This is a genomic window from Streptomyces tanashiensis (genome assembly GCF_014648895.1).
Taxonomy (GTDB): Bacteria; Actinomycetota; Actinomycetes; order Streptomycetales; family Streptomycetaceae; genus Streptomyces; species Streptomyces tanashiensis.
This window is the reverse complement of the sequence record NZ_BMRZ01000018.1, coordinates 1-181,424: the sequence shown is the minus strand read 5'-3', so window position 1 is coordinate 181,424 and position 181,424 is coordinate 1. Positions and strand designations below refer to the sequence as shown.

Sequence of the window (181,424 nt, the reverse complement as noted above, 5' to 3'; positions counted from 1 at the left end):
GTCCCGGCGATGAGCGACGAGGCCGTGATCGTACGGAACCAGGGCACGATCTTCCTGGGCGGTCCGCCGCTGGTGAAGGCGGCGACCGGCGAGGTCGTCACGGCGGAGGAGCTGGGCGGCGGCGAGGTCCACTCGCGGATCTCCGGCGTCACCGACCACCTCGCCGAGGACGACGCCCATGCCCTGCGCATCGTCCGCAACATCGTCGCCACGCTCCCCGAGCGCGGCCCGCTGCCCTGGTCGGTCGAGCCGGCCGAGGAGCCGAAGGTCGACCCGGCCGGGCTCTACGGCGCGGTGCCGGTGGACTCGCGCACCCCGTACGACGTGCGTGAGGTGATCGCCCGGGTCGTGGACGGCTCCCGCTTCCAGGAGTTCAAGTCCGAGTACGGGCAGACGCTGATCACGGGCTTCGCCCGGATCCACGGTCACCCGGTCGGCATCGTCGCCAACAACGGCATCCTGTTCGCCGAATCCGCCCAGAAGGGCGCGCACTTCATCGAGCTGTGCGACCAGCGCGGGATCCCGCTCGTCTTCCTCCAGAACATCACCGGCTTCATGGTCGGCAAGGCGTACGAGCACGGCGGCATCGCCAAGCACGGCGCCAAGATGGTCACGGCCGTCGCCACCACCCGGGTCCCGAAGCTGACCGTCGTCGTCGGCGGTTCGTACGGCGCGGGCAACTACTCGATGTGCGGCCGCGCGTACTCCCCCCGCTTCCTGTGGATGTGGCCCAACGCCAAGATCTCCGTCATGGGCGGCGAGCAGGCCGCGTCCGTCCTCGCGACGGTCAAGCGTGACCAGCTCGGCGACGAGTGGAGCGCGGCGGACGAGGAGGCCTTCAAGGCTCCGATCCGCGAGCAGTACGAGACCCAGGGCAGCGCCTACTACGCGTCGGCCCGGCTGTGGGACGACGGGGTCATCGACCCCCTGGAGACCCGGCAGGTCCTCGGACTGGCCCTGACCGCCTGTGCCAACGCGCCCCTGGGAGACCCCCAGTTCGGCGTCTTCCGGATGTAAGGGTGTGAGCGAGTCCATGTTCGACACGGTGCTCGTCGCCAATCGCGGCGAGATCGCTGTCAGGGTCATCCGCACCCTGCGGCAGCTCGGCGTGCGTTCGGTGGCGGTCTACAGCGACGCGGACGCCGATGCCCGGCACGTCCGGGAGGCCGACACCGCGGTACGGATCGGCCCTCCGCCGGCCACCGAGTCCTATCTGTCCATCCCCGCCCTGCTCGACGCGGCCCGCCGCACCGGGGCCCAGGCGGTCCACCCCGGCTACGGCTTCCTCGCGGAGAACGCCGCCTTCGCGCAGGCCTGCGCCGACGCCGGCCTGGTCTTCATCGGCCCCTCCGCCTCCGCGATCTCCCTGATGGGCGACAAGATCCGGGCCAAGCAGACGGTGGAGGCGGCGGGCGTGCCCGTCGTCCCCGGCGCAGCCGACCCCGACATCGTCGACGCAGCCCACGGGTTGGGTGCCCCCGTTCTGCTCAAGCCCAGCGCGGGCGGCGGCGGCAAGGGCATGCGGCTCGTGCGTGACCTGTCGGTCCTGACGGACGAGATCGCGGCGGCGCGGCGTGAGGCGCGGGCGTCCTTCGGCGACGACACGCTCCTCGTGGAGCGGTGGATCGACCGGCCCCGGCACATCGAGATCCAGGTCCTCGCCGACGCCCACGGCAACGTGGTCCACCTCGGCGAGCGCGAGTGCTCGCTCCAGCGCCGCCACCAGAAGATCATCGAAGAGGCGCCGAGCGTCCTCCTCGACGGCAAGACCCGCGCGGCGATGGGCGCCGCGGCCGTGGAGGCCGCCCGCTCCTGCGGCTATGTCGGCGCAGGCACGGTCGAGTTCATCGTCCCGGGCGGAGACCCGTCCGCGTACTACTTCATGGAGATGAACACCCGCCTCCAGGTCGAACACCCCGTCACCGAGCTCATCACCGGCCTCGACCTGGTGGAGTGGCAGCTGAGGGTCGCCGCCGGCGAGCCTCTGCCCTTCACGCAGTCCGACATCGCCCTCGACGGCTGGGCCATCGAGGCCCGGATCTGCGCCGAGGACCCCTCCCGCGGCTTCCTGCCCTCGGGCGGCACGGTCCTGGCGCTGAGCGAGCCCCACGGGGACGGCGTACGGACGGACTCCGGCCTCTCCCAGGGCACCGAGGTCTCCTCCCTCTACGACCCGATGCTCTCCAAGGTCATCGTCCACGCGGCCGACCGCCCCACAGCCCTGCGCAAACTCCGCGCCGCCCTCGCCGACCTCGTCACCCTCGGCGTCCCCACCAACGCCGGCTTCCTGCGCCGCCTCCTCGCCCACCCGGACGTCGTCTCCGGCGCCATGGACACCGGCCTCGTCGAACGCGACGCGGACAGCCTGATCCCCCAGGGCGTACCGGACGAGGTGTACGCGGCGACGGCGCTGTTGCGTCACTTCCCCCACCCCACCCCTTCCTCCCATCCTGCCGGGGGCTGGGTCGACCCCTTCGGCGTCGCCGACGGCTGGCGCCTGGGTGGCACCGCTGCCTGGGCCTCGCACCACTTCCGTGTCCCCGGTCACGAGCCGGTACGCGTCGGTGTACGCGGCACGGCCGCGAGCGCCGAGCTGCGGCTCGTCGGCACCGCGCCGGTTCCCGGCAGGGTGGTGGGATCAGGAGAGCCGGGGGAGCTCGTCCTGTACCTCGACGGCGTCACCCACCGCTTCACCGCCGCCCCCTCCCCGGAAGGGGTCTGGCTCGGGCGTGACGGCGACTCCTGGCACGTCCTGGACCACGACCCCGTCGAGGCCGCCCTCTCCGGCGCCCGCCACGGCGGCGCCGACACGCTCGCCGCGCCCATGCCCGGCACCGTCACCGTCGTCAAGGTGGCCGTCGGGGACGAGGTCGAGGCCGGACAGAGCCTGCTCGTCGTCGAGGCCATGAAGATGGAGCACGTCATCTCCGCCCCGCACGCCGGCACCGTCACCGAACTCGACGTCACACCCGGCACCACCGTCGCCATGGACCAGATACTCGCCGTCGTCAGTGCAACTGGCTCGGTTGTAGGAGGAGATCGGCCCGTCGGATAATGCTGAGATATTGCGCGGACTCCCGGATCCCGGGCAACCGCACGTCACCACAAGCAGTTCGAAAGGCTTCCATGTCGATTCCCTCGCTGGACCACTCCGAATCCGCCATCGTCTCCCGACTCCGCACCGCGGGATGTGTGTTCGCGGAGGACGAGGCGCAGATGATCATGTCTGCGGCGGGCAGTGCCGCCGAGCTCGAAGAAATGGTGGAGCGCAGGGTCGTCGGTCTGCCGCTCGAACAGGTCGTCGGTTACGCCGAATTCTGCGGTCTCCGCATCGAAGTGGACGCCGAGGTCTTCGTTCCCCGGCGGCGTACCGAGGCGCTGGTCCAGGAGGCCGCGCGGCTCGCTCCGGCGCGGGCGGTCGTCGTCGACCTGTGCTGCGGCTCCGGCGCCCTGGGCGTCGCGCTCGCCGCCTCGCTGGACGAGGTCGAGCTGTACGCCGCGGACGTCGACCCCGCCGCCGTCAGCTGTGCCCGGCGCAATGTCGTTCCGGCCGGGGGCGAGGTCTACGAGGGTGACCTCTTCGAGCCGTTGCCGGCCGGGCTGAAGGGCCGGGTGGACGTCCTGCTGTCGAACGTCCCGTACGTGCCCACGACGGAGATCGAACTCCTTCCGGCCGAGGCCCGCGACTACGAGGCGCGGGTGGCTCTCGACGGCGGTGTGGACGGCCTCGAGGTCCTGCGGCGCGTCGCCGCCGAGGCGTCGGAGTGGCTGGCTCCGGGCGGCGTCCTGCTGTTCGAGACGAGCGAGCGTCAGGCCGACGCCGCGGTGGCCGCCGTGGCGGACGCCGGTCTGCTCGTGCGGGTGGCGACGGACGACGAGCTGGATGCCACCGTGATCGTCGCGAGCCGCTCGGACGTTTCCTGACGCGTGCCCGTGAGGGCCGGCCGACCGGCCGGCCCATCGGTCCAGAGCTGTGAGGCCCAGAGCTGTGAGGCCCAGAGCTGTGAGGCCCAGCGCTGCGAGGCCCAGAGCGCTGAGGTCCGGCGCGGCGAGGCCCGGAGCCGCCGGGCTCAGAACTGCCGGGCGTACTCCTCGGCCTCCGCGTGGGCCTTGGCGAGGGACGCCTCGGCCAGGGGGCGGAGCGCGGCCATGGCGGGGTTGTTGGGGGCCATGGTCAGCTCGGGGGTGATGATGTCCAGGTCCAGGCCCAGGGAGCTGCCGAGGATGGTCTGCAGGTAGGGCGTGACGTGGTCCATGCCCTCGCGGGGGGTGCCGGGGCCGTAGCCGCCGCCGCGGCTCGCGACGACCACGGCGCGGCGGCCGCGCGTGGGCACGGCGTCGGGGTTGCCGAAGATGACCCGCCCGACGACGAAGACCTGGTCGACCCACGCCTTGAAGGCGGACGGGACCGAGTTGTTGTACATCGGCACGGTGAACAGGTAGGCGCCGGCCCCGTGGAACTCCTCGATGAGGGTGTCCTGGAGGGCTATGGCGGCCGCCTGCGCCTCGGTGCGCTCCTCGGGGGCGGTGACGCGACCGGTGACCGCGTCGGGGGTGAGGTGCGGCAGGGGGTCCGTCGTGAGGTCGCGGTGGACGACGGTGAGTTCGGGGTTCTCCTTCTGCCAGGCGGTCAGGAAGGTGGCCGCGACGTCACGGGAGACCGATCGGTGGGGGACGGCGGAGGAGTCGATGTGCAGCAGGTAGGTCATCGTCGCTTTTCATTTCGGGATCGGGGGGAATCGGTTCCATGGTCCCCCAGCCGTGAGGGAAGAGCCATGCCCTGATGGCGCCTGGGCATCCCCCGACTTGACAGTTTTCTATCGAAAGGGGCCCCGCGGGTGGACCGCGGGGAACCCGGCGGGAAAGAAATAATCCATGGAACGCAACTCTTCTCATGCTCTGTCGATTTCGGGGGAAACTCGGCTCTATGTCGTACTCGGTGACCCCGTCGCCCAGGTGCGGGCACCGTCCCTCCTCAACCCGCTCTTCGCGCAACTTGGCCTGAATTCGGTGCTGTTCCCGGTGCACGTCCGGCCGGATTCCTTCGACGAGGTCTTCCGGGGGCTGCGGAGCACCGACAATCTCGACGGGATACTCGTCACCATTCCGCACAAGGCGGCCGCGCTGCGCCTCGCGGACGAGGTCAGCCCGGCCGCCGCCGCCTCCGGCGCCGTCAACGCGCTGCGGCGTGAACCGGACGGGCGCTGGACCGGTGAGAACTTCGACGGCATCGGATTCGTCACCGGGCTGACCGAGGCCGGGCATCGTCCCGACGGGATGAGGGTCACTGTGGTCGGCGCCGGGGGCGCCGGCAGCGCGATCGCGGCGGCTCTGCTCGCGGCGGGCGCGGCACGGGTGTCCCTGTGCGACCCGGACGGCGACAAGCTGGACGCGCTCCTCGCGCGGCTCGACGCGTACTGGCCGGGCCGCGCGACGGGCGGCCGTACGCCCGTGTTCACGGACGCGGACCTGGTGGTCAACGCGACGCCGCTCGGCATGCGCGCCGACGATCCGCTGCCGTTCTCCCCGGGGGATCTCCCGGCGCGGTGCGTGGTGGCCGATGTGATCATGAAGCCGAGGGAGACCGCACTGCTGCGGGCCGCCGCGGCCGCGGGCCACCCCGTTCTGTACGGAGCGCCCATGCTCGACCACCAACTCGGTCTCTACCGGACGTTCTTCCGGCTCGACGAGCTGGACGAGCTGGACGAGCCTGGCAAGCTGGGCAAGCTGGACGAGACCGTGGTGGACGGAGGGCGGGGCGGTGAATGAGATCCGGCCGAGGCTGCTCGCCATCAGCGACCTGCACGTCGCGCACGCGGAGAACAGGAAGATCGTCGAAGAGCTCCGGCCGTCGTCGGAGGGCGACTGGCTGATCGTCGCCGGTGACGTGGGGGAGTCGACCGAGCAGATCACCTGGGCCCTCAGGACGCTCGCCGAGCGGTTCGCCCGGGTGATCTGGTCCCCGGGCAACCACGAGCTGTGGACCACGGAGCAGGACCCGGTCCAGTTGCGGGGAGTGGAGCGGTACGAGTACCTGGTGGACGTCTGCCGGGGACTGGGCGTGCTCACCCCCGAGGATCCGTACGCCCTGTGGGAGGGGGACGGCGGCCCGGTCCGTGTCGCGCCCCTGTTCCTCCTGTACGACTACACCTTCCGCACCCCCACGGCCGCCGACAAGGAGCAGTCGCTCGCGCAGGCGTACGAGGCGGGGGTGGTGTGCACCGACGAGTTCTTCCTGCACCCCGACCCGTACGCCGGCCGTGAGGACTGGTGCGCGGCGCGCGTGGACTACACCGAGCGGCGTCTCGCCGCGTGCGACCCCGAGGTGCCGCTGGTCCTCGTCAACCACTGGCCCCTGCTGAGGGAACCCACCCGGATCCTGCGGTACCAGGAGTTCGCCCAGTGGTGCGGGACGGAGCGCACGGCGGACTGGCACCTCCGGTTCCACACCGCCGTCGCCGTCTACGGTCACCTCCACATCCCCCGGACCACCCACCACGACGGCGTGCGCTTCGAGGAGGTGTCGGTCGGCTACCCCAGGGAATGGAAACGGCCCGGCCACCCCAGGAACGTCCCGCGCCCGGTCCTCCTCCCCGGGGGCACCCCGTGATCGAGCGGATCCTCCCGGCCAGCCTCGCCGTCTCCGAGGCCTTCGACGACCCCGCCGACGCCACCCTCTTCCCCGAGGAGGCGGCGGTCGTCCGGAACGCGGTGGACTCCAGGAGGCGGGAGTTCACCACCATCCGGATGTGCGCCCGCCGGGCCCTCGCCGGCCTGGGCCTGCCCCCCGTCCCCGTACTCCCCGGCGAGGGCGGCGCACCACGCTGGCCGGAGGCGGTCGTGGGGAGCCTCACGCACTGCACCGGGTACCGGGGCGCGGTCCTCGGCAGGGCCACGGAGTTCGCGATGATCGGCATCGACGCCGAACCCCACGCGCCGCTTCCCGAGGGGATCCTCGACGCGACCGCGCTGCCGACGGAGCGCCGTCACCTGCGCCTCCTCGGGGCGGCGGACCCGGGCGTCCACTGGGACCGGCTCCTGTTCTGCATGAAGGAGGCCGTGTTCAAGGCCTGGTACCCCTTCACCGGGCACGCCCTCGGGTTCGAGGACGCCGACATCTCCATCGACCTCGCCGAGTCCACCTTCGACGCCAGGATCCTGGTCCCCCACACCCTGCGGGGCGGGGCCCGCCTGGACCGCCTGGAGGGACGCTGGCTGACCGGCGGGGGTCTCGCCCTCGCCGCCATCACGGTCCCCGTCGCCCTGTTGCCCTCCACGCCGGCGGCCCCGTGACGGCCTGACGGAGGCCGCGCCCGCGCTTCCTTTCCCCTCTGTGACCAGGGTCACGCGACTGGTCCGTGATGTTCCGCGAGGCCGATCCGCTGGGTCACCTGGCGGATTCCGCCACTCCGATGGGAAAGGTGGTCATCAGTGGACTGCGAGAGCCTGACGTCGCGTGCGGCGGATATGGAGGGCTGTGCCGCGGAGTTCGTGGAGCGGGTGGGGGCGAGGGCACGGTTGCCGTTGGACTACTCGGTGGGGAGTCTGCGGGTGGTCGACCGGCTCGTCGAAGGCCTGCGGCGGGGCGGTGCCGGGCGGGAGGACGTGGCCGGGACGCTGCTCGGGCTCGGGGCCTACGTGGGGGAGGTGCTGGTGCGGGAGGCCGGGGCCGTGTGGGTGGACCTCCCGGCCGATCACCTGCTGCGGTCCGTCTTCGGGCACCCCGTCGCGGTGCGGATGCCGGACGGCCGGGTGTGGAATCCGCTCGGCCGGACCGTGAACCGCTTCGACATCGGGCCGAGCGAGTCCCTGCACACCTACTTCCTCACCCTGCACGGACGGCGGTCCGTGCGGTCGCGCCGTCCTCTGCCCCGTATCCCGGACAGGGTGTCGGGAAAGGCCTGTTGACGGTCTGACAGGATGTACGTCCTCCGGTTGTTCCGTGGGGGCCGGGGTTCGTGGGTGTACGGGGTGTGAAGAGGTCGGTGGGCGAGGGAACGGGGCACGCGCCCGCCACGGCACACGGCCCGGAGCAGGACGCCCGGTTCGGGGCCGGTCGTGACGCCCGGCTCGGCGCGGTCGTCGAGCGGGCTCGACACGGCGACGAGGAGGCCTTCGCCGAGGCCTATCGGATGGTCCATCCCGGTCTGCTCGGCTACCTGCGCGGCATCGTCGGCGAGGACGCCGAGGACGTCGCCTCCGACGCGTGGCTGGAGATCGCCCGGGACCTCGGCCGGTTCCGCGGTGACGGCGCCGGCTTCCGCGGCTGGACCGCGACGATAGCCCGGCACCGGGCCCTCGACCATCTGCGGCGCGTACGGGCGCGGCCCCGGCCCACCCGGTTCGAGCAGGACCTGCTCGAACTCCCGGCCGCCGGGGACGCGGCCGGCGAGGCGCTGGACGCCCTGTCGACGGAGCGGGCCCTCGCCCTCATCGCGGGTCTCCCGCAGGACCAGGCCGAGGCCGTGCTGCTCCGGGTCGTCGTCGGTCTCGACGGGCCTTCGGCCGCCCGAGTACTGGGCAAGCGTCCCGGTGCGGTACGGTCCGCCGCACATAGGGGATTGAGGCGACTTGCGACACAACTCAAGGGGAGAGGGAGGTGACGGATGCCTGACGAGCTGCGGGACAGCGAGCCGGGGGAGTTGTTGCGGGCCGCTCTGAGCGGTGGGCCGGGAGCCGGGGACGATGCCGTCACCCAGGGGGAGAAGGGCGCGCTGGCCGCCTTTCGGGCCGCCCGGGACGCGGGACTCCACGCGTCCCTGCCCACCCGTGACCTCGACGACTGGACCCCGGCCGACGAGCGGCGGCGCCCCCGGCGTTCCCTGAAGGCCGTCGTGGCCGCGCTCGTCGCGAGCGTGACCCTCGGCGGTGTGGCCGTCGCCACCGGCGGCCTTCCCGAGAACTTCCTCGGCACTCCCGCCCCGCCCCCCGGCGAGCGGCCCACCCGCTCGGTGCCCGCCCCGGCCTCCGAGCCCACGAGGACGGGTGAGACCGGCGGTGGGACGGGCGACGCCTCCCGGTCCGCGCCGCCCGGTACGACGGCCCCCTTGCCCCCGGAGAAGGACCTCCTGGAGTCCCCCGCGCCGCCCGGCAAGAGCCGTGAGGCGCTCTGCCGTGCCTTCGTGAACGGGGAGGGAAAGACGGAGGGGAAGGCAGAGGGAAAGACGGAGGGGAAGGCCGAGGGAAAGGCGTCCAAGTCCACCGCCTGGGAGCGGCTCGTGGCCGCCGCCGGTGGTGAGGAGCTCGTTCCCGCGTACTGCGGCGGCGACTCCGTGCCCGCCCGGGGCCTTGCCGCCGAGCCCCGCCCGGGCGAGGAGGGGAACGGCCGGAGCGGCTCCACGGGCACGTCCGGCAAGGGGGCCGAGCGGTCCCGCGCCGACCGATCCTGACGGCACCGCCGCCCTACGGTTCGATCAGGCCCACGCGGATGGCGTAGCGGGTGAGTTCGAGGCGGTCGCGCATGCCGAGCTTCTGGAGCAGGTTGGCGCGGTGCCGTTCGACCGTCTTCGGGCTGATGACCAGGAGGTCGCCGATCTCCTTGGAGCTGTGGCCCTCGGCGACGAGCTTGAGGATCTCCTCCTCCCGTTCCGTGACGGCCCTGTCCGGCAGCGGCTTGCCCTGCTCCGCGCGGTCGAGGTACGTGCGGATCAGCGCCGTCTCCGCGCCCGGGCAGATGAACGGCTCGTCCCGGACGGCCGCCCGGCACGCCTCGACCAGGTCGCGGTCGGCGACGGACTTGAGGACGTAGCCGCTCGCCCCCGCCTTCAGCGCCTCGAAGAAGTACTGCTCGTTGTCGTACATCGTCAGGATCAGGATCCTCAGCTCCGGCCGGAGGCGGCTCAGCTCGCGGGCCGCCTGGAGACCGGTGCGCAGGGGCATGGAGATGTCGAGGACGGCCAGGTCGATGTCCATGGACCGGGCCAGCGCCACCGCCTCCGCCCCGTCCGCCGCCTCGGCGACGACGGTGAGGTCCGGCTCGGCGTCGAGGATGAGGCGCACCCCGCCGCGTACCAGCGCGTGGTCGTCCGCGAGCAGGATGCGGGTCGGGGCGGAGTCCCGGGCCGTCATGATGCCGTCCTTCCGGCCGTGGTGTTCAGGCGGACTTCCGTTCCGCCGTCCGCCCCTTCGCGGACCGTCAGTTCCGCGCCGATCAGCAGCGCGCGCTCCCGCATCCCCCGGAGGCCCGCGCCCTCGGGTGCCGTGCCGATGCCATGGCCGTCGTCCCGGACGAGGAGACCCACCCCACCGCGCGGAAGGGCGTGCAGCCGCAGGTCGACGCGGGTCGCGCCCGCGTGGCGGGCCGTGTTGGTCAGGCCCTCCTGGGCGACCCGGTAGAGCACGAGCTCCGTCTCCGGGGCGAGCTTCGGCAGGCCCGCGTCGATGTGAGGCCGTACGGTCAGCCCGCGCGTGGAGAACTCGGAGGCCAGGGACCTCAGCGCGCTGTGCAGGCCCAGCTCCTCCAGGACGCCCGGCCGCAGGCGGCGTGCGATGCGCCGGATCTCGTCCAGGCCGGACCGGGTGGTCTCCTGCGCCTGGCGGAGCTCCGGCCGCAGCTCGGCGGGGGCGTGGTCGGCGGCGTGCTTCAGCTGGAGGAGCACGGCGGTCAGGGTCTGGCCGACCTCGTCGTGCAGTTCCTGCGCGATCCGCCGGCGCTCCTCCTCCTGCGCGGACAGGACGCGCGCGGTGCTCGCGGCCCGCTCGGCCTCCAGGCGGTCGAGCATCGTGTTGAAGGTGCGGGTCAGGTCGGCGAGCTCGCCGTGCCCCGTCACCTCCGCGCGCCGGCCAGGCCGCAGCAGGTCCGCCGTGCGCATCGCCCGGGTGAGGCGCTGGAGGGGTGCGAGGCCGACGCGGAGGAGGAAGGCGTTGGCGACGAGCAGGGCGAGCAGGCCGGCCAGGAGGACGATCGCCTCGCCGAGGAGCACGGGCGTGGAGACCGTGACGGGACCGAACAGCAGCAGCACGGCGACGACCAGGACCGAGGCGTTGAGCAGGAAGAGGCGCCAGTACAGCGACACGATTCTCCTCTCCTCCTGCTCTTCCGTCACCTTGCACATGGCCTCTGACCTGCGGTGGGACCCATGTCCCCGCGCCATCCTGACCAGTGTGCCAGGGGCCTGTCCATCCGTGCCGACACCCATGTTCCGAGGCGCCGGACGGATGACACGATGCCCCGACACCCACCAGCCACGACACACACGGAGGGACGGGCCTGTGCCTGCTCCGCGGACCAGAACGACACCCCTGCCCGGCATCGGCGTCCAGTACGACTTCACCACGCGGGAGCACCGTCACCTCTCGGTCATCGCTCACCGCGACGGCACCCGGACCGTGAACGTCTACCGGGCCGACGACCCCGACGCCTGCGCCCAGTCGCTGCACCTCACCGAGGCGGAGACGGCCTCGCTGATCGACGCGCTGATGCCCGCCCACCACAGCCCGAACGTCCTGCACACCACGGACCTGGGCCTGGTCGCCGAGCGGATCGAACTCTCCGCGCACTCGTACTGGAACGGCCGCCTGCTCGGCGAGACACGGATGCGCACCGAGGCCGGCGCCTCCATCGTCGCCGTACTCCGCCGCTCCGGGGCGATACCGTCCCCGACGCCCGCCTTCCGTCTGGCCGGCGGTGACACGCTCATCGTCATCGGCACCCGCGAGGGCGTCGACGCGGCCGCCGCGATCCTCGGACAGGAGTGAGGGGGCGTGCATTCCGCGGTCTTCCTGGTCGAATTCGGCGCCATCATCCTCGGTCTGGGCCTGCTCGGACGGTTCGCCGGCCGCTTCCGCTTCTCCCCGATACCGCTCTACCTCCTCGCCGGGCTCGCCTTCGGCAAGGGCGGTCTGCTGCCGCTCGGCGCGAGCGAGGAGTTCGTCGCCATCGGCGCCGAGATCGGGGTGATCCTCCTGCTGCTGATGCTCGGCCTGGAGTACACGGCGAGCGATCTCGTCTCCAACCTCAAGACCCAGTACCCGGCCGGGCTCGTCGACTTCGCCCTGAACGCCCTGCCCGGCGCCGCCGCCGCGCTGCTGCTCGGCTGGGGTCCGGTCGCCGCCGTCGTCCTGGCCGGCGTCACCTGGATCTCCTCGTCCGGCGTCATCGCCAAGGTCCTCGGCGACCTCGGACGCCTGGGCAACCGCGAGACCCCGGTCATCCTCAGCATCCTGGTCCTCGAAGACCTGGCCATGGCCGTCTACCTGCCCATCATCACGGCCCTCCTCGCCGGCGTCGGCCTCGCCGCCGGCAGCGCGACGCTCGCGATCGCCCTGGGTGTGGCCGGGGCCGTGCTGTTCGTCGCCGTCCGCTACGGGCGCCTGATCTCCCGCTTCGTCTCCAGCGACGACCCGGAGAAGCTGCTCCTCGTGGTCCTCGGCCTGACCCTGCTCGTCGCCGGTGTCGCCCAGCAGCTCCAGGTCTCCGCGGCCGTCGGCGCGTTCCTCGTCGGCATCGCCCTCTCCGGGGAGGTCGCCGAGGGGGCCCATGCCCTGCTGAGCCCGCTCCGCGATCTGTTCGCCGCGGTCTTCTTCGTCTTCTTCGGGCTGCACACCGACCCGGCCAGCATCCCCCCGGTCATCCTCCCGGCGCTCGCCCTGGCCGTCGTCACCGCGCTGACCAAGATCGCCACCGGGTACTGGGCCGCGCGCCGCGCCGGGATCGGGGTCAAGGGCCGGTGGCGGGCCGGCGGCACCCTGGTGGCGCGCGGCGAGTTCTCCATCGTCATCGCCGGGCTCGCCGTCACCGCCGGAGTCCAGCCGCAGCTGGGCCCCTTCGCCACCGCGTACGTGCTCCTCCTCGTCGTCGTCGGCCCCCTCACCGCCCGCTTCACCGAACCGGTCGCCGCCGCCGTGACGCGGTGGCGGCGGAGGGAGGGCGAGCGGGGTGGCGTGGACGCTCCGGGGACCGCGGGGTTCGTCCCGCCCGCGCGGTACGACGGCCTGTCGTCCCCTCAGCCCGACGCCGAGGCCTCCTCCGCCGAGCCGTCCTTCGTCGAGCCGTCCCCCGCCGAGCCGTTCCCCGCGGAGTCGTCTCCCGTCGAGCCGACCCCCGTCGAGCCGACCCGTGGCGAGCCTTCGGGCCGGAGGGCCGACTGACCTGTGGCCCGCCGTCCCGTACGCCTCCGGCTCCCGCGCGCGACGGGGCGGCCGGAGGCGCACGGCGGACCGGCTAGAGGTCGAACTCGTGGGGCGGCAGGTCCAGGGTGAAGCACGCCTCGCGGACCACGGCCTGCTCGGTCTTGTCGAAGTCGCCGTCGGCGCCGCCGATCACGATGCCGATCTGGACGACGGCACGCGCCTCGGCCGGCTTCTTCTTCGCCTTGGCGATCTCCTGGAGCACGCTCACCTTGCCGAAGTCGAAGTCGGCGGTGAGCTTGTCCAGATTGGCGTCGAAGCGGCGCTGGAGGTCGATCGCGTCGAAGTTCTGCAGCACCTCGTTGGTCGCGATGAGCTGGGCGACCCGGCGGCGCTCGGCGGGGTCGATGGTGCCGTCGGCGGCGGCGACCAGCGCGCACATGGCCATGCTCGCGTCGCGGAACGCGCCGCTCTTCAGGTCGTTCTTCTTCGCCACCAGCTGGGTCTGCATCGTCGATGCGGATTCCTTGATGCGGTCCCACAGGGCCATGAGTTCTCCAGACGTCGATCGTTCCGGTCGGTCACTTCGGCCGGATACTTCTACGGACTTGTAGAACGTAGCGGTGGGGCCAGGGGTTCCCGGGGTACGGGAGACGGTCGTGCCGGTCACCCGCCGAGGAGCCGGAGCGAGGCCCAGAGCGCCACCGTCGAGGCGGTGAGGGCGGCCGGGACCGTGAGCAGGCCGAGGCGGGTGAACTCGCCGAGGGCCACGGGGTGGTCGTGGTCATGGGCGATGCGGCGCCACAGGAGGGTGGCGAGCGAACCGGCGTACGTGAGGTTGGGGCCGATGTTCACCCCGAGGAGCACGGCGAGCACCGCACCCGGACCGGAGGCGGACGCCAGCGGCACCAGGGCCAGGGTCGCGGGCAGGTTGTTGATCAGATTGGCCAGGACCGCGGCGAGCGCGGCGGTGCCGAGCAGGGCCGGGAGCGAGGTGCCGTCGGGGAGGACGTGGGCGAGCGCGGTACCGAGACCCTGGTCGACGACGGCGCGGACGACCACGCCGAGGGCCAGGACGAACGCGAGGAACGGCAGCGCCGCCGAGCGGACGAGCGCGCGCGGGGTGGTGCGGCGTCGGGCCAGGGCCCGCACGGCCAGGGCCGTGGCGCCCGCCGCGGCCGCCCAGGCCGGGTCGAGACCGGTCGCCGAGGCCAGGCCGAAACCGACGAGGGTCGCGGCCACCGTGCACAGGGCGAACAGCGGTGGGGCGACGGGCTCCGGCGGCTCGACGGGCGCGGCCGGGGCGGCGAGGTCGCGGGCGAAGAAGCGGCGGAAGATCCCGTACTCGACCGCGATGGCGGTGAGCCAGGGGAGCAGCATGAGGAGCGCGAACCGGGTGAACCCGAGCCCGGTGGCGGTGAACGCGAGCAGGTTGGTGAGGTTCGAGACGGGCAGCAGCAGCGAGGCCGTGTTGGACAGGTGCGCGCTCGCGTGGGCGTGGGGTCCGGGACGGGCCCCCATCCGGGCGGCGGTCGCGAAGACGACCGGGGTCAGCAGGACGACCGTCGCGTCCAGGCTCAGCACGGCGGTGATCAGCGAGGCCAGTCCGAAGACGGCGCCGAGCAGCCGCCGGGGCCGGCGTCGGGCCCAGCGGGCCATCCAGGTGCCGCAGGCGTGGAAGAGCCCCTCGTCGTCGCAGAGCTTGGCGAGGACGAGGACCGCCGCGAGGAAGCCGATCACCGGGCCGAGCCGCTCGGCCTCCTCGCGTACGGCCTCGGGGGTGACCGCACCCACGGCCAGGACGGCGCCGGCGGCGGGGAGGGCGAAGGCGGCCTCGGGCAGGCGGAAGGGGCGGGCGACGGCACCTGCGAGGACGACGGCCAGGGCGAGCACGGAGACGGTGGGGGCGAGCATGCGTTCGATCATCCGGGTCGGCCGGGGCGGATCTCGCAGGGGGTCCGGCCCCGGGGGCCGGGCTGATCAGCCGTCAGAACTGAGCGCGTACGGGACTCTTGTGGACCTGGCGTCCATCAATAAAATGTCACACACCACACAAGGGAGTCCTTCATGGTCCACGCGCACGTCCCCGCGCACCCCGCACCCCGCGCCCACCCCTGGCACGGGATCATGGTCGCCACCGCCCTCCCCTTCCGCGAGGACGGCTCCGTCGACCACGACACCTACGCGCGGCACGTGGCCCGGCTCATCGCCGACGGCTGCGACGGCGTCGTCCCGAACGGTTCCCTCGGTGAGTACCAGACCCTCACCGACGAGGAGCGCGCCAGGGTCGTCCGTACCGCCGTCGAGGCCGCCGGGGACGGGGCCAGGGTCATGCCGGGCGTCTCCGCGTACGGCAGCGCCGAGGCCCGCCGCTGGGCCGAACAGGCCGCCGAGGCCGGCGCGGGCTCGGTCCTGCTCCTCCCGCCCAACGCCTACCGGGCCGACGAGCGGTCCGTACGCGCCCACTACGCCGAGGTCGCCGAGGCGGGGCTGCCCGTCGTCGCCTACAACAACCCCTTCGACACCAAGGTCGACCTCACCCCCGCCCTCCTCTCCCGGCTGTACGCCGACGGCAGCATCGTCGCCGTCAAGGAGTTCAGCGGCGACGTCCGCCGCGCCTACGAGCTGGCCGAGCTCGCGCCCGGCCTCGACCTGCTCGTCGGCGCCGACGACGTCCTCCTCGAACTCGCCCTCGCCGGCGCGGTCGGCTGGATCGCCGGCTTCCCGAACGCCCTCCCGCGCGCGTGCGCCACCCTCTACCGGGCCGCCGTCGCCGGCGACCTCGCCGTCGCGCTGCCGCTCTACCGCTCGCTGCACCCGCTCTTCCGCTGGGACTCCAAGATCGAGTTCGTGCAGGCGATCAAGCTCTCCATGGACCTCGCCGGTCACACCGGGGGCGCCACCCGGCAGCCCCGCCTCCCGCTGACGCCCGAACAGGAGGCCGTCGTGCGCGCCGCCACGGAGAAGGTCCTCGCCGAGGGCCACGCGTAACCGGGCCCACCACCGGCCCGCGCACCACCAGTGGGCCCGCCCGTCGGCCCATCACCGGCCCGCCCGTCGGCCGGCCCGCCCACCACCGGTCCGCAACCGGCCCGTCACCGGCCGGCCGGCCCGTCCTTTCGTCACCGCGTCCGCCCGTTCACCGTCCGCCCGAAGGGGACCCCATGCGCACCCGCCACGTCTACCACGCGGTGGACTCCCACACCGAAGGCATGCCCACCCGCGTCATCACCGGCGGTTTCGGGATCATCCCCGGCGCCACGATGGCCGAGAAGCGGCTCCACTTCGCCGAGCACCTCGACCACGTCCGCACCCTCCTCATGTACGAGCCGCGCGGCCACGCGGCGATGAGCGGCGCGATCCTCCAGCCGCCCACCCGCCCCGACGCCGACTACGGCGTCCTCTACATCGAGGTGTCCGGCCTCCTGCCGATGTGCGGCCACGGCACCATCGGCGTCGCCACCGTCCTCGTCGAGACGGGCATGGTGCCGGTCGTCGAACCGGTCACCACCGTCCGCCTCGACACCCCCGCCGGGCTCGTGAGCGTCGACGTCCGCGTCGAGGACGGCCGGGCCTGCTCCGTCACCCTCACCAACGTCCCCGCGTTCTCCGTCGGGCTCGACCTCAAGGTGGACGTGCCCGGACACGGCACGGTCACCTACGACCTCGCGTACGGAGGAAACTTCTACGCCTTCGTCGACCTCGACTCCCTGGGCCTGCCGTTCGACCGCGCCCACAAGGAGGAGCTGCTCGCCGCCGGGCTGGCCGTCATGGACGCGGTCAACGCCGGCCCCGACCGGCCCGTCCACCCCGAGAACCCGGCCTTCGCCGGGGTCAAGCACGTCTATCTGACCGCCCCCGGCTCCGACGCGACCCGCTCGCGCCACGCCATGGCCATCCACCCCGGCTGGTTCGACCGCTCCCCGTGCGGCACGGGCACCAGCGCCCGCATGGCGCAGCTGCACGCGCGCGGGCTGCTCGCCCCGCACACCGACTTCGTCAACGAGTCCTTCATCGGCACCGAGTTCACCGGGCGGATCGTCGACGAGACGGTCGTGGGCGGACTGCCCGCCGTCGTCCCGACCGTCACCGGCCGCGCCTGGATCACCGGAACGGCGCAGTACTTCCTCGACCCCGACGACCCGTTCCCCGCCGGGTTCCTGCTCTGAGCCCCCTCGGGGGCGACCGTCGGGGAAACGTGACATTGTACGATGCTCCCCCGTGACTTCTCGGAGGACGCACGATGGGTGACCTGAAACAGTACGGTCTCGTCAGAGCGCAGGAACGGCTCCGCGACCAGGTAGGCCACGCCCTTCGCGCCGCCCTGATCGCCGGGGAACTGCGCCCGGGCCAGGTCTATTCGGCCCCCGGGCTCGCGGGCGACCTCGGCGTCTCCGCGACCCCGGTCCGCGAGGCGATGCTCGACCTGGCCCGGGAGGGCCTGGTCGAGCCCGTCCGCAACAAGGGCTTCCGCATCACGGAGGTCAGCGAGCGGGACCTCGACCAGTACACCGAGCTCCGCACCCTCATCGAGGTCCCCACCATCGGCAGGGTCACCCGCAAGGCCACCCGGGAGCAGCTGGAGCGGCTGCGCCCGATCGCGGAGGAGATCGTCTCGCGCGCCCGCGAGCACGACCTCATCGGCTATCTGGAGGCGGACCGCCGCTTCCACCTCGCCCTGCTCGCCCTCTCGGGGAACGAGCGGCTCGTCGAGACCGTGGGGGACCTGCGCAAGCGGTCCCGGCTCTACGGTCTGACCGGTCTGGACGAGGCCGGCAAGCTGGTCTCCTCCGCCGAGGAGCACATCGAGCTCCTCGACCTGATGATCGCCGGGGACGCCCCCGGCGCCGAGGCGTGCGTGCGCCGCCACCTCGGCCATGTCCGCTCCCTGTGGGCGGACGCCGAGGCCGAGGCCGAAGCCGACGATCAGGCCTGACCGTCTGCCGGACACCCGCGCACCCGCGCACCCGGGCGCAGGTGCACCCCTACGCCTCCTCCGGCGGAACGATCTCCCGCTTGAGGACCTTCCCCGTCGGGCCCTTCGGAAGGGCGTCCGTGAGCCAGATCCGGCGGGGGTACTTGTACGGGGCGAGCCGCTCCCGCACGTGCGCGCGCAGCTCGGCGGGCGAGATCCGGCTGCCCGGCCGCAGGACCACCGCGGCGGCGACCTCCTGCCCGTGCACCGGGTGGGGGACGCCGAGGACGGCGGCCTCCGCCACGCAGGGATGGAGGTGGAGGACCTCCTCCACCTCCCTCGGGTACACGTTGAACCCGCCCCGGATCACGACGTCCTTGACGCGGTCGACCACCCGGAAGTCGCCGGACGCGTCCCGGGTGCCGAGGTCGCCGGTGTGCAGCCAGCCGTCCCGTACCGTCTCGGCGGTGGCCTCGGGGCGGCGCCAGTACCCCTTCATGACGTTGTGGCCGCGGATCACGAGCTCGCCGACCTCACCGTCGGGGACCTCCTTGCCGTCCCGGTCCACGACGCGCATCTCCACGCCCTCGACGGGGATGCCGATCGTGCCGGGGGAGCGCGGCCGGTCGAGCCGGTTCACGCAGGCCAGCGGCGACGACTCGGACAGCCCGTACCCCTCCAGCACCGCGCAGCCGAAGCCCGACTCGAAACCGGTCAGCACGGCCACCGGGAGGGGTGAGCCGCCGCACAGGCAGACCCGCAGCGAGGACACGTCGTGGAGCGCGCGGTCCGGGTGGCGCAGCAGCAGCCCGTACATGGTGGGGACACCGAGGAAGACCGTGACCCGGTCCCCGGCGACGAGCGCGAGCGCGCCCGCCGGGTCGAAGCGGGCCATCAGGGTCAGGCAGGCGCCCACGGCCACCGCGCAGTTGAGCCCCATGACCTGCCCGAAGGAGTGGAAGAGCGGCAGCCCGCCGAAGACCACGTCCGAGGAGCCGAGTGCGAGCACCCGGACGCCTTCGTCGACGTTGCGCCGGATGTTGCGGTGGGTGAGCTCGGCGCCCTTCGGCGCCCCGGTCGTGCCGGAGGTGTAGAGCACCACCGCCGTGTCCTCGGGGGTACGGAAAGCGGCGTCCACGCGCGCGTGGTCCCCCAGCAGTGCCGTGAACGCCCCGGGTTCGACCGTGAGGTGCGGGGTGCCCGCGCGCCTGGCGCCCTCGGCGGCCTCCTCGCCGTCCCGGTGCCAGGCGAGGAGCAGCGCCGCCCCGGCGTCCGCCAGACAGTGCCGGACCTCGCCCGCGCGCAGCAGCGGGTTCAGCGGGACGACGATCGCGCCCGCGCGCAGCACGCCGTAGTAGAGCACGGCGAACAGCACGCTGTTCGGGAGCATGAGCGCGACCCGGTCGCCGGGCCCGACCCCGCGCGCGTGGAGCAGCGCGGCGGCCCGGTCGGCGAGGTCGTCGAGCGTGCCGTACGTGAGCGTGTCGCCGCCGAGCCGCAGCGCGGTCCGGCCGGGGTGCGCGGCGGCGCTCCGGGCGAGCAGTGCGGGAACGGTGCCGTCGTCGACGCTCATCGGAGGTGCTCCTTCGGTGCCGTGCGATGCGGGGGCGGTACGGGGCGGGGGACGGCGATCGCGGTGAGCAGGAGGCCCTCGCGGACGAGCCAGCGCCCCGGCAGCACGCGCGGGAAGAGGGACGGCGCCGCCGCTGACGGGAGCGGCGGATCGACCAGGAGCCGCGCCCGGAACCGGCCGAGGGCCTCGGTCCGTCCCGTACGCGCGCGTGGCGACGGGCCCGGGCGGTCGACCGCGCCGGGTCGCCCCGGCGACGGAGCCTCCTCGGAGCCGCACGACCAGGACACCTCGGCGTCCTCGAAGCCGAGCCAGGCACCGCCGTATCCGCTCCAGGCCTTGTAGACGGACTCCTTGGCGCTGAACAGCAGCCGGTCCCAGGCGATGTCCGGCCGCCGGGCGGCCAGGGCGCGCAGCCGCGCCTCCTCGGGGCCGAAGGCCACCGCTTCGCGGACCCCGGCCGGCAGCGGCGCGTGCGGCTCGGCGTCGATGCCGAGGGCGAGGAAGCGGGCGGCGGGCGCCACCGCCGCGCCCCGGTACCCCGCGCAGTGCGTGATGCTGCCGACGGTGTCCGGGGGCCACGCGGGCGCCCCGCGCCGCCCCCGCAGGAGCGGGGCCGCCGCCACTCCCAGAGCGGCCAGCGCCCGGTGGGCGCAGCGCCGGGCCGTCGCGAACTCGCGCCGCCGGCCGGGCGCGGCACGCGCCATCAGCGCCTCCTCCTCGGGGAAGGGACAGGGGAGGCCGGTCTCCCCGGTCTCCTCCGCCCAGCGCACCCCCTCGGACAGCAGCGCGCCGAGCAGAGCCGCTTCCGCGCGGCGCCCGCTCACGCCCGGGCACCCGACGGGGTGCTGCCGTGCCGCCCGCCCACCTCGGCCGCCGCGGGGAACTCCGCCCAGGCCGCGATCCGTTCGACCAGGCCCGCGTTGTGCCGGATCCAGCGGAAGTGGTCGAGCGGCCGGCCGCCCGCGTCCGACGCCCGGTAGCGCCAGCGCTGGACCCGGGCCGCGGGAAGCTTCGCGCACAGGTGGTCCACGGCCCGGGGCGGCGCGAGCGCGTCGCCCTCCACATCGACGGCGAGCACGGGCAGGTCGACGCTCCGCAGCGCCTCCTCGTAGTCGGCGGCCGTGCCCCGGGCCCCGTACCGCCCGGTCCGCATCTGCCGGGCCCAGTCGCGCATCACGCCCACGGACTCGCGCCCGCCGAAGCCGAAGCGGTGCCCCGGCCAGTACCCGAGCAGCTCCGCACCGGCCACGCACAGCAGGCTCCGCGCGAGCCACCGCGCACCCGGCCGGGGATCCGCCCCCGTGCCGAGCGCCCGCCACCAGGCCGAACCGCTCGCGACCAGGACGACCCCCGCGAGGCGCGGCCGGAAGAGCCCGCAGTGCACCAGACCGAGCTGGCCGCCGAGGCTGTGCCCCAGGAGCAGCCGGGGCGCCTCGGGGAACGCGCGCTCGACGGCGTCGAGCACCGCGCCGATGTCGTGCTCGACCAGCTCGCGGTAGCCGAAGCGGACTCCGCGAGCCGCGACCGGGGTGCTCTCGCCGTGGCCCCGCAGGTCCGTCGTCACCACGGTCGCGCCCCGCCGGTGCAGTGCCCGCGCCAGCGGCGTGTAGTGGCGGGCGGCGGTGCCCATCGCGGGGAGGACGATCACGACCGGGGCGGCGGGCTCCGGGCGGGCGTGGACGCGGACCACGAGCGCGGCGCCGTCCGGGGCGGCGAGTGCGGCGAGTACGGGGAAGGGGGCGGTCCTCATGGCGCGGCCCCGCTCGCGTTCCCCGTGTCGCCGTCCGTAAGCCGCCAGCCGATCACGCCCGCGCCCCAGGTGATGCCCGCGCCGAACGCGGCCACCCCGAGCAGGCCCGTCGGGCCGAGGCGGCCCTCCCGCCAGGCCTGGTGGAGCGCGATCGGGATGGAGGCCGAGGAGGTGTTGGCGACCCGGTCGACGTTGACGTAGAGCCGCTCCGGCGGGACACCGAGCTCCTTGCCCACCGCCCGGACGATGCGCGCGTTGGCCTGGTGGGCGACGAACAGGTCGACGTCGTCGGCGGTCAGCTCCCGCCGGGCGAGGACGTCCCGTGCGGCCTCGCTCATCCTCTCCACGGCCTGGACGAAGATCTCGGGGCCGTCCATCCGGAGCTTCCGGTCGTACCGGTCGGCGTAGAGGAGCGGGACCAGGTTCCCGTCCGAGCCCAGTTGGAACGCGGGCCCGACGGAGGGACCCGGGTCCACGTCCGCCACGACCACCGCCCCGGCGCCGTCGCCGAGCAGCACCGCCGTCGACCGGTCCTCGTGGTCGGTGATCCGGGTCAGCGCCTCGGCGCCGCAGACGAGGACGGTGCCGGCCCGGCCCGACTCGATCAGGGCGACGGCGTGGTCCAGGGCGTACACGAACCCGGCGCAGGCCGCGTGCAGATCGAACGCGGCGGCCCGGTCCGCCCCGAGCCGGGCCGCCACCTCCACGGCGAGTCCCGGGGTGGCCCGGTCGGGGGTCGTGGTCGCCACGACGACGTGCCCCACCTCGCGCGCGGTGTGTCCCGACTGGGCGAGGGCCGTCCGGGAGGCGGCCAGGGCCAGGTCGGCGAGGTGGCCGTCCTCCGGCAGGAAATGGCGCTGCCGGATGCCGGTCCGCTTCACGATCCACGCGTCGGAGGAGCCGATGGCGGCGAAGTGGCTGTTGGGCACGGCCCGTTCCGGCAGCGCTGAGCCGACGCCGACGATCGCCGCGGTCATGAGCGGTCCTCCTTGCCGGCGCGGGGCGGGGCGCCGAAGCCCGGGGGGTCGCCGACGGCACCGGCCCCCATGCGGACGGCGTGCATCCCGCCGTCCGCGTGCACGATCTCCCCGGTGACGGTGGCCGCCAGGTCCGACAGCAGGAACAGGACGGGCCCGACGAGCCGGGCCGGATCGGCGCGGCTCCAGCCGAGCGGCGCCTCCTGCTCCCAGCGGTCGGCGATCCGGTCGAAGGTGCTGATGGCCCGTCCGGCCACGGTCTCGACCGGGCCGGCGGCGACGAGGTTGACCCGGATCCCGGAATGCCCCAGGTACAGCGCGAGGTAGCGGCAGACCGCGCCGAGCGTCGCCTTGCCGACGCCCATCCAGTCGTATCCCGGCCAGGCCCCGGAGGAGTCGAAGTCGAGCCCGACGACGCTGCCCCTGGCCGCGCCCGCGCCCCCGCCCTCCCGCAGCAGCGGGGCGAGCGCCGTCGTCAGCGAGTGCAGCGAGAACGCCGCCGTCCGCAGCGCCAGCGTCGCGCTCTCGACGGGCGTGGTGAGGAAGTTGCCGCTGAGCGCGGACTGCGGGGCGGCGGCGATCGCGTGCAGGACGCCGTCGACCGCGCCCCAGCGGCGCTCCAGCTCCTTCGTGAGCGCGTCGAGGTCCTCGGGGCGCGTCACGTCGAGTTCCAGGACGTCGGCCGGGTACGGGAGGCCGGAGGCCGCCGCCTCCGTGATCCGCCGGGTCCGCCCGAAGCCCGTCAGCAGGACCTCCGCGCCCGCCTCCTGGAGCGCCCGCGCGGTGTGCCAGGCGATCGAGTCGTCGTTGAGGACACCGGTCACCAGATAGCGGCGCCCCGAGAAGCCGAGCAGGTCGGGGATGCCGTGGGGGTCGCGGGACGCGCGCATCAGGACCGTCCTTCCACGGCCAGGACCAGGGCCGCGTTGTGTCCGCCGAAACCGAAGGAGGTGGAGAGCCCGAACAGCCGGCCCGTACGCGCGCGCGTGGTGAGCTTCCGCGCCGTACGGACGAGGTCGAGCGGACCGAGCGCCGGGTCCGGACGGCGCAGCCCCGCCGTCGGGGGCGCGACGCCGTGCCGCAGCGCCTGGAGCGTGACGATCGCCTCGACCGCGCCCGCCGCCCCGAAGAGGTGCCCGAGGGCGCCCTTGCCGGAGGACAGCGGCAGCCGCGCGAGGACGTCGGCGCCGAGGGCCTGCCGCAGGGCCTCGCACTCCAGGCGGTCGTTGAGGGCGGTGCCGGTCCCGTGCGCGTTCACGTACGCCAGCTCCCCGGGCGCCACCGAGGCCTCCCGCAGCGCCAGCGCGACGGCACGGCCCGCGGGCCCGCCGGTGGGGTCGGGCGCGGTCACGTGATGGGCGTCGGAGGTCGCCCCGTACCCCCGTACGGCTCCGAGGACCTCGACCCCGCGCCGGGCGGCACCCGCAGCCGTCTCCAGGACGAGGATCCCGGCGCCCTCGCCGATCACGAAGCCGTCCCGGTCCCGGTCGAAGGGGCGGGAGGAACCGCTCGGGGAGAGAGCGCCCGCGTTGGCGAAGGCGGCCGCCACCAGCTCCGACGAGGCGGCCTCCGCGCCGCCCACGACGACGGCGTCGGCCGCGCCCGAGGCGAGGAGCCGCATCCCCGTGCCGACGGCCTGCGCGCCGCTGCTGCACGCGGACGCCACGCAGAGGCTCTCCCCGCGGAAACCGTGCCGCATGGAGAGGTGGGCGGCGGCCGCGTTGGCCATCATCTGCGGGATCATCAGCGGCGACACGAACCCCGCGCCCTCCCTGTCGTACACCTCGCGCTGGGCCTCGAAGGAGCCGGTGCCGCCGAGGCCGCAGCCGATGACGCAGGCGACGCGCTCGGACGGCCACGGCGCCGGCCCGCCGTCCCGCTTCCCGGCCTGCGTCAGGGCCTCCTCGGCCGCCACCAGGGCCAGTTGGGTGAACCGGTCCGTGCGGCGCACCAGGTTCCGCGGCAGATGGTCGGCGGCGGTGAAGTCGGCGTGCCGGACGGCCGGATGGGAGACCGCCACCGCCCTGTCACCGGCGACGGCGCGCTCGTGGAGCACGCCGGCGCCGACGCCGAGCGGGGTGACCGCGCCGAAACCCGTGACGACGACCTCCGCGCTCCGCCCCGGATCACTCAACTCCGGCCTTCTCGTAGCACAGTTCGAGGATCTGGCCGACGGTGTCGATGCCGTCGAAGTCCTTCGTGCGGACCGGCACGCCGAGGTCCCGCTTGACGGACTGCGCGAGCTCGACCATGTCGAGCGAGTCGATCTCCAGGTCGTCGAGCGCGGCCCCGGGCAGGACGTCGGCGGCGTCGACGCCGAGCTCGACGAGGGCGTCGGTGATGAACTGCTCGATGGTGGCGCGGTCCAGTGTCTCGGACATGACTCTCCCGTACGGTGGGCGGACGGCCGGATGAAGGGGATCAGGAGGAGGGTGTGGGCCGGGGGGTGAGCTTCGAGGCGTGGTACGGCGACCAGTGCCACTGGCGCCAGTAGCTCTCCGCGATGTCCACCCACTCCTCCAGGCGCGCGGCGCTGTCCAGGAAGCGCGAGGCGCTCACCACCAGCCAGCTGTAGACGGCCTGGCTGTCGCGGCAGCCGCCGCACTCCCCGGAGGTGCAGCAGAACTGCAGCGTCTCGTAGTCGGCGCCCCAGGCGGCGAAGCCCGGGATCACCGGATTGCCGTTGGCCACCCGCTCCTCGTGGTCGGGATGGTCGACACTCAGGCTCGGGCACACGTCGTACCCGAAGCGCGCCCCCCAGTGCGAGGTGCCCGTGATGAGGCTGCGGATGAAGTACGGGTGGCTGACCACGGCCTCGGGGTACGCCTCCTTGACCCGCAGGGCCTCTTCGAGGACGCGTCGCTCGTTCTCGATCCGGATCGGGTTGTCGGAGCCGTGCTCGCTGTAGAAGTTGAAGGTGACGATGTTGCCGTTCTCGGCGATCTTGCGGACGGTCGGTTCGAGGTACGGCAGGCCGTCCTCGGAGAGCGCGAAGATGAACAGGACCCGCGGATCGTCCCGGTAGTGCGAGAGCGCCGTGTCGAACAGACCGGTGAACTTGGAGCCGTTGACCCGGATGGCCCGCAGGTCGTCGTCGAGCGGCCCGCCGCCGAAGATGCTGACGGCCACGGCGATGTGTTCGAAACCCTGCACGGGCATCGGACGCAGGCCGTTGGTCGAGATGGTGATGTACGGCAGTTCCTCGACGAAGGCCTCCACCCGGCGCAGCACCAGGGTCGGCTCACCGCCGATCAGGGTGGCCTGGTTGACTCCCTCGTCCCGCAGCCGGCGGGCGAAGGCACGGATCCTGTCGACGTCCGAGAGCTCGCGGACGGCGGTGTCGAAGCCGCCCTCGAAGTACCAGCAGCCCTTGCAGCGGATGTTGCACGTGTTGGTGAGGTGGACCTCGCAGGAGCGCACCTCCCGGCCGAGACGGCGCAGCCGGTGCAGGCGCTCGGCGAGATCGGGGCGTTCGGCCAGGAGAGCGGCGGTGCGCTCCTTCGCCTCGCGGCGGCCGAGCGGGCGCGGGGTGATGGTCAGGGGGGTGGCCATGGGGGTGCGGACTCCTCGGTCGGGCTGCTGCTCGGTGTCTCTCTCGTACGGGCGCGCCGTGGCCGGTGCGCCGTACCGGGCCGCTCGGGCTGCTCGGGCTACTCGGGGACCTTCAGGCCGAGGTTCTCGATCCGCGGGGTCACCTTCGCCCGCCAGATGTCGCGCGCCTCTCCATTGGTGGTCTGCCGGAGCCCGAAGCGGACCGCGAGCTTCGACCTCTCCGAACGCGCGCTCCCGAAGATCCGGTTGAATCCCGGCCACAATCGGTCGAGACCCTGCTGGAGTTCCTCGCGGCCCTCCTCGGTGCGGGCGAGATTCCGGCAGACCCGCGCGCCGTGCGCGATGTGCACCTTCTCGTCGAGAATGATCGTGCGCACCGCCTCGGCCCACGGCTTGTAACTGCTCTGCGCGAATTCGGAGATCATCACCATCGCGGTCTCCTCGCCGATGTACGAGAAGATTCCGCGCTCGGCCCAGGTGGTGCAGGTGTGGAACTCGTGGCCCGTGAAGAGATCGCGGTCGGCCAGCCGCTGCTGCTCCATGTAGCCGGTGTCCACGCCGATGTCGGCCAGAATCCTTTTGCCGATCTTGTAGTGGTCGTACTCCTCGACGGCGCGTTCCGCGCACACCTGCCGTTCCTCGGCGTTCGGCGCGAGCGGCAGGAACACCTGGATGTAGTCGTCGGCGCCGGACAGTTCACCCTCGGTGTTGACGATCATTCCCCGGACGGCGATCTCGCGGTAGTCCTCGGGCATGGCGAGGAATTCCTCGGGGGTGCGGACGACGACGACCTCGTCGACGGGAACGGAAGATGCCATGGTGATCCACTCGCCTCGCTCGTTCGACTTCGACCCGAAAGACCGCCGGCGGCGCGGCGGAGACCGCGGACATCGCGGTGGTGGCGCGGTCGAACGCTATCCACGGCGCACCCGTCCATCAATGAGACCAAGGACCGGAATGGCCGATTTCCCCGAGTCGTCCACGGCGTACGGAGAACCGGGCCGAGGAGCGATTGCGGCGCGTCGGACAGGGGCCGGGAAGATCGCCCCGCTCGCCCTCTCCGGGGTCTACCAGCGAGAAATGCCGGGGGAGGGCAATCCTCCGAATTCGACGTCCACGGCCGGATTCCCACGGCCCACAGTGTGGCCGGATCGGGGCCTGAATTCGCTCCAGGAGGGGGACTCGGTGGCGTCAACTCGCCGACTCCCACAGGGAATCGAACGACCTGGACACCGTCATGAATGTCTATATGCTGGCGCCATGCTTTCTGCTGCCTCCGCGCCCATGAACGCCACCCCCACCACCCCCACCGTGCCCGCGCCGGCCACCGCCTCCCGGCTGGCCAACGTCGGCTCGTCGCCGGTACGGGAGATCCTGGCGCTCACGGCACGGCCCGAGGTGATCTCGTTCGCCGGAGGCCTGCCCGCCCCCGAGCTGTTCGACATCGAGGGGATCCGGGCGGCGTACGACCGGGTCCTGGCGGAGAACCCGCAGCACGCCCTCCAGTACTCGACGACCGAGGGCGACCCGGACCTGCGCACCGCCATCGCCGCCCGGCTCACCGCGCGCGAACTGCCCACGGACGCGGACGACCTGCTCGTCACCACCGGCTCGCAGCAGGCGCTCACCCTCCTCACCACCGCCCTCGTCGAACCGGGCAACGTGGTCCTCGTCGAGGACCCCTGCTACCTCGCCGCCCTGCAGACCTTCGGCTTCGCGGGCGCCCGCGTCGTCCCCGTGCCCACCGACGACCAGGGCATCCTCCCGGAGGCCCTGGAGGAGATCGCGGCCCGCGAGAAGGCCACCCTCCTCTACATCGTCCCCACCTTCCAGAACCCCACGGGCCGCACCCTTCCCGCCGAGCGGCGCCACGCCGTCGCCGAGGCCGCCGCGCGGCACGGGTTCTGGATCGTCGAGGACGACCCGTACGGCGAGCTGCGCTACGACGGCGAGCGCGTCCCCTCCATCGCCGCCGACCCGGTGGCCGCCGACCGCACCGTCCTGCTCGGCTCGTTCTCCAAGGTGATGGCCCCCGGCCTCCGGCTCGGATACCTGCGCGCCCCCGCCGGGCTGCGCCGCGCCTGTGTGATCGCCAAGCAGGCCGCCGACCTGCACACCTCGACCATCGACCAGGCCGCGGCGGCGCGCTATCTGCGCGACAGCGACCTCGACGCGCACGTCGCGGTGATGCGCGCCGCCTACCAGGAGCGCCGGGACGCCATGCTCGAAGGCCTGCCGGCCGCGCTGCCCGACGGCAGCCGTTGGAACAGGCCGGAGGGCGGCATGTTCATCTGGGTCACCCTCCCCGCCGGCCACGACGCGACGGCCCTCCTGAAGACCGCCGTCGGCCACGAGGTGGCGTACGTGCCGGGAGCGCCGTTCTTCTGCGGGGAGCCGGACCCGGGCGCGATGCGGCTGTCGTTCACGACGCACTCGGCCGACGAGATCAGGGAAGGGCTCCGCCGGCTGGCGAAGAGCTTCGTCCGATGAGGGACGCCGGGAGCCCCGCGACCGGGGCGGACGCTCCCGCCCCGGTCGCCGGGCCGCTGTCGCCGGACGAGCTCAACGCGCTCGTCCAGCGGCAGTTCCCGGACTACGCGGCCTGCCGTGTCACCGACGCGAGCGGCACCCATCTGCTCATGGAGGCGGACGGGGCCCGGCTCCGCACCCGGCCCGGCGGCACGATCTCCGGCCCCGAGCAGGCGGGGCTCGTCGACCTCGCCGCCTTCCTCCTGATCAACGCCCGGCTCGGGCGCCCCACTCCGATGGCGCTCACCACCTCGCTCCAGATCAGCTACCTCAACCGCCCCCGGCCGGGACTGCTCCGCACCCACGCGCGGATGGCCAAGTTCGGCCGCCGCCTCTGTGTGGTCCTCGCCGAACTCAGGGACGAGGCAGGCGATCTGGCGGCCTCCGCCACCGTGACGTACTCCGTCCCGCCGGCGGCCGCGGGCCCGGGAACCGGCTGACCCCGGACCGCGCACCGACCGCCTCCCGCGTCATCACCTCGTGTCGTTGTTGGGCCGAACGGGTGAGGAGCGGGAGGATGGGCCCATGAGTAGGTACGAGAGGTACGACGTCACCGACGAGCAGTGGGAGGGCCTCGCCCAGGTCGTGCCCCTGCGCGGCCGTGACGAATGGCCGTCCAGGGTCGACCACCGCACGATCCCCGAGCAGTACGAATCCGCCGAGCAGCGCCGCATGGTCGTGCTCCGCGTGCAGGTCTTCGCCGACGCCCGTGAGGTCGCCGAGTACCTCATCGCCCAGATCCCGGTGCTCCTCGATCTGACGAGCGCCGACACCGAGGTCGCCAAGCGGATCCTCGACTTCAGCAGCGGTGTCGTGTTCGGTCTCGGCAGCGGGATGCACCGCGTCGACCGGAACGTCTTCCTGCTGGCCCCGGCCGGCACGGAGGTCGAGGGCGCGGAGGGCGAGGACGAGGACGATGTCGTGGGCGGTCGCACCGCCGGCGTCCCCCGATCGTAGGAAGGTCATCTCGCCGTAACGGTTCGTCAGGGAATGATCTGCGTACGGTCCGGGCATGGACCTCACCGGCGGCTCCACGCTCGCCCGCACGTCAGACGCCCACCCCTCCGACGTCGTTCCTTCCTCGGTTCGTCCTTCTTCAGTTCGTTCTTCCACGGTTCGTTCTTCCACGGTCGGCTCCTCCTCCGTCGCGCCTGATGCCTCCGTCGCGGCGGGTTCCCCCGCGACGGGTGTGTCCTCCGGGGCGACTGTTGCCGCTGCGGCGGCGGTGTCCTCCGCGGCGCCCGTCTCCTCCGGCGGGGTCTCCGGGCCCCGGGTCTCCGAGCCCCGTGTCGCCGAGGACCGCGTCTCCGGGCCCCGGGCTCCCGGGTCCCGCGTCCCCGGGCCTCAGACCTCCGGGTCCCGCGTCTCCGTCCCCGAGGCGCGGGGCCCGGTCGCGGCCGAGGGCCGGGTCGCGGTGGAGGGCAGGGCCGGGGCGGAGGGCCGGGTCGGGGCTGAGGGCAGGGCCGCGACTGAGGGTCGGGTCGGGGCGCTCTGCGCCCGGCCCGCCGTCACCGAACTGAGGCTGTCCGCCTTCGCCGGTCACCGCTCCGCCGTGTACCCGCTCGGACCGGTCACCCTCTTCGCCGGTCCCAGCGGCAGCGGCAAGTCCACCACGCTGCGGGCGTACGAGGCCCTCGCCCGGCTCGGCGCGGGCGACACGCTCGACGAGGTGTTCCCCGACGCCGCCGACTGCGTCCCCGAGCGCGCCCGGCCCGACGCCCAGGGCAGGCGCGGCTTCCGGATCGGCTGCACGGTCGACGGACCCGAGGGGCCCGTCCACCTGGACCTCGCCGTACAGGCCGAGCCCCGGCTGCGGATCGTCGGCGAACGGCTCACCGGCCGGGGCCGCACCCTGCTCGCCACCGCACTCCGCGACCCCGGCCGGAGCACCGTCCAGGCCGAGTGGCACACGGCGGGCAGCACACCCGTCACCCGGGCCCCCTTCCCCGATGACCTGCTGGGCACGGCCCTGCTGCCGCTGCGGGTCGCGGGCAAGACCCAGGGGCAGCTGGAGGTCCTGGCCGCCGCCGAGCAGGTCGTCATCGGGCTGCGGTCCGCCTTCGCGTGCGACCCCCGGCCGGAGCGGATGCGGGCGCCCGTGCCGCCGGGCGCGGGCCGGTTGCGGCGCGGCTGCGGCAACCTGGCCGAGGTCCTGCACCGCACCCACACGGACTGCCCGCGGCGCCACCACCGCCTCGCCGCCGTCGCCGGAGCGGGCTGCGTGGGACCCGTCACCGGTCTCGGCGTGCAGGAGCTCCCGGAGGGCACGGTCCGCGCGGTCCTCGAACGCGGCGGCCGTCCCGCCACCCCGCTCGGGCGGCTCGGCGACGGCGAACTCCGCTATCTCGCCCTCGCGCTGACCCTGCTCACCGGCCCCGGAGTCCTGGAGATGGACCGGATCGCCGAGGTGCCGGACGCCATGCAGAGCCTGACGCTGCTCGCCGACGGCCTGGACCGGGGGCTCGACCGGCGGCAGGTGGGCGAACTGCTGCGGCTCGCGACGGACATCGCCGCCGACGGGCACATCCGGGTGGCGGGCACGGTCGGGGAACGGGCGGCGGGGGAGGCGCGCCGGACGCCCGGGGTGACGGTGGTAGACCTGGGCGGATGACGGACAACAACGACGTGGCGGGGCTGCAGCGCAGGCTGGCCGAGTTCGCGGCGGCCCGCGACTGGCAGCCCTACCACACGCCCAAGAACCTGGTGGCCGCCCTCAGCGTGGAGGCGGCCGAACTCCTGGAGATCTTCCAGTGGCTGACGCCGGAGCAGGCGGAGCGGGTGATGGAGGACCCGGAGTCGGCGCACCGGGTCGCCGACGAGGTGGCGGACGTGCTCGCCTACCTCCTCCAGTTCTGCCAGGTGCTCGGCGTCGATCCACTGGCGGCGCTCGCGGCCAAGATCGACCGGAACGAGGTGCGATTTCCCGTCCGGAGGCGGGGCGGAGGGGGTGAGGACGGAGGTGCGGACGGCGTGACGGACGGAGATCGTCACTCTTCGGAGTGATCGACTTTTCCCCGTCAGGCCTCCTGTCCACAGATTTCCGAATTCCTCTGGTGTCGAGGCTCAGGCGGCCTCACTCTGGGTAGTGGAGTGAGTGGGCAGTAAGTCGTACGAACGGGGGCGGCGTTGATGGAAGCGGAGCGACTCATCGCGCTCGGTCGGCACGCGCTGACGGAGAGCGGGACGGCACAGGACATCGTGGCGGAGGCCTGGCAGGCCCAGGCCCTCGCCCAGGCGATAGGAAGTCACCTCGCGCTCTGCGGACCGCTGGAACTGCGGGGCGAGGCGCGGGGGCTGAGCGAGATCGGCGAGTACCCGGCCTGGGGTGCCGGAGGGCCGCGCGCGGGCCGGCTGACGGAAGTCGCGGACCCGAAGGGGGCGTTGACCGCGCTCGGGGAGCTTCTCGGGGAGGTGGGCATCGCGCTCGTGGGGGTGGCCTGCGCCACCGACGAGGAGGGGCTCTACTGGCAGTGCATCGAGGCCATCGACGCCGCAGACGAGTCGAGCGACCGGGTGCGCGGGATGCTGCGGCGCCTCGCCGTGCGCGACGGGGAGCGCGCCCGCCCGCCCGACCCCGCCCGGGGCCGAGCGGGCCCGGGACGGGGCCCGTCGTGGTAGGGGTGCGCGGGGAGACGACGTCCCTGCCGGGGGCGGTGCGGACCGGCACGGTGCCGGCCGGGGTGCTGCCGGACGGGGCGGTGCTGGCCGGAGCGCTGGTGTGCGGGGCGGTACTGGTCGGCCTCGGGACGCCGGCTGCGGGGCTGTCGCTACTGCTGGGACTCCGGCTGCTGCCGGGACTCCGGCCGGGTCGAGGGTTCCCGCTGCGTCGGGGGTTCCGCGGCGAGGCGGTCGGAGGTGGACTGGAGGTCGGCGTCCAGCTGGGAGAGGTCGGCGGAGAGCGCCGCCATCAGCTCCTCCATCTGCTGGAGCAGGCCCTTGGGGGCGCCGGCGCCCTTCTGCTCGGGCACGGACTGCGACACCGGCTGTTCGGGCACGGCCCGCTCCGGCGCGGCTTCCTGGGACATGGCGGCCTCCTCGGCCCGGGCCCCGCCGCCGAGGACGGGGCCGTGAGAGACGCACCGGCAGCGGCCGCCGGCACGCGGGCCGGGCGGTCCGGCTCCGCCCGAGCCAACGACGGTGCCGGGCCCCGGTCACTGGCCAGGGAGGACGCGCCCCGCCAGGGGACCGGATATTCACCCGACCGAGCCGGTGGCGCCGGGGCGCTGACGGCGAGGTTGACACCGACCCCGAGGTGCAGGATGGAGGTATGGATCTCCGCATCTTCACCGAACCCCAGCAGGGGGCCGACTACGACACCCTCCTCACGGTGGCCCGGGCCACCGAGGAGCTCGGATTCGACGCCTTCTTCCGCTCCGACCACTACCTCGGCATGGGGTCGACGGACGGGCTGCCCGGACCGACGGACGCCTGGATCACCCTGGCCGGCCTGGCACGGGAGACGAAGAGGATCCGGCTCGGCACGCTGATGACGGCCGGCACGTTCCGGCTCCCCGGGGTCCTCGCCATCCAGGTGGCCCAGGTGGACCGGATGTCCGGCGGCCGGGTCGAACTGGGGCTGGGCGCGGGCTGGTTCGAGGAGGAGCACAAGGCGTACGGCATCCCCTTCCCGAAGGAGAGGTTCGGGCGTCTCGAAGAACAGCTGGCGATCATCACCGGGCTCTGGGAGACCGAGGTCGGGAAGACCTTCGACCACGACGGGGAGTACTACCGGCTCACCGACTCGCCGGCGCTGCCCAAGCCGGCCCAGAGCAGGATCCCGGTGCTGATCGGCGGGCACGGCGCGAGCCGGACGCCGCGGCTCGCCGCGCGGTACGCGGACGAGTTCAACATCCCGTTCGCCTCCGTCGAGGACAGCGAGCGGCAGTTCGGCCGGGTCCGGGCCGCCGCCGAGGCGGCCGGGCGGCCCGCCGACGACCTGGTCTACTCGAACGCGCTGGTGGTCTGCGTCGGCCGGGACGAGGCCGAGGTGGCCCGGCGGGCCGCCGCGATCGGGCGGGACGTGGACGAGCTCCGGGCGAACGGGCTCGCGGACTCGCCCGCCGAGGTCGTCGACAAGCTCGGCCGGTACGCGGCGATCGGCTCCTCCCGGGTCTATCTCCAGGTCCTGGACCTGGAGGACCTGGACCACCTGGAGCTGATCTCCTCCCGGGTCCAGTCGCAGCTCGGATGAGCGGGGGTGAACCGATGAGACCGGTCCGTACGCTCGCGGAAGCCCTCGGGGCGGAGGTGCTCGTCCTCGACGGCGGGCTGTCCAACCAGCTGGAGGCACAGGGCTGCGACCTCTCGGACGCGCTCTGGTCCGCGAGGCTCCTCGCCGACGGGCCCGAGCAGATCGAAGCGGCCCACACGGCGTACGTGCGGGCCGGTGCGCGGGTCCTGATCACCTCCAGCTATCAGGCCACGTTCGAGGGCTTCGCCCGTCGGGGCACGGGCCGGGAGGAGGCCGCGCGGCTGCTCGCCCGGAGCGTGGAGCTCGCCCGGACGGCGGGGGAGGCGGTGAGGGAGGAGGTGTGGGTCGCCGCGTCCGTCGGACCGTACGGGGCGATGCTCGCGGACGGCAGCGAGTACCGGGGACGGTACGGGCTGTCCGTGGGGGCGCTGGAGCGGTTCCACCGGCCCCGGATCGAGGCCCTCGCCGGGGCCGCGCCGGACGTCCTGGCCCTGGAGACCGTGCCGGACGCGGAGGAGGCCGAGGCGCTGCTGCGGGCGGCCGAGGGGTGCGGGGTGCCGGTGTGGCTCTCGTACACCGTCGAGGGCGGGCGGACCCGGGCCGGGCAGGACCTGGCGGAGGCCTTCGCGGTCGCCGCGGGGAACGAGCAGGTCGTGGCCGTCGGGGTGAACTGCTGCGACCCGGCCGGGGCGGGGGACGCGGTGGAGCTCGCCGTGGCCGTGACCGGGAAGCCGGCCGTGGTCTACCCCAACAGCGGCGAGCGGTGGGACGCCGGGGCGCGGGGCTGGCGCGGGGACATGGCCTTCGACCCGGCGTGGGCCCTCGACTGGGCCGGAGCGGGGGCCCGCCTCGTCGGCGGCTGCTGCCGCGTCGGTCCGGCCACCATCGGCGCGCTCGCCGACGGCCTCGCGGCGGAGAGGGGCGGCGGCACCGGCTGAGGCGGCGCCCCCGGTCCCGGCGCGCGGAAAATGCCTGGTGGGGAGGGGGGAGGCGAACGATACTCGAAGGTGTGTTCCTGACAATCAGTACAACCGGCAACCCGGAGCGACCCGCGACCGATCTCGGCTTTCTGCTGCACAAGCATCCCGAGCGGGCGCAGGCGTTCTCGACCTCGCACGGCACGGCGCACGTCCTCTATCCCGAGGCGAGCGCCGAGCGGTGCACGGCGGCACTCCTCCTGGAGGTGGACCCCGTGGCGCTGGTGCGCCGCGGCAAGGGCAAGGGCAGGGGCGGCGCCCCTGACTCGGCGCTCGCGCAGTACGTGAACGACCGGCCCTACGCCGCGTCCTCACTGCTCGCGGTCGCGCTCGCCAGGGTCTTCAAGACCGCGCTGCACGGCGAGTGCAGGACGATGCCCGAGCGGGCGGCCGCGCCGCTGCCGCTGCGCGTCGAGGTCCCCGCGCTCCCCGCCAGGGGCGGCGCGGAGCTGGTGCGGGCGCTGTTCGGGCCGCTGGGCTGGGACACGGTGGACGCCGAACCGGTGGCGCTGGACGCGGAGTTCCCCGAGTGGGGCGACTCGCGGTACGTGCGTCTGGTCCTGGAGGGCGAGCTGCGGCTCGCGGACGCCCTCAACCACCTGTACGTCCTGCTGCCGGTCCTCGACGACGCCAAGCACTACTGGGTCGCGCCCGACGAGGTCGACAAGCTGCTGCGCGCCGGTGACGGCTGGCTGGCCGGTCACCCCGAGCGGAAGCTGATCACCGCCCGCTACCTCTCGCGGCGCTGGGGCCTGGCCCGCGAGGCGACGGAGCGGCTCGAACTGGTCCGGCTCGCCGAGGCCGAGGGCCTGGACGTCGAGGACGTCGACAACGCCGTCGACGAGACGACCGACACGGAGGAGCGTCCGGTGCCGCTCGCCGAGCAGCGGCGGGAGGCGATCCTCGGCGCCCTCACGGCGGCCGGGGCGAGCCGGGTGCTCGACCTCGGCTGCGGCCAGGGCCAGTTGGTGCAGGCCCTGCTGAAGGACCCGCGCTTCACCGAGATCGTCGGCGTCGACGTGTCCGCGCGGGCCCTGGGCATCGCCGCGCGCCGGCTGCGGCTCGACCGGATGGGGGAGCGGCAGGCCGCCCGCGTGCAGCTGACGCAGGGCTCCCTCGCGTACACCGACAAGCGCCTGGCCGGCTACGACGCGGCGGTGCTCAGCGAGGTCGTCGAGCACCTGGACCTGCCGAGGCTGCCGGCCCTGGAGTTCGCGGTGTTCGGCTCGGCCCGGCCCCGGACGGTCGTCGTGACCACGCCGAACGTCGAGTACAACGTGCGCTGGGAGTCGCTGCCGGCCGGGCACGTCCGGCACGGCGACCACCGCTTCGAGTGGACCCGGGAGGAGTTCCGGGCCTGGGCGGCCGACGTGGCCGGGCAGTACGGGTACGGGGTGGAGTTCGCCCCTGTGGGTCCGGACGACCCGGAGGTCGGGCCGCCGACCCAGATGGCCGTCTTCAGCCGTACCGACGAGACCTTGAAGGAGGTCACCGCATGACCCGCACCCTGCCCGTCACCGACCTGTCCCTCGTGGTGCTCGTCGGCGCCACCGGTTCCGGCAAGTCCACCTTCGCCCGGCGCCACTTCAAGCCGACCGAGATCGTCTCCTCCGACTTCTGCCGGGGGCTCGTCGCCGACGACGAGAACGACCAGTCCGCGAGCCGGGACGCCTTCGACGTCCTGCACTACATCGCGGGCAAGCGCCTGGCCGCGGGCCGGCTGACCGTCGTCGACGCCACCAACGTGCAGCAGGAGGCCCGGCGCCAGCTCGTCCAGCTGGCCAGGACCCACGACGTGCTGCCGATCGCGATCGTCCTCGACCTGCCCGAGGAGGTGTGCCGCACGCGGAACGCGGCACGGCCCGACCGGGCTGACATGCCCGCGCACGTCATCCAGCGCCACCGGCGCGAGCTGCGGCGCTCGCTGCGCGGTCTGGAGCGCGAGGGCTTCCGCAAGGTGCACGTCCTGCGCTCCGTGGAGGAGGTCGAGGCCGCCGAGGTCGTCCTGGAGCGGCGCTTCAACGACCTGCGGCACTTCACCGGACCCTTCGACATTATCGGGGACATCCACGGCTGCCGCTCCGAGCTGGAGACCCTGCTCGCGAAGCTCGGCTACGTCGACGGGCACCACCCCGAGGGCCGGACGGCCGTCTTCGTCGGCGACCTCGTCGACCGCGGCCCCGACTCGCCGGGCGTCCTGCGCCGGGTCATGGCGATGGTCGCCTCGGGCGACGCCCTGTGCGTCCCCGGCAACCACGAGAACAAGCTCGGCCGGTGGCTCAAGGGACGGAAGGTGCAGGAGACGCACGGACTGGCCGAGACCATCGAGCAGCTGGGGCGCGAGAGCGAGGAGTTCCGGGCGGAGGTCGGACGCTTCATCGAGGGGCTCGTCAGCCACTACGTGCTCGACGGCGGGAGCCTCGTCGTCTGCCACGCCGGTCTGCCGGAGAAGTACCACGGCCGCACCTCCGGGCGGGTGCGCTCGCACGCGCTGTACGGGGACACCACGGGCGAGACCGACGAGTTCGGGCTGCCGGTGCGCTACCCGTGGGCGGAGGAGTACCGGGGACGGGCCACCGTCGTGTACGGACACACCCCCGTGCCGAACACCTCGTGGATCAACAACACCATCTGCCTCGACACGGGGGCCGTCTTCGGCGGGAAGATGACCGCGCTGCGCTGGCCGGAGCGCGAACTCGTCGACGTACCGGCCGAGCGCGTCTGGTACGAGCCGGCGCGTCCCCTCGCCACCGAGGCGCCCGGCGGGCACCAGGGGCGTCCCCTGGACCTGGCCGACGTGCAAGGGCGGCGGACCGTGGAGACCCGCCACCTCGGGAACGTCGCCGTGCGCGAGGAGAACGCGGCGGCGGCCCTGGAGGTCATGAGCCGGTTCGCGGTCGACCCGCGGCTGCTCGCGTACCTGCCGCCGACGATGGCGCCCACCGCCACCTCGAAGGAGGAGGGCTACCTGGAGCACCCGGCCGAGGCCTTCGCCCAGTACCGGGCGGACGGCGTCGAACGGGTCGTGTGCGAGGAGAAGCACATGGGCTCCCGGGCGGTCGCCCTGGTCTGCCGGGACGAGGCCGCGGCCCGCGAGCACTTCGGCGTCACCGGGGTGACCGGCGCGCTGCACACCCGCACCGGACGGCCCTTCTTCGACGACGCGGAGGTCACCGAGGAGGTCCTCGGCCGCCTGCGGACCGCGATCGGCGCGGCGGGCCTCTGGGACGAGCTCGGCACGGACTGGCTGCTGCTCGACGGAGAGCTGATGCCGTGGTCGCTCAAGTCGGCCGGGCTGCTGCGCGCGCAGTACGCGGCGGTCGGCGCCGCCTCCGGCGCCGTCCTCCCCGGGGCGATCGACGCCCTGGAGCGTGCGGCGGGACGCGGGGTCGAGGGGGTCGACGGGCTGCTCGCCCGGCAGCGGGAGCGGGCGGTGGACGCGGAGGCCTTCACCGAGGCCTACCGCAGGTACTGCTGGCCGACCGAGGGCCTGGAGGGCGTGCGCTTCGCTCCCTTCCAGCTGCTCGCGGCGCGCGGGCGCTCGCTCGCGGACGTGCCGCACGACGTGCAGCTGTCCTGGCTGGACCGGCTCGTGGAGCACGACCCGACGGGGCTGCTCCAGGTCACCCGCCGGCTCGTCGTCGACACCGGTGACGAGGCCTCGGTCCGAGCGGGCACCGACTGGTGGCTGGAGCTGACCGGGGCGGGCGGCGAGGGCATGGTCGTCAAGCCGCTGGCGGCGCTCGTCCGCGACGCCGAGGGCCGGCTCGGGCAGCCGGGCGTGAAGGTGCGCGGCCGGGAGTACCTGCGGATCATCTACGGCCCCGAGTACACCCGCCCGGAGAACCTGGAGCGGCTGCGGCAGCGGTTCCTCGGGCACAAGCGGTCGCTCGCGCTGCGCGAGTACGCGCTCGGCCTGGAGGCGCTCGACCGGCTCGCCGCGGGCGAACCGCTGTGGCGGGTCCACGAGGCGGTCTTCGCGGTCCTGGCCCTGGAGTCGGAGCCGGTCGACCCGAGGCTCTGAGGTCCCCGGACCGCGGGGCCCGGGGTCCGGGGGCTCCGACGGCGGGGTGGGGCCGGGGGCGACGTGTGGATTCCGGTGGGTGTTCGCGAAGCCTTCACGAAGGCTTCGCGAAGCCCGCCGTGCCGCTCCTCAGGGGGGCGCAGGGGTGCCGACGGCGGCGCTCCCCTGCGCCCCCCGTGCTCGTTGACGCGTTTCTTCCGCACCCTCTAGCGTTCTTCACCCCATGACGTGACACAGCGTCAATAGTGTGGCGCAGAGGGCCACATGAGGTGGGAACACACACGCGAAAGCGCCGGTCGGCCGCCGGCGGACGGTCTTCCCCGGAGGGCCCGCGGACGGTACGGGGGTGAGCGGCGATGAGTCTCTTCGGCCAGGACCGCTCCTTCCTCCACGCCCTGCCCGCGGCCGACCGGCGGTCGCTGCTCGCCGAGGGCGCCCGGCGCGTCTACGAACCCGGGGAGGTGATGATCCGCGAACGCGACACCAGCGCCTACGTCCTCGCGCTGCTCTCCGGCTGGTCCGTCGTCTCCGTCGGCACCGAGCGCGGATCGCGGCTCATCCTCGCCCTGCGCGGCGCGGGCGAGGTCGTCGGCGACCTCGCCGCCGTCGACCGGGGCCCGCGCAGCGCCAGCGTCACCGCCCTGGGCACGGTCGAGGCGGTGGCCGTCTCCGGCGACCGGTTCCGCCGCTTCCTCGCCGCCCGGCCGCACGCGACCGCGCTGATCATGCGCCAGCTCGCCACCCGGCTGCGCAGCGCCGACGTCGAACGCCGCGCGCTCGCCTCCGAGACGGTCCTCCAGCGCCTCGCCGCCCGGCTCGTCGAACTGGCCGAGCGCGCCGGACGGCGGGCCGACGGCGGGACCGTGCTCGACCTTCCGCTGCCCCAGCACGACCTGGCGGCGGCCATCGGAGCAACCCGGGAGGCGGTGGCCAAGGCGCTGCGCCTGCTCCGGGAGCAGGACGTCGTCCGCACCGCGAACCGCACCGTCGTCGTCCTCGACATGCCGGTCCTGGTGCTGCTCGCGCAGGGGCGCGCACGCCCCGGCGGAAACCCGGCGGACGAATCTCCGCCGGGTGTGTAAACGGCTACATCGCCGGCCGCGGCACGCGGCCAGTCTGGACACACGCACCACCACGGCGCCACACACAGGGAGTCCGAGAGTGAGCAGTGCGGGAGTGAACGGGGTAGCGGGCGGGATCCACCGGTTCGTCGTCTTCGGCGACATCTGCGGCTCCGGGACCCTGGGCATGGCCGAGAAGGAGCTGCACCGGGCCGCGATGTACGCCGCCTTCGACGAGGCGTACGGCTCCGTCGGCGTCGAACCCGGCACCTTCCACCAGGAGGACCGGGGGGACGGCATCCTCGCCGCCCTGCGGCCCGACGTGCCGCCGACGCTCATGGTCGGGCGGTGGATCGACACGCTCTACGAGAGCCTGCGGGCCCACAACACGGGCCGCAGCCGGCGGCTGCGGCTGCGGATCGGCATGAACGCGGGGCTCGTCGCCCAGGACGGGCACGGGCTCGTCGGGCGGGCGGTGGACCTCGCCGCCCGGCTCTGCGACAGCGCCCCCGCCAAGCGGATCATGGCGGAGAGCCCCGAGGTAGACCTCCTGATCGTCGTCTCCGACTGGCTGTACGGGAACGTCGTCGCCGAGGGCGGGCGGTACGTCGAGCCGGACCACTACCGGCCGGCCCGCATCCGGTCCAAGGAGACCGACGAGACCGCGTGGTTCCACGTACCGCGCAGCACCGCCCCGCCGCTGACCGGATCCGAGGCGGAGCAGCCGGAGCCCGAAGGGGAGCGGGCGCCGACGGGGGTTTCACGGACCGGCGTTGGGCCGTCGCGGGGGGACGGCCCAACGCCCCGGACCGGGGGCGGGAGCCGGACGTACCACGTCGGGGGAGACCTGCTCGACGTCCACGGCAACACGATCCACGGGGGGTTCACCGGCATCCGCAAAGGCACGGGAACGGGCACGGGGGCGAGTGAGGCGAAATGAGCGACCAGGACGAGTCGGCGGGCGGGAACGACACCCCGGACTCCGGCCACGAGCGGGACGACCGGGGCGACGGAGGCAGGGGCGACCGGGCGGACGCGCACGACCGGGGCGATCGCGGTGACCGGGGCGGCGACCGCGGGGACCGCGGCGACCGGTCCGGTGACCGGGGGGACCGGGGAGACCGGGGTCAGCGTGGTGACCGTGGCCACCGGGACGGCGACCGGGCCGACGGTGCCGGTGAGCAGCCGCGCGAGCCGAGCGTCTTCGACGCCGCCGACCGGGGAGTCCTCGGCGGCGAGAGCGACACCGGCGGCGCCGCCACGGCACTGCGGGCCGTCCGCACCTGGGCGGGCGGCGCCGCCGACCGCCTGACCACCATCCACGGCGACGGCACCGTCTTCGAGGGCAACCAGATCTTCGCCCTCTACGGCTCCGACCGCTCGCTCTTCGTCCAGGGCCCCGTGCCGCCCGAGACCCTCGACCACCTCGGCCGGGTGTACTGCGCGACCTCCGGGTACGCCCGGATGCGGGACCGGCTCCGCGACCACCGGGTCCTCGTCCTCTGCGGCGAACCCGGCAGCGGCCGCAAGGCCACCGCGCTCGCCCTCCTCGACGAACTCACCGGCGGCAAGGTCTTCCGCCTCGACCCCCGCCACGGCGTCGACGAGATCACCGAGGACGTCCTCCAGGAGAACGGCGGCCACCTTCTGGAGCTGCTCACCGAGGACATGCGCACCGAGAGCGAGCCGCGCCCCGCCCGCTCCGGCCGGGGCGAGCACACCGCCGTCGCCCGCCGGCCCGCCACCCGCCTCTCCGAACTGCACCTCGACCGCTTCGGCGAACTGCTGCGCGGCCGGGAGGCGTACGGAGTCGTCCTCGTCGAGAACGGGGAGCTCGCCGACCGGCTGCTGCGCGGCAGGTACGGGATGTACTGCGCGCCCCCGCCGGCCGACGAGGTCCTCCACCGGCACCTGTGGCACCGCCTGCGCGCCGAGCCCGACGAGGCCCTCGGCGACGCACGCGCGCGTGCCCGGCGCCCGGACGTCGTCCGGGCCCTCGGCCTGGAGGAGCTGCGGCCCCGCGAGGCCGCCCGGCTCGCCGACCACCTGGCCCGGCACTGGCGCGGCGAGATGACCGACGGGGAACTCCTCGCCGAATGCGCCAGCTTCGTCCGCTCCCAGGCCCGCGAGTGGTTCGCGGGCGCCGACCGTCCCGGTGCGCTCCCGGAGGCCCTGCCCGTCCTGAACGCCGGCGCGTTCCGTATCGCCGTCGCCGTCTTCGACGGTTCCGCCTACAGCCTCGCCGCCGAGGCCGCCGAGCTCCTCGCCTGGGAACTCGCCGTCACGCTCGACCCCGACCACGCCCCCGGGCGGCGCCTGTTCGGCACGCACGCCGAGCACCGGCCGGTGCAGGCGCGGGCCGTCCTGGAGGACGGCGAGCTGGACCTCGGCCCCGCCAAGGTGCCGGTGCGGGCCGTACGCTTCCAGGGCGAGGCGCTCGCCGGCGCCGTCCTCGGCGAGATCTGGCACGGCTACCACAACGTCCGCGGCCCGGTGGCCCGATGGCTGCGCGCCCTCTGCGACGACCCGCGCCCCGAGGTGTGGGTGCGGGCCTCCGTCGCCGCCGGCGTGCTCTGCTCCTGGGACTGGATCCACGGCTTCCGCGAGCTGGTGGTGCCCCTGGCCGTGACGGACGAGCCGAGGGCCCGGATGGCCGCCGCCACCGCGCTCGCCGAGGCCGCCCGTGACCCGCGCGTCCGTCCGGCGGTCGCCGCCGTGCTGAAGGACTGGGCCGGATCGGGCGAGGACACCCTCGTCCGGACGGCCCTGCTCGCCCACGGCTACGTCCTGGCCGCAGGGGGCGTCCCCGGCTCGCTCGACGCGCTCGCCCGGGTCGTCAGGACCCGCGAGGCGACCGACGTCGAGGTGCTCGTGCCCGCCTCCTTCAGCGTGGCCCGGCTGCTCGCCTCCGGAGAACCCGAGCCCGTCCTGGGCCGGCTCCACCAGTGGCTCGACGACGGCCGGATCAACCTCGCCAACCTGGTCCACCTCGCCGTCATCCGGACCCTGAGCACCCGGACCACCCACCTGTGGGGACTGCGCGAGGTGCCCGAGCTCGACGAGCACGCGGCCCGCCCCCTGCTCGTCGCGCTGCTCGCGACCCGGCCCGCGCTCGCCCCCGAACTCGCCCGGCTGCTCCGGCACACGCTGGCCACGGCCCGCTCCGGAGAGGCGGCCCTCGAAGCCCTCGGCGGCATGCTGCGGCGCGCCGCGAAGGACCCCGAGGCACTCGGCCACGTCCGCGCCTTCCTGCCGCGCCTCGCGGTGGACCGCCGCGACCGGGACCGGCTCAGGGGACTGCTGAACGAACTCGTCCGGGACCGTGACCGGCCCCTGGACAGGAACGCGGCGCGCCGGATGTGGGACGCCGTGACGGAAGGAGCGAACCGATGACCGGGCCCGACCAGAACAGGAACGCGCGGCCGGACGAGCGGGCGCGCCGGGACGAGCGGGAGCGCCACGAGGGACGGGACGGCCGGGAGCGGCAGCGGTACGAGGACCGGTACGAGCGGCAGCGGCACGAGGCGCAGAACGGCGGACAGCACCGCGGCGACGGGGACGAGGACCCGGACCTCGACCTCGACCGCGCGCGGGACGAGGAGGCGGAGCAGGTACGGGGCCAGGGCCGGCAGCACGCGGCCGCCACCGGTGGATCCGCGGCCTCCGGACGGCCGCGCGGCCCCCTCATCGGCGAGTACGCGCCCCCGTACCGCCGCCGGAGCGGCCGGGTCGCCGCCGTGCTCCTCTACCGCAACGGCGGCCACCGGGTGGTCTGGCCGGACCGCACCGAGGACGTCAACAAGCCCATGTTCGGCTCCCCGTACACCGTCTTCGAGGTGCGGCTCGGCCGCAACGTCACCGAGTTCCGGCTCCAGCTGCCGGCGGCCGGGGACGGCGTCTTCTTCGACGCCGTCGCCAAGGTCCAGTGGGTGGTGACCGATCCGCACCTCGTCGTGCAGGAGCAGGTCGAGGACGTCGCCGAGCTCCTCCACGACGAACTGCTCGACGGCCTGCGCAGGCTCTCCCGGAGGTTCCGGATCACCGACGCGCAGCGCGCCGACGAGGCCGTGCGCGAGGAACTCGCCGCCGGGCGCCTCAGCTTCGGCCGGGACATCGGACTGCGGACCCGGGTGCTCGTCTTCATCGACCTCGACGACTCCGTGAAGGCCGAGGTCTCCCGGCGCGACCGGGTCGGCGTCACCATGGAGGCCGACCAGCGCGTCGCCGAGGCCGAGCGCCGCAGGGAGGCGGCGGACCGCGCCCTGGTCGCCGAGCGCGCCACCGAGCTGGAGGCCCTCTTCCGGCGGGGTGACCTCGCCCAGATCGCCCACCACATGGCGATGCACCCCGACAAGCAGTGGGAGATCCGCACCCAGCTCCAGCAGGAGCGCCGTGAGGGCCAGGAGGACTATCTGCGGGTCTTCAACCGCCTCCTGGACACCGGCGTCCTGGAACGGCACGACATCGGCGAGCAGATGTACCAGGTGCTCATGTACCTGCGGTCCCAGACCGGCCACGTCCTCGGCGGCATCACCGACCGGGTCCTCAACCCCTCCGGCGACACCCCGCGGCGGCGCCGCGCCCTGGAGGAGGCCTCCCCCGAGCCGAGCGACCCGGACTGGGACGAGGACCGCCGGGACGCCCCGCGCGAGCGCTGGGACGAGGACCACCGGGACCCCCGGCGCGAGCCCTGGGACGAGGACCACGGCGAGGCCCCGCGCGACTCCCGCGTCGTCGAACCGACCCGCGTCGAGTCCGGCTCCGAACGGGAGCGGGAGCGCGAACGGGAGCGGGGGCGGTCGCGGGGCCGCCGTGACGAGGGGTTCGACGACGGCCGCGACCGGTACGAACCGGACTCGTACGAGCGGAACGACCGGTACGACCGCGACGACCCGTACGACCGCGGCGGCAGCGAACGGCCGCGCCGGCCCACCCGGCCCGCGAGGCCCAGCTCCGCCTTCGACGACTGGGACGAGGTATGAGCCCCCCGGACCCCGGCGCCGGCCGAGCCCCGGCACCCGAGGCCGACCCGGCCCCCGTCCCCGCACCCGGCCGGGCACCGGCACCCGCGCCCGTCCCCGTACCGCCCGGGGAGATGCGGTTCATGGCCGAGCGGATCCTCGCCACCGTCCGGGAGGACATCGGCCGGGCCGACACCAAGGCCGCGATCCTGCTCTCCGGCGCCCTCGCCTTCCTCGCGGTCGTGTTCTCCGGGGACCGCGCCCCGCTGCCCACGGCCGGCACCGGACTCGCCCTCCTCCTGGCGGCGGGCGCGCTGTGGACGGCCGGGGTCCTGATGCTGGTGTCGGTGGTCCTGCCGCGCACCCGGATCGGCGCGGACCGCACGCTCCTGCGCGAGCTGGCGGCCGGTCCGTCCGCGCCCGCACTGCGGGAACGGCTCGGCGTCTCCGGCACGGACGCCACCGACTGGCTCCTCGAACAGGCCGGTGTGCACGGGCTCGTGCTCGCGGCGAAGTACCGGTGGCTGCGCCTGGGCGTGTTCGCGCTCGTGCTCGGCGCCCTCCTGGCCCTCTTCAGCGAACTGTGGTGAGAGAGAACATGCAGTGGACCAACAAGGGGAGCGCCCTGCTCCTCGCCGGGGTGCTCCTCGCGGTCTCCGGACCGTTCGCGGCGCCCACCGCCTCGGGCGCGCCCGGGGCCGGGGCACGGGGCCTGTCCCGTACGGCCGCCGAACCCGCCGAGGGTCCCGATCCGCTCGACTTCGCCGTCGTCGTCGACCAGTCGAAGAGCCTCGCCGACAAGGACCTGGCGCGCGAGACGGAGGCGGCCGCACTGCTGAGCCAGGGGGAGATATCCGAGCGCTCCCAGGCCACCGTCATCGGCTTCGGCAGCTCCGAGAAGCCCGGCCAGTCGCCCGTGCGCGAGGTCTGCCCGCTCACCGTCGCCGACGCGGCGGGCCGCGAGCGGCTCAGCGAGTGCGTCCAGCAGCTGAACCGCCGCGACGAAGCCCGCATGGGCCCCGGCACCGACTTCCCGGCCGCCATCCGCCAGGCCGTCACGCGCCTCACGCAGTCGCGCGCGCCCGCGTCCGGCGGGGCGAAGACCCCGGCCGTGCCCAAGGTCGTCTTCCTGCTCACCGACGGCAAGCTGGACGTCGCCGACAGCCCCGAGTACGGCACCGACCGGGACACCCGCCAGTCCAACGGGGCGCGGCGGCTCACCGAGGAACTCGCCCGCGCCCGCGCGGCCGGCGTCCAGATCTGGCCGCTCGGCTTCGGCAGCGAGATCGACCGCTCCGCGCTCACCGCGATGGCCGAGGGCGGCTACCGGGGCGCCTGCTCCGACATCCCCGGCTCGGTCCCCCGCATGCGGGTCGTCGGCACCTCCGCCGAGATCGACAAGGCCCTCCAGGAGACCTTCGCCGCCGCCCGCTGCGCCCGGCTCGCCCAGGGCACCGTCGGGAAGCCGCCCGCCGACCTGAACGTCACCATCCCGCCCATCGCCACCGACGGCTCCCTCACGGTCGCCAAGCACGACCCCAAGGTGCGGGTGACCTACTACGACCCGGCGGGCCGCAAGGTGCCCGTACGGGGCGAGTTCGACGGCTCGACCTTCGAGGTGAGCGGCCAGGACGGACCGGTCGAGGCCTTGCGAGTGAAGGACCCCATGCCCGGCCGCTGGCGCGTGCACATCGAGGCGCCGGAGGGCCACCGCGACCGGGAGGTCGCGGTCCGCGCCATCTGGCAGGGCCGCCTCCGCTCCGACGTCACCCTCGACCCGGCGTCCCCCCGCGCGGGGGAGAAGGTCACCGTGCAGGTGCGGATGCAGACCCGGCGCGGGGTCGTCATCACCGATCCGCGGCAGCTGGCCGATCTCACGGCCTCGGCCGAGGTCGCCGGCGCGGGCTTCAGCCCCTTCACCTTCAAGCTCGCCGACGACGGGCGGGCCCCCGACGCGAAGGCCGGGGACGTCCGCTTCACCGGCACGTTCACCCTGCCCACCGGGGCCACCGGAGACCTGGAGCTCGTCACGCGCATGGCGGCGCCGGGCATCACCTCCGACCGGCGCCCGGTGCACGCCCGGCGCGGCCCGGACGTGCCGGTGGTGACCGCGGGGCTCGCCGTCGACCGCGCCACCGTGCACCCGGGCGGCACCGTCCGCGGCACCCTCGACGTCACCAACAACGACTCCACGCCGCACACCCTGCGGTTCGCCCTCCAGGACCAGACGCCCGGCGCCGACCTCACCCTCGCCCCGACGCCGGTCACCGCGCCCGCCGGCCGGAGCACCCGCATCCCCTTCACGGTGACCCTCGCGGCCGGCACGGCCCTCGGCGAACTGGGCGGCCGGGTCGCGGTCGTGGACACCGGCGACGGAGACGCCGTCCTCGACACGGCCTTCCTGGACGTCCTCGTGGTGGCGCCGCCCACCTGGTGGGACCGCTGGTGGAAGGCCGTCGTCGGCGGAGCCGTCGCCTTCCTCGTCCTCGCCGCCCTCGTCGGCATCCGGTACCTGGCCCGGCGCCGCCGCCGGGACCTCACCGGGACCGTCCTCGAACTGCACGACGACGGACGGACCCTGTACACGCTCACCGTCCGCAAGGGGCAGAGCGAGAACGGGACCTTCGCCTTCACCGTCGACGAGCCGTACGGAGGGACGCCGATGCTCCGCAGCGTCCGGGGCGCCGCCGCCGCCACCGCCCACGTGCTCCGCAGCACCGGCTCCGGCGAACTGACGCTGCGCCCCCGGGGCGGCAGCCAGGTGCCGGTCAGGACCGGAGAGCCGATCGCTCTGGGCGAGCACGAACTCGTCGTACGGGGCGGCCGCACGTCGTCCCCGAGGACCCGCGACCTCCCGTGGTCCCGGCGCTCCCGTACCGCCCGGCGCCCCGGTCCCGGCAACGCAAGGGGCACGGACACCGGCCCCGCCGCCGGTACGGACACGGGCGCGGGGGCCGGCTCGGGAGCCGCCTCCGGCGGGTCCGGGTCCGCCGGCGGGTCCGGCAGCTACAACGACAACTTCTGAACGGGCACCGAGGAGAGACGACATGAAGATCTACCAGCCCATGCTCTTCGTCGGACTCGGCGGCACCGGCGGACGCATCGGCAGCGAGCTCGAACGCCAGCTGCGTAGGGAGCTGTGCGGACCCGACGGCACCGACCTCGTCGACGGCGGCCGCCGGCTGCCCTTCCAGCTGCCCGACTGTCTCCAGTTCGTCTACGCCGACTTCAGCGAGAGCGAGCTGCTCAGCCAGCCGCAGTTCCGGGCCAAGGGCGCCGAGGGCGCCGCCTTCGCCCGTACCTCCCGGATGGTCCGCGACCTGCTGCCCACCGACTTCGACACCTCGCCCGAAGTGGCCCGCATGCTGCGCGTCTCCCTCCACGAGGAGACCCGGCACTGGCTGCCGCCGCAGGCCCGCCAGCCGCGCGTCGCCCCCCTCAACAACGGTGCCGGGCAGCTGCCGACCGTCGGGCGGGCCGCGCTCTTCGCGACCCTCCGGTCCGGACTCGAACCTGTCCTGCGGCAGCTCCGCGAGGCCATCGGCGCCATCGGGCAGGCGGCCGGCGACCTCAAGCGCGTCGGCGGCGGCCGCATCCGGGGCTGCGACGTCTTCGTCGCCTTCTCCGTCGCCGGCGGCACCGGCGCCGGCATCTTCTACGACTTCATCCACCTCATCGGGCACGAGTTCCGCAAGGCCCACGTGCCCGGCGTGAAGATCTACCCGCTCGTCGTCATGCCCTCCGCCTTCCCGCCCGAGGCGGGCGGCGGGCGCGAGGCCGAACTCAACGCGGCCCGAGCCCTCGTGGACCTCTCGCGGCTCGTCGACGACCAGAACGTGCCCGACGCCCTCGACACCGTCGGCGACGTCGAGGAACGCGGCCGGCTCAGCGTCACCTACCCCGACGACGGCGTCGTCGCCCTGCGCCCCGCCACCATGCAGACCGCCTTCCTCTTCTCCAAGCCGGCCGTCATCGGCACCGAGGACCTGCGCCGTTCCATCGTCGCCATGGTGATGTCGCTGATCGGCACCGAACTCGGCGAGGACACCGGCTCGGGAAACCGGTCCGAGGACGACTACCAGTCCTTCGCCGCCAGCTTCATCAACAAGGCCGTGGAGCGCTCGACCCCCGCCCGTACCGGCATCGGCTACCGCGGCATGTCCACCAGCCTCGCCGCCTCCCTCACCGTCCCCGTCGACGACCTCGCCGAGATCGTCGCCGCCCGGCTCCTCGCCCAGGCCGTCCGCGCCATGTCCGAACGGGCCCGGCGGCCCGCCCGCGACGGACAGGACATGGTCCGGGACCTCTTCACCCGCTCCGGCATCGGCCGCCTGTGGAGCCGCGAGGCACCGGACGTGCCGCTGCCCGAGCAACTGCCCCGGGGCAGCCGGGACATCACCCAGGAGCTGCGGCAGCGCCTCAACGACATGGACGAGTCCCTCCGGCGGCTCGACGTCCAGCTCTCCCGCGAGATCCCGCGCCTCACGGAGGACTTCAAGCCGGGCGCGGGCGCCCGCGAACTCCTGGGTCTCGTCGGCCCGTTCCAGCTGCTGACCATCCTCCGCGGCCTGCCCGGCCACTCCGACCGGGTGGCCAGGGAGGGCTTCACCGGCATGCTCGACAACCGGCGCAACGACCCCGAGCGGCCCCCCAACGTCCAGGCCGCCGCCCCCAACATCCCCCACATCAAGCGCAGCGTCGGCGGAGTCGTCCCGGCCCGGTGGACCGACCCCGACGTCCAGGACACCCTCGCCGCCCAGCAGGCCTGGTACCAGTGGCGGGCCCGGGTCCTCTGGCACCGCGGCTGGCAGGCCGGGGAGGCCCAGTGGCGGCCCTCCCTCAACCGCGTCACCAACGAGGTCGCCGAACTCGCCAAGGTGCTCATCACCCACGAGCAGGACGAGGCCAAGTCCTTCGCCGACAGCCGCCGCGAGCTCTACCGCGACGACCGCGCGGGCATCGCCTATCTGCTGCCCCCGCAGAACACCCTGCGCGCCTTCTACGACGACGTCGTCGACCGCCTCGCGCAGAGCGAGGGACTCCCCGAGACCACCGACGCCGCGACCCTCCTCGACCGGCTGGTGGGTCCCGACGACTGGCGGCGCGCCCTCGACGCGGTCCGCCGCTCCTCCGGGGCGGCCGTGAAGGAGATCAAGCAGGTCGTCGAGCGGCGGGTCAAGCGCCTCTTCGGCGAGGCCAACGAGGACGTCTTCGCCCGCCCCCTGCTGCCCTCCATGGAGCTGCTGCTGCGGGCCGCCGCGGGCGACGAGACCGCGGAGGCGAAGGTCGACCCGCGCTGGCTCGACCAGTTCCGCTCCCGGCTCGCCGGACTCCTCCCGGTGGGCTTCATCCCGGACGGCAGCGGCCCGCTCAAGATCCTCATCGTGCACCCGGCGAGCGAGTCCGACGGCCGCGCCGCCGACTTCCTCGCGCAGGAACTCAACCTGCCCTCGCGGGTGTTCCCCGAGTGCCGGGCCGTCGACACCGACTCCATCACCGTCGTCTTCTTCCGCAGCGGCATGAACCTCACGGACATCTCCGAGGTCCGCAGCGTCCTCAGCGTCTGGTCCGAGGCCCGCGACTCGGGCGGCGAGGACGAATTCCTGCAGTGGCGCCAGCGGCTCGGCTACAAGGACGACTGGCTCGTCTCGACCGAGCAGGACCGGCAGCGCATCCTCCACCGGCTGCTCTGCGCCATGTGGAACGGCCACATCGCCACCGAGGGTCCGGCCGGCTCCCCCGACCTCGTCCGGATCCGCCTCCAGGAGGGCGAGTCCGCGACCATGTCGCTGCGCCTGGAGGGCTTCGACGGGTCGATCTCCAGCTGGGCGGGGCTGCTGCGCGCGTACGAGCGCTGGGCGCTGCTCGACGAGGGGCAGATCATCGAGCAGTTCTGCGAGCGGCTCATGCGCGCGCTGCCCAGGGGCCTCGCCCAGGTCCCGGCGCCCCCGTCCTCGCTCTTCACCCACTTCGTGGAGCATGTCGCTCCGCGCCAGCTCGCCCTGATCGACGAGATCGCCGCCGACCACGGCGAGGCGGACAGCGAATGGCTCGCCCCGCTCCGCCACTTCTGGGAGGTCACCTACCCGGGCGCGCTCGACATGCGTTTCCCGAGCGCGGCCCGCGCCACCCGCGCGAGCCTCCGCGCCCTCTACGACCGCCACGCGCCTCGCCAGGGCCAGGGCGGGCAGAGTCGGGGCGGTCAGGGTCAGGTCCAGGCGCCGGGGCGTCCGCAGGGGCAGCGGCCCGCCCAGGTCCCCCGGTCCCGGCAGGAGCCCCGGCCGCGCACCGGGTACGAGGACGACGGCAGGTACGAGCCCCGGCCCCGGTGGGACGACGACAGGTCCCCTTCCCCGTACGACGACGATGACAGGTCCCTGTCCCGGTACGACGACGATGACAGGTCCCGTTCCCGGTCCCGGTACGACGACGATGACAGGTCCCGGTACGACGACGGTGCCGGGCGCGCGAACGGGGTCCGGCGCGACCCGCGTTCCGCGTACGCCGAACCGCCGTCCGCCCCGGCGCCGTCCGCCTACGAGGGCGACTGGGAGCTGGAGCCCGAGCCGGACTTCGGGCCCGACTACGACAGCGACGACGGCCCGGACCTCGGGCCCGCCGACGACGCGCCGCACCGCCGCGACCGGGCCGGTGAGGCGGAGTGAGCCCACGTGTCCTCCCCGTCCTTCCCGAACGGCCGCTGCCGGGCCACGCCGTCTGTCTCGACCTGCGGACCTCGGGGACGTACGACTCCGACGACGCCGTCCGTGCGGCCCTGGACGCCCCGCAGCCCGGCGGGGAGCGGCGCTTCCTCGTCGTCGACGAGGCCGACCGGCTCGTCGCCCACCAGCTGCTCTACGAACGCCTCTCCTCCTACGGGCCCGCGCACGTCGTCTGCCTGGCGGTCGGTGCCCGGGGCGACCGGACCCTGAGCCGTTCCCTCACCCTGCGCCCGCCCGCCGCCGGCGTCCTGTGGGTCTTCGACTCCACGGAGGACGGCGTCCCGGGCGAGGCCGTCCTGCGCCCGCTCGTCGACGTCCTGTCCACGCCCGAGGTCTTCGACGCCGTGCTGCGCGCGCTCGGCGAGGTGGTGCACGGCGTCGCCGTGCCCGCCGTGCGGGTCCTGGAGCACGACCTCACCGACGAGGCCAGGGCGCGCGCCTGGCGGCAGGCCGTGGAGGGGCTGACCGGACCCGACGTCCCGGCCGGGAGCGTCTCCGCCGAGCAGGTGCCGGGCGCGCTCGCGCTCCTTCTCGACGAGGGCGTCCCGCGCTCCCTGTCCGGCCACCAGTGGCTGCCGCCGCAGGGCCGCGCGGGTTCCCGGCTGACCGCCTGCGACGAGGCGGTCGGCGAGGCCGTCGAGGGCTTCCACCGGGTCCGCGGCCCGGCCGGTCTCCTCACCGGCGCGGGCCGGGCCGTCGACCTGCCGGCGGACATCGAGCGGGTGACGGAGGAGCTGGACCGGTTCCGTACCGCCGTCGCGGAGGCGTTCGGCGCGGCGGGCGGCACCCGCCTCACCGCCGAGCACCGGGGGGTGCTGCGCGACCGCGGGGTCGAACTGCCGGAGCTGCCGCGGGAGATCTCACGGGCCGGGATCGTCCCGGCGCTGCGCGACCTCACCCACGACCTCATCGGCAAGGGGCTGCCGCTGCGGTCCGTCGCGGCCCGCCTCTCCGCGCTGTCCGCGCGCACCGCGCCCGTGGGCAGCGCGGCCCGGCTCGCCCGGCTCGACGCGATCTGCGGGCCCGAGCGGCTGCGGAGGCTCGGCGCCCGCCACCCCTTCACGGCCGGCGGCTCGCGTCCCGCCGCCTTCGCCGTGACCGGACTCCTGGCGCTGCTCGCCGGGGTCTGGCCGGTGCTCGGCTGGGGCCTCGGTCCGGCCGTCGGCGTCCTCGCCGCCGGTCTCGCCCATCTGATGCTGCGGCGCAGGCCCAACCGCTCGCCCGACGGGCGGATCGACGGCGGTGGTGCGACGGGCGCCGCGCCCCGGCTCGTCGGCGGCCTGCTCGGCGGTCTCGTCGGGGCGGGCCTCGGCCAGTTCCTGGGCCTGCCGGTCTGGGCGGGGGCGGTGGCGGCCACCGTGTCCGTGGCGGCGGTCGTGCTGCTCGCGCTGCGCGACTGGACCCGGGCCGTGGACGACTGGTGGGCGCGCGCCGACCCCGAGGAGGCCTGGCGGATTCTGCGGGAGATCCAGGCCCTGGTGGTCACGACCGCCGTGCACGACTGGCTCTTCGCCGAGGTGCGGCACCACTGCTCGGCCGGGGCGGGAGCCGTGGCCGGGCTGCTCCGGGGCCTCGCGGAGACCGCCGACGCGCACGGGCAGCCGTACGCGGCGCGGAAGACGCGGAAGACCGACGGGCCGGAGGCCGGGCCGCCGCCGGTCGGGGAGACCGGCACGGCGTCCTGGAGCTGGGAGGACTGGCGGGACGACGCGGACGACTGGGGGAGCGGACCGGAGGCCTGGGGGGACGGACCGGAGGCCTGGGGGGACGGGGCGGAGGAGGACCTCTGGTCCGGCTCGGCCCAGGAGCCCCGGGCGGGCAGGACCGCCGCCCAGGAGCCGCCCCCGTTCCCCTCCCCGGACCCCGGGGACGGCACCGACGGACCCCCGCCCCTGTCCGTCCCCGCGCCCGGCTGGCTGGAGCGGCGGTACGGGGACGGGGGCCCCGCGCTCGTCGACACCCTCGTCGGCGACCTCGTCGCCGGCACCGTCCTGATCCTGGACCGGTGCTGGGCGGGCATCGAACGCGACCCCGGAGCCCTCGCGCGGGCCGGGCACGAGCAGCGGCTCACGGAGCTCCTGGACGAGACCCGGCTCCGCCTCGAACGGGACGTGGCCGCCTCGCCGCCGCCCCGCTACGAAGGCCTCCGCGACCCCGACGCGCTCACCTCCCTCGCGGCCTTCACCGACCGTTCCGACCGGCCCGACGCGGCCCGCCTCACCGGGGTCGCCGCCGACGCGGTGGCCCTGCTGCTCCTGGCCGAGGACGACCCGGGCCGTACGGTCGCCCTGTGCGGCCCCGAGCACCTGCGGCTGCTCTCCCACGATCCGATGGCCGCCCGTCAGGTCCGGTTCGTGCCCGAGGCCATGCGCCGCGGGGCCGCCGGGGACGACATCTGGCGGGGCACCGCCGAGGACGTGGTGTGGACCGGCGCGGGACGGCACGCCGGCATCCTCCGTCTCGTACCGCTGCGCGCGGACGTCGTGCACACCGTCCGCGCCGAGGAGGCGGGAGAACCGTGACCGACCCGAACCAACCGACCGACCCGAACCATCCGACCGACCCGAACCAGCCGATCGGCCCGGACCACCCCGACCATCTGAGCGAGCCGACCCCGCCGGCCCATCCGTACTACCAGGAGCTGGAGTTCCTCACCCACCGGGAGGTGCCGGTCCGCTTCGCCGTCCGGTACGGCGAGGACCACCGGCCGCCGGGCCGCCCCGGCGTCCTCGCGCGCCGGGCGACCCTGGGGGCCGGCTCGCACGTCCTCCAGTACCGGCTGGCCTCGTCCGCGCAGGGCGACCCCGGTGCGTACGGACTCCTGGAACGGGAGGTGGCGGCCGCCGTCGCGCTCGAACGGCGCTACGGAGGCGTGAAGTTCGGCGCGGTCTTCGCCAGGGTCGTCGGATTCGACCTGACCGCCGCCGAGCCCTTCGTGCTGTACCGGCCGCCGACGGGCCGCCCGCTGTCCGAGTGGGCCGGGCGTCTCGGCGGCGAGGACCAGGAGCGCATCACGGGCCAACTCGCCATGGCCGTACGGCTCCTGGACGAGGCCGACCTCGTGCACCGGGCCATCGCGCCCGACACCGTACGGTGGGACGGCGCCCGGGTCCGGCTCTGCGAGCCCTACGCGGCACAGCGCTCCGGAGAGGCCCGCGAGCCCTTCGGCGGCGCCCCCTGGGCCTCGCCCGAGCAGCGCGCCGGCCAGGGCGCCGCCGACCCGCGCGACGACCTGTGGTCCGTCGCCGAACTCGCCTACTACCTGCTCTCCGGCCGCCCCGACCGGGGCGAGGGACCCCCGGCCGACCTCGCCGCCTACCGGCGTCTGGCCGCCCTCGGACAGAGCGGTCTCTTCGCCGCGCGCGCGGCGGACCGGCCCCGCCCGCCCGAGTTCATGCGGCTGCTGCACGTCCCCGACCCGCTCGCCACCGGCGTCGGGGCGGCCGACCCGCTCGACCGGTGGCGCACCGAGTACGACCACCAGATCGCCCGGAAACGCGCGCTCTCCGGCGAAGCCGCGCCCCACCGGGCCCCGGAGGAGCCGGCGCCGCCGAGCCCGCGACCGCCGCGTCCCTCCCTCCGCGACCGGATCTTCGGCGGCGGCGACTCCCTCAGGCCCGTCGTGCCCGCCGTGACGCCCGAACCGGCGCCGCCCCCGCCGCCGCGGAGCCGCATGTGCCCGCACTGCCTGCTCCCCGTCGAGTACGACGAACGGCTGCTCGTCACCATCGACGCCAAGGGCAACCGGATCCCGCTCGACCTCAGCGCCGAGCGCCGCCCCGGCCACGTCGCGGACGCCCTGCGCAAGGCCTACCACCTGTGCCCGCACACCGTGGACGGCGACGAGGAACACGAACTCCCCGTCCCCTACCTCACCAACGGCGAACCGCTCTCCGTCGCCCTCGTCGGCAGCTCCTCCGTCGGCAAGACCCACCTCCTCGCCGCCATGCTCGGCGAGGTCGAACTCGGCGGCCTCGAACCGTACGGACTCAAATGCCGGCCGCTCAACCCCGAAGCGCACCGCACCTATCTGCGCGAACGGGTCCAGAGCCTCCAGCAGGGGCGGCAGCTGGGCAGGACCGGACAGCAGACCTTCGCGCGGTTCGCCGACGGCCTGCTCGTCCAGGCGGGCGGCGCACAGCCCCGGCCCGTCGTCTTCTTCGACCTCGCGGGCGAGGACCTCGCGCAGGACGGGGAGGTCGGCCGCTTCCTCATGGGCGTCGACGCCTTCGTCTTCGTCCTGGACCCGCTGCGCGCCCTCCGGCTGCCCGGCCTCGACCCGGTACGCGAACAGAGCGGGCTGCGGCGGCGCGACCTCGGCGACGAGGCCTTCACCACCGTGCTCAACCGCATCCCGCGGCAGCGCGGCGGGCTCGTCGCCGCGCCCGCCGCGCTCGCCGTCAACAAGAGCGACCTCGTCCGCTTCGAACCGGTCGTCGACCGCTGGCTCGGCCGGGCGCTGCCCGGCCGCCACGACGCCGCCGCGCTCCGGGAGGAGAGCCGGGACGCGTACGCCTTCCTCGCCCACCACGCCAGCGCCGCCTGGCTCAAGCCCTTCGACGACTGCGCCGACTGCACCCTGCACTTCGTCGCCGCGACCGGCGGGCAGGCGCGCGGCGACCGATTTCCGCACGGGGCCCGGCCGCGCCGGGTCCTCGCGCCGTTGCTGTCGCTCTTCGCCATGTGCGGGCTGCTGCCCGGGGCGGAACCATTGGAGGGGATCGTCCGATGACACGGACGGAGAACGAGGTCGACCAGATCGTCTTCCGCTGGGACAGCGAGAACCTCACCGGCAACACCGGCTTCGGCCCGGTCGCCTGGTCAGGGCCCCGAGACGAGGCCGAGAACCTCTTCCAGATCTCCGGCCCGGTCCTGCGGGCCAGCGGGGACGAGACACGGCCGGCCCTGATCCGGCTCCACAAGCGCGCGGGGGTCATCCTCATCCGGCGCCTCCCGTTCAAGGAGGCCGACGGTGGGACGTCCGTGCTCTGCCACGCCCTCGTCGGCTCGCCCGCCCTCCTCGACCCCGCCGTCTGCCTCGGGCTGCACGCCTGGACCTGGGAGGGCGCCGCCGCCGTGAACCTCGCCGAGGCGCGCGGGCGTCTCCCGGTGGTGCGGGAGGAGGTCCTCGTACCGGCGACGGGCCGCGGACAGGGGGAGCTCGACGAGACCCTGCCGTACGCGGCGGAGGAACTCGTCGGCACGGTGGCCGAGTTGCTGCGCCACCCCGACGACCGGTTCACCGTCCTGGACGAACGCGGCGACACCGCCTGCCCCGTGCTGTGGGGGCTGCACAGCATGTTCGGGGCGCTCATCGACCGCCGCTGGACCTTCGCGACCCATGACACCGTCGAACTGCCCGCGCTCCGCTTCGCGTTCGTCGGCCGCTGGTCGGGCGCGGCGAGCCGCAACACCGACCGCCGCCGCGTCGACCCGCGCGAGCGGTGCGGCGACCGGGCGGAGGACGTCGCGGCCCGGCTCGTCCGGCACCACCTGCGGGGGGTCGAGGAGGGGGAGGGGAGCGAGTACGCGGTCGGCAGCGCGCTCCACGCCGCCTCCTCCTCCCGCCGCGCCGCGCTCCTGGAGACGGCCGCCCGCGCGGTGGACACCCTGGACGCGTCGTCCCGCCGCCCCACCCGGCCACCCCGCCACCCGGGCGCGCGGGACCTCCGGGACCAGGGCGCGCGGGACGTCAGGGACCAGGGCGCGCGGGACCTCCGGCACCTGGGCGCTCCGGACCCGACGCGCCAGGTCGCTCCGGAACTCCGGGACCAGGGCGCTCGGGACGTCAGGGACCAGGGCGCGCGGGACCTCCGGCACCCGGGCGCTCCGGACCCGACGCGCCAGGGCGCTCCGGACCCCACGCGCCAGGGCACTCCGGACCCCCGCCACCCGGACCCCCGTCACCCGGGCTCGGCGCAGGCCCGGCGCTCCGACCCGCCGGCCTCCTCGTACCCGGCCTCACCGGGCCCGTGGTCCCGCACGCGCGAGCCCTCGTACACCCCGGAGCCCCCGCCCGCGGCGCCCGTGCCTCCGCCGGCGGCACCCGTGCCCCCGACCGCCGCCGACCCCTGGCCGCCCCACGCACCGCCGCCCCCTCCCGTACCCGCGCCCACCCCCGTACCTCCACCCACCCCTGAACCTCCGCTCACCCCAGAGCCCCCGCCCGTTCCCGAACCCCGATCACCGTCCGAGCCCCGCTACGACTCCAAGCCTCGCTACGACTCCGAGCCTCGCCACGACTCCGAGCCCTCGTACCGTTCCAAGCCCCGCTACGACTCCGAGCCCTCGTACGACTCCGAGCCCCCGCACGCCCCGGAGTCCCCGTACGGCTCCGAAGCCCCGCCCGCCCGGCGGCCCGACGGCGATCCGCACGCCGTCCCGCCCCGGCGGACGTCCGGCGAGGGCGCCTACCCCCGGCCCGTCCTGCCGTCCGTCGGGCCGCAGTGGACCGGGCCCGGCAAGGGCGCTCGGCGCGCCTGGGGGAAGCGGTCGCGCGAGCGGGAGGCCGTCACCTCGCTCGTGCACAAGCTGCCGACCGTGCGCACCGTGGACGAGGCGCGGGAGCTCGTCGTGCAGGGCGGCAGCCGCGAACTCCTGGACGCGCTGCGCCGGCCCCAGGCGTACGGCGTCGTCACCGTCCTCCTCCGTGAGGTCGCCCGGCGCCTGCCGTCCTGGGAGCATGCGCTGCGCCGCGAGCTCTGCGAGGTGGCCATCGGCCGGGAGCTGTGGGCCGTCGCACCGCCCACCGCGCGGGACGACCCCTCCGAACCGGCGGAGGAGCAGCGCGCGGCCAACGCCGCCGAGCTGCACCGCTGGGCGGTCCGCCCGCTGCTCGGGGGTGGCGACGCCCCGGTCGGTACGGTCGCCGAGCTGCTCTCGCGGCTCCGGGCGAGCCCGGAGCCGTCCGCCCGGGAGGCGTTCTGGCTGATCGTCGACGGGGAGCGCCCGGGGCTGCCGGACGCGGTCTGGCTCACGCTCCTGAAGGAGGCGTACGGCCTGCCGCGCGCCGCGCACCGCCCGCGGACCCCGGGCCCGTCGCCGTCCGCCCCGGACGATCACGGCAACGGCTACACCCGCCGCTTCCTGCGCCGCGTCGCGCTGCTGGTCGGGGGGCTGCTGGGCGCGATCGTCCTGATCGCGGTCGCCCAGCGGATCACCTGACGGAGGCGGGGCCGGGCGACCCATGCCGAAAGGCGGGCCAGGGCCGCCCGGCTCCGTCAGGATGGACGCATGGGATTCCATGTCGATTCCGAGACCGGGCGGCTGCGCCGCGTCATCCTGCACCGGCCCGATCTGGAGCTGAAGCGCCTCACCCCGTCCAACAAGGACGCCCTCCTCTTCGATGACGTGCTGTGGGTGCGGCGGGCCCGGCAGGAGCACGACGGGTTCGCCGACGTGCTGCGTGACCGGGGGGTGGAGGTGCACCTCTTCGGGGATCTGCTGCGCGAGTCCCTGGAGGTCCCGTCGGCCCGCGCGCTGGTCCTGGACCGGGTCTTCGACGAGAAGGAGTACGGGCCGCTCGCCACCGACCACCTCCGCGCGGCCTTCGACTCGCTGGACGCGGCCGCGCTCGGCGAGGCGCTCGTCGGCGGCATGACGAAGCGGGAGTTCCTGGCGGCGCACCGGGAGCCGACCTCGGTCCGCTTCCACGCCATGGACCTGGACGACTTCCTCCTCGGCCCGCTGCCGAACCACCTCTTCACCCGGGACACCTCGGCCTGGATCTACGACGGCGTGTCCATCAACGCCATGCGCTGGCCGGCCCGGCAGCGCGAGACGGTGCACTTCGAGGCGATCTACAAGCACCACCCGCTGTTCACGGGCCCGGAGGCGGGTCCCTTCCACCACTGGTCGGAGGGGCAGACGGACTATCCGTCGACGATCGAGGGCGGGGACGTCCTCGTCATCGGCAACGGTGCCGTGCTGATCGGGATGAGCGAGCGGACCACGCCGCAGGCGGTGGAGATGCTGGCCCGGGGGATGTTCGCGGCCGGTTCGGCGCGCACGATCATCGCTCTGGACATGCCGAAGCGGCGGGCGTTCATGCACCTGGACACGGTGATGACGATGGTCGACCAGGACACGTTCACCCAGTACGCGGGGCTGGGCATGCTCCGCTCGTACACGATCGAACCGGGTGACGCGGGGCAGTCCCTCCGGGTCACCGACCATCCGCCGGAGCAGATGCACAGCGCCATCGCGGCGGCCCTCGGGCTGCAGGACATCCGGGTGCTCACGGCGACCCAGGACGTGCACGCGGCCGAGCGCGAGCAGTGGGACGACGGGTGCAACGTGCTGGCCGTGGAGCCGGGGGTGGTCGTGGCGTACGAGCGGAACGTCACGACGAACACGCATCTGCGCAAGCAGGGCATCGAGGTGATCGAGATCCCCGGCAGCGAGCTGGGCCGGGGGAGGGGCGGCCCGCGCTGTATGAGCTGTCCGGTGGAGCGGGACGCCTCCTGAGGCCGGGTCGGGGCCCGGAGCGGAGGGGGGCTGTATAGAAATGTTGAAGTGCGTATACACTTCCAGAGTTCCGACCGCCGTCCTCCCGACCCGTACCCACAGGAGCGCGTCCCATGGCCACAGACCTCATCGGCCGCCACTTCCTCAAGGAGCTGGACTTCACCGCCGAGGAGTTCCGCGGGCTGATCGCGCTCGCCGCGGAGCTCAAGGCCGCCAAGAAGGCGGGCACCGAGGTGCAGCGGCTGCGCGGCCGGAACATCGCCCTGATCTTCGAGAAGACCTCGACCCGGACCCGCTGCGCCTTCGAGGTCGCCGCCGCCGACCAGGGCGCCTCGACCACCTACCTCGACCCCTCGGGCTCCCAGATCGGCCACAAGGAGTCGGTCAAGGACACCGCCCGTGTCCTCGGCCGGATGTTCGACGGCATCGAGTACCGCGGGGACAGCCAGGCCGCGGTAGAGGAGCTCGCCGCCTTCGCGGGCGTGCCCGTCTTCAACGGGCTCACCGACGACTGGCACCCCACCCAGATGCTGGCCGACGTGCTCACCATGACCGAGCACGTGGACAAGCCGCTCGACGGGATCGCCTTCGCCTACCTCGGCGACGCCCGCTTCAACATGGGCAACTCCTACCTGGTCACCGGCGCCCTGCTCGGCATGGACGTCCGGATCGTCGCCCCGAAGAGCTACTGGCCGGCCGAGGACGTCGTCGCGGCCGCCCGCGGGCTCGCCGAGGCGAGCGGTGCCACGATCACGCTCACCGAGGACGTGACCGAGGGCGTCGCCGGCGCCGACTTCGTCGTCACCGACGTCTGGGTCTCCATGGGTGAGCCCAAGGAGGTCTGGGACGAGCGGATCGCCGCCCTCGCCCCGTACTCCGTGACGATGGACGTGCTGCGCGCCACCGGGAACCCGGACGTCAAGTTCCTGCACTGCCTGCCCGCCTTCCACGACCTCGGCACCGCCGTCGGGCGGGACATCCACGCCCGGCACGGCCTCACCGAGCTGGAGGTCTCGGACGAGGTCTTCGAGTCGGCGCACTCGGTCGTCTTCGACGAGGCCGAGAACCGGATGCACACGATCAAGGCCGTCCTGGTCGCGACGCTCGCCGGCTAGGAGCCGGCGCCTAGTAGTGCTTTGTTGGGTGGTGTCCGGCGGATCATGGCCGGGGTCGGTCTCCGGTCCTGGCCGTCGGCGCCGGGCCGCACGCCGTCCGCGGGCGCCGCGACGCGCGGCGCGTCACGGCGTCGGACGGCGCCGCTGAGCCGGAATCCCCGGGAGCGTGAACCAGACCGCCTTGCCCTGCGCGGTGGGGCGATGGCCGCAGTCGCTGCTCAGTGCCCGGATCAGGAGGAGGCCGCGGCCGTGCTCCTGCCAGGGGTCGACCTCGACCCCGGGGTCGGGGCAGACGAGCTCCCCGGGGAGCGCGGGCTGCGAGTCGTGGACCTCGATCTGACAGCCGCCGGGCGCCGAGAGGAGCTCGACGACCAGCTCGATGGGGCCCGCCCCGGCGGTGTGCTCGACGGCGTTGGCCACGAGCTCGGCGGTGAGCAGCTCGGCAGTTTCGCTGTCCGGGCGGTCGGCGGCCCCGGGGTCCAGGTCGGTGAGCGCGGTACGGATCATGGCGCGGGCCATCGGCACGGCGGCGGTGGTGTGGGGCAGGCGGACGCGCCAGGCGGCGGGTCCGGCGGCCGCGGGTCCGGTGGCTTCGGGCATGGGGGGCGGGCTCCCTTCGCCTGGGGCGGGTGGGGCGTGGGGACGGGGGCATCCCGAGACGTCCTGGTTTCAACCTTACGAGGTGCAAAATCCGTTTCCCAGGGCACCCCCGCCTTCCCGGCGGGGACCTCGGTCACGGATCCGCCGGGACCTTGTGAGGGCCCGGCGCGCGCCTCCTTATCGCGTACTCGTGACGACGGTCACAGTACGGTGATACCCTCCCTGCGGAGGAAGGAGGCCTGCCGGATGAGCCCCTTTACCGGATCCGCACCCCGCACGGCACGCTGGGACCATCTGCGTCTCGACATCGACGAGGGCGTCGCCACCGTCACCCTCGCCCGCCCCGCGAAACTCAACGCCCTCACCTTCGGCGCCTACGCCGACCTCCGCGACCTCCTCGCCGAGCTCTCCCGCGAGCGCGCCGTCCGCGCGCTCGTCCTCGGCGGCGAGGGCCGCGGCTTCTGCTCGGGCGGCGACGTCGACGAGATCATCGGCGCCACCCTCGCCCTCGACACCGCCCGGCTCCTCGACTTCAACCGGATGACCGGCCAGGTCGTCCGCGCCCTCCGCGAATGCCCCTTCCCCGTCGTCGCCGCCCTCCACGGCGTCGCCGCCGGCGCCGGGGCCGTCCTCGCCCTCGCCGCCGACTTCCGGATCGCCGACCCCACCACCCGCTTCTCCTTCCTCTTCACCCGGGTCGGCCTCTCCGGCGGAGACATGGGCGCCGCCTATCTGCTGCCCCGGGTCGTCGGACTCGGCTACGCCACCCGCCTCCTCATGCTGGGCGAGCCCGTCCACGCCGCCGAGGCCGAGCGCATCGGCCTCCTCAGCGAGCTCACCGAGGAGGGTGCGGCGGGGGAGCGGGCCGCCGCCCTGGCCCGCCGCCTCGCGGACGGCCCCGCCCTCGCGCTCGCCCAGACCAAGGCCCTGCTCACCGCCGAGCTCGACATGCCGCTCGCCGCCGCCGTCGAACTGGACGCGGCCACCCAGGCGCTCCTGATGAACGGCGAGGACTACGCCGAGTTCCACGCCGCCTTCACCGAGAAACGCCCCCCGAAATGGCGGGGACGCTGATGACGGCCTCGGGCCGGGGCCCCCGGAGCGTCGCCGTCATCGGGGGCGGCCCCGGCGGGCTCTACGCCGCCGCGCTGCTGCTGCGGCAGGACCCGGCGCGCGAGATCACCGTCTGGGAGCGGAACGCGCCCTCCGACACCTTCGGCTTCGGCGTCGTCCTCTCCGACGAGACCCTCGGCGGCATCCGGGACGCCGACCCCGTCGTGTACGAGGCGCTCCGCCGCGAGCTCGTCCGCTGGGACGACATCGACGTCGTCCACCGCGGCCACCGCACCACCTCCACCGGGCACGGCTTCGCCGCCCTCGGCCGCCGCCGGCTCCTGGAGATCCTGCACGCCCGCTGCGCCGAGCTCGGCGTACGGCTCCGCTTCCGCACCGAGGCCCCGCCCGCCGCCGTCCTCGCCGCCGAACACGACCTGGTCGTCGCCGCCGACGGCGTCCACAGCCACACCCGCGAGGCCCACGCCGCGCACTTCCGCCCCCGGATCACCACCCACCGCTGCCGGTACGTCTGGCTGGCCGCCGACTTCCCCTTCGAGGCCTTCCGCTTCGAGATCGCCGAGACCGAGCACGGCGTGATGCAGCTCCACGCCTACCCCTACTCCGCGGACTCCTCCACCGTCATCGTCGAGATGCGCGAGGAGGTCTGGAGGGCCGCCGGCTTCCACGAGCTCGACGAGGCCGAGTCCACCGCCCGCTGCGCCAAGATCTTCGCCGAGGCGCTCGGCGGCCGGGAACTCCGCTCCAACAACTCCACCTGGACCGCCTTCCGCACCGTCGCCAACGCGCGCTGGTCGCACGGCAACACCGTGCTCATCGGCGACGCCGCCCACACCGCGCACTTCTCCATCGGCTCCGGCACCAAACTGGCCGTGGAGGACGCCGTCGCGCTCGCCGCCGCCCTCGGCGCGCACCCCGCCCTCGACGAGGCCCTCGGTGCCTACGAGACCGAGCGCCGTCCCGTCGTCGAGTCCACCCAGCGCGCGGCCGGCGCCAGCCTGCGCTGGTTCGAGGAGCTCGCCGGGCACGTCGACCGGCCGCCCCGCCCCTTCGCCTTCGACCTGCTCACCCGCAGCCGCCGCGTCACCCACGCCAACCTGAGGCTCCGCGACCCCGCCTTCACCGCGGCCGTCGAGGAGGACTTCGGCTGCCCGCCCGGCACCCCGCCCATGTTCACCCCCTTCCGGCTGCGCGGACTGACCCTCCGCAACCGGGTCGTCGTCTCCCCGATGGACCTGTACGTCGCCGAGGACGGCGTCCCCGGCGACTTCCACCTCGTCCACCTCGGCTCCAGGGCCCTGGGCGGAGCCGGACTCGTCATGACCGAGATGGTCTGCGTCAGCCCGGAGGGCCGCATCACCCCCGGCTGCACCGGACTCTGGACCGACGCCCAGGCCGCCGCCTGGACCCGCGTCGCCGACTTCGTCCACGCCTCGGCGCCCGGCACCGCGCTCGGCGTCCAGCTCGGCCACTCCGGCCGCAAGGGCTCCACCCGCCTCATGTGGGAGGGCATCGACCAGCCACTCCCCGAGGGCAACTGGCCGCTCGTCGCCGCCTCGCCCCTCCCGTACAGGACCGGCGTCAACCAGACCCCGAGCGCCCTCGACCGCGCCGGGCTCACCGCCGTGCGCGAGCAGTTCACCGCCGCCGCCCACCGCGCCGCCCGCAGCGGCTTCGACCTCCTCGAACTCCACTGCGCCCACGGCTACCTCCTCTCCGGCTTCCTCTCGCCGCTCACCAACCACCGCACCGACGCCTACGGCGGCGACCTCACGGCCCGGCTGCGCTACCCCCTCGAAGTCTTCGACGCGGTACGCGAGGCATGGCCCGCCGACCGCCCCATGACCGTCCGCATCTCCGCGACCGACTGGGCCGAGGGCGGCACGACCGCCGAGGACGCCGTCGAGATCGCCCGCGCCTTCGCCGACCACGGCGCCGACGCCATCGACGTCTCCACCGGCCAGGTCGTCCCCGACGAGGAGCCCGCCTACGGCCGCTCGTACCAGACGCCCTACGCCGACCGCATCCGCAACGAGCTCGGCGTCCCGGTGATCGCGGTCGGCGCGATCTCCTCCTGGGACGACGTCAACTCCCTGCTCCTGGCGGGCCGCGCCGACCTCTGCGCCCTCGCCCGGCCGCACCTCTACGACCCGCACTGGACCCTGCACGCGGCGGCCGAGCAGGAGTACCGGGGCCCGGCAGCGCCCTGGCCCGCCCCGTACCGCGCGGGCAGCCGCCGCCCGCCCACCGGCCGCCGGGACTGAGGAACCTGGACGCTCGCGTATGGGAGCGGGACGCGGAACCATGTCGCCCGCACGGGCTCCTGCCCTTGAATGAGGGCATGACAGAAAACAGGGGCGGGAAGAAGGGTGCCGGGCTGGTCCTCGGCGCGGCGACGGTGACGACGGGACTGCTCGCGGGGGTGTGGTTCGCGTACGTCTGCTCGGTCATGCCGGCGCTGGCGCGCAGTGACGACCGGGTCTACGTCGAGGTGATGCGGAACATCAACGACGTGATCCAGAACCCGGTGTTCTTCACCCCGTTCTTCGGGGTGCCGATCCTCACCGCGGTCGCCGCCTGGCAGCACCGGGCGGGCCGGGCGCGGCTCTGGACGCTCGCCGGGTTCGTCCTCGGCATGGCGGTCCTCGTGGTCACCTCGGCGGTGAACGTCCCGCTCAACGACGCCCTCGCGGCGGCGAAGGACCCCGCCGCCGCCCGGGCCGCGTTCGAGGGCCCGTGGGTGGCGTGGAACATCGTCCGCGCGGTCCTGAGCACGGCGGGCCTGGTCTGTCTGATCGGGGCCCTGTCCGTAAGGAACCGGACCGCGGACTAGTCGCCCGCCAGGAACGGGCCCACGTGCTCCGCGCCCCGGTCCCGCAGCAGCTCGTGCAGGGCCGCGAAGACCTCCGCGGAGCGGCGGCCCGGCCAGTCGTCCGGCAGGAGCTCCGCCGGGAGCACCGGGTCCGCGTAGGGCAGCCGGCGCCAGGAGTCCAGGGCGAGGAGGTAGTCCCGGTAGGCGTCCTCGGCGCCCGCCGGGGCCGTCCGCCAGGCCCGCAGGACCGGCTCGTGGGCCGCAAGGAACTCCTCGTGGAGCCCGGCGATCGCCGGCAGGTCCCACCAGCGGGCCACCGCCTCCGCTGTCGCCGCGAACCCCAGGTGGTCGCCGCGGAAGAGGTCCACGTACGGGGAGAGCTCCAGGCGCTCCAGGGCGTTCCGGGTCTCCTCGTACAGCCGGGCGGGCGCGATCCAGACGCCCGGCGCCGCCGTGCCGAAACCCAGCCGGGCCAGCCGGGACCGCAGCAGGTGCCGCTTGTGCCGCTCGGCCTCGGGCACCGAGAAGACGGCCAGGACCCAGCCCTCGGACAGCTTCGGCTCCGTACGGGCGTAGATCCGGCGGTCGCCGTCGTCCAGGAGCCGCCGGGCGTCCTCCGAGAGGGCGTACCCGGCGGCGCCGCCCGCCGTCCGGCCCGGCAGCAGCAGCCCGCGCCGCTTGAGCCGGGACACCGAGGAACGCACCGAGGGCGCGTCGACGCCGAGCGCGCCGAGCAGCCGGATGAGCGCGGCCACCGGCACCGGCGACTCGTCGGGCCCACGGCCGTACGCGCCGTAGAGGGAGACGATCAGGGATCGGGGAGTGTGCTGCTCGGCCACGTGATCACTTTAGGGGGTGGTGCACACGTCATGCCGGGCCGCACCGGCCCGCCGGGTCATGCCGGGGCCTCCGGCTCCGCCGGGTCGCGCAGCCGGAAGCGCTGGAGCTTGCCCGTCGCCGTGCGCGGCAGCGCGTCGAGGAAGACGATCTCCCGGGGCGACTTGTACGGGGCGAGGCGGGCGCGGACGAAGGCCCGCAGGGCGGCGGCGGTGCTCGCGTCGCGCGGCACCCCGTCCCGTACCACCGTGTACGCCACGACGACCTGGCCGCGCAGTTCGTCCGGGCGGCCCACCACCGCCGTCTCCACCACGTCCGGGTGGTCGAGGAGCACCTCCTCGACCTGTGGTCCGGCGATGTTGTACCCGGCCGAGATGATCATGTCGTCGGCCCGTGAGACATAGCGGAACCAGCCGTCGGGCTCGCGGACGTACGTGTCGCCCGTGACGTTCCAGCCGTTCCTTACGTACTCCTCCTGGCGGGGGTCGGCCAGATAGCGGCAGCCGACCGGGCCGCGCACCGCGAGCAGCCCCTCCTGGCCGTCCGGGACGCCGTTGCCGTCGACGTCGACGATCCTGGCCTGCCAGCCGGGCACCGGGCGGCCGGTGGTGCCGGGACGGATGTCGCCGTCGGCGGCGGAGATGAAGATGTGCAGCAGCTCGGTCGCGCCGATGCCGTTGATCAGGCGCAGACCGGTCCGCGCGTACCAGGCCTTCCAGGTCGCCTCCGGCAGGTTCTCGCCGGCCGAGACGCAGCGGCGCAGCGAGGCCACCTCCGGGGCGGTGCCCTGGGACAGCTCGTCGAGCATGACCCGGTAGGCCGTCGGGGCGGTGAAGAGCACCGACACCCGGTGCCGTTCGATCGCCGCGAGCAGCTGTTTGGGCCCGGCCTGTTCGAGGAGGACCGCGCTCGCCCCGGCCCGCAGGGGGAAGACGACGAGCCCGCCGAGGCCGAAGGTGAAGGCGAGCGGCGGGGAGCCGGCGAAGACGTCGTCGGGCAGCGGGCGCAGGACGCGCGCGGAGAAGGTGTCGGCGACGGCCAGGATGTCCCGGTGGAAGTGGACGCAGCCCTTGGGCTGCCCGGTCGTGCCGGAGGTGAAGGCGATCAGGGCGACGTCGTCGGCGGCGGTCGCCACCGCCTCGTACGGCCCGGCGCGGCGGTCGGCCAGGGCCAGCAGGTCGTCCGGTCCGTCCCCGCCGAACGGGGTGATCCGGAGCCCGGGTATCCGGGCGGCGAGGAGTTCGTCGAGGACGTGGGCGTCGCAGAGCGCGTGGGTGCACCGCGCCGCCTCGGCCATCACGGCCAGCTCGGGAGCGCGCTGCTGGGCCAGAACGGTGACGGCGACGCCGCCGGCCTTCATCACGGCCAGCCAGCAGGCGGCCAGCCAGGGCGTGGTGGGGCCGCGCAGGAGGACCCGGTTGCCGGGCAGGACCCGCAGGTCGGTGGTGAGGACGTGGGCGATGCGGTCCACCCGGTCGCGGAGCTCGCCGTAGCTCCAGACCCCGCCCTCGCCGTCGTGGAAGGCGGGCCGCTCGGCGCCGAAGCGCTCCACCGTGCGGTCGAGGAGCTCCGTGCCGCAGTTGAGCCGGTCGGGGTAGGAGAGCTCGGGGAGGTCGAAGACGAGACGCGGCCACCGGTCGGGCGGGGGCAGCCGGTCGCGGGCGAATGTGTCGAGGTGGGCCGAGGGTGTCAGCTCCATGAGTCCGTCCCCCTGTCGAGTTGGGGTCGCCCGTCGCTCCACGAGCGTATCGTGTTGGTGACGGCAGTCAACGGTTCGCGACAAGGGTGCCCGCGGGTACTCGGACGAAGGCGCCGCACGGCGTCCGAATCAGGGCGCCGCACGGCGCAGGGACGAAGACGCCCGGGGGCGTCAGAGAGGGCCCACATGCCCGCATTCTCGCTCGATCCGGCACAGATCACCTGGTGTGCGCAGCTCAGCGCCCTCGCCGCCGAACGCCTGAAGCCCCTCGCCGACCAGGGCGAACCCGGGCGGGTCAACCGGCCCCTCGTCGCCGCCCTGGGCGAGCTGGGCCTCCTCGCCCGCCTCTTCGAGGCCGGCGCCCTCGACCTCTGCCTCCTGCGCGAGTCCCTCGCCCGGACCTGCACCGAGGCCGAGACCGCCCTCGCCCTCCAGGGCCTCGGCACGCACCCCGTCGCCGCCTTCGGCACCCCCGCCCAGCGCGCCCGCTGGCTCCCCGAGGCCACCGCGGGACGAGCCGTCGCCGCCTTCGCCCTCTCCGAACCGGACGCCGGCTCCGACGCCGCCGCCCTCGCCCTCGACGCCGTCCCCGACGGGCGCGGCGGCTGGCGGCTGCACGGCGAGAAGCGGTGGATCTCCAACGCCCCCGAGGCCGACTTCGCCACCGTCTTCGCCCGCACCACCCGGGGCGCGGGAGCCCGTGGCGTCACCGCCTTCCTCGTCCCCGCCGACCGCCCCGGGCTCGGCGGTGAGGCGCTCGACATGCTCGCCCCGCACGCCCTCGGGACCCTCACCTTCGACGGTGTCCCCGTCGGCCCCGAGGACCTCCTCGGCGCACCCGACCGGGGCTTCCGGGTCGCCATGAACACCCTGAACCTCTTCCGGCCCAGCGTCGGCGCCTTCGCCGTCGGCATGGCCCAGGCCGCCCTCGACGCCGCCCTCGCCCACACCGCCGCCCGCCCCGCCTTCGGCGGCGTCCTCGCCGACCTCCAGGCCGTCTCGCACCGCGTCGCCGAGATGGCCACCCGCACCGAGGCCGCCCGTCTGCTCGTGTACGCGGCGGCCGTGGCGTACGACGAGGGCGACCCGGACGTCCCCCGCCGCTCCGCGATGGCCAAGCTCCTCGCCACCGAGACCGCCCAGTACGTCGTCGACGCCGCCGTCCAGCTGCACGGCGCCCTCGCCCTCCAGCGCGGCCACCTCCTGGAACACCTCTACCGGGAGGTCCGGGCACCCCGGATCTACGAGGGCGCGACCGAGGTCCAGCGCACGATCATCGCGAAGGAGCTGTACGCGAAGCTGCCGCCCGAGAAGGAGCCCGCGAGCGGACCGCACGCGCCGCCCCGTCCCGCGAGCGGACCGCACGCGCGGCACGACGCCGCCAGGGGGCCGTACGTGCCGCATCACCAGGAGGAGCCGACCACATGAGCCTGCACCGCCACAATCCCGCCGAACTCTCCCCGCCCACCGGCTTCTCCCACGCCGTCACCGCCACCGGGACACGGTTCGTCTTCCTCGCCGGACAGACGGCCCTCGACAGCGAGGGCAAGGTCGTGGGGGAGGAGCTCACCGAGCAGTTCACCACCGCCCTCGGCAACCTCCTCACCGCCCTGCGGCACGCCGGCGGCACCCCCGCCGACCTCGCCCGCGTCACCGTCTACACCACCGACGTCGCCGGCTACCGCGACCACGCCCATGAACTGGGCCGGATCTGGCGCCGTTTGGCGGGCCGCGACTACCCGGCGATGGCCGTCATCGGAGTCGTACGCCTCTGGGACGAACAGGCGCTGGTGGAGCTCGACGGCTTCGCGGTCCTCGACGAGCCCGCGCACGCTTGATCAACTGGTCACCCGCGCGGGCCGGGCTTAGTGTCGAAAGGTGGACTGACCGGCCCACGGCTCACTCACCAGGCGAGGCCCGAGGCGCCCAATGAGTACACCCAAGCCGACGACACCGGCACAGACCGCCACCCCGAAGAAGGGCAGTGACGGCAAGGGCATTGCCCTGTTCGTCATCGCGTCCTGCCAGCTGATGGTGGTCCTCGACATCACGATCGTGAACATCGCGCTCCCGCACATCCAGAGCGCGCTGGACTTCTCGACCACCAGCCTGTCCTGGGTCGTCAACGCCTACACCCTCACCTTCGGCGGCCTGTTGCTCCTCGGCGGGCGCACCGGTGACATCCTGGGCCGGCGACGTGTCTTCATCTTCGGCGTGCTGCTCTTCGGACTCGCCTCCCTCTTCTGCGGACTCGCGCAGAGCGAGTGGCAACTCCTCGCGGCGCGGTCGCTCCAGGGCGTCGGCGGAGCGATAGCCTCGCCGACCTCGCTCTCCCTCATCACCACGACGTTCGACGAAGGCCCGGAACGCAACCGGGCCTTCGGCGTCTTCGCGGGCGTATCGGCCGGCGGCGGCGCGATCGGCCTGGTGGCCGGAGGCATGCTCGTCCAATGGCTCGACTGGCGCTGGATCTTCTTCGTGAACGTCCCGATCGCCGTGGTGATCGCGGTCCTCACACCGCGTCACGTCAAGGAGTCCGAGCGGCACCCGGGCCACTTCGACCTCGCCGGCGCGCTGACCTCGACGCTCGGCATGGTGGCGCTGGTGTACGGATTCATCCGCGCCGCCCAGGAAGGCTGGAGCGACCCCTACACGATCGGCTCGTTCGCCGCCGCGGTGGTCCTCCTGGCCACGTTCATCCTCATCGAGCGGCGCTCCCAGCAACCCATCACGCCCCTGCACATGTTCGCCGACCGCAACCGCTCGGGCACGTACGTCATCATGCTCTGCCTGGCGGCGGCCATCTTCGGGATGTTCTTCTTCCTCACCCTGTTCGTGCAGCAGGTGCTGGGCTTCAGCCCCCTGACGACGGGTCTCGCGTTCCTGCCGGTCAGCGCGATCATCGCGGTCGGCGCCGGCTTCACGTCCAACCTGCTGCCCCGGTACGGCCCGAAGCCCTTCATGGTGACGGGGTCGATCCTCGCCGCGGCCGGCCTGTCCTGGCTGACCCTCACCAATGTGGACTCCACCTATCTGGGCAGCATCCTCGGACCGATCCTCGTCTTCGGCCTGGGCATGGGCCTGATGTTCGTCTCGCTGACCATCATGGCGCTGTCGAACGTCGAGCCACAGGAGTCCGGCGCCGCGTCCGGCCTGCTCAACGCCATGCAACAGGTGGGCGGTTCGCTCGGCCTCTCCATCCTGGTGACGGTGTTCGGCACCGCCAGCCGCAACGAGGCGGAGACGCAGGTCCCCGCCTTCCTCTCCCAGGCAGGCCCGCTGGAGAAGGCCCAGTTCGCCAAGACCGGTCAGCTCCCGCCCCCCTGGGGCGACGAGGTCCTCACCTCCGGCGTCTCCGCGGGCTTCGTCACCGCCGCGATCTTCGCCGTCGTCGGCGCCCTGGTCGCCATCTTCGTGATCCAGGTCCGGGCGTCCGACATCGAACGCCTCAAGGGCGGCGCGATGATCCCCGGAGGCGGCTGAGGGACCCGTCGAGGCGCCCGAGGGGCCCGGCGTCAGGGACGCAACTCGGCGTACGGCCGCTCGGGACAAGGGGCGTCGGGCGGTGCGAGCTTGAGGTACACGGTCCCGAACTGCGGGTTCTCGACCTCCCCGCCCGGCCGCGGATCCTGGAAGCAGACCTTCCACGGGTCGGCGACGCCGGGCAGGGTCACGTCGGAGTACGCGCTCTCCGGCTCGACCTTCCTGAAGCCGACGGGCTTCAGCGTCTCGACGGCCCGCGCGAAGGTCAGACCCGTGACGGCGGGCATGGTCGGCCAGGGCGGCTTCTCGCCGTCGGCGGCGGGACAGGGCGCCTCCACGCGGACCACGCCGAGGTCCAGGGCGGGCCGGTCCCCGTTCCGCTGCCCCGCCGAAGTCTGGAAGCACACCTTCCAGTTGTCCGTGTCCCACTGCTCCGCGTCCTGATCGGAGGCGTCGTGGGACACGACGTCGAACCCGGCGGCGGAGGCGATGCCCCTCGCCTCCTTGAGGTTCTTCCCCACGAGCATGGGAGGCCCGGACGGCTTCGAGGGCTTCACGGCGGGCTCGGCGGGCTTCGCGGAGGGAGAGCCGGCGGCCGTGCCCTCCGGCGGCCGGGCGTCGTCCCGCACCGGCCCCCGCGCCGACGGATCCCCGGCGTGCAGGAGGAGCGCGATCCCGAAGGACGGCACCAGGACCGCTCCGACCACGACGAGCGGCCGGCGCCGCCACCATCGCCGTGGCGCCGGCCGGGGCGGCAGCGGGGGCGGCGGCGGGGCATGCGTGTAGGGATCCACGCCGGGATCGTAGTCGCGACCCGAGGTGCCGGACAGTCACATGTCCGCCTCGGGTGAAGCCTCGGGTGAATAGGAATAGCCCCTTGTGGAGCTATTGATCCACGGCGCCGTGAATTGTCGACGCAGCAGGGAAATACCCCTTTTCCGTTCAGCGGAAAATCCGCCTGACACGTCCCGCTCTGTGGCCGCGCACCACTGATGGGACGCACTGCCACAACATGTCCGGCTTCGGCATCGCCGCAGGTCACATGCCGGTCAACCCCCTTTTGCCACACGCGTGTTCGCGTATTCTTCGCCTTCCCTCCGACGTCGAAATGACGTGTGGAGAGAAGGATGAAGAAAGAGTGAAGGTGATGTGTGTGCGCGGCATACGCAGATGGGGGCCGGCAGCGGTCGCTCTGACGCTGTTGGCGGGATTTTTTCAGGGAATTCAGGCGTCCCCGGCCGTCGCGGCCGGTTGCTGGCGGGCCACCTGTTCGGACAAGGACCCCATTCAGATGGGGTGTGACGCCGACGCCGAGATCCTTCAGCAGGTGACCGAGGCGGACGGCTCGGTCGCGGTGCGGCTGATGTGGTCGCCCGACTGCCAGGCGGTCTGGGCGAAGGTCTCACGCGATCTCGACACGTCGCCCGACTACGTGTACCTGACGCTGTGGACGACCCGTGATCCCGACGGCGGCGTCGAGGCCTACGACACGTCGGGCCTGCTCGGAACCGGCGTGGCGGGCGCCTACACCCCGATGCGGAACTGGAAGAGCACGACCGCGAAGGCGTGCTGGAACGACGTCAACGCTCAGTACGACCCCGAGCCGATGAGGTACGTCATCCAGGACCCCACCGCCTCCGGAGACAAGCCGGTCGACGTGAGCCTCCCGGCGCTTCACGGCAGTTGCACGGACTGGATGTAAGGAAGATCATGCGCAAGCGACGTCTTGGAAGATACTTCGCCACGAACCCGCTGATCGCCATGAGCGTGGTCGCGGCATCCGCCGCCCTCGTTCCGCTGGCTTCCGCGGACGCCACGGTGGCACCCGCCGCCGCGGACGGCACGACGCCCCGCCTGTTCTCCACCCCCAGCAAGGACCTGGGAGCGGAGTACGTCTCCTCGTCGGACGCGATCGTGCAGGCCACCGGCGACGCCGAGGGACTGCACATCCTCGCGGCCAAGGAGAACGACGGGTTCTCCTTCTACGAGATAGCCCGCCTCAACCGCAAGGAACTGTCCGACATCGGCCCGTGGACGGGCTACGTCTGCACCACGGGCTCGGGGAACTACGCGGCGGCGGTCTACGCCCCGTCGGTCTGGTCCAACCAGCCCGGCGCGTACGAGCGCGGCGCCTTCGCCGCTGTCATCCGGCTCTCCGACGGCAAGGTCACCGAGGTTCCCGACCGGGTCAAGCTGGCGTACTTCACGCCGGGTTGCGGCACGGGCGACGAGGTGGCGTTCACCTCCAGTTCGGCCACCGACACGTCCGTCGGCGCGACGACGGTGATCTCCGTCGACGCGGCCACCGGATCGGTCACCTCCCGCCGCACGGTCGACGGCTACCTGACGCACGTCACGCCCACGCAGAAGGGGACCGTCGGCGTGCTCGACGGCAACCTCGTGGACCTGAAGGGCAACGGGAAGAAGCTGACCGCCGGCAAGCTCGCCGCGGTGCCCGGCCCGATGTTCGCGCTGACCGCCTCGAAGGACGGCGTGGACGTCGGCACGGTCGACGGCGAGAAGAGCGTCATCTCCCACTTCGACGGCAAGGGCTTCACCGAGCTGGGCCGGGCCCCGAAGGGCAAGGTCAAGCTCCTGCCCGTCGCCGACGGCGCCGCGGTGGTCGGCGACGTGAAGGGGATCGACACCGGCAAGGCCCCGGGGCTCGCCAAGCACGCGGTGGACGGCCGCGTGGCCGGCATCTCCCGGCACGGCCACCTGGTGACCAACTCGCTGTTCTCCGAGCAGATGAAGGGCATCACCTCGCGCATCGGCGCGGCCTCCTCCGAGGGCGCCGGATCGCTGACCGTCGAGGCGACCGCGCTCAAGACCGGTGCCAAGGCCACCAAGCGGGTGGACGCCGACCGCAAGCGGCCGAAGCAGGACTCCTCGCTGCCGATGGACCCGGCCGCGTTCGTTCTGCCGATGGACGACGACGACGATCCGCCCAACTGCGGTGAGGGCGAGGCGGAGACGAAGTGTCTCTCCGGATCCGGCGTGCCCGTCTGGGGCAAGGTCGGCACGATGGAGACCCCCTGCATCGTCAAGCGCAACGACCCCAAGCGCCAGGCACTCCAGGCCAGCGCGAACCAGGTCGAGTGGGCGGTCGACCAGGCCGTCCACGGCCAGCTGTACGTCTCCCGGCCGCAGAACTGGCACGACACCGGCCTCGCCGCGTACACCCCGCAGGGCCTGTTCCCGAAGCCGGCGCTGACCGGCGGAGGTGAGATCCCCGCGCAGGTCATGCTCGGCATCCTCGCCCAGGAGTCCAACTTCAAGCAGGCCTCCTGGCACTCCATGAACGGCGACTCGGGCAACGTCACCCGGTCCGACTGGTTCGGCAACCTGAACGGCATCCACGGCTACCCCGACCGCGAGAAGGCCGACTGCGGCTACGGCATCGCCCAGGTGACGACCGGCATGTCGGAGAAGCACGACTCGCAGCTCGACCCCCTGCGGGCCGGCGCCGTCACCACGGACTACGCGGCGAACATCGCCGCCGGTCTCGGCATCCTGGCCGAGAAGTGGAACCAGCTCAAGGCCCTCGGCATGCAGGCCAACTCGGGCAGCCCGGCCTACATCGAGAACTGGTACATGGCGCTCTGGGGCTACAACTCCGGCGTCTACACCTCCGGTTCCGTCGGCCTCGGCTTCTTCAACAACCCGATCAACCCGAGCTACCCGGCCGACCGGCAGCCGTTCCTCCGCTACAGCTACAACGACGCCTCCCGCCCCGGCGAGTGGAACTACTCGGAGAAGATCCTCGGCTGGGCGGAGACGCCCCAGCTGACCTGGAACGCCGAGGAGTCGTACGCCGAGCCGACCATGCCGATGGGCGTCATCAAGATCCCGCCGCGGACCCTGTTCTGCTCGCCGTCCATCAACGCGTGCGACCCGGCCGCGGCCGACCCGTGCCCGAGCTGGGACGAGCAGTGCCGCTGGAGCGGCAGCGCCGACTGGATGGGCGGGCAGAGCACCGGCAACTCCAGCACCGAGCACCTCAGCTACTCGCTCGGATCGGGAGAACCCGCGCTGGAGAGCAAGTACGGCCACGGCCCGTGCATCGACCACCCGAGCGTCTACACCAACGCCATCATCGTCGACGACCTCGGAGAGCACGAGGAGACCTACGACTGCGGGGACTTCGAGGGTGCCGACGACGGCAAGTTCACCCTCCAGCTCGGCGACAACGTCACCATGTCGCGGGAGGACGGCACCTGGCGCGCGAGCCCGTACATCGCCGGTCTCGACCTGCACCAGCTCGGCGCGGGGTACGACCACCATGTCTACTTCACGCACAGCTACCCGTACACCGAGCCGTTCCACAAGGTCACCGGCCGGTGGCAGGTCAACCAGGAGAAGCTGCCCTCCGGCGACCAGCCCGGACAGCGGTACAAGATCTACCTCCACCTGCCCAGCCACGGCGCGGAGGCGGTCGTCCGGTACGACTTCATCCCGGGCGACAACACGGCGGGCGCCAAGCCCGACTACTGCAACGTGAACCAGGGAACCCGTGCCGCGGGCAAGGACACCTGGTTCGAGATGGGCACCTTCACCTTCTGGAAGGGAGGACGGATCGAGATGGACAACATCCAGAAGGGCGGCACCGGCGACGACAACGTGGTGTTCGACGCCATCGCCTTCGTCCCGTACAACTACGCCGAGCCCGGTCCGTGCGGTCTCGTCGACGGTGGCCTGTGATCCGCGCCGCCCTCCGTGTTCCCGTCGTGCTGATGACGCTCGTCGTCGGCACGGCGGGAGCCGCCGCCTGCGGCCGGAACGACCCCGGGACGACCGCGGCGTCCGAGCGCCCGAGGACGGCGGCCCCGCGCCCCGAACCGTCCGCCACGACGCGGACCGCTCCGCGAGCCGCCGATCTGCCGAAGCACGCGGTGGCCGGCGACGAGCGGCCCGCCTTCGGCGCGGCGGACACGATGCACCCCGGATACACCGGAAAGGAATTCCTCGCCGGACTCGCGAAAGACTGGAAGCTGAAGCTGGACAAACCCGTCGAGCAGGAGATGCCCGACGGGAAGAAGAAGACCTACGTCCACGGACGCGGTGGAGACGGAATATCGGTGTCGGCCGGATACGCCGATCACGAGAACATGTCGTCGCTTCTGTGCAGAACCGGCACGAACCGCTCCGGCGCATTCGCCTTCCTCGCCGCCTGCACCCGGCTCGACGTCGCGGGAGTCGACCACACCGAGGCTTCCTCGTGGCTCGACCGGGCGAGGAAGGAGACCGATTCCCTCTATGAGAAGAAGGTCGCCGAGACCGGGAACAAGAAGGAGTACGTCGTGAGCGGGGTGTTCACCTCGGGGCCCGTGGTGATGGTCCTGCACCGGGCGTACGACACGTACTCGCTGAGGATCCTCGGCGGCGCGGTGACGTAGCCCGGGCGGCCCGCCCCCGGAAACACGAAGGTCCCTGCCGTCACCGGCAGGGACCTTCGTGTTCCGGAAGCGGGAGCCGGCCCGCGGTCAGCAGATGAGCTCGGCGGTCTTCTGCTTGTAGTCCCGCATCTCGTCCGCCGCGTAGCCCGCCTTCTTCAGGCCCTCCATCAGCGCCGCGGTGTCGCCGCACAGCCGGGGGAGCTGCTCATCGAGGTAGGACTTGACCCCGTCGGCCGGCAGCCGTTCCCACTTCTCCTTGATGTCCTGATTCTTCTCGTGCGCGTGAGAGAACTCGACCCATTCCTTCTCGCGGTCGGTCAGGCGAGATGTGTCCACAGAAGTGCTGTTTCCCCCGCACGAGGCGACCATGAGAATGCAGGCCACCACGAGACAAATGCGCGCTTTCTTCACGATGCTCTCTTCCGAATGGATCCGAGAGGCGCATTGTAAACAGCTCTCAGATGTCCCGGAAGATCTCGATCTGGGCGCCGATCGAGTTCAGGCGCTCCGCCAGGTCCTCGTAACCGCGGTTGATGACGTAGACATTGCGGAGGACCGAGGTGCCCTCGGCGGCCATCATCGCGAGGAGCACGACCACGGCCGGGCGCAGGGCCGGCGGGCACATCATCTCGGCGGCGCGCCAGCGGGTCGGGCCCTCCACCAGGACGCGGTGGGGGTCGAGGAGCTGGAGGCGGCCGCCGAGGCGGTTGAGGTCGGTGAGGTAGATGGCGCGGTTGTCGTAGACCCAGTCGTGGATGAGGGTCTTGCCCTGGGCCGTCGCCGCGATCGCCGCGAAGAAGGGGACGTTGTCGATGTTCAGGCCCGGGAACGGCATCGGGTGGATCTTGTCGATCGGCGCCTCCAGCTTGGAGGGGCGGACCGTCAGGTCGACCAGGCGCGTACGGCCGTTGTCCGCCGCGTACTCCGCCGAGCGGTCGTGGTCGAGGCCCATCTCCTCCAGGACCGCGAGCTCGATCTCCATGAACTCGATCGGGACCCGGCGGATCGTCAGCTCCGACTCCGTGACCACCGCGGCGGCGAGCAGGCTCATCGCCTCGACCGGGTCCTCGGAGGGGGAGTAGTCGACGTCCACGTCGATCTGCGGCACGCCGTGCACGGTCAGGGTGGTGGTGCCGATGCCGTCGACCCGGACGCCGAGCGCCTCCAGGAAGAAGCACAGGTCCTGGACCATGTAGTTGGAGGAGGCGTTGCGGATGACGGTCACGCCGTCGTGCCGGGCGGCGGCGAGCAGCGCGTTCTCGGTGACGGTGTCTCCGCGCTCGGTCAGGACGATCGGGCGGTCGGGGGAGACGGAGCGCTCGACCTGGGCGTGGTAGATGCCCTCGGTGGCGGTGACCTCCAGGCCGAAGCGGCGCAGCGCGATCATGTGCGGCTCGATCGTGCGCGTACCGAGGTCGCAGCCGCCGGCGTACGGCAGCTTGAAGCGGTCCATGCGGTGGAGCAGCGGGCCGAGGAACATGATGATCGAGCGGGTGCGGATCGCGGCCTCGGCGTCGATGGACTCCATGTCGAGCTCGGCCGGGGGCACGATCTCCAGGTCCACGCCGTCGTTGATCCAGCGGGTCCGGACGCCGATGGAGTTCAGGACCTCCAGGAGCCGGAAGACCTCCTCGATGCGGGCGACCCGGCGCAGGACGGTCCGGCCCTTGTTGAGGAGCGAGGCGCAGAGCAGCGCGACACAGGCGTTCTTGCTCGTCTTGACGTCGATCGCGCCGGAGAGGCGGCGGCGGCCGACGACCCGGAGGTGCATGGGGCCCGCGTATCCCAGGGACACGATCTCGCTGTCGAGGGCTTCGCCGATCCGGGCAATCATCTCAAGGCTGATGTTCTGGTTGCCGCGCTCGATCCGGTTGACGGCGCTCTGGCTCGTGGCCAGTGCTTCGGCGAGCTGCGTCTGTGTCCAGCCGCGGTGCTGCCGGGCGTCACGGATGAGCTTGCCGATGCGTACGAGGTAGTCGTCTGCCATGGCGTCACGTTATCTCAGATATGAGATGTGACCTGTCATCGGGGTGGGCCATCAGGGTGAGTCGCCGCCGAGCGCGGTCGGGTGACGCGGTTCGTACAGGGGGAGTTCGGTGCCGCTCGGCAGGCGGACGGCGGCAAGCAGGCCCCAGCGCTCCTCGGTGATGGCCCGTGAGATCTCGGCGCCCTTCTTGTCCAGGCTTGTCAGCGTCTGGGTGAGGTCGTCGCACATGAGGTACACCTCGGACCTCGGCTCGTGCGTCGTCGGGTGCACCGCGACCTCGGCAGGAGGCAGTTTGAAGATGAGCCAGCCGTGTCCGGCGTCCACGTGCTCGAAGCCGACGACGTCCTTGAGGAAGGCCCGGTCGGCCTCCGCGTCCCGGGAGTAGAGGATCACATGCGCGCCGCTGAACATGGCTCGATCGTCGGCCGGGGGCCCCGGTGGGGCAATCGGGCGGCGTCCGTTCGGGGTGGGGAGGGGTGGGTAGGGGGCGTGACGGGGTGCGCTTCCCGTGGATCCACCGCATGCCAGGCATGACCGGGCGGCGGTGATGTACTAGAGTTATCTCGACATCGAGATATCTGCCGAGGCGCACCGCTGCCGCCACCCCGGTAAGGGTTACCTAACTTAGCCTTACCTTAGCGGATCGACGACGCGTACGTGGCGGCAGGATGTGGTGGAACGCGCACATATATGAAGGAGACTGTCGTGTCGGCGAACAGCTTCGACGCCCGCAGCACGCTGCGCGTGGGCGACGAGTCGTACGAGATCTTCAAGCTGGACAAGGTCGAGGGCTCCGCGCGCCTCCCTTACAGCCTGAAGGTGCTCCTGGAGAACCTGCTCCGCACCGAGGACGGCGCGAACATCACCGCCGACCACATCCGGGCCCTCGGTAACTGGGACTCGCAGGCTCAGCCGAGCCAGGAGATCCAGTTCACGCCCGCCCGCGTGATCATGCAGGACTTCACCGGCGTGCCCTGTGTCGTCGACCTCGCCACCATGCGCGAGGCCGTCGCCGCGCTCGGCGGTGACCCGGCGAAGATCAACCCGCTCTCCCCGGCCGAGATGGTCATCGACCACTCCGTCATCGCCGACAAGTTCGGCACCAACGACGCCTTCGCGCAGAACGTCGAGCTGGAGTACGGCCGCAACAAGGAGCGCTACCAGTTCCTGCGCTGGGGCCAGACCGCGTTCGACGACTTCAAGGTCGTCCCGCCGGGCACCGGCATCGTCCACCAGGTCAACATCGAGCACCTGGCCCGCACGGTCATGGTCCGCAACGGCCAGGCGTACCCCGACACCCTCGTCGGCACCGACTCCCACACCACCATGGTCAACGGCCTCGGTGTGCTGGGCTGGGGCGTCGGCGGCATCGAGGCCGAGGCCGCGATGCTCGGCCAGCCGGTCTCCATGCTCATCCCGCGCGTCGTCGGCTTCAAGCTGACCGGCGAGCTGCCCGCCGGCACCACCGCCACCGACCTGGTGCTGACCATCACCGAGATGCTGCGCAAGCACGGCGTCGTCGGCAAGTTCGTCGAGTTCTACGGTGAGGGCGTCGCCGCCACCTCCCTCGCGAACCGCGCCACCATCGGCAACATGTCGCCGGAGTTCGGCTCCACCGCCGCGGTCTTCCCGATCGACGGCGAGACCCTGAACTACCTCAAGCTCACCGGCCGCTCCGAGCAGCAGGTCGCGCTCGTCGAGGCGTACGCCAAGGAGCAGGGCCTCTGGCTCGACCCGGCCGCCGAGCCCGACTTCTCCGAGAAGCTGGAGCTCGACCTCTCCACGGTCGTCCCGTCGATCGCCGGCCCGAAGCGCCCGCAGGACCGCATCGTCCTCGCGAACGCCGCCGAGCAGTTCAAGAGCGACGTCCTGAACTACGTCTCCACCGCCGACGAGGCCGAGCTGGAGTCCTTCCCGGCCTCCGACGCCCCGGCCAACCACCCGAACGGTGGCGCCCCGTCCAACCCGGTCCAGGTGACCGCCCCCGACGGCACCACCTACACGATCGACCACGGCGCCGTCACCGTCGCCGCGATCACCTCCTGCACCAACACGTCGAACCCGTACGTGATGGTCGCCGCCGCGCTCGTCGCGAAGAAGGCCGTCGAGAAGGGCCTGACCCGCAAGCCGTGGGTCAAGACCACCCTCGCCCCGGGCTCGAAGGTCGTCACCGACTACTTCGACAAGGCGGGCCTCACCCCGTACCTCGACAAGGTCGGCTTCAACCTCGTCGGCTACGGCTGCACCACCTGCATCGGCAACTCCGGCCCGCTGCCGGAGGAGGTCTCCAAGGCCGTCAACGAGCACGACCTGGCCGTGACCTCGGTGCTCTCGGGCAACCGCAACTTCGAGGGTCGCATCAACCCCGACGTCAAGATGAACTACCTGGCCTCCCCGCCGCTGGTCGTCGCGTACGCCATCGCGGGCTCCATGAAGGTGGACATCACCAAGGACGCCCTCGGCGTCGACCAGGACGGCAAGCCCGTCTACCTGGCCGACATCTGGCCGTCGGAGGCCGAGGTCAACGACGTCGTCGCCAACGCCATCGGCGAGGACATGTTCAACAAGTCCTACCAGGACGTCTTCGCGGGCGACGCCCAGTGGCAGGCCCTGGAGATCCCGACCGGCAGCACCTTCGAGTGGGACGCCGAGTCCACCTACGTCCGGAAGCCCCCGTACTTCGAGGGCATGACGATGGAGACCACCCCGGTCACCGACATCGTCGGCGCCCGCGTCCTGGCCAAGCTGGGCGACTCGGTCACCACCGACCACATCTCCCCGGCCGGTGCCATCAAGGCCGACACCCCGGCCGGCAAGTACCTCACCGAGCACGGTGTGGAGCGTCGTGACTTCAACTCCTACGGCTCGCGCCGAGGCAACCACGAGGTCATGATCCGCGGCACCTTCGCCAACATCCGCCTGCGCAACCAGATCGCGCCGGGCACCGAGGGCGGCTTCACCCGCGACTTCACCGTCGAGGGCGCGCCGGTGTCGTTCATCTACGACGCCTCGCAGAACTACCAGGCCGCCGGCACCCCGCTGGTCATCCTGGGCGGCAAGGAGTACGGCTCCGGCTCGTCCCGCGACTGGGCCGCCAAGGGCACCGCGCTCCTCGGCGTCAAGGCCGTCATCACCGAGTCGTACGAGCGCATCCACCGCTCGAACCTCATCGGCATGGGCGTCCTGCCGCTCCAGTTCCCGGCCGGCCAGACGGCCGACTCGCTCGGCCTGACCGGCGAGGAGACCTTCTCCATCGCGGGTGTCACGGAGCTGAACGAGGGCACCACGCCGAGCACGGTCAAGGTCACCACCGACACCGGTGTCGAGTTCGACGCGGTCGTCCGCATCGACACCCCCGGCGAGGCGGACTACTACCGCAACGGCGGCATCATGCAGTACGTGCTCCGCAACCTGATCCGCGGCTGACGGATCGGATGAACGGAAAGGGCCCCGCTCCTCGGAAGAGGAGCGGGGCCCTCGCGTTCGTCACGCGCGCCCGCCGGGATGACGGGAGGGCGGATCAGAACAGGATGCGGTACGTGTTCCAGCCGCTGGTGCCGATCACGGCGCGCGGCTTGAACGGCGCGGCGGCGTTGCCGGTACCCGAGTAGCGGTACAGCTTGCCGGCCGAGTCGCGCGCGATCAGGTCGCTGCGCCCGTCCCAGTCGAGGTCGCCGATGCCGACGAGGCTGTTGTAGGCGCCCCAGCCGCCACCGATCTTGGTGCGGCCGGTGAAGGGCGCCTTGTAGTCGCCCGTGCCCTTGTACAGCCACAGGATGCCGGAGGCGTCGCGGGCGACGATGTCGGCCTTGCCGTCACCGCTCAGGTCGCCGACACCGGCGATCTGGTTGTAGGCGTTCCAGCCGCCACCGACCCGGTAGCGGGTGGTGAGCTTGCCGTTGTCGTAGCCGAGGTACAGGTACAGGACGCCGGAGCTGTCGCGGGCCAGGAGGTCCGCGGCCGCGCCGCCGCCGAGCGTGCCCGGCGAGAGGATCTTGTTGTAGATGTTCCAGCCGCCACCGATGGTGGTGAACTCGTTGGAGGCCGACTCGCCCGCGGCGTACCCGAGGGTGCCGTTGGTGTAGAGGATCCAGGCGTCGTCGGCCACACCGTCGTGGTCGTTGTCGGCCTGCTGGGCCGCCTTCACGTTGGCCCAGGTGCTGTTGGCGTACTCGCGGGGCTCGAAGCCGCCGGAGCCGTTCGGCTGGTACCAGTAGAGGGACGAGCCGGACACGCCCTGGAGGAAGCGGAGCTCGGCTTCCGCCGAGGCGGCGGAGGCACTCGCGGCGGAGGCGGCGGAGGCGGCGGGCGCGGCGGCCGGCTTGATCGCCTTGGCGCCGGACTGCGGCGCGTCGGCCGCGACGGCGGCCGTGGTGGTGCCGACCAGGGCGGCGGTTATCGCCGCGACCGTGACACGGGACAGGAGGCCCGTGCGGTTAAGGCCAGAAGAGTTGGCCACGTAATACTCCAGATCCGTATGGAACAAGACAGGTCCCGCCGCGCGCCCGTGCCGGAGGCAGGGGTCGGCGGGACCTTTATGATCCCGGATCCTTCTCACGAGATCTTCACCGGGCAACTGGTTTGTGACACAACTGTTTCGATGGCGGTCATATGTCCCATTTTGCAACCCCTCGCGCACGCCTCCCGCCCTGCGCGGCGTCACCCCGCGGAGAGGGGGTGACCTTGATGCCGTGTCAAGGGTGTTGCGTGGCGAATGGTTGGACGAAACGCCGCAGAAGCTGCCTGCCTATCTCGGAGGTCTCAACTCGGGAAAGATGGCGGGAGAAACCTGCTTTCGATCTTGCTCCCGCGAAGGGAAGTGGACTATACCTGTCGGCGTCCAGCCAGTCGGATCAATCCGACGACGGCCCGACGCGTGCACGACCCGGCTGCAATTGACCGCGGTGGCGGGGCCCTTCGCCTGTGGCGAGTGAGTACGGGCGACCGGTACACCGCCTGAGTCCTGAATGAAGGCGAGGACTTGAGCATGGGATCCACCTCCGCACACAACGGTGAGGGCCTCGGCCGTCGCGATCTGATCAAGCGTTCCGCCGCTATCGGTCTGATCTCCGTGCCGACCATGGGCTTCCTGTCCGCCTGTGCGAGCAGCGACAGCGGTGGCAACGGAAAGGTCGAGAAGGGCACGAAGTCCGAAAAGAACCCGCTCGGGGTGAACGAGTCGGCAGCGCTCGATTTCGTCCTCTTCGACGGCGGATTCGGACAGGAGTACGCCAAGGACGCGATCAAGGTCTACGAGACCAATTACCCCAAGGCGCAGGTCAAGTTCACCCCGACCCAGAAGATCACCACCACGCTGCAGCCGCGCTTCAACGGCGGCACCCCGCCGGACCTCATCGACAACTCCGGCGCCGAGCAGATGGACATGGGTGTCCTCGTCGGCCAGAAGCAGCTGGCGGACCTCACCCCGCTCCTGGACGCCCCGTCCATCGACGACCCGAAGAAGAAGGTCCGCGAGACCCTGCGGCCCGGCATCGTCGAGATGGGCCAGTTCGACGGCGACCCGGTGTGGATCATGTACTACGCCTACACGGTCTACGGCGTCTGGTACTCGCAGAAGCTGCTCGACTCGCTCGACGCGAAGTACCCCGAGACCTGGGACGAGATGCTGGCCGTCTGCGAGAAGGCCAAGAAGAAGGGCATCGCCGGCTGGACGTACGCCGGCAAGCACCCGTACTACGTCCCCTTCTCGCTCTACCCGATGATCGGAAAGGTCGGCGGCCGCGAGGTGCTCGACGCCATCGACAACCTGGAGCCGAAGGCCTGGGAGCACCCCGCGGTCAAGGCCTGCTTCGAGGCGTACTACGAGCTGGTCAAGAAGGGGTACATCCTCAAGGGCACCCCCGGCCTCGACCACATCCAGTCGCAGACCGCCTGGACCGAGGGCAAGGCGCTGTTCATCCCGAACGGCTCCTGGGTCGAGAACGAGGCCGCGAAGACCATGCCGGCCGACTTCAACCTGGCCGTCTCCGGCCCCACCGGCCTCGACTCCTCAGACAAGTTGCCCTTCGGCACCATCTGGGCCTCCGGCGGCGAGCCCTTCATCGTCCCGGCGAAGGCGAAGAACGTCGAAGGCGGTCTGGAGCAGCTGCGCATCATGCTCAGCGAGGCCTCCTCGAAGAACTTCACGAAGTCCGTGAAGTCCCTGACGGCCTTCAACGGCGGCACCGACGGCATCGAGCTGACCCCGGGCCTCAAGTCCGGTGTCGCCGCCCTGGACAAGGCCGGCCAGAACGTCGTCAACCCGCGCCTCCAGGACTGGTACGTCGCCCTCCAGAAGGAGAAGATCGGTGTCGCCGGCATCGGCGAGCTGATGGCCGGCCGCGCGACCCCGGCCGAGACGATCAAGAAGATCCAGAAGTTCGCCGACGAGGCGGCCAAGGATTCGAGCATCAAGCACTACAAGCACTGACGCACAGTGCCGGGGCCCCTTCCCGCCGACCGGGAGCGGGCCCCGGCCCCTTCGCGCGCGGCACCAGCGGCGCGCCTCCGCGGGAAGATCGGGGTCGGTAGGAATGCAACACGGCAAGTACCGTTTCATCGTGGGGTTCCTGGCGGTGCCCCTCGCGCTCTACGCGCTGTTCGTGATCTGGCCGTTCATCCAGTCCATCTACTACTCGTTCACGGACTGGACCGGACTGAGCCCCGAATTCGGGATGGTCGGATTCGACAACTACAGCAGAATGCTGGACGACGAGGTCTTCTGGAAATCGTTCCAGCACAGCCTGACCTTCGCGGTGGTGCTCCCGCTGGTGACCGTGGGACTCGCGCTCTTCTTCGCCTTCATGCTCAATGTCGGCGGTCGGCGCCGTAGGGGCGCGGCGATCGCGGGTGTGCGCGGTTCATCGTTCTACAAGATCGTGTATTTCTTCCCGCAGGTGCTGTCGATCGCGATCGTCGCTCTGCTCTTCCAGTTCGCGTACAACCCGAACAGCGGAGCCATCAATTCCGTATTGAAGGGTGTCGGTCTCGGCAGCGTCCAGCCGGACTGGCTCGGTGATCCGGACCTCGCCCTCATCTGTGTGATGGTGGTCCTCGTCTGGTCCACGGTCGGATTCTTCGTCGTCCTCTTCTCGGCCGGCATGGCGTCCATTCCGAGGGACTTCTACGAGGCGGCCCTGCTCGACGGCGCGAGCCGCTTCACCACCTTCTTCAAGATCACCCTGCCGCTGCTCTGGGACACCGTGCAGTCGGGCTGGATCTACATGGGCATCCTCGCCCTCGGGGCGGAGTCCTTCGCGGTCGTCCAGATCATGACCGTCGGTCCCAGCGGCGGCGGGCCCGACTACTCCACCATCGTCCTTCCGCTGTACGTGTACCAGAAGGCGTTCCGGGACGGTCAGGCCGCCTACGCAACGACCATCGGTGTCGCGCTCCTCCTCGTCACGCTCGCCTTCGCGGCCGTCGTGATGAAGCTGGGCCGACGCGAGCGGCTGGAGTTCTGATGAAGACGACCGACACCACCTCCACCGGGGTCGAGAGCCCCGGCTCCCCGGCCGGCCCCGGGCCCGTGGTCACCAAGACGGTGGCGTCCGCCCCGCGCAGGACCGCCAAGGCCGAGGGCGCGACCCTCAACGTCTTCTCGCACGGCGTCCTGATCATCTGGGCGATCATGGTCGTCATGCCGCTGCTCTGGGCGGTCATGACCTCCTTCAAGACCGACCGGGCGATCTTCACCTCGCCGTGGGCGCTGCCCGACTCGCTGCACTTCGAGAACTGGTCGCGCGCCTGGACCGAGGCGCACATGAGCGACTACTTCCTGAACACCATCCTGGTGGTCGGCGGCTCGCTCCTCGGCACGCTCCTCTTCGGGTCGATGGCGGCCTACGTCCTGGCCCGCTTCGAGTTCCCGGGGAACCGCTTCATCTACTTCCTCTTCATCGGAGGGATGAGCTTCCCGATCATCCTGGCGCTCGTGCCGCTCTTCTACGTCATGCAGAACATGGCCCTGCTCAACACGCTGCACGGCCTGATCCTGGTCTACATCGCGTACTCGCTGCCGTTCACCGTCTTCTTCCTCACGGCCTTCTTCCGCACCCTGCCGACCTCGGTGGCGGAAGCGGCCTTCGTGGACGGCGCCTCGCACACCCGGACCTTCTTCCAGGTGATGCTGCCGATGGCCAAGCCGGGTCTCATCAGCGTCGGCATCTTCAACTTCCTCGGCCAGTGGAACCAGTACCTGCTGCCGACCGTGCTCAACACCGAGCCGGAGAACAAGGTGCTCTCGCAGGGCCTCGTCCAGCTGGCCGTCAGCCAGGGCTACAAGGGCGACTGGTCCGGCCTCTTCGCCGGCCTGGTGATGGCGATGCTCCCGGTCCTCGCCGCGTACATCATCTTCCAGCGCCAGGTGGTGGCCGGCCTGACCGCCGGCGCCGTGAAGTAACCCGACGATCACGGTCCCAGGGCCCCCGGCGCACCCGCGCCGGGGGCCCTCGCGCGTCGTGTGACACTCACCGTCCGACACTCAAGGTCTTGACGGGGACCAAGGCGAAAGCGTCCCCTTAGAGTTCACATGTTGGAGAAAACGGTGGGAGTGAGTGAGTCGATGGAGACTCCGGGGTCGCAGACGTCTCTGCACAGGGCCAATCTCGAACGGGTCGTCCGGGCGGTGCGCATGGCCGGCTCGCTCACCCAGGCGGAGATCGCCCGGGCGACGGGCCTCTCCGCCGCCACGGTCTCCAACATCGTGCGGGAGTTGAAGGACGGGGGCACCGTCGAGGTCACGCCCACCTCCGCGGGGGGCCGCCGGGCCCGCAGCGTCTCGCTCTCCGGCGACGCGGGCATCGTGATCGGCGTGGACTTCGGCCACACCCACCTCCGGGTCGCCGTCGGCAACCTCGCCCACCAGGTGCTCGCCGAGGAGGCCGAGCCGCTCGACGTGGACGCCTCCGCGGCCGAGGGCTTCGACCGCGCCGAGCAGCTGGTCAAGCGGCTGATCCGGGCCACCGGCATCGGCCCCGACAAGGTGATCGGCGTCGGCCTCGGCGTGCCGGGCCCGATCGACGTCTCGTCCGGGACCCTGGGCTCGACCTCGATCCTGCCGGGCTGGAGCGGCATCAACCCCGCCGAGGAGCTCTCCGGCCGGCTCGGCGTCCCCGTGCACGTCGACAACGACGCCAACCTCGGCGCGCTCGGCGAGCTGGTCTGGGGCAGCGGCCGGGGCGTCAAGGACCTGGCCTACATCAAGGTGGCCAGCGGCGTCGGCGCCGGTCTCGTCATCGACGGACGGGTCTACCGGGGGCCCGGCGGCACCGCGGGCGAGATCGGGCACATCACCCTGGACGAGTCGGGGCCGGTCTGCCGCTGCGGCAACCGAGGCTGCCTGGAGACCTTCACGGCGGCCCGCTACGTGCTGCCCCTGCTCCAGCCGAGCCACGGCCCCGATCTGACCATGGAGCGGGTCGTCCAGCTGGCCCGGGAGGGCGACCCCGGCTGCCGCCGGGTGATCGCCGACGTCGGACGCCACATCGGCAGCGGCATCGCCAACCTCTGCAACCTCCTGAACCCCAGCCGGGTGGTGCTCGGAGGCGACCTCGCGGAGGCCGGTGAGCTGGTCCTGGCGCCCATCAGGGACTCCGTCTCGCGGTACGCGATCCCCATGCCGCCCGGCAGCTCTCGCTGGCCCAGGGGGCCCTCGGCGGGCGTGCGGAGGTGCTCGGGGCCCTCGCCCTCGTCCTGAGTGAAATGGGCGATTCGACCCTGTTGGAGAGCGCGCTGCCCGCCGCCGCCCCGGTCTCGCGTCTTGCCTTCACTTAGATAACGAACACCGTCGTTGTCATCTCGTTAAGAATTTACTTCTTGACGTCAACGTTACAGCCGAGTTGACTTCGTGCCACCTCGGCCGCAACGTCGCGGCCTCGTCAGGGAGGCAACCCCACATGAACGCAGTGACGCGCCGCGCCGTCATAGCCACGGCCGCGGTCTCGATGGCCCTCTCGCTCGCCGCCTGCGGCCAGGCCGGCGGCGACGACAGCGGAGACAAGGGCAGCTCGACCAAGATCGGTCTGCTCCTTCCCGAGAACAAGACCTCGCGCTACGAGGCCCTGGACAAGCCCCAGTTCGAGAAGGCCGTCAAGGCCGCCTGCTCCGACTGCGAGATCGTCTACAACAACGCGGTCTCCGACGTCGTGAAGCAGAAGCAGCAGTTCGACCAGCTGATCGCCGACGGCGTCAAGGTCATCGCGCTCGACCCGGTCGACGCCGCCAAGGCCGAGGGCTGGGTCAAGGACGCGAAGGCCAAGGGCGTCAAGGTCGTCGCGTACGACCGTGCCGTCCCGGGCGCCGACGCCTACGTCAGCCACGACAACAACAAGGTCGGCGAGCTCCAGGGCCAGGCCCTGCTGACCGCGCTGGGCGCGAAGGCCGCCACCGCCAACGTCGTGATGATCAACGGCGACGAGAAGGACCCGAACGCCGCCCTCTTCAAGAAGGGCGCCCACACCGCCCTCGACGGCAAGGTCGGCAAGATCGCCTACGAGGCCTCCGGCGAGTGGGACCCGAAGGTCGCGGGCGAGAAGATGTCCGCCGCGATCTCCTCGGTCGGCAAGGACAAGATCGGCGCCGTCTACTCCGCGAACGACGGCATGGCCGGCGGCATCATCACCTCCCTCGAGAACGCCGGCGTCAAGGGCATCCCGGTGGGCGGCCAGGACGCCGAGGTCGCGGGCGTCCAGCGCATCATCGCCGGCAGCCAGACCTTCACCATCTACAAGTCGCCGCTCCAGCTGGCCCCCGAGGCCGCCAAGTTCGCGGTGAACCTGCTCAAGGGCAAGGAGATCGGCGCCCAGGGCGAGACCGACGGCGTGCCCAGCACCCTCTTCGCCCCGGTCGTGGTCGACAAGACCAACATCCAGTCCACGGTCGTCAAGGACGGCATCTACAAGGCCGCCGACCTCTGCACCGCGGACCTCGCCGCCAAGTGCACGGAGCTGGGCATCAAGTAGCCCCGGCCCCACCCCGCCGGCCCTCACGGAGCCGGCGGCACGGATCCCGGCACCCGTCGCCCCCTGGCAGGGGCGCCGCCGCCCGCGTACAGAGGGTGAAGACCCCTGGTAACAAGGCCGGCGCCCGACGACCGGATCCGCCCCCCAAGCCCGTCCGGCCCCCGGCCGACCCAGACCCCGCTGTCGGTCCGGGGGCCGGACGAGCTCAGCCCCCCTCGAAACTTCGGCGCTGCACCGCCGGCGCGACATGCCGCCGCCCCCCAGGGCGGCGAAGGAGTTGGTTCACGTGTCCCAGACGCCCGTGCTGGCGTTGCGCGGGATCTTCAAGCGATTCGGAGCGGTTCAGGTCCTCTCCGGTGTCGATCTCGAAGTCCACGCAGGAGAGGTCGTCGCGCTCGTCGGCGACAACGGAGCGGGAAAGTCCACGCTGGTCAAGACGATCGCCGGCGTGCACCCCATCGACGAGGGCGTCATCGAGTGGGAGGGCGAGCGGGTCGAGATCCAGCGTCCGCACGACTCCCAGAACCTCGGTGTCGCGACCGTCTACCAGGACCTCGCGCTCTGCGACAACCTCGACGTCGTCGCCAACCTGTTCCTCGGCCGCGAGATCAAGAAGGGCGGCGTCCTCGACGAGGTCGCCATGGAGAAGCGGGCCAAGGACCTGCTCTCCACGCTCTCCATCCGCATCCCCAGCGTCCGCATCCCCGTCGCCGCCCTCTCCGGCGGACAGCGGCAGGTCGTGGCCATCGCCCGCGCCCTGGTCGGCGACCCCAAGATCGTGATCCTGGACGAGCCGACCGCCGCGCTCGGCGTCGAGCAGACCGCGCAGGTCCTCGACCTGGTCGAGCGGCTGCGCGAGCAGGGCCTCGGCGTCATCCTCATCAGCCACAACATGGCCGATGTGAAGGCCGTCGCCGACACCGTGGCCGTGCTCCGCCTGGGCCGCAACAACGGCACCTTCCCGGTGGCCACCACCACGCACGAAGAGATCATCGCCGCGATCACCGGTGCCACGGACAACGCCGTGACCCGCCGCCAGGCCCGCAACGCGGAGGTAGCGAAGTGAGCACGACCCCCCGTACCTCCGAGGACACCGTGCCCGACCCGCGGACGGGCGAGGAGGCCCCGGCGGCCGCCGCGGTGCCCGCCGTCGACCCCCGCCTCCTCGTCCGCGAGCAGGGCTTCAAGGGGTACGTCGACGAGTTCAAGCGCAAGATCCGCTCCGGCGAGATCGGCTCGCTGCCGGTCGTAGTCGGCCTGATCGTCATCGGCATCGTCTTCCAGGCCCTGACCGGCAACTTCATCACCTCGTACAACCTCGACCAGATCACGCTGTACGCGGTCGGCCCCGGCATCATGGCCGTCGGCATCGTCTTCGTCCTGCTGCTCGGCGAGATCGACCTCGCCGTCGGCTCCGTGGCGGGTCTGGCCGGCTCGGTCTGGGGCGTGCTCGGCACCGACATGCCGGACTCCCTCGCCATCCTCCTCGGCATCCTGTCCGGCACCCTGATCGGCGCCTTCCACGGCCTGGTGTTCGCCAAGATCGGCGTGCCCGCCTTCGTCGTCACCCTCGCCGGCTTCCTCGGCTGGGCCGGCCTGCAGACCTGGGTCATGGGCGACCGCTCCACCATCCCCACCCCGATCGGCAGCTTCGTCGGCGACCTCACCAAGTACTACTTCTCCGACGTCGCCGCCGCCTACGGCCTCGCCGTGGTCGTCGTGGCCGCCTTCTACCTCGCCCAGCTGCGCGACTCCCGCCGCCGCAAGGCCGCCGAGCTGCCGCACCGCCCGCAGAGCGAGATCATCCTGCGCACCGCCGTCCTCGCGGTCCTGGTCCTCGTCGCCGCGTACGGCTTCAACCAGGAGCAGGGCCTGCCGCTCTCCCTGGTGATCTTCCTGGTGATCCTGCTCGTCACCGACTTCGTCCTGCGCCGCACCACCTACGGCCGTCAGGTCTTCGCGGTCGGCGGCGGCATCGAGGCCGCCCGCCGCGCCGGCATCAACGTGTCGTGGATCCGGATCTCGGTCTTCATGATCTCCGGCACGATGGGCGCCATCGGCGGCCTCTTCCTCGCCTCCGCGACGGGCGGCGCCGACCGCTCCCTCGGCGGCGGCAACCAGCTGATGATGTGCATCGCCGCCGCGGTCATCGGCGGCACGTCCCTGTTCGGCGGACGCGGCAAGGTCTGGTCGGCGCTCCTGGGCATCCTGGTCATCCAGTCGATCGTCCAGGGTCTCAACCAGATGAACCTGTCCTCGAACGCGATCCAGTACATGATCACCGGAGCGGTCCTGCTCATCGCCGTGATCATCGACTCGGTCTCCCGCCGCACGCAGAAGACCGCGGGCCGCGCGTAACAACCGTCACAGCAGCCCGGCACCGGGAAACCGGTGCCGGGCTCCCGCGCGTCCGGAGCAGTGCACGCGCGCGTACAGAGCCGTACAGATCAGCGGCTTGTCGGCCGTGCGGGTGACGCCTCACCCCCCGGCCCGATGCCCACGATCCAAGACGGAACATTAGACTCGACAAATCGGCAAGCTCGACCAGCTCAAAGCAAGGAGGAACGGGTGGCTCTGCTGACCCGTATCAGGGGACCGCGAGATCTGGACCGGCTCTCCCCGGAACAGCTGGACCAGCTGGCCGACGAGATCAGGTCGTTCCTCGTGGACGCCGTCTCCAAGACCGGCGGGCACCTCGGACCCAACCTCGGTGTGGTCGAGCTGACCATCGCCCTGCACCGGGTGTTCGACTCCCCGAAGGACAAGGTCCTCTGGGACACCGGCCACCAGAGCTACGTCCACAAGCTGCTCACGGGCCGCCAGGACTTCTCGAAGCTCAAGATGAAGGGCGGCCTCTCCGGCTACCCCTCGCAGGCCGAGTCCGAGCACGACGTCATCGAGAACTCGCACGCCTCCACGGTCCTCGGCTGGGCCGACGGCCTGGCCAAGGCGAACGAGGTCCTGAAGAAGGACGACCACGTCGTCGCGGTCATCGGCGACGGCGCCCTCACGGGCGGCATGGCCTGGGAGGCGCTGAACAACATCGCCGCCGCCAAGGACCGTCCGCTCGTCATCGTCGTCAACGACAACGAGCGCTCCTACGCGCCCACCATCGGCGGCCTCGCCAACCACCTGGCCACCCTGCGCACCACCGACGGCTACGAGCGCTTCCTCGCCCGCGGCAAGGACATCCTGGAGCGCACCCCGGTCGTCGGGAAGCCGCTCTACGAGACCCTGCACGGCGCCAAGAAGGGCCTCAAGGACTTCATCGCCCCGCAGGGCATGTTCGAGGACCTCGGCCTCAAGTACGTCGGCCCCATCGACGGCCACGACATCGAGGCCCTGGAGTCCGCCCTCACGCGCGCCAAGCGCTTCGGCGGCCCCGTGATCGTCCACTGCCTCACCGAGAAGGGCCGCGGCTACCAGCCCGCCCTCCAGGACGAGGCCGACCGCTTCCACGCCGTCGGCAAGATCCACCCCGACACGGGCCTGCCCATCGCCTCCTCCGGCGCCGACTGGACCGGCGTCTTCGCCGAGGAGATGGTCGCGCTCGGCAAGGAGCGCGCGGACATCGTCGCCATCACCGCGGCCATGCTCCAGCCCGTCGGCCTCGACAAGTTCGCGAAGGCCTTCCCCGAGCGGGTCTTCGACGTCGGCATCGCCGAGCAGCACGCCGCGGTCTCCGCGGCCGGCCTCGCCACCGGAGGCCTCCACCCGGTCTTCGCGGTCTACGCGACCTTCCTCAACCGCGCCTTCGACCAGGTCCTGATGGACGTGGCCCTGCACAAGTGCGGCGTCACGTTCGTCCTGGACCGGGCGGGCATCACCGGCACCGACGGCGCCTCGCACAACGGCATGTGGGACATGTCGATCCTCCAGGTCGTGCCCGGCCTGCGGCTCGCCGCCCCGCGCGACGCCGACCAGGTCCGCGCCCAGCTGCGCGAGGCCGTCGAGGTCACCGACGCCCCGACCGTGGTCCGCTTCTCGAAGGGCGCGGTCGGCCCGGCCGTCCCCGCCCTGCGGCGCGTCGGCGGCATGGACGTGCTCCGCGAGCCCGCCTCGGACCGGCCGGACGTCCTCCTGGTCTCCGTGGGCGCCCTGGCCCCCATGTGCCTGGAGGTCGCCGACCTCCTCGACCGGCAGGGCATCTCCACCACGGTCGTCGACCCGCGCTGGGTCAAGCCCGTGGACGAGGCCCTCGCCCCGCTGGCCGAGCGTCACCGGGTCGTCGTCACCGTCGAGGACAACAGCCGTGTCGGCGGTGTCGGCTCGGCCGTCGCCCAGGCGCTGCGCGACGCGGGCGTCGACGTGCCGCTGCGTGACTTCGGCATCCCGCCGCGCTTCCTCGACCACGCCTCCCGCGGCGAGGTCCTGGCCGAGATCGGGCTGACCGCCCCGGACATCGCCCGCCAGGTCACCGGTCTGGTCTCGCGTCTCGACAACCGTTTCGAGACCAGCCCCAAGGCCGTGGAGCCCGCCCGGGACTGACCCGCGCGATCTCACCGAGCGTCACCTTTGGGCCGGTCGGCTCACTCTTCGGAGTGCCGACCGGCCCTTTCGCGTGCATTCTGACCACAGGGCGGGCAGCCCCATGGCAGGGAGGTGCGACGTGAGTACGGACCAGCAACCACGCGCCAATTCCGGATTGTTCCGGACAAAATCGGTCGAACAGTCGATCCGCGACACGGAAGAGCCCGAGCACGCGCTCAAGAAATCCCTGTCGGCCTGGGATCTGACCGTGTTCGGCGTCGGTGTCATCATCGGCACCGGCATCTTCGTCCTCACCGGCAAGGTGGCCAAGGAGAACGCGGGACCGGCCACGGCACTGGCCTTCGTCGCCGCCGGCATCGTGTGCGCCCTGGCCGCCCTGTGCTACGCCGAGTTCGCCTCGACGGTGCCGGTGGCGGGATCGGCGTACACCTTCGCGTACGCGTCGATCGGCGAGCTGCCCGCCTGGATCATCGGCTGGGACCTGGTCCTGGAGTTCGCCCTCGGTACGGCGGTGGTCGCCGTCGGCTGGTCGGGCTACGTCAGATCCCTCATGGACAACATCGGCTGGCACCTGCCGGCCTCGCTCGAAGGCCCGGACATCCCGGGCGGCACCTTCGACATCCTGGCCTTCCTGCTCGTCCTCGTGCTGACCGTGGTCCTCGTCCTCGGCATGAAGCTCTCCGCCCGGATCACCGCGGTCGTCGTCGCGATCAAGGTGACCGTCGTGATGATCGTGATCGTCGCGGGCCTGTTCTTCATCGTCGGCGACAACTACAAGCCCTTCATCCCGCCGGCCGTCAGCCCGCCCGGAGGCACATCCGGCTGGGACTCCCCGATGGTCCAGCTGATCTTCGGATACGAGCCGACGAACTTCGGCGTCATGGGCATCTTCACCGCCGCCTCCGTGGTCTTCTTCGCCTTCATCGGCTTCGACGTCGTCGCCACGGCCGCCGAGGAGACCAAGCTGCCGCAGCGGGACATGCCCCGGGGCATCCTCGGCTCGCTCCTCATCTGCACCGTGCTGTACGTGGCGGTCGCCCTCGTCGTCACCGGCATGCAGCACTACACGGAGCTGTCCGTGAGCGCCCCGCTCGCCGACGCCTTCAAGGCCGCGGGACACCCGTTCTACGCGGGCGTGATCAGCTTCGGCGCCGCCGTCGGCCTCACCACGGTCTGTCTGATCCTGCTGCTCGGCCAGACCCGCGTCTTCTTCGCGATGAGCCGCGACGGCCTGCTGCCGCGCTTCTTCTCCGTCACGCACCCCAAGTTCAAGACCCCGTACCGGCCGACCATCCTGCTCGGTGTGATCATCGCCATCGTCGCCGGTTTCACCAGCATCAACGAACTCGCGACCCTGGTGAACATCGGCACCCTCTTCGCCTTCGTCGTCGTCGCCATCGGCGTCATGGTGCTCCGCCGCACCCGCCCCGACCTGCCGCGCGCCTTCCGCACCCCCTGGGTGCCGGTGCTGCCGATCCTGTCCATCGCCGCCTCCGTCTGGCTCATGCTCAACCTGCCGGGGGAGACCTGGTTCCGGTTCGCCGTCTGGATGGTGATCGGCTTCGTCGTGTACTTCCTGTACGGGCGCCGTCACAGCCGGCTCGGCCGGCAGGGCCGGGACGCCCAGTACTGAGCGGGTGAGGCCGTAGGCGCGGCGGAGAGCGTCAGGGAGGGCGACTACAGTCGCTTCGTACCCGAACTCCTCCCGACGACCGGAGTGCTGGATCCCCTCATGGCGAATCGATCCCAGGCCCCCACCGACCGTTCCCACGGCCCCGCCGCCCCCGTGCTCCAGGGCGGCTGGCTGACCAGAGGGGAGGAGGGCCGGTTCAGCGCCTACCTGCCCCGGGACGGAGAGGTGGTGCGCTGGACCGAGGAGCCCGGCGGCGGCTGGAGCGGGCCGGTCTCCCTCGGCGGCGGGGGCCTGACCGCGTTCCTCGCCGTCGGCCAGGGCGCCGACCGCTACGTCCACCTCGTCGGCCTGCGGCCGACGGGCGGGGACGAGGGACACGTCGAGCTGGTGCACGCCGTCCAGTTCCAGACGGGCCGTCCGGCGGCCGCCTGGCGGCCCCTGGGGCACTCGAACGTCAAGGGCCCCTGGACGGGCAACCCGGCCGTCGCCGTGGACGCCCAGGGCCGTGTCTACGCCTTCGTGCGGAACGGCGGCGGCGGCCTCAGCGTCCGCGCGCAGAAGGACGCGGGCGGCTGGCACCCGTGGTGGGACCTGAAGGGCTCCAGGACCGACCCCTCGCCGGTCGCCGTCACCAACGGTTCCGGTCTCGTCGAGCTGTACACCTGTCACGCGACGGGTGTCGTCCGCTACGTGCAGCGCGAAGCCGGCGCGAAGCCGATCCGGGAGGAGATCCTGCCCACCTCGGTGGTCATGGGCACCCTCGCCGCCGTGATCGGACCCTCCGGGCACGCGACGCTCTTCTACCTCGACGGGGAGGGGCAGGTGACCGCCTGGTCGCCGGAGCGCTCCCTGGAGCCGACGCCGCTGGGCAAGGCCGTCGGCACCGGCCGTCTGTCCGCCACCCGCTGTCTCATCGACGGGTTCGACTGCACGGTCCTCGCCCAGCAGTCCGAGGACGGCAGGCTCGCCCTCGCCGCCTACCCCAGCGAGCAGGAGGCGGAGGGCCTGAACTGGTCCGAGACCGGGGAGCGGCAGGGGAACCTGAACACCGTCCTCACCCGGGGCCTCGACGGCGGCCTGGTCGCGATGGCCGTGGCCGACGGGCGCACGCCGGTCACCACCCGTCAGAAGGTGGGGGCCGAGGGGCTGCTGCTCGAAGGCTGGCGCTCCATAGGCTGAGCCCGCCCCTCCCGGACGCACGCGAACGGCCCCGGCACCTGTGCGAGGTGCCGGGGCCGTTCACGTACGCCCTGCGGTGGTTACGCCGGGACGCTCGCCACGCCCTGGGCCAGGAAACGCTTGCCGTTGACGCGCTCGGAGACGCCCTCACGGTCCAGGTACGGCGTGATGCCGCCCAGGTGGAAGGGCCAGCCCGCGCCCGTGATGAGGCAGAGGTCGATGTCCTGCGCCTCGGCGACGACACCCTCCTCCAGCATCAGGCCGATCTCCTGCGCCACCGCGTCCAGGACGCGGTCGCGGACCTGCTCCTCGGTCAGGACGAGGTCGCCCTGGACGAGGAGGGCGGCGACCTCCGGGTCGAGCTCCGGCTTGAAGCCGTTCTCGGCGTTGTAGACGTAGAAGCCGCGCTTGCCGGCCTCGACGACCGCCTTCAGGTTGGGGGAGACCGTGAAGCGCTCGGGGAAGGAGCGGTTGAGGGTCTCGGAGACGTGCAGACCGATCGCCGGTCCGACGAGCTCCAGGAGCACCAGCGGCGACATCGGCAGACCGAGGGGCTCGATGGCCTTCTCGGCCGTCTCGACCGAGGTGCCCTCGTCGATGACGTTCTGGATCTCGCCCATGAAGCGGGTGAGGATGCGGTTCACGACGAACGCCGGGGCGTCCTTGGTGAGGACCGCGGTCTTCTTCAGCTTCTTCGCCACGCCGAAGGCGGTGGCGAGGGAGGCGTCGTCCGTCTTCTCGCCGCGGACGATCTCCAGGAGCGGGAGGATCGCGACCGGGTTGAAGAAGTGGAAGCCGACCACGCGCTCCGGGTGCTGGAGCTTGGAGGCCATCTCCGAGACGGAGAGCGAGGAGGTGTTGGTGGCGAGGATCGCGTGCGCCGGGGCGACCGCCTCGACCTCCGCGAACACCTTCTGCTTGACGGACATCTCCTCGAACACGGCCTCGATGATGAAGTCCGCGTCCGCGAAGCCCTCGGCCTTGTCGAGGACACCGGAGACCAGGCCCTTGAGACGGTTGGCCTTGTCCTGGTTGATGCGGCCCTTGCCGAGCAGCTTCTCGATCTCGGCGTGGACGTAGCCCACACCCTTGTCGACGCGCTCCTGGTCGATGTCGGTCAGGACGACCGGCACCTCGAGGCGGCGCAGGAAGAGCAGGGCCAGCTGGGAGGCCATCAGACCGGCGCCGACGACACCGACCTTGGTGACCGGGCGGGCCAGGGACTTGTCCGGGGCACCGGCGGGGCGCTTGCCGCGCTTCTGCACCAGGTTGAAGGCGTAGATGCCGGAGCGCAGCTCGCCGCCCATGATCAGGTCCGCGAGGGCCTGGTCCTCGGCGTCGAAGCCCTTCTGCAGGTCGCCGTCCTTGGCGGCCTCGATGATGTCGAGGGCGCGGTAGGCGGCGGGGGCGGCGCCGTGCACCTTGGAGTCGGCGACGAGGCGGCCCTTGGCGACGGCCTGGTCCCAGGCCTCGCCGCGGTCGATCTCGGGACGCTCGACGGTCACGGAGCCGTTGAGGACGGAGGCCGTCCAGATCAGCGACTGCTCCAGGAAGTCGGCACCCTCGAAGAGCGCGTCGGCGATGCCGAGCTCGAAGACCTGCTTGCCCTTGAGCTGACGGTTCTGGTTCAGCGAGTTCTCGATGATGACCGAGACGGCCTTCTCGGCACCGATCAGGTTCGGCAGGATGGCGCAGCCGCCCCAGCCGGGCACCAGGCCGAGGAAGACCTCGGGCAGCGAGAAGGCCGGCAGGGCCTTCGACACGGTGCGGTAGGTGCAGTGCAGACCGACCTCGACGCCGCCGCCCATGGCCGCGCCGTTGTAGTACGCGAAGGTCGGGACGGCGAGCGCGGAGAGGCGCTTGAAGACGTCGTGGCCGCCCTTGCCGATGGCGAGCGCCTCGTCGTGCTTCTTGAGCAGCTCGACGCCCTTGAGGTCGGCGCCGACGGCGAAGATGAACGGCTTGCCGGTGATGCCGACGCCGACGATGTCACCGTTCGCGGCCTCGGCCTCGACCTGGTCGATCGCCGCGTTCAGGTTGGCGAGGGACTGCGGGCCGAAGGTGGTCGGCTTGGTGTGGTCGAAGCCGTTGTCCAGCGTGATCAGCGCGAACCGGCCCGCACCCGCGGGCAGTTCGAAGTGCCGTACGTGGGCGCTGGTGACGACCTCGTCCGGGAAGAGCTCGGCGGCGCCCTTCAGAAGCTCGGCGGTGGTGCTCACTTGCCCTCCCAGTGGGGGTTCTCCCAGATGACCGTCGCGCCCATGCCGAAGCCGACGCACATGGTGTTGAGGCCGTAACGGACCTGCGGGTTCTCCTCGAACTGGCGAGCCAGCTGCGTCATCAGGCGGACGCCGGAGGAGGCGAGCGGGTGACCGTAGGCGATCGCGCCGCCGTACTGGTTCACGCGGGCGTCGTCGTCGGCGATGCCGTAGTGCTCCAGGAAGGCGAGGACCTGGACCGCGAAGGCCTCGTTGATCTCGAAGAGACCGATGTCCTCGATCGAGAGACCGGCCTGCGCGAGCGCCTTCTCCGTCGCGGGGATCGGGCCGTAGCCCATGACCTCGGGCTCGACGCCGGCGAAGGCGTACGAGACGAGGCGCATCTTGACCGGGAGGTCGTTCTCCCGGGCGAAGTCCTCGGAGGCGATGATCGAGGCGGTGGCGCCGTCGTTGAGACCGGCAGCGTTGCCCGCGGTGACGTTGCCGTGGACGCGGAACGGCGTCTTCAGGTTGGCGAGCGACTCCAGGGTGGTGCCCGGGCGCATCGGCTCGTCGGCGGTGACCAGGCCCCAGCCGGTCTCGCCGCCCGCGGGGTCGGTGCGGCGCACCGAGATCGGCACCAGGTCCTGCTGGATCTTGCCGTCGGCGTACGCCTTGGCGGCCTTCTCCTGCGAGCGCACGGCGTACTCGTCGGCGCGGAGCTTGGTGATGCTCGGGTAGCGGTCGTGCAGGTTCTCGGCGGTCATGCCCATGAAGAGGGCGGACTCGTCGACGAGCTTCTCCGACACGAAGCGCGGGTTCGGGTCGACGCCCTCACCCATGGGGTGGCGGCCCATGTGCTCGACGCCACCGGCGATGACGGCGTCGTAGGCGCCGAAGGCGATCGAACCGGCGACGCTCGTGACGGCCGTGAGGGCGCCGGCGCACATGCGGTCGATGGAGTAGCCCGGCACCGACTGCGGCAGCCCGGCGAGGATGCCCGCCGTGCGGCCGAGGGTCAGACCCTGGTCACCGATCTGCGTGGTCGCGGCGATGGCGACCTCGTCGATCTTCGCGGGGTCGAGGCCCGGGTTGCGGCGCAGCAGCTCCCGGATGGCCTTCACGACGAGGTCGTCGGCGCGGGTCTCGTGGTAGATGCCCTTCGGGCCCGCCTTGCCGAACGGGGTGCGGACGCCGTCGACGAAGACGACGTCCCTGACGGTACGAGGCACGATGGCTCTCCTCCAGGGTGCGGGATGGCACTGCTGCTGCGGCCCACGCCTAAGCGTGCGCTTGCTCCCCCCATGCTACTTGTGGGTAACCAGGCTGCCCACCCCCTGAGGGCCAAGCGGTGAAGGTCACACCCCGCACCATCGCGCGCGCCCCTTCCGCGCGCCCCTCCGTTGGGACGGTCCGGCAACCCGATGGGCCCAGGCGGGCGGCCGTGGCGTCGCGTTCGTTCCCCGGCGGGCCGACGCTGGCCGGGCCGGGCGCTCCGCCCCGGACCCGCACACAGAACGGACCCCCATGGCCATCGTCACCACCGACCACTGGCTCAACCACAAGTCCACCGTCCCCGCGAACAAGGGCCAGATCGTCGAGCTCTTCGTACGGGAGCGGAACGGCACGCCGCCCGGACAGAAGCGCAAGCCGGTCCTGATGCTCCACGGCCGGAGCATCCCGGTGCTCCCGGGCTTCGACCTCCGGTACAAGACGTACAGCTGGGCCGGGACCCTGGCGCAGGCCGGCTACGACGTCTTCCTGATGGACCTCCAGGGCTCCGGCCTCTCGGCGCGGCCCATGATGGACGACCCCCGCAACGTCAACCCCGCCCACCAGCACCTGCTGACCCCGAGGCCGCCGGGATTCACGCCGGGCCCGCCGAACTACCCGTACCAGCTGACCGACTCCAACAGCGACCGGGACGAACTGCACGCCGTCGTGGAGTTCATCCGCGAGGAGTGCGACGTCGAGAAGGTCGCCTTCGTCGGATGGTCCGCCGCCGCGTTCACGATGGGACCGTACGCGGTCAAGAATCCCGGGCGGGTGGAGAGCCTGTTCCTGCTGGCGCCGATCTTCCCGGCCCAGGGCTCGTCCAACCCGCCGGTCCCGCTGCCGCAGCCGGGCTTCCCGACCTTCCTCGGCACGAAGAGCGGATTCAAGAACGGCTGGGGCGGCGAGGTGCACTGCGACGGCCAGCGTGAGGACGACGTCGTCGAGGCGGCGTGGGACGCGATCATGAGGTCCGACCACGTGGGCAGCACCTGGGGGTCCTACGACGGACTCAACCGGATCAGGAACTTCGCCCGGTGGGGGTGGAACAAGGCCACCGCGGAGAAGGGGGGAGTACTCGGCGGAAGCGTGCCCGTGCTCCTCGTGTACGGGGAGTTCGACACCCAGGCCAACACGAGTCCCCCCAACCCCAACCCGGAACTCAACTTCTCGGTCCCCGCGCTGTACGACTCCGTCGCCGGCTCCCACAAGCTGATGGTCAAGCTGGCCTGCGCGGGGCATTCGGTGCCCTGGGAGATGCAGCACAAGAACCTGCACGAGCTCTCGAAGCACTGGCTCAAGCATCACAAGGTCGACGGAAAGACCCACGGCGTCTTCGACATGGACGTCGACGGCAACCTCAGCCCGCTGCCGTAGGAAGGCGGAGACCCCGGCGCCGCCGAGGGCGCCGGGGACTCACTTCGGGCGGGGTCACGCGCTCGCCGTCAGCGCCTCCACGAGCAGCGGGGTCACCAGCTCCACCTGCCACGGCCGGGCGCCGTGGCCCGTCAGGGCGGCCGCGACCGTCTCCGGGGTGCCCGGCGACGGCGGCTCCCAGCACACCCGGCGGACGGTGTCGGGCGTGATCAGGTTCTCCTGCGGAAGGTTCAGCTCCTCCGCGAGCGCCGAGACCGCCGCGCGCGCCGCCGAGAGGCGGGCCGCCGCGACCGGGTCCTTGTCCGCCCAGGCGCGCGGCGGGGGCGGCCCCGCGACCTGCTGGCCCGGCTGGGGCAGCTCGCTCTCGGGGAGGGCCCTGGCCCGGTCCACCGCGGCCTGCCACTGCTCCAGCTGGCGGCGGTTCATCCGGTTGCCGAAACCGGGCAGCGCGAGGAGCGCGCCCGAGTTCACCGGCACCGCGAGGGCGGCCTCCACGATCGCCGCGTCGCTGAGCACCTTGCCGGGGGAGACGTCACGCCGCTGGGCGACCTTGTCACGGGCCGTCCACAGCTCCCGTACGACCGCCATCTGACGCCGGCGGCGCACCTTGTGCATGCCGGAGGTCCGGCGCCACGGGTCCTTGCGCGGCGGGGCGGGCGGGGCCGAGGCGATCGCGTCGAACTCCTGGTGGGCCCACTCCAGCTTCCCCTGCCGGTCCAGCTCCTTCTCCAGGGCGTCCCGCAGGTCGACGAGCAGCTCGACGTCCAGGGCCGCGTACCGGAGCCACGGCTCGGGCAGCGGGCGGGTGGACCAGTCGACGGCGGAGTGCCCCTTCTCCAGGGCGTAGCCGAGGACGGACTCGACCATCGCGCCGAGGCCGACGCGCGGGAAGCCCGCGAGACGCCCGGCGAGCTCGGTGTCGAAGAGCGAGGTGGGGAGCATGCCTATGTCACGCAGACACGGGAGGTCCTGGGTCGCGGCGTGCAGGATCCACTCGGTCCCGGCGAGCGCCTCGCCGAGCCCCGAGAGGTCGGGGCAGCCGACGGGGTCGATGAGCGCGGTTCCCGCGCCCTCGCGGCGGAGCTGGACGAGATAGGCGCGCTGGCCGTAGCGGTAGCCGGAGGCGCGCTCGGCGTCCACGGCCACGGGGCCGCTTCCGGCGGCGAACGCGGCGATCACCTCGGCGAGGGCGTCCTCGGTCTCGACGACGGGCGGAATCCCCTCGCGGGGCTCCAGCAACGGGATCGGAAGCCCATTCGCAGGGACATCGTCGTCCGGGGGGCCGCCCCCGGTGGTGCGCAGTGCTGTGTCTGCTGCGGTCTCTTGGGCGTCGGTCACGTGTCAAGGGTATCGGTGAACGGCAAGCGCCTGTCGACGGAACGTTCCGTCGACAGGCGCGGGCCCGTGTCCACCGGCCGTCAGTGGATGATGCCCGTCCGCAGGGCCACCGCGACCATGCCGGCGCGGTCGCCGGTGCCCAGCTTGCGGGCGATGCGGGCGAGGTGGCTCTTGACGGTCAGGGCGGAGAGGCCCATCGAGACGCCGATCGCCTTGTTCGACTGGCCCTCCGCGACGAGCCGCAGCACCTCGACCTCACGGCCGGAGAGCTCGCGGTAGCCGCCCGGGTGGCTCGGGGCACCCGGGGGGCGGCGGTGGCCGAGGCGGGCCGCACCGGCGCCGATGGGGGCGGCGCCGGGGCGGGTGGGGTGGCCGATGTTGGTGCGGGTACCGGTGACGACATAGCCCTTCACGCCGCCCGCCAGGGCGTTGCGTACGGCGCCGATGTCATCGGCGGCCGAGAGGGCGAGGCCGTTGGGCCAGCCCGCGGCGCGGGTCTCGGACAGCAGGGTCAGGCCGCTGCCGTCGGGCAGGTGGACGTCGGCAACGCAGATGTCGCGCGGGTTGCCGACGCGGGGACGGGCCTCCGCGATGGACGACGCCTCGATCACGTCGCGCACTCCGAGGGCCCACAGGTGGCGGGTGACGGTGGAGCGGACGCGTGGGTCGGCCACGACGACCATGGCCGTCGGCTTGTTCGGGCGGTAGGCGACCAGGCTTGCGGGCTGCTCGAGGAGAACGGACACCAGGCCTCCTGGGGGGAAGGGTGCGGGACGGAGCCGGCTCGGGGAAGAAGCCGGGGGCGAACCCGTGCTGTGAAGGGGTCACTGACTCCTTCGGCAGTTGGGCCGCCCGCCTTTAGGGAAAGATCACGATTTGGTGAGTAACAATTAGGGCAATTCGGACGCGTGATCGATCATCCTACGAGCGGCCCCCGCCCCGTCACCCTCACGAGGGACTCCGACGGGGCCCGCCGGACACGCCGCTCAGGCCCCCTGCGGCCCCCGGCGCTGGGGCAGCGAGACGACCCCCGCGCCCGTCACGGTGCCCGCCCCCGGATCGGCCGGTGCGGGGGGCAGCCCCGCGATCTGGCAGAGCAGATCGCACCAGGCCGCCAGATGCGCCCCCGTGTCCGGCACCCCGCCCAGACCCTCGCGCGGGGTCCAGGACGCCCGGATCTCGATCTGGGTCGCCGGCCTGCGGTCCGCGAGACCGCCGAAATAGTGCGAGCCCGCCATCGTGACGGTCCCGCTCGCCTCCCCGTACACGAGCCCCCGCGCCTCCATGGCCCCGGTCAGCCAGGACCAGCACACCTCCGGCAGCAGCGGGTCCGCCGCCATCTCCGGCTCCAGCTCCGCCCTGACCAGCGTCACCAGCCGGAACGTGCCCTTCCAGGCCTCGTGCCCGTCCGGATCGTGCAGCAGCACGAGCCGCCCGTCCGCCAGGTCCTCCTCGCCCTCCACGACGGCCGCCTCCACCGCGTACGCGTACGGGGCGAGCCGCTGCGGCGGCCTGGTCGGGTCGATCTCGATCTCGGGCCGCAGCCTCGCCGACCGCAAGGCCTCCACCGCCCGCCGGAAGGCGGGCGGAACCGGGTTCGTCTCCGTACTGTCCGCCGTTTCGTCCGTCCCTCGATCGCCGTCGGAATGATCGGAAAAATGTCCCTGAGCCGCAGCCATGCGGGGAAGAGTAGGCGGAACGGGGCCTCCGTGCAGGGAGGGACACCCGGCCCGGACGAGCGGCTTCCCGCCACATGCGAAGATTCTGGGCGTGAGTGCCATTGACCGCCCCACGGGCCAGCAGACGAAGCAGCAGTCGCGGACGTACGACTCCGCGTTCCTCAAGGCGTGCCGGCGCGAGCCGGTGCCCCACACCCCCGTCTGGTTCATGCGGCAGGCCGGGCGCTCCCTCCCCGAGTACCTGAAGGTCCGCGAGGGCATCCCCATGCTCGAGTCGTGCATGCGGCCCGAGCTGGTCACCGAGATCACGCTCCAGCCGGTCCGGCGCCACAAGGTCGACGCCGCGATCTACTTCAGCGACATCGTCGTCCCCCTCAAGGCCATCGGCATCGACCTCGACATCAAGCCCGGCGTCGGCCCGGTCGTCGCCGACCCGATCCGCACCCGCGCCGACCTGGCCCGGCTGCGCGATCTGACCCCCGAGGACGTCCACTACGTCACCGAGGCCATCGGCATGCTCACCGGCGAGCTGGGCGACACCCCGCTCATCGGCTTCGCCGGCGCGCCTTTCACCCTCGCGAGCTACCTCGTCGAGGGCGGCCCGTCGCGCAGCCACGAGCACACCAAGGCGCTCATGTACGGCGACCCGCAGCTCTGGGCCGACCTGCTCGACCGCCTCGCCGAGATCACCTCGGCCTTCCTCAAGGTGCAGATCGAGGCCGGCGCCTCCGCCGTGCAGCTCTTCGACTCCTGGGTCGGCGCCCTCGCCCCGGCCGACTACCGCCGCTCGGTGATGCCCGCCTCCACGAAGGTCTTCGACGCGGTCGCCGGCTACGGCGTCCCGCGCATCCACTTCGGTGTCGGCACCGGCGAGCTCCTCGGCCTCATGGGCGAGGCCGGCGCGGACGTCGTCGGCGTCGACTGGCGCGTCCCGCTCGACGAGGCCGCCCGCCGCGTCGGCCCCGGCAAGGCGCTCCAGGGGAACCTCGACCCCGCCGTGCTCTTCGCCTCGCGCGAGGTCGTGGAGGCCAAGACCGACGAGGTCCTGGCCGCCGCGAAGGACCTGGAGGGCCACATCTTCAACCTGGGGCACGGCGTCATGCCGGCCATGGACCCGGACGCCCTGAGCCGTCTCGTCGAGTACGTGCACACGCGGACGGCCGTCTGACGGCCGCCCGCGTGGGGACGGGGCTCAGGACTCGCAGTTGACGGGCGGGGCGCCGGAGACGACCCGGCAGTAGTCGATGCCGGTGCCGCCGTCGACGGTGCCCCCGTTCGTGGCGACGCGGAGGAAGTCGTTCCCGTCGCCTCCGTCGACGGCGCCACCCGGCGCGACGGTGCCGTCGACCCGGATGAAGTCGCCGCCGGTGTTGCCCCTGACGGCGCCGGCGACGGTCCCGGTGACGACGATGTAGTCGGCGCCGCCCTCGCCGCGGATCAGGTCGCCGCTGCCGACCGAGCCGCAGGTGATGTAGTCGGCGTTCGGGGTCCCGATGACGCTCGTGCCGGTGACGGGGACGCCGTTCACCCGGCACGAGGTCACCGCGTGGGCGGGCGTCGCCGTCAGGGCGACCGGGGCTATGACGAGAGTCGCGGCGCAGAGCGCACGCATCGTGTGTCGGATCATGGGATCAGACACTCACGGTGACGGCACGGCCGCAAACCGTCACCATCGGTCACTGCGCCGCTCGGGTCATTCCGCCGCCCGAACGGCCGCCACCGCCTTGCGGGCAGCGACGAGCACCGGGTCCCACACCGGCGAGAACGGCGGCGCGTACCCCAGGTCCAGAGCCGTCATCCCCTCCACCGTCATCCCCGCCGTCAGCGCCACCGCCGCGATGTCCACCCGTTTCGCCGCGCCCTCCCGGCCCACGATCTGCACCCCGAGCAGCCGTCCCGTGCGCCGCTCGGCCAGCATCTTCACCGTCATCGGCGCGGCCCCCGGGTAGTAGCCCGCCCGGCTCGTCGACTCCACCGTCACCGTCACGAACCTCAGCCCCACCTCCCGGGCGTCCCGCTCCCGCAGGCCCGTCCGGGCGATCTCCAGGTCGCACACCTTCGACACGGCCGTGCCCACCACACCCGGGAAGGTCGCGTAGCCGCCGCCCACGTTCGAGCCGATGACCTGGCCGTGCTTGTTGGCGTGCGTGCCCAGCGGCACGTGCCGCTCCCGGCCGGAGACCAGGTCGAGGACCTCCACGCAGTCACCGCCGGCCCAGATGTTCCCGTGGCCCCGCACCCGCATCGCCAGATCGGTGAGCAGCCCGCCGTACTCCCCGAGCGGCAGCCCCGCCGCCCGCGCCAGCGAGGTCTCCGGCACCACGCCCGTGCCCAGCACCACCACGTCCGCCGGGTACTCGTCCGTGTCCGTCACCACCGCCCGCACCCCGCCGTCCGGGCCCGTCAGGACCTTCGTCACCGGCGCCGAGACGACCGTCCTGATGCCGAGCCCGTCCATCGCCCGGTGCACCAGCCGCCCCATGTCCGGATCGAGGGTGGCCATCGGCTGCTCGCCCCGGGTCAGGACCGTGACCTCGTAGCCCCGGTTCAGCAGGGCCTCGGCCATCTCCACCCCGATGTACCCGGCGCCGACGACGACCGCCCGCCGCCCCGGGGTCCCGGCCAGCGAGTCGAGCAGCGCCTGGCCGTCGTCGAGGGTCTGCACCCCGTGCACCCCGCGCGCGTCGATCCCCGGCAGCGGCGGGCGCAGCGGCCGGGCCCCGGTCGCGATCACCAGCTTGTCGAAGCCCGTCCACGCCTCCGCACCCGACTCCAGGTCCCGCGAGCGGACCCGCTGCCCCGGCACGTCGATCTCCGTCACCTCGGTCCGCATCCGCAGATCGATGTCACGCGCCCGGTGCTCCTCCGGGGAGCGCGCGATCAGCTCCCCGCGCGTGGCCACGTCCCCGCCCACCCAGTACGGGATGCCGCAGGCCGAGTACGAGGAGAAGTGCCCGCGCTCGAAGGCGACGATCTCCAGCTCCCCGGGAGACCTGAGCCTGCGCGCCTGCGACGCGGCGGACATGCCCGCCGCGTCGCCACCGATGACCACCAGTCGTTCGCTCATGGGACGAAACTACTTCTCGGGAGCCTCCCGGGGGCGCGGAGCCGTCGGCGGCTCGGGCGCCCGCCGCGCCTCGGAGGCCTCCGGCGACCCGGGCGCCACCGCCGCCCCCGCCGCGTTCCGCGGGGTGTCCGGCAGGCCCGGGACGGGGGCCGCGGGGCGGGTGCGGGACGCCAGGCGCGGGCGGACGAGGCGGCGCCACAGGACGAAGAGGACCAGGACCACCGCGAGCCACGGGGCCAGCGCGGTCAGGACGATCCCGATCCAGGCCGCCGCCCCCACCAGCGCGTTCCAGCCGCCGCTCAGGGCGTCCCCGAAACCGGGACGGCCCTCCTCCCGCTCCTCCGCCGGCGCCTTCTCCGGCTCGGAGAGCCGGAGGGTGATCGTCGCCATCGTCGTCCGGTCCTTCAGCGAGGCCTGCTGGGCGAGCAGCGACTCCAGGTCCGCCTGACGGCGGCTCAGCTCGCCCTCCAGGGTCACCACGTCGGACAGCTTCTCCGCCCGGTCCATCAGCGCCCGCACCCGCGCCACGCTCGCCCGCTGGGTGGCGATCCGGCTCTCCACGTCCACCACCTGGTCGGTGACGTCCTTGGCGTCCGCCTTGCGGTCGAGCAGCTTCCCCGCGCCCGCGAGCTCGGCGAGGACGGAGTCGTACCGCTCCTGCGGCACCCTCAGCACGATCTGCGAGGTGAGGTACGTGTCGTCGATCCGCTCCGTCGACTCGTTCTCCACGTGCCCGCCCGCGTCCGTCGCCACCCGACGGGCCGCGACCAGCGCCTTCGCCGCGTCCTTCACCTCGACGGAGAGCTCGGCGGTACGGATGACGTGCTTCTGGGCCGGCGCCTTCGCCGCGGGCTTCGCGGCGGCCCCCGAGCTGCCGTCGGCGGCTCCCTCGGCCCCCGCGTCCCGGGCCCCGTCGGCGGGCTTCGCCGCCGCCATGCCCCCCTTGCCGTCGGATGCCGAGTCCGTGGCGCCCGCGCCGCAGCCGGTCAGGACCAGTGAGGCCGTCAGAAGCACCGCGGCCGTCGTTCTCGTTCTCGCTGCCCGCACGAGGAACCCCCCAAGGTGGTGGTGAGTGATGCCCCTTGGACGTACGGGCCTCCGGTTCGGGTTGCCTCCGGGCGGTAGCGATGCGGTCACGGTCCGGCCTCGGAACGGGAGCGGGCGGGCGATTTGAGAGAGTGGTGCCATGAACGCGGACACCACGGGACAGCACGCCGGGCCTCATGTCGTCGTCGCCGGAGGCGGGATCGCCGGACTCGCGGCCGCCCACCGACTGGCCCTGGCCGGCCACCGGGTGACCCTCCTCGAAGCGGACGACCGGCTCGGCGGCAAGCTCCTCGCCGGGGAGATCGCGGGCGCGCCCGTCGACCTCGGCGCCGAGTCGCTCCTCGCCCGCCGCCCCGAGGCCGTCGCCCTCGCCCGGGCCGTCGGCCTCGGCGACCGGCTCCAGGCCCCCGCGACGACCACCGCGTCCGTCTGGTCCCGGGGCGAGCTCGTCCCCATGCCCAAGGGGCACGTCATGGGCGTCCCCGGCGACCCCGCGGCCGTCGAGGGGCTCCTCTCCGCGGAGGGCGTGCGCCGTGTCGGCGGCGACCTGGAGCTCCCGCCCACCGAGATCGGCGAGGACATCGCCATCGGCGCGTACGTCGCCGCGCGCATGGGCCACGAGGTCGTCGACCGGCTCGTCGAACCCCTCCTCGGCGGGGTGTACGCCGGTGACGCCCACCGCATCTCGATGAAGGCCGCCGTCCCCGCCCTCTTCGAGGCCGCCCGCGTCCACCCCACGCTCACCGCCGCCGTCCACGCCGTCCAGCGGGCCGGCGCGGCCACCCCCGCCGACGCGGCGGGCGCCGCCACCGGCCTCGGCGGCTCCGCCTTCCTCGGCATCGAGGGCGGCATCGGCACCCTCCCCGGCGCGGTCGCCGACGCCGTCCGCGCCGCCGGAGGCGAGATCCTCACCGGCACCTCCGTGAACGCCCTGGTCCGCACCGGCGCCACCGGCTGGCAGGTCGTGACCCGGCACCGGACCTTCGACGCCGACGCCGTCGTCCTCGCGACCCCCGCCGGCATCGCCGCCGGGCTCCTCGGCGGCCACGCCCCGGCCGCCGCGGCCGAGCTCGACGAGATCGACTACGCCTCGATGGCCCTGATCACCCTCGCCTTCCGCCGCTCCGACGTGCCCGCCCTCGCCGGTTCCGGTTTCCTCGTGCCGCCCGTGGACGGTCACACCATCAAGGCCTCCACCTTCTCCGGCCAGAAGTGGCGGTGGGTCTCCGACGGCGCCCCCGACCTGTTCGTGCTGCGCACCTCCGTCGGCCGGCACGGCGAGGAGGAGCAGGTCCACCGCGAGGACTCCGACCTCGTCGACGCCTCCCTCAAGGACCTCGCCGCCGCCACCGGACTCTCCGCACGCCCGGTCGCGAGCACGGTCACCCGCTGGATCGGCGGGCTGCCCCAGTACCCGGTCGGCCACCTCGCCCGCGTCGCGCGCGTCCGCGCGGCCGTCGCCGCCCTCCCCGGACTGCGGCTCGCGGGCGCCGCGTACGACGGCGTCGGCATCCCCGCCTGCGTCGCCTCGGCCCACCGCGCGGCCGACGAGATCATCGCCACGTCGAAAACGACCGACCCCGGTGCGGGGCACTCCCTGTGACGGGCGAGAATAGGCGTATGAGTGCGCCCGAAAAGATCCCGAACGCCGGTAAGAAGGCGAAGGACCTCAACGAGGTCATCCGCTACACCCTGTGGTCCGTCTTCAAGCTGCGCGACGTTCTCCCCGAGGACCGCGGCGGTTACGCCGACGAGGTCCAGGAGCTGTTCGACCAGCTCGCGGCCAAGGACATCACGATCCGCGGCACGTACGACCTGTCCGGTCTGCGCGCCGACGCCGACGTCATGATCTGGTGGCACGCCGAGACGAGCGACGAGCTCCAGGAGGCGTACAACCTCTTCCGCCGTACGAAGCTGGGCCGCGCTCTGGAGCCGGTCTGGTCGAACATGGCGCTGCACCGCCCCGCCGAGTTCAACAAGTCGCACATCCCGGCCTTCCTGGCCGACGAGAACCCGCGCGACTACGTCTCGGTGTACCCCTTCGTGCGCTCCTACGACTGGTACCTGCTGCCGGACGAGGACCGTCGCCGCATGCTCGCCGACCACGGCAAGATGGCCCGCGGCTACCCCGACGTCCGCGCCAACACGGTCGCCTCCTTCTCGCTCGGCGACTACGAGTGGCTCCTCGCCTTCGAGGCCGACGAGCTGCACCGCATCGTCGACCTCATGCGCCACCTGCGCGCCTCCGAGGCGCGGATGCACGTCCGCGAGGAGGTCCCGTTCTACACCGGCCGCCGCAAGAGCGTCGCCGACCTGGTGGCGGGCCTGGCCTGACGGCCGTAGATGAACCTGGTGGCGCGCCCGGCTTCCGGCCGGGCGCGCCACCCCTTGACCCGGAAGATCAGACGGCGGGCGGCACCATGTGCCCGCCGCTCCAGCGACACCGGGTCCGGCTCCGGGTGCGGCGCGCGTCACGCGCGCCGCACCGGCGTCATTTCCGGGCCCTTCCTCAGGCCCGCAGCGCCGCGCGGAGCTCGGGCTCCAGGACGGCGGGACCGCGCGTCGCGAGCGCCGTGAGCGGGTCGGTCCGCGACAGCCCGGACAGCAGCCGCTGTCCGGCATGGGACGCCCAGCGAGTGTACGGATACACCTCGATCCGGCCGATCAGCAGGCACAGTCCCGACCCGAGCAGCGGCAGCCCGAAAGCGGCGACGACCAGGGACCGTTCGGCATCCGGCACCAGGAGCGCCGCGACCGTCCCGAGCAGCAGCGTCAGCAGGAACCCCGCCCGTACCGCCCGCACCCCGGCCGCGATCTCCCGGCGCCCGTCCTCGGAGACGGCGAGCCCCCGGTCCACCAGCCCCTCCGCGAGGAGACGTACGGACTCGGCGGCGGCGACCACCGGACGGACGGCGGGAATCGGCGACTGCCCGCCGGGCCCGATGGCACCGAGCACCGCGCGCTCCAGCTCGTCCCCGCCGGCGCCGGTGGTGTCCACGACCGTCGCCCAGCCGGTGTGGGCGAGCAGCAGCCGGCGTTCCCGGTGCATCGACACCAGGGTCAGATCGGTGACCCGGAGCGGCCCGCCGGCCAGGTAGGCCGCCTCGCACACGGTGAGTTCCTCCGCACCGCCCGGCACCGCGTGGGGCCGGGCGGCGGCGAGCGAGGCACGGCAGACCCGCGCGCAGCCGACACCGGCCGCCACGAACGCCACCAGGAGGAGCGGAACCCAGACCATGTCCCGGTTCTACGGGAGGACGGACGGTCCCGCCACCCGAATGGGCGCTCAGCTGCTGGAACTCGAACAGGAACTGGAGCTGGAGCTCGAACACGAGCTGCTGGAGCTGGAGCAGGAACTGCCGCTGGAGCAGGAGGAGCCGGAGGAACAGGAGGAACCCGAGGAGCAGGACCCGGACGAGCAGGACCCGCCGCCGCCCGAGCAGGAACCACCCCCGCCCCCGCCTCCTCCGCAGGAGCTGTTGGTCGCGCACCACTCGGTCGCCACCCCGAGGGCGGCCGCGTCCGAGGACGAGAAGTGCGACGGGGAATGCGACGGGGAGTGCCTCCTGCCGCGCTGGTTCCGCCGCGGCGGCGCGTAGTACCGGGCGGCGGCGACCAGCTGCTCCCGGAGCACCGGGTCCGGCACGGCCCGCAGCCCGTGCAGCGCCACGAGATGGCCGGCGTCCGTGAGGTGAGCGTGGGCCCGCCCGTACGCGAGCACCGCGCGGCGGCCGGCCGGGGTGACCTGCCGGGCGGAGAGCGACCCGCAGACGATGCCGGTGATCAGCGCGGCGAACAGGATCGGCGCCACCTTGAACACGAACGGGAGCCGGAACTCCATGTCGGAGGAGAAGTCGATCACCGTGAGGACGATCGAGACCGGGAACAGGGCGAAGGCCGTCACGGCGAGGACGCCGCACCAGCGGGCCGTGGTCCGCCGCGTGGCCGGGCCGACGACCAGCCCGCGCCCCGCGAGGCCGTCGCCGATCTCCTGGACCGCCGGGTGCCGCATCACACCGAGACGCAGGTGGTGCAGCGCCCCGTGCGGGGCGGCGGCGAGCTCCTGGAGGACGGCGCGCTCCACCGGGTCGTGCGCGGTGGGACGGACGACCGCGACGATGCCGGGGCCGCCGATCGCGAGCCGGCCGTCCGCCTGGAGGGCGGCGAGGGCGGTGTCGACGACGCGGGCCGGGCCGCCGTTGAGGAAGGCGACCTCGTACCGGTCGTGGACGGGCCCGCCGGGACCGCCGCGCGTCCGGACGAGCCGGGTGATGACGAGGGCGATGCCGACGGCGCCCGCGAGGTACATGAGGACGAGCAGCAGGTCCATGGTCATCTCCGTACGAGGGCGTGACGGGCGGCCCGGACGAGCCGGGTGGCACGGCCCGGCGGGCGGCTGCCGGAACGGTCCTGCCACCACTCCGTCAGCCTCCGCCGGGCCGCCGGGTCCTCCGGCCGCCCGGCGAGCAGCAGGTGCTCCACGAAGTCGAGGGCGTCCCGGCGGTAGCCGCCGGTCATGGGACGGGACCGGGCGTACGCCAGGAACGCCGGCCGGAAGCCCTTGCCGAGGATCTCCGGCAGCTCCGGCGCGACCTTCGCGACGACCCCGGCCCGCTTGGCCGCGAGGGCGCGGCTCTGGACCGCGACGCGCCGGGTGTCGAACCCTTCGGGCACGGGGGTGCCGGCGACGAGCGCGGACAGGAGGGCGGCCTGGGTCACGGCCAGGCGCTGACGGGCGCCGGCTCGCGGGGCGGGGGGCTCCGTGACGGGCTCCTCGACGACAGGGGCGGCAGCCGGCATCGGGCCTCCCGAGACCCTTGCTCCCGCGCCGATCAGGAGCGAAGCCTCTCGGGGTGCGGGTACGAGGGAACGGGCGCCGTGCGCGTGGGCTGCGCCCACCCTCCCCCGGACTTCGTCCGGGGGGACCCCCATCGCCCTTCCGGAACGTATGCCCACAGCGGTCCGGATGACCGCCAGCTCCCGGGCCAGCTCCTCCTCCGGCGGGAAGTCGTCGTCCCGCTCCAGGAGCACACCCGGCGGCGAGACCCGTGACGTGAGGTCCGCCAGGACGTCGAGGACCGCTCGCGGTACCGGGTGGGCGTGGGTGTCGTGCCAGACGCCGTCCCGCTCGACCCCGCCCGCCACGTGCACGTACGCGATCGCCTCGACCGGCAGTTCGGACAGGGCCCGGGCCGGGTCCTCGCCCCGGTTGACGTGGTTGGTGTGCAGGTTGGCGACGTCGATGAGGAGCCGTACCCCCGTACGCTCCACCAGCTCCGCCAGGAACCGGCCCTCCGTCATCTCCTCGCCCGGCCACGAGATCAGCGCCGCGACGTTCTCCAGGGCGAGCGGCACGGGCAGCGCGTCCTGCGCGATGCGCACGTTCTCGCAGAGCACGTCGAGCGCGTCCCGGGTCCGGGGCACCGGCAGCAGGTGACCGGCCTCGAGCAGCGGGGTCGCGGTGAGCGGCCCCCCGGCCCGTACGAACGCGATGTGCTCCGTCACCAGCGGCGCCCCCAGAGCCACCGCCTTCTCCCCGAGCGCCGCGAGCCGCGCCGGGTCCGGCCGGTCCGCACCGCCGAGCCCGAGCGAGACGCCGTGCGGGACGACCGTCACACCGCGCTCGCGCAGCCGGGTCAGGGAGTCGGGCAGATGGTCCGCGCAGATGTTCTCCGCGACGACCTCCACCCAGTCGACGCCGGGCAGCGCCTCCACCGCCTCAGCGATCTCGGGACGCCAGCCGATGCCGATGCCGAGTTCCGTCATGTCCCCCTCCTTCGGTCCTCAGTCCCTCACCTGATGGCCCAGGCGGCACCGTTCGAACCCCAGGAGAGGGACCTTCAGAGCTTCATTTGAGGTTCGGGAAGGCGGACACCACCGTGCACGAGCCCGGGGCGATCTCCGTGAAGCCCGCGTCGCGGACGACCGGCAGGCCGCTCGTCGTCAGGCCCGCCCAGTCCTCGGCCGCCGCCGTCCGCACCGCGAGCGGGAAGCCCGCCTCGTGCCAGGCCTTCCGGTCGGCCTCCGGCATCGCCCACCACAGCAGCTGCGCCCCGTGGCCGGCCTGCGCCATCGCCTTGCCGGCCGACATGTCGAGCTCCGGATTGAGCCAGAGCACGGCCGCCCCCTGCGGTACGGGGCCGGGCGCGGCCGGGTCGTCGAGGTCCGTGCCCGACACCTGGAGCTTGGCGAGCTCCTTGGGCCAGCCGTCGAGCGGGACCGGCGGGAAGACCCGCACCTCCGCCTCCGCGCCGGTGACCGTGATGCCCGGCAGCGTGTTCGCCCGGCGCCATTCCGCGCCGCGCGCCCGGCGCACCACCTTGCGGATCCGGGCGTCCTGCCAGTCGGTCATGGCCTGCGCCCACTCGCCTTCGCCGAGGGCGCGGTCGTCGGTGAGGATCTCCAGGACGGCCCGCGCCGCGGTCTCCAGGGCGTCGGTACGGCTCGGGGGCGCGTCGCGCTCGATCCGGACGACCAGGGGGAGGACGAACTGGGGCTTCTCATCGCGGAGATCGGTCTCGTTGCTGCTCACCCGGCAAGTCTGCCATCGTGGTGAGGAGCGATTCTTGTGGGAATCAGTCCTTCCGGGCCAGGATGCCCCTCATGAAGAGCGATCTTTTTGCGGGCGAGCACCTCGCCGAGGCGGCGACCTTCCCGGGGATGACCCTCCAGAACGCCAAATCGGTCAAGTACACCGTGAACGGCGAGATGCACGCCCGCCAGGGTTCGATGATCGCTTTCCGCGGCGACCTCCAGTTCGAGCGCAAGGGCCAGGGCATCGGTGGCCTGCTCAAGCGGGCCGTCACCGGCGAGGGCCTGGCGCTGATGGCCGTACGCGGCCAGGGCGAGGCCTGGTTCGCGCACGAGGCGCAGAACTGCTTCATCGTCGAGATCGAGCAGGGCGAGGCCTTCACCGTCAACGGCCGCAACGTGCTCTGCTTCGACTCCACCCTCCACTACGACATCAGGACCGTGAAGGGCGCCGGCATGACCGGCGGCGGCCTCTTCAACTCCGTCTTCTCCGGATACGGCAAGATCGCCCTGATGTGCGAGGGCAACCCGATCGTCATCCCGGTCAGCCCGCAGGCCCCGGTGTACGTCGACACCGACGCCGTCGTCGGCTGGAGCGAGCAGCTCCACACCTCCCTGCACCGCTCGCAGTCCCTCGGCTCGATGATCCGCGGCGGCTCGGGCGAGGCGGTGCAGCTCAAGCTGGAGGGCCAGGGCTTCGTCGTCGTCCGGCCGAGCGAGCTCACCCCGCAGAAGCACTCCTCGAATTGAGGCTGGAGCACGTCGGGCGGCGGCACGGCCTGCGCGGCCCGTGGGTGCTGCGGGAGGTCTCGCTCACCCTGCCGGCCGCCGCCCTGGTCCGGGTCGTCGGCACCAACGGCAGCGGCAAGTCCACGCTGCTCCGGCTGCTCGCCGGGGTGGACGCGCCCACCGAGGGCCGGGTCGGCGGCCGGCCGGCCCGTACCGCCTACGTCCCCGAGCGCTTCCCCGCCGCCCTGCCGTTCACGGCCGTCGACTACCTGGTCCACCTCGGACGCGTCCAGGGCCTCGGCCGGGCGGCGGCGCGGGCCCGGGCGGGGGAGTGGCTGGAGCGCTTCGGAGCCGGCGAGCACGCCGGAACGGAGCTCGCGGCGCTCTCCAAGGGCACCAGCCAGAAGGTCGCCGTCGCCCAGGCGCTCCTCGCCGATCCCGCCCTGCTCGTCCTCGACGAGGCCTGGACCGGCCTCGACACCGGCGCCCGCGCCGAACTGGACACCGCAGTCCGCGAACGCCTCGCGGAGGGCGCGACGGTCGTCTTCGTCGACCACGACCCCCGCCGCCTGGAGGGCGAGGCGCTGGTCGTCCACGGGGTGGGCGAGGGGCGGGTGCGGGAGCTGACGCCTCCGGTCGCGGCGGCGGGGCACGCGCGCGTGGCGGCGGGGCCGGCGGGGCTGGCGCGCGCGGCGGCGGCCGGGCTGGTCCCGACCGCGCCTGCGCTGCCGGCGGCAGGACCCGAGCCGACCGCCCCCAGGGTTTCGGCGACCCCCGCCGGGCCCGCACCTCCCGTACGGATCACCGTCTCCGGCGGCCGGTCGCTTCCCTCCCTCCTGCCCGGGAACCCCACGACCGCCCCCGGCCCCGACGGCACCACCCTCCTCACCGTGGACGCGGCGCACTCCGACGCCCTCCTGGGCGCGCTCCTCGCCGCGTCCTGGCACGTCCACCACCTCGGCACCGAAGGCGTACGGGTATGACGGCGCTCCTGCGCTACCAGTCGGGTCTGCTGCTCCGCTCCCAGCGCTGGCTGGCACCGCTGCTCCTGTACGCGGCCTTCATCGGCGTCGGGGTCCAGGCAGGCGAACCGGTGCTCGGCGCGCTCGGGTTCGCCTCCGCCGCCCTGCTCCCGGTGTCCGCCTGGTCCGTGCGGATCTGCCTCACCCAGGAGCCGCCCGCCGCCCGGAGCGTGGTCGCGGCGGCGGCTGGCCGGGGCCGCGCGCATCTCGCGGCGCTCCTGACCGGCGCCGCCTGGCCGGTCCTCGTCGGCACGGTCGCCGTCCTCGCGGTGACGGCGATCGCCGACCGGCGCGGGGTCACCGCGCTCGCCGCCGCGACCGCCGGGCTGCTCGCGGCCCTGGCCTGCGCGCTGACGGGAGCGGCCGTCGGCGCGCTGACCGCGCGCCCGTTCCTCCGGGCCCCCGGCTGGTCCCTCGCCGCCCTCGTGCTCGGTTCGCTCCTGGCGCTGGTGACCACCGGCTCCCCGGCGAAACACGCGATGACCGCCCTGGTCACCGGGGCCCGGACGGCGACCGCCGACCCGCCCTGGCTCGCCTGCGGCGGCGCGCTGCTCCTCGCCGCGGCGGCGTCGGCCCTCGCGTGCCGGGCGACGGCGCGCCTGGAGTGAGGCCGGGCCGGGTCAGCGGGCGCTCATGAGTTCCGAGACCTTCACGAAGCGGTAGCCGCGGGCGCGGAGCTCCGGGACGATCCGGCGGATCGCCCGCTCCGTCACGGGGGCCGCGCTGCGCGTGCAGTGCATGACGACGAGCGAACCGGGCTTCACGCCGTCGAGGACCTGCTCGGCGACGGCGTCCGCGTCCTTCGCGAAGGCGTCCCCGCTGACCACGTCCCACTGGACCGCGGTGACCCCGGCGGGGGCGAGGGCGCGCAGGGCCGCGTCGTCGTAGCAGCCGCCGGGGAAGCGGAAGTACGGGACGACGTTGACGGCCCCGGCGTCCCGGAAGGCGTCGAAGGCGCGCTGCACGTCGGAGGCCATGTCGGGCCCGGCGACCGTCGGCAGGCCGTAGCAGGGGGACGCGAAGGCGTAGTGGCTGTAGGAGTGGTTGGCGATCTCGAAGCGCGGGTCGCCGCCGATGGACCTGGCCTGGTCCGGGTACTCCTCGGCCCAGCGGCCGGTCATGAAGACGGTCGCGTCCACCTTGAGCCGGCGCAGGGTCGCGATCAGTTCGGGGTTGTCGAAGTGCTCGCCGCGCGCGGCCCGGGGGCCCTGATCGGCCGTCATGTCGGCGTCGAACGTGAGCGCGACGACCTTCTCGGTGCCCTTGGCCCGGCGCGTGTAGACGGGGGTGAGGCCGCCGGGCCCGGGCGCCATGGTGGGCGGGGCGGCGGGGACGCGCGCGGGCTTCGGGCCGGGGGCGGCCGCGCTGGCCCGGGGCGAGGCGCTCTCCGCGACGGTGGCCTTCGCCTTCGGCGCCGGGGTGTCGGCCGCGCCGGTGCCGCAGCCGACGAGGGCGGCGCCCAGGAGACCGAGCGCCGTCATTTTTCGTACAGAAGTGTTCACGCTCGGAAGTTAACCGATCAAAGTGATGAACGCTCGCGACTCGACAGCAGCAGCGCCCGAGTCCACGCACGGAGCTGACGCACCATCGCGACGAGAACGATCAGGGCGGTCACCCGCCGGCGCGTCTCACGTGGCCAGGAGCCGGGCCCGGCACTCCGCCACGTCGAAGTCTCCCGGCGGGTACTTCGGGTCCAGGGCCTCCAGGTGTTCGAGCAGGAGCCTGCTGATCGCCCAGTTGCGGTACCACTTGCGGTCCGCCGGGACCAGGTACCACGGGGCCTCGTCCGTCGTGCAGCGTTCGAGGGCGATCTCGTACGCCTGCCGGTACGCCGGCCACAGCGTCCGCTCCTCGATGTCGCCCTCGTTGAACTTCCAGTGCTTGTCGGGGTTGTCCAGGCGCTCCAGGAGCCGGGCGCGCTGCTCCTCGTACGAGAGGTGGAGGAAGACCTTGACCACGGTCACCCCGTCCTCCGCGAGGGACTTCTCGAAGCGGTTGATCTGGCCGTAGCGGCGGCCGACCTGGCGGCGCGGGACCAGGTCGCGGACGCGGGCGATGAGGACGTCCTCGTAGTGCGAGCGGTCGAAGATGCCGATCTCGCCCGGCTGGGGGAGCGCCCTCATGATCCGCCAGAGGAAGGGATGGTTCCGCTCCTCCTGGGTCGGCGACTTGAAGGCGCGGATGCGGCAGCCGGACGGGTTGAAGAGCCCGATGACGTGTTTGACCGTGCCGCCCTTGCCGCTGGTGTCCATGCCCTGGAGGACGAGGAGCAGCCGCCGCCGGTCGCCGCCGGTGCTCGACGCGTACAGACGTTCCTGGAGTTCGGCGAGGCGCGGCCCGAGGGCGGCGGTGGCGGCGAGCCCCGCCGCCTTGTCGGCGGGACCGGCCGGGGTCGCCCGGGCGTCGTACGCGGCCAGGTCGATCCGCTCGCCCTCGGGGATCCGCAGGACGTCACGCAGGGAGGGCTCCGGAGCCGGTGCGGACTCCGGAGCCTTCCGCTTCCTCTTCCCGCCGTCCTTCTTCGCCACCTCGGGCCCCTTCCGCCGCCGGTCGTCCTCCCCCGATCCTGCGACGGAAAGCGGTCACCCGCACCCGGTCGGCTCAGCTCAGCACCACGGGCCCGTCACCGCGAACGTCGTGCCGGGCGTGTAGCAGTTCACGTACATCGTGCTCCGGTCCGGGGAGAAGGTGACGCCCGCGAACTCGCCCCACTCCGGGGCCTCCGGCGTGCCGATGTTCTGAGCGCCCCGGGCGACCGCGTACACCTCGCCCGTCGCGCTCACCCCGAAGACGTGCTGCGCCCCCTCGCCGTCCTCGCAGACCATGAGACCTCCGGTCGGCGCCAGGCAGATGTTGTCCGGGGACTCGCCGGGCAGCTGGACGTCGGTGCTCGGGCCGAAGACGACGACGAGGGTGAGCCGGCGCCGGTGCGGCTCGTACTTCCACACCTGGCCGAAGTGCGTGGCCGCCGAGCCGTCCTTGGCCCGCGCGAAGGAGGACACGAAGTAGACGGCCCGCCCGCCCCAGTAACAGCCCTCCAGCTTCTGGGCGTGTGTGATGCCCTTCGGCCCGAAGTCCTGGTGGCGGATGGGGGTCGAGGTCGCCGCCGGGTCCGGGACGGGCACCCATTCGATGCCGTCGAAACGGGCGCCGGTCTCCTGGACGACGGAGAGGTCGGGCACGCCGGGCACCCGCATGGCCTCCAGGGTGCCGCCCGCGCGCAGCGAGCCGGTGCCGCCGAGCGGCCTGTGCGGCAGGAAGCGGTAGAAGAGACCGAAGGGCCGTTCGAAGGCGTCCTCCGTCTCGTACACGATCCCGCTCTTCGGGTCGACGGCGATCGCCTCGTGCTGGAAGCGGCCCATCGCGGTGAGCGGGACGGCTCCGGTGCGGTGCGGGTCGGCGCCGTCGACCTCGAAGATGAAGCCGTGGTCCTTGGTGTAGCCGTTGGTGCCGGCCCGGTCCTCGGTCTCCTCGCAGGTCAGCCAGGTGTTCCACGGCGTGGGGCCGCCCGCGCAGTTGACGGCGGTCCCGGCGATGGCGACCCGCTCGCCGAGGACGTTGTTGCGGCCGTCGAGTTCGAGGACCGTGCAGCCGCCCTTGCCGGCCGGGTCGTAGGTGAGACCGGGGACGGTGGGGACGGCGATCTTGCCGGTGACCCGGTTCTCGTGGTTGCGGACGAGGTGCACTCGGCCGCGGCGCCCGGCGAAGGCGCCCATGCCGTCGTGGTTGCTGGGGACGGGGCCCTCGCCGGAGCGGAGCGGGTCGCCCTGCCGGGAGAGCACCTTGTAGCGGAAGCCGGCCGGGAGGTCGAGGAGACCGTCCGGGTCGGGGACGAGGGGGCCGTAGCCGCCCGTCCGGGGTGCGGCACTCGCACTACCGGCGAAGAGTTCCGGGAGGGCGCCCGTGAAGGCGATTCCGGCGGCCGTGGCGCCGGTGCGGGACAGGATCTGACGTCGTGTCGCGGACATGAGGCAAACCACTTTCCTGTTGGCGGACAGGTGTGATGTGACGTGTGACCCGCATGTGTGTATCACGCAAGGTGGTGACGGGTGAACCATGCGGGCCGCAACGGCCTCATGTGGCGCGAGAGATGATCCGGCGTCAGCCCAGCTCGGCGGTGAGGGTGATGGTCGTGCCCGTGAGCGCCTGGCTGACCGGGCAGTTCTTCTTCGCGTCCTCGGCGAGCTCCTGGAACCGCGCTCCGTCCAGGCCGGGGACCTCGCCGGTCACGGTGAGGTGGATGCCCGTGATGCCCTCGCCCGGCTGGAAGGTGACGTCCGCCTTGGTCTCCAGGCGGGTCGGCGGGTGACCGTCCTTGGCCAGACCGTTCGAGAAGGCCATGGAGAAGCAGGAGGAGTGCGCGGCGGCGATGAGCTCCTCGGGGCTCGTCTTGCCGTTGGGCTCCTCCGAACGGGCGGGCCAGGAGACGTCGTACGAGCCGAGGCCGGAGGAATCGAGGGTGACGACGCCGGAGCCCTTGAGGAGGTCGCCCTGCCAGACGGTGTGGGCGTGACGCACGGTGGCCATGGTGGATCCCTTTCGATCGGGTACGGCCCCCAAGCTACTGCGCCACGAGCCCCTTCGCGTCGCGGGCGAGGGCGGTGAGGCGGGAGATCGCCCGGAAGTACTTCTTGCGGTATCCGCCGTTCAGCATCTCGTCGCTGAACAGCCTGTCGAAGGGGAGACCGGAGGCGAGCACGGGTATCTCGCGGTCGTAGAGGCGGTCGGCGAGGACGACCAGTCGCAGGGCCGTCGACTGGTCCGGGACCGGCTGGACGTCCGTGAGGCAGACCGCGGTGAGGTCGTCGGTGAGCGCGCCGTACCGGCTCGGGTGAACCCTGGCCAGGTGTTCGAGCAGGTGCGGGAAGTCGTCGAGGGAGGCGCCCGGCGTCGCGTACGCGGTCTCGGTGACCACCTGGTCGGAGTACGGGGAGGGGGCCTCGGGCAGACCGCGGTGGCGGTAGTCCTCGCCGTCGATCCGCAGCGGCCGGAAGTGGGCGGAGAGCCCCTGGATCTCGCGGAGGAAGTCGGCGGCGGCGAAACGGCCCTCGCCGAGCTTGCCCGGCAGCGTGTTCGAGGTGGCCGCGAGGGCCACGCCCGACTCGACGAGCTTGCCGAGGAGGCTGGAGACGAGGACGGTGTCGCCCGGGTCGTCGAGCTCGAATTCGTCGATGCAGAGGAGACGGTGTCCGCTCAGCGTCTTCACGGTCTGCTGGAAGCCGAGCGCGCCGACCAGGTTGGTCAGCTCGACGAAGGTGCCGAATGCTTTCAGCGCGGGCTCCGCGGGGGTCGCGTGCCACAGCGAGGCGAGCAGGTGGGTCTTGCCGACGCCGTACCCGCCGTCCAGGTAGACCCCGCGCGGGCCGCTGGGGGCGGCCGGCTTCTTCGCGAACCAGCGGCGCTTGCCGGCGCCGGAGGCGTGCGCCCCGCCGAGGCCCTCGGCGAAGGAGCTCAGGGCCTTGACGGCGTCCGTCTGGCTCGGCTGGTTCGGGTCGGGGAGATACGTGTCGAAGCGTACGGAGTCGAAGCGCGGCGGCGGCACCATCTCCGCGACGAGGCGGTCGGCGGGGACGTGGGGCTCTCGGGAGCAGAGCGAGAGCGGGGCCGCTTCGGGAGAAGCCGCTTCGGTGAGGGCACGGGTCGACACAGTTCCCCACTGTAAGCGCCATGTCAGACTTCGATCATGCGCCAGCTCTTCCCTGTGACGGACATGACAGCCCTCGCCTCCGACCGGGAGTGGTCGCTCGACGCCCTCGCCGACGCCTATGCGTATCCGGAGGGCGACGGCCCGTGGCTGCGGGCCAACATGGTCTCCTCGCTCGACGGGGCGGGGCAGCACGAGGGCCGCTCGCAGCCCCTCTCCTCCGAGACGGACATGCGGATCTTCGGCACCCTGCGCGGGATCGCCGACGTCGTGGTGGTGGGCGCGGAAACGGTCCGCCTGGAGGGCTATCGCCCGGCACGCGCGCGGGAGGCCTTCGCGGCCCGCCGGGCGGCGGCCGGACAGGGCCCGGCGCCGGTGATCGCCGTGGTCAGCGCCTCCCTGAGCCTCGACTTCTCGCTGCCGCTCTTCACGGAGCCGCTGGTGCCGACCCTGGTGCTCACGGGGGCCGCCGCGCCCGCCGAGCGGGTCGCCGCCGCCCGGGCGGCGGGCGCCGAGGTGCTGTTCGCGGGTGACGGGGCCGGGGTGGACCCGGCCCGCGCGGTGGCCGTGCTCGCGGAGCGGGGGCTGCGCCGGCAGCTCACCGAGGGCGGGCCCCGGCTGCTCGGCCAGTTCGTGGCGGCGGGGGTCCTCGACGAGCTGTGTCTGACGGTCTCGCCGACGATGACGGCGGGTGGCGCCCAGCGGATCGCCGGAGGCCCCTCGGTGGCCGTCCCGACACGCTTCCGGCCGGCTTCCGTGCTGGAGCAGGACGGCTTCCTCTTCACCCGCTACCGTCGGATCTGACAATCGGCGGAATTTGTCGTTCCGCTTTGCGTCCGCTGGGCACACTTACTGTCGCAGACCCCGTGCGGGCACGGGGAAGGATGGTTTCCGCAGAAGGGCTCCTGAGGTGTTCACAAGCGTTCTGATGATCGAGAAGCCCCTCACGTCCGTCGACGTGGAATTCGTCACCACCCTGCACGGCGACGAGGGCGTGTCCTTCATCGTTCTCATGCAGCCGCGTGGTGACCAGGCCGATGTACTGCTGCGTGCCATCGACGACGTCGCCATGGGCGAGCTCAAGGAAGCGACCCACGAGGGCGACGAACCGGAGGGCAAGGAGGCCAGGGGTCCGGCCGAGCAGGCCCTGGAGATCTCGCTCCAGGCCCTGAGGAACGCCGGGTGCGAAGCGGTCGGCCAGGTCGTCGAGGACCACCCGCTCGACAAGATGAAGGCGGTGGTCGACGAGGCGGCGGCGGACGAGGTGATCGTCCTCACCGCCCCGCACTACGTGGAGGAGTTCTTCCACCGGGACTGGGCCTCCCGGGCCCGCCACAAGGTCGGGGTCCCCGTCCTGAAGCTCTTCGCCCACAGCGAGTAGCGGGAAGCCCGGGTCCGCGCCCCCGCACGGGGCGCGGACCCGGAGCCGCGGCGTCCCGCCGGGCACGCGCGCGGTGAGCCACTAGGCTGGGACCTTCCAGAACCACGCACCCCGGGGAGAGATCCGCATGGCACCCGCCATCCCTGCCGCCATGGAACGGCCGCACTTCATCGGCATCGGCGGTGCCGGAATGTCGGGCATCGCGAAGATCCTCGCCCAGCGCGGCGCCAAGGTCGCCGGCAGTGACGCCAAGGAGTCCGCGACCGCCGAGTCGCTGCGCGCCCTCGGCGCCACCGTGCACATCGGCCACGCCGCCGAGCACCTCGCCGACGACGCCTCCGCCGTCGTCGTCTCCAGCGCCATCCGCGCCGACAACCCCGAGCTGGCCCGCGCCGCCGAGCTCGGCATCCCCGTCGTGCACCGCTCCGACGCGCTCGCCTCCCTCATGGACGGCCTGCGCGCGATCGCCGTCGCCGGTACGCACGGCAAGACGACCACCACCTCCATGCTGGCCGTCGCCCTCACCGAGCTCGGCCTCGACCCCTCGTACGCCATCGGCGGCGACCTCGCGGGCCCCGGCACCAACGCCCTGCACGGCGCGGGCGAGGTCTTCGTCGCCGAGGCCGACGAGAGCGACCGCAGCTTCCAGAAGTACGACCCCGAGGTCGCGATCGTCCTCAACGTCGAGCTGGACCACCACGCGAACTACGCCTCCATGGACGAGATCTACGAGTCCTTCGAGGCCTTCACGGCCAAGATCCGCCCCGGCGGCACCCTGGTCGTCGGCGAGCACGCGGGCGCCCGCGAGCTGGCCCGCCGCGTCGCGGACCGCGAGGGCCTGGACATCGTCACGGTCGGCGAGTCCGAGGACTCCGACGCCCGCATCCTGAAGATCGTCCCGAACGGGATGAAGAGCGAGGTGACCGTCCTCCTCGACGGCGTCGAGCACACCTTCACCGTCTCCGTCCCCGGCCGCCACTACGCCCACAACGCCGCCGCGGCCCTCGCCGCCGGCGCCCGCGTCGGCATCGACCCGGCCGAGCTCGCCCAGGCCCTCACCGCCTACACCGGCGTCGGCCGCCGCCTCCAGCTCAAGGGCGAGGCCAAGGGCGTCCAGGTCATCGACTCGTACGCGCACCACCCCACCGAGATGACCGCCGACCTGGAGGCCATGCGCGGCGCCGCCGGGGGCTCCCGCCTCCTGGTCGTCTTCCAGCCGCACCTCTTCTCCCGCACCCAGGAGCTGGGCAAGGAGATGGGCGACGCGCTGGCCCTCGCGGACGCGTCCGTCGTCCTCGACATCTACCCGGCCCGCGAGGACCCGATCCCCGGCGTCACCAGCGAGCTGATCATCGCCGCGGCCCGCGCCGCCGGCGCCGACGTCACGCCCGTCCACGACAAGGACGCCGTCGCGGACGTCATCGCGGGAATGGCGGGCCCCGGCGACCTCGTTCTCACCATGGGTGCGGGCGACGTCACGGACCTTGGTCCGAAGATCCTCGCCCGCCTGTCGAACTGAGGGAGTGGACGAACGATGGCGTACGAGGTCGAGAAGCCGGACGAGGAGTGGCAGGCCCAGCTGTCCCCGTCGGAGTACCAGGTGCTCCGGCTGGCCGGCACGGAGCCCGCGTTCCGGGGTGAGTACACCGACACGAAGACGAAGGGCGTCTACTCCTGCCGCGCCTGCGGCGCGGAGCTCTTCACCTCGAACGAGAAGTTCGAGTCGCACTGCGGCTGGCCGTCCTTCTACGACCCGAAGGACACCTCCGCCGTCGAGCTGGTCGCCGACACCTCCCACGGCATGATCCGCACCGAGGTCCGCTGCGCCCGCTGCGGCTCCCACCTGGGCCACGTCTTCGAGGGCGAGGGCTACCCGACCCCGACGGACCAGCGCTACTGCATCAACTCGATCTCGCTGCGCCTGGAGCCGACGGAGTAACGCGAGGCACGAGAGACGCGAGGGGCTCGGCCCGGATCCTGATCCGGGCCGAGCCCCTCGTGGTGTGTGCGTCCGGAACCGCGACGTGGCCGCCGGGCCCGGTGGTCAGTGGACGGAGAACCCGCCGTCCACGAAGAGGGACTGGCCCGTGACGTACGCGGAGGAGGGGCTGGCCAGGAAGACGGCCGCCCCCGCGAAGTCCTCGGCGAGGCCGTTGCGGCCGACCATCGTGCGGGCGGCCAGGGCGGCCACCTTCTCCGGGTCGGAGGAGAGGCGCCGGTTGAGCGGGGTCATCACGAAGCCGGGGACCAGGGTGTTCGCGGTGACGCCGTACGGGGACCAGGCCTCGGCCTGCGAGCGGGCGAGGGACTCCAGGGCCCCCTTGGAGACCCCGTACGCCCCGCTCTGGACGAACGCGCGGTGCGCCTGCTGCGAGGTGATGTGGATGATGCGGCCGAAGCCGCGCTCGGCCATGCCGGGGCCGAAGCGCTGACCGAGGAGGAACGGGGCCTCCAGGTTCAGGGTCATCGTGGTGTCCCAGACCTCCTCGCCCAGCTCGCCGAACGGCGGGCGGAGGTTGATCCCGGCGGAGTTCACCAGGATGTCGGGCTCCCCGAAGACGGCCGCGGCCGCCTCCGCCCCGGCCTTGATCCCCTCGCGGGTGCTCAGGTCCGCGCTCACCCGGGCAGCCCGGCAGCCGTCGGCCGTCAGCTCCTCGACGGTCTCGACGAGCTCCGCCTCCTTGCGGGCCATGACCACCACGCTCGCCCCGGCACGGGCCAGGGCCCCGGCGATGGCCCTGCCGATGCCGGAACTGCCGCCGGTCACGAGGGCGGTGCGCCCTTCGAGGGAGAACAGCCCGGAGAGGTAGCCGGCGGGGGTGGTGCTCATGGTCTCGCTCCTCGTGTCGTACGGCACCGGCCCGTCCCTGTGCGGAGGACGGCAGGTCCCCGCATCCTGACACACGGTCGCGCACGACCCGTGTGATGATCTTCCCTTCATGATGAGGATCCGTCAGGGATCCACGGGGGAGAGAACCATGGGAAAGACGGACGCCAACGGCGTCGACCTGTCCGGCGTGACCGGCAGGCTCATCCAGACCGTCGACCTGGTGAAGGGCCCGGCGCCACAGGCCATCGCCACCGACACCCGCAACGGCCGGGTCTTCGTCCTCCAGATGGAGAGCGGAAGCCAGGAGGACATCGAGCAGGGCAACATGCGGCTCAACCGCATCGACCGTCTGACCGGCAAGGTCGAAGGGTCGATGCAGCTGAGGGGCTTCGGGCACGGGATCTCGATGGGCGTGGAGCCGCAGGGCGACACGACGTACATCTGGACCGAGGTCGGTTCGGCGGGGGCGGCACCGCTGCACCTCACCAGGAAGGACGGCAAGGTGACGGCCGCCTTCGGCAAGGCCGTCACGCGCTTCCCCTACAGCGACGACACGATCCTCCGGGCGGACGATCCGGCGCTGCGGAAGTTCACGCCGCCCGGCAGCACGTCGGGCACCGGCCCGTCGATCGACCCGGTGAACAACCTCCTGTGCGTCATGTACCACAAGGGCGGCAAGCGGACCTTCACGCGGTACGACCTCGCCGCGGCCGCGGCCGGCTCCTGGGTCCCGGTGGGCACCACCTTCGTCATGAGCGACTGCGACGGCCTGCCGGAGCCGTGCGTGGACGAGGAGGAGACGCCCGCCGTGCCCGCGCGGTACACCCTGGTGGACAAGCTCGTCTCCCAGGGCTACACCGTCCTCGGGGACGTCCTCTACTGGTACCAGTGGGCGCCGTACCTCGTCGACGAGGACCCGAACACGCTCCCCGCCGACGGGTTCCCGGGGGTCGCCTTCCTCACCTCGTACGACTGGAAGGACGGCAGGCGGTTCGACCGGCAGGTGGTCACCGGCGCCGACGGCCTCACCCGGCGCGAGCCCGAGGGCGTCGCCGTCGAGGTCGACCCCGCGACCCAGGAGACCCGGCTGCTGTTCGGCTTCAGCAACACCGTCCCCGGCACCACCGGTTCGCGGGACGTCACGATCAGCTGGTACCCGACGAAGCCCGCCGTCGATGGCGTCAAGGTCCTCGCGGACTGGGAGGACCTCGTCCTCGAACCCGGCATCCAGCCCGGCGCCCAGCCCCCGCGCGGACGCCTGGTCGCCCTCGCCGGCACCACCTACCTCCAGCTGCGCGGCACCCTCACCTGCACGCCCGGCCTGACCGCGGACGGCAGGATCGCGACCCTGCCGCACCGGCTCCGCCCGACCCACCTGACGCGCGCGAACGTGCCCCGCAACAACAACGCCGGGCGCTGCGTCTGCCGGATCGAGACGGACGTCAGCGGCGGGCTCCGCGCCTACGGCGCCTACAGCGACAACGCGATCACCTGGATCGACCTCGACGGCGTCTCCGTCGTCTGGCGATGAGCCGCCGTCCGGCCGCCGCCCCCGCACCGCCGTCCGCCCGCCCCACCGATCCGGAGGATCGAGCATGACCCAGCACAAGACCAGCCGCCGTTCCCTGCTCACCGCCGCCCTCGCCGCCCCGGCCGTCGCCGTCGGCGCCCCGCTGCTCACGGCCGCCCCCGCCGCCGCCGTCGACCCCACGGACGGCTGCCAGACCGTCGTCGACTGGAAGCCGATCGCCCTGGAGACGGGCGTGCAGAACGACCCCCTCTCGCCGGCCGAGGCCCGCGTGGTCCGCATCGCGGGCACCGAGTTCCTCCAGCTGCGCGGCCTGGTCACCTGCGCGTTCACCGCCGACGGCGCCCTCGGCACGCTCCCCGCCGACATCCGCCCGCCCAAGCTGACCCGCGGCGTCTGCCCCCGCAACAACAGCCAGGGCATCAACGCCCTCCGCATCGAGGCCACCACGGCCGGCCTCGTCTGGGTCCTCGGCCCCCAGGCGACGAACAAGGTCACCTGGATCCAGCTCGACAACTTCTCGTCCGTCATGCGCTGACGGCCCGCCGGGGAGCCGGCGGGGGCCTGATCAGCCGTGCCAGATCCCGGTCGCGGCGGTCGCCCTGACGTAGTCCGTGAAGTCGCGCGGCTCGCGGCCCAGGGCCCGCTGCACGCCGTCGCCGAGCGTGGCGAAACGGTTCTCGGAGATCCAGCCGAAGAGCGTGTTCAGGAGGGCGGTGAAGTCCTCCGGCAGGCCCCGGTCCGCCGCGTGGGCCGTGAAGTCGTCCGGGAGGACGGGACGGTACGTGATGTCCCGGCCCGTCTCCCGGGCGATCTCCCCGGCCACGGCGCCCAGCGTCAGCAGCCGCGGCCCGGACAGCTCGTACGCCTGCCCGGCGTGACCGTCCTCGGTGAGCGCCGCCACGGCGACGTCCGCGATGTCCTCGACGTCGACGAACGGCTCCGTGCCCGCCCCCGCCGACCACACCATCTCGCCGTCGACGACCTGACTCCGGAAGAACGGCTCCTCGCTGAAGTTCTGCGCGAACCACGCCGGCTTCAGGAGCGTCCACTCCGCGCCCGACTCCCGCACCGCCCGCTCGCAGGGAAGCTTCTCCTCGCCCTCTGGCGCCACCCAGTCGCGGTGCGAGAGGAGGACGAGCCGCTCCACGCCGCCGGACGCGGCGAGCTTGCCGAACGCACTCAGCGAGGCCGCCGCGTCGCTCCGCATCGAGTCGACGAGATAGGCCGCGCCCACCCCGTCGAGGACGGGCTCCCAGGTGTTCTCGTCGTGCCAGTCGAAGCGGGCGGGCCCCTTCCGCGAGGCCGCCCGGACCTCGTATCCGCGCGCCCTGAGGCGGGAGACCACCCGGCGGCCCGTCTTGCCCGTGCCGCCGAGGACCAGAATCGGCTTCGTGTTCTTCGTGATCGTCGTCATGCGACCAGTCAAACGGCCACGTGGTGAGTCACGGAATGGTCCACGCGCTCACTTCGATGTCTCAGCCGCTCAATCCCCCTAGACTCGCCGGGTGGATCCGCTCGCAAGCCTCCTGTACGAAGTCCGTTCCGACGGAGCCCTGTTCAGCCGGAACATCCTGGCCCCGCCCTGGTCGATCGGCTTCGCCCACGGCACGCCCCTCGCCGTCGTCACCATGCTCCGCGGCTCGGGCTGGATCGTCCCCGGCGGCGACGCCGCACCCGTCGCCCTCGGCCCCGGCGACGTGGCCGTCGTGACCGGAGCGGAGCCCTTCTCCGTCACCGACGACGCCCGCGCCACGACCCCGCCCTTCTACGTCGTCCACCCCGGCCACTGCACGACCGCCGACGGCGAGGACGTCAGCGAGGACGTCATCCTCGGCCTCCGCACCTGCGCCAACGCCCCCGGCGGCACGACCGTGCTCCTCACCGGCAGCTACCAGGTCGACGGCCGCGTCTCCGAACGGCTCATCGGCGGCCTGCCCCGCGTCCTCGTCGTCCCCCAGGAGGGCGAGGTCGGCCCCATCCTCGAACTCACCGACAGCGAGGTCAGCCGCGACGATCCCGGCCAGCAGGCCGTCCTCGACCGGCTCCTGGACCTGCTGCTCCTGTCCACGCTGCGGGAGTGGTTCGCCCGCCCCGAGGCCGACCCGCCCGCCTGGTACCGCGCCCTCGGCGACCCCGTCGCGGGCCGGGCCCTGCGCCTCATCCACGACCGCCCCGCGCGCCCCTGGACCGTGACCACCCTCGCCGAGGAGACCGGCGTCTCCCGGGCCACGCTCGCCCGGCGCTTCGGCGAGCTCGTCGGTGAACCGCCCATGACCTACCTGACCGGCTGGCGCCTCGCCCTGGCCGCCGACCTGCTGGCCCGTACCGACGCCACCGTGGAGTCGATCGCCCGACAGGTCGGCTACCAGAGCGCGTTCGGGCTCAGCGTGGCCTTCAAGCGCGTGTACGGGACCCGCCCCAGCGAGCACCGTCTCGCCGCCGTCAGCGGGCCTTGAAGACGAACTTCTCGACCTCGCGGCGGTCGAGGTTCCAGAACGTGACCGAGGGGTTCCGTCCGACGGTGACGAACCGGACGTCGTCGGAGAGCGACACGTCGATCGCCGCCCCGTCGGTGCTGCTGCTCGGGTCCTCGTACGCGATGCCGAAGGACTCGTACGTGTCCGTCCTCTCGCCGCCCAGGAACAGCTTCACGCCGGCGTAGGCCTTCTGCTTCGGCCCGATCGTGGCGACGGCCTTCGGCGGGGACTCCATCGGCGGGAGCGGGTTCTCGGTCTCCTGGCCGAAGTAGAGGAAGGGGTACGCGTAGAGGGTGCAGGGCGTGTCGGTGGCGTTGGTCGCGGTGATCAGGAGGTGCTGGCCCGAGTCGTGGGCCCAGTACGAGGTGTCGATCGAGAGATCCTGATCGGCGCAGGCCCGCGCCTTGCCCTTGCCGTCACCACCACCGGGCTTGCCGGAACCGGTGGCACTCGGCTTCGGCTTCGCCGACGCGGACGCGGACGCGGACGCGCTCGGCTTCGCGGAGTCGGACGGGCTCGGGGCCGTGGGCTTCACGGACTCGCTCGCGCTCGCGGTACCGGACGGGGCCGGGCTCGCCGCCCCGTCCTCCGTACCGCCGGGCCCGCAGGCCGTGGCCGAGAGCATCGCGGCGACGGCCGCGGCTCCCAGGGCGTATGTCTTCCAGCTCGTGCGGGCAGCGCGCATGGTGGTCCCCCGTGAACTTCGCATGGCTCGAAACAGGTTGCTGTCGAGCCGATTCTGACCCGGAGGGGCCGCACTATTCCGCCTGCCCGTGGCTCGTTACGAACCACGGACATGGAGGTGATGCTTCCTCGGCCCGACGGGGCGAGGAACCCCTGCCGACAGCCGAGCCAGACCTCTCCGTTCCCCCGTGCAACTTGTGTGGTGGGCACGCTCCTTGACGGTTCGAGGAGCGTGCCCGGGCGGGAGCTACGGAGCCGGGGCGTACCCCGCGGGCCGGGTGGTGAAGGTGCCGCGGCCCTGGGTGCGGCCGCGGAGGCGGGACGCGTAGCCGAAGAGTTCGGCCAGCGGGACCGTCGCCGACACCACCGCCGTACCGGAGCGGGTCGTCGAGTCCGTGACCCGGCCCCGGCGGGCCGCGAGGTCGCCGAGGACCGAGCCGACCGACTCGGCGGGGACGGTGACCGTCACGTCGGCCACCGGTTCCAGCAGGGTCATCAGGCTCGCGCGGAGCGCCTCGCGCAGCGCGAACCTGCCCGCCGTGCGGAAGGCCATCTCGGAGGAGTCCTTCGGATGCGTGGCGCCGTCCGTGAGCGTGACGCGGACGCCCGTCACCGGGTGACCGCCGAGGGGGCCCTCGACGAGGGCGTCCCGGCAGCCGGCCTCCACCGCGCGGACGTACTCCTGCGGGACACGGCCGCCCGTGACCGTGGACACGAACGCGAACCCGTCCCCCTCGGCCGACGGCTCGACGTCGATGACGACATGGGCGAACTGGCCCGCGCCGCCGTCCTGTTTGACGTGTCGGTACAGCAGGCCGGTGACGCCCTTCGTCACCGTCTCCCGGTACGCCACCTGCGGACGGCCGACCGTGACCTCCAGGCCGCGGTCGCGCCGCAGCTTCTCCACCGCGACCTCCAGGTGCAGTTCGCCGAGACCGGACAGCACGGTCTGGCCCGTCTCCGGGTCGGACCGCACCACGAGCGACGGATCCTCCTCGGAGAGCCGGGCGAGAGCCGTCGCGAGCCGGCCCGTGTCCGTGCTGCGGCGGGCCTCCACGGCGACCGAGACCACCGGGTCGGCGGTCGTCGGCGGTTCGAGGACGACCGGCGCGTCCGGGGCGCACAGCGTCGCCCCGGCGCGGGCGGACTTCGGCCCGACGACGGCGACGATGTCACCGGCGCGCGCCGTGTCCACCTCCGTCGCGCGGTCGGCCTGGACGCGCAGGATGCGGGCGATCCGCTCCGTACGTCCGGCGGTGGCGTCGAGCACGGTGTCCCCCTTCCCGAGCGTGCCCGCGTAGACGCGGAGGTAGGTCATGCGGCCGGTGGCGGTCGCGTTCACCTTGAACGCGAGCGCGGTGAACGGCGCCTCCGGGTCCGCCGGGACGTCCCCGCGCACCGGCGGCATGTCCGACGGGGCCGGGAGGTACGCGACGACGGCGTCGAGCAGCGGCTCGATGCCACGGTTGCGGTACGCCGAGCCGCACAGCACGACCACGGCCTCGCCGGAGAGCGTGAGGTCCCGGAGGGCCGAGGTCAGGGTCGCGTCGGCGAGCGTGCCCTCCCCGCAGAACTCCTCCAGAGCGCCCGGATGCAGCTCCGCCACCGTCTCCTCCAGGTGTCGCCTGCGGTGCCGGGCCTCGTCCCGGAGCTCCTCGGGGACCGGCAGTTCGGCGAAGGTGTCGGCGCCGTCGGCCCACACGTACGCCCGCATCCGGACCAGGTCCACGACGCCCGTGAAGCCGTCCTCGCGGCCGATCGGGAGCTGGACGGGGAGCGGGACGGTGCCGAGGCGGTCCCGGATCGACGCCACGGCGGCGTCGAGCTCCGCGCCCGCGCGGTCCAGCTTGTTGACGAACGCGATCCTCGGGACGCCGTGGCGGTCGGCCTGGCGCCACACCGTCTCGCTCTGCGGCTCGACGCCCGCGACGGCGTCGAAGACGGCGACGGCGCCGTCGAGGACGCGCAGCGAGCGCTCGACCTCGTCGGAGAAGTCGACGTGACCGGGGGTGTCGATCAGGTTGACGCGATGGCCCGCCCAGTCACAGCTGACGGCCGCGGCGAAGATCGTGATGCCCCGGTCCCGCTCCTGCGGGTCGAAGTCGGTGACGGTCGTGCCGTCGTGGACCTCGCCGCGCTTGTGGGTGGCGCCGGTGAGGTAGAGGAAGCGCTCGGTGACGGTGGTCTTGCCGGCGTCGACGTGGGCGAGGATGCCGAGATTGCGGACTCGCATGGTGGTGCCTTTCGCTGCTGCGTGAAGAACGGGGCAGCGCGATTCCCGGGGTGGTGGTCACACCACGGGTCGGCGATGGCGGGCGCGCAGCCGCCACCGGCCGGGGCGAGAGGCGAGGATCACGTCGAAGCGGCGGGCGGAGGGGACCGGCAGGTGGCGACGCACGGCGGGCTCCCCTCGACTGACGTGATCGGACGTGATCTGACGTGTCGTGAGTGTAGGGAGGGCCGCCGTGGGGGCGACACCGGTTTTTCAGGCCGCGGGCTGCAGGAGGTCCCAGCGGTTGCCGTAGAGGTCCTCGAAGACGGCGACCGAGCCGTACGGCTCGTGGCGCGGCTCCTCCAGGAACTTCACGCCGGCCTCCGTCATCCGCTCGTGGTCGCGGGCGAAGTCCTCCGTGTGGAGGAAGAAGCCGACCCGGCCGCCGGTCTGGTTGCCGACCGAGGCCTCCTGCTCCTCGTTCTTCGCGCGGGCCAGGAGCAGACCGACGTTGCCGAGGCCGCCGACGCCGGCCGCCCCGCGCGGGCGGACGACGACCCAGCGGCTTCCGTCGCCCCGGTCGGTGTCCTCGACGAGGTCGAAGCCGAGGGCGTCGGTGTAGAAGGCGATGGCCTCGTCGTAATCACGGACGACGAGGGTGACGAGTGCGATGGACGGCATAACCCCAACGTAATGCGCGGAAGCGGTGGAATCTATCCGCGTCGACCCGCGTCGTGGTGGAGGTGACCCTTGCGGGAGGAGGGCGCGAACGAGGGTCCGAAGGAGGGGCGGGGGAGGGTCGGCCCGAGGGTGGGTCCGAAGACGGGGGCCGGTGCGAGAATGCGCGCCATGGACGCGCAGGAGTTCGATCGGCTCGCCGCCCGCGCGCGGCGGCTCGCCGTGCCGGGGGAACGGCGGATCCTCGGGATCGCCGGGGCGCCCGGCGCCGGGAAGTCCACGCTCGCCGCGCGGCTCGTCGCCCGCCTCGACGGGCTCGCCGTGCTCGTCCCGATGGACGGGTTCCACCTGGCCCAGGCCGAGCTGGAGCGTCTCGGACGGGCCGGGCGCAAGGGCGCGCCGGACACCTTCGACGCCGCCGGGTACACCGCGCTCCTCGCCCGGCTGCGCACCCCCGCCCCCGGCACCACCGTGTACGCGCCCGCGTTCGACCGCTCCCTGGAGGAGCCCGTCGCCGGGTCGGTCCCCGTCGCCCCCGAGGTCCCGCTCGTCGTCACCGAGGGGAACTACCTGCTGCACGACGAGGGCGCCTGGGCCGCCGTCCTGCCGCTCCTCGACGAGGCCTGGTACCTGGATCTGGACGCCCGGCGCCGCGTCCCCCGGCTCGTCGAGCGGCACGTCCGCTTCGGCAAGGACCGGGCGCACGCCGAGCGCTGGGTCCACGACTCCGACGAGGCCAACGCCCGCCTGGTGGCGCGCGGCCGGGACCGCGCCCACCTGGTGGTCACGATGAGCTAGCGGTCCCCGCCCGCCGCGTGTTCCGTCGCCGCCACCGCGAGCGCCCGGACCAGCGGGTGCGGGCGGGTGCCGTCGCCCGCCAGTTCCGGCTGGAAGAGGGTGGCCAGGAAGAAGGGGTGCGAGGGGAGTTCCGCGACGCGGATCCCGCCGTCCTCGTCCGCGCCGGTGAAGCGGAGGCCGTGCGCCCGCAGGGTGTCCAGATGGCGGCTGTCGGCGCCGTAGTCGCAGTGGTACCGCTCGGTGGTCCGCTCCGCGCCGAGGGCCTTCTCGGCGAGGGAGCCGGGGGTGACCCGTACGACGCCCTCGTGGCCGACGAGCGAGCAGGCGAGCGGGGCGATCAGCAGGTCGTCCGCGTCGGCCGCCGGGTCGTTCTCGGCGTGCGCCGCCCGCTCCAGTCCGCAGACGTCCCGCGCGAACTCGATCAGGGCGTGCTGGAAACCGGCGCAGGTGCCGAGGAACGGGATGCCGTCCTCGCGGGCCGTGCGGATCGCCGCCAGCGCCCCCGCCTCGCTCGCGTACGGGCTCCCCGGCAGCACCCACACCGCGTCGAAGCCCTTCACCGCGCCCGGGGCCTCCGCGTCGCCCGTCGGGATCCAGTACGCGTCGAGCGCGAGCCCGTCGCGTTCGGCGAGGGCGTCGAGGAGGACCGGGATGCGGACGTGGGAGCGGACGTGCGGCGAGCGGTCGCCGACCAGGGCGATCCGGGGGGTGTGCGGGTGCGTGTTCATGGCCGAGTCGTTCATGGTCATCATGCTCGGCGTCGGACCTCGTTCACGTCCAACGATGATTCCTGCTCCTTCCATCACGGATGCTTATCCTCGCCCGGCTAGGGTGACGACATGACGAACGATCACGACTGGGAGACCCGCGTCACCGCGCTCTGGGAGCGCCTCGACGACCACGAGCCGGCCGACTTCCGCGCCCTCGTCGCCGCCCTCGCCGCCGAGCGGCCCGCCGACGACCCGGCCGCCCTCTTCGAGCAGGGAGCCGCCCACGACTCCACCGGCATGCCCGAGGAGGCCGTCACGTTCTACCGGCGCGCCCTCGACCTCGGCCTCACCGGACTGCGCCGCCGCCGGGCCGTCATCCAGCTCGCCAGCAGCCTGCGCAACCTCGGCCGGCCCGACCGCAGCGTCGAACTCCTCACCGCCGAGCGCGACCTCCCCGCCGACCGGCTCGACGCCGACGAGCAGGCCCTCTCCGGCGCCGTCGACGCCTTCCTCGCCCTCGCCCTCGCCGACACCGGCCGCGACCGCGAGGCCGCCTCCCTCGCCCTCGGTGCCCTCGCGCCCCTGCTGCCCCGCTACAACCGCTCCCTCGCGTACTACGCCCGCGCCCTCCTCACGGCCCCCGACGGGTCCTGAGAGCCGCATGGACCCGCACCTCCTCCGTACGTACGTCACCGTCGCCCGGCTCGCGTCCTTCTCCGAGGCCGCGCGCGACCTCGGCTACACCCAGTCCGCCGTCTCCCAGCACATCGCCGCCCTGGAGACCGACCTCGGACTGCCGCTGCTGACCCGGCGGCCCGTCGCCCCCACCCCGGCCGGGGAACGGCTCCTCGAACACGCCGGGGCGCTGCTGCTGCGCCTCGACGCGGCCCGCGCCGATCTCGGCCGGTTCGCCGCCGCGCCCCGCGCGACCCTGGGCGTCGCCGCCTCCCCGCTCGCCCTCACCCCCCGTACCCTCGCCGCGCTGCCCGCCACCGGCGTCACCCTGCGCGCGCTGCCCCGCGAGCGGGTGCCCGTCGCCGTCGCCACAGGCGAGGCCGACGCCGGACTCGTCGACGGCGTCGCCGCCCCCAGCGACCCGCTGCGGCTGCCCGACGTCGCCCCGCTCGCCGCGACCGGCGTCACCGAGGAACCGCTCGCCGTCGTCCTGCCCGCCCACCATCCGCTCGCCGCCCGCCCCGGGCTCCGCCTCGACGACCTCGTCGACGCCCGCTGGCTCGACGCGCCCGCGGCCGGAATCCCCCTCGACCGGCTCCGGGCCGTCCACGGCGGGCCCGCGGGCCGCGGCTTCCGCACCGCCCTGCGCTACGAGGGCACCGACACCCGCACCCTCGCCGCCCTGGCCGCCGCCGGGCAGGGCCTGGCGCTGCTGCCGCTGTCCGCGACGGACGGCGTCCCCGGCTCGGCCGCCGTCCCCCTGGTCGCGCCCCGGCTCGTCCACCGCACCGAACTCCTCCTCCCGGCCGGCGCGCACGGCGAACCGTCCGGCCCGGTGGCCGAGTTCGCCCGACGGCTCAAGAGCCGACACCCGTAGTCGCTACCCTGTGCGCAACGGCGACGGAAGGCGGACGGGCGTGGGGTGGCTGCGACGAGGACCCAGGCGGGACGGCGACGACGCACCGAGGGACCCCGAGTTCGCGTACTTCTCCCAGCGCGAGGCCGCGCTCTTCCGCGGCCGGGTCCGGGCGACCTTCGCCGAGCTCGGCCTGGAGGTGACGGTCTACGCGAACCACGTCGTCGACGACAAGGGCCGCCGCTTCGGCCTCGGCAACCTCGCCGCCGTCTGCCACCAGGACCGGCGCGGGCCCCGCGTCTGGCCCGGCATGATCCAGCGGCACATCGGGCTCGTCGTCCGCGCCATGGACGGCCCCTCCGCGCTCGACACCCTGCCGCCCGAGCAGATCCGCGCCCAGCTCTACCCCCGGGTCGTCAGCGGCGACGGCATCGACGCCGCGGCCTTCGGCTACGCCAGGACCGTCGCCCCCGGGCTCTACGAGGTCCTCGCCCTCGACCTGCCGGAGAGCGTCATGATGCTCACCGACGAGGCCCTCGCCCGGCTCGGGGACCACGCCCAGCTGCGCGACCGGGCCCTGCGCAATCTGCGCGGGCTGCCCGTCGAGGAGCACGAGACCGTCCGCGACGCCGACGGCATGTGCTTCGAGATCATCCTCGGCGACTCCTTCTACACGGCGAGCCGCGTCCTCGACCTCGACGGCGTCGTCCAGCGCGTCACCGGCCTCCCGCTCGGCGAGCACGGCGCCCTCGTCGCCCTGCCCTTCCGGCACCAGCTCGCCTTCCACCCCATCCGGGACACCTCGATCATCCCGGCCCTCGGCGCGATGGCCTCCTTCGCCGCTGCCGGGTACGAGGACGTGCCCGGCGCCATCAGCCCGTACGTCTTCTGGTGGCGGGGCGGCACCCTCACCCAGCTCAGCGAGCACGACGAGGAGCGGGGCGACCTGCGGATCGTCGTCGGCGACGACTTCCACGAGCTCCTGGAGCGGCTCATCGCCCAGGGCCCCGACCGCCGCTGACCGGTCGCCCCCGCTCCGGCATCCGGTCGCGGCCCGCGCTCCCGCCCGGCAGGATGCTGTACGTCGCACCGGACGAAGACGTCAGGAGAGATCGCCATGTCGAGCACGGACGCCCCCGAAGAGGTCGTGCCCTTCACCGCGGACGACTACCGGGCCCGGATGGCCCGCGCCGCCGAGTCCGCGGCCGAGGCAGGACTGGCGGGCGTGCTCGTCGCTCCCGGACCCGACCTGGTCTACCTCACCGGCTACCAGCCCACCGCGATCACCGAGCGGCTCACCGTCCTCGTCCTCGCCGCCGGCCAGGAGCCGGTCCTCGTCGTCCCGACCCTGGAGGCACCCGACGCCGAGAAGGCCGCCGGAGCCGCCGCGCTCAGCCTGCGCGACTGGACCGACGGCAAGGACCCGTACGCCGTCACCGCCCCGCTCCTCGACGTCGACGGCCGGTTCGGCGTCAGCGACAACGCCTGGGCCATGCATCTCCTCGGCCTCCAGCAGGCCCTGCCCGGCACCTCGTACGTCTCGCTCACCGAGGCCCTGCCCATGCTCCGGGGCGTCAAGGACGCCCACGAACTGGCCCGGATCGCGGCTGCCGGAGCCGCCGCCGACCAGGCGTACGGCGAGATCCTCAAGGTCCGTTTCGCGGGCCGCAAGGAGACCGACGTCGCCGCCGACCTCGCTGCCCTGCTCCTGCGCTTCGGCCACTCCCAGGTCGACTTCACGGTCGTCGGCTCCGGCCCCAACGGCGCCAACCCGCACCACGAGGCCGGCCCCCGGGTCATCGAGCGCGGCGACATGGTCGTGCTCGACTTCGGCGGCCTCAAGCACGGCTACGGCTCCGACACCACCCGCACCGTCCACGTCGGCGAGCCCACCGACGAGGAGCGCCGCATCCACGACCTGGTCCGCGAGGCCCAGCAGGCCGGCTTCGAGGCGGTGCGCCCCGGGGTCGCCTGCCAGGAGGTCGACCGGGCGGCCCGCAAGGTCATCACGGACGCCGGCTACGGCGAGTACTTCATCCACCGCACCGGCCACGGCATCGGCGTCACCACCCACGAACCCCCGTACATGATCGAGGGCGAGGAACTCCCCATCGTCCCCGGCATGTGCTTCTCCATCGAACCCGGCGTCTATCTGCCGGGCCGGTTCGGCGTCCGCATCGAGGACATCGTCACGGCCACCGAGGACGGCTCCGGGCACCGCTTCAACAACACCCCGCACGAGATGGCCATCGTCGAGTAGGAGCCCCCGGCGGTCAGCCGTCCGTGAGGACGATCGCCGACTCGCCGGGGAGGCGGAGGACACCGTCCGCCGCCGGGGCGTCGACCGGGTCCCAGGAGGCCAGGACCCGGTCGCGGCCGTTGGAGCCGAGGGGGATCACCACCGGTTCCCTGCCCAGGTTCACGGCCACCCGCAGGACGCCGCGCCGGAAGGCCAGCCAGCGGGCCTCCTCGTCGAAGGCGACCTTCACGCCCGCCAGGTCCGGGTCCGTCAGGTCGGGCAGGGTGCGGCGCAGCGCGATGAGCTGGCGGTGCCAGGCGAGGAGCCGCTTGTGCGGGTCCCGCTCGCGCTCGGTCCGGTCCAGGACCGAGCGGTCACGGGTGGCCGGCTCCTGCGGGTCGGGGACCTCGTCCTCCGCCCAGCCGTGCGCCGCGAACTCCCGCCGCCTGCCCCGCCGTACGGCCTCCGCGAGCTCGGGGTCGGTGTGGTCGGTGAAGTACATCCACGGCGTGCTCGCCCCCCACTCCTCGCCCATGAACAGCATCGGCACCGAGGGGCCGGTGAGCACGAGGGCCGCCGCGCAGGCGAGCAGGCCGGGGGAGAGCGAGGCCGAAAGACGGTCGCCGAGGGCCCGGTTGCCGATCTGGTCGTGCGTCTGGGCATAGCCCAGGAAGCGGTGTGCGGGGGTGCGTTCCCGGTCCACCGGGCGTCCGTGGTGGCGTCCCCGGAAGGCGGAGTACGTGCCGTCGTGGAAGAAGACACGGGTGAGCGTCTTGGCGAGCGCCGCCATCGGGGCGCGCGCGAAGTCGGCGTAGTAGCCCTGGGACTCGCCGGTCAGGGCGGTGTGCAGGGCGTGGTGGAAGTCGTCGTTCCACTGGGCGTGCACGCCCAGGCCGCCGAGCGTGCGCGGGGTGGTCGTGCGCGGGTCGGCGAGGTCGGACTCGGCGACCAGGAAGTGCTGGCGGCCCTGCTCCTTCGCCAACTCGTCGACGGAGGCGGAGAGTTCCTCCAGGAAGGTGAGCGCCCGCGTGTCGGCGAGGGCGTGCACCGCGTCGAGCCGCAGCCCGTCGATCCGGTAGTCCCGCAGCCAGGCGAGCGCGCTCCCCAGGAAGTACGCCCGGACCTCGTCCGAACCCGGCGCGTCCAGGTTCACGGCCGCGCCCCACGGCGTGTGGTGGGTGTCCGTGAAGTACGGCCCGAAGGAGCACAGATGGTTCCCGGACGGCCCCAGGTGGTTGTGCACCACGTCGAGGACCACGCCCATGCCGAGCCCGTGCGCCGTGTCCGTGAACCGCTTCAGCGCCTCGGGCCCGCCGTACGGCTCGTGGACCGCCCACGGCGCCACCCCGTCGTACCCCCAGCCCCGCACCCCGGGGAAGGGGCACAGCGGCATCAGCTCCACATGGGTGATGCCGAGGCCCGCGAGCTCCCCGAGCCGGGCGGCCGCCGCGTCGAGCGTGCCCTCCGGGGTGAAGGTGCCGACGTGCAGCTCGTACAGGACGGCGCCGCGCAGCCGCAGACGCGGGGACTCGTGCCGCCAGGTGTACGCCGAGTGGTCGACGACCGCGCTCAGGCCGTCGGGCCCGTCGGGGAGGCGGCGCGAGCGGGGGTCGGGCAGCACGGGCCCGCCGTCGAGGGTGAAGCCGTACCGGTCACCGTCCTCGGCGGGCACCACGCCCGACCACCAGCCGTCCCGTTCGGCGTCGCGGTCCAGGGGATGCGCGGAGCCGTTCAGCTCCAGCGCCACCCGGTCACGGGCGCTCGGCGCCCACACCTCGAAGAGCACGGGAATCCCCTCGTCGACGGTCCAGTCACACCACCACGGCTACCGCGACCATCCTGGCAGTCAGGACCCCGACTCGCCCGGCGCGTCCCACACGTGGTTGATCGCGCGCTCGAACGTCACGTACCCCGCGCGGGCGAAGGACGCCGCCATCGGAACGTTCCCCAGGTCCGTCGCCGCCCGGATCCGGGGCACGTCGGCGGCGGCCAGGATCCGGGTCCCCTCCGCCAGGATGTCGTCGATGTACCCGTGCCCGCGGTGGGCGGGCAGCACACCGAGGTACGCGATGATGTGGTGGTAGTTGTTCCGCGCGGGGACGACGAAGCCGACCGGCTCGCCGCTCTCCGGCAGCTGGGCGACCCGCCACCACTCGCGCGGCGAGGAGAAGTGCGCGAGCTCCTCGTCGTAGTGCAGCTCGGCCGCCTCCCGCAGCGACAGGCCCGAGGCCAGGTCGGCCCGGCCGTGCGCGTCGAGCGTGCCCTCCATCACCGGCGTCATCAGCGCGAGGAGGTCCTCGCGGTCCCGCACGGGACGGAACTCCAGACGGCCCTTCGGCTCCGGTACGGGGGTGCCGGGCCGCCACTCCAGACGCAGCCGCTCGACCAGCGGGCGGGCGCCCGTGCGCTCCAGGACGGAGAACAGGGACTCCAGGAGGGACCGGGTCTCCGGGACCTCGCGCCAGTCCGCCGGCATGAACCTCCCGAACTCGGGGCGCCGTACGCCCGCCGGGATCACCGCGGCCGTCGCCGTCTCCAGGAGCCGCAGGCCGACCTCGGCGCGCTCGTCGGCGGAGAGCGCCGGGTCGAGGTCGAAGAAGTCGAGCGCCTGCGGTGCGGCGCCCGCCGCGTGGGTCCACCAGGCGAGCCGGCCGAGGAGCCGGTCGCCGTCGAGCGCCACCCACATCCACGCGGGGAGGCGGCGGCCGGTGGCGAGATCGTCCGCGAGCTCGTGGTCGAGCGAGTAGGTGAGGCGGAGGAAGAGGTCGAGCTCTTCGGGGCCGGCGAGCGGGCGTATGACGAGGTCGGTGGCGGACGGTGAAGAAGACGTGGTCACGTCTGGGTTCCCCCTGGGGATCTCTGGCTGTGAAGACGGCAGACCGTAACAGCGATCCTTCAGGACCGGTACGGAGTTTCCCCAGGTCCGGGGTCCTTCTGGACACTTCGGGCCCGGCGGGCCGACAATCTCGGATGTGACGACCCCTTTCGAGCTTCCGGCGAACTCCCCTCGGCTGACGGACGCCGAGCGGGACCGCGCGCTGGTGCTGCTCCGTGAGGGCGCCGCCCAGGGCCGCCTCTCGCACGACACCTTCGTCTTCCGGATGGAGCGCGCGCTCCAGGCCCGCAGGCCCGATGAACTCGCCGTGCTCACCGCCGACCTGCGGACCGAGGGCACCTGGACCCGGCGCGTGGTCGGCGCGGTCGAGCGGATGTCCGCGTTCACGGCGCGGATCGGGCGGGCCTGGAGCGCGGAGCGCCTGCCGAAGCTGCTGCTGCCGCACCCCGGCCCGTACCCCCTGCGGATCGGTCGCGACCCGGTGAACGGGCTGCGGCTCAGCCACGAGACGGCGTCCCGGCTGCACGCCGAACTCTCCCTGCAGAGCGGGATGTGGGTGCTGCGCGACCTCGGTTCGACGAACGGCACCACCGTCAACGGGCGCCGGGTCACCGGTGCCGTGGTGGTGCGGCCGGGGGACGTGGTCGGCTTCGGGCAGATGTCGTTCCGGCTGTCGCACGACTGAGCCGAGCCTCGCGGGCGTTCACCCGTTCGGCGGCATGAGGCGGGCGGTGGAGCCCGCGCGGTGATGGGCTGGGCACACGCGCGCCACGATCTCCGGCCGCGGCACCCACCGCCGATCGACAGGGGTCGAGATGAGCGACGCGCCGAACCGCGAGCCGGACAGGGGCATACGGAGCGAGCGGCCCGAGGATGCCGGGGACCCCTGGACACGGCTGCCGTCGATGGCTCCGGCGACACCGTCGGCCGCGACCCCCGCCAGGACCGGGCCGGCCGGCGCCCCCACGGCCTCCCGGGGCGGCACCGCCCCCGTCCCGGGGCGCGTACGGACCCTCACCGACCCGGCCGCCGCCGGACCCGTCCCGCCGGGCGGGCGGACCGTCGCGCCGAGCCCGCTCGACCCCGGCGCCACGCGGGACCCGCACGGGATCCACCGGGCCCTGCGCGAGGAGTTCCCGCTCACGTACGACCCGCTGCTGCGGGCCTGGGTCCTCAGCCGGTACGCGGACGTGGCCGCCGCCCTCACCGACGAACGCTTCACGCACGGGCACCGGCCGGGCGACCCGCCGTGCGCGCGGGCCCACGTCGACGTCGACGTCGAGGCCCTGCGCTCGGTCACCGAACGCACGGCCTACGTGCTGGCCCGCCGCCTCGCCGAACGGCCCCAGGCCGACCTGGTCGCGGACTTCTGCCACTGGCTGCCCGCCGGCACCGTCGCCGCCGCCGTCGGCGTGCCCTACCGCGACATGATGCGGCTCGTGCGCGGCCGGGCGGCGGGCGCGCTCGCGGGGGAGTGCGGCGGCCAGATCGCCGTACGGGAGAAGGCGCTCGCCTCCTTCCTCGGCAACGTCCTGGACGACCCCGACCAGGTCGCCGCCCTCCGCGACGCACCGGCCGGTCTCGTCGCCCGCGCCTGGACCGAGTCGCTGCGCCGGGACCCGCCCGTGCAGATCGCGGTGCGCCGCACCAGCGCCGAGGTGCCGGTGAGCGGGGGGATCGTCCCGGCGGGCGCGTCCGTCGCCCTGCTCGTCGGCTCGGCGGGCCGCGACCCGGAACGCTTCCGCGAACCAGACCGCTTCGACCCGTTCCGCGACGACCCGGGCCAGCTCACGTACGGGCCGGGTTTCTGCCCGGCGGTCCTGCTCGCCGGGTTCGAGGCGGAGTACGCCCTGCGCGCCCTGTTCACGGCGATGCCCCGCCTGCGTCTGGCCGACGGCTTCCGCCCCACCGCCACGGGCCTGATCACCCGCGCCCCGCGGAGTCTGATCGTCCGCCCGGGCGGCTGAGCCGTCCCGGGCCGGGGCGAGCGGCCCCGCGACCGCTGTTAGGGTGACGTGCGCTCGTCAAAGAGCCTTCGTTCTACCACTTTCCACGGGGATTCAAACATGAAGATGCGTCATGTCCGCGCGATCGCTGTGTTCGGCATCGCGGTGGTCGCCCTGACCGGTGCCCGCGGCTCGCACGGCGGCAGCTGCGGCGGCAGCAGCTCCAGCGGCAGCCACAGCAGCGGCAGCAACCACAACGACAGCGACACCTCGGGCAGCAGCACCGGCGGCTCCGTGACCGGTGGTTCGAGCAGCGCGAACAAGGCCGTGCGCGATGTGACCATCGACGACTGCACGTTCGACGCGGCGACCAAGAACCTCGTCGCCCGGATCACCGTCAAGAACGGCGGCGTGCTCGACTACGACTACAGCGTCACGATGAAGTTCACCGGCGGCGCGGGCGGCACCGCCGTCCCGGCCACCGCGACGAAGACCGCCATCGCGGTCGCGGCGGGCGCCTCCGAGACCACCGAACTCTCCACGTCCTACCCCGGATCCGGTGACGGCTCCGAGTACACCAAGTGCGAGGTCACCCGGGCCTCCCGCTCCTGACCTACGCCGTCGGCGCGGCCGGGTCCGTACGGCCCGGCCGCCGCACCGAGGCGAGCAGCAGGACACCGGGGAGGATCCCGGCGGCCACGCCGATCACGGAGGCCGGGGCGCCGAGGGCCGCGAGCACCAGGCCCGCGGCGCCGCAGGCCGCGATCGACGCGCCGAGCACATGGAACGCGGGCCTGCGCCAGACGACCGCGAGGCCGGAGAAGTGCACGCCGACGACGAAGGCGATCCAGCCCACGATCGCCTGCGGGGCGTGCAGCACACGGGAGATCACCAGGAGCCCGGCCACGAGCCCGAGCACCTCGGCCGCCACCACGTACCAGTAGCGCCGCCCGAATCCGGTGCCTGTGCCGGTGCCGGTGCCGGTGCCGGTGCCCGTGGCCGTGTCGGCACCCGTGCCCGTGCCCGCCTCGGACGCGGCCGGTGTCCCCTGGCCGCGCCGGCCGAGGACGACCACCCAGAGGAACGCGGCGACCGCGAGGAGCCGCAGCGGGACGCCGACCGCCGTCGGCAGCGCGCCCGCGTTGGCCTGGATGAACACGAGCCCGAACGAGGCGCCGATGACCCGGCCGGTCTGATCCTTTGTCATGATCATCAGCTTGTCACGGGGAGGGAACGGCGGTTCACTCCACCCGGGCGAGGAGCGCCACCGGCCGCTCCGCGAACAGCTCCGCGAGCTTGACCTCCGTCGCCGGACCTCCCGTGAACTCCCGTACGCCGTCGAGCGCGTCGATCCAGCGGCCCTCGGGCAGCACCAGCTCCGTGTCCTGCCAGCCGCCCGCCTGGGCGAGCCGCAGGGACAGCCGGGTCACGGCCGTGATCACCCGGCCGGAGCGGGCGAAGGCCAGACAGTGCGCCGCCGCCGGGCCCTCCGCCGTCAGCGGGACGTACGTCCCGTCCGCGCCGAAGGCCTCCGGGTGTGCGCGGCGCAGCCGCAGCGCCGCCCGGACCACGGCGGTCCGCTCGTCCTCCGGGCCGACCGTGAACGGCGCCCGGTTGTCCGGGTCGACGAGCGCCCGGTACTCCCGCTCCGTGTTCTGGTACAGCTCCGGCACCCCCGGCATCGTCAGCTGCGCGAGCGCGGCCCCCAGGGCGTGCGCCCGGATGTGCGGCTCCAGGGCGAAGGCCGCCTCCGAGGCCGCCCGGAGCGGGATCCGGCCCGGCCCGGCCGCCGCGAACTCGGCCACCGCCCGCTCGTACTCCGCGTCCGGCTCGGTCCAGCTGGTCCGGAGCCCCGCCTCCCGCACGGACTTGAGGATCGCCGGGCCCAGCCGGTCCGGGTCCGGGGCGCCGAAGCCGAAGGCCGTCTGCCAGGCCGTCCAGGCCACGTGCGGATCGGGCGCGGGCACCCCCGCGACCTCCCCGAGGAGCTCCGCCCACACCTCCGGGCACTGGGAGAGCACCGCGATCCCGGCCCGGACGTCCGCGCTGCGCTTGGTGTCGTGCGTGGAGAGCACGGTGCCGGTGCCCGGCCAGTCCCGGGCGATCCGCAGGCAGTACGCGTGGAACTCCTCCACCGGCACCGCGGGACGCCCCGCGTCCCCGCCGACCTCGTTCGCCGAGAGCAGCGGGGTGTACCGGTAGAAGGCGGTGTCCTCCACGGACTTGGCCCGCAGCGCCGACGAGGTCTGGGCGAACCGCGCGCGGAACGCCCGGTGTTCGGGCCCGTCGCCCCGCACGCCCAGCGCCAGGTCCCGTACGACGTCGACCGCCGTCGCCTCCTCCGGCACCGCGAAGGCGGCCTTCGCACCGCGCGCCGCCTCCGGGGTCAGCACCTCCGCGCCGCCCGTCCGGTAGGGGCGGTAGACGGGGACCCGGACGAGGAGCTCGCGGATCGCGGTGCGCAGCGCCCAGGGGGCGTGGTCCCGGAGTGCGGGGTCGGCGGCGCAGATCCGGCCGGCGATCCGGGTCAGCGCGGCCGTCTCGGCGGCCAGGTCGTGGGTGACCACCTCGTACGCGGCGCGGCGCGCGGTCGCCTCCCAGTGGCCGCCCCGGTCCCCGGCCTTTCCGACGAACTCCCGGTACACGTCGGCGAGTTCGTCGGCGCCCAGCGGGTCGGTGAAGACGCCGTCGAGCTGCCGCAGCGCGTCGTACCCGGTGGTGCCCGCGACCGGCCAGGCGGCGGGCAGCGTCTCCGGCCCGGTGAGGATCTTCTCGACGACCGTCCAGCAGCGCCCGCCGGTCGCCGCGGCCAGCTCCTCCAGATAGGCCTGCGGGTCGGCGAGTCCGTCCGGATGGTCGATGCGCAGCCCCTCGATCACCCCGTCCGCGACCAGCTCCACGATCTTCTCGTGGCTCGCCGCGAACACCTCGGGGTCCTCCACCCGCACCCCGATGAGCTCCGAGACGGTGAAGAAGCGGCGGTAGTCCAACTCGGTGCGGGCGAGCCGCCACCAGCCGAGCCGGTACCACTGGGCGTCGAGCAGCTCGTCGAGCGGCAGCCCCTCGGTGCCCGCGCGGAGCGGGAACTCCTGGCCGTCCAGGTGCAGGGACCCGCCCGAGACCCGGAACCGGTCCCGTACCTCCGGGAGCCTCGCGGGCAGCACGGGCAGCAGCACCCGGCCGTCCCCGGCCCGCCAGTCGATGTCGAACCAGCGGGCGTACGGCGAGTCCGGGCCCTCGCGGAGCACGGCGCGCAGCGCGTGGTTGTGCCGCGGGGAGGCCGCCATGTGGTTGGGCACCAGGTCCACGACGAGCCCGAGGCCGTGCGTACGCGCGGTCGCCGCCAGGGACCGCAGTCCCTCCTCGCCGCCGAGCTCGGCCCGTACGGACCGGTGGTCGGTGACGTCGTAGCCGTGGGTCGAGCCGGGCACCGCCTCCAGGACCGGGGACAGGTGCAGGTGCGAGACCCCGAGGCCGGCCAGATACGGCACGGCGCGCTCGGCGGCCGCGAACGGGAACTCCGGCTGGAGCTGCAAGCGGTAGGTCGAGGTGGGAGGAATGGGCGTCATGCGAACGTACGTACCCCGCCGGAGGGCTTCTGTGTCATCGCCCCATGCACCCGTTCGAGTGCATCGCGTTACGTTCGCGTGATGCTCCGGATGTATCGCGACACGCTGTCCCTGCTCGGACCGGCCCTGCCGGTCGTCTCTTTCCTCGGCCGACTGCCCACCGCCATGTGCCAGCTCGGCAGCCTGCTCCTGGTCGCCGAGACGAGCGGCTCGCTCGCCACCGCGGGCCTCACGGGCGGCGCGCTCGCCGCCGGACAGACCGTCGCGGGACCCGTCATCGGCCGGCTCGCCGACCGGCACGGCCAGCGCGGGGTCGTCCTCGCGGCCTCCCTGGCCAACGCGGTCGCCGTCACCGCCCTGGTCCTCGCCGCCCTCGCCGACGCCCCCACCGGCCCGCTCATGGCGCTCGGGGCGCTCGCCGGGGCCACCGTCCCGCAGGTCGGGCCGCTCGCCCGGACCCGCTCCGTGGCCCTCGCCCGCCGCTCCGGCGCGGACGACCGGCTCGTCGGCGCGGTGCTCTCCTTCGAGGGCACCCTCGACGAGGTCTCCTTCGTCCTCGGCCCGGCCCTCGTCGGCCTCGCCGCCGCCCTCGCCCACCCGGCGGCCGCGCTGCTCCTCGCGGCCCTCCTCCTCGCCGGCTGCGGGACGGCCTTCGCCCTCCACCCGACGGCCCGGGCGACCGCCCCCGATGCGCCGGCCGCGACCACCCGTACGAGTGCCGCCGAACGGACGCGGCTGCCGGGATCCGCGTACGCCCTGCGCGGCACGATGGTCCTCCAGGGCGCCATGTTCGGCGCCTCGCAGGCCGGGATCACCGCCCTCACCGAGGAGCTGGGCGCGCCCGCCCAGGCCGGGCTCGTCTACGCGGCCATGGGTGTCATGAGCGCCGCCGTCGGCCTCTCCATGGCCGCCGTGCCCGCCCGGATCGGACTGGCCACCCGCTGGCGCGCCGCCACCGCCGGGCTCGTCGTCCTCTCCGTACCGCTGCTGTTCGTCGGCTCCCTGGGCGCGCTGTACGCGGTGGTGGTCGTCCTCGGCGCCGCCTACGCCCCGCACCTGATCACGGTCTTCGGGCTCACCGAGCGGACCGTGCCGGCCGCCCGCCTCGCCGAGTCGATGGCCTTCCTCACCAGCGGGATCGTGGGCGGCCAGGCCCTCGCGCTCGCCGTCTCCGGCCGGCTCGCCGAGGGGCACGGCGCCCCCGCCGCCTTCGCTGTGGCGGTGGGGGCGGCCGTGGCCTGCGCGGCGCTGTCCTGGTCGGTGCGGGTGACGGAACCCGTCGGGCCGGGGTCCGCGCTCAGGCCGGCCGGCGCAGAACGGTCAGGCTGAGCGGCGCGAGGGTCACCCGCTCGCCGCCCGCGAGCTCCGGGCCCTCCTGCGGCGGCATGCCCTCCGGGTCCGAGGTGTCCACCACCATCCGCCAGCAGCGCCCGTGGCTGTCCGGGACCGCGAACTCCAGCTCCTTCGACGAGGCGTTGAACATCATGAGGAAGGAACCGTCGGCGATCCGCTCGCCCTGGGTGCCGGGCTCCGAGATGGCGTTGCCGTTGAGGAAGACGGTCAGCGCCTGGGCGTGCGCCGCCTGCCAGTCCCGGGAGGTCATCTCCTCGCCCTCGGGCGTGAACCAGGCGATGTCGGTCAGCTCGTCATGGGTGCCCTCCACCGGTCGCCCGTGGAAGAAGCGGCGGCGCCGGAAGACCGGATGGTCGCGGCGCAGCCGGACCATCGCGCGCGTGAAGCGCAGCAGCGTGGCCTCCGCCTCGCTGTTCTCCTTCGGCCACCGCACCCAGGAGACCTCGTTGTCCTGGCAGTAGGCGTTGTTGTTGCCGCCCTGCGTCCGCCCGAACTCGTCGCCGTGGCTGAGCATCGGCACGCCCTGCGAGAGCATCAGCGTGGCGAGGAAGTTGCGCGTCTGGCGGGCGCGCAGCTCGGCGATCCCGACGTCCTCGGTCTCGCCCTCCACCCCGCAGTTCCAGGAGCGGTTGTAGCTCTCGCCGTCCCGGTTGCCCTCGCCGTTCGCCTCGTTGTGCTTCTCGTTGTACGAGACGAGGTCGCGCAGGGTGAAGCCGTCGTGGCAGGTCACGAAGTTGACCGAGGCGAGCGGGCGGCGCCCGTCGTCCTGGTACAGGTCGGAGGAGCCGGTCAGCCGCGAGGCGAACTCGGCGAGCGTGCGCGGCTCGCCCCGCCACAGGTCCCGCACGCAGTCCCGGTACTTGCCGTTCCACTCGGTCCACAGCGGCGGGAAGTTGCCCACCTGGTAGCCGCCCTCGCCCACGTCCCACGGTTCGGCGATCAGCTTCACCTGGCTCACCACCGGGTCCTGCTGCACCAGGTCGAAGAACGAGGACAGCCGGTCCACCTCGTGGAACTGGCGGGCCAGGGTGGCCGCCAGGTCGAAGCGGAAACCGTCCACGTGCATCTCGGTCACCCAGTACCGCAGGCTGTCCATGATCAGCTGGAGCACGTGCGGGGAGCGCATGAGCAGCGAGTTCCCGGTGCCGGTGGTGTCCGTGTAGTACCGGGGGTCGTTCGAGAGCCGGTAGTACGAGGGGTTGTCCAGGCCCCGGAAGGAGAGCGTCGGGCCCAGGTGGTTGCCCTCGGCGGTGTGGTTGTAGACCACGTCGAGGATGACCTCGATGCCCGCCTGGTGCAGGGCCCGGACCGCCGACTTGAACTCCAGGACCTGCTGGCCCCGGTCGCCCCAGGACGCGTAGGCGTTGTGCGGGGCGAAGAAGCCGATCGTGTTGTAGCCCCAGTAGTTGGAGAGCCCCGCGTCCGCCAGGCGGTGGTCGTTCACGAACTGGTGAACGGGCATCAGTTCGAGCGCGGTGACGCCGAGTTCCTTCAGATGGCCGATGACCGACGGATGCGCGAGCCCCGCGTACGTGCCGCGCAGCTCCTCCGGGAGATCCGGATGCAGCATCGTGAGGCCCTTCACATGCGCCTCGTAGATCACCGTGTGGTGGTACTCGGTGCGCGGACGCCGGTCGTCGCCCCAGTCGAAGTAGGGGTTGACCACGACCGAGGCCATCGTGTGCGGCCCCGAGTCGAGGTCGTTGCGCGCGTCCGGCTTCCCGAAGGGATAGCCGTACACCGCCTCGCCCCACTCGACCTGCCCCGACACCGCGCGCGCGTACGGGTCGAGCAGCAGCTTCGCCGCGTTGCAGCGCAGTCCGCGCTCCGGCGCGTACGGGCCGTGCACCCGGAACCCGTACCGCTGACCGGGCATCACGCCCGGCAGATAGGCATGCCGCACGAACGCGTCGGTCTCGCGCAGCTCCACCGCCGTCTCCGAGCCGTCGTCGTGCAACAGACACAGCTCGATCCTGTGGGCGGCCTCCGAGAAGACCGCGAAGTTGGTTCCCGCTCCGTCATAGGTGGCGCCCAAGGGGTACGCCTGTCCCGGCCAGACCTGCATGGATACGACTCTTCCTCTTCTGTCCGGGTTTTGTAGGTCTTCTTCGGCCAGATCCTGCCCGAAAGAGGGGCAACCTCCTAGGACTTCGCCCCGTCCTACCGGGTGACCGCAGACCAAGAGGGGGAACGAGGGGGAAGTGTGTACGAAATAGCGCGCCGCCACCTGGGGAAGGTGGTGGCCGGAGCGGCCATGGCGGTGACGGGGACCGCCGTCGCGGTCGCGATCACCCTGCCGGGTTCGGCGGGAGCGGACGACACGCCGGGGGGCCGAGGCGCCGTCGCGGTGGGCTCCTCCGCGGGTTCCTCCGCGGGGGCCGGTACGGCCGGAGGCCCCGGCGTCCCGGGCCAGGGGGAGTCGGGCACGCAGGCCCAGGGACCGGCGCCGCAGCCGGCCACCGTGGTCCCGCCGGCGGCCGAGGGGAAGAAGGGCGTCGGCAGCGACCCGCTCACCGGCGACGAGCTCGCACGGGCCGAGTCGCTGGCGCTGACACCGCCCGCCGCCTCCGCGCAGCAGGACGTCACGGGCGGCCGGGGCCCGCAGCGCCTCGGCACCAGGCTCGCCGACCCGCAGCCCGGGGACGCGTCGCGCCGCGCCGAGGTCCGTCTCTACGACTACGGGCGCGACGAGCTCATCACGAAGACCGTCAACCTCGACACCGGCAAGGTCGAGAAGTCCGGGTCGCAGCGCGGGGTCCAGCCCTCCGCCCACCCCGAGGAGCTGCGCGAGGCCCTGGAGCTGATCCTCGCGAGCCCGCTCGGCAAGGGCGTCAAGGAGGACTACAAGGACGCCACCGGCAAGGAGCTCACCTCCACCGAGCAGCTGTGGTTCAACGGCGACGTCTACCGCACCTACCGCGAGGCCGACGTGCCCGCGCAGCTCGCCCGTTGCGGGGAGCACCGGTGCGTCCGGCTCGTCACCAAGGTCCTCAACGGGGCCTGGATCGACACCCGGAACCTGATCGTCGACCTCTCCGCGAGGACCGTCACCCGCGTCGGCTGACCACCGGCCCGGCCTCTCCACAGCCTCACGACACGTACGAGGGAGTACGTCCGCATGCCTACCCAGCGCAGCCTGTCCACCCGGCGCGGCCTGCCCACACCGCAGAAGCCGCGCACCCGCAAGCGGGGCGCCGTCCTGACCGCCGCCGCCCTGCTCGGCACCGCCACGGCCGCCGCCGGACCCGCCACCGGCGCCACCGCCGCACCCAACCCGCCGGCCCCGACCCGGGCGACGGCGCAGAACACCCCCGACTGCTCCGCCGCGTACCGCATCACGCAGAAGCTCGACGGCGGCACCACCTGGCGCATGTGCTGGCGCTACGACACCGACGCCGGGCTCACGCTCGACCGGATCACCTACCAGCCGCCCGGCGCCACGGCCCCCATCAAGGTCCTCAACAGCGCCCGGCTCGCCCAGATCCACGTGCCGTACGACGACGGCGGCGCCGAGTACGACGACCTCACCGGCGCGGGCTTCGGCTACGGCCTGCAGAACCTCAAGCCGGCCGAGTGTCCCGGCGGCACCCTCACCACCGTCAAGGTGGCCGAGGTCGGCGACGTCAAGGGCCTGTGCACCACCACGCGGACGCGCGGGCACGCGTACCGCATGGCCAGCGACAACGGCTCCAAGGTCTGGCAGGCCCAGGCCAAGGACCTGCTCGTCTACACCGTCAACAAGGTCGGCTGGTACGAGTACATCACCGAGTGGCGCTTCACCGCCGACGGCACCATCGGCGCCAACGTCGGGGCCACCGGCAGCCTCTCGCCCGTCGACTACAACGCCACCGACGGACGCGGCTGGCCCATCGGCAAGGGCGCCCGCGGCTACGCCACCAGCCACGCCCACAACGTCTTCTGGAAGCTCGACTTCGGTCTGGACGGCTCCACCAAGGACCGGATCGAGCAGTTCGACTCGGCCGTCACCGCGCCCACCGGCGGCGGCGGGCCCACGGTGAAGACGACGCGCACCGTCGTCACCAAGGAACTCGCCGGGGACGCGAAGAACATGCGCTGGTGGCGGGTGGTCAGCGGCACCGGCAAGAACGCGGACGGACACGCCCGCTCGTACGAGATCGTGCCCGGGCACACCGACACCCACGCGGGCCGCGGCTTCACCAAGCACGACGTGTACTTCACCCAGTCCCGCGCCTGCGAGAAGTTCGCGAGCAACAACATCGGCAACTGCGCCGCGGGCGCCGGTGACAGCGTGGACAAGTGGGTCAACGGCGAGACGCTGACCCAGCCCTCCGTGTGGGTCAACATCGGGTTCCATCACATCGCCCGGGACGAGGACCAGCAGCCGATGCCCGTCCACTGGCAGGGCTTCCAGCTCGCGCCCAGGGACGTAACCGCTATGAATCCGCTCACTCCGGCCGATCTCGCCTCCCAGAACGGGCAGCCCGATCTGGGGAGTTGAGGGAGCAGCCTGACGATCCTGCTGCACCGCCTCCCGCTCGCGGAGTACCCTTCCTTGATCGTTGTCACATGGTCATCCTGTCCGCCGGAACGGGTGTCCGGGAGCAGAAGGCGGTGCGCGGGTGAGCTCGGGAGGTCTGGAGCTGCCCCCAGGTGACGCGGGTCACGAGGGAGGACCGGCCGACCCCGCGGAGGCACCGCCCGGAGCGGTCGCGCCGCCGGGCACGGCCGTCCCGCCGGGTGTGGTCCTGCCGCCGGGGACGGTCGTGCCGCCCGGCACGGTCACCGTCGGCCGGCCGGTGGAGATCGGGGCGGAGCTCGACTGGGGCGCCGAGGCCTGGAGCGAGGTCCGCACCCGGGCCCAGCGCGCCGGCCGCGCCTACATCTGGCTGAACCTCGTCGAACAGCGGCTGCGGGCCGTGGTCGCCGCCGTCCTGCGGCCCGTGTACGAACCGGTGCACGGCGAGGAGTGGGTGGTGGCCGCGGCCGGACCCGCCGGCCAGGAGTGGGTCCAGCGGGCGGTCGCCGTCCGCGAGGTCTCCCGGCGCAAGGGCTACCTCCTCGACCCGGCCGACGACAACGTGCTGAGCTTCCTCACGCTGCCCCAGCTGCGGGAGCTGATGGTGCAGCACTGGCCCTGCTTCGAGCCCTACTTCGACGACCGGCGCGAGGTCGAACTCGCCCTGGACGAGCTGGAGGTCACGCGCAACGTGGTCTCCCGCAACCGCGCGCTGTCGCTGACCGTCCTCGCCCAGTCCGAACGGGCCTCCGCCCGCATCCTGGAGATCCTCGGCAGCGGGGCCGGGGTGCCGTCCGCCGACCGGCTGCCCGTGGACGCGGTCGAGGACCTCGTCGGCGACCGGTACGCGGACGTCGTCTCCGTCCATCCCGACCGGGTCCGGCTCCAGCGGCAGCTGCCCGCCGAGGACCTCTTCGGCGGGGCCCGCCGCCTCGACGCCACCGGCATAGGCCTCAATCTGCTCGTGCAGAACTTCTCCGGCCGCCGCATGGTCCGGCTCGCCGAGTCCGGCTGCCGGACCCGGCTCCTCTTCCTCAACCCGGCGAGCAGCGCCGTCAAGCGCCGCGAGCGGGAACTGGGCCTGAAGAAGGGCGAGCTGAGCCGCTCGGTCGAGATGAACATCCTGCACATGCGCCGGGTCCGCTCGAAGCTGCGCGATCCGGGCGCCTTCCAGATCCACGTCTTCGACGAGACGCCCCGCTTCACCGCCTACCTGGTGGACGGCGACGGGCCGGACGGGGTCGGAGTCGTCCAGTCGTACCTGCGCCGGGCCCGGGGCATGGAGGCCCCGGTGCTCGTCCTGCGCGGCGGCGGGCGGAACGTCGTCCGCCACGGGCAGTCGTCCCGTGACGGAGATCACGGGCTTTTCGAGACATACCGGGAGGAATTCGAGTCGGTCTGGCTCGACTCCCGGCCCGTCTCCTGACTCCCCGCCGGGGGTAGCCGGAGGCGTTGTCAGTGGTGCGTGCGAGGGTGGTCAGCACCACGGGGGAGATCACGTAAGGAGGACCCGATGGCTTGGCACGGCGACACGCTGGTCGGCTTCGACCTGGAGACGACCGGCACCGAACCGCTGGAGGCCCGTATCGTCACGGCCTCGATCGTCGAGGTCGACGGCGGGGGACGCGTCACGAGCCGGCGGGACTGGCTCGCCGACCCGGGCATCCGCATCCCGGAGCAGGCCTCCGCGATCCACGGCATCAGCAACGAGCGCGCCGCCGCCGAGGGCCGGCCGGTCCGCGAGGTCGCCGACGAGATCGCGAAGACCCTCGCCGCGTACTGGGAGGACGGCGTCCCGGTCGTCGCGTACAACGCCTCCTTCGACCTCACGCTCCTCGCCGCCGAGCTCCGCCGCCACGGCCTCCCCTCCCTGGAGGAGCGGCTCGGCGGGACGGCCATCGGACCGGTCGTCGACCCGTACACCATCGACCGGGCCGTCGACCGCTACCGGCGCGGCAAGCGGACCCTGGAAGCGGTCTGCGGGGAGTACGGCGTGGTGCTCGAAGCCGCCCACCAGGCCGCCGCCGACGCGCTCGCCGCCGTCCGGGTCGCCGTCGCGATAGCCGAGCGGCACCCCCAGGTGGCCGCCCTGGACCCGGCCGAGCTGCACGAGCGGCAGATCGGCTGGTACCGCGCCTGGGCCGAGAACTTCCAGGACTTCCTGCGCCGCAAGGGCGACGCGGAGGCGGTCGTCGACTCCACGTGGCCCCTGCGCCCGGCGGTCGCGGTGGCGGGCTAGCCGTTCTCCTTGAGGAAGGAGAGCAGCAGCTCGTTGACCTTCCCCGGCTGGTCGAGCGGGAGCCAGTGACCGGCGTCCTCGACCCGCTCGTAGCGCCAGGGACCGGCGACGTGCTCACCGGTGCCGGTCATCTGCCGCTCGGTCAGGAAGCGGTCACCGGTCGACCAGACGCCCATGACGGGGACGGACAGCGGGGGAAGCGCCACCGGCGGGGCCAGCTGGACCTCGATCGGCAGCCCCGCGCGGTAGACGCTCAGCGCGGCGGTCAGCGCCCCCGGGGCGCGCAGCCCCTCAAGGACCGCCTCCCGGTCGGGGTGGTCGCCGAGCATGTCGCGCAGGTTCGCGAAGCCGTCACGGGAGAGCCACTCCTCCGCGAGCCCCTCGTGCTGGAACATCGACACGTGCCACAGGCGCTGCCGCTGCTCCCAGCCGGCGCCGAGGATCGCCGCGATGTTGCCCACCGACATGAGCGTCGCACTCATCACCCGGTCCGCCGCAAACCCCGCGATCCCCTGGGCCACACCCGAACCCCAGTCGTGACCGACCACGTGGAAGCGGTCGATCCCGAGGTGCGCGAGAAGCTCCAGCAGGTCGCCGACGTGCTTGGCCGGGTGGTACGCCTCGGCCCCGCCCTCGGGCCGCTCCGAGGCGCCGAAGCCCCGCAGCGTGGGCGCGACCGTCGTGAATCCGGCGTCGTTCAGCGCCGCGACCTGATGACGCCACAGATGGTGGCAGTCGGGGAAGCCGTGCACGAGCAGCACGGCGGGTCCCTCCCCGCGCACCTCGACGTCGAGGGTCACCTCGGACAGTTCGACACGCATCTCAACACCCCGTTCGTTACCGGCCGGTTCGACGGGCTCCATGATGTCAGAACGGGTACCAGCGCACCTCGGGGTCACCGGCCCGCAGGGAGGCCACCCGCCGCTCGAACTCGGCCAGGGCCTTCGGGTTCGTCGGGGCGTGCTGCGCCACCCACGCGCAGCTCGCGGTCTCCCGCGCGCCGCGCAGCACCGCACAGCCCTCCCACTCCCGGACGTCCCAGCCGTACGCCTCGGTGAAGGCCCCGTACGCCGCCGGGTCCAGGCCGTACCGGTCGCGGGAGAGGGCGAGGACCACCAGGTCGTGCTCCCGCAGGTCCGAGGAGAAGGTCTCCAGGTCCACCAGGACCGGGCCGTCCGGGCCGACGTGGACGTTCCGGGGGAGGGCGTCCCCGTGGATCGGGCCCGGGGCCAGGTGCGGGGTGAGCGCCGCAGCGGCCGGGGCGAAGGAGTCGCGCCGCTCCCGCAGGAACGCCGCGTCCGCCGGGTCGATCGCGTCCCCCGCGAGCCGCAGCCACCGCTCGACCCCGCCGAGCAGCTCACGGCGCGGGAGGGTGAACCCCACCGGCTCGGGCAGGGCGTGGACGGCCCGCAGCAGCGGAGCGAGATCGCGGGGCTCCGTGGGCCGCACCGCTTCCGGCAGCCGGTGCCAGACGGTCACCGGATGCCCGTCCACCAGACGCGGCTTCTCCTCGGCCGCCCGGACCGCCGGCACCCCGGCCTCCTCCAGCCAGGAGGCCAGCGCCAGCTCCCGCTCGGCCCGCTCGAACAGCTCCGCGTCCCGGCCGACCTTCACCACCAGACCGCCCACCGCGAAGACCGCGTTCTCGCCCAGGGCGAGGAGCCCCGCCTCCCCGGCGGGCAACCCCGCCGCCGCCAGGATCTCCCGGGCTCGCGCCTCGTCCATCGACCTCTCCCTCCAGCACGCTTTTGCGCCAAAGTCTCGCATCCGCGCAGCTCACCCTGCCCGTCACCTTGACGGGCCGACGGGCCGTCAGCACCATGGCGGGATTCCGGACGGCGGCGGCAGCGGGGTGGACGGAGGTCGGTCGTGAGCTCGGTGACCACGACGAAGCGTCCGGACAGAGCGCGCACACCGCGCCCCGCTCCCCGGAGACGGCCGCGCGGCCCCGACCTCGGCGCCTGGTTCCTGGTGCTCCCGGCCCTCCTGCCGATCCTCGTCCTGAGCGTCGGACCGCTCCTCTACGGCATCGCGCTCGCCTTCACCGACGCCCAGTCGGGCCGCACCCAGGCCACCCGCTGGGTCGGCACCCTCAACTTCCAGGACCTGCTGCACGACACCCTCTTCTGGGAGTCGTTCCGCATCGGCGCGGTCTGGGCCGTCGGCGTCACCGTCCCCCAGTTCCTGCTCGCCCTCGGCCTCGCCCTCCTGCTCGACCAGAATCTCCGCTTCCGCTGGCTGGCCCGAGCCCTCGCCATCGTGCCCTGGGCGATGCCGGAGGTCGTCGTCGGCATCATGTGGCGGCTCGTCTACAACCCCGACGCCGGCATCCTCAACGAGACCCTCCGGAGCCTCGGCCTCGGCGAGGGCCACGACTGGCTCTCCGGCCTCGCCACCGCCCTCCCCGCCGTCATCGTCGTCGGCGTCTGGGCCGGCATGCCGCAGACCACCGTCGCCCTGCTCGCCGGACTCCAGAACACCCCGCGCGAACTCCACGAGGCCGCCGCCCTCGACGGAGCCGGCGCCTGGCGCCGCTTCCGCGCCGTCACCTGGCCCGCGCTCCGGCCGGTGGCCCTCGCCATCACCGCCCTCAACCTCATCTGGAACTTCAACTCCTTCGCCCTGGTCTACGTCCTGACCAACGGCGGACCGGGCGGCCGGACCCGGCTCCCCATGCTCTTCGCCTACGAAGAGGCCTTCCGCTACGGGCAGTTCGGCTACGCCGCCGCGATGGGCTGCGTGATGGTCGCCGCCGTCTCGGTGCTCATCGCGCTCTCCCTCGTACGCCGTCTGAAAGGGGACCAGGACCGGTGAGCGCCCTCCGGACGAGCGGGCCGGCGCGAGCGGGCCAGTACCTGGCCCTCCTCGCCTACCTGGCCTTCCTCGCCCTCCCCTTCCTCTGGCTGGTCTCCACCGCCTTCAAGCCCGCGCCCGAGCTGGCCTCGCTCCACCCCACCTGGATCCCGAAGGACCCCACCCTCGACAACTTCCGGCAGGCCTTCGACGAGCAGCCCCTGCTCAGGGCCGCCGCGAACAGCCTGCTCGCCGCCGTCTCCGCCGCCCTGATCGCGGTGCTCGTCGCCACCCCGCTCGCCTATGTGACGGCCCGCCACCGCGGCCGGCTCGCCGGGGCCGCCACCGGCTGGGTGGTGATCAGCCAGGCCTTCCCCTTCGTCCTCGTGATCGTCCCGCTCTTCCTCGTCCTCAAGAACCTGCACCTCATCAACAGCGTCGCCGGTCTCGTCCTGGTCTACGTGGTCTGGTCGCTGCCCTTCGCCCTCTGGATGCTCATGGGGTACGTCAGGGCCGTCCCGGCCGAGCTGGAGGAGGCCGCGGCCGTCGACGGCGCCGGCCGGATCCGTACCCTCGTCTCGGTCACCGCCCCGCTGCTCGTCCCGGGCGTCGTCGCCACCGCGCTCTTCGCCTTCGTCACCGCCTGGAACGAGTTCTTCTTCGCGCTCGTCCTGCTCAAGACCCCCGAGAAACAGACCCTGCCGGTCGTCCTCACCCATTTCCTCGGCGCCGAGGGAGTCGCCGACCTCGGCCCGCTGGCCGCCGCGGCCTTCCTCGCGACCCTGCCCTCCCTCGTCGTCTTCGGCCTCCTCCAGAGACGCATCACGGGCGGGATGCTCGCCGGGGCGGTGAAGTCATGAGACGCGTCCTCGCCCTCACCGCCGCGCTCCTGCTCCTCCTCACCGGCTGCACCGCCGCCGACGACGGCCCCGACGACGGTGTCGTACGGCTCCGCTTCCAGTCCCTCGCCTGGCAGAAGGAGTCCGTCGACGCCAACCGGCAGCTGGTCGAGGAGTGGAACGCCGCCCACCCCGACGTCCAGGTCGACTACGTCCAGGGCAGCTGGGACTCCGTCCACGACCAGCTCCTCACCTCCTTCGAGGGCGGCGAGGCGCCCGACATCATCCACGACGCCTCCGACGACCTCGCCGACTTCGCCTACGGCGGCCTGCTCGCCGACCTCCGCCCGCTCCTCTCCGAACGACTGCGCGCCGACATCCCCGCCCGCAGCTGGGAGGCCACGACCTTCGGCGAGGGCGTCTACGGGGTGCCCTTCCTCCAGGAACCGCGCGTCCTCATCGCCAACCGGAGGATCCTGGAGGCCTCCGGCGTCCGCGTCCCCACCCCGGAGAAACCCTGGAGCTGGACCGAGTTCCGGCAGGTCGCCCAGGACCTCACCCGGACCATGGGGCCCGGCCGGTACGCCGTCGCCTGGCCCCTCAAGGAGCCCGTCTCCGTCAGCCTCAACCTCGGTGTGTCGGACGGCGGGCGGCTCTTCCACCGGGGCCCGGACGGCCGCGTCACCGTCGACTTCACCGGGGCCGACGGCACCGTCCCCGGCACCGTCCACGCCCAGGTCGTCACCGACCGGACCGCCCCGCGCACGACCCTCGGCAGCGGAGGCTCCGACACCCTCCCCGGCTTCTTCGCCGGCAAGTACGCCATGGTCCCCCTGGGCTTCGCCTACCGGCAGCAGATCGCGCAGCAGGCGCCCGAGGGCTTCGAATGGACCGTGCTGCCCGCCCCCGCCGGGAGCGAGGGGCTCGCCCAGGGCGTCTCCCCGCAGACCCTGTCGATCGCCGAGGACAGCCCCCACAAGAAGGAGGCGGCCCGGTTCCTCGACTTCTTCCTGCGCCCGGCGAACATGGTGCGGCTCGCGCGCGGCGACTGGATGCTGCCGACCGGCACGGCCGCGCTCGCCGATCCCTCCGTGCACACCGCGCGGGACGGCTGGGCGACCGGGGCGGCCGTGGCGCGGCGGCTGCGCCCGGCGCCCGCGCAGTCGGTGCGCGGCTATCCGGAATGGAAGGACAAGGTGGCGACCCCCGCCTTCCAGGAGTACTACAGCGGCGCCATCGACGGGGCCGAGCTGCGCAGACGCCTGGTCGAGGACGGCAACCGGGTCCTCGCCCGCTATCAGCGCGGATGAGGGATTCGTCATTACGAAACCTTGTTGAATAAGTCACAGATGGGTGAAGGGTCTTCTCCGGAACCCCTCCATCGGACAGGGTTCGAACCGGCCACCGCGCCGCCCCCCACGAGGCGCGGTGGCCGCCTAGATTTGCCCCCATGACGAAGACGCAGACCTACGCCCTCCTGCTCCGGGGCATCAACGTGAGCGGGCACCGGAAGGTCCCCATGGCGGAGCTCCGGAGCCTCCTCGAAGGGCTCGGACACACGGGCGTCCGCACCTACCTCCAGAGCGGGAACGCCGTCTTCACCACCGGCTCCGGCGACGGCGAGGACACGCTCGCGACCGCGATCGAGGACGCGATCGAGGACCGCTTCGGCTTCCGCGTCGACTGCCTCGTCCGCGACGGCGACTACCTCGCCGCCGTCGCCGACGCCTGCCCCTTCCCGGCCGCCGAGCTGCGGGGCAAGGAGCTCCACGCCATCTACTGCTCAGGGCCGGTCGACCCCGAACGCTTCGCGGCGATCGACCAGGACGCCTTCCTGCCGGAGGCGTTCGCCCTCGGCGACCGCGTGCTCTACCTGTACGTCCCCGACGGGCTCGGGACGTCGAAGCTGGCCCCGGCGATCTCCCGGCCGTCCGTCGTGAAGGGCCTCGTCACCACCGCCCGGAACTGGAACACCGTGGTCAAGCTCATCGAGATGACACACGCGGACTGAACCCGAAGTGGCCCAGGCGGACGATCGGCGAATGGCCCGTGGCAGCGGGCCAACTCCCCGATAGATTCCTGACCATGACGAACGACCAGCACACCGGCACCACGGACCGCCCCACCGTCGACTTCTACTTCGACCCCGCCTGCCCCTTCGCCTGGATCACCTCCCGCTGGATCCTGGAGGTCGAGCGCCACCGGGACATCGACCTCCGCTTCAAGGTCATGAGCCTGTACCTCCACAACGAGGGCAACACCCTGCCCGACTGGTACCGCGAGCTCGTCGACGCCTCCCTCGGCCCGGTCCGGGTGGCGGCCGCCGCCGCCGAACAGCACGGCGAGGAGATCCTGCGCCCGCTCTACACCGCGTACGGCACCCGCATCCACGAGAAGAAGCAGAAGGACTTCGACGCCGTCGTCGCCGAATCGCTCACCGAGCTCGGCCTCCCGCCCGAACTCGCCGCCGCCGCCCACGACCCGGCCCACGACGAGGCGGTCCGCCGCAGCCACGACGCGGGCAAGGACCCCGAGGCCGGGGCGTACGTCGGCACCCCCACGATCCACGTCGACGGCACCGTCTGGTTCGGCCCCGTCCTGCGGGCGATCCCGCGCGGTGAGCGCGCCGCCGAACTCTTCGACAGCTTCCGCGTCCTCGCCTCCCACCCGGACCTCTTCGAGCTCAAGCGCACCCGCACGGGCGGGCTCGACTTCAGCTAGCGGGACCGTCTGTCGCGAAAGTTCAAGACCCGGATCCGGGCCGCTCCGTACCGTCGGAGGCATGAACGAGATCCACACCCACCTGACCGTCTGCGCCGCCGAGGCGAGCCGGGTCGCCCGCGCCGTCACCGCCGAGCAGCTCGGCACCCCCTCCGTCTGCGCCGACTGGACGGTCCGCGAACTCGCCAACCACCTGGTCCTGTACTCGGCGCACGGCCTCGAACACCGCGCCCTGCGCACGAAGCTCCCCGAGGAGACCACCGGGCGGGACTTCACCGCCGAGCCCGACTGGGCCGAGGCGTACGCCGCCCAGCTCGACCGGGCCCTGGCCGCCTGGGAGCGGCCCGGCGTCTGGGACGGAGAGGTCGACACGGGCTACGTCACGATGCCGGCCACCACGATCGCCTCGCTGCTCGTCAAGGAACTCGCCCTGCACGGCTGGGACCTGGCCCGCTCCACGGGCCAGGAGTTCACGGTCCCGGAGGAGACGGCGGCCTTCGTCCTCGGCGTCGTCGAGGAGCACGCAGAGGTCTACCGGCAGTACGAGGGCTTCGCCGCGGTCGTCGACGTCCCCGACGACGCCCCGGCCTTCGTCCGGGCCCTCGCGACCAGCGGCCGGAACCCGAAGGGTCAGGCGGTCTGAGCGACCGGCCGGTGTGCGGCCCGGGCCCCGTCGTACCGCTCCAGGAGCAGGTGCGCCAGCTCGGGGGAGGGGCCCAGGACGTCCGCCAGGACGTCGGCCCCGGCCGCGCCCGCCGCGATGCGGTCCGGGAGGCGGCCCGGGGCGATCACGTACGGGGCCACCGCCACCCGGCGGACGCCCCGCTCCGCACGCAGGGCCCGCACGGCGTCCTCCGTACGGGGAAGGGATGCGGAGGCGAACGCGGGCCGCACGGAGCACCAACCGGTGCGCCGCAGCTCCCGCGCCGTTTCTGCGATCACCGCGATCGCCTCCGGGTCTGTGGAGCCCGCCGAGGCCAGGACGACCCCGGTCGCGCTCTTGTCGCCGGGCGTGAGCCCGGCCTCGTACAGCCGCCGCTCCACCGCCGCGATCAGCAGCGGCGAGGGGCCGAGGACCTCCGCCTGGCGGATGCTCAGGGACGGGGGCGCCTGGCGCAGGACGGCGGGGATGTCGGCCTTCGCGTGGAAGGCCCGGGTCAGGAGCAGCGGAAGCGCCACCACGTCCCGGACGCCGTCCGCCGCGAGCCGGTCGAGCACCCCCGGCACCGAGGGCAGGTTGAAGTCCAGGAACGCCGTCTCCACGCGCAGCCCCGGCCGCAGCGCGCCGGCCCGGCGCACCAGCGCCTGGACGGTCGCCGCGTGCCGCGGATCGCGGCTGCCGTGGGCGATCACGAGGAGGACGGGGTTCATGGTGCGCTCAGCCCTTCGCCAGGAGGCCGCGGCGGCGGAGCACCGCGCGCTCCAGCGGGCTGAAGATGAGCAGGTCGATGGCGATGCCGACGATCAGGATCAGGATGATCGCCAGGAAGATCCCGGCCATGTCGATGTTGTTGCGGCCGTTCTCCAGGAGCTGGCCGAGGCCGAGGCCCAGGTCCGGCGAGGAGGCGATGATCTCCGCGGCCATCAGCGAGCGCCACGAGAACGCCCAGCCCTGCTTGAGACCGGCCAGGTAGCCGGGGAGCGCGGCCGGCATCACGATGTACCAGGCGCCCTTGATGCCCGTCGCGCCGAGCGTCTGGCCCGCGCGCAGGAAGAGCGGCGGGACCTGGTCGACGCCGGCCACGAGGCCGTTGGCGATCGACGGGACGGCGCCGAGCAGGATCACCGCGTACATCATGCTGTCGTTGAGGCCCAGCCACAGGACGGCGGGTGCCACCCAGGCGACCGAGGGCAGCGACTGGAGCCCCGCGAGGATCGGGCCGATCGCCGCGCGCACGAACTTCACGCGGGAGACGAGCAGGCCCAGCGGGGTGCCGATGACGAGCGCCAGGAGGAAGCCGAAGAGGGCCCGGGACACGCTGGTCCAGAGGACTTCGAGGAGCGTGCCCTCCAGCCACATCGTGGTCAGGCTGTCCCACACGGCGGACGGTGCGGGCAGCTTGAACTCGTCGGTGACCTTCAGCGTCACCAGGAGCTGCCACACCACCAGGACGAGCGCGACGGCGACGACCGGCGGGAACACCTTCTTGACCAGCACCTCGCGGACCGGGGTCCGCCGGATCTGCACGGTGTCGAGGGCGTCCAGACCGGCTTCGAGGCCGGCGAGGTCGTCGGTCTTGGGACTGGTCTCAGTGCTGGCCATGACGGCGGATCTCCCCACGCAGGTGCTCGGTGATCTCGAGGGACAGCTCCGCGACGGCGGCGTCCTCGATGCGGCGCGGCTGAGGGATGTCGATGGTCCACTCGTGCGCGATCCGGCCGGGCCGGGACGAGAGGAGGACGACACGCTCGGCCAGCCGCACGGCCTCGCGCACGTTGTGGGTGACGAAGAGCACCGACAGCTTCGTCTCCCGCCAGATCCGGGTCAGCTCGTCGTGCAGCACGTCCCGGGTGATGGCGTCGAGCGCGGCGAACGGCTCGTCCATCAGGAGCAGGTCGCTGTCCTGGGCCAGCGCCCGGGCCAGCGCGACGCGCTGCCGCATGCCGCCGGACAGCTCGTGGACCCGCTTGTCGTAGGAGCCGCCGAGCCGGACGAGGTCGAGCAGCCGCTCGGCCTCCTCGCGCCGCTCGGCCTTGGCCACCCCGCGCAGCCGCAGGGCCAGTTCGATGTTCTTGCCCGCGGTGAGCCACGGGAAGAGTGCGTGCTCCTGGAACATCAGGGCCGGCCGGCCGCCGGGGGTCTCGATGGACCCCGCGGACGGCCGGTCGAGTCCGGCGACCAGGTTGAGCAGCGTGGACTTGCCGCAGCCCGAGGCGCCCAGGAGGGTGACGAACTCGCCGGGGGCGACATCGAGCGTGATGTCGTCGAGGACGAGCTGCCCGCCGGCGGGTCCGCCGAAGGACTTGGAGACATGCTCGATGCGGGCGGCATGGGTCACCGTCGCACGGTCCTCGGCCTTGGCGAGCGTCGTGGTCGTGGCCATGGTCGTCACCTCCTGGGGATCAGCTGCGGGCTGGTTACTTCGCGCCGAGACCGGCGTCGGCGACCTCGGGCTGTCCCGCGGCCTTCAGGACCTTGTTGAGCGGCTTCAGGTCGTAGATGCCGGACAGCTCGGGCTCCTTCAGGAGACCGGCCTTCACCGCGTGGTCGGCCTGGGCCTGGAGGGTGGCCGCCAGCGGGTCGTCGGTGAACTGGATGGACGGCCACGCGGCGTCGATCACCTTCGCGCCCAGCGCCTTGCCCGACAGGGCCTTCAGCTTGGCGTTGGCCGAGGCCTTCGCCTTGTCCTGGTTGGCGTTGATCCACTCGTTGGTCTTCACCGAGCCGCGCAGGAACGCCTCGACGACGTCCGGGTGCTCCTTCAGGAACTTCTGCGACACGATGATGTTCGTGATGACGAACTTCTTGTCCGGCCACAGGTCGGACTCGTCGAGCAGCACCTTCGCGCCGTCGCTGACCAGCTTGGACGCGGTCGGCTCGGGCACCCAGGCACCGTCGATGGCGCCGGAGGCGTAGGCGTTCGGGGTGACCTTGTTGTCCGTGCGGACCACGGAGACGTCGCCCTTGCCGCTCTGGGCGTCGACCTTCCAGCCCTTCTCGGAGATCCAGTTGAGGAAGGCCACGTCCTGCGTGTTGCCGAGCTGCGGGGTGGCGATCTTCTTGCCCTTGAGGTCGTCCAGGGTCTTGATCTTCGCCGGGTTCACCACGAGCTTCACGCCACCGGAGGCGGCGCCGCCGACGATGCGGAGGTTGGTGCCCTTGGTCTTGACGTAGCCGTTGATGGACGGCGAGGGGCCGATGAAGCCGATGTCGATCGAGCCGGCGTTCAGCGCCTCGATCTCGGACGGGCCCGCGTTGAAGGTGGTGGGGACCAGCTTGGTGCCGCCCAGCTCCTTCTGGAGGATGCCCTCCTGGTCACCGACGAGCGCGGTGGCGTGCGTGAGGTTGGGGAAGTACCCGAGCCGTACGGTGTCGGCGGAGAGCTTCTCGCCCTCGGCGGCCACCTTCTTCTCGTCGTTCTTGGACTCGGAGCCGTAGCCGCAGGAGGCGAGCGCGCCGATCAGCAGCGGCAGGGCGGCGGCGGCGGCCAGGCCGCGGCGCAGGGTGGTACGGGTGGTGGCAGGCACGGGTGGTGTTCCCCTCGATTCAACTTCTCAGCGAAGTCTGCGTCTATGTCGTTCGGGGTGGAGCGGGTGGAGCCGGCTCGTACCGCACGCGCGGTACGTCGAGGTCAGCACGCACATCGCGCGACACCTCCCATGCCCGCACCGAGGGCACCGGAGCCCACCCGGCCGCCCTCCTTCGCGAAGGTGGCGTAGACGTTCTGGCTCATGTCAGAAATCCCACCCTTCTTCCTCGTCCACCGCGGCGACGGCCTTGGTCGTGGCGAACGACTCGCCCGCCATGCCGGCCGCGAGCGTGGTGCCGTCGGCGGGGTCGATCAGCAGGAACGAACCCGTACGGCGGGAGTCCGCGTACGCGTCGAGCGCGAGCGGCTCGGCGGTGCGGACCACGACGCGGCCGATGTCGTTGGCGACCAGCTGCCCGGGGTTCGGGTGCTGGGACAGGTCGTCCAGGGTCAGCCGCGAGGGGATGTCCTTGACGATCGCCTTGACCGTGCGCGTGGTGTGCTTGAGCAGGACCCGCTGGCCGACGGCGAGCGGCTGGTCCGCCACGTGGCAGACCGTCGCCTCGACGTCCTGGCTGGTGGCCGGGGCGTCGCCGCTCGGCGCGAGCAGGTCGCCGCGCGAGATGTCGATGTCGTCGGCGAGCCGGATCGTCACCGACTGCGGCGCCCAGGCGATGTCCACGGACTCGCCCAGCGCGTCGATCCCGGTGATCGTCGACTTCTTCCCCGACGGCAGGACGGTGATCTCCTCGCCGACCCGGAAGGCACCGGCCGCGATCTGACCGGCGTAGCCCCGGTAGTCGGGGTGCTCGGCGGTCTGCGGGCGGATCACGTACTGCACCGGGAAGCGGGCGTGGCAGGCCGTCAGGTCGTGGCTGACCGGGACGGTCTCCAGGTGCTCCAGGACCGTCGGGCCGCCGTACCAGTCCATGTTCGCGGACGGCTCCACGACGTTGTCGCCGGCGAGCGCCGAGATCGGGATCGCGGTGATCTCCGGGACGCCGAGCTCGGAGGCGTACGTCGTGAACTCCTCGGCGATCGCGGCGAAGACGGGCTCCTGGTAGTCGACCAGGTCCATCTTGTTCACGGCGAGGACCACGTGCGGGACGCGGAGCAGCGCGGCGACGGCCGCGTGCCGGCGGGTCTGCTCGACGACGCCGTTGCGGGCGTCGACGAGGACCACGGCCAGCTCGGCGGTCGAGGCGCCGGTGACCATGTTCCGGGTGTACTGCACGTGCCCCGGGGTGTCGGCGAGGATGAAGCGGCGGCGAGGCGTCGCGAAGTAGCGGTAGGCCACGTCGATCGTGATGCCCTGCTCGCGCTCGGCGCGCAGGCCGTCGGTGAGCAGCGCCAGGTCGGGCGCCTCCTGTCCGCGCTTGATGGACGCGGCCTCGACGGCCTCCAGCTGGTCCGTGAGGACCGACTTGGAGTCGTGCAGGAGGCGGCCCACCAGGGTGGACTTGCCGTCGTCGACGGACCCGGCGGTGGCGAAACGCAGCAGGGTGGTGGCCGAGACGTCGGCGAACTGCTCGGTGGACGTGCTCATTAGAAGTACCCTTCGCGCTTGCGGTCTTCCATCGCGGCCTCGGACATCTTGTCGTCGGCGCGGGTCGCGCCCCGCTCGGTGAGGCGGGAGGCGGCGATCTCGGCGATGACGGCGTCGAGCGTGGTGGCGTCGGAGTCGACGGCGCCCGTGCAGGACATGTCGCCGACGGTGCGGTAGCGGATGAGCCGCTTCTCCACCGTCTCGGTGTCCTTAGGGCCGCCCCACTCGCCGGCCGTCAGCCACATGCCGTTGCGGGCGAAGACCTCGCGCTCGTGGGCGAAGTAGATCTCCGGCAGCTCGATGCCCTCACGGGCGATGTACTGCCAGACGTCCAGCTCGGTCCAGTTGGAGAGCGGGAAGACGCGGACGTGCTCGCCGGGGGCGTGCCGGCCGTTGTAGAGCTGCCACAGCTCGGGGCGCTGGCGCCGCGGGTCCCACTGCGAGAACTCGTCGCGCAGCGAGAACACCCGCTCCTTGGCGCGGGCCTTCTCCTCGTCGCGGCGGCCGCCGCCGAAGACGGCGTCGAAGCGGTGCTGCTGGATCGCCTCGGTCAGCGGGACGGTCTGCAGCGGGTTGCGGGTGCCGTCGGGGCGCTCGCGGAGCTTGCCGGCGTCGATGTACTCCTGCACGGAGGCGACGTGCAGCCGCAGCCCGTGCTCGGCCACGACGCGGTCGCGGTAGGCGAGGACCTCGGGGAAGTTGTGCCCGGTGTCGACGTGCAGCAGCGTGAAGGGGACCGGCGCGGGGGCGAAGGCCTTCAGCGCCAGGTGCAGCATGACGATGGAGTCCTTGCCGCCGGAGAAGAGGATCACCGGCCGCTCGAACTCGCCCGCCACCTCACGGAAGATGTGGACGGCCTCGGACTCCAGGGAGTCGAGGTGCGACAGCGCGAACGGACTGTCCGTGGTGTCGTGGGCATGGGCGACGGTGGTCACAGCAGACCCCTCTCGGTGAGCAGCGCGTGGAGCTGCGCCGCGGACTCCTGCACGGTCTGGTTCTGGGACTCGATCCGCAGATCGGGGTTCTCGGGCGCCTCGTACGGGTCGTCGACGCCGGTGAGGCCGCTGATCTCGCCCGCGGCCTGCTTGGCGTAGAGGCCCTTCACGTCGCGGACGGAGCAGACGTCCACGGGGGTGGCCACGTGCACCTCGACGAAGGCGGTGCCCTCGGCCTGGTGGCGCTTGCGGACCGCCTCGCGGCTGTCGTTGTACGGGGCGATGACCGGGACCAGGACCTTCACGCCGTGCGAGGCGAGCAGCTCGGCGACGAAGCCGATCCGCTGCACGTTGGTGTGCCGGTCCTCGCGGGTGAAGCCGAGGCCCGCCGAGAGGAACTCGCGGATCTCGTCGCCGTCGAGGATCTCGACGGCGTGGCCCTCGTCGCGGAGGCGGCCGGCCAGCTCGTACGCGATGGTGGTCTTCCCGGCGCTCGGCAGGCCGGTGAGCCAGATGGTGGCACCGGTCACGTGGTTCTCCTGAAGTCTCTGAGTGTCCGTCATCCGTGCAGCCCGCATTCGGTCTTGGCCCGTCCGGCCCAGCGTCCGGCGCGGGCGTCCTCGCCCTCCAGGACGCGGCGGGTGCAGGGGGCGCAGCCGACCGAGGCGTACCCGTCCATGAGGAGCGGGTTGGTGAGGACGCCGTGCTCCGTGACGTACGCGTCGACGTCGTCCTGCGTCCAGCGGGCGATGGGGGAGACCTTGACCTTCTGCCGCTTCTCGTCCCAGCCGACGACCGGGGTGTTCGCCCGGGTGGGGGACTCGTCGCGGCGCAGGCCGGTGGCCCACGCGCCGTAGGCGGTGAGACCGTCCTCCAGCGGCTTGACCTTGCGCAGCGCGCAGCACAGGTCGGGGTCGCGGTCGTGGAGCTTCGGACCGTGCTCCGCGTCCTGCTCGGCCACCGTCTGAAGGGGGGTCAGGGTGATGACGTTGACGTCCATGACGGCGTCCACGGCGTCGCGGGTGCCGATGGTCTCCTCGAAGTGGTAGCCCGTGTCGAGGAAGACCACGTCCACGCCGGGGCGGACCCGGGAGGCGAGGTGGGCGACGACCGCGTCCTCCATGGAGGAGGTGACGCAGAAGCGGTCGCCGAAGGTGTCCACGGCCCAGCGGAGGATCTCCAGCGCGGAGGCGTCCTCCAGATCACGGCCGGCCTGCTCGGCGAGTGCCTTCAGGTCGGCCGCGGTCGCGTCCTGAGTGACCGTCATATGTCTTCCCTCCCAGTGGTGTTTCCCGAAGTCGCCGGGGCGAGGAGCCCCAGGAACTTCAGCTGGAAGGCTCGACTGCACGCGGCGCATTCCCAGGCGCCGTGACCCTGCTCGTTCGGACGCAGGTCCTCGTCCCCGCAGTAGGGGCAGAAGAAGGGGGCTGCGCGCTCGCTCACGACAGGGACTCCTCCGACGCGCGGGCCGTCCAGGTCGCGAAGCGCTCGCCGGTCTCGCGCTCCGCCTGGAAGCGCTTGAGGACCCGCTCCACGTAGTCCGGGAGCTCGGCCGCCGTGACCTTGAGGCCGCGGACCTTGCGGCCGAAACCTGCCTCAAGGCCGAGCGCGCCGCCCAGGTGGACCTGGTAGCCCTCGACGCGGTTGCCGTCGTCGTCCAGGACCAGCTGGCCCTTGAGACCGATGTCCGCCACCTGGATGCGGGCGCAGGCGTTCGGGCAGCCGTTGATGTTGATCGTCAGCGGCTCGTCGAACTCGGGGATGCGCCGCTCCAGTTCGTCGATGAGCGAGGAGCCGCGGCCCTTCGTCTCGACGATCGCGAGCTTGCAGAACTCGATGCCGGTGCAGGCCATCGTGCCGCGCCGGAACGGCGAGGGGGTGACCCGCAGGTCCAGCGCCTCCAGGGCGGCGACGATCGACTCGACCTGCGCCTCCTCGATGTCGAGGACGAGCATCTTCTGCTCGGCGGTGGTGCGGACCCGGCCGGAGCCGTGCTCCTCGGCGATCCCGGCGATCTTCGTCAGGGTGGCGCCGTCGACGCGGCCGACGCGCGGCGCGAAGCCGACGTAGAACCGTCCGTCCTTCTGGCGGTGGACGCCGACGTGGTCGCGCCAGCGGCCCGCGGGCTGCTCGGGGGCGGGGCCGTCCGTCAGCTTGCGGTTCAGGTACTCGTCCTCCAGGACCTGGCGGAACTTCTCCGGGCCCCAGTCGGCGACGAGGAACTTCAGGCGGGCGCGGTTGCGCAGCCGGCGGTAGCCGTAGTCGCGGAAGATCGAGATGACGCCCTCGTAGACGTCGGGGACCTCGTCGAGGGAGACCCAGGTGCCGAGGCGGACGCCGAGCTTCGGGTTGGTGGACAGACCGCCGCCGACCCACACGTCGAAGCCGGGGCCGTGCTCCGGGTGCTCCACGCCGACGAAGGCGATGTCGTTGATCTCGTGCGCCACGTCGAGCAGCGGCGAGCCGGAGACCGCGGACTTGAACTTGCGGGGCAGGTTGGAGAAGTCCTTGTTGCCGACGATCCGCCGGTAGATCTCCTCGATGGCAGGGGTGCCGTCGATGATCTCGTCGGCGGCGATGCCGGCCACGGGGGAGCCGAGGATGACGCGCGGGGTGTCGCCGCAGGCCTCGGTGGTCGACAGGCCGACCGCCTCCAGGCGGTTCCAGATCTCGGGGACGTCCTCGATGCGGATCCAGTGGTACTGGACGTTCTGCCGGTCCGTGATGTCGGCGGTGCCGCGGGCGAACTCCTCGGAGATCTCGCCGATGACCCGGAGCTGCTCGGTGGTCAGCCGGCCGCCGTCGATGCGGACGCGGAGCATGAAGTACTCGTCGTCCAGCTCCTCCGGCTCCAGGACACCCGTCTTGGTGCCGTCCAGACCCTGCTTGCGCTGGGTGTAGAGGCCCCACCAGCGCATGCGTCCGCGCAGGTCGTTGGGGTCGATGGAGTCGAAGCCGCGCTTCGAGTAGACCGTCTCAATACGTGTCCGTACATTGAGACCGTCGTCGTCCTTCTTGAACTGCTCATTGCCGTTCAGGGGGGTGAAGTGCCCCACGGCCCACTGACCCTCGCCACGGTGGCGCCCGACCTTGCGTCGGGCGGCGGCGGGAGTGGGGTTTTCCGGGGTGGCGGCCATGGCGTCTTGTCCTTCGGGACTGCGAGAGGGCGGCTCTGACCTGCACACTCGCGCTCAGGTCAGAGGGTGGCGCGTCAGTGCGCAGCAGGGTGGGGCAGAGTCGGGCGGTAAGGAGAATGCGGCGGTGCTGGTTCTCTCAGCGCGCCGAACAGATGGCGCTGGACATGCGGCCGAGGTCGACGTGCCGCCGACTCACCAAGGCAATTCCAGTTCCAGACATGACGGAAGCGTGTCACGGGACTTTGGACCCAGTCCAGCATCGTCCAGGATTTGGACATAGATGTCTCGATGGGCGAGACGCTGTGGTCCAGGTCACGTGAAAGGGGCCCCGGTGGGGCCCCTTTCACGTGGTCGGCGCGTGGCTCAGGCGTGGGCGCCGGGCCACGGGCCGGGGGTCTCGGACTCCTCGACCTCCTCCACCTTGGTGTCGAAGAGCCGGAATCCGCGCCGCTCGTAGTTGGCCATCGCGTGCGGGCCGTCGAGCGAGCAGGTGTGCAGCCAGACGCGCCGCGTGGCCTCCCGGTCCGGCCACCGCTCGGCCAGGTCCCAGGCGCGCGCCGTTCCGAAGGAGAGGAGGTGGCCGCCGATCCGGCGACCGCGGAAGGCGGGGATCAGGCCGAAGTAGACGATCTCGACGACGCCGTCGGGCTGCGGGTCGAGCTCCACGTACCCGGCCGGCGTCCCCCGGTCGTACGCCACCCAGATCTCGGCCCCCGGCTTCTCGACGATCTCCTCCCACTCCTTGTACGTGAGCGGCAGGCGGTCGTTCCAGCGGATGTCGCCGCCGACCGCCGTATAGAGGAAGCGGCTGTACTCCGGCGAGGGGACCGCGGCCCGCGCGATCGTGATGTCGTCACCCTCCGGGGCGGGGGAGGGGCGGAGATCGGACGGCGAGGTCTGTTCGAGGGACCAGGTGGTGAGAGTGATGCGCATGGGTTCATCGCATCACGGCCGTCGGCGGGGCGGCGACCGGGGTCGCCCCCGCACGGACGCGATGATCGGTCGATCAATTCCGCACACCGTTCGAGAATGGCCAGAACCGATCTCTTTAGCATGACGGAAATCGACGCCCCGGCTATTGTGGAATCGAGGCAAATGCCGCTGACGGGGGCGATTTTCCATCCTGATTCACTTCGCTGTCCCTGGAAGCCGACCGTCGGGTTTGTTAAACTTCTGACCGAATGTTGGGGCGGCAGTAACCCGGAGGGGGATCGAATGCGCGTCCTTGTGGTCGAGGACGAACGAGATCAGGCAGAGTCGCTGATAGACGGCCTCAGACGGCATGGGCACGACACAATTGTGGCCGGTTCGGGGGCCGAGGCCCTGGACGCATTCGAGAATGCCGACCTCGTACTGCTCGATCTGGGGCTGCCCGATATCGACGGAATCGAAGTATGCCGTCGCATGCGGGCGGCAGGCGACACGCCCATCATATCCTTCGCCGGTGAGTCCGCCGAGCTCGACAGGATTCTCGGACTGCAGGCGGGCTCGGACGACTGTCTCGAGCGGCCCTATTCTTTTCGGGAGCTGATGGCTCGAATCGACGCCGTCATGCGAAGGGTCGGCGCGCGAATCGGGGGACAGCGCAGACCCACCCTCTCCCGCGGCGGCCTCAGTCTCGACAGCGAGTCCCGGGAGGTCGTGCTCGACGGGCGGCCGATCCCGCTGACCCGCAAGGAGTTCGACCTCCTGCACTATCTCGCGAGCCGGCCGGGCGTCGTCGTCTCCCGGCAGCGTCTGATGATCGATGTCTGGGGACATCCGGCCGACGTGGGACTCAGCGCGCAGGCGAGCCGGACGATCGACACCCATGTGAGCTCCATGCGGAGCAAGCTGCGCGAGAGCGGCTGGATCCTGACCGTCCGAGGAGTGGGATTCCGGTTCCGCCAGGACTGACGGGACCGAGCCGTCCCGGCGAGGACACAAGGTCCCCGCCGGGACCCGGAGCCGTGGTCAGCCACGCGACCGGGGGGTCAGCAGCCGGGCCAGGGCCTCCGGACTCTGGACGGCCGAGGCGGGCACCCCGCCGTCGACCACCAGCGACGGCACTCCCCTGACGCCCGCCTCCACGGCACGCCGTTCGTCGGCGCGCACATGCTCCGTGAACTCCGTGCCCTCCACCACCCGGCGGACCGCGGCCGGGTCGAGACCCGCCTCGACCCCCAGCTTCTCCAGGACCTCGGGGGCGGCGATGTCGAGCCCCTCGGTGTGATAGCCGTGCAGCAGCCGTTCGAGGACCTCGTCGGCCCGCCCGTGCGCGGCGCCCAGGTGGACGAGCCGGTGCGCGTCGAAGGAGTTGACCGGCCGCGCCTTGTGGAGGTCGAGCCGCACCCCCTCGGCCTCGCCGAGCGACTGGATCTGCCGCACCCGGGCGGCGGCCTGCTCGGGACCGCTCTGGTACTGGGCGATCACCTCGGCGGCCGTCGGGCCCGCCGTCGGACTGCCGTCCGGGTCCAGTTCCATGCTGCGCCAGACGAGGTCCACGTCGTCGCGTCCGGCGAGCGCGGTCGCCAGCCTCCTCTTCCCGATGTAGCACCAGGGGCACAGGATGTCGAAGTACACCTCGACCCTCATGAGCGGGGGCTCCTTTCAGTCGGCGGCCGGCGCGGGAGCGGCGGCGCGGTCGTCGGCGGTCGGCAGGTCCTCCGCGTCCCGCTCCCCGCGCCGGCGCAGCGTGAGGGTGAGGGCCGAGAGGGCGAGCAGCAGGGGGATCAGGATGAGCGCGTGCACATGGAGGCTCTGGGTGAACGCGGCGCGGGCGGTGTCCGCCAGCGTGGTGCCCAGTTCCCCGCCGAGCCCCCGGGCGGCTTCCAGGGCCGCGGGCAGCGTCTCGCCGGCGGGACCGGCGAGGTCCGCGGGCAGGCCCGTGGGCAGATGGTCGGCCATGTAGCCGCCGTAGACGGCGGTGGCCACACTGCCCAGCGTGGCGATGCCCAGCGCACCGCCGAGCTCCGCGCCCGTCTCGGAGATGGCCGAGGCGGCGCCGGCCCGCTCGGGCGGAGCCGCGCCCACGACCAGGCCCGTGCCCAGGGCCATGAACGGGGTGAGGCCGGCGAAGAGGAGCAGGGAACCGGCCACCAGGAAGCCGGGGCCCCCGTCGACCTGGGTGAGCATGATCGGGCCGAGGACGGCGAAGGCCGCTCCCGCGCTCATCAGCACGGCGGGCTGGTGGCGGGCGGCCAGACCGGAGACCCACAGGGCGACGACGGTGCCGCCCACGGCGGTCGGCAGCTGCCAGAGTCCGGCCTTCAGCGGCGCGTAGCCCAGCACCAGTTGCAGGTACTGCGAGGTGAGGAGGCTCGTGCCGAAGAGGAGCATCCCGACGACGATCATGCCTCCGGCCGAGATGGAGAAGGCCGGGATGCGGAAGAGGGACAGGTCGAGCAGGGGTGTGGCGAGCCGCCGTTGGCGCCGTACGAAGGCCGCGCCGACGACCAGGCCGAGCACGATGAAGCCCAGCGAGGAGAGCCCGGGGCCGTCCGCCGCGATGCCCTTGATCCCGTACACGATCGCGAGCGGGGTCACCAGGGACATCGCGACGCTGATGAGATCCAGCCGGCCGGTCCCGGACGAGCGGAACTCCGGCACCAGGAACGGCACGGTGAGGACCAGCACCAGCATGGTCGGCACCGCGACGAGGAAGACCGAGCCCCACCAGAAGTACTGGAGGAGCACGCCGCCGACGAGCGGGCCGAGCGCGCCGCCGCCCATGAAGCTCATCATCCAGATGGTGATGGCCAGGGTGCGCTGGGCGGGATCCCGGAAGAGGTTGCGGATCACGGAGAGCGAGGAGGGCGCGAGGGAGGCGGCCGCGACGCCCTGGACGGCGCGCGCGGCGACGAGCATCCCCGCGCTGTTCGCGTACGCCGCGAAGACCGAGGCGGCGGTGAAGGCGACGGCGCCGATCAGCAGGATCCGGCGGTGGCCGATGCGGTCCCCGAGGGTGCCCATCGTGATGAGGGCGCCGGCGACCATGAAGCCGTAGATGTCCGTGATCCACAGCAGCTGGGGGCCGCTGGGGTCCAGGTCGCGGCTCAGTGTCGGGAGCGCCAGATAGAGCACCGACATGTTCATCATGACCAGGACGGCCGGGACGCCCAGGACCGCGAGGGCGGTCCATTCGCGGGCGCCGGCCCGCTCGGGCGGTGTGCGGGCCTCGGTGCTCATCGGTCGCCGTTCGTCGCGCCGCCGGCGGCGCCGGTGCCGTACGTGTCGCCCTCCTGGGCGCCGACGGCGAGCAGGGTCTTCCCCACGGTGGCCCGCGCCTCGATGGCCGCGTGCGCCTCGGCCGCCGCGGCGAGCGGGAAGACCTGGCCGACGACCGGCGCGAGGACGCCGTCCGCCGCGAGCCGCAGGGCCTCTCCGATGAGGGGGTGGGTCTCGGCGGGGCCCGGCGCGGCGAAGAGCCCGAGGGTGCGGATGCCCCGGGCGGCGAGGTCGTCCTCGTCGAGCGTGGCGTCCGCGCCGCTCGCCATGCCGTACAGGCTGATGCGCCCTCCGGGGCGCAGCGCGCCCGCCGCCGCGGTGCCGATGGCGCCGCCCACCCCGTCGAAGACGACGTCGAGGTCGCCGCCGCCGGCCGTCTCCCGGACCTGGCGGAGCCACGCCTCCCGCGAGTAGTCGACGTAGGAGGCGCCGAGGGAGACGACCAGCTCGGCCTTCCGGTCGCCGCGCGCGGCACCGACCACGCGGGCGCCGGCGTGCACGGCCAGCTGGACCAGGAGGCTGCCGACACCGCCGGCCGCGGCCTCCACGAGGACCTTCTCGCCCGGCTTGACCTCCGCCTGACGGAAGAGCAGGAGAGCGGTGCGGCCGTCGGCGAGCAGGGCGACCGCGTCCTTGAGGGCGAGGCCGGGCGGGACCGGGACGACCTCGTCGGCCCGGGCCAGGGCGCGTTCGGCGTAGCCGCCCTCGCCGCCGGTCGTGGTGACCACGACCGTGCCGAGCAGGGCGGGGTCCGCACCCGGGCCGAGGGCGACGACGCGGCCGCCCACACCGTTGCCCGGCACCCGGGGGAGCGCGGGGCGGCCGAAGGGGCCGTTGCCGGAGCGCACCTGGGTCTCGACGAAGGTGACGCTCGCGTACGCCACGTCGACCAGCACCTGGCCGGGGCCGGGCTCCGGATCCTCCACCTGTCGAGCCCGCAGGACCTCCGGTCCTCCGAACTCCTCCATCACCACGGACAGCACGGCGCCCCTCCAAACGGATAGCTTCGCTTCGTTTGGAATGTATAACGGAGCGATTCGCTTCGCAAGCGGCTAGAGTGAGCCCATGGCCCGACGAGCTCCCCGACACGCCGAAGCGGAACGCAACGACCGCGCCCTCCTGGAGGCAGCCAAGAAGGTCCTCGCCGTGGACGGCGCCCATACGTCCGTGGCGACGATCGCGGCGCGCGCGGGAGTCGGCATCGCCAGCCTCTACCGGCGGTACCGCACCAAGGAGGAGCTGTTCCAGCACCTGTGCGCCCTGTCGCTCGGGCAGTGGATCCAGGCGGTGGAGGAGGGGCTCGCGCACGACGACCCCTGGGAGGGGCTCGTCCACTACATCACCGCCGCCATCGAGTTCAGCGGCGGTGCGCTCGGCCCGCTGGCCGGCACGATCCCCGTCACCGACGAGATGGCCGAGAAGTTCACCCGGTCCGAGGAGCTGACGCGGTCCCTGATCGCGCGCGCCCACGAGGCGGGGGTGCTCCGGGCGGACGCCACGGCCGTGGACGTCTCCCTCCTCATCGAGCAGCTCGGGAAGTCCTCCCTGGTCGAGCAGTTCGAGGTCCAGGGCAGGACCGACCTCGTCGACGAGGCGAGCAACGCCCGCCGCCGCATCATCGCCATCGCGGTCGACGGGCTCCGCGCCGGGCACGGCCCGCTCCCGGGCCGGCCGCCCGGCCCCGACCTCCTCGCCGAACGCTGGTAGAGCGCCGGTCGGGGGGACGGGGACGGGGGCGGCGGGTGCCGTCAGGCGACGGGCCGGAGGACGGGGGCCGGCGGGCGCCGTCAGGCGACGGGCCGGGGGTGCCGCTCGCTCAACGCCCGTACGACATCGGCCTCGTGGTAGTACGTGCGGCCGTCCCGGCTCCGGCGCCGCCACGCCCGCTGGCTGGCGAGCCGGTAGACGCTGCCGGACGGCGTGCCCCAGAGCCGGGTGATGTCGGAGGCGCTGAGCCACACGATCCGCACCGTGTCCGCCTCCCCGCCTCCGGACGGGGCGGAGCTCCCCTGCGCGCGGGACGCCGGCGGGGTCGCTCCGTCCGGCGCGGCCGGGTGTGCCGTCCCCGGGGACGCAGGGCGCGGGGAAGCCGGACGGGCCGCCCCCGGAGGCTGCGCCGTCCCGGCCTTCGCCGCCAACCGCCGCCTGAGCAGCATCAGTTCCTCGCCCGCCCAGTGGTGCGCCGGATCGGCCCGGCACCGCACGGCGGGGGCGGCGCCGGCGGCGTCCGGCCGGATCAGCGACTGGAGCCTCCCCGCGCAGCCCGGCTCGGGGCAGGCGCCGACCGTCACCAGGCGGCGCTGGTCGTCCGGGGTGGCGACGCGTGCCGCCCGGCGGGTCACCTCGCTCAGCTCGCGGGAGGCGTCCCCGGCGGCGCTGTGCGCGGTCAGCCAGCCCGAGTGGCGTATCAGGAAGGCCGTCAGGGCCTCCACCGTGCGGTCGGGTCGGGGCAGTCGCCGGGCCTCCGCGATCAGGCCCGCCCAGGAGCCGAGGACCGCGAGGGCCTCCCGGCGCGCGTCCGACGCGGCCGTGTTGAAGGGGAGTCCGGGTAACCCGCCGCCCGAGGTGCGCTCGCGCGGACCGCTCACGTTCCGGCTGCCGTCGAGCAGTTGGCCGCAGGCCCGGTAGAGCGGGGGCAGCCGGCGGAGGTTCGTGAGGAGTTCGCCCTGGCAGTCCGGACAGAGGGAGGTCCCGGGGGCCGCTCTCCGCCCGCGTCCCGTCTCCGTCTCGCGCCGGCGGCGACAGCCGGCGCCCGCGCAGGGGTGAGACCGGACCGTTCGAGTCTCGCGGGAATTCAAGGCGTGTTTCCCCTTTGTAAATTCGAGCCAGCTGCTGGATCGCGGCGTTCCGGGCAGCGTAAAAGTCGTCGGCGAGCCCGGTCAAGGGAGACCTGATTTACTGTCGCCGCCCCTCCCGGCACTGATGGAATCCTGACGACTTTACGATCTCTTGACATGATCTTGTCGGTATCTTAAAAGATCTCCATTGACGTGATGGCGGTCCGGCGAAGAAGCTGTTGGCTACGTTCCCCAGGCATGTGCCCAGCCCCCGGCCGCGACGCGGTCCGATGCGGGCGGTAAGGGGCGCTCGCATCCTCCGTTCCGAAGAACCTCGCAGGTGAACCCCTTGTGTCCGGTGTGCGTCGGGCGAGAGTCCGACGCACGGGAACCGGTCGGTACCGACTTCTGCCGGGGAACCCATTCGACCTCGCGAAAGGACGATTATGTCTTCCGGAATCAAGACCTTCGAACTCGATGATCTGAAGCGAATTCTCAAGGAAGGGGTCGGCGCCGACGAAAGCGTCGACCTGGAAGGTGACATACTCGACGTGGATTTCGAAGCGCTCGGATATGAATCCCTGGCGATGCTGGAGACGGGCACCCGCATTGAGCGCGAGTTCGGTGTGGTCCTCACGGACGAGACGCTCACCGAGACCGCCACGCCGCGCCGGCTGATCGAGGCCGTGAACGTCCAGCTGCGTTCCGTCCCCACCGTCTGACCGCCGTGCCCCCCACGCGGCGCACCCCCACCGCGCCGGACGGTGCCGCGTGACGCGGGTCCGGCTCGACGTCTGGCTGGTGCGGACGAACGAGACGCGGCCGGACACCGCGGCCCTGGCCCTGGAGGAGCTGGACGGCCGGGAGCGGGAGCGGGCCGAACGGTTCGTCGCCCCGGGCGACCGGCTCCGCTACCTCGCCGCCCACATCGCGCTCCGCCGGGTCCTGGCGCTGCACACCGGGACGGCCCCGGGGGACCTGCGGTTCACCCGGGCCACCTGCCCCCGGTGCGGCGGCCCGCACGGCCGTCCCGAACTGGCGGTGGGCACACCGCCCGTCCACTTCTCCCTCTCCCACAGCCACGGACGGGTGCTCATCGCCGTCGCCGCCGCCCCGGTGGGAGCCGACATCCAGCGCTCACCGGGCGGCGGCACCGTCGAAGCGTGCCTCCCGGCACTCCACCCGGCCGAGCGGGCCGAGGTGGAGCGCCGTCCCGCGAGCGCCCGGCCGGCCGAGTTCGGCCGGCTCTGGACCCGTAAGGAGGCCTATCTCAAGGGAATCGGCACGGGCCTGGCGCACGGCATGTCCACCGAGTACCTGGGGACCGACGCCCGCGGCAGGCCGCCCGGCTGGACGGTCCTCGACCTCGATCTCGCCGAGGACCCCGCGTACGCGGCGGCCGTGGCCGTACGTGCCGAAGGGGTCCGGCCGCCGGAGGTGCGGGAGCGCGGCGCCTCCTTCCTCAGGGCCGCCGTCCCCGCCGTGTGACCCGAGCAGTCGCCCCCGGAAAGGGAGTTGTGCCGTGCCGACGACAGAGAGCCGACCATCGACCACCGACAACCCCGACGACAGGACCGACAGGACCGACAGGACCGACAGGACCGACCGCTCCGTCTCCGCTCTCCGTGACGAGCTGCACGTCCTGCGCGAGCGGGCGCTGCGTGGCCCGAGTGAGCGCGCGACCGAGGCGCAGCACGCGAAGGGCAAGCTGACGGCGCGTGAGCGCATCGAGCTGCTGCTCGACCCGGGTTCCTTCAACGAGGTCGAGCAGCTGCGCCGGCACCGCGCCCAGGGCTTCGGCCTGGAGGCGAAGAAGCCGTACACCGACGGT

Annotated in this window: 162 protein-coding genes and 1 pseudogene; 94 read left to right on the top strand and 69 right to left on the bottom strand. The window is 72.8% G+C overall.

Translation table 11 applies throughout. The features are described from left to right. The 3 genes from IE237_RS34545 to IE237_RS34535 all read left to right on the top strand — a co-directional run. A partial coding sequence (locus IE237_RS34545) for an acyl-CoA carboxylase subunit beta (RefSeq protein ID WP_308433146.1) occupies positions 1-1,017 on the top strand: 1,017 nt, incomplete at its 5' end. 16 nt (positions 1,018-1,033) lie between these two features. Then, positions 1,034-3,055 carry an ATP-binding protein gene (locus IE237_RS34540; RefSeq protein WP_189806137.1) on the top strand — a complete coding sequence of 674 codons (2,022 nt, stop codon included), beginning with the start codon at positions 1,034-1,036 and terminating at the stop codon, positions 3,053-3,055. A gap of 71 nt (positions 3,056-3,126) precedes the next feature. Further along, entirely contained in the window at positions 3,127-3,924 is a 798-nt protein-coding gene (locus IE237_RS34535) for a putative protein N(5)-glutamine methyltransferase (protein ID WP_189806114.1), read from the top strand. Between the two features lie 146 nt (positions 3,925-4,070). Here the strand turns inward: IE237_RS34535 and IE237_RS34525 are convergent, their stop codons facing one another. Continuing rightward, positions 4,071-4,709, bottom strand: a complete 639-nt coding sequence (locus IE237_RS34525; protein WP_189806113.1) for an FMN-dependent NADH-azoreductase — start codon at positions 4,707-4,709, stop codon at positions 4,071-4,073. Between the two features lie 166 nt (positions 4,710-4,875). On the opposite strand from IE237_RS34525, the gene IE237_RS34520 reads away from it, so the two are divergent. The 6 genes from IE237_RS34520 (at position 4,876) to IE237_RS34495 (ending at position 9,389) form a co-directional block, all read left to right on the top strand. Continuing rightward, on the top strand, positions 4,876-5,769 hold the full coding sequence (locus tag IE237_RS34520) for a shikimate dehydrogenase family protein (protein ID WP_189806112.1): 894 nt from the start codon (positions 4,876-4,878) through the stop codon (positions 5,767-5,769). Further along, positions 5,762-6,610, top strand: coding sequence for a metallophosphoesterase family protein (locus IE237_RS34515; protein ID WP_229843875.1), 849 nt, complete (start codon positions 5,762-5,764; stop codon positions 6,608-6,610). Before IE237_RS34520 ends, IE237_RS34515 begins: the two co-directional genes overlap by 8 nt. Beyond that, positions 6,607-7,293, top strand: coding sequence for a 4'-phosphopantetheinyl transferase family protein (locus IE237_RS34510; protein ID WP_189806111.1), 687 nt, complete (start codon positions 6,607-6,609; stop codon positions 7,291-7,293). Before IE237_RS34515 ends, IE237_RS34510 begins: the two co-directional genes overlap by 4 nt. A gap of 174 nt (positions 7,294-7,467) precedes the next feature. Then, positions 7,468-7,908, top strand: coding sequence for a hypothetical protein (locus IE237_RS34505; protein ID WP_189806135.1), 441 nt, complete (start codon positions 7,468-7,470; stop codon positions 7,906-7,908). Between the two features lie 65 nt (positions 7,909-7,973). Next, entirely contained in the window at positions 7,974-8,603 is a 630-nt protein-coding gene (locus IE237_RS34500) for an RNA polymerase sigma factor (protein WP_229843874.1), read from the top strand. Between the two features lie 3 nt (positions 8,604-8,606). Next, positions 8,607-9,389 carry a hypothetical protein gene (locus IE237_RS34495; protein ID WP_189806110.1) on the top strand — a complete coding sequence of 261 codons (783 nt, stop codon included), beginning with the start codon at positions 8,607-8,609 and terminating at the stop codon, positions 9,387-9,389. 13 nt (positions 9,390-9,402) lie between these two features. On the opposite strand, the gene IE237_RS34490 is transcribed toward IE237_RS34495, so the two are convergent. Together IE237_RS34490 and IE237_RS34485 are read right to left on the bottom strand one after the other, a co-directional pair. Then, positions 9,403-10,068 (bottom strand): response regulator, encoded by a 666-nt coding sequence (locus IE237_RS34490; protein WP_189806109.1) that lies wholly within the window; start codon positions 10,066-10,068, stop codon positions 9,403-9,405. Continuing rightward, positions 10,065-11,015 (bottom strand): HAMP domain-containing sensor histidine kinase, encoded by a 951-nt coding sequence (locus tag IE237_RS34485; protein WP_229843873.1) that lies wholly within the window; start codon positions 11,013-11,015, stop codon positions 10,065-10,067. The genes IE237_RS34490 and IE237_RS34485 overlap by 4 nt, the downstream gene beginning before the upstream one ends. A 196-nt stretch (positions 11,016-11,211) precedes the next feature. Between IE237_RS34485 and IE237_RS34480 the strand changes: the two genes are divergently transcribed. Then, positions 11,212-11,697 (top strand): cation:proton antiporter regulatory subunit, encoded by a 486-nt coding sequence (locus IE237_RS34480; RefSeq protein WP_189806107.1) that lies wholly within the window; start codon positions 11,212-11,214, stop codon positions 11,695-11,697. A gap of 6 nt (positions 11,698-11,703) precedes the next feature. Continuing rightward, on the top strand, positions 11,704-13,089 hold the full coding sequence (locus tag IE237_RS34475) for a cation:proton antiporter (RefSeq protein ID WP_229843872.1): 1,386 nt from the start codon (positions 11,704-11,706) through the stop codon (positions 13,087-13,089). 73 nt (positions 13,090-13,162) lie between these two features. Here the strand turns inward: IE237_RS34475 and IE237_RS34470 are convergent, their stop codons facing one another. Continuing rightward, entirely contained in the window at positions 13,163-13,618 is a 456-nt protein-coding gene (locus IE237_RS34470; RefSeq protein ID WP_189806106.1) for a tellurite resistance TerB family protein, read from the bottom strand. 116 nt (positions 13,619-13,734) lie between these two features. Further along, positions 13,735-14,982, bottom strand: coding sequence for an SLC13 family permease (locus tag IE237_RS34465; RefSeq protein WP_229843871.1), 1,248 nt, complete (start codon positions 14,980-14,982; stop codon positions 13,735-13,737). A 153-nt stretch (positions 14,983-15,135) separates the two neighbouring features. Here IE237_RS34465 and IE237_RS34460 point away from each other — a divergent pair, with 153 nt between their 5' ends. The 3 genes from IE237_RS34460 to IE237_RS34450 all read left to right on the top strand — a co-directional run bounded on the left by IE237_RS34460 (position 15,136) and on the right by IE237_RS34450 (position 18,004). Continuing rightward, entirely contained in the window at positions 15,136-16,059 is a 924-nt protein-coding gene (locus IE237_RS34460) for a dihydrodipicolinate synthase family protein (protein ID WP_189806104.1), read from the top strand. A 173-nt stretch (positions 16,060-16,232) separates the two neighbouring features. After that, on the top strand, positions 16,233-17,237 hold the full coding sequence (locus tag IE237_RS34455; protein ID WP_189806103.1) for a proline racemase family protein: 1,005 nt from the start codon (positions 16,233-16,235) through the stop codon (positions 17,235-17,237). A gap of 74 nt (positions 17,238-17,311) precedes the next feature. Continuing rightward, positions 17,312-18,004, top strand: a complete 693-nt coding sequence (locus IE237_RS34450) for a GntR family transcriptional regulator (protein WP_189806102.1) — start codon at positions 17,312-17,314, stop codon at positions 18,002-18,004. Between the two features lie 49 nt (positions 18,005-18,053). Here IE237_RS34450 and IE237_RS34445 read toward each other — a convergent pair whose 3' ends face one another. From IE237_RS34445 to IE237_RS34405, 9 genes are all read right to left on the bottom strand, one after another. Further along, positions 18,054-19,556, bottom strand: coding sequence for a long-chain-fatty-acid--CoA ligase (locus IE237_RS34445; RefSeq protein WP_189806101.1), 1,503 nt, complete (start codon positions 19,554-19,556; stop codon positions 18,054-18,056). After that, positions 19,553-20,380 (bottom strand): 4'-phosphopantetheinyl transferase family protein, encoded by an 828-nt coding sequence (locus IE237_RS34440; protein WP_229843870.1) that lies wholly within the window; start codon positions 20,378-20,380, stop codon positions 19,553-19,555. The genes IE237_RS34445 and IE237_RS34440 overlap by 4 nt, the downstream gene beginning before the upstream one ends. Continuing rightward, the gene (locus IE237_RS34435) at positions 20,377-21,306 is read right to left on the bottom strand and encodes an alpha/beta hydrolase family protein (protein WP_189806100.1); all 930 of its coding nucleotides are present in this window, start codon (positions 21,304-21,306) and stop codon (positions 20,377-20,379) included. The genes IE237_RS34440 and IE237_RS34435 overlap by 4 nt, the downstream gene beginning before the upstream one ends. Further along, entirely contained in the window at positions 21,303-22,283 is a 981-nt protein-coding gene (locus IE237_RS34430) for a beta-ketoacyl-ACP synthase III (RefSeq protein WP_189806099.1), read from the bottom strand. The genes IE237_RS34435 and IE237_RS34430 overlap by 4 nt, the downstream gene beginning before the upstream one ends. Beyond that, a complete protein-coding gene (gene fabI, locus IE237_RS34425) occupies positions 22,280-23,173 on the bottom strand; it encodes an enoyl-ACP reductase FabI (protein WP_229843869.1) in 894 nt (297 codons plus the stop codon). The genes IE237_RS34430 and fabI overlap by 4 nt, the downstream gene beginning before the upstream one ends. After that, positions 23,173-24,417: a beta-ketoacyl-[acyl-carrier-protein] synthase family protein gene (locus tag IE237_RS34420; RefSeq protein ID WP_189806098.1), complete on the bottom strand. Its 1,245-nt coding sequence runs from the start codon at positions 24,415-24,417 to the stop codon at positions 23,173-23,175. The genes fabI and IE237_RS34420 overlap by 1 nt, the downstream gene beginning before the upstream one ends. Further along, positions 24,410-24,664, bottom strand: a complete 255-nt coding sequence (locus IE237_RS34415) for an acyl carrier protein (RefSeq protein ID WP_189806097.1) — start codon at positions 24,662-24,664, stop codon at positions 24,410-24,412. Before IE237_RS34415 ends, IE237_RS34420 begins: the two co-directional genes overlap by 8 nt. 40 nt (positions 24,665-24,704) lie before the next feature. Further along, positions 24,705-25,835, bottom strand: coding sequence for a radical SAM protein (locus IE237_RS34410; RefSeq protein WP_189806096.1), 1,131 nt, complete (start codon positions 25,833-25,835; stop codon positions 24,705-24,707). Positions 25,836-25,933: 98 nt separating this feature from the next. Further along, the gene (locus IE237_RS34405) at positions 25,934-26,653 is read right to left on the bottom strand and encodes a Phenylacetic acid catabolic protein (RefSeq protein WP_189806095.1); all 720 of its coding nucleotides are present in this window, start codon (positions 26,651-26,653) and stop codon (positions 25,934-25,936) included. Between the two features lie 442 nt (positions 26,654-27,095). Here IE237_RS34405 and IE237_RS34400 point away from each other — a divergent pair, with 442 nt between their 5' ends. The 6 genes from IE237_RS34400 to IE237_RS34375 all read left to right on the top strand — a co-directional run bounded on the left by IE237_RS34400 (position 27,096) and on the right by IE237_RS34375 (position 31,982). Beyond that, positions 27,096-28,325: an aminotransferase-like domain-containing protein gene (locus IE237_RS34400; protein ID WP_370468333.1), complete on the top strand. Its 1,230-nt coding sequence runs from the start codon at positions 27,096-27,098 to the stop codon at positions 28,323-28,325. Then, positions 28,322-28,804 carry a PaaI family thioesterase gene (locus IE237_RS34395; RefSeq protein WP_189806094.1) on the top strand — a complete coding sequence of 161 codons (483 nt, stop codon included), beginning with the start codon at positions 28,322-28,324 and terminating at the stop codon, positions 28,802-28,804. Before IE237_RS34400 ends, IE237_RS34395 begins: the two co-directional genes overlap by 4 nt. An 85-nt stretch (positions 28,805-28,889) precedes the next feature. Then, on the top strand, positions 28,890-29,321 hold the full coding sequence (locus IE237_RS34390) for a cell division protein SepF (RefSeq protein WP_189806093.1): 432 nt from the start codon (positions 28,890-28,892) through the stop codon (positions 29,319-29,321). Between the two features lie 268 nt (positions 29,322-29,589). Continuing rightward, entirely contained in the window at positions 29,590-30,975 is a 1,386-nt protein-coding gene (locus IE237_RS34385; protein WP_370468332.1) for an AAA family ATPase, read from the top strand. Next, the gene (locus IE237_RS34380) at positions 30,972-31,367 is read left to right on the top strand and encodes a nucleotide pyrophosphohydrolase (RefSeq protein ID WP_189806092.1); all 396 of its coding nucleotides are present in this window, start codon (positions 30,972-30,974) and stop codon (positions 31,365-31,367) included. Before IE237_RS34385 ends, IE237_RS34380 begins: the two co-directional genes overlap by 4 nt. Positions 31,368-31,493: 126 nt before the next feature. Beyond that, complete coding sequence (locus IE237_RS34375; RefSeq protein ID WP_189806091.1) at positions 31,494-31,982, top strand: DUF6099 family protein; 489 nt, start codon at positions 31,494-31,496, stop codon at positions 31,980-31,982. Positions 31,983-32,131: 149 nt separating this feature from the next. On the opposite strand, the gene IE237_RS34370 is transcribed toward IE237_RS34375, so the two are convergent. Beyond that, the gene (locus tag IE237_RS34370; RefSeq protein WP_229843868.1) at positions 32,132-32,389 is read right to left on the bottom strand and encodes a hypothetical protein; all 258 of its coding nucleotides are present in this window, start codon (positions 32,387-32,389) and stop codon (positions 32,132-32,134) included. A 242-nt stretch (positions 32,390-32,631) separates the two neighbouring features. Here IE237_RS34370 and IE237_RS34365 point away from each other — a divergent pair, with 242 nt between their 5' ends. From IE237_RS34365 to argF, 16 genes are all read left to right on the top strand, one after another. Beyond that, positions 32,632-33,555 carry an LLM class F420-dependent oxidoreductase gene (locus tag IE237_RS34365; protein ID WP_189806090.1) on the top strand — a complete coding sequence of 308 codons (924 nt, stop codon included), beginning with the start codon at positions 32,632-32,634 and terminating at the stop codon, positions 33,553-33,555. Between the two features lie 14 nt (positions 33,556-33,569). Further along, positions 33,570-34,493 (top strand): homocysteine S-methyltransferase, encoded by a 924-nt coding sequence (mmuM, locus tag IE237_RS34360; protein WP_189806089.1) that lies wholly within the window; start codon positions 33,570-33,572, stop codon positions 34,491-34,493. Between the two features lie 71 nt (positions 34,494-34,564). Next, the gene (locus tag IE237_RS34355) at positions 34,565-36,031 is read left to right on the top strand and encodes a 3' terminal RNA ribose 2'-O-methyltransferase Hen1 (RefSeq protein WP_189806088.1); all 1,467 of its coding nucleotides are present in this window, start codon (positions 34,565-34,567) and stop codon (positions 36,029-36,031) included. Then, complete coding sequence (locus IE237_RS34350; RefSeq protein WP_189806087.1) at positions 36,028-38,556, top strand: polynucleotide kinase-phosphatase; 2,529 nt, start codon at positions 36,028-36,030, stop codon at positions 38,554-38,556. Before IE237_RS34355 ends, IE237_RS34350 begins: the two co-directional genes overlap by 4 nt. Before the next feature lie 356 nt (positions 38,557-38,912). Continuing rightward, positions 38,913-39,638 carry a Crp/Fnr family transcriptional regulator gene (locus IE237_RS34345; protein WP_189806086.1) on the top strand — a complete coding sequence of 242 codons (726 nt, stop codon included), beginning with the start codon at positions 38,913-38,915 and terminating at the stop codon, positions 39,636-39,638. 79 nt (positions 39,639-39,717) lie between these two features. Next, the gene (locus tag IE237_RS34340; RefSeq protein WP_229843867.1) at positions 39,718-40,557 is read left to right on the top strand and encodes a nucleotidyl cyclase domain-containing protein; all 840 of its coding nucleotides are present in this window, start codon (positions 39,718-39,720) and stop codon (positions 40,555-40,557) included. Next, positions 40,554-43,010, top strand: a complete 2,457-nt coding sequence (locus IE237_RS34335; protein ID WP_189806085.1) for a hypothetical protein — start codon at positions 40,554-40,556, stop codon at positions 43,008-43,010. Before IE237_RS34340 ends, IE237_RS34335 begins: the two co-directional genes overlap by 4 nt. After that, positions 43,007-44,599 carry a hypothetical protein gene (locus tag IE237_RS34330; RefSeq protein WP_189806084.1) on the top strand — a complete coding sequence of 531 codons (1,593 nt, stop codon included), beginning with the start codon at positions 43,007-43,009 and terminating at the stop codon, positions 44,597-44,599. Before IE237_RS34335 ends, IE237_RS34330 begins: the two co-directional genes overlap by 4 nt. Beyond that, positions 44,596-45,168, top strand: coding sequence for a Pycsar system effector family protein (locus tag IE237_RS34325; RefSeq protein WP_229843859.1), 573 nt, complete (start codon positions 44,596-44,598; stop codon positions 45,166-45,168). The genes IE237_RS34330 and IE237_RS34325 overlap by 4 nt, the downstream gene beginning before the upstream one ends. Positions 45,169-45,176: 8 nt before the next feature. Next, positions 45,177-47,603: a vWA domain-containing protein gene (locus IE237_RS34320; protein ID WP_229843856.1), complete on the top strand. Its 2,427-nt coding sequence runs from the start codon at positions 45,177-45,179 to the stop codon at positions 47,601-47,603. 22 nt (positions 47,604-47,625) lie between these two features. Next, the gene (locus tag IE237_RS34315) at positions 47,626-51,243 is read left to right on the top strand and encodes a tubulin-like doman-containing protein (RefSeq protein WP_189806082.1); all 3,618 of its coding nucleotides are present in this window, start codon (positions 47,626-47,628) and stop codon (positions 51,241-51,243) included. Beyond that, complete coding sequence (locus IE237_RS34310; protein ID WP_189806081.1) at positions 51,240-53,822, top strand: amino acid adenylation domain-containing protein; 2,583 nt, start codon at positions 51,240-51,242, stop codon at positions 53,820-53,822. Before IE237_RS34315 ends, IE237_RS34310 begins: the two co-directional genes overlap by 4 nt. Then, positions 53,819-56,032 carry a hypothetical protein gene (locus IE237_RS34305; RefSeq protein ID WP_229843854.1) on the top strand — a complete coding sequence of 738 codons (2,214 nt, stop codon included), beginning with the start codon at positions 53,819-53,821 and terminating at the stop codon, positions 56,030-56,032. Before IE237_RS34310 ends, IE237_RS34305 begins: the two co-directional genes overlap by 4 nt. Next, positions 56,029-58,464, top strand: coding sequence for a hypothetical protein (locus IE237_RS34300; protein WP_189806080.1), 2,436 nt, complete (start codon positions 56,029-56,031; stop codon positions 58,462-58,464). Before IE237_RS34305 ends, IE237_RS34300 begins: the two co-directional genes overlap by 4 nt. A 69-nt stretch (positions 58,465-58,533) precedes the next feature. Next, a complete protein-coding gene (locus IE237_RS34295; RefSeq protein ID WP_189806079.1) occupies positions 58,534-59,766 on the top strand; it encodes an arginine deiminase in 1,233 nt (410 codons plus the stop codon). Positions 59,767-59,879: 113 nt separating this feature from the next. Further along, positions 59,880-60,881, top strand: a complete 1,002-nt coding sequence (gene argF / locus IE237_RS34290) for an ornithine carbamoyltransferase (protein WP_189806078.1) — start codon at positions 59,880-59,882, stop codon at positions 60,879-60,881. Positions 60,882-61,004: 123 nt separating this feature from the next. Here argF and IE237_RS34285 read toward each other — a convergent pair whose 3' ends face one another. After that, positions 61,005-61,481 (bottom strand): ATP-binding protein, encoded by a 477-nt coding sequence (locus IE237_RS34285; RefSeq protein ID WP_189806077.1) that lies wholly within the window; start codon positions 61,479-61,481, stop codon positions 61,005-61,007. 246 nt (positions 61,482-61,727) lie between these two features. On the opposite strand from IE237_RS34285, the gene IE237_RS34280 reads away from it, so the two are divergent. The 3 genes from IE237_RS34280 to IE237_RS34270 all read left to right on the top strand — a co-directional run bounded on the left by IE237_RS34280 (position 61,728) and on the right by IE237_RS34270 (position 65,388). After that, positions 61,728-62,555 (top strand): enoyl-CoA hydratase family protein, encoded by an 828-nt coding sequence (locus IE237_RS34280; RefSeq protein WP_189806076.1) that lies wholly within the window; start codon positions 61,728-61,730, stop codon positions 62,553-62,555. Beyond that, positions 62,540-64,819, top strand: a complete 2,280-nt coding sequence (locus IE237_RS34275; protein ID WP_229843850.1) for a bifunctional salicylyl-CoA 5-hydroxylase/oxidoreductase — start codon at positions 62,540-62,542, stop codon at positions 64,817-64,819. The genes IE237_RS34280 and IE237_RS34275 overlap by 16 nt, the downstream gene beginning before the upstream one ends. Before the next feature lie 77 nt (positions 64,820-64,896). Further along, positions 64,897-65,388, top strand: coding sequence for an anthrone oxygenase family protein (locus tag IE237_RS34270; RefSeq protein WP_189806075.1), 492 nt, complete (start codon positions 64,897-64,899; stop codon positions 65,386-65,388). On the opposite strand, the gene IE237_RS34265 is transcribed toward IE237_RS34270, so the two are convergent. Continuing rightward, positions 65,385-66,206 carry a PaaX family transcriptional regulator gene (locus IE237_RS34265; RefSeq protein ID WP_189806074.1) on the bottom strand — a complete coding sequence of 274 codons (822 nt, stop codon included), beginning with the start codon at positions 66,204-66,206 and terminating at the stop codon, positions 65,385-65,387. The genes IE237_RS34270 and IE237_RS34265 overlap by 4 nt on opposite strands. Before the next feature lie 56 nt (positions 66,207-66,262). Next, positions 66,263-67,903 carry an AMP-binding protein gene (locus IE237_RS34260; protein WP_189806073.1) on the bottom strand — a complete coding sequence of 547 codons (1,641 nt, stop codon included), beginning with the start codon at positions 67,901-67,903 and terminating at the stop codon, positions 66,263-66,265. 186 nt (positions 67,904-68,089) lie between these two features. On the opposite strand from IE237_RS34260, the gene IE237_RS34255 reads away from it, so the two are divergent. From IE237_RS34255 to IE237_RS34245, 3 genes are all read left to right on the top strand, one after another. Next, a complete protein-coding gene (locus IE237_RS34255; protein ID WP_229843847.1) occupies positions 68,090-69,331 on the top strand; it encodes an acyl-CoA dehydrogenase family protein in 1,242 nt (413 codons plus the stop codon). Then, positions 69,328-69,741, top strand: a complete 414-nt coding sequence (locus tag IE237_RS34250; RefSeq protein WP_189806072.1) for a RidA family protein — start codon at positions 69,328-69,330, stop codon at positions 69,739-69,741. The genes IE237_RS34255 and IE237_RS34250 overlap by 4 nt, the downstream gene beginning before the upstream one ends. Positions 69,742-69,832: 91 nt before the next feature. Then, positions 69,833-71,386: an MFS transporter gene (locus IE237_RS34245; protein WP_189806071.1), complete on the top strand. Its 1,554-nt coding sequence runs from the start codon at positions 69,833-69,835 to the stop codon at positions 71,384-71,386. A gap of 32 nt (positions 71,387-71,418) precedes the next feature. Here IE237_RS34245 and IE237_RS34240 read toward each other — a convergent pair whose 3' ends face one another. After that, positions 71,419-72,180: a Stk1 family PASTA domain-containing Ser/Thr kinase gene (locus IE237_RS34240; protein WP_189806070.1), complete on the bottom strand. Its 762-nt coding sequence runs from the start codon at positions 72,178-72,180 to the stop codon at positions 71,419-71,421. A 218-nt stretch (positions 72,181-72,398) separates the two neighbouring features. On the opposite strand from IE237_RS34240, the gene IE237_RS34235 reads away from it, so the two are divergent. Genes IE237_RS34235 through IE237_RS34225 form a run of 3 tightly spaced genes read left to right on the top strand, consistent with a single transcriptional unit; the run spans position 72,399 to position 76,782 of the window. After that, entirely contained in the window at positions 72,399-73,088 is a 690-nt protein-coding gene (locus IE237_RS34235) for a DUF2690 domain-containing protein (protein ID WP_189806069.1), read from the top strand. Positions 73,089-73,096: 8 nt separating this feature from the next. Further along, positions 73,097-76,087 carry a hypothetical protein gene (locus IE237_RS34230; RefSeq protein WP_189806068.1) on the top strand — a complete coding sequence of 997 codons (2,991 nt, stop codon included), beginning with the start codon at positions 73,097-73,099 and terminating at the stop codon, positions 76,085-76,087. A 32-nt stretch (positions 76,088-76,119) separates the two neighbouring features. Continuing rightward, positions 76,120-76,782, top strand: a complete 663-nt coding sequence (locus IE237_RS34225; protein ID WP_189806067.1) for a hypothetical protein — start codon at positions 76,120-76,122, stop codon at positions 76,780-76,782. Between the two features lie 87 nt (positions 76,783-76,869). Here IE237_RS34225 and IE237_RS34220 read toward each other — a convergent pair whose 3' ends face one another. The 3 genes from IE237_RS34220 to IE237_RS34210 form a co-directional block, all read right to left on the bottom strand. After that, positions 76,870-77,118, bottom strand: a complete 249-nt coding sequence (locus IE237_RS34220; protein ID WP_189806066.1) for a hypothetical protein — start codon at positions 77,116-77,118, stop codon at positions 76,870-76,872. A gap of 121 nt (positions 77,119-77,239) precedes the next feature. Then, entirely contained in the window at positions 77,240-78,769 is a 1,530-nt protein-coding gene (locus IE237_RS34215; protein WP_189806065.1) for a helix-turn-helix domain-containing protein, read from the bottom strand. Positions 78,770-78,820: 51 nt separating this feature from the next. Then, positions 78,821-79,180 (bottom strand): VOC family protein, encoded by a 360-nt coding sequence (locus IE237_RS34210; protein ID WP_189806064.1) that lies wholly within the window; start codon positions 79,178-79,180, stop codon positions 78,821-78,823. Positions 79,181-79,474: 294 nt separating this feature from the next. Between IE237_RS34210 and acnA the strand changes: the two genes are divergently transcribed. Further along, positions 79,475-82,195 (top strand): aconitate hydratase AcnA, encoded by a 2,721-nt coding sequence (acnA, locus tag IE237_RS34205; protein WP_308433145.1) that lies wholly within the window; start codon positions 79,475-79,477, stop codon positions 82,193-82,195. Between the two features lie 94 nt (positions 82,196-82,289). Here the strand turns inward: acnA and IE237_RS34200 are convergent, their stop codons facing one another. Beyond that, the gene (locus IE237_RS34200; protein ID WP_189806062.1) at positions 82,290-83,228 is read right to left on the bottom strand and encodes an FG-GAP repeat domain-containing protein; all 939 of its coding nucleotides are present in this window, start codon (positions 83,226-83,228) and stop codon (positions 82,290-82,292) included. Positions 83,229-83,756: 528 nt separating this feature from the next. Here IE237_RS34200 and ngcE point away from each other — a divergent pair. The 10 genes and pseudogenes from ngcE to IE237_RS34150 all read left to right on the top strand — a co-directional run bounded on the left by ngcE (position 83,757) and on the right by IE237_RS34150 (position 97,033). After that, the gene (gene ngcE / locus IE237_RS34195) at positions 83,757-85,199 is read left to right on the top strand and encodes an N-acetylglucosamine/diacetylchitobiose ABC transporter substrate-binding protein (RefSeq protein ID WP_189806061.1); all 1,443 of its coding nucleotides are present in this window, start codon (positions 83,757-83,759) and stop codon (positions 85,197-85,199) included. Between the two features lie 103 nt (positions 85,200-85,302). Beyond that, positions 85,303-86,232 carry a carbohydrate ABC transporter permease gene (locus tag IE237_RS34190; protein WP_189806060.1) on the top strand — a complete coding sequence of 310 codons (930 nt, stop codon included), beginning with the start codon at positions 85,303-85,305 and terminating at the stop codon, positions 86,230-86,232. Next, positions 86,232-87,170 carry a carbohydrate ABC transporter permease gene (locus tag IE237_RS34185; RefSeq protein ID WP_189806059.1) on the top strand — a complete coding sequence of 313 codons (939 nt, stop codon included), beginning with the start codon at positions 86,232-86,234 and terminating at the stop codon, positions 87,168-87,170. Before IE237_RS34190 ends, IE237_RS34185 begins: the two co-directional genes overlap by 1 nt. Before the next feature lie 162 nt (positions 87,171-87,332). Beyond that, a pseudogene (locus IE237_RS34180) lies at positions 87,333-88,543 on the top strand (ROK family transcriptional regulator). 122 nt (positions 88,544-88,665) lie between these two features. Beyond that, positions 88,666-89,730 (top strand): sugar ABC transporter substrate-binding protein, encoded by a 1,065-nt coding sequence (locus IE237_RS34175; protein ID WP_189806058.1) that lies wholly within the window; start codon positions 88,666-88,668, stop codon positions 89,728-89,730. A gap of 277 nt (positions 89,731-90,007) precedes the next feature. Continuing rightward, positions 90,008-90,796 (top strand): ATP-binding cassette domain-containing protein, encoded by a 789-nt coding sequence (locus tag IE237_RS34170; RefSeq protein WP_015037000.1) that lies wholly within the window; start codon positions 90,008-90,010, stop codon positions 90,794-90,796. Beyond that, positions 90,793-92,088, top strand: a complete 1,296-nt coding sequence (locus IE237_RS34165) for a sugar ABC transporter permease (RefSeq protein WP_189806057.1) — start codon at positions 90,793-90,795, stop codon at positions 92,086-92,088. Before IE237_RS34170 ends, IE237_RS34165 begins: the two co-directional genes overlap by 4 nt. Positions 92,089-92,298: 210 nt before the next feature. Next, complete coding sequence (gene dxs, locus IE237_RS34160; RefSeq protein ID WP_189806056.1) at positions 92,299-94,218, top strand: 1-deoxy-D-xylulose-5-phosphate synthase; 1,920 nt, start codon at positions 92,299-92,301, stop codon at positions 94,216-94,218. 121 nt (positions 94,219-94,339) lie between these two features. Next, positions 94,340-95,854, top strand: a complete 1,515-nt coding sequence (locus IE237_RS34155) for an amino acid permease (RefSeq protein ID WP_229843843.1) — start codon at positions 94,340-94,342, stop codon at positions 95,852-95,854. A gap of 99 nt (positions 95,855-95,953) precedes the next feature. Continuing rightward, positions 95,954-97,033, top strand: coding sequence for a PLL family lectin (locus tag IE237_RS34150; RefSeq protein WP_189806054.1), 1,080 nt, complete (start codon positions 95,954-95,956; stop codon positions 97,031-97,033). Between the two features lie 80 nt (positions 97,034-97,113). Here IE237_RS34150 and IE237_RS34145 read toward each other — a convergent pair whose 3' ends face one another. Then, positions 97,114-99,252 (bottom strand): 3-hydroxyacyl-CoA dehydrogenase NAD-binding domain-containing protein, encoded by a 2,139-nt coding sequence (locus tag IE237_RS34145; RefSeq protein ID WP_189806053.1) that lies wholly within the window; start codon positions 99,250-99,252, stop codon positions 97,114-97,116. Then, entirely contained in the window at positions 99,249-100,463 is a 1,215-nt protein-coding gene (locus tag IE237_RS34140; RefSeq protein ID WP_189806052.1) for a thiolase family protein, read from the bottom strand. Before IE237_RS34140 ends, IE237_RS34145 begins: the two co-directional genes overlap by 4 nt. A gap of 295 nt (positions 100,464-100,758) precedes the next feature. Between IE237_RS34140 and IE237_RS34135 the strand changes: the two genes are divergently transcribed. After that, the gene (locus IE237_RS34135; protein ID WP_189806051.1) at positions 100,759-101,880 is read left to right on the top strand and encodes an alpha/beta hydrolase; all 1,122 of its coding nucleotides are present in this window, start codon (positions 100,759-100,761) and stop codon (positions 101,878-101,880) included. Between the two features lie 54 nt (positions 101,881-101,934). On the opposite strand, the gene IE237_RS34130 is transcribed toward IE237_RS34135, so the two are convergent. From IE237_RS34130 to IE237_RS34120, 3 genes are all read right to left on the bottom strand, one after another. Next, positions 101,935-103,218 carry a ribonuclease D gene (locus IE237_RS34130; protein ID WP_189806050.1) on the bottom strand — a complete coding sequence of 428 codons (1,284 nt, stop codon included), beginning with the start codon at positions 103,216-103,218 and terminating at the stop codon, positions 101,935-101,937. Positions 103,219-103,298: 80 nt separating this feature from the next. Then, positions 103,299-103,964, bottom strand: coding sequence for a response regulator transcription factor (locus IE237_RS34125; RefSeq protein ID WP_189806049.1), 666 nt, complete (start codon positions 103,962-103,964; stop codon positions 103,299-103,301). Between the two features lie 240 nt (positions 103,965-104,204). Then, positions 104,205-104,897, bottom strand: coding sequence for a DUF3000 domain-containing protein (locus IE237_RS34120; protein ID WP_189806048.1), 693 nt, complete (start codon positions 104,895-104,897; stop codon positions 104,205-104,207). Between the two features lie 91 nt (positions 104,898-104,988). Here IE237_RS34120 and hemE point away from each other — a divergent pair, with 91 nt between their 5' ends. Further along, the gene (gene hemE, locus IE237_RS34115; protein WP_189806047.1) at positions 104,989-106,065 is read left to right on the top strand and encodes a uroporphyrinogen decarboxylase; all 1,077 of its coding nucleotides are present in this window, start codon (positions 104,989-104,991) and stop codon (positions 106,063-106,065) included. Positions 106,066-106,089: 24 nt separating this feature from the next. On the opposite strand, the gene IE237_RS34110 is transcribed toward hemE, so the two are convergent. The 3 genes from IE237_RS34110 to IE237_RS34100 all read right to left on the bottom strand — a co-directional run bounded on the left by IE237_RS34110 (position 106,090) and on the right by IE237_RS34100 (position 108,978). Further along, on the bottom strand, positions 106,090-106,524 hold the full coding sequence (locus tag IE237_RS34110; RefSeq protein WP_229843839.1) for a hypothetical protein: 435 nt from the start codon (positions 106,522-106,524) through the stop codon (positions 106,090-106,092). A gap of 66 nt (positions 106,525-106,590) precedes the next feature. Beyond that, positions 106,591-107,964, bottom strand: coding sequence for an FAD-dependent oxidoreductase (locus IE237_RS34105; RefSeq protein ID WP_189806046.1), 1,374 nt, complete (start codon positions 107,962-107,964; stop codon positions 106,591-106,593). Between the two features lie 9 nt (positions 107,965-107,973). Beyond that, complete coding sequence (locus tag IE237_RS34100; RefSeq protein WP_229843837.1) at positions 107,974-108,978, bottom strand: DUF4349 domain-containing protein; 1,005 nt, start codon at positions 108,976-108,978, stop codon at positions 107,974-107,976. A gap of 172 nt (positions 108,979-109,150) precedes the next feature. Here IE237_RS34100 and hemG point away from each other — a divergent pair, with 172 nt between their 5' ends. Continuing rightward, positions 109,151-110,614, top strand: coding sequence for a protoporphyrinogen oxidase (gene hemG, locus IE237_RS34095; RefSeq protein ID WP_189806044.1), 1,464 nt, complete (start codon positions 109,151-109,153; stop codon positions 110,612-110,614). A 17-nt stretch (positions 110,615-110,631) separates the two neighbouring features. Then, positions 110,632-111,345: a hydrogen peroxide-dependent heme synthase gene (gene hemQ / locus IE237_RS34090; RefSeq protein ID WP_041663021.1), complete on the top strand. Its 714-nt coding sequence runs from the start codon at positions 110,632-110,634 to the stop codon at positions 111,343-111,345. A gap of 175 nt (positions 111,346-111,520) precedes the next feature. On the opposite strand, the gene IE237_RS34085 is transcribed toward hemQ, so the two are convergent. The 4 genes from IE237_RS34085 to IE237_RS34070 all read right to left on the bottom strand — a co-directional run bounded on the left by IE237_RS34085 (position 111,521) and on the right by IE237_RS34070 (position 115,543). Continuing rightward, the gene (locus IE237_RS34085) at positions 111,521-112,249 is read right to left on the bottom strand and encodes a TIGR04222 domain-containing membrane protein (protein WP_189806043.1); all 729 of its coding nucleotides are present in this window, start codon (positions 112,247-112,249) and stop codon (positions 111,521-111,523) included. Positions 112,250-112,297: 48 nt separating this feature from the next. Then, positions 112,298-113,341, bottom strand: a complete 1,044-nt coding sequence (locus tag IE237_RS34080; protein ID WP_189806042.1) for a TIGR04222 domain-containing membrane protein — start codon at positions 113,339-113,341, stop codon at positions 112,298-112,300. A gap of 2 nt (positions 113,342-113,343) precedes the next feature. Continuing rightward, positions 113,344-114,777, bottom strand: a complete 1,434-nt coding sequence (locus tag IE237_RS34075; protein WP_189806041.1) for an MbnB/TglH/ChrH family RiPP precursor modification enzyme — start codon at positions 114,775-114,777, stop codon at positions 113,344-113,346. An 82-nt stretch (positions 114,778-114,859) separates the two neighbouring features. After that, positions 114,860-115,543, bottom strand: coding sequence for a peptidyl-tRNA hydrolase (locus IE237_RS34070; protein WP_189806040.1), 684 nt, complete (start codon positions 115,541-115,543; stop codon positions 114,860-114,862). Positions 115,544-115,614: 71 nt separating this feature from the next. On the opposite strand from IE237_RS34070, the gene IE237_RS34065 reads away from it, so the two are divergent. Genes IE237_RS34065 through IE237_RS34055 form a run of 3 tightly spaced genes read left to right on the top strand, consistent with a single transcriptional unit; the run spans position 115,615 to position 117,901 of the window. Next, positions 115,615-116,292, top strand: a complete 678-nt coding sequence (locus IE237_RS34065) for an AIM24 family protein (protein WP_189806039.1) — start codon at positions 115,615-115,617, stop codon at positions 116,290-116,292. Continuing rightward, positions 116,289-117,254, top strand: a complete 966-nt coding sequence (locus IE237_RS34060; RefSeq protein WP_189806038.1) for an ABC transporter ATP-binding protein — start codon at positions 116,289-116,291, stop codon at positions 117,252-117,254. The genes IE237_RS34065 and IE237_RS34060 overlap by 4 nt, the downstream gene beginning before the upstream one ends. After that, on the top strand, positions 117,251-117,901 hold the full coding sequence (locus IE237_RS34055; RefSeq protein WP_189806037.1) for an ABC transporter: 651 nt from the start codon (positions 117,251-117,253) through the stop codon (positions 117,899-117,901). The genes IE237_RS34060 and IE237_RS34055 overlap by 4 nt, the downstream gene beginning before the upstream one ends. Positions 117,902-117,913: 12 nt before the next feature. Here the strand turns inward: IE237_RS34055 and IE237_RS34050 are convergent, their stop codons facing one another. From IE237_RS34050 to zapE, 5 genes are all read right to left on the bottom strand, one after another. Then, entirely contained in the window at positions 117,914-118,774 is an 861-nt protein-coding gene (locus IE237_RS34050) for a polysaccharide deacetylase family protein (protein WP_189806123.1), read from the bottom strand. A gap of 147 nt (positions 118,775-118,921) precedes the next feature. Continuing rightward, positions 118,922-119,821, bottom strand: coding sequence for a PPK2 family polyphosphate kinase (locus tag IE237_RS34045; RefSeq protein ID WP_189806036.1), 900 nt, complete (start codon positions 119,819-119,821; stop codon positions 118,922-118,924). Between the two features lie 78 nt (positions 119,822-119,899). Next, positions 119,900-121,261, bottom strand: coding sequence for an alkaline phosphatase PhoX (locus IE237_RS34040; protein WP_189806035.1), 1,362 nt, complete (start codon positions 121,259-121,261; stop codon positions 119,900-119,902). A gap of 133 nt (positions 121,262-121,394) precedes the next feature. Continuing rightward, positions 121,395-121,820: an OsmC family protein gene (locus IE237_RS34035; protein WP_189806034.1), complete on the bottom strand. Its 426-nt coding sequence runs from the start codon at positions 121,818-121,820 to the stop codon at positions 121,395-121,397. Between the two features lie 34 nt (positions 121,821-121,854). Further along, complete coding sequence (zapE, locus tag IE237_RS34030) at positions 121,855-122,940, bottom strand: cell division protein ZapE (protein WP_189806033.1); 1,086 nt, start codon at positions 122,938-122,940, stop codon at positions 121,855-121,857. A gap of 36 nt (positions 122,941-122,976) precedes the next feature. On the opposite strand from zapE, the gene IE237_RS34025 reads away from it, so the two are divergent. The 4 genes from IE237_RS34025 to msrB all read left to right on the top strand — a co-directional run bounded on the left by IE237_RS34025 (position 122,977) and on the right by msrB (position 126,257). Continuing rightward, the gene (locus IE237_RS34025) at positions 122,977-123,741 is read left to right on the top strand and encodes a pyrimidine reductase family protein (RefSeq protein WP_189806032.1); all 765 of its coding nucleotides are present in this window, start codon (positions 122,977-122,979) and stop codon (positions 123,739-123,741) included. Between the two features lie 106 nt (positions 123,742-123,847). Further along, the gene (locus tag IE237_RS34020) at positions 123,848-124,318 is read left to right on the top strand and encodes an indole-3-glycerol phosphate synthase (RefSeq protein WP_189806031.1); all 471 of its coding nucleotides are present in this window, start codon (positions 123,848-123,850) and stop codon (positions 124,316-124,318) included. Between the two features lie 127 nt (positions 124,319-124,445). Beyond that, a complete protein-coding gene (gene murC / locus IE237_RS34015; protein WP_189806030.1) occupies positions 124,446-125,837 on the top strand; it encodes a UDP-N-acetylmuramate--L-alanine ligase in 1,392 nt (463 codons plus the stop codon). Positions 125,838-125,852: 15 nt separating this feature from the next. Then, positions 125,853-126,257 (top strand): peptide-methionine (R)-S-oxide reductase MsrB, encoded by a 405-nt coding sequence (gene msrB, locus IE237_RS34010; RefSeq protein WP_189806029.1) that lies wholly within the window; start codon positions 125,853-125,855, stop codon positions 126,255-126,257. A gap of 105 nt (positions 126,258-126,362) precedes the next feature. Here the strand turns inward: msrB and IE237_RS34005 are convergent, their stop codons facing one another. Next, positions 126,363-127,148: an SDR family NAD(P)-dependent oxidoreductase gene (locus tag IE237_RS34005; RefSeq protein ID WP_189806028.1), complete on the bottom strand. Its 786-nt coding sequence runs from the start codon at positions 127,146-127,148 to the stop codon at positions 126,363-126,365. A gap of 148 nt (positions 127,149-127,296) precedes the next feature. On the opposite strand from IE237_RS34005, the gene IE237_RS34000 reads away from it, so the two are divergent. Both IE237_RS34000 and IE237_RS33995 read left to right on the top strand, forming a co-directional pair. After that, the gene (locus tag IE237_RS34000; RefSeq protein WP_189806027.1) at positions 127,297-128,679 is read left to right on the top strand and encodes a phage baseplate protein; all 1,383 of its coding nucleotides are present in this window, start codon (positions 127,297-127,299) and stop codon (positions 128,677-128,679) included. A gap of 64 nt (positions 128,680-128,743) precedes the next feature. Then, positions 128,744-129,214 carry a hypothetical protein gene (locus IE237_RS33995; protein WP_189806026.1) on the top strand — a complete coding sequence of 157 codons (471 nt, stop codon included), beginning with the start codon at positions 128,744-128,746 and terminating at the stop codon, positions 129,212-129,214. A gap of 30 nt (positions 129,215-129,244) precedes the next feature. Here the strand turns inward: IE237_RS33995 and IE237_RS33990 are convergent, their stop codons facing one another. After that, on the bottom strand, positions 129,245-130,093 hold the full coding sequence (locus IE237_RS33990; protein ID WP_189806025.1) for an NAD-dependent epimerase/dehydratase family protein: 849 nt from the start codon (positions 130,091-130,093) through the stop codon (positions 129,245-129,247). A gap of 91 nt (positions 130,094-130,184) precedes the next feature. On the opposite strand from IE237_RS33990, the gene IE237_RS33985 reads away from it, so the two are divergent. Next, a complete protein-coding gene (locus IE237_RS33985) occupies positions 130,185-131,135 on the top strand; it encodes an AraC family transcriptional regulator (RefSeq protein ID WP_189806024.1) in 951 nt (316 codons plus the stop codon). On the opposite strand, the gene IE237_RS33980 is transcribed toward IE237_RS33985, so the two are convergent. The 3 genes from IE237_RS33980 to IE237_RS33970 form a co-directional block, all read right to left on the bottom strand. Further along, positions 131,122-131,841: a DUF4232 domain-containing protein gene (locus IE237_RS33980; RefSeq protein ID WP_189806023.1), complete on the bottom strand. Its 720-nt coding sequence runs from the start codon at positions 131,839-131,841 to the stop codon at positions 131,122-131,124. The genes IE237_RS33985 and IE237_RS33980 overlap by 14 nt on opposite strands. Positions 131,842-132,087: 246 nt before the next feature. Next, positions 132,088-134,073: an elongation factor G gene (gene fusA / locus IE237_RS33975; protein WP_189806022.1), complete on the bottom strand. Its 1,986-nt coding sequence runs from the start codon at positions 134,071-134,073 to the stop codon at positions 132,088-132,090. Positions 134,074-134,325: 252 nt separating this feature from the next. Beyond that, positions 134,326-134,733 carry a VOC family protein gene (locus IE237_RS33970; RefSeq protein ID WP_189806021.1) on the bottom strand — a complete coding sequence of 136 codons (408 nt, stop codon included), beginning with the start codon at positions 134,731-134,733 and terminating at the stop codon, positions 134,326-134,328. Between the two features lie 159 nt (positions 134,734-134,892). Between IE237_RS33970 and IE237_RS33965 the strand changes: the two genes are divergently transcribed. Further along, positions 134,893-135,528, top strand: a complete 636-nt coding sequence (locus IE237_RS33965; protein WP_370468331.1) for a nucleoside/nucleotide kinase family protein — start codon at positions 134,893-134,895, stop codon at positions 135,526-135,528. On the opposite strand, the gene IE237_RS33960 is transcribed toward IE237_RS33965, so the two are convergent. Beyond that, positions 135,525-136,271 carry a CTP synthase C-terminal region-related (seleno)protein gene (locus tag IE237_RS33960; RefSeq protein ID WP_189806019.1) on the bottom strand — a complete coding sequence of 249 codons (747 nt, stop codon included), beginning with the start codon at positions 136,269-136,271 and terminating at the stop codon, positions 135,525-135,527. The two genes, IE237_RS33965 and IE237_RS33960, sit on opposite strands and share 4 nt — an antisense overlap. Positions 136,272-136,367: 96 nt before the next feature. Here IE237_RS33960 and IE237_RS33955 point away from each other — a divergent pair, with 96 nt between their 5' ends. From IE237_RS33955 to IE237_RS33940, 4 genes are all read left to right on the top strand, one after another. Further along, on the top strand, positions 136,368-136,892 hold the full coding sequence (locus tag IE237_RS33955; RefSeq protein WP_189806018.1) for a tetratricopeptide repeat protein: 525 nt from the start codon (positions 136,368-136,370) through the stop codon (positions 136,890-136,892). A 7-nt stretch (positions 136,893-136,899) separates the two neighbouring features. Beyond that, complete coding sequence (locus IE237_RS33950) at positions 136,900-137,790, top strand: LysR family transcriptional regulator (protein WP_189806017.1); 891 nt, start codon at positions 136,900-136,902, stop codon at positions 137,788-137,790. Positions 137,791-137,830: 40 nt separating this feature from the next. Beyond that, a complete protein-coding gene (locus IE237_RS33945; RefSeq protein ID WP_189806016.1) occupies positions 137,831-138,790 on the top strand; it encodes a DUF1444 domain-containing protein in 960 nt (319 codons plus the stop codon). A gap of 96 nt (positions 138,791-138,886) precedes the next feature. Continuing rightward, the gene (locus IE237_RS33940; protein ID WP_189806015.1) at positions 138,887-140,029 is read left to right on the top strand and encodes an aminopeptidase P family protein; all 1,143 of its coding nucleotides are present in this window, start codon (positions 138,887-138,889) and stop codon (positions 140,027-140,029) included. A gap of 13 nt (positions 140,030-140,042) precedes the next feature. Here the strand turns inward: IE237_RS33940 and treZ are convergent, their stop codons facing one another. Both treZ and IE237_RS33930 read right to left on the bottom strand, forming a co-directional pair. Then, complete coding sequence (gene treZ, locus IE237_RS33935) at positions 140,043-141,794, bottom strand: malto-oligosyltrehalose trehalohydrolase (RefSeq protein ID WP_189806014.1); 1,752 nt, start codon at positions 141,792-141,794, stop codon at positions 140,043-140,045. A 60-nt stretch (positions 141,795-141,854) separates the two neighbouring features. Continuing rightward, a complete protein-coding gene (locus IE237_RS33930; RefSeq protein WP_189806013.1) occupies positions 141,855-142,844 on the bottom strand; it encodes a GNAT family N-acetyltransferase in 990 nt (329 codons plus the stop codon). Positions 142,845-142,980: 136 nt separating this feature from the next. Here IE237_RS33930 and IE237_RS33925 point away from each other — a divergent pair, with 136 nt between their 5' ends. The 3 genes from IE237_RS33925 (at position 142,981) to IE237_RS33915 (ending at position 145,402) form a co-directional block, all read left to right on the top strand. After that, positions 142,981-143,529, top strand: coding sequence for an FHA domain-containing protein (locus IE237_RS33925; protein WP_189806012.1), 549 nt, complete (start codon positions 142,981-142,983; stop codon positions 143,527-143,529). Positions 143,530-143,659: 130 nt separating this feature from the next. Next, positions 143,660-144,811 carry a cytochrome P450 gene (locus tag IE237_RS33920; RefSeq protein WP_229843830.1) on the top strand — a complete coding sequence of 384 codons (1,152 nt, stop codon included), beginning with the start codon at positions 143,660-143,662 and terminating at the stop codon, positions 144,809-144,811. 99 nt (positions 144,812-144,910) lie between these two features. Then, positions 144,911-145,402 carry a hypothetical protein gene (locus IE237_RS33915; protein ID WP_189806011.1) on the top strand — a complete coding sequence of 164 codons (492 nt, stop codon included), beginning with the start codon at positions 144,911-144,913 and terminating at the stop codon, positions 145,400-145,402. A gap of 1 nt (position 145,403) precedes the next feature. Here IE237_RS33915 and IE237_RS33910 read toward each other — a convergent pair whose 3' ends face one another. Together IE237_RS33910 and treY are read right to left on the bottom strand one after the other, a co-directional pair. Then, positions 145,404-145,997 carry a hypothetical protein gene (locus IE237_RS33910; protein ID WP_229843826.1) on the bottom strand — a complete coding sequence of 198 codons (594 nt, stop codon included), beginning with the start codon at positions 145,995-145,997 and terminating at the stop codon, positions 145,404-145,406. A 34-nt stretch (positions 145,998-146,031) separates the two neighbouring features. Continuing rightward, positions 146,032-148,350, bottom strand: a complete 2,319-nt coding sequence (gene treY / locus IE237_RS33905; protein ID WP_189806120.1) for a malto-oligosyltrehalose synthase — start codon at positions 148,348-148,350, stop codon at positions 146,032-146,034. 99 nt (positions 148,351-148,449) lie between these two features. On the opposite strand from treY, the gene IE237_RS33900 reads away from it, so the two are divergent. Continuing rightward, complete coding sequence (locus tag IE237_RS33900) at positions 148,450-149,688, top strand: MFS transporter (RefSeq protein ID WP_189806119.1); 1,239 nt, start codon at positions 148,450-148,452, stop codon at positions 149,686-149,688. On the opposite strand, the gene glgX is transcribed toward IE237_RS33900, so the two are convergent. After that, positions 149,657-151,777 (bottom strand): glycogen debranching protein GlgX, encoded by a 2,121-nt coding sequence (glgX, locus tag IE237_RS33895; protein ID WP_189806010.1) that lies wholly within the window; start codon positions 151,775-151,777, stop codon positions 149,657-149,659. The two genes, IE237_RS33900 and glgX, sit on opposite strands and share 32 nt — an antisense overlap. A gap of 189 nt (positions 151,778-151,966) precedes the next feature. On the opposite strand from glgX, the gene IE237_RS33890 reads away from it, so the two are divergent. The 4 genes from IE237_RS33890 (at position 151,967) to IE237_RS33875 (ending at position 156,449) form a co-directional block, all read left to right on the top strand. Beyond that, complete coding sequence (locus IE237_RS33890; RefSeq protein WP_189806118.1) at positions 151,967-152,776, top strand: Tat pathway signal sequence domain protein; 810 nt, start codon at positions 151,967-151,969, stop codon at positions 152,774-152,776. A gap of 54 nt (positions 152,777-152,830) precedes the next feature. Then, positions 152,831-154,192: a copper amine oxidase gene (locus IE237_RS33885; protein ID WP_189806009.1), complete on the top strand. Its 1,362-nt coding sequence runs from the start codon at positions 152,831-152,833 to the stop codon at positions 154,190-154,192. Between the two features lie 121 nt (positions 154,193-154,313). Then, on the top strand, positions 154,314-155,636 hold the full coding sequence (locus IE237_RS33880; RefSeq protein ID WP_189806008.1) for a DUF5919 domain-containing protein: 1,323 nt from the start codon (positions 154,314-154,316) through the stop codon (positions 155,634-155,636). Positions 155,637-155,723: 87 nt separating this feature from the next. Continuing rightward, entirely contained in the window at positions 155,724-156,449 is a 726-nt protein-coding gene (locus IE237_RS33875) for a 3'-5' exonuclease (protein ID WP_189806007.1), read from the top strand. On the opposite strand, the gene IE237_RS33870 is transcribed toward IE237_RS33875, so the two are convergent. Beyond that, positions 156,446-157,270: an alpha/beta fold hydrolase gene (locus tag IE237_RS33870; RefSeq protein WP_189806006.1), complete on the bottom strand. Its 825-nt coding sequence runs from the start codon at positions 157,268-157,270 to the stop codon at positions 156,446-156,448. The two genes, IE237_RS33875 and IE237_RS33870, sit on opposite strands and share 4 nt — an antisense overlap. 46 nt (positions 157,271-157,316) lie before the next feature. After that, positions 157,317-158,174: a phosphotransferase enzyme family protein gene (locus IE237_RS33865; protein WP_189806005.1), complete on the bottom strand. Its 858-nt coding sequence runs from the start codon at positions 158,172-158,174 to the stop codon at positions 157,317-157,319. Between the two features lie 144 nt (positions 158,175-158,318). Between IE237_RS33865 and IE237_RS33860 the strand changes: the two genes are divergently transcribed. The 6 genes from IE237_RS33860 to IE237_RS33835 all read left to right on the top strand — a co-directional run bounded on the left by IE237_RS33860 (position 158,319) and on the right by IE237_RS33835 (position 163,445). Further along, positions 158,319-159,263 (top strand): carbohydrate ABC transporter permease, encoded by a 945-nt coding sequence (locus IE237_RS33860; protein WP_189806004.1) that lies wholly within the window; start codon positions 158,319-158,321, stop codon positions 159,261-159,263. Continuing rightward, the gene (locus IE237_RS33855; protein WP_189806003.1) at positions 159,260-160,102 is read left to right on the top strand and encodes a carbohydrate ABC transporter permease; all 843 of its coding nucleotides are present in this window, start codon (positions 159,260-159,262) and stop codon (positions 160,100-160,102) included. Before IE237_RS33860 ends, IE237_RS33855 begins: the two co-directional genes overlap by 4 nt. Then, positions 160,099-161,391, top strand: a complete 1,293-nt coding sequence (locus IE237_RS33850) for an ABC transporter substrate-binding protein (RefSeq protein ID WP_189806002.1) — start codon at positions 160,099-160,101, stop codon at positions 161,389-161,391. The genes IE237_RS33855 and IE237_RS33850 overlap by 4 nt, the downstream gene beginning before the upstream one ends. A gap of 140 nt (positions 161,392-161,531) precedes the next feature. Then, positions 161,532-162,092, top strand: a complete 561-nt coding sequence (locus tag IE237_RS33845; RefSeq protein WP_189806001.1) for a DUF1697 domain-containing protein — start codon at positions 161,532-161,534, stop codon at positions 162,090-162,092. A gap of 74 nt (positions 162,093-162,166) precedes the next feature. Then, positions 162,167-162,802, top strand: a complete 636-nt coding sequence (locus IE237_RS33840; RefSeq protein WP_189806000.1) for a mycothiol-dependent nitroreductase Rv2466c family protein — start codon at positions 162,167-162,169, stop codon at positions 162,800-162,802. A 61-nt stretch (positions 162,803-162,863) separates the two neighbouring features. Next, positions 162,864-163,445: a TIGR03086 family metal-binding protein gene (locus tag IE237_RS33835; protein WP_189805999.1), complete on the top strand. Its 582-nt coding sequence runs from the start codon at positions 162,864-162,866 to the stop codon at positions 163,443-163,445. Here the strand turns inward: IE237_RS33835 and IE237_RS33830 are convergent. From IE237_RS33830 to IE237_RS33785, 12 genes are all read right to left on the bottom strand, one after another. Continuing rightward, positions 163,433-164,173, bottom strand: coding sequence for a sirohydrochlorin chelatase (locus tag IE237_RS33830; RefSeq protein WP_189805998.1), 741 nt, complete (start codon positions 164,171-164,173; stop codon positions 163,433-163,435). The two genes, IE237_RS33835 and IE237_RS33830, sit on opposite strands and share 13 nt — an antisense overlap. A 7-nt stretch (positions 164,174-164,180) precedes the next feature. Further along, positions 164,181-165,065: an ABC transporter permease gene (locus tag IE237_RS33825; RefSeq protein WP_189805997.1), complete on the bottom strand. Its 885-nt coding sequence runs from the start codon at positions 165,063-165,065 to the stop codon at positions 164,181-164,183. After that, positions 165,052-165,846: an ABC transporter ATP-binding protein gene (locus tag IE237_RS33820; protein WP_189805996.1), complete on the bottom strand. Its 795-nt coding sequence runs from the start codon at positions 165,844-165,846 to the stop codon at positions 165,052-165,054. Before IE237_RS33820 ends, IE237_RS33825 begins: the two co-directional genes overlap by 14 nt. A 34-nt stretch (positions 165,847-165,880) precedes the next feature. Then, positions 165,881-166,990: an aliphatic sulfonate ABC transporter substrate-binding protein gene (locus tag IE237_RS33815; protein ID WP_189805995.1), complete on the bottom strand. Its 1,110-nt coding sequence runs from the start codon at positions 166,988-166,990 to the stop codon at positions 165,881-165,883. Positions 166,991-167,197: 207 nt separating this feature from the next. Further along, positions 167,198-168,538, bottom strand: coding sequence for a sulfate adenylyltransferase subunit 1 (locus IE237_RS33810; protein WP_189805994.1), 1,341 nt, complete (start codon positions 168,536-168,538; stop codon positions 167,198-167,200). Next, positions 168,538-169,473, bottom strand: a complete 936-nt coding sequence (cysD, locus tag IE237_RS33805) for a sulfate adenylyltransferase subunit CysD (RefSeq protein ID WP_033210002.1) — start codon at positions 169,471-169,473, stop codon at positions 168,538-168,540. The genes IE237_RS33810 and cysD overlap by 1 nt, the downstream gene beginning before the upstream one ends. Next, positions 169,470-170,051, bottom strand: a complete 582-nt coding sequence (gene cysC / locus IE237_RS33800) for an adenylyl-sulfate kinase (protein ID WP_370468330.1) — start codon at positions 170,049-170,051, stop codon at positions 169,470-169,472. Before cysC ends, cysD begins: the two co-directional genes overlap by 4 nt. Beyond that, entirely contained in the window at positions 170,033-170,740 is a 708-nt protein-coding gene (locus IE237_RS33795; RefSeq protein ID WP_189805992.1) for a phosphoadenylyl-sulfate reductase, read from the bottom strand. The genes cysC and IE237_RS33795 overlap by 19 nt, the downstream gene beginning before the upstream one ends. Further along, the gene (locus IE237_RS41080) at positions 170,737-170,916 is read right to left on the bottom strand and encodes a hypothetical protein (protein WP_041131842.1); all 180 of its coding nucleotides are present in this window, start codon (positions 170,914-170,916) and stop codon (positions 170,737-170,739) included. The genes IE237_RS33795 and IE237_RS41080 overlap by 4 nt, the downstream gene beginning before the upstream one ends. Then, complete coding sequence (locus tag IE237_RS33790; protein ID WP_189805991.1) at positions 170,913-172,610, bottom strand: nitrite/sulfite reductase; 1,698 nt, start codon at positions 172,608-172,610, stop codon at positions 170,913-170,915. Before IE237_RS33790 ends, IE237_RS41080 begins: the two co-directional genes overlap by 4 nt. A 136-nt stretch (positions 172,611-172,746) precedes the next feature. After that, positions 172,747-172,830 (bottom strand): putative leader peptide, encoded by an 84-nt coding sequence (locus IE237_RS41660; protein ID WP_351188065.1) that lies wholly within the window; start codon positions 172,828-172,830, stop codon positions 172,747-172,749. Positions 172,831-172,973: 143 nt separating this feature from the next. After that, entirely contained in the window at positions 172,974-173,543 is a 570-nt protein-coding gene (locus IE237_RS33785) for a GNAT family N-acetyltransferase (protein ID WP_189805990.1), read from the bottom strand. Positions 173,544-173,639: 96 nt separating this feature from the next. Here IE237_RS33785 and IE237_RS33780 point away from each other — a divergent pair, with 96 nt between their 5' ends. Then, positions 173,640-174,506 carry a response regulator transcription factor gene (locus IE237_RS33780; protein WP_229843819.1) on the top strand — a complete coding sequence of 289 codons (867 nt, stop codon included), beginning with the start codon at positions 173,640-173,642 and terminating at the stop codon, positions 174,504-174,506. A gap of 57 nt (positions 174,507-174,563) precedes the next feature. Here the strand turns inward: IE237_RS33780 and IE237_RS33775 are convergent, their stop codons facing one another. Genes IE237_RS33775 through IE237_RS33765 form a run of 3 tightly spaced genes read right to left on the bottom strand, consistent with a single transcriptional unit; the run spans position 174,564 to position 177,799 of the window. Next, the gene (locus IE237_RS33775) at positions 174,564-175,184 is read right to left on the bottom strand and encodes a DsbA family oxidoreductase (RefSeq protein WP_189805989.1); all 621 of its coding nucleotides are present in this window, start codon (positions 175,182-175,184) and stop codon (positions 174,564-174,566) included. A gap of 15 nt (positions 175,185-175,199) precedes the next feature. After that, the gene (locus IE237_RS33770) at positions 175,200-176,777 is read right to left on the bottom strand and encodes an MFS transporter (protein WP_189805988.1); all 1,578 of its coding nucleotides are present in this window, start codon (positions 176,775-176,777) and stop codon (positions 175,200-175,202) included. After that, positions 176,774-177,799 carry a zinc-binding dehydrogenase gene (locus tag IE237_RS33765; protein ID WP_229843816.1) on the bottom strand — a complete coding sequence of 342 codons (1,026 nt, stop codon included), beginning with the start codon at positions 177,797-177,799 and terminating at the stop codon, positions 176,774-176,776. The genes IE237_RS33770 and IE237_RS33765 overlap by 4 nt, the downstream gene beginning before the upstream one ends. An 82-nt stretch (positions 177,800-177,881) precedes the next feature. Here IE237_RS33765 and IE237_RS33760 point away from each other — a divergent pair, with 82 nt between their 5' ends. After that, entirely contained in the window at positions 177,882-178,523 is a 642-nt protein-coding gene (locus IE237_RS33760) for a TetR/AcrR family transcriptional regulator (RefSeq protein WP_189805987.1), read from the top strand. An 80-nt stretch (positions 178,524-178,603) separates the two neighbouring features. Here the strand turns inward: IE237_RS33760 and IE237_RS41075 are convergent, their stop codons facing one another. After that, complete coding sequence (locus IE237_RS41075) at positions 178,604-179,614, bottom strand: hypothetical protein (RefSeq protein WP_229843810.1); 1,011 nt, start codon at positions 179,612-179,614, stop codon at positions 178,604-178,606. 425 nt (positions 179,615-180,039) lie between these two features. Here IE237_RS41075 and IE237_RS33750 point away from each other — a divergent pair, with 425 nt between their 5' ends. The 3 genes from IE237_RS33750 to IE237_RS41070 all read left to right on the top strand — a co-directional run. Continuing rightward, the gene (locus tag IE237_RS33750) at positions 180,040-180,315 is read left to right on the top strand and encodes an acyl carrier protein (RefSeq protein WP_189805986.1); all 276 of its coding nucleotides are present in this window, start codon (positions 180,040-180,042) and stop codon (positions 180,313-180,315) included. Positions 180,316-180,364: 49 nt separating this feature from the next. Beyond that, a complete protein-coding gene (locus IE237_RS33745) occupies positions 180,365-181,081 on the top strand; it encodes a 4'-phosphopantetheinyl transferase family protein (protein ID WP_189805985.1) in 717 nt (238 codons plus the stop codon). A gap of 34 nt (positions 181,082-181,115) precedes the next feature. Beyond that, a partial coding sequence (locus IE237_RS41070; protein WP_308433144.1) for a carboxyl transferase domain-containing protein occupies positions 181,116-181,424 on the top strand: 309 nt, incomplete at its 3' end.

Bases quoted from the DNA above. Each gene is read 5' to 3' on its own strand.
- IE237_RS34370 (WP_229843868.1), bottom strand. From the start codon at position 32,389: ATGTCCCAGGAAGCCGCGCCGGAGCGGGCCGTGCCCGAACAGCCGGTG.
- IE237_RS33865 (WP_189806005.1), bottom strand. From the start codon at position 158,174: ATGGACGAGGCGCGAGCCCGGGAGATCCTGGCGGCGGCGGGGTTGCCC.
- IE237_RS33790 (WP_189805991.1), bottom strand. From the start codon at position 172,610: ATGGCCGCCACCCCGGAAAACCCCACTCCCGCCGCCGCCCGACGCAAG.
- IE237_RS34080 (WP_189806042.1), bottom strand. From the start codon at position 113,341: ATGGACCTGCTGCTCGTCCTCATGTACCTCGCGGGCGCCGTCGGCATC.
- murC (WP_189806030.1), top strand. From the start codon at position 124,446: ATGGCACCCGCCATCCCTGCCGCCATGGAACGGCCGCACTTCATCGGC.
- IE237_RS33955 (WP_189806018.1), top strand. From the start codon at position 136,368: ATGACGAACGATCACGACTGGGAGACCCGCGTCACCGCGCTCTGGGAG.
- IE237_RS34400 (WP_370468333.1), top strand. From the start codon at position 27,096: ATGCTTTCTGCTGCCTCCGCGCCCATGAACGCCACCCCCACCACCCCC.
- msrB (WP_189806029.1), top strand. From the start codon at position 125,853: ATGGCGTACGAGGTCGAGAAGCCGGACGAGGAGTGGCAGGCCCAGCTG.
- IE237_RS41660 (WP_351188065.1), bottom strand. From the start codon at position 172,830: ATGTCTGGAACTGGAATTGCCTTGGTGAGTCGGCGGCACGTCGACCTC.
- IE237_RS34185 (WP_189806059.1), top strand. From the start codon at position 86,232: ATGAAGACGACCGACACCACCTCCACCGGGGTCGAGAGCCCCGGCTCC.
- IE237_RS34135 (WP_189806051.1), top strand. From the start codon at position 100,759: ATGGCCATCGTCACCACCGACCACTGGCTCAACCACAAGTCCACCGTC.
- IE237_RS33915 (WP_189806011.1), top strand. From the start codon at position 144,911: ATGAAGATGCGTCATGTCCGCGCGATCGCTGTGTTCGGCATCGCGGTG.
- IE237_RS34395 (WP_189806094.1), top strand. From the start codon at position 28,322: ATGAGGGACGCCGGGAGCCCCGCGACCGGGGCGGACGCTCCCGCCCCG.
- IE237_RS34005 (WP_189806028.1), bottom strand. From the start codon at position 127,148: ATGAGCACCACCCCCGCCGGCTACCTCTCCGGGCTGTTCTCCCTCGAA.
- IE237_RS33870 (WP_189806006.1), bottom strand. From the start codon at position 157,270: ATGCGTGTCGAACTGTCCGAGGTGACCCTCGACGTCGAGGTGCGCGGG.
- IE237_RS34035 (WP_189806034.1), bottom strand. From the start codon at position 121,820: ATGGCCACCGTGCGTCACGCCCACACCGTCTGGCAGGGCGACCTCCTC.
- IE237_RS34055 (WP_189806037.1), top strand. From the start codon at position 117,251: ATGACGGCGCTCCTGCGCTACCAGTCGGGTCTGCTGCTCCGCTCCCAG.
- argF (WP_189806078.1), top strand. From the start codon at position 59,880: ATGGCCACAGACCTCATCGGCCGCCACTTCCTCAAGGAGCTGGACTTC.
- IE237_RS34365 (WP_189806090.1), top strand. From the start codon at position 32,632: ATGGATCTCCGCATCTTCACCGAACCCCAGCAGGGGGCCGACTACGAC.
- IE237_RS33845 (WP_189806001.1), top strand. From the start codon at position 161,532: ATGACGAAGACGCAGACCTACGCCCTCCTGCTCCGGGGCATCAACGTG.
- IE237_RS34490 (WP_189806109.1), bottom strand. From the start codon at position 10,068: ATGACGGCCCGGGACTCCGCCCCGACCCGCATCCTGCTCGCGGACGAC.
- IE237_RS34250 (WP_189806072.1), top strand. From the start codon at position 69,328: ATGAGCCTGCACCGCCACAATCCCGCCGAACTCTCCCCGCCCACCGGC.
- IE237_RS34190 (WP_189806060.1), top strand. From the start codon at position 85,303: ATGCAACACGGCAAGTACCGTTTCATCGTGGGGTTCCTGGCGGTGCCC.
- IE237_RS33885 (WP_189806009.1), top strand. From the start codon at position 152,831: ATGCCTACCCAGCGCAGCCTGTCCACCCGGCGCGGCCTGCCCACACCG.
- IE237_RS34225 (WP_189806067.1), top strand. From the start codon at position 76,120: ATGACGCTCGTCGTCGGCACGGCGGGAGCCGCCGCCTGCGGCCGGAAC.
- IE237_RS34230 (WP_189806068.1), top strand. From the start codon at position 73,097: ATGCGCAAGCGACGTCTTGGAAGATACTTCGCCACGAACCCGCTGATC.
- IE237_RS33950 (WP_189806017.1), top strand. From the start codon at position 136,900: ATGGACCCGCACCTCCTCCGTACGTACGTCACCGTCGCCCGGCTCGCG.
- IE237_RS34000 (WP_189806027.1), top strand. From the start codon at position 127,297: ATGGGAAAGACGGACGCCAACGGCGTCGACCTGTCCGGCGTGACCGGC.
- IE237_RS34520 (WP_189806112.1), top strand. From the start codon at position 4,876: ATGGAACGCAACTCTTCTCATGCTCTGTCGATTTCGGGGGAAACTCGG.
- IE237_RS34470 (WP_189806106.1), bottom strand. From the start codon at position 13,618: ATGGCCCTGTGGGACCGCATCAAGGAATCCGCATCGACGATGCAGACC.
- IE237_RS34405 (WP_189806095.1), bottom strand. From the start codon at position 26,653: ATGGCATCTTCCGTTCCCGTCGACGAGGTCGTCGTCGTCCGCACCCCC.
- IE237_RS34455 (WP_189806103.1), top strand. From the start codon at position 16,233: ATGCGCACCCGCCACGTCTACCACGCGGTGGACTCCCACACCGAAGGC.
- IE237_RS34285 (WP_189806077.1), bottom strand. From the start codon at position 61,481: ATGCCCGAAGCCACCGGACCCGCGGCCGCCGGACCCGCCGCCTGGCGC.
- IE237_RS34330 (WP_189806084.1), top strand. From the start codon at position 43,007: ATGACCGGGCCCGACCAGAACAGGAACGCGCGGCCGGACGAGCGGGCG.
- IE237_RS34210 (WP_189806064.1), bottom strand. From the start codon at position 79,180: ATGTTCAGCGGCGCGCATGTGATCCTCTACTCCCGGGACGCGGAGGCC.
- fusA (WP_189806022.1), bottom strand. From the start codon at position 134,073: ATGCGAGTCCGCAATCTCGGCATCCTCGCCCACGTCGACGCCGGCAAG.
- IE237_RS33960 (WP_189806019.1), bottom strand. From the start codon at position 136,271: ATGAACGACTCGGCCATGAACACGCACCCGCACACCCCCCGGATCGCC.
- IE237_RS34430 (WP_189806099.1), bottom strand. From the start codon at position 22,283: ATGACCGCGGCGATCGTCGGCGTCGGCTCAGCGCTGCCGGAACGGGCC.
- IE237_RS33825 (WP_189805997.1), bottom strand. From the start codon at position 165,065: ATGGCCAGCACTGAGACCAGTCCCAAGACCGACGACCTCGCCGGCCTC.
- IE237_RS34245 (WP_189806071.1), top strand. From the start codon at position 69,833: ATGAGTACACCCAAGCCGACGACACCGGCACAGACCGCCACCCCGAAG.
- IE237_RS34375 (WP_189806091.1), top strand. From the start codon at position 31,494: ATGGAAGCGGAGCGACTCATCGCGCTCGGTCGGCACGCGCTGACGGAG.
- IE237_RS33775 (WP_189805989.1), bottom strand. From the start codon at position 175,184: ATGAGGGTCGAGGTGTACTTCGACATCCTGTGCCCCTGGTGCTACATC.
- IE237_RS34105 (WP_189806046.1), bottom strand. From the start codon at position 107,964: ATGAGCGAACGACTGGTGGTCATCGGTGGCGACGCGGCGGGCATGTCC.
- IE237_RS34050 (WP_189806123.1), bottom strand. From the start codon at position 118,774: ATGACGGCGCTCGGTCTCCTGGGCGCCGCCCTCGTCGGCTGCGGCACC.
- IE237_RS34040 (WP_189806035.1), bottom strand. From the start codon at position 121,261: ATGTCCGCGACACGACGTCAGATCCTGTCCCGCACCGGCGCCACGGCC.
- IE237_RS34390 (WP_189806093.1), top strand. From the start codon at position 28,890: ATGAGTAGGTACGAGAGGTACGACGTCACCGACGAGCAGTGGGAGGGC.
- hemG (WP_189806044.1), top strand. From the start codon at position 109,151: ATGAACGCGGACACCACGGGACAGCACGCCGGGCCTCATGTCGTCGTC.
- IE237_RS33875 (WP_189806007.1), top strand. From the start codon at position 155,724: ATGGCTTGGCACGGCGACACGCTGGTCGGCTTCGACCTGGAGACGACC.
- IE237_RS33890 (WP_189806118.1), top strand. From the start codon at position 151,967: ATGGCGGTGACGGGGACCGCCGTCGCGGTCGCGATCACCCTGCCGGGT.
- IE237_RS34280 (WP_189806076.1), top strand. From the start codon at position 61,728: ATGAGCCCCTTTACCGGATCCGCACCCCGCACGGCACGCTGGGACCAT.
- IE237_RS34380 (WP_189806092.1), top strand. From the start codon at position 30,972: ATGACGGACAACAACGACGTGGCGGGGCTGCAGCGCAGGCTGGCCGAG.
- IE237_RS34075 (WP_189806041.1), bottom strand. From the start codon at position 114,777: ATGACGGAACTCGGCATCGGCATCGGCTGGCGTCCCGAGATCGCTGAG.
- cysC (WP_370468330.1), bottom strand. From the start codon at position 170,051: ATGCGGGCTGCACGGATGACGGACACTCAGAGACTTCAGGAGAACCAC.
- IE237_RS34525 (WP_189806113.1), bottom strand. From the start codon at position 4,709: ATGACCTACCTGCTGCACATCGACTCCTCCGCCGTCCCCCACCGATCG.
- IE237_RS34325 (WP_229843859.1), top strand. From the start codon at position 44,596: ATGAGCCCCCCGGACCCCGGCGCCGGCCGAGCCCCGGCACCCGAGGCC.
- IE237_RS34505 (WP_189806135.1), top strand. From the start codon at position 7,468: ATGGAGGGCTGTGCCGCGGAGTTCGTGGAGCGGGTGGGGGCGAGGGCA.
- IE237_RS33910 (WP_229843826.1), bottom strand. From the start codon at position 145,997: ATGACAAAGGATCAGACCGGCCGGGTCATCGGCGCCTCGTTCGGGCTC.
- IE237_RS33920 (WP_229843830.1), top strand. From the start codon at position 143,660: ATGAGCGACGCGCCGAACCGCGAGCCGGACAGGGGCATACGGAGCGAG.
- IE237_RS34450 (WP_189806102.1), top strand. From the start codon at position 17,312: ATGGGTGACCTGAAACAGTACGGTCTCGTCAGAGCGCAGGAACGGCTC.
- IE237_RS34065 (WP_189806039.1), top strand. From the start codon at position 115,615: ATGAAGAGCGATCTTTTTGCGGGCGAGCACCTCGCCGAGGCGGCGACC.
- IE237_RS33795 (WP_189805992.1), bottom strand. From the start codon at position 170,740: ATGACGGTCACTCAGGACGCGACCGCGGCCGACCTGAAGGCACTCGCC.
- IE237_RS33840 (WP_189806000.1), top strand. From the start codon at position 162,167: ATGACGAACGACCAGCACACCGGCACCACGGACCGCCCCACCGTCGAC.
- IE237_RS34275 (WP_229843850.1), top strand. From the start codon at position 62,540: ATGGCGGGGACGCTGATGACGGCCTCGGGCCGGGGCCCCCGGAGCGTC.
- IE237_RS34345 (WP_189806086.1), top strand. From the start codon at position 38,913: ATGAGTCTCTTCGGCCAGGACCGCTCCTTCCTCCACGCCCTGCCCGCG.
- IE237_RS34410 (WP_189806096.1), bottom strand. From the start codon at position 25,835: ATGGCCACCCCCCTGACCATCACCCCGCGCCCGCTCGGCCGCCGCGAG.
- IE237_RS33810 (WP_189805994.1), bottom strand. From the start codon at position 168,538: ATGAGCACGTCCACCGAGCAGTTCGCCGACGTCTCGGCCACCACCCTG.
- ngcE (WP_189806061.1), top strand. From the start codon at position 83,757: ATGGGATCCACCTCCGCACACAACGGTGAGGGCCTCGGCCGTCGCGAT.
- IE237_RS33995 (WP_189806026.1), top strand. From the start codon at position 128,744: ATGACCCAGCACAAGACCAGCCGCCGTTCCCTGCTCACCGCCGCCCTC.
- IE237_RS34120 (WP_189806048.1), bottom strand. From the start codon at position 104,897: ATGGCTGCGGCTCAGGGACATTTTTCCGATCATTCCGACGGCGATCGA.
- mmuM (WP_189806089.1), top strand. From the start codon at position 33,570: ATGAGACCGGTCCGTACGCTCGCGGAAGCCCTCGGGGCGGAGGTGCTC.
- IE237_RS34465 (WP_229843871.1), bottom strand. From the start codon at position 14,982: ATGCTCGCCCCCACCGTCTCCGTGCTCGCCCTGGCCGTCGTCCTCGCA.
- fabI (WP_229843869.1), bottom strand. From the start codon at position 23,173: ATGCGCGCGTCCCGCGACCCCCACGGCATCCCCGACCTGCTCGGCTTC.
- IE237_RS34540 (WP_189806137.1), top strand. From the start codon at position 1,034: ATGTTCGACACGGTGCTCGTCGCCAATCGCGGCGAGATCGCTGTCAGG.
- IE237_RS33785 (WP_189805990.1), bottom strand. From the start codon at position 173,543: ATGCGCATCACTCTCACCACCTGGTCCCTCGAACAGACCTCGCCGTCC.
- IE237_RS34335 (WP_189806085.1), top strand. From the start codon at position 40,554: ATGAGCGACCAGGACGAGTCGGCGGGCGGGAACGACACCCCGGACTCC.
- hemQ (WP_041663021.1), top strand. From the start codon at position 110,632: ATGAGTGCGCCCGAAAAGATCCCGAACGCCGGTAAGAAGGCGAAGGAC.
- IE237_RS33970 (WP_189806021.1), bottom strand. From the start codon at position 134,733: ATGCCGTCCATCGCACTCGTCACCCTCGTCGTCCGTGATTACGACGAG.
- IE237_RS33750 (WP_189805986.1), top strand. From the start codon at position 180,040: ATGTCTTCCGGAATCAAGACCTTCGAACTCGATGATCTGAAGCGAATT.
- IE237_RS34025 (WP_189806032.1), top strand. From the start codon at position 122,977: ATGCGCCAGCTCTTCCCTGTGACGGACATGACAGCCCTCGCCTCCGAC.
- IE237_RS34270 (WP_189806075.1), top strand. From the start codon at position 64,897: ATGACAGAAAACAGGGGCGGGAAGAAGGGTGCCGGGCTGGTCCTCGGC.
- IE237_RS33965 (WP_370468331.1), top strand. From the start codon at position 134,893: ATGCGCGCCATGGACGCGCAGGAGTTCGATCGGCTCGCCGCCCGCGCG.
- IE237_RS33820 (WP_189805996.1), bottom strand. From the start codon at position 165,846: ATGGCCACGACCACGACGCTCGCCAAGGCCGAGGACCGTGCGACGGTG.
- IE237_RS34150 (WP_189806054.1), top strand. From the start codon at position 95,954: ATGGCGAATCGATCCCAGGCCCCCACCGACCGTTCCCACGGCCCCGCC.
- IE237_RS34260 (WP_189806073.1), bottom strand. From the start codon at position 67,903: ATGGAGCTGACACCCTCGGCCCACCTCGACACATTCGCCCGCGACCGG.
- IE237_RS33990 (WP_189806025.1), bottom strand. From the start codon at position 130,093: ATGACGACGATCACGAAGAACACGAAGCCGATTCTGGTCCTCGGCGGC.
- IE237_RS33850 (WP_189806002.1), top strand. From the start codon at position 160,099: ATGAGACGCGTCCTCGCCCTCACCGCCGCGCTCCTGCTCCTCCTCACC.
- IE237_RS33780 (WP_229843819.1), top strand. From the start codon at position 173,640: ATGGCCAGAACCGATCTCTTTAGCATGACGGAAATCGACGCCCCGGCT.
- IE237_RS33830 (WP_189805998.1), bottom strand. From the start codon at position 164,173: ATGAACCCCGTCCTCCTCGTGATCGCCCACGGCAGCCGCGATCCGCGG.
- IE237_RS34415 (WP_189806097.1), bottom strand. From the start codon at position 24,664: ATGTCCGAGACACTGGACCGCGCCACCATCGAGCAGTTCATCACCGAC.
- IE237_RS34320 (WP_229843856.1), top strand. From the start codon at position 45,177: ATGCAGTGGACCAACAAGGGGAGCGCCCTGCTCCTCGCCGGGGTGCTC.
- IE237_RS34435 (WP_189806100.1), bottom strand. From the start codon at position 21,306: ATGAGGACCGCCCCCTTCCCCGTACTCGCCGCACTCGCCGCCCCGGAC.
- IE237_RS33770 (WP_189805988.1), bottom strand. From the start codon at position 176,777: ATGAGCACCGAGGCCCGCACACCGCCCGAGCGGGCCGGCGCCCGCGAA.
- IE237_RS34085 (WP_189806043.1), bottom strand. From the start codon at position 112,249: ATGGTCTGGGTTCCGCTCCTCCTGGTGGCGTTCGTGGCGGCCGGTGTC.
- IE237_RS34350 (WP_189806087.1), top strand. From the start codon at position 36,028: ATGACCCGCACCCTGCCCGTCACCGACCTGTCCCTCGTGGTGCTCGTC.
- IE237_RS34235 (WP_189806069.1), top strand. From the start codon at position 72,399: ATGTCCGGCTTCGGCATCGCCGCAGGTCACATGCCGGTCAACCCCCTT.
- IE237_RS34110 (WP_229843839.1), bottom strand. From the start codon at position 106,524: ATGATCCGACACACGATGCGTGCGCTCTGCGCCGCGACTCTCGTCATA.
- IE237_RS34535 (WP_189806114.1), top strand. From the start codon at position 3,127: ATGTCGATTCCCTCGCTGGACCACTCCGAATCCGCCATCGTCTCCCGA.
- IE237_RS33760 (WP_189805987.1), top strand. From the start codon at position 177,882: ATGGCCCGACGAGCTCCCCGACACGCCGAAGCGGAACGCAACGACCGC.
- IE237_RS34295 (WP_189806079.1), top strand. From the start codon at position 58,534: ATGGGATTCCATGTCGATTCCGAGACCGGGCGGCTGCGCCGCGTCATC.
- IE237_RS34300 (WP_189806080.1), top strand. From the start codon at position 56,029: ATGACACGGACGGAGAACGAGGTCGACCAGATCGTCTTCCGCTGGGAC.
- IE237_RS34460 (WP_189806104.1), top strand. From the start codon at position 15,136: ATGGTCCACGCGCACGTCCCCGCGCACCCCGCACCCCGCGCCCACCCC.
- IE237_RS34215 (WP_189806065.1), bottom strand. From the start codon at position 78,769: ATGGCAGACGACTACCTCGTACGCATCGGCAAGCTCATCCGTGACGCC.
- IE237_RS34495 (WP_189806110.1), top strand. From the start codon at position 8,607: ATGCCTGACGAGCTGCGGGACAGCGAGCCGGGGGAGTTGTTGCGGGCC.
- IE237_RS33940 (WP_189806015.1), top strand. From the start codon at position 138,887: ATGTCGAGCACGGACGCCCCCGAAGAGGTCGTGCCCTTCACCGCGGAC.
- IE237_RS34175 (WP_189806058.1), top strand. From the start codon at position 88,666: ATGAACGCAGTGACGCGCCGCGCCGTCATAGCCACGGCCGCGGTCTCG.
- IE237_RS33980 (WP_189806023.1), bottom strand. From the start codon at position 131,841: ATGCGCGCTGCCCGCACGAGCTGGAAGACATACGCCCTGGGAGCCGCG.
- IE237_RS34315 (WP_189806082.1), top strand. From the start codon at position 47,626: ATGAAGATCTACCAGCCCATGCTCTTCGTCGGACTCGGCGGCACCGGC.
- glgX (WP_189806010.1), bottom strand. From the start codon at position 151,777: ATGCAGGTCTGGCCGGGACAGGCGTACCCCTTGGGCGCCACCTATGAC.
- IE237_RS33900 (WP_189806119.1), top strand. From the start codon at position 148,450: ATGTATCGCGACACGCTGTCCCTGCTCGGACCGGCCCTGCCGGTCGTC.
- IE237_RS34445 (WP_189806101.1), bottom strand. From the start codon at position 19,556: ATGAGCGTCGACGACGGCACCGTTCCCGCACTGCTCGCCCGGAGCGCC.
- IE237_RS34255 (WP_229843847.1), top strand. From the start codon at position 68,090: ATGCCCGCATTCTCGCTCGATCCGGCACAGATCACCTGGTGTGCGCAG.
- IE237_RS33835 (WP_189805999.1), top strand. From the start codon at position 162,864: ATGAACGAGATCCACACCCACCTGACCGTCTGCGCCGCCGAGGCGAGC.